Source organism: Bacillus sp. 01N45 (assembly GCF_056399205.1).
In genome coordinates this window covers 345,641-576,326 of sequence record NZ_JBFTQW010000002.1, presented here as the reverse complement: position 1 = coordinate 576,326, position 230,686 = coordinate 345,641, and the positions used below count along the sequence as shown (strand labels likewise).

General features: G+C 32.3%; 216 protein-coding genes, 16 pseudogenes, 3 riboswitches and 2 other annotated features (1 of these 237 only partly in view). Of the genes and pseudogenes, 144 read left to right on the top strand and 88 right to left on the bottom strand.

Features of this window, described 5'->3' with window-relative positions; all coding sequences use genetic code 11:
- Window positions 1-86: 86 nt before the first annotated feature.
- Complete coding sequence (locus tag AC1DMU_RS07160; protein WP_088063527.1) at window positions 87-461, top strand: hypothetical protein; 375 nt, start codon at window positions 87-89, stop codon at window positions 459-461.
- 208 nt (window positions 462-669) lie between these two features.
- A complete protein-coding gene (locus AC1DMU_RS07155; protein WP_088063528.1) occupies window positions 670-3,342 on the top strand; it encodes a M4 family metallopeptidase in 2,673 nt (890 codons plus the stop codon).
- 291 nt (window positions 3,343-3,633) lie between these two features.
- Here the strand turns inward: AC1DMU_RS07155 and AC1DMU_RS07150 are convergent, their stop codons facing one another.
- Window positions 3,634-4,860, bottom strand: coding sequence for an AraC family transcriptional regulator (locus AC1DMU_RS07150; RefSeq protein WP_097908080.1), 1,227 nt, complete (start codon window positions 4,858-4,860; stop codon window positions 3,634-3,636).
- A gap of 579 nt (window positions 4,861-5,439) precedes the next feature.
- Here AC1DMU_RS07150 and AC1DMU_RS07145 point away from each other — a divergent pair.
- The 10 genes from AC1DMU_RS07145 (at window position 5,440) to AC1DMU_RS07100 (ending at window position 18,753) form a co-directional block, all read left to right on the top strand.
- On the top strand, window positions 5,440-7,101 hold the full coding sequence (locus tag AC1DMU_RS07145) for a SpaA isopeptide-forming pilin-related protein (RefSeq protein ID WP_215559069.1): 1,662 nt from the start codon (window positions 5,440-5,442) through the stop codon (window positions 7,099-7,101).
- Between the two features lie 92 nt (window positions 7,102-7,193).
- The gene (locus AC1DMU_RS07140) at window positions 7,194-7,997 is read left to right on the top strand and encodes a class C sortase (protein WP_088063922.1); all 804 of its coding nucleotides are present in this window, start codon (window positions 7,194-7,196) and stop codon (window positions 7,995-7,997) included.
- Window positions 7,998-8,150: 153 nt separating this feature from the next.
- A complete protein-coding gene (locus tag AC1DMU_RS07135; RefSeq protein ID WP_088063529.1) occupies window positions 8,151-10,385 on the top strand; it encodes an MSCRAMM family protein in 2,235 nt (744 codons plus the stop codon).
- Between the two features lie 185 nt (window positions 10,386-10,570).
- Window positions 10,571-11,131 carry a class I SAM-dependent methyltransferase gene (locus AC1DMU_RS07130; protein WP_088063530.1) on the top strand — a complete coding sequence of 187 codons (561 nt, stop codon included), beginning with the start codon at window positions 10,571-10,573 and terminating at the stop codon, window positions 11,129-11,131.
- 270 nt (window positions 11,132-11,401) lie between these two features.
- Complete coding sequence (locus tag AC1DMU_RS07125) at window positions 11,402-11,881, top strand: SRPBCC family protein (protein ID WP_000559859.1); 480 nt, start codon at window positions 11,402-11,404, stop codon at window positions 11,879-11,881.
- Between the two features lie 79 nt (window positions 11,882-11,960).
- Window positions 11,961-15,131, top strand: coding sequence for an ATP-binding cassette domain-containing protein (locus tag AC1DMU_RS07120; protein ID WP_088063531.1), 3,171 nt, complete (start codon window positions 11,961-11,963; stop codon window positions 15,129-15,131).
- A gap of 431 nt (window positions 15,132-15,562) precedes the next feature.
- Complete coding sequence (locus AC1DMU_RS07115; RefSeq protein ID WP_306624238.1) at window positions 15,563-15,868, top strand: PadR family transcriptional regulator; 306 nt, start codon at window positions 15,563-15,565, stop codon at window positions 15,866-15,868.
- Entirely contained in the window at window positions 15,865-16,377 is a 513-nt protein-coding gene (locus tag AC1DMU_RS07110; RefSeq protein ID WP_142291746.1) for a hypothetical protein, read from the top strand. Before AC1DMU_RS07115 ends, AC1DMU_RS07110 begins: the two co-directional genes overlap by 4 nt.
- Window positions 16,377-17,828: a serine hydrolase domain-containing protein gene (locus tag AC1DMU_RS07105; protein WP_088063532.1), complete on the top strand. Its 1,452-nt coding sequence runs from the start codon at window positions 16,377-16,379 to the stop codon at window positions 17,826-17,828. Before AC1DMU_RS07110 ends, AC1DMU_RS07105 begins: the two co-directional genes overlap by 1 nt.
- Window positions 17,829-17,943: 115 nt before the next feature.
- Window positions 17,944-18,753 (top strand): MerR family transcriptional regulator, encoded by an 810-nt coding sequence (locus AC1DMU_RS07100; protein WP_088063533.1) that lies wholly within the window; start codon window positions 17,944-17,946, stop codon window positions 18,751-18,753.
- A gap of 201 nt (window positions 18,754-18,954) precedes the next feature.
- Here the strand turns inward: AC1DMU_RS07100 and AC1DMU_RS07095 are convergent, their stop codons facing one another.
- Window positions 18,955-20,181 carry an MFS transporter gene (locus AC1DMU_RS07095; RefSeq protein WP_088063534.1) on the bottom strand — a complete coding sequence of 409 codons (1,227 nt, stop codon included), beginning with the start codon at window positions 20,179-20,181 and terminating at the stop codon, window positions 18,955-18,957.
- Between the two features lie 134 nt (window positions 20,182-20,315).
- Here AC1DMU_RS07095 and AC1DMU_RS07090 point away from each other — a divergent pair, with 134 nt between their 5' ends.
- From AC1DMU_RS07090 to AC1DMU_RS07065, 6 genes and pseudogenes are all read left to right on the top strand, one after another.
- Complete coding sequence (locus AC1DMU_RS07090) at window positions 20,316-20,870, top strand: D-glycero-alpha-D-manno-heptose-1,7-bisphosphate 7-phosphatase (RefSeq protein WP_088063535.1); 555 nt, start codon at window positions 20,316-20,318, stop codon at window positions 20,868-20,870.
- Between the two features lie 49 nt (window positions 20,871-20,919).
- Window positions 20,920-21,495 carry an NUDIX hydrolase gene (locus tag AC1DMU_RS07085; RefSeq protein ID WP_088063536.1) on the top strand — a complete coding sequence of 192 codons (576 nt, stop codon included), beginning with the start codon at window positions 20,920-20,922 and terminating at the stop codon, window positions 21,493-21,495.
- Window positions 21,496-21,561: 66 nt separating this feature from the next.
- A pseudogene (locus AC1DMU_RS07080) lies at window positions 21,562-21,724 on the top strand (winged helix-turn-helix transcriptional regulator); the annotation flags it as partial.
- Window positions 21,725-21,840: 116 nt separating this feature from the next.
- Window positions 21,841-22,593 (top strand): class I SAM-dependent methyltransferase, encoded by a 753-nt coding sequence (locus tag AC1DMU_RS07075; protein WP_088063537.1) that lies wholly within the window; start codon window positions 21,841-21,843, stop codon window positions 22,591-22,593.
- Between the two features lie 205 nt (window positions 22,594-22,798).
- Window positions 22,799-23,593, top strand: coding sequence for a VOC family protein (locus AC1DMU_RS07070; RefSeq protein ID WP_088063538.1), 795 nt, complete (start codon window positions 22,799-22,801; stop codon window positions 23,591-23,593).
- A gap of 116 nt (window positions 23,594-23,709) precedes the next feature.
- The gene (locus tag AC1DMU_RS07065; protein ID WP_088063539.1) at window positions 23,710-24,459 is read left to right on the top strand and encodes an aminoglycoside phosphotransferase family protein; all 750 of its coding nucleotides are present in this window, start codon (window positions 23,710-23,712) and stop codon (window positions 24,457-24,459) included.
- 83 nt (window positions 24,460-24,542) lie between these two features.
- Here AC1DMU_RS07065 and AC1DMU_RS07060 read toward each other — a convergent pair whose 3' ends face one another.
- Complete coding sequence (locus AC1DMU_RS07060) at window positions 24,543-25,490, bottom strand: phosphotransferase enzyme family protein (protein ID WP_088063540.1); 948 nt, start codon at window positions 25,488-25,490, stop codon at window positions 24,543-24,545.
- Window positions 25,491-25,819: 329 nt separating this feature from the next.
- Here AC1DMU_RS07060 and AC1DMU_RS07055 point away from each other — a divergent pair, with 329 nt between their 5' ends.
- A complete protein-coding gene (locus AC1DMU_RS07055; RefSeq protein WP_142291747.1) occupies window positions 25,820-26,914 on the top strand; it encodes a helix-turn-helix domain-containing protein in 1,095 nt (364 codons plus the stop codon).
- Between the two features lie 14 nt (window positions 26,915-26,928).
- Here AC1DMU_RS07055 and AC1DMU_RS07050 read toward each other — a convergent pair whose 3' ends face one another.
- A complete protein-coding gene (locus AC1DMU_RS07050) occupies window positions 26,929-28,620 on the bottom strand; it encodes a M3 family oligoendopeptidase (RefSeq protein WP_088063542.1) in 1,692 nt (563 codons plus the stop codon).
- A 190-nt stretch (window positions 28,621-28,810) separates the two neighbouring features.
- Between AC1DMU_RS07050 and AC1DMU_RS07045 the strand changes: the two genes are divergently transcribed.
- The 5 genes and pseudogenes from AC1DMU_RS07045 (at window position 28,811) to AC1DMU_RS07025 (ending at window position 32,962) form a co-directional block, all read left to right on the top strand.
- Window positions 28,811-30,205 carry an aminotransferase-like domain-containing protein gene (locus tag AC1DMU_RS07045; protein ID WP_088063543.1) on the top strand — a complete coding sequence of 465 codons (1,395 nt, stop codon included), beginning with the start codon at window positions 28,811-28,813 and terminating at the stop codon, window positions 30,203-30,205.
- Window positions 30,206-30,290: 85 nt separating this feature from the next.
- Window positions 30,291-30,605, top strand: a pseudogene (locus AC1DMU_RS07040) (helix-turn-helix domain-containing protein); the annotation flags it as partial.
- 63 nt (window positions 30,606-30,668) lie between these two features.
- Window positions 30,669-31,630 (top strand): annotated as a pseudogene (locus tag AC1DMU_RS07035) (helix-turn-helix transcriptional regulator).
- A gap of 74 nt (window positions 31,631-31,704) precedes the next feature.
- Window positions 31,705-32,337, top strand: a complete 633-nt coding sequence (locus tag AC1DMU_RS07030; protein ID WP_088063544.1) for a type 1 glutamine amidotransferase family protein — start codon at window positions 31,705-31,707, stop codon at window positions 32,335-32,337.
- Between the two features lie 421 nt (window positions 32,338-32,758).
- On the top strand, window positions 32,759-32,962 hold the full coding sequence (locus AC1DMU_RS07025; protein WP_215559070.1) for a hypothetical protein: 204 nt from the start codon (window positions 32,759-32,761) through the stop codon (window positions 32,960-32,962).
- A gap of 27 nt (window positions 32,963-32,989) precedes the next feature.
- Here AC1DMU_RS07025 and AC1DMU_RS07020 read toward each other — a convergent pair whose 3' ends face one another.
- A complete protein-coding gene (locus AC1DMU_RS07020; protein ID WP_088063546.1) occupies window positions 32,990-33,232 on the bottom strand; it encodes a hypothetical protein in 243 nt (80 codons plus the stop codon).
- Between the two features lie 111 nt (window positions 33,233-33,343).
- Between AC1DMU_RS07020 and AC1DMU_RS07015 the strand changes: the two genes are divergently transcribed.
- The 5 genes and pseudogenes from AC1DMU_RS07015 to AC1DMU_RS06995 all read left to right on the top strand — a co-directional run bounded on the left by AC1DMU_RS07015 (window position 33,344) and on the right by AC1DMU_RS06995 (window position 36,667).
- Window positions 33,344-34,204, top strand: coding sequence for an MDR/zinc-dependent alcohol dehydrogenase-like family protein (locus tag AC1DMU_RS07015; protein ID WP_088063547.1), 861 nt, complete (start codon window positions 33,344-33,346; stop codon window positions 34,202-34,204).
- A 215-nt stretch (window positions 34,205-34,419) separates the two neighbouring features.
- Window positions 34,420-34,587: a hypothetical protein gene (locus AC1DMU_RS07010; protein WP_048547055.1), complete on the top strand. Its 168-nt coding sequence runs from the start codon at window positions 34,420-34,422 to the stop codon at window positions 34,585-34,587.
- A gap of 215 nt (window positions 34,588-34,802) precedes the next feature.
- Window positions 34,803-35,300 carry a DUF421 domain-containing protein gene (locus AC1DMU_RS07005; RefSeq protein ID WP_060488475.1) on the top strand — a complete coding sequence of 166 codons (498 nt, stop codon included), beginning with the start codon at window positions 34,803-34,805 and terminating at the stop codon, window positions 35,298-35,300.
- Between the two features lie 238 nt (window positions 35,301-35,538).
- Window positions 35,539-36,168, top strand: coding sequence for a class I SAM-dependent methyltransferase (locus tag AC1DMU_RS07000; protein WP_088063548.1), 630 nt, complete (start codon window positions 35,539-35,541; stop codon window positions 36,166-36,168).
- 218 nt (window positions 36,169-36,386) lie between these two features.
- Window positions 36,387-36,667: pseudogene (locus AC1DMU_RS06995) on the top strand (hypothetical protein).
- 121 nt (window positions 36,668-36,788) lie between these two features.
- Here AC1DMU_RS06995 and AC1DMU_RS06990 read toward each other — a convergent pair.
- Window positions 36,789-37,199, bottom strand: coding sequence for a hypothetical protein (locus tag AC1DMU_RS06990; protein ID WP_064056258.1), 411 nt, complete (start codon window positions 37,197-37,199; stop codon window positions 36,789-36,791).
- Between the two features lie 506 nt (window positions 37,200-37,705).
- Between AC1DMU_RS06990 and AC1DMU_RS06985 the strand changes: the two genes are divergently transcribed.
- Entirely contained in the window at window positions 37,706-38,218 is a 513-nt protein-coding gene (locus tag AC1DMU_RS06985; RefSeq protein WP_088063550.1) for a hypothetical protein, read from the top strand.
- Between the two features lie 440 nt (window positions 38,219-38,658).
- Entirely contained in the window at window positions 38,659-40,137 is a 1,479-nt protein-coding gene (locus tag AC1DMU_RS06980; RefSeq protein ID WP_088063551.1) for a UDP-N-acetylmuramoyl-L-alanyl-D-glutamate--2,6-diaminopimelate ligase, read from the top strand.
- Between the two features lie 155 nt (window positions 40,138-40,292).
- On the opposite strand, the gene AC1DMU_RS06975 is transcribed toward AC1DMU_RS06980, so the two are convergent.
- Complete coding sequence (locus AC1DMU_RS06975) at window positions 40,293-40,994, bottom strand: class I SAM-dependent methyltransferase (RefSeq protein WP_088063552.1); 702 nt, start codon at window positions 40,992-40,994, stop codon at window positions 40,293-40,295.
- Between the two features lie 231 nt (window positions 40,995-41,225).
- Here AC1DMU_RS06975 and AC1DMU_RS06970 point away from each other — a divergent pair, with 231 nt between their 5' ends.
- On the top strand, window positions 41,226-41,396 hold the full coding sequence (locus AC1DMU_RS06970; RefSeq protein ID WP_000551050.1) for a DUF2197 domain-containing protein: 171 nt from the start codon (window positions 41,226-41,228) through the stop codon (window positions 41,394-41,396).
- 66 nt (window positions 41,397-41,462) lie between these two features.
- Window positions 41,463-41,719, top strand: a binding site (T-box leader).
- Between the two features lie 83 nt (window positions 41,720-41,802).
- Window positions 41,803-43,359: a lysine--tRNA ligase gene (gene lysS, locus AC1DMU_RS06965; protein ID WP_088063553.1), complete on the top strand. Its 1,557-nt coding sequence runs from the start codon at window positions 41,803-41,805 to the stop codon at window positions 43,357-43,359.
- A gap of 60 nt (window positions 43,360-43,419) precedes the next feature.
- On the opposite strand, the gene AC1DMU_RS06960 is transcribed toward lysS, so the two are convergent.
- Window positions 43,420-43,848 carry a cell wall hydrolase gene (locus AC1DMU_RS06960; protein WP_088063554.1) on the bottom strand — a complete coding sequence of 143 codons (429 nt, stop codon included), beginning with the start codon at window positions 43,846-43,848 and terminating at the stop codon, window positions 43,420-43,422.
- Between the two features lie 156 nt (window positions 43,849-44,004).
- Between AC1DMU_RS06960 and AC1DMU_RS06955 the strand changes: the two genes are divergently transcribed.
- From AC1DMU_RS06955 to AC1DMU_RS06945, 3 genes are all read left to right on the top strand, one after another.
- The gene (locus AC1DMU_RS06955) at window positions 44,005-44,919 is read left to right on the top strand and encodes an acetamidase/formamidase family protein (RefSeq protein ID WP_088063555.1); all 915 of its coding nucleotides are present in this window, start codon (window positions 44,005-44,007) and stop codon (window positions 44,917-44,919) included.
- A gap of 126 nt (window positions 44,920-45,045) precedes the next feature.
- Complete coding sequence (locus AC1DMU_RS06950) at window positions 45,046-45,753, top strand: response regulator transcription factor (protein WP_088063556.1); 708 nt, start codon at window positions 45,046-45,048, stop codon at window positions 45,751-45,753.
- Entirely contained in the window at window positions 45,750-46,733 is a 984-nt protein-coding gene (locus AC1DMU_RS06945) for a sensor histidine kinase (protein ID WP_088063557.1), read from the top strand. The genes AC1DMU_RS06950 and AC1DMU_RS06945 overlap by 4 nt, the downstream gene beginning before the upstream one ends.
- A 401-nt stretch (window positions 46,734-47,134) precedes the next feature.
- On the opposite strand, the gene AC1DMU_RS06940 is transcribed toward AC1DMU_RS06945, so the two are convergent.
- The gene (locus tag AC1DMU_RS06940) at window positions 47,135-47,761 is read right to left on the bottom strand and encodes a DUF6518 family protein (RefSeq protein WP_088063558.1); all 627 of its coding nucleotides are present in this window, start codon (window positions 47,759-47,761) and stop codon (window positions 47,135-47,137) included.
- 561 nt (window positions 47,762-48,322) lie between these two features.
- Between AC1DMU_RS06940 and abc-f the strand changes: the two genes are divergently transcribed.
- From abc-f to AC1DMU_RS06910, 6 genes are all read left to right on the top strand, one after another.
- A complete protein-coding gene (gene abc-f, locus AC1DMU_RS06935; protein WP_088063924.1) occupies window positions 48,323-49,951 on the top strand; it encodes a ribosomal protection-like ABC-F family protein in 1,629 nt (542 codons plus the stop codon).
- 21 nt (window positions 49,952-49,972) lie between these two features.
- On the top strand, window positions 49,973-50,566 hold the full coding sequence (locus AC1DMU_RS06930) for a GNAT family N-acetyltransferase (protein WP_088063559.1): 594 nt from the start codon (window positions 49,973-49,975) through the stop codon (window positions 50,564-50,566).
- A 368-nt stretch (window positions 50,567-50,934) separates the two neighbouring features.
- The gene (locus AC1DMU_RS06925; protein ID WP_088063560.1) at window positions 50,935-51,435 is read left to right on the top strand and encodes a DUF3267 domain-containing protein; all 501 of its coding nucleotides are present in this window, start codon (window positions 50,935-50,937) and stop codon (window positions 51,433-51,435) included.
- A gap of 309 nt (window positions 51,436-51,744) precedes the next feature.
- Window positions 51,745-52,515, top strand: coding sequence for an ABC transporter ATP-binding protein (locus AC1DMU_RS06920; RefSeq protein ID WP_088063561.1), 771 nt, complete (start codon window positions 51,745-51,747; stop codon window positions 52,513-52,515).
- The gene (locus AC1DMU_RS06915; RefSeq protein ID WP_088063562.1) at window positions 52,490-54,424 is read left to right on the top strand and encodes an ABC transporter permease; all 1,935 of its coding nucleotides are present in this window, start codon (window positions 52,490-52,492) and stop codon (window positions 54,422-54,424) included. The genes AC1DMU_RS06920 and AC1DMU_RS06915 overlap by 26 nt, the downstream gene beginning before the upstream one ends.
- A 68-nt stretch (window positions 54,425-54,492) precedes the next feature.
- The gene (locus AC1DMU_RS06910; protein ID WP_142291748.1) at window positions 54,493-55,164 is read left to right on the top strand and encodes a lipoprotein BA_5634 family protein; all 672 of its coding nucleotides are present in this window, start codon (window positions 54,493-54,495) and stop codon (window positions 55,162-55,164) included.
- A 75-nt stretch (window positions 55,165-55,239) separates the two neighbouring features.
- Here AC1DMU_RS06910 and AC1DMU_RS06905 read toward each other — a convergent pair whose 3' ends face one another.
- Window positions 55,240-55,581, bottom strand: a complete 342-nt coding sequence (locus AC1DMU_RS06905; protein ID WP_048560973.1) for a DUF3914 domain-containing protein — start codon at window positions 55,579-55,581, stop codon at window positions 55,240-55,242.
- 267 nt (window positions 55,582-55,848) lie between these two features.
- Between AC1DMU_RS06905 and AC1DMU_RS06900 the strand changes: the two genes are divergently transcribed.
- The 10 genes from AC1DMU_RS06900 to AC1DMU_RS06855 all read left to right on the top strand — a co-directional run bounded on the left by AC1DMU_RS06900 (window position 55,849) and on the right by AC1DMU_RS06855 (window position 64,593).
- Window positions 55,849-57,090: an esterase/lipase family protein gene (locus AC1DMU_RS06900; RefSeq protein WP_088063564.1), complete on the top strand. Its 1,242-nt coding sequence runs from the start codon at window positions 55,849-55,851 to the stop codon at window positions 57,088-57,090.
- Window positions 57,091-57,177: 87 nt separating this feature from the next.
- On the top strand, window positions 57,178-58,221 hold the full coding sequence (locus AC1DMU_RS06895; RefSeq protein ID WP_088063565.1) for a homoserine dehydrogenase: 1,044 nt from the start codon (window positions 57,178-57,180) through the stop codon (window positions 58,219-58,221).
- Between the two features lie 160 nt (window positions 58,222-58,381).
- Complete coding sequence (gene pdxR, locus AC1DMU_RS06890; RefSeq protein WP_046959518.1) at window positions 58,382-59,830, top strand: MocR-like pyridoxine biosynthesis transcription factor PdxR; 1,449 nt, start codon at window positions 58,382-58,384, stop codon at window positions 59,828-59,830.
- Between the two features lie 4 nt (window positions 59,831-59,834).
- On the top strand, window positions 59,835-60,749 hold the full coding sequence (gene ddlB / locus AC1DMU_RS06885; protein WP_088063566.1) for a D-alanine--D-alanine ligase: 915 nt from the start codon (window positions 59,835-59,837) through the stop codon (window positions 60,747-60,749).
- 72 nt (window positions 60,750-60,821) lie between these two features.
- Window positions 60,822-60,927: riboswitch (TPP riboswitch) on the top strand.
- A 122-nt stretch (window positions 60,928-61,049) separates the two neighbouring features.
- Complete coding sequence (tenA, locus tag AC1DMU_RS06880; protein ID WP_088063567.1) at window positions 61,050-61,739, top strand: thiaminase II; 690 nt, start codon at window positions 61,050-61,052, stop codon at window positions 61,737-61,739.
- 294 nt (window positions 61,740-62,033) lie between these two features.
- The gene (locus AC1DMU_RS06875) at window positions 62,034-62,375 is read left to right on the top strand and encodes a heterocycloanthracin/sonorensin family bacteriocin (protein WP_098133536.1); all 342 of its coding nucleotides are present in this window, start codon (window positions 62,034-62,036) and stop codon (window positions 62,373-62,375) included.
- A gap of 368 nt (window positions 62,376-62,743) precedes the next feature.
- Window positions 62,744-63,223 carry a homoserine dehydrogenase gene (locus tag AC1DMU_RS06870; RefSeq protein WP_176549881.1) on the top strand — a complete coding sequence of 160 codons (480 nt, stop codon included), beginning with the start codon at window positions 62,744-62,746 and terminating at the stop codon, window positions 63,221-63,223.
- Between the two features lie 243 nt (window positions 63,224-63,466).
- The gene (locus tag AC1DMU_RS06865) at window positions 63,467-63,592 is read left to right on the top strand and encodes a hypothetical protein (protein ID WP_255258668.1); all 126 of its coding nucleotides are present in this window, start codon (window positions 63,467-63,469) and stop codon (window positions 63,590-63,592) included.
- A gap of 618 nt (window positions 63,593-64,210) precedes the next feature.
- The gene (locus tag AC1DMU_RS06860) at window positions 64,211-64,387 is read left to right on the top strand and encodes a DUF6877 family protein (RefSeq protein ID WP_170958655.1); all 177 of its coding nucleotides are present in this window, start codon (window positions 64,211-64,213) and stop codon (window positions 64,385-64,387) included.
- Window positions 64,384-64,593 (top strand): hypothetical protein, encoded by a 210-nt coding sequence (locus AC1DMU_RS06855; RefSeq protein ID WP_252196031.1) that lies wholly within the window; start codon window positions 64,384-64,386, stop codon window positions 64,591-64,593. Before AC1DMU_RS06860 ends, AC1DMU_RS06855 begins: the two co-directional genes overlap by 4 nt.
- Before the next feature lie 497 nt (window positions 64,594-65,090).
- Here AC1DMU_RS06855 and AC1DMU_RS06850 read toward each other — a convergent pair whose 3' ends face one another.
- Window positions 65,091-65,375 (bottom strand): DUF4183 domain-containing protein, encoded by a 285-nt coding sequence (locus tag AC1DMU_RS06850; RefSeq protein WP_001123250.1) that lies wholly within the window; start codon window positions 65,373-65,375, stop codon window positions 65,091-65,093.
- A gap of 210 nt (window positions 65,376-65,585) precedes the next feature.
- On the opposite strand from AC1DMU_RS06850, the gene AC1DMU_RS06845 reads away from it, so the two are divergent.
- The 12 genes from AC1DMU_RS06845 to AC1DMU_RS06790 all read left to right on the top strand — a co-directional run bounded on the left by AC1DMU_RS06845 (window position 65,586) and on the right by AC1DMU_RS06790 (window position 73,634).
- A complete protein-coding gene (locus AC1DMU_RS06845) occupies window positions 65,586-65,795 on the top strand; it encodes a hypothetical protein (RefSeq protein ID WP_142291749.1) in 210 nt (69 codons plus the stop codon).
- A gap of 384 nt (window positions 65,796-66,179) precedes the next feature.
- Complete coding sequence (locus tag AC1DMU_RS06840; RefSeq protein WP_000122592.1) at window positions 66,180-66,776, top strand: hypothetical protein; 597 nt, start codon at window positions 66,180-66,182, stop codon at window positions 66,774-66,776.
- A 554-nt stretch (window positions 66,777-67,330) separates the two neighbouring features.
- Window positions 67,331-67,483, top strand: a complete 153-nt coding sequence (locus AC1DMU_RS06835) for a hypothetical protein (RefSeq protein WP_157639288.1) — start codon at window positions 67,331-67,333, stop codon at window positions 67,481-67,483.
- Window positions 67,484-67,703: 220 nt separating this feature from the next.
- A complete protein-coding gene (locus tag AC1DMU_RS06830; protein ID WP_080000129.1) occupies window positions 67,704-67,898 on the top strand; it encodes a hypothetical protein in 195 nt (64 codons plus the stop codon).
- Window positions 67,899-68,777: 879 nt separating this feature from the next.
- Complete coding sequence (locus AC1DMU_RS06825) at window positions 68,778-69,002, top strand: hypothetical protein (protein ID WP_000390479.1); 225 nt, start codon at window positions 68,778-68,780, stop codon at window positions 69,000-69,002.
- A gap of 75 nt (window positions 69,003-69,077) precedes the next feature.
- Window positions 69,078-69,503, top strand: a complete 426-nt coding sequence (locus tag AC1DMU_RS06820; RefSeq protein ID WP_088063569.1) for a phage holin family protein — start codon at window positions 69,078-69,080, stop codon at window positions 69,501-69,503.
- A gap of 82 nt (window positions 69,504-69,585) precedes the next feature.
- Window positions 69,586-70,092 (top strand): YpiB family protein, encoded by a 507-nt coding sequence (locus AC1DMU_RS06815; RefSeq protein WP_088063570.1) that lies wholly within the window; start codon window positions 69,586-69,588, stop codon window positions 70,090-70,092.
- Window positions 70,093-70,107: 15 nt separating this feature from the next.
- Entirely contained in the window at window positions 70,108-70,554 is a 447-nt protein-coding gene (locus AC1DMU_RS06810) for an MFS transporter (protein ID WP_252196032.1), read from the top strand.
- Window positions 70,555-71,109: 555 nt separating this feature from the next.
- Window positions 71,110-71,526, top strand: coding sequence for a DUF1064 domain-containing protein (locus AC1DMU_RS06805; RefSeq protein WP_088063571.1), 417 nt, complete (start codon window positions 71,110-71,112; stop codon window positions 71,524-71,526).
- 14 nt (window positions 71,527-71,540) lie between these two features.
- The gene (locus AC1DMU_RS06800; protein WP_215559072.1) at window positions 71,541-72,221 is read left to right on the top strand and encodes a 2-methylcitrate dehydratase; all 681 of its coding nucleotides are present in this window, start codon (window positions 71,541-71,543) and stop codon (window positions 72,219-72,221) included.
- A gap of 120 nt (window positions 72,222-72,341) precedes the next feature.
- The gene (locus AC1DMU_RS06795; RefSeq protein WP_252196034.1) at window positions 72,342-73,235 is read left to right on the top strand and encodes a zinc-finger domain-containing protein; all 894 of its coding nucleotides are present in this window, start codon (window positions 72,342-72,344) and stop codon (window positions 73,233-73,235) included.
- 9 nt (window positions 73,236-73,244) lie between these two features.
- A complete protein-coding gene (locus AC1DMU_RS06790) occupies window positions 73,245-73,634 on the top strand; it encodes a hypothetical protein (protein ID WP_088063574.1) in 390 nt (129 codons plus the stop codon).
- 264 nt (window positions 73,635-73,898) lie between these two features.
- Here the strand turns inward: AC1DMU_RS06790 and AC1DMU_RS06785 are convergent, their stop codons facing one another.
- The 3 genes from AC1DMU_RS06785 to AC1DMU_RS06775 form a co-directional block, all read right to left on the bottom strand.
- Window positions 73,899-74,306, bottom strand: a complete 408-nt coding sequence (locus AC1DMU_RS06785; protein ID WP_088063575.1) for a magnetosome magnetite crystal formation protein family — start codon at window positions 74,304-74,306, stop codon at window positions 73,899-73,901.
- A 1,304-nt stretch (window positions 74,307-75,610) separates the two neighbouring features.
- The gene (locus AC1DMU_RS06780) at window positions 75,611-75,910 is read right to left on the bottom strand and encodes a hypothetical protein (RefSeq protein ID WP_088063576.1); all 300 of its coding nucleotides are present in this window, start codon (window positions 75,908-75,910) and stop codon (window positions 75,611-75,613) included.
- An 87-nt stretch (window positions 75,911-75,997) separates the two neighbouring features.
- Window positions 75,998-76,219, bottom strand: a complete 222-nt coding sequence (locus AC1DMU_RS06775) for a hypothetical protein (RefSeq protein ID WP_000807683.1) — start codon at window positions 76,217-76,219, stop codon at window positions 75,998-76,000.
- Between the two features lie 145 nt (window positions 76,220-76,364).
- Between AC1DMU_RS06775 and AC1DMU_RS06770 the strand changes: the two genes are divergently transcribed.
- Window positions 76,365-76,487 (top strand): hypothetical protein, encoded by a 123-nt coding sequence (locus AC1DMU_RS06770; protein ID WP_262366767.1) that lies wholly within the window; start codon window positions 76,365-76,367, stop codon window positions 76,485-76,487.
- Window positions 76,488-76,880: 393 nt separating this feature from the next.
- Here the strand turns inward: AC1DMU_RS06770 and AC1DMU_RS06765 are convergent, their stop codons facing one another.
- The 6 genes from AC1DMU_RS06765 to AC1DMU_RS06740 all read right to left on the bottom strand — a co-directional run bounded on the left by AC1DMU_RS06765 (window position 76,881) and on the right by AC1DMU_RS06740 (window position 82,728).
- Window positions 76,881-78,389: a collagen-like triple helix repeat-containing protein gene (locus tag AC1DMU_RS06765; RefSeq protein WP_476941485.1), complete on the bottom strand. Its 1,509-nt coding sequence runs from the start codon at window positions 78,387-78,389 to the stop codon at window positions 76,881-76,883.
- A 123-nt stretch (window positions 78,390-78,512) separates the two neighbouring features.
- Complete coding sequence (locus AC1DMU_RS06760) at window positions 78,513-78,893, bottom strand: SMI1/KNR4 family protein (RefSeq protein WP_088063578.1); 381 nt, start codon at window positions 78,891-78,893, stop codon at window positions 78,513-78,515.
- A gap of 406 nt (window positions 78,894-79,299) precedes the next feature.
- Window positions 79,300-79,434 (bottom strand): hypothetical protein, encoded by a 135-nt coding sequence (locus AC1DMU_RS06755; protein ID WP_255788347.1) that lies wholly within the window; start codon window positions 79,432-79,434, stop codon window positions 79,300-79,302.
- Between the two features lie 262 nt (window positions 79,435-79,696).
- The gene (locus AC1DMU_RS06750) at window positions 79,697-80,110 is read right to left on the bottom strand and encodes a hypothetical protein (RefSeq protein ID WP_000273070.1); all 414 of its coding nucleotides are present in this window, start codon (window positions 80,108-80,110) and stop codon (window positions 79,697-79,699) included.
- Between the two features lie 13 nt (window positions 80,111-80,123).
- Entirely contained in the window at window positions 80,124-81,149 is a 1,026-nt protein-coding gene (locus AC1DMU_RS06745) for a WXG100 family type VII secretion target (protein WP_088063579.1), read from the bottom strand.
- 412 nt (window positions 81,150-81,561) lie between these two features.
- The gene (locus tag AC1DMU_RS06740; protein WP_088063580.1) at window positions 81,562-82,728 is read right to left on the bottom strand and encodes an S-layer homology domain-containing protein; all 1,167 of its coding nucleotides are present in this window, start codon (window positions 82,726-82,728) and stop codon (window positions 81,562-81,564) included.
- Window positions 82,729-83,650: 922 nt separating this feature from the next.
- Here AC1DMU_RS06740 and AC1DMU_RS06735 point away from each other — a divergent pair.
- Both AC1DMU_RS06735 and AC1DMU_RS06730 read left to right on the top strand, forming a co-directional pair.
- On the top strand, window positions 83,651-83,914 hold the full coding sequence (locus tag AC1DMU_RS06735) for a hypothetical protein (protein ID WP_000807636.1): 264 nt from the start codon (window positions 83,651-83,653) through the stop codon (window positions 83,912-83,914).
- Between the two features lie 259 nt (window positions 83,915-84,173).
- Entirely contained in the window at window positions 84,174-85,202 is a 1,029-nt protein-coding gene (locus AC1DMU_RS06730; protein WP_179196842.1) for a hypothetical protein, read from the top strand.
- Between the two features lie 297 nt (window positions 85,203-85,499).
- Here AC1DMU_RS06730 and AC1DMU_RS06725 read toward each other — a convergent pair.
- Window positions 85,500-85,964: pseudogene (locus AC1DMU_RS06725) on the bottom strand (restriction endonuclease).
- 36 nt (window positions 85,965-86,000) lie between these two features.
- Entirely contained in the window at window positions 86,001-86,201 is a 201-nt protein-coding gene (locus tag AC1DMU_RS06720; RefSeq protein WP_000445877.1) for a helix-turn-helix domain-containing protein, read from the bottom strand.
- A gap of 139 nt (window positions 86,202-86,340) precedes the next feature.
- Here AC1DMU_RS06720 and AC1DMU_RS06715 point away from each other — a divergent pair, with 139 nt between their 5' ends.
- The 4 genes and pseudogenes from AC1DMU_RS06715 to AC1DMU_RS06700 all read left to right on the top strand — a co-directional run.
- Window positions 86,341-86,643 carry a hypothetical protein gene (locus AC1DMU_RS06715; RefSeq protein ID WP_088122225.1) on the top strand — a complete coding sequence of 101 codons (303 nt, stop codon included), beginning with the start codon at window positions 86,341-86,343 and terminating at the stop codon, window positions 86,641-86,643.
- Window positions 86,640-86,822 (top strand): hypothetical protein, encoded by a 183-nt coding sequence (locus AC1DMU_RS06710; RefSeq protein WP_061674231.1) that lies wholly within the window; start codon window positions 86,640-86,642, stop codon window positions 86,820-86,822. The genes AC1DMU_RS06715 and AC1DMU_RS06710 overlap by 4 nt, the downstream gene beginning before the upstream one ends.
- 118 nt (window positions 86,823-86,940) lie before the next feature.
- A pseudogene (locus AC1DMU_RS06705) lies at window positions 86,941-88,132 on the top strand (FtsK/SpoIIIE domain-containing protein).
- Between the two features lie 109 nt (window positions 88,133-88,241).
- Window positions 88,242-88,580, top strand: a pseudogene (locus tag AC1DMU_RS06700) (replication-relaxation family protein); the annotation flags it as partial.
- Between the two features lie 501 nt (window positions 88,581-89,081).
- Here AC1DMU_RS06700 and AC1DMU_RS06695 read toward each other — a convergent pair.
- Complete coding sequence (locus AC1DMU_RS06695) at window positions 89,082-89,582, bottom strand: YxiF family protein (protein WP_088063582.1); 501 nt, start codon at window positions 89,580-89,582, stop codon at window positions 89,082-89,084.
- A 376-nt stretch (window positions 89,583-89,958) separates the two neighbouring features.
- On the opposite strand from AC1DMU_RS06695, the pseudogene AC1DMU_RS06690 reads away from it, so the two are divergent.
- From AC1DMU_RS06690 to AC1DMU_RS06670, 5 genes and pseudogenes are all read left to right on the top strand, one after another.
- Window positions 89,959-90,213, top strand: a pseudogene (locus AC1DMU_RS06690) (thiaminase II/PqqC family protein); the annotation flags it as partial.
- A 297-nt stretch (window positions 90,214-90,510) separates the two neighbouring features.
- On the top strand, window positions 90,511-92,898 hold the full coding sequence (locus AC1DMU_RS06685) for an RNaseH domain-containing protein (RefSeq protein ID WP_215559074.1): 2,388 nt from the start codon (window positions 90,511-90,513) through the stop codon (window positions 92,896-92,898).
- Window positions 92,899-93,107: 209 nt separating this feature from the next.
- A complete protein-coding gene (locus AC1DMU_RS06680) occupies window positions 93,108-93,881 on the top strand; it encodes a DUF3959 family protein (RefSeq protein ID WP_142291751.1) in 774 nt (257 codons plus the stop codon).
- A 126-nt stretch (window positions 93,882-94,007) separates the two neighbouring features.
- On the top strand, window positions 94,008-94,424 hold the full coding sequence (locus AC1DMU_RS06675) for a DUF3995 domain-containing protein (RefSeq protein WP_088063584.1): 417 nt from the start codon (window positions 94,008-94,010) through the stop codon (window positions 94,422-94,424).
- Window positions 94,425-94,563: 139 nt separating this feature from the next.
- On the top strand, window positions 94,564-94,767 hold the full coding sequence (locus AC1DMU_RS06670) for a hypothetical protein (protein ID WP_000878362.1): 204 nt from the start codon (window positions 94,564-94,566) through the stop codon (window positions 94,765-94,767).
- Between the two features lie 247 nt (window positions 94,768-95,014).
- Here the strand turns inward: AC1DMU_RS06670 and AC1DMU_RS06665 are convergent, their stop codons facing one another.
- Entirely contained in the window at window positions 95,015-95,227 is a 213-nt protein-coding gene (locus AC1DMU_RS06665) for a hypothetical protein (RefSeq protein WP_048547123.1), read from the bottom strand.
- 229 nt (window positions 95,228-95,456) lie between these two features.
- Between AC1DMU_RS06665 and AC1DMU_RS06660 the strand changes: the two genes are divergently transcribed.
- The 6 genes from AC1DMU_RS06660 (at window position 95,457) to AC1DMU_RS06635 (ending at window position 100,809) form a co-directional block, all read left to right on the top strand.
- Window positions 95,457-96,461, top strand: a complete 1,005-nt coding sequence (locus AC1DMU_RS06660) for a DUF1835 domain-containing protein (RefSeq protein ID WP_088063585.1) — start codon at window positions 95,457-95,459, stop codon at window positions 96,459-96,461.
- 149 nt (window positions 96,462-96,610) lie between these two features.
- Window positions 96,611-97,015, top strand: a complete 405-nt coding sequence (locus AC1DMU_RS06655; RefSeq protein WP_088063586.1) for a hypothetical protein — start codon at window positions 96,611-96,613, stop codon at window positions 97,013-97,015.
- 159 nt (window positions 97,016-97,174) lie between these two features.
- Window positions 97,175-98,410: a cytochrome P450 family protein gene (locus tag AC1DMU_RS06650; RefSeq protein WP_088063587.1), complete on the top strand. Its 1,236-nt coding sequence runs from the start codon at window positions 97,175-97,177 to the stop codon at window positions 98,408-98,410.
- 267 nt (window positions 98,411-98,677) lie between these two features.
- On the top strand, window positions 98,678-99,961 hold the full coding sequence (locus AC1DMU_RS06645) for an MFS transporter (RefSeq protein WP_088063588.1): 1,284 nt from the start codon (window positions 98,678-98,680) through the stop codon (window positions 99,959-99,961).
- On the top strand, window positions 99,951-100,580 hold the full coding sequence (locus AC1DMU_RS06640) for a Vat family streptogramin A O-acetyltransferase (protein ID WP_088063589.1): 630 nt from the start codon (window positions 99,951-99,953) through the stop codon (window positions 100,578-100,580). Before AC1DMU_RS06645 ends, AC1DMU_RS06640 begins: the two co-directional genes overlap by 11 nt.
- Window positions 100,581-100,653: 73 nt before the next feature.
- The gene (locus AC1DMU_RS06635; protein ID WP_000046089.1) at window positions 100,654-100,809 is read left to right on the top strand and encodes a DUF1540 domain-containing protein; all 156 of its coding nucleotides are present in this window, start codon (window positions 100,654-100,656) and stop codon (window positions 100,807-100,809) included.
- A gap of 102 nt (window positions 100,810-100,911) precedes the next feature.
- Here the strand turns inward: AC1DMU_RS06635 and AC1DMU_RS06630 are convergent, their stop codons facing one another.
- Window positions 100,912-101,409 carry a PadR family transcriptional regulator gene (locus AC1DMU_RS06630; RefSeq protein ID WP_088063590.1) on the bottom strand — a complete coding sequence of 166 codons (498 nt, stop codon included), beginning with the start codon at window positions 101,407-101,409 and terminating at the stop codon, window positions 100,912-100,914.
- Window positions 101,410-101,549: 140 nt separating this feature from the next.
- Here AC1DMU_RS06630 and AC1DMU_RS06625 point away from each other — a divergent pair, with 140 nt between their 5' ends.
- From AC1DMU_RS06625 to AC1DMU_RS06600, 6 genes are all read left to right on the top strand, one after another.
- Window positions 101,550-102,764, top strand: a complete 1,215-nt coding sequence (locus AC1DMU_RS06625) for a cytochrome P450 (RefSeq protein WP_088063591.1) — start codon at window positions 101,550-101,552, stop codon at window positions 102,762-102,764.
- Between the two features lie 204 nt (window positions 102,765-102,968).
- A complete protein-coding gene (locus AC1DMU_RS06620; RefSeq protein WP_088063592.1) occupies window positions 102,969-103,547 on the top strand; it encodes a cysteine dioxygenase family protein in 579 nt (192 codons plus the stop codon).
- Between the two features lie 177 nt (window positions 103,548-103,724).
- The gene (locus tag AC1DMU_RS06615; protein WP_088063593.1) at window positions 103,725-104,576 is read left to right on the top strand and encodes a Cof-type HAD-IIB family hydrolase; all 852 of its coding nucleotides are present in this window, start codon (window positions 103,725-103,727) and stop codon (window positions 104,574-104,576) included.
- A 460-nt stretch (window positions 104,577-105,036) separates the two neighbouring features.
- On the top strand, window positions 105,037-106,824 hold the full coding sequence (locus tag AC1DMU_RS06610) for an ATP-binding protein (RefSeq protein ID WP_476941484.1): 1,788 nt from the start codon (window positions 105,037-105,039) through the stop codon (window positions 106,822-106,824).
- 222 nt (window positions 106,825-107,046) lie between these two features.
- A complete protein-coding gene (locus AC1DMU_RS06605) occupies window positions 107,047-109,173 on the top strand; it encodes a peptidoglycan D,D-transpeptidase FtsI family protein (RefSeq protein ID WP_088063594.1) in 2,127 nt (708 codons plus the stop codon).
- A gap of 336 nt (window positions 109,174-109,509) precedes the next feature.
- A complete protein-coding gene (locus tag AC1DMU_RS06600; protein WP_088063595.1) occupies window positions 109,510-110,688 on the top strand; it encodes a macrolide family glycosyltransferase in 1,179 nt (392 codons plus the stop codon).
- A gap of 49 nt (window positions 110,689-110,737) precedes the next feature.
- Here AC1DMU_RS06600 and AC1DMU_RS06595 read toward each other — a convergent pair whose 3' ends face one another.
- The gene (locus AC1DMU_RS06595; protein WP_088063596.1) at window positions 110,738-111,418 is read right to left on the bottom strand and encodes an aspartate/glutamate racemase family protein; all 681 of its coding nucleotides are present in this window, start codon (window positions 111,416-111,418) and stop codon (window positions 110,738-110,740) included.
- 153 nt (window positions 111,419-111,571) lie between these two features.
- Window positions 111,572-111,687, top strand: a riboswitch (SAM riboswitch).
- Between the two features lie 138 nt (window positions 111,688-111,825).
- On the opposite strand from AC1DMU_RS06595, the gene AC1DMU_RS06590 reads away from it, so the two are divergent.
- From AC1DMU_RS06590 to AC1DMU_RS06575, 4 genes are all read left to right on the top strand, one after another.
- Window positions 111,826-112,374, top strand: coding sequence for an ECF-type riboflavin transporter substrate-binding protein (locus AC1DMU_RS06590; protein WP_001038206.1), 549 nt, complete (start codon window positions 111,826-111,828; stop codon window positions 112,372-112,374).
- Window positions 112,375-112,384: 10 nt separating this feature from the next.
- Window positions 112,385-114,085 carry an ABC transporter ATP-binding protein gene (locus tag AC1DMU_RS06585; protein WP_088609358.1) on the top strand — a complete coding sequence of 567 codons (1,701 nt, stop codon included), beginning with the start codon at window positions 112,385-112,387 and terminating at the stop codon, window positions 114,083-114,085.
- Window positions 114,078-114,878, top strand: coding sequence for an energy-coupling factor transporter transmembrane component T family protein (locus AC1DMU_RS06580; protein WP_088063598.1), 801 nt, complete (start codon window positions 114,078-114,080; stop codon window positions 114,876-114,878). The genes AC1DMU_RS06585 and AC1DMU_RS06580 overlap by 8 nt, the downstream gene beginning before the upstream one ends.
- Before the next feature lie 135 nt (window positions 114,879-115,013).
- Entirely contained in the window at window positions 115,014-115,121 is a 108-nt protein-coding gene (locus AC1DMU_RS06575) for a YjcZ family sporulation protein (RefSeq protein ID WP_000120182.1), read from the top strand.
- 92 nt (window positions 115,122-115,213) lie between these two features.
- Here the strand turns inward: AC1DMU_RS06575 and AC1DMU_RS06570 are convergent, their stop codons facing one another.
- Together AC1DMU_RS06570 and AC1DMU_RS06565 are read right to left on the bottom strand one after the other, a co-directional pair.
- The gene (locus tag AC1DMU_RS06570; RefSeq protein ID WP_088063599.1) at window positions 115,214-116,482 is read right to left on the bottom strand and encodes a sensor histidine kinase; all 1,269 of its coding nucleotides are present in this window, start codon (window positions 116,480-116,482) and stop codon (window positions 115,214-115,216) included.
- Window positions 116,483-116,567: 85 nt separating this feature from the next.
- Window positions 116,568-117,449 carry a protein kinase gene (locus tag AC1DMU_RS06565; RefSeq protein ID WP_088063600.1) on the bottom strand — a complete coding sequence of 294 codons (882 nt, stop codon included), beginning with the start codon at window positions 117,447-117,449 and terminating at the stop codon, window positions 116,568-116,570.
- 127 nt (window positions 117,450-117,576) lie between these two features.
- Between AC1DMU_RS06565 and AC1DMU_RS06560 the strand changes: the two genes are divergently transcribed.
- The 12 genes from AC1DMU_RS06560 (at window position 117,577) to AC1DMU_RS06505 (ending at window position 130,416) form a co-directional block, all read left to right on the top strand.
- Window positions 117,577-118,089 carry a GrpB family protein gene (locus AC1DMU_RS06560; protein ID WP_088063601.1) on the top strand — a complete coding sequence of 171 codons (513 nt, stop codon included), beginning with the start codon at window positions 117,577-117,579 and terminating at the stop codon, window positions 118,087-118,089.
- Window positions 118,090-118,203: 114 nt separating this feature from the next.
- Window positions 118,204-118,734, top strand: coding sequence for a hypothetical protein (locus tag AC1DMU_RS06555; protein ID WP_061678537.1), 531 nt, complete (start codon window positions 118,204-118,206; stop codon window positions 118,732-118,734).
- A gap of 12 nt (window positions 118,735-118,746) precedes the next feature.
- On the top strand, window positions 118,747-119,421 hold the full coding sequence (locus AC1DMU_RS06550; protein WP_071723193.1) for a response regulator transcription factor: 675 nt from the start codon (window positions 118,747-118,749) through the stop codon (window positions 119,419-119,421).
- The gene (locus tag AC1DMU_RS06545; protein WP_088063602.1) at window positions 119,418-120,833 is read left to right on the top strand and encodes a HAMP domain-containing sensor histidine kinase; all 1,416 of its coding nucleotides are present in this window, start codon (window positions 119,418-119,420) and stop codon (window positions 120,831-120,833) included. Before AC1DMU_RS06550 ends, AC1DMU_RS06545 begins: the two co-directional genes overlap by 4 nt.
- Window positions 120,834-120,940: 107 nt before the next feature.
- Entirely contained in the window at window positions 120,941-121,927 is a 987-nt protein-coding gene (locus AC1DMU_RS06540) for a zinc-binding dehydrogenase (protein WP_088063603.1), read from the top strand.
- 249 nt (window positions 121,928-122,176) lie between these two features.
- The gene (locus AC1DMU_RS06535) at window positions 122,177-122,776 is read left to right on the top strand and encodes an undecaprenyl-diphosphatase (protein ID WP_088063604.1); all 600 of its coding nucleotides are present in this window, start codon (window positions 122,177-122,179) and stop codon (window positions 122,774-122,776) included.
- A gap of 364 nt (window positions 122,777-123,140) precedes the next feature.
- Complete coding sequence (locus tag AC1DMU_RS06530; RefSeq protein WP_476941483.1) at window positions 123,141-125,279, top strand: penicillin-binding protein; 2,139 nt, start codon at window positions 123,141-123,143, stop codon at window positions 125,277-125,279.
- 177 nt (window positions 125,280-125,456) lie between these two features.
- Window positions 125,457-125,715: a binding site (T-box leader), on the top strand.
- Between the two features lie 65 nt (window positions 125,716-125,780).
- On the top strand, window positions 125,781-127,019 hold the full coding sequence (locus tag AC1DMU_RS06525) for an MFS transporter (protein ID WP_088063606.1): 1,239 nt from the start codon (window positions 125,781-125,783) through the stop codon (window positions 127,017-127,019).
- A 104-nt stretch (window positions 127,020-127,123) separates the two neighbouring features.
- Window positions 127,124-128,149 carry a serine hydrolase domain-containing protein gene (locus tag AC1DMU_RS06520; protein ID WP_088063607.1) on the top strand — a complete coding sequence of 342 codons (1,026 nt, stop codon included), beginning with the start codon at window positions 127,124-127,126 and terminating at the stop codon, window positions 128,147-128,149.
- Window positions 128,150-128,355: 206 nt separating this feature from the next.
- On the top strand, window positions 128,356-128,823 hold the full coding sequence (locus AC1DMU_RS06515; protein WP_000353194.1) for a DUF1453 family protein: 468 nt from the start codon (window positions 128,356-128,358) through the stop codon (window positions 128,821-128,823).
- Between the two features lie 79 nt (window positions 128,824-128,902).
- Window positions 128,903-129,409: a DUF3189 family protein gene (locus tag AC1DMU_RS06510; protein WP_000576339.1), complete on the top strand. Its 507-nt coding sequence runs from the start codon at window positions 128,903-128,905 to the stop codon at window positions 129,407-129,409.
- A 200-nt stretch (window positions 129,410-129,609) separates the two neighbouring features.
- Window positions 129,610-130,416, top strand: a complete 807-nt coding sequence (locus AC1DMU_RS06505) for a DegV family protein (RefSeq protein WP_000831941.1) — start codon at window positions 129,610-129,612, stop codon at window positions 130,414-130,416.
- Between the two features lie 134 nt (window positions 130,417-130,550).
- Here AC1DMU_RS06505 and AC1DMU_RS06500 read toward each other — a convergent pair whose 3' ends face one another.
- Window positions 130,551-131,123, bottom strand: coding sequence for a DJ-1/PfpI family protein (locus AC1DMU_RS06500; protein ID WP_088063608.1), 573 nt, complete (start codon window positions 131,121-131,123; stop codon window positions 130,551-130,553).
- A gap of 260 nt (window positions 131,124-131,383) precedes the next feature.
- Here AC1DMU_RS06500 and AC1DMU_RS06495 point away from each other — a divergent pair, with 260 nt between their 5' ends.
- Entirely contained in the window at window positions 131,384-132,601 is a 1,218-nt protein-coding gene (locus tag AC1DMU_RS06495) for a methyltransferase domain-containing protein (protein ID WP_088063927.1), read from the top strand.
- 93 nt (window positions 132,602-132,694) lie between these two features.
- On the opposite strand, the gene AC1DMU_RS06490 is transcribed toward AC1DMU_RS06495, so the two are convergent.
- Window positions 132,695-133,879, bottom strand: a complete 1,185-nt coding sequence (locus tag AC1DMU_RS06490; protein ID WP_088063928.1) for an MFS transporter — start codon at window positions 133,877-133,879, stop codon at window positions 132,695-132,697.
- Between the two features lie 58 nt (window positions 133,880-133,937).
- Window positions 133,938-134,037: riboswitch (purine riboswitch) on the bottom strand.
- 496 nt (window positions 134,038-134,533) lie between these two features.
- On the opposite strand from AC1DMU_RS06490, the gene AC1DMU_RS06485 reads away from it, so the two are divergent.
- Window positions 134,534-135,829 carry an MFS transporter gene (locus AC1DMU_RS06485; protein ID WP_088063609.1) on the top strand — a complete coding sequence of 432 codons (1,296 nt, stop codon included), beginning with the start codon at window positions 134,534-134,536 and terminating at the stop codon, window positions 135,827-135,829.
- Window positions 135,830-135,898: 69 nt separating this feature from the next.
- Window positions 135,899-136,054 (top strand): annotated as a pseudogene (locus AC1DMU_RS06480) (methyltransferase family protein); the annotation flags it as partial.
- Between the two features lie 49 nt (window positions 136,055-136,103).
- Here the strand turns inward: AC1DMU_RS06480 and AC1DMU_RS06475 are convergent.
- The gene (locus AC1DMU_RS06475; protein ID WP_097890153.1) at window positions 136,104-136,817 is read right to left on the bottom strand and encodes a hypothetical protein; all 714 of its coding nucleotides are present in this window, start codon (window positions 136,815-136,817) and stop codon (window positions 136,104-136,106) included.
- Window positions 136,818-137,312: 495 nt separating this feature from the next.
- On the opposite strand from AC1DMU_RS06475, the gene AC1DMU_RS06470 reads away from it, so the two are divergent.
- Entirely contained in the window at window positions 137,313-138,113 is an 801-nt protein-coding gene (locus tag AC1DMU_RS06470) for a GNAT family N-acetyltransferase (protein ID WP_088063611.1), read from the top strand.
- A gap of 45 nt (window positions 138,114-138,158) precedes the next feature.
- Window positions 138,159-139,037: a glycerophosphodiester phosphodiesterase gene (locus AC1DMU_RS06465; protein WP_088063612.1), complete on the top strand. Its 879-nt coding sequence runs from the start codon at window positions 138,159-138,161 to the stop codon at window positions 139,035-139,037.
- A gap of 256 nt (window positions 139,038-139,293) precedes the next feature.
- Here the strand turns inward: AC1DMU_RS06465 and AC1DMU_RS06460 are convergent, their stop codons facing one another.
- Window positions 139,294-139,755, bottom strand: a complete 462-nt coding sequence (locus AC1DMU_RS06460) for a hypothetical protein (RefSeq protein WP_000021531.1) — start codon at window positions 139,753-139,755, stop codon at window positions 139,294-139,296.
- Between the two features lie 175 nt (window positions 139,756-139,930).
- Here AC1DMU_RS06460 and AC1DMU_RS06455 point away from each other — a divergent pair, with 175 nt between their 5' ends.
- Entirely contained in the window at window positions 139,931-140,461 is a 531-nt protein-coding gene (locus AC1DMU_RS06455; RefSeq protein ID WP_060486812.1) for a DUF4269 domain-containing protein, read from the top strand.
- Between the two features lie 45 nt (window positions 140,462-140,506).
- On the opposite strand, the gene pdxR (AC1DMU_RS06450) is transcribed toward AC1DMU_RS06455, so the two are convergent.
- Complete coding sequence (gene pdxR / locus AC1DMU_RS06450) at window positions 140,507-141,940, bottom strand: MocR-like pyridoxine biosynthesis transcription factor PdxR (RefSeq protein ID WP_088063614.1); 1,434 nt, start codon at window positions 141,938-141,940, stop codon at window positions 140,507-140,509.
- A 148-nt stretch (window positions 141,941-142,088) separates the two neighbouring features.
- On the opposite strand from pdxR (AC1DMU_RS06450), the gene AC1DMU_RS06445 reads away from it, so the two are divergent.
- From AC1DMU_RS06445 to AC1DMU_RS06375, 15 genes and pseudogenes are all read left to right on the top strand, one after another.
- Window positions 142,089-143,003 carry a DMT family transporter gene (locus AC1DMU_RS06445; RefSeq protein WP_088063615.1) on the top strand — a complete coding sequence of 305 codons (915 nt, stop codon included), beginning with the start codon at window positions 142,089-142,091 and terminating at the stop codon, window positions 143,001-143,003.
- A gap of 122 nt (window positions 143,004-143,125) precedes the next feature.
- Window positions 143,126-144,487, top strand: a complete 1,362-nt coding sequence (locus AC1DMU_RS06440) for a family 8 glycosyl hydrolase (RefSeq protein ID WP_088063616.1) — start codon at window positions 143,126-143,128, stop codon at window positions 144,485-144,487.
- 193 nt (window positions 144,488-144,680) lie between these two features.
- Window positions 144,681-145,139, top strand: a complete 459-nt coding sequence (locus tag AC1DMU_RS06435) for a GNAT family N-acetyltransferase (protein ID WP_088063617.1) — start codon at window positions 144,681-144,683, stop codon at window positions 145,137-145,139.
- 60 nt (window positions 145,140-145,199) lie between these two features.
- Window positions 145,200-145,646 (top strand): annotated as a pseudogene (locus AC1DMU_RS06430) (NUDIX domain-containing protein).
- A gap of 198 nt (window positions 145,647-145,844) precedes the next feature.
- Window positions 145,845-146,108, top strand: a complete 264-nt coding sequence (locus AC1DMU_RS06425) for a heterocycloanthracin/sonorensin family bacteriocin (protein WP_060486806.1) — start codon at window positions 145,845-145,847, stop codon at window positions 146,106-146,108.
- Window positions 146,109-146,210: 102 nt separating this feature from the next.
- Entirely contained in the window at window positions 146,211-147,227 is a 1,017-nt protein-coding gene (locus AC1DMU_RS06420; RefSeq protein ID WP_088063618.1) for a serine hydrolase domain-containing protein, read from the top strand.
- A gap of 31 nt (window positions 147,228-147,258) precedes the next feature.
- Complete coding sequence (locus AC1DMU_RS06415) at window positions 147,259-147,402, top strand: hypothetical protein (RefSeq protein WP_087984441.1); 144 nt, start codon at window positions 147,259-147,261, stop codon at window positions 147,400-147,402.
- A 284-nt stretch (window positions 147,403-147,686) separates the two neighbouring features.
- Entirely contained in the window at window positions 147,687-148,895 is a 1,209-nt protein-coding gene (locus tag AC1DMU_RS06410) for an L-lactate MFS transporter (RefSeq protein WP_088063619.1), read from the top strand.
- A 235-nt stretch (window positions 148,896-149,130) separates the two neighbouring features.
- Window positions 149,131-149,756 (top strand): annotated as a pseudogene (locus AC1DMU_RS06405) (cadmium resistance transporter).
- Window positions 149,757-149,935: 179 nt separating this feature from the next.
- A complete protein-coding gene (locus AC1DMU_RS06400; protein WP_088063620.1) occupies window positions 149,936-150,352 on the top strand; it encodes a GNAT family N-acetyltransferase in 417 nt (138 codons plus the stop codon).
- Window positions 150,353-150,568: 216 nt separating this feature from the next.
- A complete protein-coding gene (locus AC1DMU_RS06395) occupies window positions 150,569-151,084 on the top strand; it encodes a DinB family protein (RefSeq protein ID WP_088063621.1) in 516 nt (171 codons plus the stop codon).
- Window positions 151,085-151,365: 281 nt separating this feature from the next.
- A complete protein-coding gene (locus AC1DMU_RS06390) occupies window positions 151,366-151,809 on the top strand; it encodes an NUDIX hydrolase (RefSeq protein ID WP_088063622.1) in 444 nt (147 codons plus the stop codon).
- 30 nt (window positions 151,810-151,839) lie between these two features.
- Window positions 151,840-152,970, top strand: a complete 1,131-nt coding sequence (dnaN, locus tag AC1DMU_RS06385; protein ID WP_088063623.1) for a DNA polymerase III subunit beta — start codon at window positions 151,840-151,842, stop codon at window positions 152,968-152,970.
- Between the two features lie 22 nt (window positions 152,971-152,992).
- A pseudogene (locus AC1DMU_RS06380) lies at window positions 152,993-153,504 on the top strand (NUDIX hydrolase).
- 97 nt (window positions 153,505-153,601) lie between these two features.
- On the top strand, window positions 153,602-154,540 hold the full coding sequence (locus tag AC1DMU_RS06375; protein WP_088063624.1) for a hypothetical protein: 939 nt from the start codon (window positions 153,602-153,604) through the stop codon (window positions 154,538-154,540).
- A 60-nt stretch (window positions 154,541-154,600) separates the two neighbouring features.
- Here AC1DMU_RS06375 and AC1DMU_RS06370 read toward each other — a convergent pair whose 3' ends face one another.
- Window positions 154,601-155,563 (bottom strand): MBL fold metallo-hydrolase, encoded by a 963-nt coding sequence (locus tag AC1DMU_RS06370; RefSeq protein WP_088609368.1) that lies wholly within the window; start codon window positions 155,561-155,563, stop codon window positions 154,601-154,603.
- 293 nt (window positions 155,564-155,856) lie between these two features.
- Here AC1DMU_RS06370 and AC1DMU_RS06365 point away from each other — a divergent pair.
- A pseudogene (locus AC1DMU_RS06365) lies at window positions 155,857-156,852 on the top strand (LAGLIDADG family homing endonuclease).
- A gap of 152 nt (window positions 156,853-157,004) precedes the next feature.
- A pseudogene (locus AC1DMU_RS06360) lies at window positions 157,005-157,205 on the top strand (RidA family protein); the annotation flags it as partial.
- Window positions 157,206-157,954: 749 nt separating this feature from the next.
- Here AC1DMU_RS06360 and AC1DMU_RS06355 read toward each other — a convergent pair.
- From AC1DMU_RS06355 to AC1DMU_RS06330, 6 genes are all read right to left on the bottom strand, one after another.
- Window positions 157,955-158,770 (bottom strand): YwqG family protein, encoded by an 816-nt coding sequence (locus AC1DMU_RS06355; protein WP_088063627.1) that lies wholly within the window; start codon window positions 158,768-158,770, stop codon window positions 157,955-157,957.
- A 78-nt stretch (window positions 158,771-158,848) separates the two neighbouring features.
- A complete protein-coding gene (locus AC1DMU_RS06350) occupies window positions 158,849-159,256 on the bottom strand; it encodes a DnaJ family domain-containing protein (protein WP_097890144.1) in 408 nt (135 codons plus the stop codon).
- Window positions 159,257-159,277: 21 nt separating this feature from the next.
- On the bottom strand, window positions 159,278-160,474 hold the full coding sequence (locus AC1DMU_RS06345; RefSeq protein ID WP_142291752.1) for an alpha/beta hydrolase: 1,197 nt from the start codon (window positions 160,472-160,474) through the stop codon (window positions 159,278-159,280).
- An 80-nt stretch (window positions 160,475-160,554) separates the two neighbouring features.
- Window positions 160,555-160,920: a hypothetical protein gene (locus tag AC1DMU_RS06340; RefSeq protein ID WP_088063628.1), complete on the bottom strand. Its 366-nt coding sequence runs from the start codon at window positions 160,918-160,920 to the stop codon at window positions 160,555-160,557.
- A gap of 268 nt (window positions 160,921-161,188) precedes the next feature.
- Window positions 161,189-161,560 (bottom strand): YxiJ-like family protein, encoded by a 372-nt coding sequence (locus AC1DMU_RS06335; protein WP_088063629.1) that lies wholly within the window; start codon window positions 161,558-161,560, stop codon window positions 161,189-161,191.
- Between the two features lie 12 nt (window positions 161,561-161,572).
- Window positions 161,573-162,424: a patatin-like phospholipase family protein gene (locus AC1DMU_RS06330; RefSeq protein WP_088063630.1), complete on the bottom strand. Its 852-nt coding sequence runs from the start codon at window positions 162,422-162,424 to the stop codon at window positions 161,573-161,575.
- A gap of 179 nt (window positions 162,425-162,603) precedes the next feature.
- On the opposite strand from AC1DMU_RS06330, the gene AC1DMU_RS06325 reads away from it, so the two are divergent.
- On the top strand, window positions 162,604-162,981 hold the full coding sequence (locus AC1DMU_RS06325) for a PH domain-containing protein (RefSeq protein ID WP_000522465.1): 378 nt from the start codon (window positions 162,604-162,606) through the stop codon (window positions 162,979-162,981).
- A 121-nt stretch (window positions 162,982-163,102) separates the two neighbouring features.
- On the opposite strand, the gene AC1DMU_RS06320 is transcribed toward AC1DMU_RS06325, so the two are convergent.
- The 5 genes from AC1DMU_RS06320 to AC1DMU_RS06300 form a co-directional block, all read right to left on the bottom strand.
- Entirely contained in the window at window positions 163,103-163,576 is a 474-nt protein-coding gene (locus tag AC1DMU_RS06320; protein ID WP_088063631.1) for a GNAT family N-acetyltransferase, read from the bottom strand.
- A gap of 1 nt (window position 163,577) precedes the next feature.
- Window positions 163,578-164,099: a YfiT family bacillithiol transferase gene (locus tag AC1DMU_RS06315; protein ID WP_088063632.1), complete on the bottom strand. Its 522-nt coding sequence runs from the start codon at window positions 164,097-164,099 to the stop codon at window positions 163,578-163,580.
- A gap of 13 nt (window positions 164,100-164,112) precedes the next feature.
- On the bottom strand, window positions 164,113-164,643 hold the full coding sequence (locus AC1DMU_RS06310; RefSeq protein ID WP_088063633.1) for a GNAT family N-acetyltransferase: 531 nt from the start codon (window positions 164,641-164,643) through the stop codon (window positions 164,113-164,115).
- A 62-nt stretch (window positions 164,644-164,705) separates the two neighbouring features.
- On the bottom strand, window positions 164,706-166,028 hold the full coding sequence (locus AC1DMU_RS06305) for an FAD-dependent oxidoreductase (protein ID WP_088063634.1): 1,323 nt from the start codon (window positions 166,026-166,028) through the stop codon (window positions 164,706-164,708).
- 71 nt (window positions 166,029-166,099) lie between these two features.
- Window positions 166,100-166,879, bottom strand: a complete 780-nt coding sequence (locus tag AC1DMU_RS06300) for an undecaprenyl-diphosphate phosphatase (RefSeq protein WP_060486786.1) — start codon at window positions 166,877-166,879, stop codon at window positions 166,100-166,102.
- Window positions 166,880-167,011: 132 nt separating this feature from the next.
- On the opposite strand from AC1DMU_RS06300, the gene AC1DMU_RS06295 reads away from it, so the two are divergent.
- Window positions 167,012-167,218 carry a hypothetical protein gene (locus AC1DMU_RS06295; protein WP_000267713.1) on the top strand — a complete coding sequence of 69 codons (207 nt, stop codon included), beginning with the start codon at window positions 167,012-167,014 and terminating at the stop codon, window positions 167,216-167,218.
- A gap of 53 nt (window positions 167,219-167,271) precedes the next feature.
- Here AC1DMU_RS06295 and AC1DMU_RS06290 read toward each other — a convergent pair whose 3' ends face one another.
- From AC1DMU_RS06290 to AC1DMU_RS06275, 4 genes are all read right to left on the bottom strand, one after another.
- Window positions 167,272-167,652: a nucleotide excision repair endonuclease gene (locus tag AC1DMU_RS06290; RefSeq protein WP_001048941.1), complete on the bottom strand. Its 381-nt coding sequence runs from the start codon at window positions 167,650-167,652 to the stop codon at window positions 167,272-167,274.
- A gap of 77 nt (window positions 167,653-167,729) precedes the next feature.
- Window positions 167,730-168,293 carry a GNAT family N-acetyltransferase gene (locus AC1DMU_RS06285; protein WP_088063635.1) on the bottom strand — a complete coding sequence of 188 codons (564 nt, stop codon included), beginning with the start codon at window positions 168,291-168,293 and terminating at the stop codon, window positions 167,730-167,732.
- 39 nt (window positions 168,294-168,332) lie between these two features.
- Window positions 168,333-168,905, bottom strand: coding sequence for a YybS family protein (locus tag AC1DMU_RS06280; protein WP_088063636.1), 573 nt, complete (start codon window positions 168,903-168,905; stop codon window positions 168,333-168,335).
- A gap of 74 nt (window positions 168,906-168,979) precedes the next feature.
- Window positions 168,980-170,410 carry a PQQ-dependent sugar dehydrogenase gene (locus AC1DMU_RS06275; protein WP_088063637.1) on the bottom strand — a complete coding sequence of 477 codons (1,431 nt, stop codon included), beginning with the start codon at window positions 170,408-170,410 and terminating at the stop codon, window positions 168,980-168,982.
- A gap of 201 nt (window positions 170,411-170,611) precedes the next feature.
- Here AC1DMU_RS06275 and AC1DMU_RS06270 point away from each other — a divergent pair, with 201 nt between their 5' ends.
- Both AC1DMU_RS06270 and AC1DMU_RS06265 read left to right on the top strand, forming a co-directional pair.
- Window positions 170,612-170,869, top strand: coding sequence for a hypothetical protein (locus AC1DMU_RS06270; RefSeq protein ID WP_087984460.1), 258 nt, complete (start codon window positions 170,612-170,614; stop codon window positions 170,867-170,869).
- Window positions 170,870-170,917: 48 nt separating this feature from the next.
- The gene (locus AC1DMU_RS06265) at window positions 170,918-171,367 is read left to right on the top strand and encodes an NUDIX hydrolase (protein ID WP_088063638.1); all 450 of its coding nucleotides are present in this window, start codon (window positions 170,918-170,920) and stop codon (window positions 171,365-171,367) included.
- Window positions 171,368-171,410: 43 nt separating this feature from the next.
- On the opposite strand, the gene AC1DMU_RS06260 is transcribed toward AC1DMU_RS06265, so the two are convergent.
- The 6 genes from AC1DMU_RS06260 to AC1DMU_RS06235 form a co-directional block, all read right to left on the bottom strand.
- Window positions 171,411-172,526: an NAD(P)/FAD-dependent oxidoreductase gene (locus AC1DMU_RS06260; RefSeq protein WP_088063639.1), complete on the bottom strand. Its 1,116-nt coding sequence runs from the start codon at window positions 172,524-172,526 to the stop codon at window positions 171,411-171,413.
- 126 nt (window positions 172,527-172,652) lie between these two features.
- The gene (locus tag AC1DMU_RS06255) at window positions 172,653-173,306 is read right to left on the bottom strand and encodes a YdeI/OmpD-associated family protein (RefSeq protein ID WP_088063640.1); all 654 of its coding nucleotides are present in this window, start codon (window positions 173,304-173,306) and stop codon (window positions 172,653-172,655) included.
- A gap of 144 nt (window positions 173,307-173,450) precedes the next feature.
- The gene (locus AC1DMU_RS06250; protein ID WP_088063641.1) at window positions 173,451-174,221 is read right to left on the bottom strand and encodes an arylamine N-acetyltransferase family protein; all 771 of its coding nucleotides are present in this window, start codon (window positions 174,219-174,221) and stop codon (window positions 173,451-173,453) included.
- A 138-nt stretch (window positions 174,222-174,359) separates the two neighbouring features.
- Window positions 174,360-174,863 (bottom strand): MepB family protein, encoded by a 504-nt coding sequence (locus tag AC1DMU_RS06245; RefSeq protein ID WP_088063642.1) that lies wholly within the window; start codon window positions 174,861-174,863, stop codon window positions 174,360-174,362.
- A 107-nt stretch (window positions 174,864-174,970) separates the two neighbouring features.
- Window positions 174,971-175,342, bottom strand: a complete 372-nt coding sequence (locus AC1DMU_RS06240; protein WP_088063643.1) for a DUF4180 domain-containing protein — start codon at window positions 175,340-175,342, stop codon at window positions 174,971-174,973.
- A 200-nt stretch (window positions 175,343-175,542) separates the two neighbouring features.
- Window positions 175,543-176,235, bottom strand: a complete 693-nt coding sequence (locus AC1DMU_RS06235; RefSeq protein WP_142291773.1) for an HAD family hydrolase — start codon at window positions 176,233-176,235, stop codon at window positions 175,543-175,545.
- A 447-nt stretch (window positions 176,236-176,682) separates the two neighbouring features.
- On the opposite strand from AC1DMU_RS06235, the gene AC1DMU_RS06230 reads away from it, so the two are divergent.
- The 4 genes from AC1DMU_RS06230 (at window position 176,683) to AC1DMU_RS06215 (ending at window position 180,602) form a co-directional block, all read left to right on the top strand.
- Complete coding sequence (locus tag AC1DMU_RS06230; RefSeq protein WP_087984467.1) at window positions 176,683-177,348, top strand: response regulator transcription factor; 666 nt, start codon at window positions 176,683-176,685, stop codon at window positions 177,346-177,348.
- Complete coding sequence (locus AC1DMU_RS06225; RefSeq protein ID WP_088063645.1) at window positions 177,341-178,813, top strand: sensor histidine kinase; 1,473 nt, start codon at window positions 177,341-177,343, stop codon at window positions 178,811-178,813. The genes AC1DMU_RS06230 and AC1DMU_RS06225 overlap by 8 nt, the downstream gene beginning before the upstream one ends.
- Before the next feature lie 345 nt (window positions 178,814-179,158).
- Window positions 179,159-180,091 carry a class A beta-lactamase gene (gene bla, locus AC1DMU_RS06220; protein WP_088063646.1) on the top strand — a complete coding sequence of 311 codons (933 nt, stop codon included), beginning with the start codon at window positions 179,159-179,161 and terminating at the stop codon, window positions 180,089-180,091.
- A 328-nt stretch (window positions 180,092-180,419) separates the two neighbouring features.
- The gene (locus tag AC1DMU_RS06215) at window positions 180,420-180,602 is read left to right on the top strand and encodes a hypothetical protein (RefSeq protein WP_060486771.1); all 183 of its coding nucleotides are present in this window, start codon (window positions 180,420-180,422) and stop codon (window positions 180,600-180,602) included.
- 295 nt (window positions 180,603-180,897) lie between these two features.
- Here AC1DMU_RS06215 and AC1DMU_RS06210 read toward each other — a convergent pair whose 3' ends face one another.
- Window positions 180,898-181,575 carry an ABC transporter ATP-binding protein gene (locus AC1DMU_RS06210; protein WP_060486770.1) on the bottom strand — a complete coding sequence of 226 codons (678 nt, stop codon included), beginning with the start codon at window positions 181,573-181,575 and terminating at the stop codon, window positions 180,898-180,900.
- Window positions 181,576-181,586: 11 nt separating this feature from the next.
- Window positions 181,587-183,017: an ABC transporter permease gene (locus AC1DMU_RS06205; protein WP_088063647.1), complete on the bottom strand. Its 1,431-nt coding sequence runs from the start codon at window positions 183,015-183,017 to the stop codon at window positions 181,587-181,589.
- Between the two features lie 155 nt (window positions 183,018-183,172).
- Here AC1DMU_RS06205 and AC1DMU_RS06200 point away from each other — a divergent pair, with 155 nt between their 5' ends.
- Both AC1DMU_RS06200 and AC1DMU_RS06195 read left to right on the top strand, forming a co-directional pair.
- Window positions 183,173-183,340, top strand: coding sequence for a hypothetical protein (locus AC1DMU_RS06200; RefSeq protein WP_162862808.1), 168 nt, complete (start codon window positions 183,173-183,175; stop codon window positions 183,338-183,340).
- A gap of 312 nt (window positions 183,341-183,652) precedes the next feature.
- A complete protein-coding gene (locus tag AC1DMU_RS06195) occupies window positions 183,653-184,609 on the top strand; it encodes an alpha/beta hydrolase (protein WP_088063648.1) in 957 nt (318 codons plus the stop codon).
- A 111-nt stretch (window positions 184,610-184,720) separates the two neighbouring features.
- On the opposite strand, the gene AC1DMU_RS06190 is transcribed toward AC1DMU_RS06195, so the two are convergent.
- The 7 genes from AC1DMU_RS06190 to AC1DMU_RS06160 all read right to left on the bottom strand — a co-directional run bounded on the left by AC1DMU_RS06190 (window position 184,721) and on the right by AC1DMU_RS06160 (window position 203,785).
- Complete coding sequence (locus tag AC1DMU_RS06190; protein ID WP_088063649.1) at window positions 184,721-186,175, bottom strand: pyridoxal phosphate-dependent decarboxylase family protein; 1,455 nt, start codon at window positions 186,173-186,175, stop codon at window positions 184,721-184,723.
- A 55-nt stretch (window positions 186,176-186,230) separates the two neighbouring features.
- Window positions 186,231-193,241: a non-ribosomal peptide synthetase gene (locus AC1DMU_RS06185; protein ID WP_142291753.1), complete on the bottom strand. Its 7,011-nt coding sequence runs from the start codon at window positions 193,239-193,241 to the stop codon at window positions 186,231-186,233.
- Between the two features lie 32 nt (window positions 193,242-193,273).
- Window positions 193,274-194,251 (bottom strand): SagB/ThcOx family dehydrogenase, encoded by a 978-nt coding sequence (locus tag AC1DMU_RS06180; RefSeq protein WP_142291754.1) that lies wholly within the window; start codon window positions 194,249-194,251, stop codon window positions 193,274-193,276.
- Between the two features lie 872 nt (window positions 194,252-195,123).
- A complete protein-coding gene (gene pulA, locus AC1DMU_RS06175) occupies window positions 195,124-197,688 on the bottom strand; it encodes a type I pullulanase (RefSeq protein WP_088063652.1) in 2,565 nt (854 codons plus the stop codon).
- Window positions 197,689-198,172: 484 nt separating this feature from the next.
- Window positions 198,173-199,876 (bottom strand): M4 family metallopeptidase, encoded by a 1,704-nt coding sequence (locus AC1DMU_RS06170; protein ID WP_087984479.1) that lies wholly within the window; start codon window positions 199,874-199,876, stop codon window positions 198,173-198,175.
- Between the two features lie 893 nt (window positions 199,877-200,769).
- Window positions 200,770-202,716, bottom strand: a complete 1,947-nt coding sequence (locus AC1DMU_RS06165; protein WP_088063653.1) for a bifunctional metallophosphatase/5'-nucleotidase — start codon at window positions 202,714-202,716, stop codon at window positions 200,770-200,772.
- A 553-nt stretch (window positions 202,717-203,269) separates the two neighbouring features.
- Window positions 203,270-203,785 (bottom strand): DinB family protein, encoded by a 516-nt coding sequence (locus tag AC1DMU_RS06160; protein ID WP_060486760.1) that lies wholly within the window; start codon window positions 203,783-203,785, stop codon window positions 203,270-203,272.
- A 505-nt stretch (window positions 203,786-204,290) separates the two neighbouring features.
- Here AC1DMU_RS06160 and secY point away from each other — a divergent pair.
- Complete coding sequence (gene secY / locus AC1DMU_RS06155; protein ID WP_048547274.1) at window positions 204,291-205,595, top strand: preprotein translocase subunit SecY; 1,305 nt, start codon at window positions 204,291-204,293, stop codon at window positions 205,593-205,595.
- Window positions 205,596-205,612: 17 nt separating this feature from the next.
- Here secY and AC1DMU_RS06150 read toward each other — a convergent pair.
- Both AC1DMU_RS06150 and AC1DMU_RS06145 read right to left on the bottom strand, forming a co-directional pair.
- Window positions 205,613-206,650 (bottom strand): annotated as a pseudogene (locus AC1DMU_RS06150) (DnaA N-terminal domain-containing protein).
- Window positions 206,651-206,784: 134 nt separating this feature from the next.
- Window positions 206,785-207,702: a DMT family transporter gene (locus AC1DMU_RS06145; protein ID WP_060486758.1), complete on the bottom strand. Its 918-nt coding sequence runs from the start codon at window positions 207,700-207,702 to the stop codon at window positions 206,785-206,787.
- A gap of 146 nt (window positions 207,703-207,848) precedes the next feature.
- Between AC1DMU_RS06145 and pdxR (AC1DMU_RS06140) the strand changes: the two genes are divergently transcribed.
- On the top strand, window positions 207,849-209,282 hold the full coding sequence (pdxR, locus tag AC1DMU_RS06140) for a MocR-like pyridoxine biosynthesis transcription factor PdxR (RefSeq protein WP_088063654.1): 1,434 nt from the start codon (window positions 207,849-207,851) through the stop codon (window positions 209,280-209,282).
- Window positions 209,283-209,403: 121 nt separating this feature from the next.
- On the opposite strand, the gene AC1DMU_RS06135 is transcribed toward pdxR (AC1DMU_RS06140), so the two are convergent.
- A complete protein-coding gene (locus AC1DMU_RS06135; protein WP_088063655.1) occupies window positions 209,404-210,333 on the bottom strand; it encodes an NADP-dependent oxidoreductase in 930 nt (309 codons plus the stop codon).
- A gap of 185 nt (window positions 210,334-210,518) precedes the next feature.
- On the opposite strand from AC1DMU_RS06135, the gene mleBCA reads away from it, so the two are divergent.
- Window positions 210,519-211,373, top strand: a complete 855-nt coding sequence (gene mleBCA, locus AC1DMU_RS06130) for a BCA family alpha/beta fold macrolide esterase (RefSeq protein WP_088063656.1) — start codon at window positions 210,519-210,521, stop codon at window positions 211,371-211,373.
- Between the two features lie 118 nt (window positions 211,374-211,491).
- Here mleBCA and AC1DMU_RS06125 read toward each other — a convergent pair whose 3' ends face one another.
- Both AC1DMU_RS06125 and AC1DMU_RS06120 read right to left on the bottom strand, forming a co-directional pair.
- Window positions 211,492-211,827: a hypothetical protein gene (locus AC1DMU_RS06125; protein ID WP_001257747.1), complete on the bottom strand. Its 336-nt coding sequence runs from the start codon at window positions 211,825-211,827 to the stop codon at window positions 211,492-211,494.
- Window positions 211,828-211,838: 11 nt separating this feature from the next.
- Window positions 211,839-213,008, bottom strand: coding sequence for a ParM/StbA family protein (locus tag AC1DMU_RS06120; protein ID WP_000025617.1), 1,170 nt, complete (start codon window positions 213,006-213,008; stop codon window positions 211,839-211,841).
- Between the two features lie 209 nt (window positions 213,009-213,217).
- Between AC1DMU_RS06120 and AC1DMU_RS06115 the strand changes: the two genes are divergently transcribed.
- Entirely contained in the window at window positions 213,218-213,619 is a 402-nt protein-coding gene (locus AC1DMU_RS06115) for a DUF2178 domain-containing protein (protein WP_088063657.1), read from the top strand.
- 44 nt (window positions 213,620-213,663) lie between these two features.
- Here AC1DMU_RS06115 and AC1DMU_RS06110 read toward each other — a convergent pair whose 3' ends face one another.
- From AC1DMU_RS06110 to sleB, 7 genes are all read right to left on the bottom strand, one after another.
- Complete coding sequence (locus AC1DMU_RS06110) at window positions 213,664-214,200, bottom strand: DUF1697 domain-containing protein (RefSeq protein WP_087983901.1); 537 nt, start codon at window positions 214,198-214,200, stop codon at window positions 213,664-213,666.
- Window position 214,201: 1 nt separating this feature from the next.
- Window positions 214,202-215,284: an aromatic acid exporter family protein gene (locus tag AC1DMU_RS06105; RefSeq protein ID WP_088063658.1), complete on the bottom strand. Its 1,083-nt coding sequence runs from the start codon at window positions 215,282-215,284 to the stop codon at window positions 214,202-214,204.
- Between the two features lie 108 nt (window positions 215,285-215,392).
- The gene (locus AC1DMU_RS06100) at window positions 215,393-215,890 is read right to left on the bottom strand and encodes a GNAT family N-acetyltransferase (protein WP_088063659.1); all 498 of its coding nucleotides are present in this window, start codon (window positions 215,888-215,890) and stop codon (window positions 215,393-215,395) included.
- A 26-nt stretch (window positions 215,891-215,916) separates the two neighbouring features.
- On the bottom strand, window positions 215,917-216,273 hold the full coding sequence (locus AC1DMU_RS06095; protein WP_048547297.1) for a hypothetical protein: 357 nt from the start codon (window positions 216,271-216,273) through the stop codon (window positions 215,917-215,919).
- 107 nt (window positions 216,274-216,380) lie between these two features.
- The gene (locus tag AC1DMU_RS06090; RefSeq protein WP_048547299.1) at window positions 216,381-216,977 is read right to left on the bottom strand and encodes a YhcN/YlaJ family sporulation lipoprotein; all 597 of its coding nucleotides are present in this window, start codon (window positions 216,975-216,977) and stop codon (window positions 216,381-216,383) included.
- A 26-nt stretch (window positions 216,978-217,003) separates the two neighbouring features.
- On the bottom strand, window positions 217,004-218,344 hold the full coding sequence (gene ypeB, locus AC1DMU_RS06085; protein WP_088063660.1) for a germination protein YpeB: 1,341 nt from the start codon (window positions 218,342-218,344) through the stop codon (window positions 217,004-217,006).
- A gap of 15 nt (window positions 218,345-218,359) precedes the next feature.
- Complete coding sequence (gene sleB, locus AC1DMU_RS06080; RefSeq protein ID WP_048547302.1) at window positions 218,360-219,139, bottom strand: spore cortex-lytic enzyme; 780 nt, start codon at window positions 219,137-219,139, stop codon at window positions 218,360-218,362.
- Between the two features lie 144 nt (window positions 219,140-219,283).
- Here sleB and AC1DMU_RS06075 point away from each other — a divergent pair, with 144 nt between their 5' ends.
- A complete protein-coding gene (locus AC1DMU_RS06075; RefSeq protein ID WP_048547304.1) occupies window positions 219,284-219,616 on the top strand; it encodes a DUF3889 domain-containing protein in 333 nt (110 codons plus the stop codon).
- A gap of 97 nt (window positions 219,617-219,713) precedes the next feature.
- Here AC1DMU_RS06075 and AC1DMU_RS06070 read toward each other — a convergent pair whose 3' ends face one another.
- From AC1DMU_RS06070 to kynU, 4 genes are all read right to left on the bottom strand, one after another.
- Complete coding sequence (locus tag AC1DMU_RS06070) at window positions 219,714-220,631, bottom strand: serine hydrolase domain-containing protein (RefSeq protein ID WP_088063661.1); 918 nt, start codon at window positions 220,629-220,631, stop codon at window positions 219,714-219,716.
- 117 nt (window positions 220,632-220,748) lie between these two features.
- Window positions 220,749-221,588, bottom strand: coding sequence for a tryptophan 2,3-dioxygenase (kynA, locus tag AC1DMU_RS06065; RefSeq protein ID WP_087983895.1), 840 nt, complete (start codon window positions 221,586-221,588; stop codon window positions 220,749-220,751).
- A 32-nt stretch (window positions 221,589-221,620) separates the two neighbouring features.
- The gene (gene kynB, locus AC1DMU_RS06060; protein ID WP_088063662.1) at window positions 221,621-222,250 is read right to left on the bottom strand and encodes an arylformamidase; all 630 of its coding nucleotides are present in this window, start codon (window positions 222,248-222,250) and stop codon (window positions 221,621-221,623) included.
- A 2-nt stretch (window positions 222,251-222,252) separates the two neighbouring features.
- Window positions 222,253-223,539, bottom strand: coding sequence for a kynureninase (gene kynU, locus AC1DMU_RS06055; protein WP_088063663.1), 1,287 nt, complete (start codon window positions 223,537-223,539; stop codon window positions 222,253-222,255).
- Window positions 223,540-223,698: 159 nt separating this feature from the next.
- Between kynU and AC1DMU_RS06050 the strand changes: the two genes are divergently transcribed.
- Window positions 223,699-224,310, top strand: coding sequence for a TetR/AcrR family transcriptional regulator (locus AC1DMU_RS06050; protein WP_372470951.1), 612 nt, complete (start codon window positions 223,699-223,701; stop codon window positions 224,308-224,310).
- 35 nt (window positions 224,311-224,345) lie between these two features.
- On the opposite strand, the gene AC1DMU_RS06045 is transcribed toward AC1DMU_RS06050, so the two are convergent.
- Window positions 224,346-224,783, bottom strand: coding sequence for an NUDIX hydrolase (locus AC1DMU_RS06045; protein ID WP_060486742.1), 438 nt, complete (start codon window positions 224,781-224,783; stop codon window positions 224,346-224,348).
- Window positions 224,784-224,875: 92 nt separating this feature from the next.
- On the opposite strand from AC1DMU_RS06045, the gene AC1DMU_RS06040 reads away from it, so the two are divergent.
- Complete coding sequence (locus AC1DMU_RS06040) at window positions 224,876-225,640, top strand: arylamine N-acetyltransferase family protein (RefSeq protein ID WP_088063665.1); 765 nt, start codon at window positions 224,876-224,878, stop codon at window positions 225,638-225,640.
- 28 nt (window positions 225,641-225,668) lie between these two features.
- On the opposite strand, the gene AC1DMU_RS06035 is transcribed toward AC1DMU_RS06040, so the two are convergent.
- The 7 genes and pseudogenes from AC1DMU_RS06035 to AC1DMU_RS06005 form a co-directional block, all read right to left on the bottom strand.
- Entirely contained in the window at window positions 225,669-225,908 is a 240-nt protein-coding gene (locus AC1DMU_RS06035) for a DUF3953 domain-containing protein (protein ID WP_088063666.1), read from the bottom strand.
- A 21-nt stretch (window positions 225,909-225,929) separates the two neighbouring features.
- On the bottom strand, window positions 225,930-226,175 hold the full coding sequence (locus AC1DMU_RS06030) for a DUF3977 family protein (RefSeq protein WP_088063667.1): 246 nt from the start codon (window positions 226,173-226,175) through the stop codon (window positions 225,930-225,932).
- Between the two features lie 112 nt (window positions 226,176-226,287).
- On the bottom strand, window positions 226,288-228,138 hold the full coding sequence (locus AC1DMU_RS06025) for a sigma-54-dependent Fis family transcriptional regulator (RefSeq protein ID WP_088063668.1): 1,851 nt from the start codon (window positions 228,136-228,138) through the stop codon (window positions 226,288-226,290).
- A gap of 313 nt (window positions 228,139-228,451) precedes the next feature.
- Window positions 228,452-228,790: an NIPSNAP family protein gene (locus AC1DMU_RS06020; protein ID WP_088063669.1), complete on the bottom strand. Its 339-nt coding sequence runs from the start codon at window positions 228,788-228,790 to the stop codon at window positions 228,452-228,454.
- A gap of 4 nt (window positions 228,791-228,794) precedes the next feature.
- A complete protein-coding gene (locus AC1DMU_RS06015) occupies window positions 228,795-229,346 on the bottom strand; it encodes a GNAT family N-acetyltransferase (RefSeq protein ID WP_088063670.1) in 552 nt (183 codons plus the stop codon).
- A 12-nt stretch (window positions 229,347-229,358) separates the two neighbouring features.
- Window positions 229,359-230,129, bottom strand: a complete 771-nt coding sequence (locus tag AC1DMU_RS06010) for a DeoR/GlpR family DNA-binding transcription regulator (RefSeq protein ID WP_088608816.1) — start codon at window positions 230,127-230,129, stop codon at window positions 229,359-229,361.
- A 284-nt stretch (window positions 230,130-230,413) separates the two neighbouring features.
- Window positions 230,414-230,686: pseudogene (locus tag AC1DMU_RS06005) on the bottom strand (DUF4085 family protein); it runs 349 nt beyond the window's last position.

Here is a 230,686-nt window from a genome sequence, read left to right as displayed (position 1 = left end):
CGCTTTTTATTTTTGTGCTATATTGATATTTTACTTTGTATAATATTCTTTTTTTATGTAGAATAGATAGGATGGGAGGGGATGAAATGAATAATGGATTAAAGTTTAAGATTTTTGAATTGCATTGTTTCGTTCAAAAGACTTATTCTGATATTAAAATAGCATGTGATATTGCTATTTATCAAGAAAACACTTCTAAATATTTAATTTCATTAGGATTTTTAAATAAATCATATATGACTTATATAGAAGCAAAAAGATTTTATCGTGAAAATGAAGAACTTATAAGTGTAGAATTTGATAATTTCTTTCATACATATGATAAATTAGAACAAGAATTAAAAAAAGTTATTTCAACTGAAGATAAGAATCCTTCATTGCTACATAGCAGATTTGATCAGTTTCAGCAAAAAGTTGAAAATATAAATGACCTAATAAAAGTATTGCAAAACGCTCGTTAAAGAATACTTTTTCTTTTTCATATAGAAAGTATGCATTAAAAACATATTAGGGATATGACATATTGAAGAGGTGACTTTTGTTGATGACAGAAGTCATCTTTTTATAATACGGTTTTGCGTAATGTGATGTACTTTTTATTTTTTCTATTTTTGATAGGAATACATTTAAGCAGTTTCATATTTTAGGAAATTATACGAGGAAAATAAAATGAAGAATAAAAAAGAAATAGCTATAGTTGTATTAACAACAGGATTAGTTTTAACAAGTGTAGCACCATACGGAGTAGTTTATGCAGAAGAAACGGGTCAAATGCAAGTTGATATTCAAGAGGGTTCGTTCCGTACAGGTGAACTTACACAACCATCAAAAAAGACGCCAGAGAATGTAGTGAAAGATGCACTTAAGGAAAAAACCGAGCATGCTTTGTCTCCAAAACAAGTTAGTGGGGACAAAGGGGTAGATTACAACGTTGTTCAAAAACGTGCTTCTTATGATGGGACTACACTTGTACGTATGCAACAAATATATGAAGGTAAAGAAGTATATGGACACCAATTGACTGCTCATGTAGATAAAAAGGGTATTATTAAAAGTATTTCAGGAGAAAGTGCACAAAATTTAACACAAGAAGATTTAAAGAATGCTAGTAATTTATCAAAAGAAGAAGCAAAACAATATATTTATACGAAGTACGGGAACGATATTAAATTTATTTCTGAGCCAGAAGTTAAGGAAGTTATTTTTGTTAATGAAAATCATGGACAGGCTACCAATGCATATCAAGTTACATTTGCCGCTGCAACACCAAACTATGTATCTGGAACTTATTTAGTGAATGCTCATAATGGTGATATGTTGAAAAATATGGTGCAAGAGTCAGATTTAAAAGTAAGTGAAGAGCATGTTGAAGCTATTAAGGAGAGTAAAAAAAGCAATTTTAAATCATTAACCGGAACTGGAAAAGATGATTTAGGAATAACTCGTACATTCGGTATTTCTGAACAAAGTAACGGGAAATATGTGCTTGCTGATTACACAAGGGGGCAAGGAATTGAGACGTACGATGTAAATTATAGAGATATTAGTTTTGAAGAAAAATATTATCCTGGTATATTAGCAACTAGTACTTCAACAACATTTAATGATCCAAAGGCGGTAAGTGCCCATTTCTTAGCAACAAAGGTATATGATTTTTATAAAGATAAATATAAGCGTAATAGTTTTGATAATAAGGGGAACAAAGTAGTATCAGTTGTACATGCATGGGATTCTGGAGAAACAGATGATCCTAAAAATTGGAGTAATGCATTTAGTGCTAATGTTAACAATGTTAGTATGCTTATATATGGTGATTCAATGGTTAGAGCGTTTGACATAGCGGGCCATGAATTTACGCATGCGGTTACATCTAGCGAATCTAATCTTGAATTTTTCGGAGAATCTGGAGCAATTAACGAGGCGTTATCTGATATTATGGGAACGGCTATTGAGAAATATATAAATAATGGAGAATTTAATTGGACAATAGGAGAACAAAGCGGCTCAGTTCTACGTAATATGAAAAATCCATCTTCAATCAATTTTTTTGATGGAGTACCGTATCCAGATGATTATAGCAAATACAGTAATTTAAACGGAGAAGATAATGAGGGCGTTCATTTCAACTCAAGTATTATTAATAAAGTCGCGTATTTAATTGCACAAGGTGGCACTCATAACGGTGTAACTGTAAATGGTATTGGTGAAGATAAAATGTTTGATATTTTCTATTATGCAAATACTGATGAATTGAACATGACTTCTAATTTCACTGAATTAAGATTAGCGTGTCTTAAAGTTGCAACAAACAAATATGGAGCGAACTCAATTGAGATTGAAGCGGTCCAAAAAGCTTTTGATGCAGCAAAAATTAAAGGAACAGTGAAAGAAAACGAAAAAACTGCAGAAAACCAAGTCCCTGAATTAACTGTACCGCTTACAATTACACTGCGTGTTGGTGATACGTTTGACCCGATGAGTAATGTAAAAGCTGTTGATAAAGAAGAGGGTGATTTAACAAATAAAGTAAAACATAAAGGCGATGTAGATACTTCTAAACTAGGTACATACATTGTGAACTACTCGGTCGTTGACTCTCAAGGGGGGAATGCAACGGCTACACAGACTGTAATTGTAAAGGGAAATGGAGAAGCATTAGATTTAAACCCTACATTAACAGTGCCTACTGCAGCGACAATTCATGTAGGAGATTCATTCGATCCAATGGCAAAAGTATTAGCTATTGATAAAGAAGACGGTGATCTTACTTCTAAAGTAAAACTTAATGGTGAAGTAGATACCTCTAAAGCCGGTACTTACGTATTAACGTACACAGTTACAGATTCTAAAGGTCATAAAGTAACTGCGGAACAAACTGTAACGGTCAAAGTTAGAGATGAAGTTAAAAATGAAATACCAATACTAAAAGTACCTGCTACAACTACAATTACTGAAGGAGACCAATTCAATCCAATGGCAAAAGTATTAGCTACTGATAAAGAAGACGGTGATCTTACTTCTAAAGTAGCATATGAAGGTATTGGAGATACCACTAAAGCTGGTACTTTTGAAATAATATATAGTGTCACAGATTCTGTAGGTAATGAGGTACATACAATACAAAAAGTATTGGTGAAGGATAAAGATACTAGAAAAGCTAAAGGCGTTGCTAATAACAGTAATATCCCGAACAACAGTAATACCGATAAAAAAGAATCTACATATAAAGAGCTTCCCAACACAGGTGCCAGTACAACTAACAGTGCAACAATGGGCATATGGATGGTTATTGCAGGTACAGTACTCACTTTGGCTCGCAAATTTAGACAGATACAAAAATAACAGTAGGGATTATTTCTTACACAATAATTATTAGATAAATTTTTTACTTAATAAGATTTTAGTAATTAAGTAGTGTATTTGGCTTCTATAAAACTTTTTGCTTGGACGCTATTTTGCCTACAGACCTACATTACATATAAAGCACGTTACTATTCTCATTCAAATAAAAGAATAGTAACGTGTTTTTTGATTTAAAAATAGCCTAAATTCAAAAGGTCATGAGTGTGGAAGTAATTCTAATCTGCCATTGATAAGTTACTAAAAACACTTAGTTTTAATAAAAGTTTAACTCTATATGACAACATGAGATTTTCGGTATTTACCAGGTGTTTCGTTAGTGAATTTTTTAAAAATTTTAGTAAAATAGCTTTGATCACTAAAGTTGAGCGAAGCACATATGTCTGATAAGGGATAGGTTGTGAAAGTTAATAATTTTTTTGCTTCTTCGATTCGTTCACGTTGTATGTACTCAATTAATGAAATACCGACTTCTTTTTTGAATAATATAGATAAATAATCTGAATTTACGTTTGCAAATTTAGCAAGTTGTTTAACTGATATTTGATTGTAAATATTTTCAAAAATATAGTTTTTGCAAATAGCGATAGTCTTTGAGTATTTCTTTACTTTTTGTGCTTTTACACGGTCTGCAAAAGTACAGAAAACATTTCTTAATAAATCCCAAACAGATTCTGTGTCTTTTAAATCCTCTGTCTTTTGGATGTGTATATCGTAAATCTTGTAAGCAATCCCGGAAGGAAGTCCTCCTTTTATAGCATATCTAGTAGCAAGTGTGATGGATGAAATACAAATGTTTTTATGACGTCTTAATTGATGGAATGAAGATAAGGATGAAAGAGTATCTTGTTGGAATTCGTAATAATATTTGAGTACGCTTTCTTTATCCCCGTTTTCTATAGCTCCAAGTAGTTGGTTCTCTATATACAAATTATGACAGATAGATTCGTTTTTTTGCATTGAAATATATACATCCTCGTTTAAGATACTGCTATGATTTACATGAAATGAGTCACTGTTATTTGAAAAGGTACGTACATCTGATTTTTTTTTGTAGAGAATGTTATAGAACAATATTGCTATATTTACAAAGAAATTTTGATCTTTGACTGACAATGAAAAATAATAATCTCTTGTTCGTTTATAATTCGAAATAAAATTAAGGTTACTATCCGTTTTACTTGTAGAAAAATTTACATGTGTCAAGGGCCCAATAATAACAGTACCGTTCACCATATAATGACTCTTTATGTGAATTAAAATGAAGTGCCCTAAATATTGGTGAGATCTGAAGATGGGCGAATTATTTGAATCATTTTTTTGAAAAAGCACATGTAACTGTTCTATTTTTGATTTATAGAACGAATGTGATTCATCTTTTGATGTAAATTCTAAAAGAATATTTTTGTTACAATCTAAAAAACAAACTGGAATTTCAAAAGATTGGAAAAACAGATTACAAATGTACTCTATCTCAACTAGACTGAGCTTTTTATTCATATTATTCCTCCTTACAGTTGTGTGTAATAGTTGAATGTTTATATATTCCTTTTTTTCATAAGTAGAAACGGAAAAACTTTATCTATAAAAATTATAAACTTCTAAGAATAATACCATAATTTAACATGATTAGCACATATTATTTGAATATACAGGTAATAGTTTTAGGGAGTAACGTAAAATATGAATTGTCACACTTATTCGTTGTTCATTGTTTATATGTATCAAAAATGATTAAGATTGGATTTTAAATAGGGATAGGAAGGGAGAGATTAATGAATTGAAGTTAAGTTAAGTTAAGTAATTAATGAAAATTTGCGATAGAAGTTAATATGTAACGATTTTTGAAGTAGAGATATAAGTGCAATTCAGGGGGAAAACTACATATATCATACGGAGAGACAACGTAATAATAGAAAATAAGAAGAGTGAATAAGTGATTGTAAACAATGGATTGTTGGACGACTATGTTTTAGGTTACTCGTTTAAATCTGGTACTTGGCACACTATTACTTTTAAGAGGGTAATAGTAATAAAGAGATTTTTAAAATGATAGAAGTAGTAAAGGGGATAAGAGAAATGAAAAAAATATTTAGTGTGCTTTTAGTATTTTTCTTAACATTTTCTACATGGTCTAGTGTATTAGTAAAGGCAGCTTCACCATCCAAAGGTACTTTAACGATTCATAAATATGAACAAGAAAAAGATGGCGCACCGGGGCTAGAAGGTGATGGCTCTGCAAATCAAGAGGTACCAACAAATGCGAAACCGTTAAAAGGTGTAACGTTTGAAGTGAAAAGGGTTGCGTCGTTTGAAAAAATTTCAAACGATGGGAAAATCGTGAAAGAAGATGTGAAGCCTGTAATGGGAGCAACTCCAACTCAAGTAGTAACAGATGATAACGGACAAGCTGTATTAAAAGATCTTCCGCTAGGACGTTATGAAGTGAAGGAAGTGGCAGGACCTCCGCATGTTAACCTAAATCCAAATACGTATACAGTGGATATTCCATTAACGAATAAAGAGGGTAAGGTACTAAACTATGATGTTCATATGTATCCGAAAAATGAGATTAAACGTGGTGCAGTTGATTTGGTAAAAACTGGTGCAAATGAAAAAGCATTAGCTGGTGCAGTATTCTCTTTATTAAAAAAAGATGGTACAGAAGTGAAAAAAGAGCTAGCAACAGATGGTAATGGGCATATTCGCGTGCAAGGATTAGAGTATGGGGAATACTATTTCCAAGAGACAAAAGCGCCGAAAGGGTATGTACTAGATCCGACTAAACACGAGTTTTTTATAAAGACCTCCGGAACTATTAACGAAGATGGAACAATTACTTCTGGTACAGTAGTTAAAGTAGAAGTGCAAAACTATGAAGAACCAAATATTGATAAAAAGATTAACGGGAATTTGGAAGCGTTACCAATCAATCCGTTAACTAATTACAATTATGATATCAAAACATTAATTCCAGAAGACATTAAAGAATACAAAAAATATGTAGTAACAGATACTTTAGACGATCGTTTAATGATTCAAGGAAAACCAGTCGTAAAAATTGATGGAGCGGAAGTAAATGCAAGCATTGTAGAGGTAGCTGTAGAAGGCCAAAAAGTAACAGCCACAGTAAAAGATTTCACAAAGTTAGATGGTAAAAAAGAATTTCATTTACAAATTAAATCACAAGTAAAAGAAGGAGTACTATCTGGTTCGGAAATTTTAAATACAGCAAAAATTGATTTTATAAATAAAAATGATGTAATTGGAGAAAAGGAATCTAAACCTGTAGTTGTTGTTCCGACAACTGGAATTATCGAGTTAACAAAAGTTGATGGTGCTGATAAGAAGAAATTAAAAGGTGCGGAGTTTGTACTTAAAGATAAAAATGGAAAAATAGTTGTTGTGGCAGGTAAAGAAGTCACAGGTGTATCAGATGAAAATGGTGTTATTAAATGGACTAACATTCCGTATGGAGACTATCAAATTTTTGAAACGAAAGCACCAATTTATACAAAAGAAGATGGTATAACAGCTTCATATCAATTATTAAAGGACCCTATTGATGTAAAGATTAGCGAAAATAATCAAACGGTTAAATTATCGATTGAAAATAATAAAAGTGGATGGATTCTTCCTGTAACGGGTGGTATCGGAACGACTCTATTTACTGTACTAGGTCTTACGTTAATGGCTACAGCGGCATTTGTTTTCTTTAGAAAAAAGTTTGCTAATAATTAAGGTTTTAGGAACATGTAACCAAGTGATGTGAAAAGGGGAGAAGCAAAATGCTTCCCTCTTTTCAATATTTTAGTATATACAGAGGTGGAAATATGAAACGAAATCTTGTTTTAGGAGGTATTTTTTTATTTGGATTAGCTATTTTTTTATATCCTACTATTAGTAATTGGTTGGCGACTCGTGCACATTATTCTGAGATTAGCTCCTACGATAAGAAGATCAAAGTACTACAAAAGAAAGAAGTTGAACGTAGGGAAAAAGAAGCAACCGAATATAATAAACAAGTTCAAACTTCCATGAAAACATTTGCAGATCCATTTTCTGAAGAAAAAAATAATCATCAAGCGTATGCCGATGCGTTAAATTTAGGTGATGTAATGGGGTATATTGAAATATCGAAAATTAATATAAAACTGCCAATCTATCAAGGGACCTCTGAGGAAGTATTGAGTCGCGGGGTAGGTCATTTAGATTATTCTTCACTTCCAGTAGGTGGAGAAAATACGCACACTATTTTAACAGGGCATCGTGGTTTACCATCATCAAAATTATTTACAGATTTAGATAAGTTGAGTGAAGGAGATCTTTTTTATATTCATTCTTTAGACAAAATTCTTGCTTATAAAGTAGATCAAATTAAAGTAGTGTTACCACACGAAACGGACGATTTAAAAATTGTGAAAAATAAAGATTATATAACATTAATTACATGTACGCCTTATGGAGTAAACACAAATAGATTACTGGTTCGAGGTGAGCGTGTGGAGTTTAACGAGAAAGAAAAACAAAAAATGGGTAAAGAGATATTTATGTTTAATAAGTGGACCGTAGTAATCTTAATCCTATTATTATGTGTGTTACTAGTCGCAATTTATAAGAAAAAATTAACTCGATAGAATGAATTTATTTATCCTGTATTAATGGGCAGTGGGACCGAAAATCCAGAGATAAGTAAAGAAGGTATATAGGGGATGAAGTAAATCCTTACTGAAAAAAGTTTCACTTTATTCGACTGTAGAAAAAATACGGTAAAGGTGGGAACAAAGGAATTGAAGTTACAATTAAAGTTGGTAAGTATTCATTTTATGGTTTTGTTAATGTTATGTGTAAGTTTTGTCGTATATGCACCAAAAGAAGCATATGGATCCACGACTAACTTAGAAGGTCTAGGGGATATATCGCGTTATAATGCTGTTGTCTTTGGTAACCATATAGCAGTAGGTGGAGACATTGAAGGAGCAATTGCAGTTCAAGGTGATATGGATGCATCTGGTTATACAATTGTAGGTGCAGCAGCGGGAACATCTAATATAGTTGGGGAAAAATGGGATGATGAGGGATGTCCATCCTTGTTATTGTCTGGAAAATTTAAAAAATCAAGAGAGGAATCTTTTATCATTCAAAACGGAATAGTCGTAATGACAAAAGAGAGTGATCCAGATCGTATCATACAATCTTCTTATGATCGTATCGTTTATAAAGAAAAACTAGAAATTGACGCTAAATTTAATGAATTTCACAACATAGTGAACCAAGTCAGTAAAAATGCAGGTCAATATAAAACGAATACCCCAATTCCAAATATGAGTTATGGAATCGGAAAAGATATAAACAATCCTAATATTTATGTTTCATCAGAACTGGTAGGGAAAATCAATTTAGATATAAGAGATGTCTTTTTACCTAATGCTAAAGGAAAAGATTTTATCGTTATGTATTCGGATGCAATAGAGGTTACATTTAAAAATGGTGCTATCTTATATGACACGAACAATATTGGTAGGGCTACAGATATAATTCCTACATCACAACCCTATTCTCCTAATTCACCGTTCACTGAGTTATACGGGAAGGTGATTTGGGTTTTTCCTAATGCAAAAAAGATCACAACAGAGGGATATGGTGTCGTTGGGAGTGTGTTTGCTCCAAATGCTGTATTAGAAACAAAAGGCGGTTCGATTAATGGACAAGCATTTGTCGGTGCAGTACAACAAACTGGTGGATTTGAATTTCACAATTTCAAATTTAATTGGCAACATTGGAACAAGCCTAGTACAGGAAAAGTAAAGATAAAAAAAGTAGATAGTAATAATGATAATAAAGAATTGATGGGGGCAAAGTTTCATATTGAAGATTCAAATAAAAAGGTAGTTGGTGAGTTAGTAACAGATGAAAAAGGGGAAGCGATATCAAAAGAATTACCAATAGGTAACTATACTCTTGTGGAAACAGAAGCGCCTAAAGGTTACGAATTATTAAAAGATAAAATAGCTGTAAAAATAGAAAAAGATGCAGTAGTAGAAATTAAAATAGGAAATAAGAAATTACCAGATCCGATGGGGAAAATGAAGCTAGTGAAAGTAGATACGGGAGATAAAAATAAAAAGCTAGCAGGAGCAAAGTTTCATATTGAAGATTCAAATAAAAAAGTAGTTGGTGAGTTAGTAACAGATGGACAAGGAGAAGCGATATCAAAGGAATTACCAATAGGTAACTATACCCTAGTGGAAGTAGAAGCACCTAAAGGTTATGACTTATTAAAAGATAAAATAGCTGTAAAAGTAGAAAAAGATGTAGTAGTAGAAAGTAAAATAGGGAATAAGAAATTACCAGATCCAATGGGGAAAATGAAGTTAGTAAAAGTAGATACGAGCGATAAAAATAAAAAGCTAGCAGGGGCAAAGTTTCATATTGAAGATTCAAATAAAAAAGTAGTTGGTGAGTTAGTAACAGATGAAAAAGGAGAAGCGATATCAAAAGAATTGCCAATAGGTAACTATACCCTAGTGGAAGTAGAAGCACCTAAAGGTTATGACTTATTAAAAGATAAAATAGCTGTAAAAATAGAAAAAGATACAGTAGTAGAAATTAAAATAGGGAATAAGAAATTACCAGATCCGACTGGGCAATTTGAAATTGAGAAAGTTGATGATAAGGATATTAATTTAAAACTAAAAGGTGCTGTATTTCAAGTATTAGATAAAGAAGGTAAAGAAGTTACTAGATTAACAACGGATGAAAAAGGAAAGGTGATTTCCAACCAGTTAGTACTTGGAAAGTATATGATTAAAGAAATAAAAGCGCCAAACGGTTATATGTTACTTAGAGATCCAATAGAAATAGAAATTACAGAAGCGGTAAGGACACAAAAACTAACAGTGAAAAATGTGAAAAATAATTGGGTAATTCCTAATACTGGTGGCAGCGGAACAACAAGTTTTTACGTGATTGGTTTTGTGCTAATGTTTGGTGTGTTATGCTTATATAAGAAAAATCGTATATAAATAGTATAAAAACAGTTGTGTATTATGAACTGATTCCATAAAGTTAGAAAATCGTTTGGTTAGAAAAATTTCCAGCATGAGTTCGGTATTGTACTGGATTCATGCTATTAAATTTGTTGAAGAAGGAAGGATAATAGTAAACATAGAATATATTAATAAATCAAAATGTTTACGAGGTGAAAGTGATGGCAACAAAACAAGATGAAATTAAAGTAGTAGTCGGCGCTGGCGTGTTTAATAATAATCCAGGTTGGATTCAAACACAAGAAGATGAACTTAACTTATTAGACAAAGCTACGTGGGAAGAAAGATTTGAATACAACTCTATTTCAGCTATTTTAGCTGAGCATGTATGGGAACACCTTACTTTTGAAGAAGGTATAAGAGCAGCTGAAATTTGTTATGAATTTTTAAAGCCAGGAGGGCATATTCGTTGTGGTGTTCCTGATGCATTCTTCCGAGATGAAGCATACCAAAACATAGTTCAAATAGGCGGACCTGGCCCGAAAGATCATCCAGCAGCAAGTCATAAAATTGTTCATAATTATAAAACATTAACGGAAATGTTTAAATTTGCTGGATTTGAGGTAGTTTTACTTGAATATTGTGATGAAAATGGTCAGTTTTATTACAACGAATGGGATGCAAACGACGGTGTTATTTTCCGTTCGAAAAGGTATGATTCTAGAAATAAAGGTGAGAAGCTTGGTTTTCCATCTTTAATTGTTGATGCGATTAAGCGGTAAGTCATTCAATAAAAGCAAGGGTTAATACTATAATTTCATGAGTCGCAAATGCGGCTTTTTTTATTGGTGCGTAAGTCTATATTTAATAAGGAAACGGATATACATGATAATTATTTTTCAACATTATATAACTCGACTTGGAAAATATTTAAGTTTTTCTCATTACCATTAACTTTAAATTAATACTTCGTTGACATAAAGATTTATTTTATATTTATATTCGTGTAAAATAGAGTGAGAACATACATTCTGTATAAAGGGGCAATCAATATGATAGCTGAAATTGGGAAACTAACTAATGGGTATATTGTAAAATTTGAACGCCGATTTCCAAATACAATAGAGGAAGTTTGGTCTGTTTTAACAGAAAACAGTAAGCTTAAAAAATGGATGTCTAATTTACAAATTGAAAGTCTTAAAACGGGTGGAATAATAAAGTTCGACATGATGGACGGTTCATTTATAAATATTGATATTTTAGAGTGTCAAGTAAATTCAGTACTTGAATTTACTTGGGATAAAGATCGTGTCCGATTTGAAATACATAAAGAAGAAAGTGGAACTCTTTTACTTCTTAAAGAGTACATTCATGTATTAACTGATCATACACCGAAAGATATAGCTGGTTGGCATATTTGCTTAGATCTTTTTTCTTCCGTACTAGAAGGAAAAGAAAAAGAATTTTCTAAAGATGAATGGCAACAATGGTTTGAAACATATAAGGATAAGATCCTTGAAGTGAGAGGGTAATCGTATAAAAAGTTATATTCATTATGTAATTATTACACTGTAAAAATGATTTTAAAGAAAAATAAGAATAGAGGTTAATATGAAAGTAAATCAATTAATTGCTAATAACATAAATAAATTAGATACAGTGATTCCATTTAATAAGTCGTTTGGAATCGCTGGTTTATCAGGCTCAGGTAAAACAACCTTTTGTCAAACGATTGGTGAAGAATCAAAAAAACGATTAGTTTCTTTATTGCCAAAGGCTGAATATCAATATTTATTTCCTAACATTATGCAAACGAATTTTAGTGCTATTAAGATAGAAGATATGCCTTTAGTTCTTTTTCTAGGAAAATCATCGATTTCTTCCAATCCACGTTCAACGATCGGTACACATACTGGTGTTTTCACAGAGGTACGTGAAAAACTTGCTGATGTATTTCATCTTTCACCTGAGGTTTTTTCATTCAATAACCAGTTAGGCTGGTGTACTGGCTGTAAAGGCCGAGGTACTACTAAAAATATTGAGTGTAAAAAATGTAAGGGAAAACGTTATAGCGAAGAAATCGAACAACATAAGATAGATTTATTTGCTAAACCACATACAATTTCAAATATTAATGATTTAAGTGTTGAGTCTATTCTTTCGTTAGCGGAAGAGTTAAATATTAGTGAAGCAAAGCAACATATACTGCAAAATATAATTAATATGAACATTGGTTATTTAACATTAAATCGAATTATGGGTACGTTGTCAGGTGGAGAGTTAACAAGACTATATTTGGCTGAATTTATGGCAGTAAGTGAAAATGCTGTAATTATTATTGATGAGATTTCAGTTGGACTTGATCATGAAACATTATTACAAATATTAGAAGAGATTAAGCAGTTAGGGTGTAAAAATCAAATTTGGCTCATTGATCATTCAGATACTGTACTGGATACAACAGATGAGCAATTGTTCTTTGGACCTGGTAGCGGAAAATATGGTGGACAAATTGTGAAAGAATCGCCAAGACCAAAACCAATACTGTCGGATCTAAATAAAGAAGTACCAACAGAATACTATACATTCCATGAATTATATTGCCGTAATATCCAAATGGCGGAGTTTCAAATCCCTAAAAATAGGCTTGTGACGGTTACTGGAGAATCTGGATGCGGGAAATCTACACTTGTCAATGAATGTTTAGCTACAGATTTCTTGAAACGATATCCAAAAGATAAATTAGTTATGGTAGGACAAGATCGAAATCAATCCATTACAAGTCGATCAACTGTAGCCACTTTCCTAGATATTAAAAAGAAACTCACAAAGTATAGCGAAGAAATTGATGATATTTTTGAGCGTTCGATTGAGGATATTATAGATGAACTTCCAAATGAAGATATTGCGTATAAACGCTTGAGTCTACTAATTAAACTAGGACTTGGTTATTTAACGTTAGAACGAAAAACACAAACATTATCAACAGGTGAGTTTCAATGTGTTCATTTAGTTTCGGAGTTATTTGCAAACACAAGAAATCCACATACATTATTTATTTTTGATGAGCCTTCAAAAGGTTTATCACAAAATATTTTAAACCAATTTATAGATAGTGTTAGAGGGATATTACAAGATGAATCAGTCTCTATCATCATGATTGAACATAATAGTTATATGTTAGAAAGCTCTGATTATATTGTAGATTTCGGGAAAAGACAGCTTGAATCTATAAAACATCTTGATGTAGTAAGTCATGAAGATTATTATCGTCAAAAAAGCAGTGTGAATAATGCTGAGCAAATACATATTTCTTCAGCACTTAAGCATAAAGAAGGCGTTCACTATTTAGAAGAAAATCATATTCACTATTTTAAAAATGCCGAAAACATTTATAAGGGTGGTATTTTAAAAAGTTTATCATCAATGGCCCGTTTAATTTATAGTGAATATGAATCTGATACAATTGCACCTGTTGTTGCTATTGATCTTGAAAGACATTTATATAGTCAATATAGTTTTTTATATGAAATTGGTGGATTAATTAATCATATTGTAGCTGCTCATCCAACTAATAAAGATACGAGAAGTTTTGATTTCTATTTACAGGACAATCATTGTCCATCTTGTTCTGGACGTCTTCAAATTGAAGTTTTCGATAAAGATATTACAATTCAAGATAAAAACGTTCCATTTTGGGACGGTTTATTCGATCCGGAAATCATGAAAGTATTAAAATTTTATCAATATGAAAAAATAGAATTTCTATTTGAAGAAATTAAAAATGAGCTTGGTCACGATTTATCAAAGAGCTATAATGACATGTCAGAAGAAGAAAAGCATACGTTTTGGTACGGATATTTTGAAAAATCATTTTATGATAAAAAAGGAAAGACACGCAGAACATGGGTAGGATTTAATACGATTATTGGTGGATATATTGTTATTTCTAAAGCAGCTATTAAAGAAGAAATTAAGTCTTCTAAAGAAATGATGACATGTCCAATTTGTGAGGGTACGGTTTTAAATCATCATAAACCGCTTAAATTTGCTAACTTCGATATTCGTGAAGTTATCAATCAACCAGTTGATGAAGTGTTGAAAATAGTTGGTGATTTACCTGCACTTCATAAATTAAAGTCTATAGTTGGTGGCGATATGAGATTGACAGAAGATGTTTCTTTATTACCAAGGAAAGCACAAGTGGCACTGAAAATGTTTGAATTAGAACAGGCAAGCTTTTCAAACTATGAAATGGTGTTACAAAATGTATTACCATTCTGGGACGAAATAAAAGGAAATATCGAATCCATTAGTGTTAATAATCAAGTAACTATTTGTGATTTCCCTAATGTTTATGAAACGAGAGAAAACATTATAGATAAGTATTTCACAAATGGTAAATATAAAAAACTTACGTATGTATATGAAGCGTTTGGATACAAAAAGTTAGTTACCCAAATTAATAAAATTAAAAAAAGTAATCCATGTCCATTCTGTAAAGGGAAGAAAGTTATTACTGAAGATAATTTGCATGATGGTGTGTTTAAACTAACAATTCCATGTGTAACTTGTAATACAAGTGGTATTAATGATGAAGGACTAAAAGAAGTGGTTGAGGATGTGGATGTACAAACATGGTTAACTGGAAAAGTTAGTGATGTTGTGGATGAGAGCTTATTAACAGAAGCTGTTGCGCAAATACCAATTTTTAATCGTATTCGCGAATTGGATAAACGAGATATGATGGCGGTTTATGAATGTCTTGAGAGTAATCAGTAAAGTTTTATTAGTTTATGTGTTATTAACATAACTTATATAAAATATAAAACGTATATTCTTTATAATGTTTATAATAACGCAGTATGAGTATTACAAGGTAATGAAAGAAGATCCAATTTCTTAATGTGAAAATTAAGAAATTGGATCTTTTAGTATTTTCATGTCCCGTATACTATAGTTCCAACTAAATATATATGGAGGAGAGATAAAAAAATAATAGGGATGAACAGTTGATATATTATGTAATTATTATATTATAAAAATGATGATTAGGGGTAAAAACAGTTTATTAGTTATATCTTTGTTTATTAATCATGTTGTTTTATTGTCTGATTTTTTAAATTTAACAGAAATATATACTTGAATGAAGTATATATTTCTGTTAAATTTATCCTATGGACAGAACAAGTTTAATTAAAGGTCATTTAGAAATGTGTGTATTATCTATTTTGTCGAAAAAGAAAAGTTATGGTTATGAGATTATGAAAGAACTTGAAGTAAACAATTTAAAATTGAAAGGAGTAGGAAGTATTTACCCCATTTTAACTAAGTTGAAAAATCAAGAGTGGGTTAATACTTATCAAGAAGTAACAGACAATGGTAAAGTTAGGATTTATTATGAAATTAATGAAAACGGAAAAATACGTCTTGAGAAGAAAATTAACGAGTGGTTAGAATTGCAATCGGATATTCAAACATTATTAAAAAGTGGTTTGAAAGGAGACCTTCTGAAATGAGGAATAGATTGATAGGTAAAGAAAAGCAATTTTTAACAGACGTACTTAAGGAATTAAAGCAATACGATATTAGTTTAGAAGAAATGGAAAATGTAAAGCGACAAATATTAGAACATATTCAAGAATGTCGTGAACATGGTGAAGATAGTATAGATGATTTAGGTACACCCCAATTATTTGTTCAAGATTATTTAGAAATAAATGAAATTGATTTACAAGTTAAAATGAAACAACTTAAAAATAAAAAGGGTAAATTAAACACATCTATGTTACGTGACATATTCATCGCAGTTATTACTTACCTTGTCTCGCAAACTACATTGACAATATTTTCAACTGGATCATTTAATCCAACTAATAGTAAAAATACATTCCAGTATAATCTTTTATATCGTATTTCAGAAAATCAATGGTGGAATTCATTATTAATAATGATTAGTTTTATGCTCTCTGTAGCAGTATTTATTAGTTTAGTAAGTTATAAAAAAAGAAAGCTGTCTAAAGCATAATGAAGAATACGATCTATAAACTGTCTCTAATTTATATTCTTTGTAATGTATTAATGTTATGTATTACAGATCCAAAAGTTTACGCTCAGCAAAATATTAAAATTGCATTAGATAAGTATATTGAAAAATTTATAAAGGAACAGAACATTCCGGGAGCTTCTGTTGCAATTGTACATAATAAGGATGTATTCTTCACAAAAACGATGGGGATTACTGGAGAATCTGAAAAAAAGGTAACTAGTAAAACCCCATTTGCAATCGGCTCAATAAGTAAATCTTTAACAGCTTTAGCTATAGTGAAATTAATAGAAGATAAAAAAATAAAATTAGAGGATGCAGTTCAACGATACCTCCCCTGGTTTAAACTAAAAGATTCTCAAATATCCTCAACTATAACAATCCAACATCTACTAACTCATACAAGTGGAATAAGCACATATGAGGGCTTATCATTATCGGATAAGCAATCCAAAAGTTCTACAGCATTAAAAGAAAATGTAATGAAACTTTCAAATGTAAAATTAACTGCTCCACCAGGTGAAAAATATCAATATAGTAATGCGAATTATATAATACTTGGTGCACTTATTGAGGCCGTTACAAATGAAACATTTTCATCATATATGGAAAAGCACATTTTTCAGCCATTAAATATGAATGGTGCGGCAGCAAGTAAAGAGACTGCATATGAAAAAGGTTATTTAACAGGTTATCAGTCTTGGTTTGGCATACCGAAAAAAAGTATAGTCGCCTATGATAATGCCGGGGCACCGTATGGCTATATTACTGCAAATTTAGAAGATATGATTCAGTATACTATGTTTTTGAATCGGTCAGAGGATGCTCAATTCTTAAAGCAAGAAAACATGGATCTTTACCTTTCACCACTTTATAAAATAAATTCAGAAAAAAGTTATGGTTTTGGATTAAGAACAGCAAATATAAATGAAAGCAACACGATGATTTGGCATTCAGGATCAACGCCCGATGCTCGTGCAGAAATATTTATTTTAAATAAAAGTGGCTGGAGTGGTGTGATTTTAACAAATAAAAATCATGTTTTAGAAGAATCAGCACTATCGGTATTGAAAAATGGGATTATTAGTATTTTGAATGGAGAAGAACCGGTTAATTCCCCTAAAAACATACCATTTACACAAATTATTTTGTTGATAGTTACACTTATACTTTTCATAATATCATTTATGTTAATTAAAAAGTATAAACATATGAAAACTGCAAAAAAGGTAATTTGGTTATCCATAGGGATTCTATACCTACTATTATTTATTACGTTCATCCCAATTCTTACTTTTAGTACAAGATCACCATGGCGCACGATTAAAATGTTTGCGCCAGACGTAGCTTTATTTACAAGTATTATTGTAACTTTATTAGCTGTGAACGGGCTAATTTCAATCTTTATAGCCTTAAGGAGGAAAAAGGTATAAAGGTAAATAATTAAAGAAATATAATTTAAGCGTTATAAACAGTTGACTCTCACACGATGTCATTGTTTAAGATGAAGTTGAGCTTCGAAGTAGATGTAATTCATAGGAGGAAAACATGTTTAAAATAGGGGATTTTTCAAAACTATCTTCCATTAGTATACGTATGTTGAGACACTACGATAAAGTGGAATTATTACAGCCAGTAAAAGTCGATGAGCAAAGTGGATATCGATACTATTCAGCAGCCCAATTGAAAAAAGTAAATCGAATTCAAACGTTAAAAGATATGGGATTTAATATTGCTACTATTAAAGAAATAGTAGAATCCGATAATATAGATGGTATTAAGGAACAATTTTTAAATCGTAGTGCTCAAATTAAGGAAAACATGAATAACCTCCAAAAACAATTACGTCTTCTCGAAGCCTCAATGAAAACGATGAGAGAGGATGTTGTTGAGATGAACTATCATGTTTCAATAAAAGAAATTCCAGAAAGAAATGTAGCTAGTGTTAGAAAGATTATTCCATCGTATAATTGCGAAGGGGATGTATGGAGTATATTAATGCAAGAAATTCATATGAAAAATATTAGTATTGCTCATCCGAGTTATAGTATTGCGGTTTTCCATGATCGTGAATACAAAGAAAATGATGTGGATGTAGAAATACAGCTAAGTATTTTAGGAAAACATGAAAATACAAATGATGTTACATTTAAAAATATTGAATCAACTCATGTGGCGTCTATAACAGTTAATGGAAGTTATGAACAAATGACAGCTGTAAATGAGGCTGCAGCAAAATGGATTGAGACAGAAGGTTACGAATTAGCAGGCCCGATGTTTAACATTTATCATGTGAGCCCAGCGATGGAATCGGATCCTAATAAGTGGGTTACAGAAGTTTGTTATCCAGTAAAATGATGATAAAGAAAAAAGGCATATACATAATGCCTTTTTTCTTTATCAATTTATCCATAAATATCAAGAGAAATTATTTCTTGATTCGATTCATCAATGACTAGCACAATTTTCTTTGCAAATCTACAAAATTAGCGCATTGTAATAGATATTTAAGTTTCTCAATTTCAATTAACCAATCATACATAATTATCTTTCCTTCCATCATAGTTTTCGTATCGGACTATAAAGTGCAATAACAACTTCAAGCAGCTTCGTGAAAGCAGCTAAAACAAATACAAGTACTGGATTATAGGCTGAAATAATACCTCCTACTAATGCCCCGAGTGGCATAGCTAATCGTGTAAGTACACGCGAAAATCCTAAAACCCTTCCTTGCATATTTGATGGAACGGTTTCTTGGCGAACTGTGGCTACAATTGTATTCCATGCAATATTGCAAGTCATTGCAATACCGAAAGCAATTCCGGGAGCAAGCCAATATGTACTCCAAAGCGCAAAAGTTAAGCCGATTGCTCCAGCGAATAGGAGTAAAGGAATTAGAAGGCCGCGTTGCAACCTCTTTTCTAAAGGAACTGCAATCAAGCTTCCTAAAAGACCACCTATTCCAATTAATGTATAATTAAAACCACTTTGTTCCGGGGTAAGTTGTAATGTGGATAATAAATAATACATGAATATACCTAATACCGCACTTGCTCCAAAGTTTCCTATCATAGCTTGAAAAGATAAAGCTAAATTTAAGCGATCATTTTTGAGCCATTTAAATCCATTAACTAAATCAGCTAGTACATTTTGAAGTGCATTTTTATCTTCGCATTTCTTGTTTACGGTTTTCATAGACGGTAATAATATCACAGCAACTAATGTTGCAATAAATGAAAGAACATTAATCCAAAGCACCTGAAAGCCGCCAATAAAAGAAATGAAAATCCCAGCTATAATTGGACCAAACAAACTAGCCAATTGATTGATCATTTGATAGAAAGAATTAGCTTTTGTTAATGATGCACCTGCAATGTGTGGAATGACTGTAACAGTTGTTACATCAAAAAGCATAGACATAACTGCTAAGATAAAAGTAATTACGTATAAATGCCAGATCTCTAATAGATGTAATGCGTGTAGAATTGGTACGAGACTTACTAAAATAATATTGGTAATATCAGCTATCCAAAGTAACTTTTTTCGATCGTATCGATCAATTATTACACCAACTAAAGGGCCGAATAAAACAATTGGCAATACATTAATAGCAAATAAAGAACTCATAATTACAGCTGAACCGGTTAATTGATAGGCAATCCAAGGCAATGCAAAAGTATATAGTGAATCCCCAATTCGTGAAATGAGTAAACCAAAAATGAAAATCTTGTATTCTTTAGAGAAAGTTGTCTTAATGGTAAGCCTGCGTTCTAGTATAAATTTCACAACTGTTTGAACCACCTTTATTATAGAGGAATTTGAAAATCATCCGTCCAATACTTGTTATATATAGAATTCTGTAATTTTTAGATGAATCCTACTTTTTAGAGGTATTTTTAAACTTTAAGGAGGAAATAAAAATGAAGGCAGTATTTTTAGATAGAGATGGAACAATTGGAGGGACAGGTGGAGGAGTTCACCCGAATGAATTTACATTATTTGATTTTGCACCTAAAGCAATTCAAAGGTTAAATAACTTAGGATTAAAAGTGTTTTTATATACAAATCAAACTAGAATTGGAAGGGGATATTTTACCGAAAAAGAACTGTTTAAAGGATTTCAAAAGATGCAACAAATTTTAAAAGATGAAGGTGTATATATAGATGGAATGTACTATTGTCCACATAAAATGAATAGTAGTTGCGACTGCCAAAAACCGAATATAGGTTTACTTTTAAAAGCAGCAGAAAAACATGATTTATGCTTAAAAGAATGTTTTCTTATTGGAGATACAGGGAGTACAGATATGTTTGCAGCTGAAAGGGCTAATATGAAAAAGATTTTAGTGAGAACAGGATGGGGAGAAAGTTCATTAACAAAGTATAGAAATTTGTGGGAAGAAGTGGTATATGATTATATAGCGCAAAATCTAGTTGATGCTGTGAATTGGATTGAAGGTCATTTAAATACATAATAAAATTATAGTAAACTATCTTATTCAAAGATTCTTAAGAGGTAGAATATTGATACATATAAATAAGAATGTAAGAACATCTGGTGCGTATGTAATGTATAAAAATTTATTTGTTTTTCAGGTTGGACCAACGAGTAAAGGAGATACATTAGGTGTAGTAAGGCTTGGAGGACATAAAGAAGATGAAGAAACAGCAGTAGAAACTGCTAAAAGAGAAGTGAGAGAAGAAGCTACTATTGATATTACTATTTTGAGTTCACCAAGTACATACTACAAACAGAATTGGAATGCACAATCAAAGAAAATAAAAGTAGAAAATGAAATCGATCCAATATTAATTATTGATAGTTCAGATGAAACTTTATCTATTATGTATATGGCATATTCAGAAAATGAACCAACTCCATCTTCTGAAACGAACGGGCTCTTATTACTTTCAGTAAGTGATATTAGACTTATTTGTAGTAAGGCAATCACACTAAACGATTATATTAAGCAAGGTGGAATAGCCATATTGAAAGAAAAAATGGATAAAGAATTAATCTTACAACCTTTTCCGCAACTTTTGTTTTTAGCAGAACTTTTAAAAGAGGACCCTGTATTACTTCAGCAGTTTCTAAATTAGGATTATAAATCCACATTTATAAGGGGCTTTTTAATCCTAGATATATCTCAAGGAACTTAAGTGGGATTGGAACGAGATCAATTAATAACCGGGAAATTCCTCAAGAAATAGCACCTAAAGTGGAATATAGCTTATCTAAACATGGAAAATCAGTAAGCGCTGTTTTGAGTAGTTTGTGTGGTAGTGGGAAAGGAGGCATTTAGAATGTACAAATAGTAATAGATTATAAAAACGTTATGTAAACTAAATGTGGTGTTTGGAATGTTTTTCTGAAATTTTATATTTTGTAATATATAATTAACTAATAAGTTTGTGATTACATATTACTAAAGGGGAAAACAAAAAATGAACGAATTAGAGTACAAAAACTTTTATGATAAAGTAGGAAGATTAAATGGATGGGATTTTAGTAAAATAAAATGTGAAACTGTAGGAGATTCATGGGACTTTTATAGAGAGGTAAAAGAAAGATGCAAGCCATCACATATTTTACTAGATGTTGGTACAGGTGGAGGAGAAAATGTACTTAACATAGCATCTTCGGCTAAATTGTTAGTTGGAATAGATAATTCTGACGGAATGATTGAAAAAGCACATTCCAATTTGAGAAAATCAAATGTACAAAATGTTAAGTTTCTTCAAATAGATTCTGAAGTTTTAATGTTTCCACATGCGTATTTTGATATTGCTTCTAGTTGTCACGCACCGTTTATAGCATCCGAATTAGCAAAAGTAATGAAAAAAGGTGCTTTGTTTTTAACACAACAAGTTAGTGAACATGATAAATTGAACTTGAAAGAGGCATTTGGAAGAGGACAATGCTTTGGTGAAAGAGATGGAACTTTAAAAGAAAAGTATATGGGTGAACTTAGTAGTGCAGGATTTGAACTCGTGCAAGTACGTGAATATAATATTATTGATTATTACAGTTCGCCTGAAGATCTTATTTTCTTGTTAAAACATACACCTATTATTCCTAGATTTGGAGAAGAGGAAGAGGATTTTACTATTTTACAAAAGTTCATTGATGCAAATAGTTTTGAAAAAGGGATCGGTACGAATTCAAAAAGGTTTATGATTATTGCTGTAAAATCATAATATGTTCTATTGTAAAAGTTGCTTTTCGTTTAAGGAAAGGTAGCTTTTTTGTATGGAAACAATACTATATTAACAATGAAAGAAGCTAAAATAGTCATACTAAAGTTGTAGTTTTTATTTAAAAAATCCATCCTTCCGTTTGATTCTATCTGTTTATAAGTGTAATACAATACGAATAGATAATAAGAAACAGGGGGAATGTAACGTGATTACACATATATCAGATATAAAACTACAAACGGTTTCCATAGAGGGGGCAAAACAAGTTTATAAGGATATATTATCTTTTCCAATAAAAAAAGAAACGGCATCATTTATTCAATTTGAAGTAACACCCTATACAACCATTAGTTTTCAAGAAGTATATGAACCAATCGCTCCTGCACATTTCGCTTTTGAGATTCCATATTCAAAATTTCATGAAACAGCAAGATGGCTAAAGTATTCTGGATTACTCATTGTGAAATGGCAAAATGGAAATGTAATTGGTGAAGGGAATGATCTATTCAATGTATACTTTAAAGACGGAGATGGAAATCTACTCGAAATTATCGCACATAGTTATGTTAAAGAAGATGTATTAGTACCGCATTCCCCTTTAAACATTTTATATGTAAGGGAAATCGGACTTCCCGTTAAAAGTGTACCTGTATTTACAGAGTGGCTAAAATCAAATCTTAATATGAAAACGATGGAAGATGGGGATATTTTCAACTTTGTTATAGGTGGCACTGCATACATCGTTGCTACTTGGTGGCAGCGGCCTTGGATTCCGATTGCGATGAAAGCTTTACCACCGAAAGTACACGTTTCTTTCGGAACACCAGATCTTGCATTTTTACAGAAAATTCAAATTAATTTTAAGAGAAATAGTGTACCATTTCAATGTAAACATAATGAAGTATCATTTATTGAGCAAGGATATGCATTTTCAATTGTGCATACACCACATTTTCCTTCCGATATTCCTAGTAAATTAAACTTACCACTTTCTATTTAAGGATAGAAAGTGGTAAGTTTTTTATATTTTGTTAGAGAAGGGTTTCCGCATAATTACACTGAATTTATATAGGAGTATAAGGTGTCAGCTTAATTTACAATAAGGAGAGAAATGAATTGAATTTAGGAAATCCGATAGCTAAAGGGAATACAGCGGCAATCTATCTCTATGATAGTAAGGTTGTAAAATTATTTAAAGAATATCTTCCAGATACAGAGTCTATAAATGAAGCAAAAAAACAAAAATATGCGTATTCATGCGGACTATCAGTTCCAAACGTATTTGAAGTGACAAAGATACAAAATAGACAGGCAATTATTATGGAATACGTAAAAGGTGACAGTATAGGTGATCTCCTGTTTAATAATCTAAATGAGTCAGAACATTACATAAATATTTGTGTGAATGAACAAAAAAAGATTCATGCTATTCGTGTGAACACAGATGAAATAGAATCAATGAGAGAAAGATTAGAGCGACAAATTAAATCTGTTTATAAATTGGATGAAAAAGAAAAGGGAAATATATTGAATACGTTACATTCAATCAAATTTGAACCTAGATTATGCCATGGCGATTTCCATCCATTTAATCTAATTTTGAGTGAAAAGAATGTAAATATTATAGACTGGGTAGATGCTTGTTCAGGTGATATTCGTGCAGATGTGTTTCGTACATATTTATTGTATGCGCAGTCTCATATAGAATTAGCAGAAATGTATTTACAAATATATTGCAGTAATACCGATCTAACAAGAGATGAGATCTTTCAATGGGCCCCTATTATGATTGCAGCTAGATTTTCTGAGAAAGTATCTCCGCAAAATGAAGTGTATGTAAACAGATTATTGACTAAGTATGTATAAGTAATAAAACAAGGTTGTTTAGTAGCCAATTAATAAATGCTGTTGTTTAACTAAAGTTCCCTTGTAGTTAAACAACAGCATTTTTAAACATTGATATAGGTATATTTATTTTCGATTTTCATCCTATAAAGGTTCATTATTCGTACTTGGTCCTCAGTTAATTCTTCTTTATCCCAATACATATGCATTAAGCTATATTCAAAAATCTCCTTTAATTTTATAAACAATGGAAACCTGTCTATCATCTCTTTTGGTAGTTCATTTTCCTCTTGATACCCGGCAAATAGTGCTTTTGTAATAGAATGTTCATAGTCTGCTATATTCCCATTTCCAGCAAATGAATATTCTATCGCACTATAAATAGGAACGGCTAAATCAAATATGTAAAAATGTTTTTCACAGTCTTGAAAATCAATCATTGTTAAGTTTGAATTGTTTTCAACTAAAATGTTTTCTAACCATAAATCACCGTGAATTAAGCCGTAATTTGAAGTGGATTTTTGTAGCTTTTTTATAGAAGTTAAAACGTCAGATGCAATTTCTCTTATAGTAGTTTCTTCTTTAGGGATATACTTAAGAAAATTATACTCTTCATTTTCATACCAATCGTTTATATGTTTAACCGGTTTAGTCTTTTCAAAGCTTTTAGAAATACGATGTAATTTTCCAATTTGTTTACCAAGCTTTCTAAATATATTAGAATTCCATTCGTACCTTGGTAAATGTATGCCAGGCGCAGCTTTATATAATACAGCAAAAATCTCCTTGTCTAATGTTAACTTTTCTACTAAATTCTCATTAAGAGAAGGTATTATTGGAGGAACTGCTAAACCATTTTCATATAAAAAGTTCGTATATGCAACTTCTTCTAATTGTTCTTCATATTTTTTGTAGTTTGTAATTCTAATGAAGTATGAACCTAGTTTTGTAAGACATTGATACATTTCATTCGTTATAGGTTTAATGTTAATAAAATTTAATGGATATCGTTCATTTATTAATTGGAGTATTTCTTTTTCTAGCTCGTTCATTGTAGCGTCCTTTCCAAACTTATATTTTTTAACTAGAGAACTAAAAGAATCTTAATTTACAAAATTCGTGTTTAATAGTTGAAATCCTTTAAAATAAAATATGATGTAAATTGACTTTTAAAAAGTGGTAAGGTGTATCCATCATACTAATTAACGCTAAATTGAAAAGTTAATAGAATGTATCAAAAAATAAGATAGCTAAAAAAATAAAATTAATACTTACATATAAATTTTGAAAATCTTAGAGAATGGCTCATGTTATAAAACACAAGAAATATCAAAAGAAAGAAACGAACCTCTTTTATTATTATAAATAAGGAGTGAAGGAAATGAATGAACATATACAGAAGATGATTGATTGGATTGAGAGCAATTTAAAAGAAGGATTTTCATTAAATGAATTATCGCGTTATATGGGTTATTCTCCGTATTACTGTTCTTTTAGATTTCACCAAGTAACAGGCATTAGTATTAGGCGCTATATTCTTTTAAGAAGACTGTATTTATCTACGGAGGATTTGAAGAATGATAGAAAGATAATAGATATTGCATTAGATTATGATTATTCTTCGCAAGAGGCTTATAGTAGAGCTTTCAAAAATGTTTTTGGAATGAATCCAAGAGAATATCAACTTAACAACATGCCTATTCAATCATTTGTTAAACTCAATATAAATAAAGAAGGGGAGTTTAAAATGAATATTTCTAGAAAATTTGAGGTTGAGCAGTTACGTAGCAATAATAATGAGTTGTTTGATAAAGATGTATTAAACATATTAAATGGTCAAATGATGTATGAAGAATTTAAAGCTGAAAAGCTAATGGGTGAGTCTGATTACGCTCCATTTAACGAAGCAATGTGTGTAAACACGGCTACTACACGAGTTTTTAATGAAGAGTTTATTAATATAAGAGCAGAAGGACACAACAGTTCAGTAGAAAGTTATACAAAAAAGGTTATAGATCCGTTAGAAAATCTTTTTACAAAAAAGTATAAATGTATTGTTTTATGGTTCGGTGAAGATATGTTTTGCCAAATGAATCTACTTACTTTACTTTCATACCTTGAACAGTCTTGCTATGAAGGGAAAGTATACTTAAATAACTTCAGAGAAGATGAATTTAAAGTAAATCAAATTGAACTTGAATTGGGGAATTATTCTTCTATATACAATGAAGTATTAGTAAACCATAAAAAAACATCCTATAAAGTACCACCTGTAATGTATCAGGCTATAGACTTATATTTAGAAATGCTAAAAGAAGATAATATCGTAATGAAATTCATCTCTAAAAATCAAGGTTTATCAAATCATGAATTATTAATAAAGTTGTTTCAAATTTTTCCAACAATCGGATATGGTGATTCTCAGTACATAGAATTAATAAATAAAATAAAGAAGAAAGCTGAACCTAAAATATAGGAACAGCTTCCTTCTTATAATTGTTTAAGTGACTCTAATTCGCCCTCTACAAATAACATTAGTTCTTTAATTGTTTCGCCAGAAAAATCAAAACGAATGCCAGCCGCTTCATATATTTCCGGTAAAGATTTAGAGCTACCTAATGATAAAGCTTTTTTATAATTTTCTATTGCTTGTTTAGGGTTTTCTTTATATTGTTTATACATTTGTAGTGCACCAAGTTGTGCGATAGCGTATTCGATGTAATAGAATGGTAATTCAAATATGTGTAGTACAGGTAACCAGCTAGTTGCAATCCAATTTTCATACCCTTCAATATTTACGACGTTCGATTGGTATGTTTTATGTAATTCTAAATACTTTTCATTTCTTTCTTTAGCAGTATGATTAGGATTTTCATACATCCAATGTTGAAATTGATCAACGATAAGCATTTGTGGTAAGTACTTAACAATATCTTTAAAGAAATCTAATTTTGCTTTTATAAATTCTTCTGTATTCTCATAAAATGTATCCCAATACTCCATCGAAAATAATTCCATTGTCATGCTAGCAAGCTCAGCTGATTCGGAAGGGATTTCTAAATATTTTTGTAGCTCTAGTTGCTTCATACATTCATTATGAATACTATGGCCCATTTCATGGAGGAAAGTAGTAACGTCATAATGTGTATGATTGAGATTCATGAAGATAAAAGATAGTTGCGAAGCAGGTAAGTGTTCGCAAAATCCTCCAGGTCCTTTTCCTTTACGACTTTCTAAATCTAAGCAATTATTTTTATGCATACGGTCCAGTAATGTTGCAAATTCAGGGTCTAGTTTGTGTAAAACATGAGAACTTTTTTCGATTAAATCACTCGCGTCTTCGATTGGTTTTAATGCTTTTTGATTTGGTGCGGTTGCTTTTAGATCCCATGGACGAAGACTATCCACTTGAAGTTCAGATTTTTTCTCATTAAATATTTTATCGATAAGTGGTACTACGTATTTACGAATAGATTCAGCAAGCTCATAGCAATCTTCTGCTGTATAATCAAAACGTTCATGTTTTTTAAACATATAATCACGATAATTATGTAATTGAATGTTTTGCGCCTTTTGATGACGGATTGCGATTAATTCATTTAATATATTTTGTAATGTATCTTCAACAGATAAAAATGTTTCAGAAATGAGCGTTTTTGCTTTTTTTCGTATATGACGATCCGGATCTTGTAAGTAAGACTGTAGTTCAGTAATTGTTTTTTCTTCACCGTCCCATAGCGCGGTTAAACCACCGGTAATTTCGAAGTATTCGGTTACTAGTTTGTCTTCTCTTACTTCTAAATCAATGTTCTTTTCAAAAAATAAAGTCTGCGCATTCTTTATTTTTTTATCTAGTAAGCTATACGTTTTTGAATCAAGTTCCATTCGAAAAGGAGACTCTAAATATTTATTATCAAATGAATTTTGATAACGTTTCAAAAGAGGTCGTACATATTGTTGATCATATTCAAAAGTATCTTTTATTTTTTTATTATCTGTATTACATTGAAAGGCGATATAGTGCGATCTTAATTGTTCTTCAATTTCCCAAATGACTGTAGATTGTTTTATTAACCAGTTTTCAAGCTCTAGTTTTGAAGCAATCACTTCATTTTTTAAAGTAGAAAGAGCCTTTTCTAATTCTAGAACGTTACTAATATCAATCGTATTTAAGCGCTGCATAACATATCCCTCACTTTTTATTTATTCATGGAGATATTCTACTTATTAATTGTAATTTCCTTGTTAAGAGAAGGAAATTACAATTAATGTTAAAGTTTAACGTGGTAGAAAGGATGTATTTACTTTTGCTTTATAGAGAGCGTATGAGAATGAGGGGTCTTTTTAAGTGCTTTAATAAGGGAGTGAAATAATGTATAAGTATTTACATATTTTTAATGATATAGAAAAAATGATTCAACATGGAGATATAAAAGAAGGAAAGAAACTACCGTCTATTCGGACACTCGTTACCAAATATGAATGCAATAAGGCGACAGTAATACGGGCACTACATGAATTAGAAAAGCGTCATATTATTTATTCCATCCCTCAAAGTGGATACTACGTTGTTCGAAAATCAGGGAGTTTGGTAGAAAATGACGAGATAATTGATTTTGCTTCCTCAGCACCAGATCCAGATGTTTTTCCATATTTAGATTTTCAACGTTGTATTAATAAAGCCATTGATACATATAAAAATGACTTGTTTGTATATGGGACGCCGAAAGGTTTACCATCTTTAATTCCGGTTATTCAAAAACAACTGGCAAACTATCAAGTCTTCACTAAAGAAGAGAATATTTTTATAACGTCAGGTGTACAGCAGGCGCTAGCAATATTAACTTCTATACCATTTCCAAATGAAAGTGAAACGATATTAATTGAACAACCAACATATCATCTATATATTGAATATCTAGAAATAAACAAAATTCCTGTAATCGGTATTAAACGTACGAATGAAGGTATTGACTTAAATGAATTGGAACGCATTTTTCGAACAGGTAAAATAAAATTCTTTTATACAATACCAAGATATCATCATCCGCTTGGAACTTCTTACTCTAAAGATGAGAAAGAAAAAATCGTGCTACTGGCTAAGAAATATAATGTATTTATAGTGGAAGATGATTATTTAGCAGATTTAGAAATGGATTCAAAAGCAGATCCGTTATATAACTTGGATAATTGTAATCATGTAATATATTTAAAAAGTTATTCGAAGATTATTTTTCCAGGTTTACGGGTTGGAGTTGCGGTCATTCCGCCATCCATTGCAAATGATTTCCATAAATATAAAAAGATTTTAGATATTGATAGCCCAATGATATCTCAAGCTGCTTTAGAAATTTATATAAAGAGTGGCATGTTTGAACGTCATAAAAATAAAATTAAATCTTCCTATCACGATAGATCTAAAAAACTAGCAGAAACATTAGAAAGAACTCATAGTGAAAACCCGCTTTTATTCATATATAAAAAGCATAATACAATTGGAATCCATACTTGTTTAGAATTACAAAAAACGAGTATTTCCGAAATGTTTTTCCAAAGATTAAATGAAATGCAAATAAGTATTGATACTATTGATAAAAATTATATGAGAGGTTTTCCGAAAGAAAGACTATTAAAGTTAAACGTATCGAATGTAAAGGAAGATAGGATTGAAGTAGGAATTCGTAAAGTAATTGAGGAAATCAAACAAGTGGAACGTATAACCTTTCAATTTAAAAAAGAAAAAAATGAAAAAGGAGGTTTGTTGTGAGGCGCAAAATAATTCTCTTGTTTGTGTGTATCGCTATAATAATTGAAGCTATTGTTGTTACTAAATATTATAATAAAGATGATAATTAAAATCCTTCAAAGATACATGGCTAGATTTATCAGAAGATAATCCCTACAGCCAATTCTTAATTACGGTTATGGCGGGTGTAAACCAATTAGAACGTGATCTTATCCGTATGCGGCAGCGTGAAGGGATTGAACTGGCTAAGAAAGAAGGAAAGTTTAAAGGTCGGTTAAAGAAGTACCATAAAAATCATGCAGGAATGAATTATGCAGTAAAGCTTTATAAAGAGGTAGATATGACTGTAAATCAAATTTGTGAAATTACAAATGTGTTTATGGCCTCATTATATAGAAAGCTATCGGAAAGGAACAGTTGATGAGTTATACTAAAAATCAGAAATATATAATAGGGGATAAATTCCATAGAGAGGTGGAATTACATGCCTAAAATTGATAATATGTTAGCGATTCTATGGATGCTTCGCTCAGGTAAAAAATTACTGCGAAACAAATTTCAGAAAAGTTAGAGATGAATATAAGGACTGTGTATCGTTATATTGATACAATTTCAACAAGTGGTGTACCTATAATTTCAGAACCAGGACATAACGGTGGATACACTTTATTGAACAATTTTATTGAGGCTCCTCTTTTTTTTGATTTGGAAGAGCAAACTTCACTATTTCACGCTGCTGTTTTTGCAGAAGAAGCCGGATATTATGGAGGTAAAGCATTAAATAGGGCCATTTCAAAACTAAGTAAATACTCAAATCAAGAGCAGGAAGCAAAGATAAACCAACATGTAAGTAGTCTAGAAGTAATCAGTCGATTTAGTTCACTCTCTATGGAACATTTTTTGAAGGAATTGGAGCAGGCCGTAACTGACGGGTACTCAATAAAAATCCTCTACTATAAAAGTGGCAAAAAGCAATTAAATTATAGATTGGTCGATCCGTACAGAATTATCTATTGGAATAATAAGTGGTATGTGATTGGATTTTGTCATCTTAGGAATGATATCCGTAGTTTTAGAGTAGATCGAATTGAAAGTTTAATGCTAACCGAAAATAAGTTTAACCGGCCAGAAAATTTTTCAGCACGTGACTTTTTTATAAAAAATCTTCTTCCAACTATAGAAGATAAAGAAGGAATTATTTCTTTGGTTATTAGTGGGGATAAAAGTGTATTGGCTGATATTTGCCAACATTGGTTTTTAGGACATTATTTACAAGAGCGGACTTCAAATCAAGCAGTTTTTCTTCTTGAAAAAGATATGATACATACATATGTACCTTATTTACTTTTACCGTACAATAAATCTATTAAAGTTATTGAGCCAATAAGTCTTAAGAAAAGACTTATTGAAGTACTGTCGGAATTAATAAAATTTCATGAAGTATGATAACTTCCCTGACGTTAACTGTCAGGGAAGTTATATTATAATATCCATATCAATTGTGATTGGAGTGATATGGGATGCAAACAAAAAAAGTTTTTCTATATGTATTTAATACAATGTCGGACTGGGAATATGGATATTTAATTACCGAACTAAACTCAGGAAGATATTTTAAAAAAGATTTAGTACCTTTAAAAGTAATTACAGTAGGAGCTAATAAAGAATTGATTACTACTATGGGGAGACTGAGCATAAAACCAGATATTTCCCTTGATGAATGTACTTTTGAGAGTAAAGATCTTTTAATTTTACCAGGAGGGACTACTTGGAGTGAAGAAATTCATCAGCCTATCTTGGAAAGAATTGGCCAAGCTTTAAAGTTTGGCACTATTGTTGCTGCAATTTGTGGTGCAACTGAGGCCCTTGCCAATATGGGATACTTAGATACTAGAAAGCATACAAGTAATAATTTAGAATACACTAAAATGGTATGTCCTAACTATAAAGGAGAAAAGTTCTATGAGTTGGGATCTGCGGTATCTGATGCGAATTTAGTTACTGCATCAGGAATAGCTCCTCTGGAATTTGCGATGGAAGTACTGAAAAAATTAGATGTATTTGCACCAGATACATTACATGCATGGTATAATCTAAATAAGACTCATAAACCTGAATACTTCTTCCAGTTAATGAATTCAATAAATAGATGAGCTAAAAAATCAAATTAGCAGTTTTATATTAGGTTAAATAATTACCATGCTCTAGACAATGTCAAGGCATGGTTTTTAAATATAACTTAAAAATGCTTATGGAGTAATGAAAAAGCTCAATTTCTCTATTAATTAACGGTGAAGTTCGGCTTTTTAGTATTGAAAATTCCTAAACGTTGTAAATCCGTATTTTCCTGACGTTACTCCTATACAAGGAAATATGATAGTAATCATATATCAGAAGTGATAGAACTGAGTTATAAAAACTAGAAGAAAATTGTTACGTTAATACTTTTTAGAGCACTCAATTGTTGAGTGCTCATTTTGTTTAGGACATAATTGTTTTAAATGGAAATAAACTACCAATAGGTGATATCCTTAAGGTATAGTATTTACTTTGAATAGGAGGTTGATGGAGTCTATGGGGGTACGTATAGTGGATGATTTACAGCAATTATCATTGTTACTTATGTTTTTAAGTACATTTATATTTTACAGATACTTAAAGAAAGTGAAACGAGAGAGGAAATTGACTGGTTTTGAATGGACAATGTATTTTGTCACTCAATTTGCGACATTAATTTGGGTATTCACTTATTTTATTAAACACTTAGCTGAATCGTAATTTCTATTCATTTCAACTAGTTTACTGTTATCTATTAGGAATATAAATATAGTCCGTATCTAAATCAATGACAACATCGCTCATGATGTATTCTCGTAGTAACTTTGGGATTCTTTCATAGTGGTACCGTACACAAAATAAGCTTAGAAGCTCTTCGTTAGATAACTCTTCATTTTTTACATGTAAATAAATTGTTCTTAATTCGTTTAGAGAACAGTTACGGCCAATAACATACTCATTCATTCTGTATCCATCAAATTCAATTATCATGTTATTACTGTTAGAAGCTAGCCAATGTTATAGCCTAAATTTTAGATGAATCTATTATACATTGTTTGAAATTTAGTGAGAATATATTTTTATAAAATGAGAGGGTTATAAATGGAACAAAATAAATTAGTTTTAGAGGGACCAAAACAGCTTAAGTGGGAAACGCGCGAAATTAAGTCTATACAGGATGAGGAAATTATTATTAAAACAATTTCAGGTGCAATAAGTATTGGAGCAGAGTTACCACAGTATAAAGAATTAGATGTTACAGATATAAATCCTATTTATCCAAGAAAAACTGGATATGAAAGTTATGGGGAAGTTATTCAAGTTAGAAATAAAGTAACAAAATTAAAAGTAGGTGATAAAGTAATTCGGGTGCCTAGTTATATAAAACCTAAAGTTGCTTTATTATCTATTCTTTCGTGTGATGCTGCTAAAGGGGTATTGAAACTAAATCCGCAAAAGGATGCAAAGGTACTTATAACTGGAATGGGAGTGATTGGTTTACTCACTTGTTCTTTTTTAAAATACTATGTAGGTGTAGAGCAAGTGGATGTTGTTGAACCTAATAAAAATAGAAGAGAATTTGCAAAGAAGTTTGGTGCGAAAAATCTCTTTGATTCGGAAGAGAAAGTTATAAATACGTATAATTACGGTTTAGAATGTTCTGCTACAAATAGAGGGTTTCACACTAATAGTAATGGGGCGATATGTATTCTTTCTGATGGTAATATAGAAGACCTAACATTAACCGCTGACTTTTATCGAAAAGAATTGCAAATCATTGGTTCAAGTGATGGATATGATTACCAAAAACATGCAGATTGGCTTTTTAGTCAAATAGAACAGACGCCATGGATAGAAGAGATTTTTCAACATGAAATTCATTATACTGCACTTAAAAAATGTTTTGAGGAATTAAGTGAAGGAATAATTACTCCTTTAAAAGTATTTGTCTCATATAAATAAAATGACCATGTACTTATCACGTAGCTCACTTATATTTCGTCACTAATATGATAACAAAACGAGGAGTAGAATGTACGGGGATTTTTAATAGGTACAACGGGTTGTGTAAACAGGGAAGGGGTTTTGCTCTTTCCTTATGTACAAATAGTATATTATCTTTCTCAATGTACATATTAAGTAAAGTGTTTAATATCGTACATAAAAGGCGGGATAATATGGATGAAAATAAGAAAAATGAAGAATTGATTAAATTTAAGAAACAATGGTTTAATGAAGATAATCAACCAGTAGCTGGTATAGAGTTAGCTTTACCGCCTGATATAGGCAGCATGTTAGACTCGAAATCAGTTGATGATAAAAGTGGAGAAAGTAATAATGAATAAGTTTAATCTATACGCATCCATTTGGGTGCTTTTGTATTTTTTTGACATTAGAAGATGGATCATCAAATCCTTATTGAAAAAAGGTTGGGCTAAATAGATCCATTTTCTATATATGTAAGTTTTAATTTTCACAAAAAAGTTTAATTAAAGTTCATTTAGAATGCTATATAAAATGGGAATGCTAATAACATTTACCATTAAAGGATTGGGCTATTATGCATATTATTTTTGAAAGTATTATTTTAATTTTTACTGGGATTCTTGCATTAAAAATGACGGGTAGTAAATCTGTTAGCCAAATGACGAGAGCTGAAATCATTATAGTAGTATCAATAGCACGTATTATTGTAGAGCCTGTATTAAGTAGGAAGGTAGTTCCATCTATATTTGCAGCTGTAATATTTGCAAGCGTACTTCTTATTATTCATTTCTTTGAACTGAAATCAAGGAAGGCGGAACAATTCCTAAATGGCAGTAGCTTTGTAATTGTTGAAAACGGAGAGATTATTAAAGCGAACTTGATGAAGGCAAAAATGTCTGAACAACAACTTTATATGCAATTAAGAGAAAAAGGAATTCATGATTTAAAGAGTTTGCAGCAAGTTACAGCTGAGCCGAATGGACGTATTGGTTATCAATTAATAGAGAAAGCTCAACCGATAACTTTAGAAATGTTAGAAAAAATATTAGATCAGCACAATACAAAAAGATAATTTCTCCTGAGAAAAGCTAATACCACAACAAAAGTATTGGCTTTTTTATTTTTCTACAAAAACATATGGGTTGATAAAAAAGAGTGAGTTTTACACCAATCTTTAAAATAGATATAGGCTTATTATTATGCTATATTCAATGGAGCTATAGTGACTGTGGTGAAAAAAGCAGCTTTAAAATTAATAGGTTTTTCATGTGATATTAAACATGAGATAAGAATAAGGAGATAGAAATATAATGGAATTTTGGGAATCAAGCTTTATTGAGAAGCAAACGATGTGGGGGTTTGAACCTACAGAATCTGCAATTTTGACAAAAGATTTTTTTGTGGAAAACAATGTTAAAGACATATTAGTTCCGGGTATTGGATATGGGAGAAACGCAAAGGTATTTATCGAAAATGGTATAAATGTAATAGGTATTGAAATTTCGAAAACAGCGATCGATTTAGCAAGAGAAAACGGACTAGAAGATGTTAGTATGTATCACGGTTCGGTAAACGAAATGCCTTTTGATAATAACCTTTATGATGGGATATTTAGTCATGCACTTCTTCATTTGTTGAATGAGCAGGAAAGAGAGAAATTTATTAAGGATTGTTATAATCAGTTAAAACCTGGTGGATATATGGTTTTTACAACTGTTTCTAAAAAAGCTCCAATGTATGGAAAAGGAAAACAGTTGGATAAAGATTATTATGAGATAATGGAAGGTATAAAAATGTACTTCTATGATTCTGAATCTATAAAACAAGATTTTAATAAGTATGGATTAGTACAAGTTTCGGAAATTGATGAACCAAATAAGAATGTAGAAAATAAACCTTCAATTAATTTCTTAATGATAAAATGTAGAAAAGACCTGTAAAAAATTAGTATATATTGATTGTATATTCTGCATAAATAATAAAGGCAAACATAATAGGAATTATAAATGAACTAGAAGTCTTAATAGAGATAAATCTAGAGAAACAAGATTAGATAGCGCTTAAAATATGGGGAAATACAGTGATAAAATTAGAAACAAAATGTGTTTGATATTTTTTGTGGAGTTTTAATGTCAGAAAAAGAAGAAAAGGAGGAAATATGATTTTAGGGATTTCATATTTTGATATTTTTTGTAGTATAATTATTGTCTTGTTTTTTTCACTTTCTGGAGATTGAATGCTTGGTATAATAAGAAACATAATGTCCCTAAGGTTTTTCAATGGTTTCCTAGAAGGTGGGGGGAAAGAAAAGTTTCAGAGCATTTATCTCAACTAAATAAAAAGTTAAAAGCTGAAGGGAAAGGGATTTGGGTTACAATCTATGCTATAGATTTGTATATCGTAACTATTCCTTGTACAATAAAAAAATATAAATATTAATACATATATGTTTATAGAAGCGACTGTTTCTTTTAAAAGATACGATCGCTTCTATAAATTTGTCAATTTAATGCAATTAAGTGATGCATAAGAAGTCGTATCGTTATCTCGAAGTATCGCCTTAAATACTTTTAATGAGTTTTATCCCCTCAACAAAGAAAAGTACTAAGTGTATAGTGTTCATTACAAACCATAACATGAGCTTTGAGTTCTTCACAGTTTTCAACTGACTTGATTTTGTATTAGACAATTCTATCTTTAAAGACATTAATATAATAGTATTAGACATAAAACCTAACAATATAAATCCGAATAAAGGTAAGTTTGTAATAGCACCTATTACCATAATTGCTATGTATACTATAGTTAGCTTTTTAATATACTGTTTATCTTCTTTTAATTTATCTATATTTTTGGTTTTGAACCAGTTTCTTACTATTCTTACAAAAATAATAGTTTGAAATACTAGTACAATTATACTTACAAAGAGAAGGAACAAAGTTCTTAAATTATTTTCCATTAAACCGTTCATTTCGTATGTACCCCTTTTATTTATGTTTATAGTATGAAAATGTAATTTTCAAAGAACCTGCATGTGATTAGTAACGGTACTCGCTCTCTATTTTCATGTTACTCTATCCTTGTTAATTATGGAAAAGGACAAATCTAAGCATTTAACTGTTAGTATGGTATACCCTTTTTATATTTTAGGTTAATTTTGATTGTTTGCATATAATTTTATATTGGAATAAGTAATACGTCAAAATGTTTTGTGAAAATTACGGCTATTAATTGTTTGTACAAAAGAAAAAGATTAGTAGGTAGTCATATCGTAATGGGCGCGGTATACCTTATCTGTTGTCTGTTTAAAATGAAGTTTAACCATGTTGAAAATATAATTTTCATTTAGTATTTCTAGAAACAATAATGTGGTTAATTTTGGTGAAATTTAAAATAGAGGAAAAACGTTAGACCACTAGAGTGAATATATTCAAAGCCATATCATGTGTAGTGTTTAATATAATTAGGGGGAACTACATGACAAGAAAACAGATAATCATTACCTTATTTTCAATTACAGCGTTCATACTAATTTTAGTATCACTTGGTGTTTTTGAGGAAGAACTAAAAGAAACAGATTATAGTGAAGTTGTACAATTCATGGAAGATATGAAAAACAAAGAAGAAGTTGAGATTGATGTAGTTACTTACTATTCAGGTAAGGCCTCTTTAGAGAATAGTGTACTCAAACAACCAAATGGTTGGATTATTTATCGTTTAAAAGCTCGTTATGATAAAGTAACCAATCAAAGTTGGATAGATGTGACGCCTGATCTTAGCCGTTTTAAGAATGTGGAGAAAATTTCTGGGGATCTCATTACCTCGCACCAACAATGCGGCTATATTAATCATAATACAGACGAGAATAAAGGAAAAGTAGGATACATGTTAACAGAATGCTTTGATAAGTGGGAATACGATGTGAAGCCATCAGGGTTTGAAGGATATAGGATTAATTACACAATATTACCGATTTTAGGTTTAAAATAAATTTAGTATTTGTTTTATCAATTTGTTAATCAATTAGCTGATAATGTAGCTGAACAAGTAATGTATGATATTAATTTTATATTTTAATAATAGTTTTGGCTTATCTTTTTTAGGCTATTTGCAATGAGTTGAATAACCTTTATTCTAAAACAGTAATTAATAAAATTATTTAGTGTTAATATAAATTCTTATATATTGATTATGCACAAATAAAAAGGACAAGCATATAATAGAAATACCTATTAACTTTAAGTAACCTTAACTTTCTTTAATAGGATATCTCAAAATCCCCAAAAAGAGCACTTGCGGAAACAAGTGCTCTTTTATTTTTTTGTTTATTGAAGATGATTAAATTTCGTCCGACTAATATGGAATTTTAAACCATTATTTTACATAAAGTGGTAAAATAAGTAGGGGAAATTTGTAAGGGGGCGAGGGATTTGAAACTAAAAGAGCTGGCGGATTTGTTATTGATTAAAGAAACCATTGGAGATATGAATGTAGAAATTACGGGATTAGAAATGGATTCTAGAAAAATAACTAGTGGAAATTTATTTATATGTGTATCAGGTATTGATGGTTTTCTTGAAGATCGACATCAATTTGTTGAAAATGCAGTGAAAAATGGCGCTGTGGCGTTAATTGTAGAAAGAGATGTAAATATTGAAATACCTAAAATAATTGTTAAAGATGCACGATACGCTATGGCAGTTATTGCGTCACATTTCTATGGTTACCCATCTAATAAAATGAAGCTAATTGGAATTACAGGAACAAATGGTAAAACAACTACTTCCTATTTACTTGAAAAGATTTTGAGTGATTATGGATTTCAAACAGGGCTTATGGGGAATAACGGAGTGAAAGTTGGTTCGAAATGGTATCCTACTGATATTAATACGCAAGAACCACCGATACTTCAGTGGAATTTGCAAACGATGAAAAATCATAATACAGATTATTGTGTTATGGAAGTTACCTCACAGGGTTTACATATGGAAAGAGTTAAAGGGTGTAACTTTAAAACCGCTGTTTTTACAAATTTAACGCAAGATCATTTGGATTACCACGGAACATTTCAGGAATATAAGCACGTAAAAGGTCTTCTTTTTTCAAGATTAGGAAATGATTTTTCTACTATAGATCAAAAAATTGCTATTTTGAATGCAGATGATCCATCGGTAGAATACTTTAAAAAAGTTACTTCTGCTGAAGTGATTACATATGGGATAAATAACGGTGCAGATGTTCAAGCGAAGAGCATAACTTTAAGTTCAAAAGGAATTCAGTTTTTAGTTTCTTCCTTTAATGGAGAAATAGAAATCAATCTAAATCTAGTAGGCCGCTTTAATGTCTATAATGCATTAGCAGCAATAACAGCTGCATTGGTTGAAGGTATTCCGCTTACAAACATTAGTGACAGCTTATGTAACTTAAAGAGCATTGAAGGTAGAATGGAAATTATAGACGAAAACCAAGATTTCCTTGTAATAGTGGACTACGCTCATACACCGGATGCGTTAGAAAATGTCCTCTCTACAATTAGCGAGTTTTCAAAAGGTAAAATCATTACTGTTTTCGGTTGCGGTGGAGATAGAGACGCAAAAAAACGATCTATAATGGGTGGAATTGCTGGAAGTTATAGCGATTTTGTTTTTATTACTTCTGACAATCCACGTTCGGAAGACCCGCAGGCAATAATGAAAGATATTGAAAAAGGATTTTCACAGAATAATAATTTGAATTATAAAGTAGAAGTAGATCGTGAACTGGCTATAAAACATGCAATAAACATGGCATCTTCTAATTATATTGTTTTGATTGCAGGGAAAGGGCATGAAACGTATCAAATTTTAAAGGATTCGACTATTCATTTTGATGATAAAGAAAAAGCTCGACAAGCAATTATTGATAAATGAATGAATTCAATTAATAGCTGAATAGTATTTCTAATAAAAATAATGTTTTAGATGAAGCTAAAACTAATAACGAAGCAATTTTATGAAGAATTTATAATTGAAAGGTAAGGGTGTTTCTATGAATATATGAGGGAAAAACCTTACCTTTTATAGTTTTATTTCTGAAAAACAAATGTTATAGCATTTGTTTTTAATTGAATTTCTCTTTCGTTTCGGACTATATTATAAGCTAATTCTTTTATTTCAATTTTTATTTCTTGCCATTCTTTATAAATGCTTTTTAATAGATGTAGCATATCTTCAGTGGGAAGATTAATTTCAATTAAAGCAACTAATTCTTCATTCGTATGTAAGTCAATTTCTTGTATGTTCGAGTTAATAATGAAACAATTGATACCACCAATCTTTGTACCTTTTTTCATAGAATGGAGCACTTTTTTAAAATCTTCTTCTGATTGAACATGCTCTAAACTTGATACTGCAACGATATAATTATAAGTGTTAGGGGCAATATAGTAGTTTTCAATAGCTGCTTGTTCTGTTTTTATGACTTCAAATACATCATGTTCTTTGCTGTAAGTTTGTAATTTTGTTAAAGCGGAATCAAGTAAGTCCACACATGTAACAGTGCCGCTAGCATTTTTTATTTTTTGTGCAATTGGAATACTATTTCTACCAACGCCAGAGCCGAGGTCAAGTACTTGTAAGTTAGTTTGTCCTTCAAAGTAATCCATCAAGTCCAGAACTGTTTTAACCGGTTTATAAAGCCAAGAACCAGTTTCAAATAGTTTGTATTGTTCATAGCAAAGGTCATGATATTTCCTTTCTTCGTTTCTTATGTAATCGATACGGTTCATATAGTTTCAGCTCCAATATTTTCATTCCAACATGGTCCTTCAGCTAAACTTGCTTTAGCATCTAAAACCAATTCTATATTACTGATCAAGATGTTCACCTCAACTTATAAGATATTTATATAATTCGATAAGAATGAAGGTAAACCTTTTAGTCAGAGGATATTAAGATTTGTACTATAGAAAACTGATTTTCTTAAGTGATTAAAAAAATGTATAAACATGGAGAGGAAAATGCATATGATGTTTTATGAAATTGTTTGCTTTTCTTGCAAAAATGTATTTCGTGTTTACGAAGGTAGTGAAAAATATAAACGATTTAAAGAGAAACCGAAAGGAACATATTGTTGCGATGAGTGTAGCCACAAAATTCAATTAGAAGCGATAAAGCATTTATTTAGATAGAGTTTTTATTCGAAAAAGTTTGACAATAAAGGTGTTATAAATTATCATATGAAAAAACTAATATTTAAAATGGCATGGAAGAGAAGAGTAGTTAAGAAAGAATACGTACAGAGAGCTCTGGTAGCTGAGAAAGAGCGGTATACAGCTTGACGAAAAAAGGCTTGGAGCTGCGCAAGGAACTAATTTGTTTAGGGATGGTGCGACGGATTCTCCCGTTATAGAGATAGGGTATACGCATATTTTGCCGTACCTGAAGAGGTTAATATGGCGACATATTAACAAACTGAGGTGGTACCGCGAAGCTAATAACTCTCGTCCTCAAGATGAATAATCTTGGGGGTGGGAGTTTTTTTATTGCATAAAACTGAAAGTGTGAAAATAAAAAATCAATTGAGGTGAGTAATATATGTATTGGGCGTATGAAGTAGCACATGAATTAATAAGAAAACATCCAAATAAAGAAACTTTTGTTTGCGCATCTGGAATAAGTCCATCTGGTTCTATTCATATCGGGAACTTTCGCGAAATAATAACGACTTATTTCGTTGTAAGAGCACTTCAAGATTTAGGGAAAAAGACTCGTTTTATATTTTCATGGGATGATTATGATAGGTTTAGAAAAGTTCCTAAAAATATTGATCCATCTTTTGCAAAATATATTGGTATGCCATACTGTGATATTCCAGATCCATATGGCTGTCATAACTCCTATGCTGAGCATTTTGAAAAAGAGTTTGAGAAATCGCTTCAAGTATTTGGGGTTGAAGTGGAATTCACATATCAACATGCTGAATATAGAAGTGGAAGATATAACAAAAACATATTAGAGGCTTTATATAAAAGAAAAGAAATATATGATATTTTAATGAGTTTTAAAATAGGAGAGTGTAGTGAAGAAGAGCGAGAGAGCTTTTATCCAGTCACATTATATTGTGAGAAATGCGGGAAAGATGCAACAACGATTACACATTTTGATGAAGTATTAAAAACAGTACGATATAAATGTGAATGCGGAAATCAAACTGAATTATCGGTATTAAATACAAATAAAATGAAACTGAATTGGAAAATCGATTGGCCGATGAGATGGATGATAGAGGATGTTATTTTTGAACCGGGCGGAAGAGATCATTCTTCGGAAACGGGTAGTTATAATGTATCAAAGGAAATTGCAATGAAAATATTTAATCGTGAAGCTCCTCATTATGTTGCTTATGATTTCATTAGAATTAAAGGGAATCATGAAAAAATGTCAAGTTCTTCAGGGAATAGTAGTACACCTAATGATTTGTTAAAAGTATATTTACCAGAAGTGATTCTTTTTATGTTTGCTAAATATAGACCAAACGCAGCTTTTCATATCGGTCTTGATGAAGATGTGATTCGCAATTATACAGAATATGAACGATTGAAAGAAAGTTATGAGAATAAAACGCTCAAAAATGAAGATTTATTTGATGCAATTAAACTTTCTAGAGTTGATAGCAGAATTAAAGAATATCCGAAATTTAATCAAGTAGCAGGAACGTTACCGCTATTAAATTTTGATTCATCTATTTTACAAGGTATATTAGAAAAAATAGATAGGAATTATGCATTAGAGGATATGATAGCGATAAGCAAACGTGCAGAGTATTGGGTTAGAAACTTTCAAACTGAAAAATTAATTGCTGTAAATCAAGAGAGAAATATAGAGTTTTACAACACATTAGATGAAAAGCAGAAAGAGTGGCTAGTAGAAGCTTGCACCATACTTCTTCGTTCTAACAAAGATTACTCTAACTTAATGGAACAATTGTATTCGATTTGTCATCATGAAAATAAAAAAATAATGAAAGAAAATCAAAAACAATTATTTATTATTATATATAGGCTCATTATAAATCAGTCTAGCGGCCCACGTATACCGTTATTAATACATGTAGTAGGCATTGAAAAATTCATCACATTATTAGATTTCTAAAAAATAAAGGAAACGCAAGTACTCAGAGATCTAAGCTAAGTACTTGCGTTTCATATTTTGCTACCGTGAATACATTTTCGGACATTCATCACCACGTGGTTCATAAAAACAATGGCTTTTAAATTGCCCGACAAATGGCTGGTTATACCATTCAGGTGGACAAACACCAACTGGACGGAAATACCAAAGAGCCCAACGTGCTGGCCAGCGCCATTCACCTTGTAAAACTTTTCTTGCGATGTCTTTTTCTGAATCACGCGCGCGTTGATAAAAATATCCGTATTGCACTGCTTCAAATCCGCCAGGGCTTTGATATACTGCATCACGTACAGTTCGAAGTTGTTTAAAATCTAAGCAATCACAAAATACACGATTTACTACTACGCAACCAACAAGTTGTTCACCTTGTCGACCTTCTCCTTCAGCTTCAGCACGAATTAAACGAGCTAGTAAATCAACATCGCTTTCGTTATATGGAATAAGGGGCATAGTGCTACCACCTTTCTTTACCTGTTATAGTAAAGAGTGTATGTATGAAAATAAGCTAGGTGCTTTTCTATATGTAAATTTATTAATTTTTCAAAGGAGCTTTTGTGAAAAAAGCTAATTAGTAATTGTAGACTAATATAAAAGGGGAGAGATAAAATGTATCGAATTCATAAAGACCATATTATTTACGCAATGTCACCAGAAAACAAACCATGTATGGAAGTAGAAATTGGGAGTCGTCTTGTATTTGAAACATATGATTGCTTTGAAAATCAAATTGATTCTGAAGATGTTGCGTTTCAAGAATTAGATTGGAACCGAATTAATCCAGCGACTGGACCTGTATATATCATTGGTGCAGAACCTGGTGATATATTAGTTGTTAAGATTGAAAAGATAAAAATTGCAGAGCAAGGTGTTTTAACTACAGGTACGAATCTTGGTGTAATGGGTGAAGAGCTAAATGAAAATACCGTGAAAATTGTCCCGATACATAATGAACATGTTTTATTTTCAAATGAACTGCAAATCCCGATTAATCCAATGATTGGTGTAATTGGTACTGCGCCGAAAGAAGAGAGCATTTCATGTGGCACACCGCATGATCACGGCGGGAATATGGATTGTAAAGAAATAAAAGAAGGGACAACATTATTATTACCTGTAAATGTTCCTGGTGCTCTATTAGCATTAGGCGATTTACACGCAGCGATGGGTGATGGTGAAATTGGTGTTAGTGGAGTAGAGGTTGCTGGTGAGGTGACGGTAACTGTTCAGATTATAAAAGGAAAGAAATGGCCACTACCAATGGCGATCCAAAAAGAAAAACTTATGACGATTGCTTCAGAGAAATTGTTAGATGATGCAGCGAATCGCGCTGTACGTAATATGGTGACATTTTTACATGAAGAATTAGAAATGTCTAAAGCTGATGCAACACTTTTATTATCAGCTGCCGGTGATTTAAAAGTATGCCAAGTTGTGGATCCGCTGAAGACTGCTCGGATGGAATTAGGTATGAATTATGTGGAGAAACTGGGGTTTACTTTGAGTGAATTTCATATTAAATAAGAATAATAACAGAAGGATGCTTTTGTATAAAAGTATCCTTTTTTGATTTACGGATTATATAAAAAAAGGTAGTATTTATTTTATATAATTGAATATAAGATTGTGGATCGAAAAAGGAGTAAACACATGGTTAAAATTATGATTGTAGAAGACGATATGAAAATTGCAGAACTATTATCAACACATGTCGCGAAATACGGGTATGAAGGAATTATTGTATCGGATTTTCAAAATGTATTAAACATTTTTTTAGAAGAACAACCAGAGTTAGTTTTATTAGATATTAATTTACCAAGTTTTGATGGGTACTATTGGTGTCGTCAAATTCGAGGAGTTTCTACATGTCCGATATTATTTATTTCGGCTCGTGAAGGCACAATGGATCAAGTTATGGCGCTAGAAAACGGTGGCGATGATTTCATTTCAAAGCCATTCCATTACGAAGTTGTAATGGCTAAAATTCGTAGTCATTTAAGACGTGCTTACGGAGATTATGCACCAAAAGTAGAAGAACGGATGGTTGAGCAACAAGGTCTTTGTTTATATCCCGAAAGGCTTGTATTGAAGCTTAAGAATCAAGAAATTGATATAACGAGAAATGAAGCTATTTTATTAGAAATGTTAATGAAAAATTATCCGCGTGTTGTGGGTAGAGAAGTGTTATTAAATAAATTATGGGATAGTGAATCTTATGTTGATGATAATACATTGAGTGTAAATACAACTCGTGTGCGTAAAAAGTTAAAAACATTACAGATTGAAGATGCAATTGAAACGATTCGTAGTGTCGGTTATAGATTACATATTACTTGGGATAATGGTATAGAGAAATGATAAAATTATTTATTCGTGATCATATACCGCTCATTTGTTTTACAATAATTCAGCTACTAGTCATATTTCTTGTATATTGGTTTGACGGGCATAAACATATTGCAACGGCATTATATGCAATGTTTTTAGGCGTCTTTTTTATGGTAGGTTATTTAGTATTTCGTTACTTTACTCATCGTACGTTCTATGAAAGATTAGCAAATCCGATGAATTCTTTGGATGATTCTGTTCAAAAATCAGATTTTGCAGTTTTATCTACTGCACTTCAGGACTTACTTGAGGTGCAATATCGACATTATCAAAATCAGCTGCAAATACAAGAGAGAAAAAATAATGATCATTTAACCTTTATGAACCAGTGGATACATCAAATGAAAACACCTTTATCTGTAATAGAATTAATTACACAAGATGAAGTCGATCCGCGGTTTGAAAGTATTAATGAGGAAACAGATAGGCTAAAAAAGGGATTAGAGATGGCTCTATATGTCGCACGTTTAGAAGCATTTACGCAAGATTTTTATGTAGAAAGAGTACAACTACATAAAATAGTGAATGATTCTGTTCATGAACATAAACGCTTCTTTATCCGAAATTTTGTGTATCCAGAGCTTAAAATCGATAAAGACATTATTGTAGAAAGTGATGCGAAATGGTTACAATTTTTAATTGGACAAATACTATCGAATGCAATTAAATATTCTTCAGGTAGTAGAGAAAAGATTAAAGTGAAAGCTTGTAAGGAAGATAATAACGTTATACTTGAAATTGCCGATAATGGCGTAGGGATACCGAAGCAAGATTTACCTAGAGTATTTAAACCTTTCTTTACAGGGGAAAATGGTAGAGATTTTAAAGAGTCAACTGGAATGGGGCTATATCTTGTATATGAAATTACAAAACAATTAGGACATAGTGTAGAAATCCATTCAGAAGTTGGTAAAGGTACGGTTGTACGAATTATATTTTTTAATGTGTAAATAAGTGATTTAGGCTAAAGAACTTTGAAGATAAGTTTTTTAGCCTTATTTTATCCCGCTTTAATGGGCAGTAAGACCCCACTTCAAAATTCAGCGAAAGCAAAGAAGTTAGGTGGGGGATTAACTATCTATTAAGGTTTCACTTTATATCGAGTATATGAAATGGTAAAAGATCATATTAGTATGTATAATGACACACTAATAAATACGATTGTTAAATTAGAAGGATTTAATATAAAGCTGATGAATAGTTTTTGTAAGAAAAAAGCCATCTCTTTGAAAGAGACAGCTTCATGAATCCATCCTATGAATAAGTGTATCAACATTAATAAGTATAATGTTTGAATTCGTGATATGTATTATGGATTATAATAGAATGAGTCTTTTGTTTTTCCATGATATTAAGCAAACAAACTTAATAATTTATATCCAATTAATCCTAAAATAGTGATAGGAACCATCATTAAGAAAGAAGAAATTCGATTAGCATTAGAGCGTTCTAATACAAGAATCAAGATAATCCCGACTATCACTTCGGTATATCCAACAGGTAACATGTGACTATAGTCTTCAAAATGTAAAAGAATGTGAAGTCCATCTGTTACAAAAACTCCACTAATAAGCGCGCTTCCGAATTTATGAAGTGGATTTGTAGTATCTTTCCATAGAAAACCTGCAATTCCAAAGATAGTTCCTCCTATACATGCACATACAATCCATACAGATATAAAATAAATAGAGTGAGCTACATTTTTAATAACTATTGCATAACCATAGTAGCCTAATATCATGCCGAGTAGCGCAAGGATGCCAGAAAGTATAGCTGTACGTTTAGAATAACTCAAGCTAGCCACGAAAAAGGATGGAACTAACCAAACGCTTCCTAGGTTAACTAATGAATTCCAATTTCCTGGAAGTATACCTTGCCCCAATTTAGTTAGTATACCAACAATTACTCCTACTATAATCGGGATGAGAACGATCCTTAAAATAATATTTGATTTTGTAATTTTTAATGTTTTGTCCATAAATTCAATCCTTATATTAATATTTTCTGTAAACATATAATATCTTATTATAGGAGAGTAATCAATAAAAATTTATCGAAAAACAATAAGATATTATTGGATAACGAATAACATATAATTAATCATAAATTTATATAAAAATTATATAAGAGGGGGTACTTAGGGTTTTACTTTTTGGGGAAATATAAAGCAAGTAGTACAATAAATGCTGTTTGTTCAAAATGAATTTAAGAAATGATAAATAGCCCTTGAAGAAAGCAAACTTTATAATAGCACATATAATTGCATTTACTCATACAGTACTATCATGGTACAATATGGTTACTAACGACGGAAAGGAATGATGGGTGGACGATGATTAACTAATCTTATTTTTAAATGTTGAAATTCAATAAATTTCAATTTCTAAAAAATAGGATTAGTCTGCCCAATTTCCATACAACGGTATTGCTATTTATGTTGTGTAATAGCTTATTTGGGTATAAATATTTTAACGACTAATCCTGCCAAATTTATTTGGGAGGATTTTTTTATTCTCCCTTAATGAAAGGGATCGGTATTATGAAAGAACTATTAAAATTAAATGATGTTTATGTTGAAATAAAGGAAAATACTTTGTTAGAGAAAATGAATGTGACAGTAAAACAAGGGGATGTTATCGGATTAATTGGTAAAAACGGGGCTGGTAAATCAACATTACTTCAATTAATAAATGGGAAGATTGAACCGTCAAAAGGTACAGTTGAATGGCTTCAAATGAATATGACAACTGCATATGTTGAACAAGAAAAAGAATCTTTCGTTAGCAAGGATATGATTGCAAAAGAAGCAGAACTACTTGCGAAATGGGGCGTGCCAACGAATGATTTCCTTACTTTAAGTGGTGGTGAAAAGCTAAAAGTTCGATTAGCAAAAGGGTTTGCCCAAAATCCTAATGTCTTAATATTAGACGAACCGACAAATCATCTAGATGAGATGAGTACGGAATTTCTTATTAAACAAATAAAAAATATGAAAGGTACAGTTATCGTCGTATCACATGATCGATATTTTTTAGATGTTGTTGCGACTAGAATATGGTCAATTGAGGATAAGAAATTAATTGATCATAGCGGGAATTATACGAGTTATATGAAAGCACGTGAACATAAAAGAATGACGCAACAGCGTGAATATGAAAAACAACAAAAGAAAATAGAACAAGTAGAAACACATATAAAAGAATTAAGTTCATGGTCACAAAAGGCACATGCGCAGTCTACAAAACAAGAAGGTGTTAAAGAATTTTATCGTGTAAAGGCGAAGCGAATGGACGCGCAAGTTAAATCGAAACGAAAACGTCTTGAAAAAGAGCTAGAGAAAACGAAAGTAGAACGTGTGAAAGAAGATTATTCAGTTGAATTTTCTATTCAAGCGAGTAAAAAAGTAGGAAAACGTTTCTTAGAAGTAAAACAATTGCGGAAAGAATTTAATAAACGAACATTATTTGAAAACGTTAATTTTACAATTCAGCACGGTGAGAAGGTTGCGATTATTGGACCGAATGGTAGTGGGAAAACAACGTTACTAAAGATGATTATGGGAACAGAAACTGCTGAAGGAGAAGTATGGATTTCACCATCAGCAAACATTGGTTATTTAACGCAAGAAGTATTTGATTTACCACTTGATAAAACACCAGAAGATTTATTTTATAAAGAGTCATTTGAAGAAAGAGGGAAAGTTCAAAATTTAATGAAACATTTAGGTTTTCAAGCTTCTCAATGGAAAGAGCCGATTGAGTATATGAGTATGGGGGAACGAGTAAAATGTAAGCTTATGGCTTATATTTTAGATGAAAAAGATGTACTTATTTTAGATGAACCGACGAATCACCTTGATCTGCCATCACGTGAACAGCTTGAAAACACATTAGCTGAGTATAATGGAACACTTGTTATCGTTTCTCACGATCGATATTTTTTGGAGAAAACAACTACGGCAAAACTTGTGTTTGTAAACAATACGATACAAAAGCAGCTCGAAGAACCTACGAAAACAAGAGATGAAATTGAAGAGCTACGTTTAACGTTAGAAACAGAAAGACAAGAAGTATTAGGGAAATTAAGCTTTTTAACTCCTAAAGACAAAGAATATAAAGAACTAGATGAACGGTTTATGGAACTTACGAAGCAGATTAAGGCGCTTTAACGTAAGTAAGGGGGATTAGACATGGGAGAAGAGGGTTTGACTAAGCTATTTAAAATAGATTGTGGTGATATATACCTACAAGAGTTTACGGTCAAAGATGCAGAAAGTATTTATAAAATAGCAAATCAACCGGACATAGAAAAGTTTTTACCGGACTGGAAATCAACGAAAGAACAACGAGTTAATTGGGTTACAAATTATGAAATACCAGAAAATAAAGCATTTCTTAATGCAGTGAGAACTACGACTAACATAGATGATCACATATTAAGACTAGGAATATTTAAGAAAACGACAAATGAATTTGTTGGATGGTGCTGCACAAGTATGAAAGATGAGCTTCCTGCACCGAATAGAGAAATTATGTATGCTGTTTCAAGTGAATATCATAATAATGGATATGCAACGAAAGCAACTAAAGGACTGATTGACTATTTGTTTAAAAATACAAATGTGGATGTCCTTAACGCAATTGCATTAATAAACAACGCACCATCAAATAAGGTCATTGAAAAATGTAGATTTACTTATTTGGGTCAACAGATGATAGAAAATCAAATTTATAATCATTATGTATTGAGTAAATCCGAATGGATAAAAAATAGCGCTCTTTAAAAGGAGCGAAAATGTAATGAAATCATTAAAAAGCTTAGAGCTAAAGTTCTAAGCTTTTTTGCATTGTGTGCTTTTCACCGAAAACAGATGTATTAAGTTGTACATGCAAGAACCATTTTATAAACAACATATTTGAAAAGGGATTTGGAATATTTTGTCGAAAGTGTTTATTTGTGAAAACACTAAATTTTCACTCTAATAATTCTGTAAATGAATTACCTTAAGCTTTAATAAAAGCATAAAGGAGTTTGTATCTAAAATTAACGGTTAAGTGTTAGTGGATTACATTTTTTAAAAGTATGAAATAGTTTAAACAAGGGAGGAGAAAGCTTATTATACTTTGGTTTCGTTACTTACCACAAATAAGTATGGATTTGTCAGAATGGACTCCTTTTATACAAAATGATTGGCACCGAAAATATTATATGAAGTTTGTATATGTACTTCAAATCATTATTTTTCTAATACCGTATTATTTTGGAGCAAGTTTCACTCATATTAATATATTTTATCTTATCATTTTAGGTATTTTAGTCTTCATCATTCATGAATATCTACACGTTATTGTTATAAATAAAATGGGGGATATTAGCTTAACTTGCAGCGGAATATTTTTTTGGCTAAATACAAATGCAATTCTATCCAAAACGCGTTTTTGGATCTTTATGAGTTTACCTATTATTGTACTATCGGTCATTCCTGGCATTATATCATCTTTTGTATCAGGCAATTTTAAGTCAATCTTATTATTTGTATGTTGGATAAACGCAATAATTTCTGCTTCAGACATATACAATTCTTTGTTAATTGCGATCAAACCGAAGCAATCAATTTTTTGTAGAGGGTATTATAAAGTGAAAAAGAATTAAAATGGTGACGCAAAAACATTTCAATTAAAAGCGTTAGTTAAAAATATAATTTTGGGAAGGAAAAGACCGATAAAGCAATCGGTCTTTTCTCATTTTTATAATAAAGGTTTGATATACAATTGTATTTCCTATCACTATACAATTATTATAAGATAGTTATGCGTTAATTTTAATTTGTATATAGTATTATTATCAGTTTTTTTAGAAATCTTACAAGCGTGTAAGATAAATGAAAGATGAATCAATATGAGCTATAAGAGAATTCATTTACACTCTATTGTGAGAAGTGCAAATGAAGGGAGAATAGAAATGGAAATTTTACATGCGAAAAATATTAGTAAAGTATATAAAGGGAAAATACCTTTTAAAGCATTAGTAGATATTGATTTATCGATTCAAGAAGGCGAATTTGTAGGGATTATGGGTCCATCTGGTAGCGGGAAAACTACATTATTAAATATGGTATCTACTATCGATTCTCCGTCCTCAGGAGAAATAGTAATAAACGGTACAAATCCTTTCCAGTTATCATCAGAAGATTTAGCTTTATTCCGTAGGAAACAATTAGGATTTGTTTTCCAATCATTTAATTTACTTAGCACGCTTACAGTGAAGGAAAATATCGTATTGCCGATGACATTAGATGGCGTTTCTGTGCAAGAAATGAACAAATGCGTACAAGAAATCGCAGAGAAATTAAATATTACAGATATATTGAATAAAAGAACGTTTGAAATATCAGGAGGCCAAGCTCAAAGAACAGCAATTGCTCGTGCAATTGTTCATAAGCCGCAATTATTACTCGCAGATGAACCAACAGGGAATTTAGATTCTAAATCTTCAAATGATGTAATGGAGATGTTAGATACTCTAAATAAGGAAGAAAAAGCTACGATGATGTTAGTGACTCATGATCCGTATGCAGCGAGTTTTTGCAGCCGAGTAATTTTTATTAAAGATGGTCAACTATATAACGAAATTTATCGTGGTGAAAGCAGGCAAGCATTTTATCAAAAGATTATGGATGTCCTTTCTTTGTTAGGAGGGAAAAGGCATGACTTTTCGTCAATTCGCATTTAATAATATTTTTCGTAATAAGCGTACATATGCTGCCCATTTTTTAAGTAGTGCATTTTCTATAATGATTTTCTTTACGTATGCTCTTTTATTATTCCATCCTGATTTACAGGGGGAGTTGAAATCGACAAGTAAAACAATAAGTACATTTGGTACATTAGGATTTGAAGTTTCTCAAGGTTTGATTTTTGTCTTTTCATTCTTCTTCATTCTATATTCAGTGAGTTCGTTTTTAAAAACGCGTAAGAAAGAATTTGGCATTTTAATGATGCAAGGTATGTCAATGAGACAGCTTAAGAAGTTATTGTTAATTGAAAATATGTTAATTGGACTTGGTTCAATTTGTATAGGGGTTCTTATTGGACTTATATTTTCTAAACTAGTTTTATTAATAAGTGCCAGTGTATTAATGATTAGTAACGGCTTACCTTTTTATATACCAGTAAAGGCGGTATTATTAACTGGCATCACGTTTCTATTCTTATTTTTAATTGTTTCGCTAGTTACTTTTAAAATGATAAAAGTAACAGAACTTGTGGAACTTATTCAAGCAGGGGAAAAGCCAAAGCCTGAACCGAAATCGTCAATTTTATTATCAATTTTTTCTTTATTTAGTATAGGATATGGCTATATTTTAGTATTTCGCTTTATCCCAAGTTATAGTTTTATTACGCTCGGAATGGGTGTTCTCCTAGTAATTATAGGAACGTACTTTTTATATACACAGTGTAGCGTTTATATATTGCATCTTGTGAAAAGGAGTGAATCTTTCTTTTTAAAGAGAACCAATATATTAACATTTTCAGAATTAATATACCGTATGAAAGATAATGCAACAATGTTTTTTATAGTATCTATTATTTCAGCAGTTGCTTTTACAGCAATTGGCACGACAGCAGCTCTTGGAAACAAAGATTTGGTAAGGATGACAAACCCGTATACATTTCTGTATACAGCTCCTGATAAAAATAAAATAACGGATAAACATCTCTCGATTATAAAAAAACATCTTGCTGATTCTAATATTCCATATCGAATGGCTTCCACTTCAGATATTTATACAGAAAGTAATGTAAATGTAATGAAGTTAAGTGAATATAACGAACTTGCGAGAGCACTCGGGTACCAACAAGAAACGATTGAAAAAGAAGATGAAATGTTATTAATCCCTGGAGTCGTATCACAAAAACAAGAGTTTAAAAATGGTGATTATAAAAAGAATATTGAAGTCATTCAAGGCGATTGGACAAAGACATTTCATGTGAAAAAAACTGTAGATAATTTAGTTTTGCCACACGATACGGAAGGGATTAATATTGCGATTCAAGATCATGTGTATGATGAAATTCCGCTTAATAGTAATCTAGATTTTGAAAATATTATTCAATATCGAACTTATGGATTTGTTGTAGATGATTGGATAAAAACGAAAGAGATTTCAAACCAATTAAGTGACATATTCGATCAAGATCCTAGAGACATACATTTTGAATTTAGAGCACTAACTATAGAGTTGTTAAGTGCAAAACAAACGAATGGGTTATTACTTATGGCAAGTGTTTTAGTTGGAATCGTCTTCTTTACTTTCGCTGCTAGTTTTATTTATTTCCGGTTATATACTGATTTGGACCGCGATCAGCAGCAATATAAGATGATTTCGAAAATGGGATTAAGTAAACGAGAGTTGAAAAAAGTTGTAACAAGACAATTAGTATTAATGTTCTTCTTACCGATTATAGTTGCAGTGATTCATACTGTGGTCGCTTATATGGCATTACAACAATTAGTCGATTTTTCTATTATGAATAGCTCTATCATAATTTTAATTTCATTTATATGTATACAAGTTTTATATTTCTTTATAACTCGTTGGCGTTACTTACAAAAGCTTTATAAAACTATGGAACAGTAGAGAATATCAGCAAGTAAGATTGTAGAAAAGCATGTAAAAAAACAATTTGAGTTATGAAAGGAACTGTGATGAAAAAACCACTCTCTATTTTCATATTAAGTATATTAATTTTAATAAGTTTAAGTGCATGCTCTAAAAATGAAAACAGATTTCCAGCTAACGGCGTATTAATCATTGGAGATGAGAATCATACTTCAACAATTATGAATCGTTATAAGGAAAATACGAAAGAACATGAAGTTTTTTCGGTGAAAACAGGTAGATTTGACCAAAAAAGGGTTTTGATATTAAATGAATCTACTGCAAAAGCGATGATTAAAGCAAAAATTTTTCGTAAAAGAGATCATTCATCTCATTCTAAACCTTTAGATACGTTACCGAGTTTTCCAAAAGAAAGTTCACTATTATTTATAAATGAAGAAGAAAAGAATATAAAAAGTATTGAAATAGAAGGAAAAGTGATACCAGTTACATATGATAGTGATGCTTGGCTTGGTAATAATCGAAATTATGGAACACTATGGTATGTAATTGTGGCGAGCAATAGTGTATATAAAGAAATACAGGCAAATGAAACAAAAATGCAACTTCTTCATCTGAAAGAATCTTTAGGTGACGAAAAACCTAAAATGTCGACAGATAATACATTGACTAATGAATATGTAAAAGTAAGAAAGTTAATTAAAGATTTTGAGGAAGAAGTATCAGTTCAATTTGTCACGATTGGAGAAAAATCATAAAAAAGAGTTCAAGGTTGATAGGAATTTTATCAGCCCTGAACTCTTTTTAATTTTAGACCATTTAGATAACATAGTTTACATTACTTCATTTAATCGCGTCTCGCTCGGTTCTTCAATCGCATTTGAATTTTGAACTGAATTATTTTGAGATTCTTTTTCCTTACGAGACCTTTGTAGCATTTCAAGTATGATCCATAAAGGAACACCTTTATCTTTTAACATCTTCCATAAATCTAATTCGTTAAATTTATGCTCAGGTTGTTTCATTTCTTTTTCAGATGAACGAATATCAAATTTGATGGGATCATTTGATTTTTTATCTTCAAGTTTAGTAGAAGAGATAGTATTATGCTCAAGATTAGATGGAGTTATTTTAGTAGGTTGAGATAACGTATGAATATTTAATCCGATTTGCATGCCTTTTCCTCCTCCTTAAGTAATAAAATTAGTTTTCTTATAATTATTAAAGCTATTTAATATAAGGAACCTATATTTAATTATAAATTTAAATAATTAGATTTACAAGTTATATTGTAAAAAGTAATTCCTCACTTGAATTAATATTTATCAACATTTGTGTATGTTTTCTCTATATACAATGTATATAAAATACTTTACATTATGTTTAAGTTAAGAACTCATTTTTAATAGGGAAATGTAAACGTTTTATTAGGGGGAGGAAGCATGGGGAAATTATTTTTAAAAATATGTTTATTCGCAATAGGGACTGTGTTTTTATTCGCAGCAAAAATAACTTACGCTGAAGAGAAACAACAAAATGATTATCCTATCATATTAGTGAATGGATTTGCTGGGTGGGGTAGAGAGGAAATGTTAGGGGTTAAATATTGGGGTGGTGTTCATGATATACAAGAAGATTTAAAAAGAAGTGGCTATACAGTACATACTGCTGCTGTTGGACCAGTTTCTAGTAACTGGGATCGTGCATGTGAATTATATGCGCAAATTAATGGAGGTACAGTAGACTACGGTGCCGCACATGCTGAGAAACATGGACATAATCGTTTTGGTAGAACTTATAGTGGTTTTGCACCGAATTGGAGTGAAACAAATAAAGTTCATTTAGTTGGGCATAGCATGGGCGGACAAACAATTAGAACATTAGTACAGCTATTAAAAGAAGGTAGTTTTGAAGAAAAAAATCATGTGAAAAATCATCCGAACACGAATATATCACCACTATTTGAGGGCAAGAAATCATATGTTCATAGTGTGACAACATTAGCAACTCCTCACAATGGCACGACACTTGCGGATGGTAGTCTTCTACTACCGTTCGTTAAAGATTTACTCATTACAGCTGCAAGTTTTGGAGGGAATAATAATTTATCGTTATATGATTTTAAATTGGATCAATGGGGTATAAAAAAGAATACTGGAGAGTCTTTTTTCCAATATACTGATCGTATTGTAAATAGTTCACTTTGGGAAGATACAAAAGATATAAGTCAATGGGATTTAAGTACAGATGGTGCAAAGGAGCTTAATAATTGGGTAAAAACGCAATCAGATGTGTATTACTTATCATATAGTGGTCATGCATCACAAGCGGCACCTATAACAGGTTTACATCTACCTCATATAACGATGAATAAGGTGTTAATGGGTAATGCGTTTTTCTTAGGTTCCTATGCAAGATATGAAGAAAATCGACCATTAATTGATACTTCTTGGTGGCAAAATGACGGTGTAGTAAATACAAATTCTATGGTCGCGCCCTCATCTAATGCTATTGTAAATAGTAATGAGCATTTACAGATTGGGAAATGGAATCATATTGAAACAAAAGCAAATTGGGACCATCTCGATATGGTAGGACTTAGTGTTTCAGATACGTTAGGTTTTTCTAGCATTCAAGAGTTTTATAGAACAATTGCAGAAAAATTATCAAGATTACCGAAATAGGTAATAATAAAGCGCTCTCGATGGAATTCGAGGGCGCTTTATATTATATTGAAAGAGGGATATGGTAGAAAAATATGGGGGGATATTATGAAAGTTCAAGTTGTATTATCTGGATATGGGACAGTAGGAAGAGAGTTTATAAAATTATTAAATGAAAAATATTTATATATAAATGAATCATATGGAATAGATTTAGTGGTAAGCGCTGTATTAGGTAGAAATGTTGCAATACATAATGAGGATGGATTATCTATTCATCACTTATTAATGTATGGTGGCGGTAGCGCTGCAATTGAAGAATACATTGAACATCATCCAGAGGAACGAGCAACAACTAGCATAAGTGGAACTGTATTAGTAGAATCAACAGTTACAAACCTTAAAGATGGAAATCCAGGAAAACAATATATAAAACAAGCGATTGAGAACCATATGGATATTGTAGCAATTTCAAAAGGCGCACTCGTTACAAACTGGAGAGAAATAAATGAAGCAGCAAAAATCGCAAATGTACGAATTCGATATAGTGGTGCAACTGCGGCGGCATTACCGACACTTGATATTGGTCAATTTAGTTTAGCTGGTTGCCATATTGAAAAAATAGAAGGAATATTAAACGGGACTACAAATTATATCCTTTCGAAAATGAATGAGGAAGATATTACGTTTGAAGAAGCACTGAAAGAAGCGCAAAGTAAAGGAATTGCTGAAACGAACCCAATATTAGATGTAAGTGGTTCTGATAGTGCGTGTAAATTGTTACTTTTGACAAACAGTTTAATGGGAACAGAAAATACGCTTACTGATATACATATAAAGGGTATTGAACATGTTACAAAACAACAAATTCGAAATGCTAAAGAACAAAATAAATATATTAAATTAATAGCTTCAGCATATAAGGATAAGGATGGTAAAGTGGCTCTTCATGTGGAACCGTACGAAATAGATAAAGATCATCCACTAGCAAAAGTAAATGGAACAGAAAAAGGAATTACGTTCTTTACAGATACGATGGGGCAAGTTACTACAATTGGTGGTGCTTCCAATCCACGTGGAGCCGCAGCAGCAGCTTTAAAAGATGTAATTAACTTATACCGCAAAGATTTATCCCTTAGTAATAGGCAGTAAAATGCCTGTTACTAAGGGATAATAATCAGTGGGTGATAATCAGCCCCATTGATTAAAGTTCCACTTTATAAGACCGTACCGCCCTTTATAAAAAATACATATGTAGTGGACCTTTTGAGAATGAAATAAATATGCAAAAATGATTGCAGGGGGTAAGGAATTGTTTAAAGATTTTAAAGTTGTGAAAGATCGTCCCGTTTATATTCAATTGAAAGATTATTTGAAAAAGATGATTATGAAAGGTCATTTGCTCGGGGATCAAAAAATCCCTTCAACTAGGGAACTAAGTGAATTACTAAGTGTGAGCAGAAATACTGTACTCGCTGCTTATGCGGATTTAGAGCAAGAAGGACTCATTTATGCAGTTAAAGGGAAAGGGAATTTTGTAGCGAAGGTTGATATATCGAACACTTCGTCTGTTGAAATAGATTGGAAACATAAACTTAATACAGTTACCTTATTAGCGGATGAATTAGATTTAATGAAACATGGTGTTCGCTGGGAAAAAGGAATGATTGTTTTTAATAGCATTGCTCCGGACGAAAAGCTATTTGATGTGGAAAATTTCAAAAGAGCTTTTCTTACTCGTATGTCCATTGAAGGGGATGTCGTATTAAACTACGGATACGCAAAAGGTTATAGACCTTTAATGAATTATCTACTTCATTATATGGAAATGAAAGGTGTAGATATTTCGAACAAAGATATTTTAATTACAAATGGATTTACAGAAGGATTAGACATCGTGCTATCCTCGTTATCGAAGAAATCAGGGCGGGTTATTTGTGAGAATCCAACTCACCATGCTGCATTGAAGCTTTTCCGTTTACATGGACTTGAAGTTCACGGAATTAATATGAATGAAGATGGCATCGATACGAACGAAGTAGAAAAAAGTTTGCGTGAAAAAGAGTTTGATTTCGCATATTTAATTCCTTCCTATCATAATCCAACCGGTATTGTTACGAGTTCGGAGAAAAGAACGGAACTGATGAGATTATTCTCCAAATATAAGGTTCCTATTATAGAAGATGGATTTAATGAAGAGCTACGTTATTCAGGTTCACACTTAGCACCATTATTAACTTTTGCTGGCGCTGGTAATAATGTAATTTATATTAGTAGCTTTTCAAAGGTACTTTTCCCTGGTTTACGTGTAGGCTGGATCATCGCCGATAAAGAACTGATTCATCATTTAGAAAGTGTAAAAAGAGCAAGAACGATTCACACATCTACGTTAGATCAAGCTGTTCTATTTCAATATTTACATGAAGGATATTTTGAAAAATATTTAAAAAAGGCAAGATCAGTTTATAAGAAGAAATATGAATTAGCTGTTGGGGCGTGTAACGAGTACATTCCGTTTCAAAGAATGACCGGTGATGGTGGACTTCATTTATTTATAGAGTTAGAAGAAAAAATTCATGCCCGCACACTTTTACAAAAGTGTTATGAGCAAGGGGTTACATTTTCTCCAGGAGATGTTTTTTATTCTGATGGAGGAGGAGCGACTACTTTTCGATTAGGATTTTCACGTCTGAAAGAAGAAGAAATAGTTCGTGGAATCAAAATAATCGGTGATACAATAAAAACTGAAATTTGGAGTTGAGGAAATGAGAATTGGCGTTATTATGGGGGGAGTATCCTCTGAAAAACAAGTATCAATTATGACTGGAAATGAAATGATTGCAAATTTAGATAAAAATAAATATGAAATCGTACCAATTACGTTAAATGAAAAAATGGATTTAATCGAAAAAGCGAAAGACATTGATTTTGCGCTGCTTGCATTACACGGAAAATATGGAGAAGATGGGACGGTTCAAGGCACGCTTGAAAGTTTAGGTATTCCATATAGCGGGAGCAATATGTTATCTAGCGGTATATGTATGGACAAAAATATTTCGAAAAAGATTTTACGCTATGAAGGTATAGAAACACCCGATTGGATTGAACTTACAAAAATGGCGGATCTAAATCTTGATGAATTAGAGAAGTTAGGATTTCCGTTAGTGGTAAAACCAAACTCTGGTGGATCAAGTGTTGGGGTAAAGATTGTATATGATAAAGATGAATTAATTTCAATGCTGGAAACTGTGTTTGAATGGGATTCTGAAGTAGTAATAGAGAAGTATATAAAAGGTGATGAGATTACATGTTCAATTTTTGATGGAAAACAGTTACCTATTATTTCAATCCGACATGCAGCTGAGTTCTTTGATTACAATGCAAAATATGATGATGTTAGTACAATTGAAGAAGTTATCGAACTTCCAGGAGAATTGAAGGAACGTGTAAACAAAGCGTCACTGGCTTGTTATAAAGCATTGAAATGCAGCGTTTATGCAAGGGTGGATATGATGGTAAAGGACGGAATTCCATATGTAATGGAGGTTAATACATTACCAGGGATGACACAAGCAAGTTTACTACCGAAAAGTGCAGATGCAGCTGGTATTCATTATAGTAAACTATTAGATATGATTATTGAAACTTCATTAAAAGCAAGAAAAGAAGAAGGATTTTAAGAAGCGCTATCATGAATACTTTTGACAGTAACATGAAGTATGTTATGATGAATACAATACGAAAATTAAATATTTATCCACTAGGGGGGCCTATTATAGGCTGAGATCAAATGAGAATTTGAGACTCTTAGTACCTGATCTGGTTAATACTAGCGTAGGGAAGTGGGAAGACATTACTATTTTATGAATAAATACTGTCAATTTCACTTTCTTTACGTTTGTAAAGAAAGTTTTTTTATTTTACAGATTTAATAACTGTGGGTAAATACTTAAATTTTATACTTTATTGGAGGGATTTAAATGACATTTTCACAATCATTACGTCAAGAAGTAGATTCAATTTGGGAAGCTAGTTTTCATCACCCTTTTGTAAAACAACTTGGTGAAGGAACGTTAGATTTAGCTAGTTTTCGCTATTACGTACTTCAAGATTCATATTATTTGAGTCACTTCGCTAGAGTACAAACTTTAGGAGCTGCAAAAGCACTGGAATTAGAAACGACAGCTCGTATGGCACACCATGCTCAAAATACATACGAGGCGGAATTATCTTTACATGAGAACTTTGCGAAGAAACTAGGGATAACACAAGAAGAGAAAGATAATTTTATCCCTGCTCCAACTGCATACGCTTATACTTCACATATGTATCGTGCTGCGTATGAAGGACATTTAGGCGATATCATTGCAGCAATTTTACCTTGCTATTGGTTGTATTATGAAATTGGGGAGCGTTTAAAAGAATGTCAGCCAGAAGAGCCAATTTATAACGAATGGATTTCTGCTTATGGATCTGATTGGTTCCGTACATTAGTTGAAGAGCAAATTACACGGTTAGATACTATCGCTGAAAAAGTGACAAAGTCTGACCGGAAGCGAATGAAACAGCATTTTATTATTAGTAGTCAATATGAATATTCGTTTTGGGAAATGGCTTATACTTTAGAAAAGTGGCCAGTGAATACAGAAGTAGAAGATGTCATTGGATAATGAGTAGGGGTATTGCTATACATAGGTATGGATAATACTTATGTATATGATTTCACAAAAGAAGTATCGCAAAAAGACGCATCAATCTAAGTGCGTCTTTTTTCAATTTATAAAAATGAGCCTATGGAAAAAATAACCTAAAAATAGGTATATGAACAAGGTGCATTATCTAGTGATAGGTCATATTTTGTAGGGGTACGTATTGAACTTAGTTTATAGCGCTATTTCTACTTAGATTTAACGAACAGAAATATAAGAAAGCATTGGAAAAGTTGAAGTTTATAAACGGAGGTAATGAAAATGAATAAGTTTCAACAAGAACTACAAGCGTTAAGCCTTAATGATTACCAATCTGGAAATATTGTGTATTGGGACCAACAAAACCAATATCCATATTACTATATTGAAGATGCTGCTCGTCGCTGTGGCGGTTGTGGTCGTTGTGGAGGTTGTGCAGGTCGCTGTGGTGGATTTCGTTGTGGTGGATTTCGTTGTATTGGTTGCTTCGGTTGTTTTGGTTGTGGAGGTTGTGGAGGTTGTGGCGGCTGTGGCGGCTGTGGTAGTTGTTCTAATTGTTTTAGTGGTTTTAATGGTACTACTGATACAACTGGTACTATTGTAACATATGAATATTGATAAGAGAAAAAAGGAATCCAATAGTGAAGTATTATATAATTTTTATTAAAGAATTTAATAAAAACACATGTAGCATTCAAGTGAAAGAATGATATTTAGATTTTTAGTTGTAAATCAAGATAAGATATATAAAGCAATGACTAGACTTAAAACCTAATCATTGCTTTTTTATATTTTTACCATCAAATAAGGAATCTGTTGCTTCTAGTTAGTGGGTAGCGAAAGCAATTATTACAACTATGTAAGATTAATGTAATGTTAATCGATAGTAAATGAAGATACTTGAGTGTATTTTAAATAAGATTTAAAAGTACTGTTTATTTTTAAAATATTGAGGTAAGTAAAAATCTATTAGGAAGTGTATTAAAATGATTGAACTTAAATCTATTATCCATTCGTACAAACTAAAGAGAAAAATAGCAAGGGATTTATACGGAAACAGAGATGAATTGACACTGTTATTAAATGAATTTAATAAAATGAAACACACAGTAACATGTGAAAAAAAGAAAAATAATATATTATCTCGTTTACAATTAATTTATCAACATATGAAATTAGATAAACGGTATCCTCTTCCAATTACTTTTAATAGTAAATTATTGGATCGATTAGAAAAAGAATCTCTTCATTCTATTGAGGAAGGTATAGCATGTCTACAATTAATGTTAGATATGAATTATGAGAAAATAAAACAATATGGATCGAGTACAAGTAGGTCATTTGTTCCATTATCGCAGTCTTCCATTTGTCTTGCTGATTGTATTTGCATAACTGGATTTGTATTAGGATTACTAGGTGCAATTACATTTGGGGGATTAGTTTTATCTGTATGTTCAATTACATAAAGGTTGATATTTGCAAGAAGGGCACCGACTTAAGGTGTTCTTTTTTAGTTTTATTGTAAATGATAAATATTACATCATTCTTATCGCAACAAAGTAGTTCAGCCCCTAACGGTATGCGTCAAGGTGCTGAAATTTGAGAACCCTTCTTTAATAGATAAATATGATTATCAATCTCTTGCATTATAACACTAGGTTAATTAAATGAGAAACTTAATATTTATATGTAGTTATATAAGTGAGAATGTGAACAAATTTGAATGGGTTATTGCGATTCTAGAGATTGTAAAGCCATACATGGATGAAAAAGATTTTGAGCAAGTAATGTTTAAAACTGTAGTTCTTATGCAAGAGGAAATGGATATTAAATAAAATTGTTATTTCATTGTAAGTAAAAAGAGCACACATATAAGCATGCTCTTCGATAAGAAAGGTAGATCCCTATGAGCGGAGAGACTACATACAATATCGTATGTTCGTTTCTTTTAAATGTGAAGAAAAAGTCAACAAAAGGTCAACGTAAAGTCAATGAAAATTCAATAAAAATACTATTTGGTAAGTACATGTAAAAAAGAGCGCCTTGTAAAGGCACACTTTGTAAAGTTTTTTTCTACTGTCGTGTTTTTTTATAGAGTTGAAAGCTATTATCCCACTTATAAAACTAGGCAGTGGGCTCCAAAAGAAGAACCCCTATCGACCAGTTACTAGGGTGACAGTTAAGAAAAGGAGTGGTACTAAAATAATCATTATAAAAGATATTCTTTGATATGGATTTATATAAAAACGCCCCTTTATAGATATATAGTAGTGTATTTATATTTACAATTCAGTAGCTTTGAAAGTTCATTATTTTTAGTAAAGATTTCACTTGGTCACAAATAAAAGAGCAGCTAGCAAAAGCTAACTGCTTTTATAAGAAAATCGGAGAAAGATAACCATGTGTCTAAAGTATTGACGGAATTTTGAGTTTTATTCAGGAGAGAGAAAGAAATGACATATTTAGAGCAAATAAATAAGCTTTCTTCACAATTACCTTTAGTAGTTCTTCAAGATATTCATAATCATGTAAGAGATTGGTTGGCAAGTGGTGGAGAAGAAAATGATTCGTATATTGGTCAGAAATTACGATTCGCAGAAAATTATCTAAAGGCGAGAGGGACAGAATGAAATGCAAACATAAGTGGATTGACATGGAAGATGGAACAAATGACAAGTTCTGTGTGAAATGTAGCCAAAAGGTGAAACAAATGCAAATTGCATTACCTATAAGTATTTCTATTAGCGTTAGTGCAGCTTTACCAATGGCGAGGGAGAAAATGACTATAATCTCATATGGGAGTTTACAAGAATTTTATAAAGATGAAGGAGTTTAATAAAGAAAGAGGATTCGGAATTCAACCCTTGGGAAATGCAACAAAATAGTTATTTTAATAAAAGAAACCCCGATTGTTTGCGGGGTTTCTAAGGGTAATCGTCAAGTAATGAGGTAATCGACTAATTAACCATATCATGAGTTTTTTTGTAAATGTGTCCGAATAGATAAGGTCATCATTTTGAACAAAAACGCTATTTTATAAAAAAGAGAAGCGCTTAATCAAGACGCTTCTCTTAATGCCAATATACAATAACTATTCCATTATAATGTATAAGCGTAAAATATTTAACAATTAGCTATGTGGTAAAAATTTCATTTTGTATTAGTTTAAAACTAAAAAAGAGCACCATATAAGTGCTCTTTTCAAGAGTGAGTATAAATACCAATCATCCTATAATAGTATATGCACCGCATTATGTAGTTGCTACTAAAATTAACTTCATTTTTTAAAATTAGAGGTTTCTTTTAATGAAACCTCTAAAAAGATAACTAAATTTACGTTATTGTAAATTCGATTGCGATAGGAGTTCCTCCATCTAGGACAGCTCCTCCTACAATAGTAGCAGCTGTAGTAGTCACACCAGTAATAGTATCCCCTGTTTGAATAACGCCATTAATATAAAGTGTTAAAAAAGCATAAGAAGCAGGGAATGTTGTTACAGCACCAGTGTCATCAGTGAAGTCTGTGTTAGCAAAAGTTAAATCTGCTCCAGCGACAGTCCCTGTTGCTGCTGTACTTACAAATCGTCTTCCAGCTATAAAGGGCTTAACGATAGGCATTTATGTTCACCTCTTTTTTGAGAATAAACTCAGACAAGTTTTTTGAAAGTCTTGTCCTGTATTTTATTCTATGTTGTGCTTCTTTTAAAAGATACGGCTTGTATACTAGTAAAAAATTATAATTATTATGTGTTTAATAGATGCTGTATAAATTTAAACAAAATAATTCGTTTATAAGTGAGTAGATCGAACGGAGGGGAACCGTATCGTATGAATCAATTGTCATTTTTTAAAGACATCGATGAAAAGGAGATGCATAGACTTGTGGTGAAGGAGCTGAAAAACTACAAAGCATTGTGCGTCCGGATGAAAAATCAAGAAGAACAGGCTCGAGCGGGGGGCATCGTTCTTTTTCCTAAAATGAAAGGTGACGAAAAGAATCATGAGATACGTGTTAAACAAATTGAACGGACGTTGTAACATCTCTTGATGAAGAGGAACGTAGGATAATTGAAATGAAGGACTTAGGGAATCGAAAGGTTAAAGATTCGTTTGTGTACAACGAATTTATGATAAAGCGTGATCCGTTTTATCATAAAGAAAAAAGTGATATTCAGTTGATAGCTACAGCTGTGGGGATTATATAAACTTAGTTTTGAGGTATCGGAAATGGGATTCTAGTATTTTGTAATGTTGTATAGATTGGTTAAGATGAGGTTGTTCTGCTTTACATGTTATATTATTTCCCTGCCCTGCCAATTGGTAGGGTTTTTTCATTCTATTAAAAATAATAATAGCTCGTCCAAACCTTTTAAATCTATCTTACATAGTATGTAGTAATAAATTTAAAAGGGGGAAACTAGTATGTCTTATTCCTACTATGATCATTGTAAGGATAACAAAAAGAAATATCATGATTGTCATAAAAGTAGTAAGAGTTATGACAAATGTGATAAAAAACATGATGAAAAGCCTTGGGTTAATGTAAAAGTGAATTGTTGTTCTGATGATAACCAATACAATCTTGTAAGAGCGTCTGCTTTTAGAGCTGTGAGCACAGTTAATCAGATTGTGCCAGCAAATACTTTTGTAAAAGTCTTATTCCAAAATGAACAATTTGATTTAGCAAATGAATATAACCCTGCAACATCCATTTTTATACCAAAGACAAGGGGTGTTTATTCTGTTATTGGAACAATTGCGTTCATTCCCAATAATCTAAACGTAAACTATAGAGCGCGGGTAGAAATTCGAGTTAATGGAAATCCAGCAATTGCAATAGATAATGATTTTTTTGGTCCAATAAACTTTGCTAATGTTGTTGCCGTTTCATCAATAATTCAATTGAATGCTGGGGATGTAGTCGAGGTTTTTGCACAAAGTAGCGTAGCTGGAGTTATCTCTACTGTAGAAAATAGTACGCATTTTGAAGCTGCAAGATTTCCGTCTCCAACAGAATAAGTGATATGAAATCCATCAGTAATCTTATCTAAGTAAAGTCACTAATTTATATTTGACCTGCATAAATGCAGGGCTTTTTTTCGATAAAAAGGGAACGTTTCCGGGGATTTCTCAAAACAGAATCAATATTACTCTATATCTATACAGTTCTTTGAAAGAAGAATAGTGTGGGGATAGCGTAGCCCCTTTATCAAAACGTTACCGGAGAACGGGCAAGGGCGGTAAGAATCCGCAAGAAGGACGAAAAGACCAATTGAATTTATATAGTCAGCCACGATGTGTGAGTGTCGTGGCTTTTGTGTTTCTTATTGAGCCTGGTATATTTGCTGGGTTGATTGGTGATATAAACGTTTGATATACAGGTGCTTTAATTATATATAGGGGATTGCTCTTTTTCGTTTGCCCCTTTACATATATTGAAGAGTGTAGGACAGGCTCACTCGCTTGTATCTACCTTATTTCAATACTCATAAGAAACTCTTTATCACATTAAGAGCATCTACTGGCGCAGGTGCTCTCTTTTTATTGAACAAAATGGGGGAGGGTTGTTATAAATGATAGGGCTTAATCCACTCCATGAATGGTGGAAGATGAGTAGTTACACAAAATGGTATCACTACTTCTGGTTGACGCCAATAATTGCAGTGTTTCTCGGAATAGCTTGGGTAGTTTTAACAATCGTTGATTCTGTTTTATTTAAGAAATAGGAATGATGCCGAATGATAAGACCAATATCAATTATCGTAGACGCTGCCATGATCTGGTTGGTGTCTTGTTTGTTGTTAAGGAAAGATAAGGGGCGAGGCAGACTTGCAAATTGGAATATTATTAGTGTAAAACAAAAAACATAGGCTAGTAAACAAGCTGTTTTCAACTTTTATTCATAGAATATGATGAATTCTATTTTTAGAGGAGGGAATCATATCTATGGGATGCAACAATAATTTTGGACATTCTCGAGATTGCAATAGATTTTGGGATGATTTAGTATTTTGCGGATGCGGTCGTAGACGCAGAAGAAACGATTTTAACGACTGTCATTGTAGACGTGACTGCGATTGTGATGAGTGTCGTCGCAGACGTAATCATGACCGTGATCGTGATGATCGTCGAGATTGGTAAAGCCTTTTAAAAGAGTGCATATCTTTATAGCACTCTTTTTTATTAAGATTTTTAATACTTAATAATTTGAAAGGCGCAGTCTCAATTGGATTTAGCGTTTAACAAAACAAACGAACGAAAAAGAAAAGTAAGAATCAAATGATTCCTGCTAGGTGGAGATATAAGATGGATAATCCGATAGTGCTAATAAATTCTGGTGAAATGTAAAAATCTGATTTAAATCCGTTTGGTGTTTTGATTTTAAGGTTCATGTCCCGACTCCCTTAGCTCTTTTTTATCTTACATTGCTATATACAAACCAAAAGGAAGTTCGTAACAAATAAACGAGAAATATTTTTAAATAAAATTTATTTAGCAATCAGCATAAGTAGTGAACTCATGAAAATATAAAAACTTGAACGTGAGGTGACAGGTGAAATGTAGATGGCGAGACAGCGTAGTCCAGACCGTGATAAAGTATTTGGCTTAGTTACATAAAATAGAAGATATGAGTAAGTGAAGAAACGGCATAAAAAGAAGCGTAATTCGTCAAAGGAACATAATGATCCATTACCATCAAGTTAAGAAATTTATTGTTTCCGATTAATAGTAACGTTTTTATGTGATTGTTATTGATTTTAAAAAATAAAAAATCGCCTTATTTAAAGGCGATTCATAATTTATTTATAAGAGATTACATTAATAAACAACAAGATAGCAACGTTAGAAGAGTTAGTTCGAAAATTAATAAATGAGAAATCAGAGCAGCCGTAAGCTGTTTTTATTTTGCACAAAATACGGATTTTGTATGGGATTTCCTGCGATAAATTCACCATGAATAAGGTTGTCTCATATCATGTAAAGATTGCTTTATTAAGATGATAAAAGGATGTGAACGTATTGGAAGATGTTTATGTGAAAATTGATAGTTTAAAAGCAGAACAAAAAGAAATCATGCGAGATATTCGTAATTTAGAAACCCGCACAACAATTAATGAGAAAGACATAGCAACAATTAATAAGCAATTAGAAAAGATTAGCATGAATACAACTTGGATTTTGCGAATTATTATTAGCGCAATCACTATGTCAGTTTTGGGTTTAATATTAAAAGGGATGATTTAAAATATAAAAATAAAAGTACTTATTAAGAGAGGGACAAGCGTCTCTCTTTTTTTATTATAAATAAGGAGTGAAAAGATGGATCGTATGGATGTATTACTGAAAGCATTTATAGTTTTATTCGGTGGCTTCTGCGGATACTTTTTGGGAGGACGGGATACAACGTTGAAAGTTCTTGTTATTATGGCAGCAATTGACTATATTACCGGTGTATTCGCAGCAGGAATTAATGGAGAGCTAAAAAGTAAAGTTGGTTTTAAAGGCATCGCCAAAAAGGTGGTGCTTTTTCTTTTGGTCGCAGCAGCCACACAAGCTGATGCAGTTATGGGAACAAACAGTGCAATTCGTGAAGCGACGATTTTCTTCTTCATTGGGAATGAATTACTTTCACTTTTAGAAAATGCAGGTCGTATCGGAATCCCTTTACCATCAGCTTTAACTAATACGGTTGAAATTTTAGATGGGAAACAAAAACAAACGGAGAAAAAAGGAGTGGATCAATAATGGGACAAATAAGCAGCAACGCAAAAAGAAAATTGGAATGCTTGGATAGAAAAATTTGAAGGATGGAAAAGGGGGTTACTGCATGAGCATCGTGTCGGTTGAGAAAAAGCGTGAGTTTATTGAATGGTTCAAAGAGCATTACAAAATGAAATGGAGAGAGTGCCTTTGGATTTTGGAATATTTACTGAAAAATGAAGGGGCATTAAAAAGGGTTCATTTTGTAGAACGAGTTAAATTCGATAAACCAATTTCATTGTTTATGTCTACGCAATGCACAAAAACAGTACCATTTAAATTTTATAAAAACAATTTAGTTTCTGATGATCCAGACAAAGCTTTTGATCAGATCCGTTTTAATCAAAAAGAAACAATTTTTATTGAATTAAACTTCGCTGATAAATCCAGATATCCGTTATTCATTGAGGTATTAGAAGGTGAAGTATCTGATGAAACAGATATACCTTTTACTGAAAGATTGGAACTAGCACAGGTAGTTAATGATTTAGAAAAACTCGCCAAAGCACAACTTATCGATCATGCACTAGACACAAGAAACGAAGAATTGTTCCGTAAGTTGATTGCGAATTAAGGGAGAGGTGGAAGAATGGTGATCCTTTACAAATTCAAACTCACAACTATTTTCGAACATTGGCCAAATGAAGAATTTGTAGTAGCGGAAACGGAAGGAAAAGCAAGATTCCTGTACTGGCAGAAGTTCAGAACAAGATTTCTAACAATGCCAATGGTTGAATTTATGAAGTTTGTAAAGTGCGAGAATGAAGGCGTTTTTGATATCAAGCGCATGTACAGCGCAGAGAAAGCTTTCAAGAAAATGCAGAATTATCGCAACCTGCATTTCGCTTACATGGGTATGCGAGTAAATATAGCTGGCATGTGGGGTACGATCGTCGGAAACTGGAAAACTCATTTGTTCGTTTTGTTCGATGGAGAAATTGAGAAGCACAACTGTCATCCTTTTTGGGAAATTGCTTACTACGATGATGAGGGGAAAGTGGTGCAAAACTACCAAAAAGGAGAGTATGCGGTATAAGTAAAAAAGGACGAGCAGTCGTACCTGCCGTCCTTTATAGGAGAAAAATTATTCTGGATTAGAACTACGAATAACCAGAAAACGCGCTTTAAAACAGTGTTGTCAAAGATGTAATAATCTATGCAACAAAAAGCTTAGTCGGAATTCAAAACACCAAATGGCTTGCATTGGCAACAGGCTCAAAAGTAGTATATGTAAAATGAAAAATTCCATACAAAAAGCAGACAACATTTTCGGTTGTCTGCCAGTTAGTCGAATGAGTTAGCTAATTGTGATAAATTGCATTCCCATTGCGAGAAGAGTGAAGCTGCTAGTTCAAACAGCTTGTTGGTATTATTTTCGATATTTTTAAAAACATACAGTAAGAATTAGAAAAGTGATGAACCAATCTGCCTCTTACTGTAAAAGAAGGAAGTACCAGCCGTGGAGTAAGCGGCTTGAAAATAGTATGTATTGATTTTTGAAAAATATTCAAGGGGTGAAGAAACATGGAATGTGCACAAAATACTGTATATAAAATCACTCAGTTAATTAGTGAAGCGAAAGAGAAAAGTTATGAGTAAATATAACAATAAAAAAGTTAAACTAGACAGTCATGTATTTGATAGTAAAGCTGAAGCCGATTATTACTCCGGATTAAAAATACGGCAAGCTGCAGGTGAAATTACCAGCTTTGAATTACAGCCAAGATTCACTTTGCAGCCAGTATTTATAAAGAACGGCAAAAAATATCAAGCAATTACATATAGTGCAGACTTCATGGTCTATTTGCCGAATGGTGATGTGGAAGTCGTAGACATAAAGGGTATGGTTACCGAAACATTCGCGGTGAAAAAGAAGATGTTCGAATACAAGTACCCACATTTACAACTCATCTTGCTAAAACATGTGAAGAAATACGGTGGCTTCATCACGCTAGATGAGTACAACAAGTTAAAACGTGAAGAGAAAAAACTAAAACAAGCAAAATAAAGGGAGCGGATTATATGTCATATATCGAATTCAAGCCAACGTTAAAGAAAGTAAATCTTAAGCCTGATGGGAAAAAAGAAATTGTGTTGGAAGTAACGGATTCATCATTACGCGGTAAGTTGGATGTACTTTCAGAAATGATTGATACGAAGGTATTTATCTCACTGGAATCCATGCAGGTTAATTTCAATGTTACTGTAAATGCGAAAACGAACGAACCACTAACACAGTATGAAGTTGATGATAAAGGTGTTGTGAAAGAAGTAAAGGCATCGTTTGAACAATTAGAAGCTGATTTCGATATTCCAGAAGAGAAAATTCCAACTCGTGAAGAGAAAGAGCAAGCAGATCGTGAAATTGTAGATGCGTTTATCATTAGTGGCCTTGCTCCAGGTTTAGATGATTTACCACATGATTTTGCTTACATCGTGAAACGAAAACTTGAGGGAGAGTCTTATCTGAAGTTAGCGAATGAGCTGAAAATTTCTAACGTGAAGCTAATTGAAATGATCGATGATTACCGCGCTCGTATAGCACCGATGGCAATTAAATGGCACGAATGGAAAGAAAATCAGCCAGATGTAGCAGAACAACCAAAGGCAGAAGAGAAACCGAAGGAAGAAACAGAGACAGAAGAAACGGTTGTAACGGAAGAAGAACAGGTGCAAGAAAAAGAATCGCAATCTTCTGAATAAAGTAAAGCTGCAGATGAGGATAAACCTTTTGATGAAAAATTAGAAGACTAATAAAAGTAGGTTGGTAGTATGACAAGTTCGTTGTGCTACCTACCTTTCAATCTCATATGGGGTGATGGATTGAGCAAAACGGAGAAACGTCAAATCCGAATCAGGATTTTAAATATACAGGATGAACATTGCAAAGGCTGTAAAACTGTTCCGAAATCAGTTGGAAACAATTATGCGCTAGCACGGTGGTGTTCAGAGAACTGTGAAATCGGTGAAAAACTAAAAACATTAGGTGAAAGCCTACTCGAGGGGAGAACGGAACATATGGCTGAACAAAAAAACTGGGATCAAATTTGTGCAACTGCTGAAAAATTACGTGCTTCTGATGAAAAAAAATGGACTTGGGGGAAAATCGGAGCAGAGTTCGGAGTAACAGAAGGCAATTTATATTATCACGTTGCAAAAAGACGTGAAGCAAATACAGCGCCTGATAAGTGTGTGGGCGCATCAAAGAATCCTCAGAACACAAAACCATCACTACAACCTCAAAACGTTGAGAAAACGATTTATGAACCGTTAGATTTTAAAGTTATAGAAGAGGATTATTTAAAGAAGGTGACGGAATTGGATTCAGGATGGAAAGTACAATTAACTGAATTAATAGATGAAAAAAATACACTTCAAAAAGAATTACGTGAAGTATCGAAACTGTATGAGGACCTCAAAAAAGCAAATGACATACTTGCAAAAGAACATATCGCGGAAACAAAATTACGCTTGGAAGCAGAAGATGCACTAAAGCTCATGCAAGATCAGCTACAATCTCGTGATGAGGATTACAACACAGTACTTAATGAATTTAATGCAATTACGGAAAAGAATCATGAATTAGAGCATGACCTTCGAAAAATGCATATCCAAGTTGGTGCTGCAAATGAAACGGCAGAGATGGAAAGAAAGCATCGTATTGAGCTACAAGGTAAAACACAAGCGCTTGGTATGGCGCTCAAAGTAGTTTTATAGGTGAGCGATATGAAACTGACAAAAGAAGAACGAAAAGAGCTCACATACCAAATTGGTGACATTATCGAACAGAAATGCAGACGTTGTTATTACAATCGCACATCAAACGAATGCTTCAGTATTAATGAGTGTAAAGCATGCCCGACTGGTGATGAGTTACGCCAGTTGGGTAGATATTTTGATACACAGCCTAAAAAGAATGGTGGACCTAGAAAGAGAATTCCAGTTGGATTAACACCTGAAATCGTAAGGGATTTGAATAAGCAGGGAATTCCGGATACGGAAATCAGCATTATGTATGAACGTAACTTTACTTATGTTGGAAAGCTCAAGAAGAAGTGGGAAAGTGAAGGGAAATGGAAAGGTCCAACTGATATGAGAGAAATCAAAAAAGGCTAGGATTTCTCCTAGCAATCAAGCATAAGTCGTATGGAAAGGACGTATTGTGCAAACTGGGTATTTTCAAGTTCATTATATGACGATTATCGGGTAGGTAGGTTGAATTGTAGCAATCTTTACGCAGGTTTTACATGATATTAAAAATTTTGATAAAGACCAAATTTGAATTTTATTAAAAAGAAGAAACGGAGGAATATGCAAAAGACTTTGAAAGGTCCATAAAAAAAGAATTCAGTAAAACACTGAATTCTTCTACATGTATTTTTATTTGTTAATCCATTTAGAAATAATAGGATAATGAAAGTCTTTTTCTTGTAGTACATATAAAATTCCTTTTATAGGTCCGAAAATCAATAAAAGAAACAGTATTAGATATAAAGGAGCTACCCCGAAAATAATCAATGCGTTATTTGAAGCCAAGTCTAAATTAGACAAAGATAGTATTAAGATTCTTGTTATGAAAAGATTCCAAATGACTGTAATTATCCAAATGAATAGTTGGTAAAAAACAGCTTCAAGGATATTTTTTCGAATGTTTTCTGATTTGAATATAAAATAAAAAACCAATGGTATATAAAAAATTGTGACACTAAAGAAAATAAGAATAAAAAAAGATAATAATGTAAGAAAATGCATAATTAATTTTATGTTCTTTTCTTGAGTTAGGATCATTAAGGTTCTCCTATATTTATGAGATTTATTGTGCCTATTAAAATATGTACTGTTGATAATTATAACATGAAAATGGATTGTAATAGAATACTGCATAAAAAGAACAAGTAATAAATTAAACAAAAGCGTTATTTGAATAGAAAATGGCAGGTAATTGACTAAGTTACCTGCCGTGATCCAAAACAGTACGGAGGAACAAGCTCCGTTTTGAAAGAGTGTAGTCATGGGAAGTTGACTTACAGATAGTATGTGTAATGTAAAAAAATTATTTGTAAAGGAGAACGAAAAAAGAGTACATATCAAATATGTACTCTTGAAAAAAGGAAGTGTATATAAGTGATGAAACACTATACTACAACATATGCTTGTCTCATTTAAAAGTGCAAGGAATAAAACAAAATAGTTATTGTATAATGACAAAAATTAAAGAACCTGTTAGCTATAACAGGTTCTGTGTACAAGGAGTTCAAGGAATACAAGGAAACTGGTCTAGAGAAACCTGTGTATTCTTTGGCTTAATAGTAATGTATTCAAAGCAAACATAAAAATGAATAAAAGTTAAATAGAAGCCTTATTTAATAAAATAATCGCGTACAAAAAATGTACACGATTATATAGAAACTATGTCTTGCGTGCTCATTGTATTGTATGTCTATTGTATGTAAAACGTGATACATTGCAATACATTAAAAGAGCACTTTTAGAAGTGCTCTCTGACCAAAACTAATAATGAAAAAGAATACCCAAGATATTATATGTATATTTTTTAGATAGGTGTAATTTTAAAAAAAAATCTTTCTATTACACAACAAAGCAGCTAGTTAACAAAACTAACTGCTCGTTGTACAAAAGAAACGCTGCGCTTACAGAAATAGTTTGTAACTTTAAGTTACAAAAATAGTATGAACGTGGTTAAAAAAGTTATTCAGAAATGAAAGAAAACAAAATAAAAAAGAGCACCATGCATCAGTGCTCTTTAAGATAGGAGGTAACACTTTGAGCTGGATGTTTAGGTTAAAAATATATGACGTAGAAAAGAAATAAGACCTAAAATTTCTTTTCAACTCCATACAAAAGAGCAGCTAGCAAAAGCTAACTGCTCGCCCAAGGAAAACAGAGAAAGGATAACCATGTATCTATAGTATTTACGGAATATTGAGTTTTATTCGGACAAGTCAAAGGAAAGAACTGTATATTATTGCTTTTCGGACAAGTCTCTTATAGTGACAGTTACTGGCTTCATGTGTAAGAACTACACGTGTATCTTGAAAATAATGATTATTTATCCAAATGTAAATTTACAATTAGAGTAGAATCGCATCAATACGCTCGCAGTTAACTACAGTGATATCTCCATTTTCACCTATAAATGTAGCAAGGCATGATTTATTATGGAATCCTACAAACATAGAAGCTTTTAATACTGTGCCGTTAACTAAAAGTTGTTTTATTTTTTTTCCTAAGTAAAATGTTTCTAAAAGATAGCAAATATCTTTAGAACTCTCTTTGGGGGTTGAGATAAAAGAAGGTCGGTTATTTGGAAGAGATGTTAGATTAGGATTGAATACTTTGGGGATAATAGCATAGTTTATGAAAACTGACATTTTTTTGACTCCTCTTTTTTGTAGTTTATATTGAAATATGCTTATGGAATTGTGAGGTAGGGCTTTTTTCAAAGCCCCATCTTTACTCTACTCAGCTTCAATTCTAAGTGCTTGAATATCACGACAGTCCAAAATAATAATAGAGCCAGGTTCTGTTGTGTTATCCACAAATGTTACACAAAAATTATCTGGATTAAAGTTAGTAAAAATAAGATCCTCTAGTGTTGTTCCTGTAAGGAAAACATCTACTTCTGTACCTAACTGTAATCTTTCTAATTGTTCGCAAACACATTTTGTATGCTCAGCCATATAAAAAACCTCCTTTCCTCGGTTTACTATTAATATATGTATAAATTAAATAGAACGATTGGAGTAATAGCTTAATAATACTAATTATTTTGCTAGTTAATATGTTTATAAAATAATCCTTTTAATAGAAAGTGAAGTTAGGAAAATGGAAGATAACGTAAAGCTTTTAGGTGATGACGGAATGTTAGGAATGGAGTTCAAGAAAAGAAAGATTCGTGTTTATAACACAGAAGGCGATGTGATGGAATTACTTTCTACGAGAGTGTAGACTCAAGAAGTCATCGATTTTCTAGAAGAATGCAAAAAGAAAATGAAGTAAAAGTTCATTAGAGTAGATCGAACGGAGGGAAACCGTATCGTATAAATCAAAAGGAAATTCCAGATAAGGAAATCAGTATTATGTATAATCGTAGCTTTACCTATGTTGGAAAGCTCAAGAAGAAGTGGAAAAGTGAAGGGAAATGGACAGGACCTACTAATTTGAGAGAAATCAAAGGGGGTGGAGCGAATGCCTGAATTAGTTGATGTAAAAGCCATGTCGGATATCGGATTTGCTTAGTAACAAAAAAGCCTCTCCAATCAGATTTGAAGAGACTTTTCTTTCACATATCATAGCAATTTAGCTCTTGTTAAACTAGGATTTAAGTTCATTCTAAGATGTTTATGGCGTACCGATAGTTACTGCCAGCAATGCAGCAATTCTATCTAAAGCTTCCTGTACTGTAGTAGGAGGAAGAGGAGCCCAGTTTGCTGGATTAATAGGTGTATAGGCTAAATCGAAAGCATCATCAACTCTAATTAAAGATGTACTTGTTCCTATAAGATTTATTCGGGAACGAATAGGTAATGAATCAACTGTCGCTCTGACTCTTGTAATAACGTTATTATCGCCGTTGACAAATAAATTCCCTGAATTAGGGCTGGGATTGAGGATGTTTTCTGTAATAGCAAAACTGGTTAAATTTAAGGGGTCAATTGGAATGTGACCAGGTAGCACATTAATAATGACATTACCATTTATTCCTCCACCAACTAAGTTGACTTGGGTATCTGTGGTTGCTTGCGAATTAATAGTAATATTGCCACTAGAAACGAACGAAGCAAACATTGCCATGTTAATTCCATTTTGAGTATAACCAGCGGATAACATTGAATCACGGATATTCACTTGATTCACAGTAGTCGATAAAGCTGTGAATATAGGAGTAGGGGTTATATTAACGCTAACAAAGAATAATTTACCTGAAATACTTTGTGCCGCTTGAAAGTTAAAATCAAGAGGCGCACTTAGTAATGTCAGATTAACAAACCCAGATCTAGGATCCTGGGAAAAGTTCAAATCAAACCAAGACGGATCATTTATATCGAAAGGAATTTGTAATCTAGTTAATAAAGTACTAGTTCCTACTAATTGAACGTTAGCTTTTAAATGAATTAATGGTTCAATATAGTTACCAGGTCCAATAGAGATAGCATAACGTTTAGTTATATTTAAAGGGTCCGGAAATGGGGCAATAGCATCTGTTATTGATGCCATTGCTGCAGTCACTGTTAAAAATGGTGCGCATTCAGAACCATCAGCAGTAGCGTCATTACCAGCTTTGTTTACATAGACGATTTGAGTGAAAGTTGGTAGGGGTTCTATACATCCAGGTCCAGTAGGCCCAGTACTTCCAGTAGGCCCAGTGATCCCAGTACTTCCAGTAGGCCCAGTGATCCCAGTAGGCCCAGTAGGCCCAGTAGGCCCAGTGATCCCAGTAGGCCCAGTAGGCCCAGTAGGCCCAGTAGGCCCAGTACTTCCAGTAGGCCCAGTGATCCCAGTGATCCCAGTAGGCCCAGTACTTCCAGTAGGCCCAGTGATCCCAGTAGGCCCAGTACTTCCAGTAGGCCCAGTGATCCCAGTAGGCCCAGTACTTCCAGTAGGCCCAGTGTCCCCGGTAGGCCCAGTGGTTCCAGTAGGCCCAGTGGTTCCAGTAGGCCCATCGGTAGGTCCAGTAGGCCCAGTAGGCCCGGTAGGCCCAGTAGGCCCAGTAGGCCCGGTAGGTCCAGTAGGCCCAGTAGGTCCGGTAGGCCCAGTAGGTCCGGTAGGCAGTGTGAATGGTGGAATAGCTGGTAAAGTAGGTCCGAGTAAATCAGGATTTATTGCAGCAGAAGATAAAAACTCGTCCAATATAATTCACCTCTAAAAAATTCGTATTACTAATAGTAAATGCAATAATAAAGCGATGCGATATGGACAAGCGAATGTATTTTATAAATTTAACAAAAATTTCATTTAATAAGTATTCAAAAATCAAAAAGGAGCTATTTTAATTGTCTCTTCAATATCTAAATCTCCAAAATCCACTGTATATAATCCGAATCCTTCTTTTCCATCTACATATAGTAATGCTTTTCCGCCTTCATCATCACCGATTGCCAGTGAATTTGGTATATATTTTTGAATATCATGTGCTTCATTCATCTCTATGCAATCAGTAGGGCTCCAAATACGTATGTAAAGTTCATTTTGTACATTAATCTCTGCATTTGTACAATGTTGGATTACTTCTAAATAATCTAATGGTACATCTATTGATGAGAACTTTTGTAATTCTTGAATGGCCTCTTTACTCGCTGGTGATTCCTGAGCTTCTAATGTGAAGGCTTCATTTAATTTTTCTAGAATATTCATTAATAATCAATCCTCTCATACTTTACTTTTAATTTATCAAGAGGAACTGTTAAATGCTCATCAAAAGGTATCATTGGCTCAGTTTCAGGTGAATCCCATGGGCGTCTTGAATCAACTGTCTTACGATGTACTGTTACATAATCTGTTTTAAAAATTCTTTCAAATCGAGATTCAAAGTATTCTTGTTTTGAAATTATGTAGGAAAGGGAAGAGATTGTAAATATAAAATACAAAAATGAAGACTATGTGTATGTGAAATATGATATAAAGATGTATTCAGACTCTGGAAGAACAAAATTAGTTGATTTGTATTCAGAACAGTTTGCTGAAAGATATAGATAATACTTTTCTTTAAAATAAAAAACTGAACTAGGTAATTTCCTAATTCAGCTTTTTTAACATGATTTCACCCATATAGAATTTTTCTACCAACAAAATTAAGCTTCCACTTTTTACAAGAAGGACATAAATATAATTCAATAACAACAATACTGTCCTCAACTAACTCTTCAAACTTATCAAACGGCATTGTATCAACCATTTTATATACATCCATTCATTCACCACATTCACACTTCGCACTTTCTATAGAACGAGAATTAAATACTTCTAAAGCATTATTACATAAGAAGTAAACCAATTCATGTGAAGGCTCTATTTCAGACGCTTCAGCTTCACGCCATACGCTTCTGGGAATCTCAGGTGATACACTTACTAGTCAATCCTCTATTATTTGACGCCAATCGAATAATAGAGTTCGTTTTTATTTAGTTTAAACAATTCTGTTTCTAAAGATATAAATACTAAGACTGTGTATTTTGTTGTAAAAATGCTTCTAAAATTCTTTTAACTGGCAGACTCGATTTTTTCAGTAGACTCTCTGCTTTATCCATTATTTGCTTGTTGGAAGCGATTATTTTTTTATATTCTTCATTGTTAAAAGAACGCAAAGAGTCTATTACATATTCAGCTAATTCATCATTCGCATTGAGTAAATCTAGTAATAAATTGAATCCATTCATCCCAGTATCTTCATCTATACAATATACTAATCTAATTTTATATTTATCATCTCTGTCCTTTAGATTTTGAAGCAATTTATCCCAATCATTTTCAGTAAATTCACTTATCAACTCTTGTACATACATAAATTCATCATCATAGAAGTAGTTATCTGAGCTATTTTCAGATAATACTGCATCTACTTTTTCATACATTTATGTTCCTCCTCTATTTGGTAAATCCACCTGGTAATGGTGCATTAATTTGACCTGTTGGATATCCACTAACCACATTGTCACCTATTTTTATTACATCAATTTCTACGCCGTCAATAATTTCCCTATGAAAAGTTGCTCCATCTCTCCCTCTAATACCTAACGGGGAAGAGTTACCTATATCAGTTATACTATCTAAAATCTTTGTATCACTCCAACTATCTGGAAATATTGTACTATTTTTTATTTTAGCCAATTTCCCGTCAGGGAATTGAGTCGTATATTTGATATCTTTCGTACCATTTGGATTGACCTTAATCGTCTCTGTAGCATAATTAGGATGACTATTTTTAATATTTGATGAATGTCCTCCAATAATTTCATTTTTATTAGGATTTTTTCTCTGTCCCAAAAGAATTTTCTCTTCCATTTCGGATGAAATAATTGACTTAGTCCCGCTGGCTTTCCCAACAGGTACTTTTTTAGCTGTATTTACAGCCTCAGTAGCCTTAGCAGTCATTTTAACTCCTTTTCCTACTTTAGCTATCTTTCCAAAGGGTGTAAGTCCGGCTACAGCCATGACACCTGCTCCAGCACGTTCCCACCCCGAAAGTTTTTCGCCAGTAGATGGATCAATACCATCCCAAACACGACGAACATCATACTCACCACTTATTTCACCCGCTATATCCCTAGCTAGTTTTTTACCATCAAAACCCTCTTTTTCTGATGATAGTGGTCCACACATTGCACCTTTTTCCATTGTAACATCTTGATTATCTGTATTGCGGAATTTTTCGGCAATTCGTTTCAAATCTTCTTCCACTTGTATAAGTGAATTGATAGATGTAAAAGCTTTTGGTCTCGCATCATTGAACATTTGAATGAATTGTTGATTAGAGGCACCAATCCATTGAAAACACAAATGATCAATTTCATTACATAAATTATTATGTATAGATTCTAATGCGATTCTGGTATTACTTGCACGATTTGCGACTTCTTCTAGCATTTCAGGTGTTACCTTGATTTGAACCATTTTTTTCCTCCCTTTCCCAATTAAAATTATGAGACAAAAAGAAAAAAATGTAAATACAGAAACTTTAGATTAATATAATAATATTCGCGTGAAATAGAATCCGCTTAATTGTAAATGAAGCCTATATATGTTAAATATTCCCTTACAAAAGAATAGTTTTATTAAAAAAACAGTCCTGTTGGGCGGCTTTTTTATTTATTTCGTATTAAGTGGGATTAGCTGAGGAATATGGGCACCAAGTAGAAATGGATAAGTTGGAGTAAACTACCCGTTCAATAATGTATTAAATATTTCTGTTTAGCTACTTGTTACTTTATCGGATGGATAGATGTGCATAAGTGATACTATGAATATCTAAAGTGAATTAAAAAAACAAGGTTTCCAATGAAAACCTTGTTTTTTTATCTATTAATTATTTTCTTTTAACATTTATGTATATTCTTTCATAACCATTTGATGCAAGCATTGTGCCTAACTCCATTTTGTAGTTACCCTTATCTAAGTATGCGTGATAATCTCGCTCCCCTGAATTTTTGAAAGGTAATGCAACAATATCGTTAATTTCTTTATCTAGATTTAAATCTGAATTTATTAAGGTAATCCAATTTTTTGCTAACTCTACAGTAGCTTTATCAATTATAAATGTAATCATGAAATCATTTTCATTCTCACCTACTAAATAGAGTTGCCCTTGTCCATAATCATAAATCTTTCCTAAATTAGGATTAGAGGAAAGTAATTCTACCCTTTCACCATCGCCCATCTGGCCGCCGCTGATATATACGCTTTCGTATTTGAAATCTTCATTATAATTATTGTTTATTTTAGTTATTAGATTTTGAGCTTCTTTAGATACAGAATTTATTAGCAACGGTGAACTGTTTGTCCAGCTACTACTGTCGTAATGAAATTCACTTGTAATCATAGAGCTAGGGAGATCAAACGGTGGTAATTCAGGTTTTGCTTCTACAAAATTAATTGCATTATATAGAAACTGTGCATATTGTTCACGAGTTACAATTTTTTTAGGTTCAAACATATTATTTCCTGTTCCAACTACAATTTTATTTTCTTGAAGTGCACTGATTGCGTCAGTAGCCCAATAATTTTTTTCAACATCTTCAAATGTAGTTATAGATGATGTTCTTAATCTGAAAGCCTTTTTTAATACAGCAGCCAACTGTTCACGAGTTAAAGTATCATCTGGGCCAAATTTACCATTACCATATCCATTCATAATTCCAGCTTTAGCAATCGCTAAAATTTCTTTTTCAAACATAGTACCTTTTACATCATTGAATGGATTTTTGAAAGGAGGGTCAGTAGGATCAGTCACTGGTTGCATATAAGTATATAACAATCTAGCAACTTGACCTCGTGTGATGGGATCACCAAAACCAAATATACCATTTCCATAACCAGCAAAGATCTGTTTCTCTTTTAAATCCATAATTGCATTATAAGACCAATGATCTGAAGGAACATCGCGAAATCCAGTCTCAGCTTGTGCATTTGTTAAAGAGGTAAACGTTGATGTAGCAAGAACAGCGCCTGCTATAATAATTTGTTTGAATTTCATTAGTGAGCTCCTTTTAATTAATTTTTTACAAATTAATTACTTATTTCATTAATAAATATAAATATAGCAATTAATATTATATTTATATTTGCAAATTAAATCAATATTTAGTGATAATTGGATATTTAGATAGATTACAAATAAATTTCGATTACTATCCATAACTACTAGGAAAGGCATACTATGTAAGTTTGATTAAATGCAGAAACTTGAATGAAGTCCGTATCTGCATTACGAAATAAAGGGCCGGATGTATACGTTTGATAGCGAGGTTCGCATTGACAATCACAGTCGCATTTTTTACGCTTCTTCCGGTAGCACTTATGTGAACGGTCGTAATTATAGCATGTACTAAAAAGCACGAACCTCCTTTTAATTTATATTTACTAATTTGTTGAATCTAAATTCTGTATTTAAATCAAAGGCACCTGTATAATACACTGTTTCTATGATGAAAGATTGGAATTCACAATTGATGCAAAAATAAATGGCTGGACACAATATAAAGTACATAATAGCAAAGATCAAATATTTTATATTATAGCAAACTCAGAGTTAGTTACTGTCAAGAAAAGAGAAATTCACTTTTATAAGGAAGAACGTTATTGTTTTCAATTCTATTATCTAATTTAATAAATAAAAAGTTATCGTAATCTTTGGTATGTTAAGTATCGAGGTTTTCACAGATAATGCCCCTGAATATATTATTTGAATTTTCTGAAAATATAGGGAGACGTTTGAATTTATATTATTAGTGAGCAAGTCTAAGCAAATTGCAAGAATAAACATAATCTATCTTATAAAGTAGTGAGGCAGTACTAAAAAGATGAGATTTACTTTACTAGTTTTTTTATAGTATGTAGGTTGGATTCCAAAAGACTTCTTCACTACTTTATAAATTTTAAAGGAAAGGATGATATAAATGGCAGAACATCGTGAAGATGAAATCCGTACTTTGTTACGCGCATTTCAATTAGTAGGAGCGAGGGTTGTATTATTTTTGCCTTCATTTCACGTAGAAGGTCTTATTACTCGAATCGGAGAAACCTTTGTTACACTTCGTCGTGGTAATGGAGAGGGCGTAGAAGTTGAAAGTAATGATAATGGAAATGCACTTGAAAATCCTAACCAAATTAGTGTCAAAATTAGTGATATTTTATCAGTTAGTGATGATCGAGGAGAGTAATTAGCAAGGTGAAAAAATGCACTAGGTATTGTATTCCTAGTGCATTTTTTAATGTTATATAAAATTCAAATAAACAAAAAATGTATCAAGTATGGAATTTGAAATTAATTACATACAAGCCTCTTGATAGGACTCTTATCGTAATTTATAAAAAAAGTTTGAAAAATATAAGTTATATCTATATTTTAGGTAATTGTACTATCACTTTTATACAAGTCATGTTTACAATATAATACAAACCTTTATAGGAGGGGATTATGTGTGTAAGTTCTGTTCAAATCAAGACAATACCAAATCTAAATTCAGATTATTCGATATAAAACCTATTCCGTTTTTTATTCCATCAAAATCTTTTGCATATTCATCAGGACCTCAAGAAACACCTGATATCTCAACACAAACGATTAGACCTCAAGAAACACCTGATACCTCAACACAAACAATCAGATCTCAAGAAACACTTGATACCTCAACACAAACAACTAGACCTCAAGAAACACCTGATACCTCAACACAAACAATCAAATCTCAAGAAACACTTGATACCTCAACACAAACAATCAGATCTCAAGAAACACCTGATACCTCAACACAAACAATCAGATCTCAAGAAACACCTGATACTTCAACACAAACAATCAGACCTCAAGAAACACTTGATACCTTAACACAAACAATCAGATCTCAAGAAACACCTGATACCTCAACACAAACAATCAGACCTCAAGAAACACTTGATACCTCAACACAAACAATCAGATTTCAAGAAACACCTGATATCTCAACACAAACAATTAGACCTCAAGAAACACCTGATACCTCAACACAAACAATCAGATCCAAAAAAAACACTGGTATTTCTGCAAAATCATCAAAAAACCAAAAATCTTCTCGGGTTTTATTAAAATTAAGTGATACTTTTAATACTTCACTAACCTCCAAAAAATTTATACTATCGCAAGATAATTCACAATTATTATTCAATCAAAAAGAATCTTATTACCAAATAGATACATCTAATAATATTGAAAAAATAAAAATTGAAATTAAAAAATTACTATATGATTATCAATTAATTAATTTATACATTGTATTATTTTTAGAAGGTATTCATATCAAAGGCTTTATACTGCATATTAGCGAAGAGCTAGTTACTATTATTGGACCCAACTTAAAAGTAGAAAGTAATTCAGCTGATAACATTATAGAATCACCAAACAGAATTACCATAAAGATTGAAATGATTCAAGCGATTGGTGATGCGGAAACTCCTCTCAAGCTACGATAAATTTGTATATCAATATGGATAGTAGTTATGTATCCATATTGATATACAGCTATCGTGGTAATATGAAATTAATACTTCTTCTTGAGTTTGCATTGAATGTATAAGTTTTCATTTAAGTTGTTTTTGTATATCTTCTGTAACTGTTGGCTTCGGATTTTTATTTAAATCGTTTAGTATTTCACAAATTCCTGCGAACTATTCCGACATACGTTGTGTACGGTAAGTATACATAAGTTCTGTTTAAAGCGTGAGTTAGTAACGAAAAACCACCGTTCAAAAGTATGGGACTTTATATTTTTATGAATTTAGCATGTCGATAAGTGAGTTGCCATCAATTAATTCAATGTTCTTATTTGCTGCATATTGTCTTGCGTTCTTATTGAAATGACTTAGTGTTACGAAATATCCTCCAACAGCATCAGCATCCACAATTGCGCTATGAAGCTTCTGAATAAAGGGTCTTCCAATGGAGTTTTTCGTATAGCGTTTTACCTCGACGAATTTCATTTTATTCTCTTAATAAAGAATGATGTCTTTGCCGCCATCGTTAGAGCCAGAAGTTACTTGAACTTTATAACCAAGAGAACGAAAGACATCAGCTACAAAATATTCAAATTCCCTCGGATCCATTACTTCTAAATTGCTACGAGTTGCACTTCTTTTGATTCGCTCGGTTCTAATTTCTTCAGGTGTTACGTGCGGACTTTTTGTTATTGCACCAATTAGAAAAACAATTACAAGCAATGCTATTGCCCAAATCATGCAATTCACCTCAGTATGAGTATGTCCAAATGATGATTATTCTATTTCTTCATCTTCAATCCAAATTTCTTCTAATTTCATTTCCAATACACGTGCAATGCGATAGGCGACAGGTAAGGTTGGAAGTCCACCTTTTATTAAATTAGTCATTGTGGATGTTGCAATCCCAACTTTTTTAGCAATAAAACTGTATTTAATTCCACGTGCATCCAAAATTTCTTTCAAACGACTTTCCATATCATCACCCTTTTTTAGTTGTCCTACGAATTTTTTCTCGAAGGACAGGCAAAATCCTCCTTTCTAGGTCATATACCTTTATCAAGACCATGAGGAATACCAAGTGGAATCAAGGACATCAAGAAGGGAGAGGACGCATATGCGTTGGCAATTCTCACATTTAAACGAAACGCCTTACCTATATCCATCGAAAGAGTTGAGAAATATGTATTGGGGTTCTAATGGCAAGAAAGAAACAAACGCAATTGTGGATCACATGGAAAGACATGAGGTTTTTAACAATCGTGAATATAAAGGCTATTACCGTTTATCGAACGATATTATGGATGATTTATATGAAGATAAGGATGAAGTGCTTGATTGGGGAGACGTCATTAATGAGTATCAACCGGTTATGATAGCGAAGGGATTACAACTCATTCGAAAAGAGGGATTCAAATGACAATCGTTGGTGAAGCGGTAGTAGTATGGACTGCAACAGGCTTGTCAGTGATTACGATGAAGGTTGCAGAAAAAATGGGGCAGAGTGTTCCACGTTGGCTTCCACGAATGACCATGTACACAACGCTCACAGGCTCGTTCTTGTATCTTCTACGTTATGTTCTTTTCGCGTTTCTATAGGGGAATACCAACGTGGAATTTCAGGACATTTACTGGTCGTTGGCATAAAGCGTGTACGGGAGTATTCCGAAAATAAGGGATATATACCCTAATAAAGGGTATATGGGGAGTGGAGAAAATGATTGAATTATTACTCGTTCCAGCTGCAGGTATAACAGTGGCATTATTCGGTGAAAAGTTCAAAAGTAAAAATGATGATAAGCGAAAAATACAGGTGTTTTTTGAAGTAGCTGGTATTGCGATTAAAAGAAATAATGAAGAAAAATTGCAATATCCAAAGTTCCAAAAACAAATTGATGATGATCGTAGTACTACTTATGTTTACACTTTACCGCTTGGCATGCCCAGTAAAATTATTCAGAAGGTAGAGGATGTGGTAAGCGAGGGACTAAATAAACCAGTACGGATCCAGTACGATAATTATAAATTGAATATTCGTGTATTCCACAGAGAAATACCGAAGAACTGGTCATGGTCAATGGATTTAGTAACGAAAGGAAAATGGCGTATTCCAGTTGGCCAGAGTTTAGAAACAATTGTTTATCACGATTTTGATGAGAGGCCGCATATGGCTATAGGTGGATTAATTCGCATGGGGAAAATTGTCTTTCTTAAAAACATGTTTGCTTCCTTATCGTTAGCGAATCCAAATCATGCTCATTTTTATTTAATTGATTTAAAAGAAGAAGGACTCGAATTTAGCGAATATAAAAAGCTAAAACAAGTTGAAAAAATCGCAGAAACATCAGAGTAAGCACATGGTATGCTGCTAAAAGTAATGGAGAAAATGCATGAGCGTGGGAAGTACATGAAAGAACGTGGCATCAAGAATATTGTTCATACGATAGAAAAAGACCGGTATTTCATTGTAGTAGATGAAGGGGCGGTACTCGCGCCTGCAAAAGGATTACCGAGGGCTCATAATAAAATGCTGGAAGAGTGTCAATACATGCTTAGTCACATTGCGCGTGTTGGAGGAGCACTAGGGTTTCGTATTGTCTTCTGTACGCAATATCCGACAGGAGATACATTGCCAAGGGTAGTAAAACAAATGGCGAATGCGAAACTTGGTTTCCGTTTACCGACTCGTACTGCATCAGAATTTGTTATTGATCAGCCCGGATTAGAACAACTACCATCTATTCCAGGAAGAGCTATATATATGAAGGAAAACTTCACCGTATTGCAAGTGCCGTATATCGATGACAAGGTCATGTGGGAACATCTAAAAGAATATGAGGTGGAAAAACATGAATATCCAGAGTCACATGAAAATCAACCGTCAGATTTGCAATACTTGCGACGATTAGAAAGCTTCAGTTTGCAACAAGGAGACATTTGATGAGTGTGCATGATATGGGCGGTATTCGAAATGCAAACCGTATTATGTGAGATTTAAAACCATACGTAAGTAAAACAATACAAAGGAAGGAATACGTATATTATTTGAACAAAGAAGGGCATGCCATGTTCGGTGATGATGGGAAAGTTGTGTCGAGAGGAAAACTAGCTCATGCACTATTATGGAATGCAGCATGGTTGCATTTATTTTGTCCGGACGATTGGCAGATTGAAACGGATATACGTTATATAAAGAACAAAAAGAAAAAGAAAATAGTTCCTGATGTGAAGTTTCGTGATGAAGAAAGTATACTTCATGCAGTTGAGCTAGATCGTTCGCATGATGATGGTGTAACATGTCTACAATTAATGTTAAATATGAATTATGAGAAAATAAAACAATATGGATCAAGTACAAGTAGGTCATTTGTTCCATTATCGCAGTCTTCCATTTGTCTTGCTGATTGTATTTGCATAACTGGATTTGTATTTGGATTACTAGGTGCAATTACATTAGGGGGATTAGTTTTATCTGTATGTTCAATTACATAAAGGTTGTTATTTGCAAGAAGGGCACTGACATAAGGTGTTCTTTTTTAGTTTTATTGTAAAAGTTAAATACATTACATCATTCTTATCGAAACAAAGGAGTTCAGTCCCTAACGGTGCGCGTCAAGGGGCTGAAATTTGAGAATCCTTCTTTAATAGATAAATATGATTATCAATCTCTCGCATTATAACACTAGGTTAATTAAATTTGAAACTTTTTATCTATCTTCAACGCTATTCTATTTCATTTGAATTAAAGTAGCAGCAGGTATACCAATTCCTTCTAAATGATGATTTTTAGATACAAGCCAATTGTTTTCATCCAATAGGATTGGATTTACATCGTCTGAATGTGGATTGTTTTATAATTTAGATTTTTGTGATTCCCCACATACTGAATTCATAATGATATTCCGTTCTTTCGATACATACGCCGTATTCTAAATCATCACCAACTAATATAAAATCAGCATACCCAGTTAGAAATCTTGATATGGTTGATAATTCTTCTAAATTATCAAATACTTCAGCAATGTTTAGCTTAACTGCTTCAAATTTACCACCCTTAGAGAAAAAGAGTCTCCCTTGATTAACTGGAAATTGAATAGTTTTAGCTGTTTCTTTTAACAGCGCTATTGATAGTCTTCTGTTTTCTTCATAATCAGTGCTACCAAAATTTTTTATGTTTGAATTTTGTTCTAGCGTATTAAATAATTCTTTACAAAATAAATCATTAGATTCTGCATCCATAAATGAGTCCATAGAAATCGTAACAATATTAGTAAGTTCGTCTATCAGTTCTTTTCTACTAGCTTTTCTTTTTGCTTTCATTTTTAGAATTTCGATTCGGCTTTTATTCATATTACTCAAAATTTTTCACACCTTTAGTTTCTTAATGTTTTCCTTTTTTCCAGTGGTCTTCCTTTTTCATCATCTGCAGTATGGAAATGGGAACCCCTTCCCATTTTATCTTCTCTATACTCAATTATATATACTTTTTCATTCTTAATATTAGAGCCCACCTATGTTCACTAGTTCCATCAAAGATTTGTGTAGGTTTGTGGTATGAAGTAGAGTTTGGGATTCCAGCGTTTCGTCTAGCTTTACGATAGCCATTACTAGTTAATAATTTTTCCTGTCTCTCAAGATGAGCTTTATAATTTTCAGTAGCTCTAGCTGTGAAGTGAAAAATAAAGCCATTCTATGGATGGATTTTCTAATGTATACTTACTAATTTGATAAATGTTTAAAAAAGTGTCAGCCAGAAGAGCCAATTTAAAATGATTGGCTTTCTATTTACGGATCTGATTGATTCCGTACATTAGTTGAAGAGCAAATTACATGGTTAGATATTATCGCTGAAAAAGTGACAGAGTCTGACCGCAAGCGAATGAAACAGCATTTTCTTATTAGTAGTCAATATGAATATTCATTTTGGGAGATAGCTTATGCCTTAGAAAAATGGCCAGTGGATACAGAAGTAAAAGATGTAATAGGGTAAAGAAAAGAGGTATTGCTATACATATGTATGGTCAATACCTCTTTTCATACTCTTTTGTAAAATTATTGTAAATCTTAAATGCAATACGCAATTTATATTGTATAATCCTAATGTAATGTATTTAGTATATATAAGGAGGGCTATGTATGATAATTTCTTTTAACTTTTATAAGAGTCATTTCATTAATACGTTAATCGGATAAGTAGTATTTGTTATTCTTTTAAATAATTAGATTATGTGATAATACTTTAGTTTTTTTGTAATCAAGAAAAATGAAGAAAGGAAGTAATCATTCTATGGAAAAATTAAAGTTGTTAACATTTGAAAATATAGTAGAACCTCTTTTAAACGAAAGTGTATCATTTATATATTTTCCTATTGATTGGCTCGATATTGTAGAGATACATTATAAGACGTTTTTATTAACGAGTAAGTTGAAACGATTGAATGAAAGATTATATGATATGTTTTCTGATATATTGTTTATTCAGCATAATCCATATGTATTAAATGAAAATACACCATGGATTGTATCCAAAGAACCTATTAGAAAAGAACAACTTGATTATATTTTCCAAAGTTGGTATGAGGTGATTCATGATTGGAAACCTAATAAATTAATAGAATTGCCAAAATATGAATGGCATTACGATTTAATTTCTAATTTAACAGTACTACATGATAATGAAATATATTCTAAGTGGGTGCCCGCTTTAATTTCACATATTTTTTGTGAACAACCTGTACGATTAGAGAATATCAACGAAGAAGATATATATTTTTCTCCTCTTAGATCACAAAATATTTGTGAGGCAATGTCAGAGCCTATTAAAGATGAAAAAACTCAAGATTATTTCGCCTATGTATATCGGTTTGAATGTATCACGCGCGGAGGCGAAAATATTCCGTTATTAAATGTTTCAATAGGAATTCGGAGGTTTTATCAAGAATATAACCATCCAGATATTCCTTTGCTTTTGAGAAGAAAACGAGGCATGATTTTAATTTCTACTCCAGAATTTGCATCGAATAATAAAAAAGTTCGGTTTGTAAAACTAAAAGTACAGCAAGCTACAAACGGTATAAAGTGGATAAAGATATTTAGAAATTTAAAAGATGATTTTCATATAGGAGGAGAAGTTGAATTAGAGCATATCCTTCAATATCCGAAAGATTATATGCTAGGAGAAAATCTTAGGGTGTTACTTCCATACAATGAGAGAATATATAAAGTTCAAGGTACTAAAATAAAACCTGGTATAAAAGTAAAGGAAAGAGAGTATTTATTTAAAGGGTTTCAGCAAAAATTCACTGATTTCACATTACTACCAGAATGTAAGAAACTAGCAACAAATAATGAAAATGAATTATTCCCTTTAATTGCACCAAAAGGATTAGAGACTATAACGTTAGAAATATGGTCTGAAAAAATATCGTTGGAAGTTGAACAAGCGTTATTTGAAAGTGAAATTTTGTTAGCTCAAATCGGTGAGTCGTTATATGTATTAAATGCAGATTCTCCAGTATTGTTAAAAATAGTAAGATATAATATTGAAAAAGTATTACAAAATCCATATAAAATGCAATATTGCCAGAAATACAAAACAAATTTAGTAGAGGATGTTATGAAAGCGGTTTATGCTACTGCAGGTGAGCGCAATGATGCGACATTGGCGTTAATCGCAATGGAAAATTGTGATGGGCGTGAAAAAATTGATCCAAAGCAAATCGTTAGAGAAGGGTTTGCACGAACTAACCGTATTTCAGCATTTATTAATTTATTTATTGGCCAAAGTGTATCTCGTACAACAATTATTAATTGTATCCTTAGTTTATTAGAACAAAAAGGATTTTTGAAACGTAGTTGGAATAAAATAAATTTACCTTGTACATATGTTAATTTATCAATTGAGCGAATCTCGAAATTTGATTTCTTACCTATTTTTTCACAAATAAAAGGAAAAGAAATTTCATATAAACTATACGGGAATACAGATTGGCAAACGATTGATCATTTGTTATTAAATGTAAATAAACACAACACCTTTTTACCACAACCTTCAAAAAGAAATGATATGGGAATTCAATTTAAACAATTTGTTTCTGAAACATTAACAGAAATTTTACAACATGCAAAAGAGGAAAATGAGCAAGTATATTTTATTATTGATGCGAATTTAAGAAAATATTGGATAAAAGAGTTACAAAATAAAAAAATTGATATAGATATTTTACCGGAGATTGTTCCTGATGCGCTAAAGGTCCCTAATTTAAACATTATAAGAATAAATACATCTTTTGATACACCAAAATACGGTGTGATAGAACGTGATGATGCTCCTAAAGGTACAAGTTTATATGTAGATCAAAAAGGGATGTATTATAGCACTGGCGAATATACGCTAAATGGTAGTGAAACATTGCAGCGATACATACTTGAAATATTAACGCTAGGTGTAAAACCTGTAGAAAGGAATTATATCGCTAAAATGGTACACTATATGTGCTGTAATTCAAGTATGCTTCAGGAAAAAAATATACATATGCCGTATTCTATGCATATGGCGAAAGTAATAAAGAGCTATATGACTGATATAGATGCAAGAGAGTTTAAAGAGTTTGATGATGAATTGGATGTAGATATAATGAAAATAGAAAAGAAAGATTCAATTATTTTGCTTTAAATAATAGTAGACAAATCCTGCTCGTTATATTGATCAGGATTTGTCATTTTTTCATGTAAATAAGGATATCCTTTGTCATGTATCTTTTCTTTTATGTATTTACTTTATTTACATACAGGTTTAAGATATTTTTTAGAAATACAAAATCTACATCATATGGAAAAGCAATATGAATTGATTCAAAAGAAATTTGAAAGGAATGAGGAATTGTGAAGAAATTAGATGTGTTATTAATGCTATTAAGCGGCCTCTTTCCAGTTGCAGGAATTATGAAGCAAATCCCACTAGAACAATCTTTATATATCGGAGGCCTTTTATTTTTTACTAGTTTCGGTAGCTATTTTGCGAAAAAAATATATTCACGTATATGTAGTTGGATAGCGTATGCGCCATTTATAGCACTGCTGTTAGTCATTTGGCATCAAGATATTTCAACAAGTTCAATAATAGGGAATGCGAAAATCGCCGCTTGTATCGCTTTAATTCCATGTTTATTCCGTTTTCGTACATATGGACTTACTTTCGGTTTATTCTCATTATGGGCCGCTTTACTTTGGGATATTAAAGAAGTACAGTCGTTAGTCATACTTGAACGTATGTCGAGTTTAATGACAAGTCATTACTTATATCTTCTACTGTTAGTTGGAGGACTTATATTAGGTGGATTACTTGCGATGTTATTACATCGTAAAGAGCAGGATGATAATAAAGAAAATATAAATCTATTTCAACAAAAAAAGAAGCGCAAAAAATTATCATTTAAGATTCCACTTCCTAGATTACCGAAATTAAAGATCAAATTATTTAAGTTTGGTGGAAAAGTATCAAAACGAAATACGCCAGAAAAAATACGTGAGCATAATTACGAAGAACCAGCTCAAGCTGGAACATATGAAATGACAGAGCAAATAGATCCATATAAAGAAGGTATTGCTCAAGGACAAACGAGGATGGAACGTCGTAGAAATAGGTATAATGCATAAGATATTTGAGTAACCCTTTAATGATTTATCATTGAAGGGTTTTTTATGTAATTATATAGATTGCTAATGAGGAATTTATAGCATACCCTAAAGTTAAGGACTTAAATAAAATAATGGGAGGACAAAATGCTTATTATTACATATATTTCTGTCTGTATATTATTTTTAGTTAGCTTTTTACATGTTTACTGGGCTTTCGGAGGTAAGTGGGCGACAAATAGTGTCATTCCAACAAAATCTGGAGAAAAGGCGTTTATACCAGGTGTAGGAATGACATTGTTCATTGCTTTATTATTAAGTATGGCGGCAATAATTTTATTACAACAAACAAATGTTGTTCATTTCGAAGTTCCTAATATTATCGTTCAATTGGGCTCCTGGATTTGTATGATTGTTTTTTTTATAAGAGTAATTGGTGAGTTTCATTATTTTGGCATCTTTAAGCGAAAAAAAGATACGTATTTTGCTAAAATGGATACTGTTTTATATATACCACTTTGTGCATTTTTATCTTTAGCATTCTTACTAGCAATTATAACGTGAACATAAAATAGTAACTGCTTTTTCTAAAATAAATAAACGTGAATTGGCAAGGAGTAAAAGTGAGAAATCTAGTAGTAAATAAAAAGGATGTAAGCGTCTTCTTATCGAAATATAGATTATTATGAAAGGCGGTGACACTATGAAGTATGTTAAAGTCTGTATGAATGGCGGAAGTGAACACAAATTCTCGATGACTTTAGATCGGTTTGAAGAACTTATTACTACAGAGAATGGACTATTAGAAAATAAATTAGTTAGTATTGAAAATGTAATGATTAATCCTACTAATATATCTTCTGTAGTTGAAAAAATTGGTGTACCGGCTAAGTTTATGGAAGCTTAAAAATCGGTACATAAAAAACATCCATAGGGATGTTTTTTATGTGTAAATATAATAATTATACAATTAATAAATGAGCAGAATTTTTAGCAATACGTATACATTTGATGTTTAATAGATGCACAATAAAATAAGTACAAGCATATATTATATTGTAGGACAAGACCTTCGTGTCCTACTTAATACTCAGAAAAAACCTCTATCACATGAGAGCATCCGATTGCAGGGTGCTCTTTTTTTATCCGGCTCTTTAACTTTCAATTTTAAACATATCTTTGATGCTCATAAATATTAAAAATAAAATAATAGCAAAAATTAAGTTAGATAAATAGAAATCTTGATGAAATAGTAATTCAAAGATGACATCGAAAACATATAATAAGGCGATAGTAGGTAATATACAAATAAATATAAATCTCCAATTTTTCAAATAATGTTTATAAGTAGTAATCGCTTTCTCCATACATATAGCTCCTATATTTTTTATTTTCTATATAAGTATACATTTAAATAAAGGGATTTACAAAAGAATATTTAGTAATTAAGAATTGTAGGAGAGATTTTTTTGAAAATGTGGATAGCTGTAGCAATCTGAATAATAAATGCTTTTACTTTAAAAAAACTTTAAAAGAATGATACTAAAATGATACACTATAATATACGTTATTTATGAAATGAATAGAGGGATTTGTATGATAGATAAAATCAAAAATGTTGTAGAGGATATGTACGAAGATGAAGCAAAACATTTACTTCAAAGTATTCTTATTCAGTTGAATTTATTAGAAGAAAACTATAGTGAAGATGCAATTAAAAATTTGATGGATATTCCTAAGCAACTAACGAGTAATACATCATATATAAGAAATGTAAAAGAAAGCTCACACGTACATATTGCGTTTGATGATTCAACAGCTGGATGTTTAAAATATATGTTTAGTCAAGAAGAACAATTGGAAGAGAGGGTTGTCGCTTTTTCTGAATTCTTTTCAATTGGGCCGATAAACAAGCTACATATGAATGAGGGACAACTTGCAAGACAGAAATGGTTAGTAAACAATTTAACTGCTTATGATAATTATTTTGAAGAAGAGTATTTACCAAGGTTTTTAGAAACTATGGAAGAACTACACACTATTCCTATTGAAACACCTATTACAATTTGGAAAGCTAATAACGCACATGAACATGTAGGTCTATGTTTTGTAATGGCGCAATTAAAAGATAAGAAAAACATTCGCGTTATTAATACGTCTGAAGCAAGTAAAGAAATATTAAAAAAAGAGTATGCTATTCGTGGAACTGGAGAGTTAGCACCTGAAAGTTTAGCTCTAATTCAAAAAAGTTTTGTAGAATTGCCATATTTAACTGTAGAGAAACGTATGCAGTTTGAACATGAGTGGGATAGTCTATCGAAAAGTACGGAATTTTTAAGAGTTTGGACAGACAATGAAGTGCGTTCTGTACAAGAAGATTATTTTGATCAATTTATTATTGAATGTGCGAAAAGTATTGGTGCTGATCGAGAATTCCTAAAAGCCCCTAGGGTAATTGGTGAAGCACTTGGTCATGTAGAGCAGTTAGTTGGCGATACGTTTTTAGAATATCGCTTAAAGGAATTAATTAAACAAGAAGTATTTGAATTTGAAGGTTCGTTAGATGAAATGCGTTTTTATAGTGTGAAATTAAGAAAATAATACATCTATTCCGATTATGAAGAAGCTCGTATTTTTAAAATACGAGCTTTATTTTTTTGTTGAATTTAGGCTATACATAAGCTTCCTATAGGAGGCAAATCACATATGAATGTTAAAGGTACTGAATGAAAAGTAGGTGATTTGTTAATATGTATAACCAGCAAAATTATCCATATGATCAAGGGGTGTATTATAATCCACAAAACTACGGGTATGAATCTGTAAATGAAGTGAGAGATATGGAACAAGAAGATTATAGACCAGATGATGCGGAAGATGCTCCAACGTCACCACCACCATCTCAAGCTCCATCGTTACCATCCACATTTGCTTCGCCAGCACAACCAGGAAATATGAAATCATGGATGTGTAACTGTCTAGGAAGATGGGGATTTTTACGTTTACATCGTCCAGGACCTTTCGGGAGAGACTTATGGTTCTTTCCGACTGAAGTGAGAAGAAACGGAGTATCAGGTTACACTTGGCAAGGTGGTCGTCGTCGTAAAGTAAGTTATCGCTATCAACAAATTAGTAATTTCATGTGCTTCGCATAAAGAAAAGTGAGAGAGTAGAAAGATCTTACTCTCTCACTTTTTTATTTTTCAATATATGAAGTAAGATTTTGATTAAAAATTTACAATTTTCACGTTTTTATTAGAGTATAATGCATATGTTGGTTGGTTTTTAAAAACAAATGAGAGTGAGGGAATACAATGTCAATGAAAAATAAAGTTGGGCAAAGAATAGAAGATGGCATTAATTTGGCTTCAGCGCAGTTTAAAGAAGATGCATATGAAATTTATAAAGAATCGCGAAAAATGCAACCTATATTATTTGTAAATGAAGTTGAAATCGGTAAAGAATGGCTCATTACAAGATATGAAGATGCATTGCCACTTCTAAAAGATAATCGCTTAAAAAAAGATGCGGCAAATGTGTTTCCTCAAGATACAACGAACATGTATCTTTCCGTTGACAATAGTGATCATTTAACAACGCACATGTTAAATTCAGATCCACCTAATCACAGTCGTTTACGATCTTTAGTTCAAAAAGCTTTTACACCGAAGATGATTACACAATTAGACGGAAGAATTCAGAGAATAGCGGATGATTTAATAAGAGAGATAGAGCGAAAAGGTACATTAAATCTAGTGGATGATTATTCATTCCCCTTACCAATCATTGTGATTAGTGAGATGCTTGGTATTCCAAAAGAAGATCAAGCGAAATTTAGAATTTGGTCTCATGCTGTCATTGCATCGCCAGAAACACCTGAAGAAATAAAGGAAACCGAAAAACAACTATCTGAGTTTATTACATATCTTCAATATATAGTTGATATAAAACGAAAAGATCCAAAAGAAGATTTGGTTAGTGCGCTAATACTTGCAGAAAATGAAGGGCATAAACTTAGTGCTCCAGAGCTATATTCAATGATAATGCTATTAATCGTAGCAGGGCATGAGACAACAGTGAATTTAATTACGAATACGGTATTAGCACTTCTTGAAAATCCAAATCAATTACAGTTATTAAAAGGTAATCCAAAATTAATTGATTCTGCAATTGAAGAAGGATTGCGTTATTATTCTCCAGTTGAGGTTACAACTGCAAGATGGGCAGCTGAGCCTTTTCAAATTCACGAACAAACAATCCAAAAAGGGGATATGGTTGTCATTGCATTAGCTTCGGCAAACCGCGATGAAACAATATTTGAAAACCCAGATGTATTCGATATTACTCGGGAGAATAATCGTCACATTGCATTTGGGCATGGTAGCCATTTCTGCTTAGGCGCTCCGCTTGCTAGGTTGGAAGCAAAGATTGCTATTACTACTTTGTTTAATCGAATGCCTGCTTTGCAATTAAAAGGAAATCGTGAAGATATTAAATGGCAAGGTAATTATTTAATGCGTTCTTTAGAGGAATTACCATTAACATTCTAGAATATTTATTTTAAGACATGCATACATCGAAAATGCTTTACATAGAGTATGTATGTGTTATTTAAATTCGAAACGGAAGGGTGAACACATCCCAATGATCAACTAATTCTATTTGTAAGAGATCTTCGTTAAAAAACGAAATATTCTTCTGAATAGGGTTAGTCTGTACATTTATAGAAAAGGGATGTATTTCGCTCTGCGAATATATAGTCTTTTTATATGATTTGTGCTGCCTCCTGTTCAGAACACGAAATAGGAGGCCTTTTTATGTCGACAAATATAGTAACGAAACAAAATAATGGGGTATCACAAGTATTGAAAAATAGATTTGTACAGGGAATTTTAGCTTCAGCATTATTTTTACAAATTGGAATATGGGTTCGAAACTTTGCCGTATTACTGTATGTAATGGAAATGACGAAAGGTGATGCTTTTGCTATTTCAATGATTTCAGTTGCTGAATTTGCGCCCATTTTTATTTTCTCATTCATTGGTGGAACTTTTGCTGATAGGTGGAAGCCGAAGAGGACAATGATATGGTGTGAGACGTTAAGTTCTATTTCAGTATTCGCTGTATTAATTACACTAATGTTTGGAACGTGGAAAATCGTGTTTTTTGTCACGCTTATTTCTGCAATCCTTTCGCAGTTTTCTCAACCATCAGGGATGAAATTGTTTAAACAGCATTTATCAACGGAACAAATTCAATTAGCGATGTCTATATATCAAACAATATTTGCGATTTTTATGGTGTTAGGACCGATTCTTGGAACATTTATCTTTCATAGTTTTGGAATTTATATTTCAATTATCATAACAGGTATCGCTTTTTTACTGGCAGCTGCTGTGTTGTTATTTCTTCCGAAAGATCTTGAGAATGATAATGAGAAGAAAGAAATCACGCTACTACAGGAGATGCTGGATGGTATTAAATATGTGAAAAAGAAAAAAGCATTAACTTTGCTTGGGCTTTGTTTTATGGCAGCAGGACTAGGTATAGGATTGATTCAGCCATTAGGTATATTTATTGTGACTGAGCAGTTAGGGTTATCAAAAGAGAGTTTGCAATGGTTACTAACAGTAAATGGCGCGGGTATGATTGTTGGCGGAGCTTTAGCGATGGTATTTGCGAAAAACGTAGCTCCGCAAAAGATGTTAATTGTAGGGATGCTCGGTCAGGCGATCGGCATTGGTATTATAGGTTATTCAACGAATTTATGGGTGACACTTACAGCACAACTTTTTAGTGGGTTAGCTCTTCCATGTATCCAAATAGGTATTAATACGCTCATTATTCAAAATAGCGATACTGATTTTATCGGTCGTGTAAATGGCATTTTAAGTCCACTATTTACCGGTTCAATGGTAGTAACAATGAGTGTAGCCGGTTCATTAAAAGAGGTGTTCTCATTAAGTACGATGTATGAGGGAACAGCTTTACTATTTATAATTGGATTATTATTTATTTTACCTATATACAATTTAAAGCCAGTAATAGCGGTAGAAAGTGAAATAAATGGTAAGGGAAGTGCTGTACAACATGAATCCTAATCCAAATGTTAAATATCCTATTGAAGGAAATCAAAATGTCCATTTTATAAAAAATACAATAACGAAAGCTAATATACTTGTTGGTGACTATTCTTATTATGATGCGAAAGATGGAGAAACATTTGAAGATCGAGTATTACATCATTATGAATTTCTTGGAGATCATCTTACTATTGGAAAGTTTTGTTGTATTGCAAATGGAGTTACCTTTATTATGAACGGAGCGAATCATCGGATGGATGGATTTTCGGCATATCCATTTAATATATTTGGAAATGGGTGGGAGAAGTATACACCTAATTTGTCTGATTTACCTTACAAAGGGGATACAGTTATAGGAAATGATGTATGGATTGGTATGGATGCAACGATTATGCCTGGAATAAAAATAGGAGATGGTGCAATCATTGCAGCTAAATCTGTTGTGACTAGAGACGTCGCACCATATACAATTGTTGGCGGAAACCCTGCAAATAAAATAAAGGAACGATTTACAAATACAATAGTAGAAGAGTTATTGCAAATTCAATGGTGGCATTTTGACATTGAAAAAATAACAGAAAATATAGATGCTATTGTACAAGGAAATATTGAACCATTAAGAAAGCTAAAAAGGTAATAAAAAATGCATGACAAAGAGTATCATACCTCCGAATTTTGTTAATGATAATAGAACAAGGAGGTGTGATACTATGGCACAAGACGTTTTATGTGAAGTAAACAACTGTAAATTTTGGGCTAACGGCAATAAATGTAGTGCAGATGCAATTTATGTAGTAAGTCATAAAGGGAAACATGCATCAACTACGGAAGAAACAGATTGCAAAACTTTCGATCCAGAAGTATAAATTTTTTGAAGGGTAGCCAAATCGTGGTTGCCCTTTTATTAATTATAGTATTGATAATAAATCTCATTTTCATTCATTATTTTTAACTTTTCTTGTTAATTTTTATATTTTCTTCATAAGTGATGTAATCCAGAGTAATTCGTGTTCTATACGTGATTTACTAAATTCAATAACTTCTGTAATAAAAGATGAGCTAACATCTAAAGATTGAATAGCAGTAAGCTGTTTATGTAGTACGTCTTGGCGTATTGTTAAAATTTCTTTTCTACCTTCGTAATCAAGTTTTTCAAATAGAGCGATACGTACAAGGAACTCAGCGTTATTTGTCGCAATTTTTTCAGGAAACTCTCTTAACATCTCTGAAAAAATTTCTTCACCTGTTTCAGTTATATCGTACATATTTCGGTTTGGCTTTCCGACTTGTTTATGTATTTTTTTCGTTATAGCACCCATATTTTCGAAGCGCCGAAGAGCGGGATAAAGTGTGTTATGATTTAATTCGAAATTCTCACCTAACCGGTTTTGAACATTTTTCTTTATTTCATATCCATGTTTTGGTCCAGTTGTTAATTCTGCTAATAGTAAAATGTCAACGTACATAAAAATCCCCCTTATATATTTCTCAAGTTCTCCAATAAAAAATCTCCTTTAGTATATGTTAAAATAACATATGTTAGATTATACAACTTTGAACTACCGACCTATCACTTTTATTGTAAAAGAAAAGGGAGGAAAGAACTATGGCTTCGCCGGAAAATGTGATTTTAGTTCATGAAATTTCAAAGCTGAAAACAAAAGAAGAATTGTGGAATCCGTATGAGTGGTATCAATTTATGAGGGATAATCACCCTGTACATTACGATGAAGAGCAAGATGTATGGAATGTTTTTTTATACGATGATGTAAATCGAGTTTTATCGGATTATCGCTTATTTTCAAGTAGAAGGGAGCGAAGACAATTCGCAATCCCTCCTTTAGAAACTAGGATAAATATAAACTCTACGGATCCACCAGAACATCGCAATGTACGTTCTATCGTTTCTAAAGCATTTACTCCAAGAAGTTTAGAACAATGGAAACCCCGAATACAGGCAATCGCAAATGAACTTATAGAACATATCGAAAAATATAGTGAGGTTAATATTGTTGAAGAGTTTGCTGCACCTTTACCTGTTACCGTCATATCCGATTTATTAGGAGTGCCAACAACGGACCGTAAAAAAATTAAAGCATGGTCTGATATTTTATTTATGCCGTATAGTAAAGAAAAGTTTAGTGATCTGGATGCGGAAAAGGGTATAGCACTAAATGAATTTAAAGCATATCTTCTACCGATTGTTCAGGGAAAGAGGTACCATTTAACCGATGATATTATTTCGGATTTAATACGAGCTGAATATGAAGGCGAAAGATTAACAGATGAAGAAATTGTTACTTTTTCTTTAGGTTTATTAGCGGCAGGCAATGAAACAACTACTAATTTAATTATTAATAGCTTTTATTGCTTTTTAGTGGATTCACCTGGGACATATAAAGAATTAAGAGAAGAACCTAAATTAATTTCAAAGGCAATTGAGGAAGTATTGCGCTATCGCTTTCCCGTTACATTAGCTAGGAGGATTACAGAGGATACAAATATATTTGGGCCTTTTATGAAAAAGGATCAAATGATTGTTGCGTGGGTAAGTGCAGCAAATTTAGATGAGAAAAAGTTTTCGCAAGCCTCTAAATTTAATATACACCGAATAGGAAATGAAAAGCATTTAACATTTGGTAAAGGTGCACACTTTTGCTTAGGAGCACCACTTGCACGTTTAGAAGCTGAGATTGCATTAAGAACTTTCATAAATGCTTTTGAAAAAATAGAGTTATCTCCATTGTTCAATTTAGAAAAATGTCTATTGGAAAATGAACAAACGTTAAATTACTTACCTATTCTTTTGAATAATAGGTAAATCGATCAGCAAGGTACAAATTTACTGTACCTTGTTTTTTTATCCCGCGTTAACGGACAGTAAACGTCCGATTGGTTCAACTAATAATCAGTGGGAGATGAACAAAACCCCCACTGATTAAAGTTTCACTTTATTTCTCAATTGTAAAATTTTAGTTAGTTATTTAGTATGGAGGTGTGTGAAAAAGAATGGAGGAGGACGCTTATGTTAACGTGTAATGGAAGTAAAACGTTTCAAACATTTATTAAAGCTGTAACGGATTTAATGGATAGTAATTTATTAGAAGATCAAATTGTTTGTGCGATTGAAAAATTACTAGAAGAACTTTTAGAAAAGAAAACATGGCTTCCGTTAGAAAAACAGAAGGCGAATTCGGCTCAATACGCACGACATTTGTTATATGAAGATCCTTTTAATCGTTTTGAAGTATTAGCTCTTGTATGGAAAGATGGACAATCTACACCTTTACATGATCATGATGGTACATGGGGAGTAGAAGGCGTTTTTACAGGGAGGATAATGGTGCAAAACTTTATACAAACGAAGCAGTTTGAAAATTCACTTGTTTATTTAACACATACAGGAAATCTTTATTTGGGAGAAGGAGAAACAGATAAAGTCATTCCACCAGCTGATTGTCATATTCTTGAAATAGCTAAAAATGAAAGCGTTGTCACTATTCATATTTACGGAAAACGTTTAGAAAAGTTTAAAGTATATGTCCCAACTGAAGAAAAGAGTGTTTACATGTGTGAGACGAAATATATTAGTTATAGTTCATAGTATAAAATCAAAAACTTTTCTTTAAAAAGAAAAGTTTTTGATTTTATTATTAATTATTTCTTGACCTGAAACGCTTTTCATAAATTATAAATAAGGAGTACTTCACGAGATCAGTATGAAAACGATACCTTTTGTTTATAATGAACTCGTGTATTTATAGAAAGTGGTGAAGAAATAATGAAATTAATCGCAATTGATTTAGATGGAACTCTTCTTTCAGGGAATAAAATGATTAGTAAAGAGAATGCAGAAGCAATTCAAAAATGTCAGGAAGCGGGTCATGTTGTAGCAATTTGTACAGGACGTTCTATCGTCGACATTGAAAGATTGTTGTTAGAAGTTAATTTAGAGTGTCCAATTATTGCGGAAAATGGTGCGCTTATATATAAAGATAAAAAAATGATGAAGAGATATCCAATTCAAAATATGCAAGCACTTGAAATTGTAGAATATCTTGAAGAGAATGGCTTATATTATCAGCTTTATACTGATAAAGGTGTGTATGTACCGGATTATGGAGTAGAGAGTGTACGTAATGAAATTGAGTATGTGAAGAGTTCAAAAGAAAATTTCGACTTGAAAGAATTAGAAACGATCGCAGCTTTATACCTTGAGCATACAGCGTTTCATAGTGCAGAAAGTTGTAAACCGATTATAGAAACTGATATACATGTGCATAAGCTTTTACCATTTTCTTATGACATAGAAAAATTAAAAAAGTTAAAAGCAGCGTTTCTGCATAATACTGATTTAGCAATTACATCTTCATATTGGCATAATTTAGAAATTAATCATCGAGATGCTCAAAAAGGAAATGGATTATATACTTTAGCAGAACATCTAAATATTCCAGTTGAAAATACTGTAGCGATAGGTGATGGGCTAAACGATGTATCCATGATGGAAAAAGCAAACATATCAATTGCAATGGGGAACGCAGTCGAAGAAATAAAAGCAATGTGTAAATACGAAACTTTATCAAATGAAGAACACGGTGTTGCACATGCTTTATATAAATATGTAATGTAATATAAAAAGAAAAAAAGAATCCAAATGGATTCTTTTTTTCTTTTTATTAGGGGTAAGGTATTCTATGAGATTCATAGAAGCCTTATTACTTTTTATTATATAGAATATATTGGAATAAATGTTTATATTTTTCATATTAATTGTGAAAATTTTATGAACTTTATATTTTTTGTATTTTTATACTACTAAAATCGATGTGTATGACTCTGATATTAAAATCCGGTTTCTGCATGAGTATCCGTTTTAGATTGGTCGTACATTCAGAATTAATATGTGATGAACAAAATACGTACTGATTAAGGATTCATTTTATACGCAAATTCTTCTCTATTTTAATTGAAAAATAAAATTTATTCGAATAATTATTCTGCAGCTATATACCTAAAGGCACATTCTACGTATAATGGAGAAGTATAAATTTTGAATTTGTATTAATTTTACATATTGAGGTGAAAAAGGAATGAATGCGCGGCTAATGGAACTTATTGATGTGAGTACAATAGAAACCATGGCAGAACAGTTTTATAAATTAACCAACATATCACATCAACTTCTTGATGCTGAAAAAGAATGTATATTTTCTTTTGGAATAAATGAAATGAAAATATGTAAACTTCCCAAAATTGAAATCCCCATTTTTTTATACAATCAACATTTAGGATCTTTTGTAGTATGGTCAAACAAAAGTGACATTTTCAATTGTCAAAAATACTTTGAAATGCTTTCAAATCTAATTATAGATGGAGCAACAAAGGTATTTCAAAGTAAAAATACAACGTTGCTTTCTCGAAAAGAGGAGGAACTGCATACGATTTTACAAAACATGCCTGTTATGGTTGATGCGCTTGATTATAATGGAGATTTTGTATTGTGGAATCGGGAGTGTGAAATTGTAACAGGTTATACAGCTGAAGAAATAATAGGGAATCCAAATGCCCTACAATTATTGTACCCAGATCATAATTATCGTCACCAAATACAAACGAAATTTTTAACGTGTGGAAAAAATTTCAGGGATTGGGAAATGCACTTAACATGTAAAAATGGTGAAATCAAAACAATCATGTGGTCCAATATATCAGAACAGTTTCCTGTAACAGGATATAGCTACTGGGCTGTCGGAGTAGATATTACACATTTAAAAGCGATAGAAGACCAGTTAAAACAACAAACGTCTGAATTGGAATTAATTTTTAAGGCTTTACCAGATTTATGTTTCTTAACAGAAGATGATGGCACAATTATAGATTATAAAGCAGGATCCCCTTCGAAATTTTACGTACCGGCACAAGCTTTTATGGGAAAAAAGTTTTTCGAAGTATTACCATCTCCAGTAGCACAGCAGTTTCAGGAAGCAATTCATCAAGTGAAGGAAAAAGGGACGAATGTAATTGTTGAATATCCACTTACAATTAATGGGAGTGTCGATTTCTTTGAAGCTAGATGCTTACCATTATTACATGATAAAATTATGATCATTGTACGCGATATTACAGAACGGAAAAAGACAGAAGAATTGCTAAATAAATCAGATACACTTGCAGCAATTGGTCAATTAGCAGCTGGTGTGGCTCATGAAGTGAGGAACCCATTAACTGTCATTAAAGGGTTTATACAGTTATTTCAAATTAATAAAGAAGATCAAGAAAAATATTTTGATTTAATGCTTTCTGAAATTGAAAGAATAGAAGCGATTCTTCAAGAGTTTTTATCAATTGCTAAAACAGATGAGATAAATACAGAACAAAGAAATATTTATCAAATTTATAATAATGTCATATCGTTAATGAATACAAAAGCAATTATGACGAATATTCAAGTGGAACTATATGCAGACAACAAAGACATAAGCATTGAATGCTCAGAAAATCAATTGAAACAAGTGTTTATTAATATTTTGCAAAATTCAATCGAAGCTATGCCAGATGGCGGGAAAATTACAATTCATATTAAAGAGATAAACGATCAAGGTGTCATTATTCATGTAATTGATGAAGGAATAGGGATACCTGAAGATAGAATTAAGAGATTAGGTGAGCCTTTTTATAGTACGAAAGAAAAAGGTACCGGTATCGGATTAATGTTAAGTTATAAAATCATTGAAAGTCATCAAGGAAATATAAGTATTATGAGTGAAGTTGGAGTCGGGACAACAGTAACGATTTACTTGCCGAAAGCTCAGAGCGAAAAATCTCTATCAAATTATGATGATAGATTCGAATCAATACGTCCAATTATTAACTCTTAAATTACTAAATCCCCAATAACCAAAAGCTTAACTTTTGGTTATTGGGGATTTTTATATTTAATTTAGTAAACTTTACCTTTTCTTAACCTTTGTTTTAATTTCTATTAAGTTTTTATCAGTATATTAATATTTGTGCAAAGTACTGTATAGAAAATGTGCATTACTTTTAATATATAGATTCAATTATTAGTAGGAATTCGGTAAGGAGGAGATTATGACAAGGTGAAAAAGCATGAGAAAAAAAGTGGTAGAGCAATACCGACGCGGTTAAATATTTTATTTCTTTGTGTATTTTTATTATTTTCTGCAATGATTATACAGTTAGGTAAAGTGCAAATTTTCGATGGAGAGACTTATAAAAATGAAGTAGAAAAGAGAGAAAATGCAACTGTGAGCCTATCTGTCCCACGCGGAAAAATATTTGATAGAGAAGGCAATCCAGTAGTTGATAATAAATCTTTACGTACAATTACATATACAAAGATGAAAGGTGTAAAATCAGAAGATATATTAAAAACTGCAAGACAACTTGCAGACATAATTGAAATGCCGCAAGAAGATATAGCTAAGTTAACTGAGACAGATAAGAAAGATTTTTGGATGCAATTAAATCCGAAACTGGCTGAAAATCTAGTATCGAAAAAAGAAATAGATACATTTAGAGAAAAGGATATTAGCGGCAAGAAGCTAGATAAAAAAATAGAAGAGTTAAAAAGAAAACGGGTTACAGATAAAAATCTTCAGGAATTAACAGAGAAAGATATAAAAGTGTTAGCTATTAAAAGTAAGATGACTTCTGGTTATCAAATGGCTCCTCAAATTATTAAAAAAGATGTTAGTGAAAAGGAATTTACTATAATTAGTGAAGGTTTAGCGAATCTCCCAGGTGTAGACGTATCGGTTGATTGGGAGAGAGTGTATGTAAATGATGGATTATTCCGATCTGTTCTTGGAAATGTTTCTAATTCCGATGAAGGATTACCAAGTGAACGATTAGATTACTACTTGGTACGTGATTATAGCCGAAATGATAGGGTTGGAAAAAGTTATATTGAGCAGCAATACGAAGATGTACTTCATGGTACAAAAAAAGAAGTAAGAAGCGTTGCAGATAAACAAGGTAATACAATTAGAACGGAAATCGTTTCTGAGGGAAAGAGCGGTAAGAATTTAACTTTAACAATAGATATGGAATTACAGAAGAAAGTAGAAGAAAGTATTGAAAAAATATTAAAGACATATAAAGGGTCAGAATCCATGTTGGACCGTGCTTTCGTTGTGATGATGAATCCGAAAAACGGACAAGTATTATCCATGGCCGGGAAAAGACTTGTAGAAAAAGACGGAAAAACAGAAGTTGAAGACTATGCATTAGGCACAATGACTAGTTCTTATGAGCTTGGATCAACAGTGAAAGGTGCGACAGTTTTAACTGGATTTGAAACGAAAGCTATAACACCAGGTACTTATTTTTATGATGCACCTATGAAGTTTAAAGGAACAAAGGAAAAAAAGTCTTGGAAAGAGTTTGGAAATATTGATGATTTAAGAGCGTTACAAGTCTCTTCAAACGTTTATATGTTTCATACAGCATTAAAAATTGCAGGTGTAGATTATGTGAAAAATAGTTCATTAAATATTAAACAGGAGTACTTTGATAAAATGAGGTATTATTTCAGGCAATTTGGATTAGGTGTTCCAACGGGTATTGATTTACCAAATGAAACAGCTGGACAAATTGGTAAAAAAGATAATCAACCTGGTTTCTTACTAGACTACTCAATTGGCCAGTATGACACCTATACGCCACTTCAACTTGTACAGTATATTTCAACAATCGCAAACGGTGGATATCGAATGAAGCCACAAATTGTTCAAGAGGTAAGAGAGCAAACGTCGCAAAAAGATGAAATTGGTAAAGTGGTACATGCAGTAGAACCAATCGTTTTAAATAAGATAGATATGAAAGAGGAATATATAAATCAAGTAAAAGAAGGATTTAGAAAGGTATTCCAAGAAGGTGATGGAACAGGAGTAAGGGCGTTCCAAAAAGCATCTTATAAGCCAGCAGGTAAAACAGGGACAGCGCAGACAGTATACGGTGGAGAACGTGATATTGGAAGAAATGAAAAAGGTGAGCGAAGAGAATGTTATAATTTAACGTTAGCAGGATATGCGCCGTATGATAATCCTGAAGTAGCATTCTCTGTAGTTGTGCCGTGGGTTATTAATGATAAATCTGGTATTAACTCTGATATTGGAAAAGAAGTTTTAGATGCTTATTTTGAACTGAAAAATAAGAGATTGACTGGAGAAACTATAAAAATAGATAGCTCTCAAGAAGGTTAAAACATATGAAATAGTACAGAAACTAGAGTCGACTTATTTAGAAATAGGTTCAAAATGGGTGATAGGGAGGTAAAATCATTCTATCAATTATTCACATTTTATAAAATAAATCATATATTGATAGCATAGGACAAGCTGAAAAGCTTATTCTAACCTCACAGAACACTCCTTATCACGGTTTGGCATCTACTTATGTAGATGCCTTTTTTAATTTAATCACTAACAATTATTTATCAACCTAAAGTAGCAAGCATATTAGGACTATTAGGTGAAGATTGACGGTAATAATTACAGTATGCTTAATAAGCGAATTGAAATGTAAGGAGTGAGAAATAAGTGCTAAATATTTTAGTGGTTAATTTTCCAGCAGAGGGACATGTAAATCCTACATTAAGTTTAGTCAAAGCCTATACTGAACGAGGTGATCACGTACATTATATTACGACAGAACAATTTAAAGGCAGAATTGAAGATTTGGGAGCTACTGTATATACACATCCAGATTTATTAAAGGAGATTTCTATTGATTCTGAAACTCCAGATGGGCTGAATTCTTTCTTTCGTGTACATGTTCAAACTTCTTTATATATATTAGAAATTATGAAACAATTATGTGAAAACATACATTTTGATTTCGTAATTTATGATATATTTGGCGCTGGAGAGTTAGTAAAGGAGTATTTACAAATTCCAGGCATAGTTTCTTCTCCTATATTTTTAATTCCTCCAAATTTTTTGGAAACATTACCTTTTCATCCAAATGCAGAAATACCATTCCAACCTGATAAAATTTCTGAACAGTTACTATATCAAATGGAACATGAATTTGGAGTAACACCTAAAAATAATCTTCAATTTATGCATAACAAGGGAGATATTACTCTTGTGTACACAAGTCGCTATTTTCAACCTAATAGCGATTTATTTGGAAGAAATAACATTTTTATTGGACCGAGTATTTCAAAGCGTAAAACAAATGTACAGTTTCCATTTGAATTACTTAAAGATAAGAAAGTTATTTATATTTCAATGGGGACACTGCTTGAAGGACTCGAACCATTCTTTAATACTTGCATTGATACTTTCTCGGATTTTGATGGAATAGTTGTAATGGCAATTGGTGATAGAAATGATTGTTCAAAAATTAAGAAAGCGCCAGACAATTTTATAATTGCTTCATACGTACCCCAATCAGAAATATTAAGTGAAGCAGATGTTTTCATTACACATGGTGGTATGAATAGCGTACACGATGCCATTTATTTTAATGTCCCATTTGTTATAATTCCACACGATAAAGACCAGCCAATGATAGCGCAAAGATTAACTGAACTTGAAGCAGCACATCGGTTATTGAAAGAGAATGTTAATGTGCAAACTTTAAATGAAGCGGTAACAGACGTTCTTTCAAATGAAAAGTATAAACATGGTATACGAAAACTGAATGATAGTTTTTTAGAATGTGGTGGTACTAAAGAAGCAATTGCAGTGATTACATCTCTTTTAAATAAATAGTTTAGCCAAGATAAAAACATAGAGGCACTACCTTTATGCTTTTATATTATTATACTGCAAACTGCACAGCAGTATTTGCATGTAAAAAAGCGGTATCAAAAACAGGTACAGTAAGGTCGTTTTGGGAAATGAGCAATGGTATTTCAGTGCAGCCTAGCAATATACCTTCTGCGCCATTTTGAATTAATGAGTTTGTAATTTGTAATAGCTTTTCTTTTGATGTTTCTGAAATAATTCCTTTACTTAATTCATTTAAAATAACATGATGAATAAAATTTCTTTCCTCTTTATTTGGAATAATTGTCTCAATGTTATAGTTCGCTAGACGTGATTTATAGAAGTCTTGTTCCATCGTTTGTTTCGTACCTAATAGTCCGATCCGTTTTATATTCTGCTCTACCATTTTTTTAGCACTTACATCACCAATGTGAAGAAGTGGAATAGATATTGCCTGTTCTACTTCTTCAGCAAATAAATGGACCGTATTGGAACACATTAATAAACATTCAGCCCCGGACTTTTCAACCTTTTTTGCAACTGTGACTAATTCGTTTTTCACTTCTTCGTATTGATGATTTTGTAATAAAGTAGTTACTTCACCAAAGTCCATGCTATATAAAACAAGCTTCGCATTTTGATCGTATTGAGAGAGTGTAAGTGTATTAATATGTTTATAGTATAACGATGTAGATTCCCAACTTAGTCCACCAATTAAACCGATTACTTTCATCGTACATTCCTCCCGTAACTATTTTGAATTCATTATTTCATAATTCCGATAAGAATACAATGATTTAAATGTGCCGTTAAACGAAAAATAAAAATAATTAGAAAAGTGTTGAAATTTATACTTATTAGTGCCATAATACGAATTACAAATTAATACTTATCCAGAGAGGTGGAGGGAACGGCCCTATGAAACCTCAGCAACCCCTATATAAATTTATAGGAAGGTGCTAATTCCGCAGAGGACACGATGTGTTTTTTGGAAGATAAGAGGATTCTTGAACGTGAAGAAAATGACCTCTTATGTAAGGGGTCATTTTTTGTTGTATAGAAAGGGAGTGTCGATGCATAATTCATTTTCAAAATAAATATAGAGTAATAAAAGTTGACTAATACGGGAGGGGAATTGTAATGAACAAATTATCAACAAAGTTAGTAGTAGCAATCGGAATTGGAGCAGCATTATACGGGATATTAGGACTTTGGGGATTTTCTATTGCACCCAATACATTTATTAAACCTGCATTAGCTATTTTAACCGTTTTTGGAGCGTTATTTGGTCCAGTGGCAGGACTTTTAATAGGACTTATCGGTCATACCGTAACAGATACAATCGCTGGATGGGGTATTTGGTGGGGGTGGGTTATTAGTTCAGGCATTATCGGCTTTGCAATGGGACTCATTCAAAAAAGAGTTAGCTTTAGTGTGAAAAACGGGACGTATAATAAGCGGGATATTTCTTATTTAGCCATTACTGGGTTAATTGGTATTGTCATTGCTATTATATTTGCTGGGGCATTCGATGTTATTGTGATGGGAGAACCATTTGACAAAATTGTTATACAAGTATTAGGAGCAACAATTGCTGATGTTATTGTATTTTTAGTTCTTGGATTGCCAATTACAATAGGTTTAGCTAAATCTAATAAGAAACATACACATTTAAAAATTGAAAAGTAGGGATGTTAACATGCAACCAATCATTTCTTTTGAACAATTCAGCTTTCAATATGAACATGCTGCGCAACCTACTGTAAAAGACATTACATTTCATATATACCCTGGAGAAAAAGTACTAATTGCTGGACGTAGTGGTTCAGGAAAATCAACATTAGCTCATTGTATTAATGGGCTAATCCCATTTTCTTATGAAGGGAGTAGTACTGGAACTATTTCTATTGCGGGAAAAGATCCGAGGAAAGGGAGTATTTTTGAACAGAGTAAACAGGTAGGAACAATTTTGCAAGATCAAGATGCACAATTTATTGGTCTTACAGTAGAAGAAGATGTAGCTTTTTATTTAGAAAATGAATGTGTAAATCAAGATGATATGAAAAAGATTGTTTCAGAATCATTAAAAAAGGTAAAGATGCATACTTTTCATAAACAAAGTCCGCATGAATTATCAGGAGGGCAAAAACAAACTGTTTCTTTAGCCGGTCTGTTAACGACAAATGCTAATATTTTATTGTTTGATGAACCGTTAGCGAATTTAGATCCAGTAAGTAGCTTACATACGATAGAACTTATTAAAGATATACATAAACAATATAATAAAACAATTGTACTTATTGAACATCGAATAGAAGAAATGTTCAATCTGGATTTAGATAAAATTATTTTAATGGATGAAGGGGAAATCGTTGAGATAGGAACACCAGAAGAGATTTTGGCCTCAAATATATTACCATCTATTGGCTTAAGGGAACCTATGTACATTGAAGGATTAAAGAGATTACAGTTTGATAGTAATAATGAGGTAATATACCCACTTGAAAATCTTCAAAGAGAAAGTGTTCGTAGCGCAATAAATGAGTGGATGGAGAAGCAAGTTTTTTGTAAAAATACTCCTAAAAACAAAGAAATATTGAAAGTAGAAAATTTGTCGTTCTCCTATTCTAATAAACAAAAAGTATTAGACAATGTAAATTTCTCCATTAAAGAAGGGGAAATTGTTGCACTTTTGGGTCATAATGGAGCCGGTAAATCTACATTAGCTCATAGTCTTATAGGCATAAACAAAACAAAAAATGATAGGATTGTATTTGATGAAGTAAATATCAATTCTTGGTCTATTCGTAAACGTGGTGAAGTCATATCTTATGTAATGCAAAATCCAAATCATATGATTACACAACCTACTGTTATAGAAGAAGTTTCATTTTCATTAAAATTAAAAAAGGTTTCAAAGGAAGAAATTAAGCATAGAGCGGAGGAAACGTTAAAAATTTGTGGCTTGTATCCATTTCGAAATTGGCCAATCCAGGCATTAAGTTACGGACAAAAAAAGAGAGTAACGATTGCATCTGTACTAACAACCAATCCGAAACTTATTATTTTAGATGAACCGACAGCGGGACAAGATCATTATCATTATAAACAGTTTATGACGTTTATAAGAAAACTAGCTGCAAAGGGAATATCTTTTATTTTTATTACACACGATATGAATCTCACATTAGAATATGCAGACAGAGCGATAGTTCTACATGAAGGAGAAATTATTGCGAATAATACTGCATCTACTGTATTAGGGAATTCAGAAACTTTACATAGAGCGCACTTAGGGGAGAGTTCTTTATTCAAACTCGTTAAATTAAGTGGTATTGCAAAACCTGAAAGATTTATAGAACTTTATTTTGATGTTATGAGGAGGGAGGAAGGTGTATAATACATATTTTCATCGTATGGATGGAGCAGTGAAATTGTTGTTATTTATTTTTTGCATGACGCTTACTTTTTTATTTTTTGATTTTCGCGTATTGCTATTTGTATTTATGATTGGATGTATCGGACTATTTATTGCTAAAATTCCATTTCGTAAAATTTGCATTGTTTTTACTGTTATATTTACATTTAGTTTATTAAATTCTGTCATGATTTTATTTATTACACCAACTCATGGATCTGAATTAACCGAATCATATACTTCGTTTTTACATATCGGATATGCAACAATTACATATGAAACATTATTTTATGCAGCTACACTTTCATTAAAATATTTTACGTTATTACCATTTACACTTATTTATATATATACGACTGATCCAAGCAAATTTGTGAGTAGCTTAAGTAAATTTCGAATTCATTATAAGATTACATATGCAATAAATATTGCATTACGTTATATACCTGATATTCAGTCCGAATATAAAGTTATTAAACATGCACAAGAGGCAAGAGGAGTAGCTTTTGAAAAAGGAGAAGCAAGTTTATGGATTCGTATGAAAAACCGTGTCTTAATTTTTTGGCCTTTAATTATTCATTCACTAGATAGAATCGATACAGTTTCAAATGCAATGGATTTAAGAGGATTTGGAAAGAAGAATACACGAACTTGGTTTTATACAAATAAAGCGAAAAGCGGGGATTTCATTGCTTTATTTGTAGGTATTTTTATTTTAATTGTTGCAGTGTATTTAAAGTTACATGTATTTCAAAACTTTTGGTATCCATTTTAAAGCACTCTCAAATGAGTGCTTTTACTTATTTTTATGTGGACATGCTCAAAAAAGGGATATTTACATAATGTATAATACGAACCAGTTAAAATGATCAACTACCTATTAGTTTTCAAACCAAAAGGAGGAGAAAATATGAGTTACGGTGGTTCTTGTGGTTTTGGTGGAGGTTTCGCGTTATTAGTTGTGTTATTTATTTTATTAATTATCGTTGGATGCAGCTGCTGGGGCGGAGGGTACTAATTTCTAATTAGTCTCCACAAATGTAAACTTAAAAAACATAGAAGATACTTATGTATCGAAACAAATAAAAAAGGAGCAATTATGCTCCTTTTTTATTTGTTTTCAGATGAGTTCATATTACATTTCGGCAATGTAATTGTCAAAGTTGTACCTTTATTAATAACGCTTCGGATTTTCAAACTACCTTGCATCGTTTCAATGATTTTAACAGCAACCATTGTACCTAAACCTGTACCTTTTGTTTTTGTACTAAAATATGGTTCACCAAATCGATTTACTTGCTCTTGTGACATACCAATTCCGCTATCCTCAATTCGAATAATAACTTTATTATTACTAATAGATGAGGAGATATGTAAAGTACCACCATTAGGCATTGCTTCAATCCCATTTTTTATTAAGTTTAAAAAACATTGTTGAAAGTGCTGTTTATTGCCTACAATTGTTGCTGTGGAAAAATCTTTTGTAATATGTATTGTATTCATATTGCATAATGGTAAGATCATATTAATAACTCGGTTCAACTCTTGTTCTACTGAAATATGATCTGATTTTTCTGAAGCAGGTTTGGCAAACGTTAAATAATCATCAATAATTCCTTGTGCACGATGTAACTCTTCAAGTATATGTTCAATATACTCATCTCTTGATTCTGGAGTTAAATTAGGTGTTTTTAAAAGTTGAGTAAATCCTTTTACGACAGTTAAGGGGTTTCTTACTTCGTGCGATATACTAGCAGCAAGTTGGCTAACAATCTCCATTTTTTCCATTTTAATCATCTTCGATCGCATACATACTGCATCTTTTAAAACTTCATTAAAATAAATGCCAAACAACATCAAAATGGTTGGTAATATTATGAAATAAATAATGTACAAATTATTCACTTCAAAATCTGATAAAGTTAATACAATTACAGTTGTAAATATTGCTAGAAAAAATGTTAAAAACATTCCATAAGCTACTTTAATTTTTCTATTATACTTATTAAATTTTGCGGATGCGAATGCTGTAACGATAAACATTGTTCCATAAACTAGTATTGTTAACATACTAAATCCATAAAATGAAAATCTTGTAATTAATAAAATAGCAAACAAAATGATACCAACAGGGAAGCCACCATAAAGTGTGCCTATTATAACTGGTATTTGTCTTAAATCATGAATACAATTTTCATCCATATAGATTGGATAGCGCATACATAAAATAAGAGGGATACTCGTACAAAGGATAATAAGTAATTTTTTATATTTCTTTAAATAGCGTCCGCTATCATATATAAAATAAAAAATAAATATACTACTTAAAATGTAAAGAAGATTATTTAATACGTTTTGATTAATATAAACAAAGTTCATAATATTTTCCTCGTTATTTTGAATTTCCATTTTATATGTATTATACATGATTATAGTAGAAACTTTATGTTTTTAATAATATAGGTTATATCTTTTCAGCATTTGCCACGTTTATCCACTCTTCATAAAATACTTTAACTGATTCATATCGTTCAGCTCGGCTTTCATTTACAGCACGATACGCTATTTCATATAAATTCCTACTTGCTTCCCATTTTGTAAAGGAACGATCTTTTCCATCTCCTAAAATTTCGAAAGCCATCGCCCCCATATTAAATACATTTGTTCTTGCATCAATCATAGCATTTAGCTCAAATTCTTCAGGAGACATAAAACGCGAGGAGCCCCATAATCTTCCCATTTTATTCACATATGGTTTTTTAGAATATAAATCAATATCACAAATCTTCGTCTCATTTGTATGAAAATTATATAAAATACTACCGTCATAAAAATCTAATGCTACATAGTTTTTCTTTTCGACATATGTATGGAAAGAAAAGATGGAATGTAATGATTGAATTCGTTCCATAACTGATAAATGTTTAAATTTATAAAATGGAGAGCTTGGATTAGTATATTTTTCAGGAGGCGGAAAACTCCAATGCGAATGGAGACATTCACCATCAAACCAATCGAAAATTAATACATATCCAGAGTGAACTGGAAAGTGTTCAATTAGTTTTATAAGCGAGTCATGCTTTAATTCCTCATATAGGAAAACCGATTTTTTTAACCTTTCAATAGCGTCTTTCACAGTTCCTTCATATGCAAGTGTTTGTGCCCCTGCATATTTAATAAATTTCTTACGCCCATCTTTTTCTACACCAAAAGATAGATTGCCTGAATCTTGCTGGTCAAAAACCGCAAATACGTTTCCTAATTTCAATAGCCAATCAAAATTATGATGTTCTTTTAACTGGAATGTAACTTGATTCAATTGAATTTCAACTGGAATATCTTTCATATTATACCTCGCATTTATTATAATAAAGTTGTATATTTCAGTATTCGACATATTTTGTGAAAATCCTATGTTAATCACATGAAATTTTATAAATATAATAATAAAAGATTATAAGAGGGTGGATAAAATGGAACAACAAATCGTTATTAAGCCATATGAAAAAGAATGGCATAAAGAGTATGTAATAGAAAAAGAGAAATTTATTTCTTTATTCGGAGGAGATTGTATTGCTATTGAACACATAGGGAGCACATCTGTACAAGGATTAGGAGCGAAACCTCTAATTGATATGATGATTGGTGTAACTGATTTGAAAATTACGGAAAAGTGGATTGAAGCGTTATTAAAAATTGGATATGAGTATGTTCCAAAAGAAACACCCAATCGACGTTTTTTTAGAAAGGGAAAATGGAGAGCTGGTACCCATCATTTGCATGTTTATATTTATAATAGTGAGGAGTGGAAGAATAACATTTTATTTCGTGATTTTCTTATAGAACATAAATGGGCACAGAAAGAATATAGAGAATTAAAAGAGGAACTTGCAACTACATATCCTTTTGATCGTGTTTCATATACAAAGGAAAAGGCACCGTTTATTCAAAAAATAATACAGGAAGCTAAAAAGATCGCTAAATAAAATTAAGTGATCTTCAAATTCTCATTTTATTTTAATCTTTCTCTCATGTTCCTTTCTTTTTAATTTGATATTCTGCTTGTTACAGAAGGTTTATAAGGAAGGAGCTTGAATGAATTGGAGAAGCTACTAAGAAATAAATATTTTCATTTGTATGTTAAAATTATAGGCATTACTATTATTTTTTGTAGTATAGCATTGTTATTTATTAATGTAATATACGGCAACGCATTAAATATGAAATGGTTAAATAAGAAATTAGGTTCTTTCGGTGAATACGGGGCAATTTTAGCTGCATCGTTATGGATTTTACGTCATATATGGTTATTTTTAAAAAAGAAAAATATAATTGGGTTTAAATTGATAAAGGATGTATATCTTTTTATTAAAAAGTTTCACGTATTAATTGGATATACTGTATTAGCTGTATCAATTACTCATGGCATTTATTTTTTATTAAAAGGAAGTCGGCATCTGCTTATATTTTATAGTGGTATATTCTCTCTTTTCATTTTAATCATACTAGGAATCGTTGGATTTTTCTTACAGAAACATAATAAAAAAACAAACTTGATATTGTATAGAAAAGCACATCAAATCATTGCAATTATATTTGGGATAGGATTACTCATTCATTTAACTGTATAGGAGGAATTACTGTTGCAACACATATTAATTATTGAGGATGAGGAAAGTTTAGCTGATTTTTTAGAATTAGAATTAAAGTATGAAGGATATAAGGTAGACATTCAGTTTGATGGAAGGAAGGGATTAGAAGCCGCACTTGAAACAAATTATGATCTTATTTTACTTGATTTAATGCTGCCTGGGTTAAATGGACTAGAAGTGTGTCGTAGATTAAGGGCAACTAAAAATACACCTATTATTATGTTGACTGCACGCGATAGTATTATGGACCGCGTGACAGGATTAGATAGCGGAGCCGATGATTATCTTCCGAAACCATTTGCAATTGAAGAGCTGTTAGCGCGAATGAGAGTTATATTTAGACGAGAAGAACATATAGAAAATAAACATGTTTCATCTCTTACATTCAAAGATTTACAGCTCCAGATTGAATCGCGAACGATTACGAAAGGAAATGAAGAAATCGAACTAACAAATAAAGAATTTGAACTATTACTGATGTTTATGAAAAATATTAATAGAGTACTTACCCGTGATGTTTTATTGGATCAAGTATGGGGATATGACGCGATGGTTGAGACAAATATCGTTGATGTATACGTTCGTTATTTACGTAACAAGTTACATAGTGTAGATAAGGAGGAATATATCCAAACGGTCCGCGGTGCTGGATATATAATGAAATGATCAAAAATAGTGTGCATCGAATTCGAAATCTACCTATAAAGTGGAAATTAACACTTTGGTCCACTACTCTAGTATTTATTTTATTCATTTTATATAGTGCTCTGCAGTTTATTGTAATTAATAAGTGGACTATAGACTATGAACAGAAACAAATAAATAGACAAGTGACAGAAATAGCGGCCTATTTCCAAGATAAAAATGATAGCCTTTCGAGTAAAACGTTTGAAAACAGTAAAGATTTCTTAAACAATATGATTGATAAACATCAAATGATTCGTATTATCGGTATGAACGGGAAAACAATTGTTTCTGTTTCTCGAGAGTTTAATGAATCGTGGATAAAACCAAAACAAGTTACACATGAGGAATTATTTATAAAAAGACATGTAGAAGATCGCATATTAGTTAAGCGTATACCAATTCAAACAAAAGAGTTCACTGGTACCATTGAACTTACGAAAAACTTAGAGGCTTTCGATCATTTATTAAAAATTATTCTAGTGGTAATGGTTATTGCCGGAATATGTGGATTAATCTTTAGTTTTTTAGGTGGGCTACTAATCACGAAAAAACTATTATCAAGCGTTCAAAATATAACGGATACGATGAAACGTATAAAGAAAAATGGACTAAATGAACGGGTTCCAGTACGTGAAAATAATGATGAACTTGCAAAATTATCGTTTCTTTTTAACGAAATGATGGATGAGGTAGAAACTTCTTTTACACAACAGAAGCAGTTTGTAGAAGACGCATCCCATGAACTGAGAACACCACTAACAATTATTCAAGGACATTTGTCTATGTTAAATCGGTGGGGGAAAGATGATCCAGCAGTTTTAAATAAATCGCTTCAATCCAGTTTAAAGGAAGTTGATCGTTTAAATAAGTTAGTTTTAGAATTGCTAGAACTATCAAGAGCTGAATCAGAACAGATGCATCCAATCGCAGCTGATCCAGTCCATGTAAATAGCATATTAAAACAAGTCTCACAAAATTTTGCCGTACTTCAAACTGAATTTCAATTTGATATGAAACTGGGTGGAGATGTGGCATATGTCTCAATACCTTCATCTTACTTAGAACAAATTATTATTATCGTAATGGATAACGCAGTGAAATATACAAAAGAAGTTAATAAATATATTTGTATTGAATCTAGTGTACAATCAGGGAAAGTTAAAATTTGTATCATAGATCGTGGAGCGGGAATACCCGAAGCTGATTTACCTTTTGTTCTTAACCGCTTTTATCGTGTGGACAAAGCAAGAAGTCGAAAACAGGGTGGAAACGGTCTAGGTTTGTCTATTGCAAAACGACTTGTAGAGAAATACAACGGAACGATTCAAATAGAGAGTAAAGAAGACGAAGGAACAATCGTTACGATTACACTGCCTACCGTTTCACTTTAATAATTCAAAAAGAAGGGATGTTTTGTGCATTCCTTCTTTTTTACGGTCAAATTATTTTGTTTATTTCGAACTTTCTAGTACATTAGAAATATAAAGGGGGAATAAAAATGAAAGCTATCGTACATCAATATAAAGCTGGATTTGAAGGGGTAGAATATAAAGTATTACCAGAGATAACACCTAATGCTGGAGAAGTGAAAGTGAAATTAAAATCAGCCGGCTTAAATCATCGTGATTTATTTATAATGAATAACAGAAAAGAAATGCAATTACCATTAGTTCTAGGGTCAGATGGTGCAGGTATTGTTACGGAAATTGGAGAAGGGGTTTCAGGTGCTTTATTGAAAACCGAGGTTATTATTAATCCTAGTATTGGATGGGATAATATTGCAGAAATACCTGAGTTACCAGAGGTGTTAGGTGGACCGAAGGATGGAACGTTTGCTGAATATGTTATTGTGCCAGCTGAAAATGTAGTGGAAAAACCGTCATATCTTACTTGGGAAGAGTCTGGGGTTCTATCTTTATCGGCACTAACTGCATATAGAGCGCTTTTTACAAAGGGTAGATTAAAGTGTGGAGAACATGTTTTAATTCCAGGCATAGGCGGCGGTGTAGCGACATTTGCCATGTTATTTGCAAAAGCAATTGGTGCAAAAGTAAGTGTTACTTCAAGGGTAGAGAGTAAAAGACGGTTTGCCGAAACATATGACGCAGACTTTTCTTTTAATAGTTCTGGAAATTGGGAAGAGAGTTTAAGCGGAGAGAAAGTAGATTTAATAATTGATAGTATAGGTCCAGCAACATTCTTAAAATACTTTGATGTATTAAAACCAAATGGGAGAATTGTTAATTTTGGTGCAAGCTCAGGAGATAAAATTGAATTACCATTACGAGCATTATTTTATAATCAAATCGATATAATGGGAACATCTATGGGTAGCCGTGAGGAATTTCATGAAATGGTTAAGTTTATAGAGAACCATAAAATTAAACCAATTATTGATAAAGTATATTCGTTAGAAGAAGCTATTCAAGCGTTAAGTCGTATGGAACAAGGAGAACAATTTGGTAATATCGCACTTCGTATGTAATAAAAATATGATTTCGCAACTAGTATATTTAAATAGCTATGTTATGTATTCTACACATAAAAAGCATATGATTCGTATTATTTGAAAGGTTTTTCAGCTTTATACATAATTAGCCGTTATAATTAGTCTTACTATTGTCAAATGAGTACTAGTAAAATGAGAATTAGATGAGAAAAGTTTAAGCCCATTTTCATATTGATGTTGTATACTGTGTAAATCAAGAACGCTTTTATTTAAGGAGAGAGTATTATGAATTACACAGTATTTCAATGGTTTAATAATTTTGCTGGATCATCCAAACTATTAGATACGCTAATGATTGCTATTACAAATAGTGCTGTATATGTAGCAATTTTGTTTATGTTTATCTTATGGTTTAATAATGGAAAGAAAGTCAATGCCATTAAAAAACAATATACAGTGTTATATACGACACTTTCAGTCATTATCGCTTTACTAGTAAATGTTGTGATACATGCGGTATATTACCATCCACGTCCATTTGTATCACATGATGTACATCAATTAGTACCACATGCAGCAGACTCATCATTTGTTAGTGATCATTCAGTACTTGTATTTTCCATTGCATTTGTATTTTTACTTAGAGGAGAAAAACTTAAATATGTCGCTCTTATTTGGGCAGTATTAGTCGGTGTATCACGTATGTACGTAGGTGTTCATTATCCTCTAGATATACTTGGTGCTGCTTTCTTAACATTTATTACGAGCGGCTTAGTAATGCAAAGTACACGTATGTGTGAACCAATAGCGAGATTTGTATTTAAAATGTACGCATTGGTAGCGAAACGAATTCCTTTTCTAGCGAAATATAATCATATAGCTTAATTTTTATAAATAACTATTTGTAAGTTTGTTTAAAAGTTCGCCTTTGGAAATCCAGAGGCGAACTTTTTTATTGTGCATAAGAAAAGGGTATTTGCATTAAAAGAGTGGCGAAAGAACAAGTAGGTTAGCACCTATTAAATTTGTAGTTTATTATAAATTAATCATCACGTTACGGAATATTCATAAATTTCACGCACCGTACTATAAATAGAAAAATAAAATAAATACAGAAACAATAACTACTTTCAGAACGATTTAAAGGAATTAAAAGGTAAAGTTCGAAACATATAGTATTGAAAGCAAAAAACTACATAATTTAAAGCACACCATCGTAGCAATTAATTGTGAAAGAAAGGAGATAAATATGCATAAACTTGAAACGAATAAAGGTGCGCGGTATTTTATGGTTGCTTTTATTGTTTTGTTTCTTATTATGCTTTTGCGGTTTTTCTATATTCAGGCAGTAGGTGTCGTACATAATGTAGATGTAAAAGATCTAGCAATTGAACAACATAATAAAAATGGTGTTTTGGAAGCGAATCGTGGCACAATATATGATCAAGCTGGAAAAGTGTTAGTCCAAGATTCCACAACATATCGTGTTGTTGTGAATTTAAAAGGAACAAATAAAGTGAAAAATAAAGATGAAACTGCAGAGCGATTAGCTGATGCGCTTGAAATTGATAAAGAGGACGTATTAAAAAATTTTCATGATGGACGCACGCAAGTTGAAATTGGAAAAGTTGGCCGGAATTTATCTAGAGAAGTAAAAGAAAGAATTGGAAAATTAAAAATTCCAGGGGTATCTTTTATGTCAGAAAAAGCAAGAGTATATCCAAATGAAGATTTTGCATCCTATATACTTGGTTTTGCGAGATCTGACGATAAAGGAAATACAGAAGGAAAATTTGGACTTGAAAAGAGCCTGAATAAATATTTGCGCTCTACAAACGGGAATATAGAATATGTGGGAGCACCAAGAGGGATCCCGCTTACAAATGATATAGGGAAAATAGAACCAGCTAAAAATGGGAATAACGTATACCTTACGCTCGATAAACAAATTAATAGTTTTTTAGAAGAAGCGATGAATAAAGCGCAAGAGCACTATGATTCTTCTATGTTAGTAGGAATCATAGCGGATCCAAAGACAGGGGAAATTTTAGCAATGTCTAGTAAACCTAGTTTTAATCCTAATAAAGGCGATATCGAATATTTTTTAAATGATCCAATCGCAAATGCATACGAACCAGGTTCAACAATGAAAATATTTACGTTAGCTGCTGCAATAAATGAAGGGGTATATAACGGGAAAGAATATTTCCAATCTGGAAAATATTCAGTTGGTTCATCTGATATAAAAGATCATAACGGTGGGTTTGGATGGGGATCTATTACATTTGATGAAGGCTTCGAAAGATCATCCAACGTAGCTTTTTCTATTTTAGAAGATCAGTTATTGAAACCGGATAAATTTAAGCAATATATGAATAAATTTGGATTCAACCAAAAAACCGGAATAGATTTACCTGGCGAAAGTAAAAACACATTATTATTAAATACACAAATTCAACAAGTCACAACTTCTTTCGGACAAGGTTCTACAGTAACTCCCATTCAATTAATCCAAGCAGCTACTGCTATAGCAAATGACGGAAAAATGATGCAACCATATATCGTTGACAAAGTTGTAAATCCAATAAATAAACAAGTTATTATGGAAAATCAACCGAAAGAAATTGGGAATCCAATAAAAAAAGAGACAGCGGACAAGGTAAGAGACTTAATGGAGCGTGTTATTACGTCTTCAAAAGGTACTGGTACAATGTATAAAGTGGATGGTTATCCAATAGGAGGTAAGACAGGAACAGCGCAAATTCCGAATCCTGAAAATGGACGATATATGGAAGGAAAAGAAAACTATATTTTTTCATTTTTAGGAATGGCTCCGATTGATGACCCAGAGTTAATTGTATACTTAGCTATTAAGCAGCCAAAGTTAAAGGGAGATGAGTATGGAGCTCAGCCGCTCGCTGAAATATTTAAACCAGTTATGAAAAATAGCCTTGAATATTTAAAAGTGAAACCATATACAGAAAAACAAATGGCAGATGCAACGAAACGATCCCAATTAAAAGTACAAAACTATGTCAATCAATCAATGGATACAGTAGAGAATAGTGTGAAAAAAGAGAAGCTCCAACCGATAATTTTAGGCGAAGGAAAAATAATAAAACAATATCCGCAATCTGGTGAAGTAATGAGTGAAGGGGATCGTATATTTTTATTAGGGAAGAACGCAATAATGCCAAATTTACAAGGTTGGTCCATGCGTGATGTTATGTATTTCTCTAAACTATTAAAATTAGAATTAAAGACTACAGGTACGGGCTATGTAACGAGTCAAAGCATTGAAAAGGGACAAGATATACAAGAAGGCGATGCATTAGAACTAAACTTAGAACCACCTTTACAACCGTTAGTAGAGGCGAATACAAATTAATTCGGACAAAGTGAAGGGTCTATATACAATAGGCTCTTTATTTTATAGATTTAAGTAATTTCACGCACCGTAATTTTTAGAAAAAATAATAAATAAAAGAATTAACAGAAACACGTTATTAAATATCTGATTATTTTTTATTTACAGTTAAATATTTCTGTGATAATATGGAAAAAATCAAATGCAGTGAAGAGAAGAGTAAATAAAATGAATTTTTCACAGAGAGCTCCATTTAGCTGAAAAGGAGTAAAAATTCTTTATTGAACCAAGCCTCTGAGCAGCACATCGGAACCTTTTATTAGGGGGTGGTGTGACGGGAGCTCCCGTTATAGAGCTATGGTATAAGCATGATTTACAATGCAGTACCTGATAAGGTTAATATGGCGACATATTAACAAACTAGGGTGGCACCGCGATGATAAATCTCGTCCCTAAGACTAAAAGTCTTGGGGGTGGGATTTTTTTATTGTTTCAAAACAATTTGGAAAGCGGGGGCCTAAAATGAAAAACTTACTTAAAGATTGGAAATATCCTTTATTACTACTGTCTGGAGTTGGTATTGCGAATTTAGGGGCATGGATTTACTTAATAGCACTGAATGTACTTGTCTATAATATGGGAGGCTCAGCCTTAGCTGTTGCTACTTTATATGTAATTAAACCATTAGCCGCCTTATTTACAAACGCATGGTCAGGAAGTATGATTGATCGTTTAAATAAACGGAAGTTAATGATTCACCTCGATATATATCGTGCGGTATTTATCGCTATTTTACCTCTACTTCCATCACTTTGGATTGTTTATGTATTCGTATTCTTTATCAGTATGGCCAGTGCAATTTATGAGCCAACTGCTATGACATATATGACGAAATTAATACCAGTAGAGAAAAGACACCGTTTCAACTCATTACGTAGTTTAATAGGATCTGGTGCATCATTAATTGGTCCAGCGATAGCGGGAGTATTGTTAATAGCAAGTACACCGGAGTTTGCTATATATATAAATGCTATAGCATTTCTCTTATCAGGAGTAATTACATTGCTGTTACCTAATCTTGATAAAAAATCCGATATTACTACGTCAAATGATAAGTTATCTTTAGCTGTACTAAAAAAAGATTGGAACATCGTTTTAAATTTCAGTAAAAAATCTTTATATATCGTTTTTGTGTATTTCTTATTTCAAGGGATGATGGTTTTAGTTGCCGCAACTGATTCACTTGAATTGTCATTTGCGAAAGAAGTTTTATTGTTAACAGATAGTGAATATGGCTTTTTAGTTAGTATTGCTGGAGCCGGGTTTATTTTAGGAGCTATAACAAATACAATTTTATCCAAAAAAATAGCGCCTTCATTTTTAATTGGAATAGGATCATTATTCATAGCAATCGGTTATTTAATTTATGCTTTTTCAAATGAATTTTTAATAGCTGCTATTGGATTCTTTATTTTATCTTTCTCTATGGCGTATGCAAACACAGGATTTTATACCTTTTATCAAAATAATGTCCCTGTCCATATCATGGGACGGATTGGGAGTATATATGGGCTTGTGATTGCGGGCATCACCATTTTAATTACGATTTTGTTCGGAGTTGCAACTCAATTTATTTCTATACAACTTGTGGTTATTGTAGGCTCATTGGTAATGCTGCTTATAACTATCATATTGTGTGTATTTACTTTATTGCCCTCACATTCTAAAGTGCATTCCTCTGAGTCAATCAATTCAAAATAGTAATCTTGGTTTTGATTTACGGTATTCAATAGGAGGGTTTACCCTCCTATATATGGAAATATAAGAAGGGTGAACAATATTGATAAACGAAGGTGGTTTTTGTAATGAAAACAAAAGATCAAATAGACAGTATTGTAAAAGAAATGCATCAGCATATAGATTTCTCTGGGGTAATTTTAGTAAAAGAAGAAAAAGGCTTAGTCTATGAAGAGGCGTTTGGTTACGCAAATCGCAATGAATGTATAAATAATACGCTACAAACAAGGTTCGGAATTGCCTCCGGTTGTAAAATATTCACTGCTATCGGTATCTGTCAACTTGTTGAGAAGGGGATAATTACTTTTCAAACAAAGTTAAAAGATTGTTTACGCATAAACTGTCCAAACTTCAATGAAGATATTACAATACATCACCTTCTGACGCATAGTTCGGGTATTCCAGATTATTTTGATGAAAGTATTATGGATAATTTCGAAGATCTTTGGGAACAAACTCCTATGTATCTATTAAAAAATTTAAAAGACTTCTTACCATTATTCCAAAACAGAAATATGATGTTTGCACCTGGAAGTAAGTTTCATTACAACAATGCAGGTTTTATCATACTGGGATTAATAATCGAAGAACAGACAGGATTTGAATTTACGGAATATATAGAAAAAAACATATTCAATCCAATTGGTATGAATGATTCTGGCTATTTTTCTTTAGATAGTTTACCAAGACACACAGCTTTAGGATATATAAAAGACGAAATTAACCAAAATTGGAGAACAAACGCCTACTCTATACCAATAAAAGGTGGTTCTGATGGTGGTGCTTTTATTACTGCGCCAGACATGCTGAAGTTCTGGGAAGCGTTATTTAACTATGAAATCATAAGCCGAGAATATACAAACATGCTTTTAACTCCTCATATTCAAGTAAATAATAATCAGTCTTACGGCTATGGAATATGGATTGAAACAAGAGAAAACAAGATATTCAAATATCATGTAATGGGATATGATCCAGGAGTCAGTTTTCGCTCAGCCGTATATCCAGGATTAGGTATTACAGTAGTTATTCCGTCAAATAAAGGAGCGGGTCCTGAAAAGATAATGAAAGAATTAGAAAACTCTTTTTCATAAGGTTAAAAGAGTTTATGAACGCATTAATAAATGCAAAAAAGACGTACTATTTATTTGTACGTCTTTTTTGCATAAACAATGCTTAAAACTGATGGGAAATCACATTCTATATTTTATAATTTTTATTAGCTAGTTTATTTAAAGTATGGAATGAAAAGAAGCGAATATAATTTTCAAATGTAAACAAGTAAATAGGAGGACTCTAAATGGATATTCTATTTGTTATTCTACTTGTTGTTTTTATAATGATATTAATGCAAGGTAAAGAATATAAAGTGAATATTAATCGTATTTGGTTCATTCCGACTTTGCTGTGCTTTGCGACAATCCAGTCTATTATTCATATGGGACAATTAACTATATTGAAAGTATTACTATTCGTTGTAATGCTGGGGATTGGATTGGGCCTTGGAATGATTAGGGGAAAAGTTTTAACATTTCGATTAGATAGTGAAACAGGTCATGTATTACGCAAAGGAAATTGGTTAAGTACAATTATTCTACTTGCCATTCTAGGTACGAAGGTTTTGATTAAACAAAGTATGTTTTCTAGCAGTACTCACTATACATTAATGGTTGTAACAAATACCTTTTTATGTATCACATTAGGTACTGTAATTAGTAAACGATATTATATTTGGAAAAAATATAATGAATTAATACAAAAAACATGAAAGTATTCATCCATTGTTTAACAGCGCCGTGAACGGTAATACTAAATAACATTGAACTTTTACAACAAGGGATGATAATATGATATTCATTTATACAGATTTTGGCGGAACACATTCAACTTCACTTGCTGCAGCTTATCATTTAAATAAATTACCAACGGATCGTAAGTTAACGAAAGAAGAAATTTTGAATGTAGATTACTTTAATAAATTGAAAACAGAGGATATGGGCAAAATCATTTTTCATGGAATAGACGAAAATGGTAATCCGGTTTATACAATTGGATGTGGTGCATCAAAAGTCGTTGTACCTGCGATGAAACATTTAGGAGAGATTTTGCAAAAACATTATCAAAGTCATGAAAAGATTATTTTTTCTAATACATCACCAACAGTGCCTTTACCAATGACTTTCGGTGGTCTGTTTTCTAGAAGATTTCACATCGACTTCATCGGCGTACCGTTACTCGTATGGGGAGCGAAACTTTGCTGTGATAACGTACAAAGACTTGTTAGTTATACGAAAGAAGCTGGTCGATTGACAAATGATTATGTTGTAATTTTAGATAATGAAACCTTTAAATAATGTATAAAAAGAAGAAAATCGGGCAAATACTTCGGTTTTCTTCTTTTTTTCGTGAAAATGACAAAAAATATTCACATTTAATATCCATCTACTATAGCCAAAACAATAAAGTCCTGTTACTATTACAGGGATATTCTCTTTTCGTAACATAAATATATAGAAAAGTCAGAAAAGAGGAATTGAATTAAGGGAGGAACAACATGAAGCGTGTTGCTTGGATTACTGATAGTACAACTGCGAGTTTTACAACAGAAGGAGATAACTTTGTTATCCCAATTGAAGTTATTATTGATGGTGTGTCGTACAAAGATTGTGAAGAAGGTGTGCGTGAGCGCGTCTATAATGCGTTAAACGAAGGTAAAACTGTCACTACATCACAACCTAACATAGGGGAAATGGTAGAGTTATTTTCGAAATGCAAAGAAGAATATGAAGAGGGATTTGCAGTTGCTATTAGCGGAAAAGTAAGTGGAACTTATCAAAACATGAAGTTAGCTGCAGACATGGCAGGTTTCCCATTAACGGTATTGGATAGTGAAACAACAAGTTATCCAATGGATGAACTAATTAGAAAAGCGAAATCGTTATACAATGATGGTATGACGTTACAAGATATACACAAAACATTAGTAGATGAAAAAAGAAGACCTTTCCACGTATTCCCGAAAAGTTTAAAAGGCCTTTACGCAAGTGGACGTGTAAAGGGAGTTCAATTTTTACTTGGAAGTTTATTAAGTGTCAACTTAATATTAGAAGTAAAAGGTGGAGAGCTTTTACTTGAAAAGAAAGTTCGCAAAATCCAAAAATGTCGAGAATACATTAAAAATGAACTCGAAAAAGAATTACCAAAAGTACTTCATATGTTCCATGCTAACGATAAAGATGGAGCTGAGGAATGGATTTCAGATATTAGAAAAGCATTCCCTGAAATGGACTTTAAACTATATCCATTACCAATTTCATTTGCGGTTCATGCAGGTGAAGGTACAATAGCAATTAGTTATTAAGAGGAAAACCCGTGAATAATTCACGGGTTTTTTATTTAATTGAATTGAAATTGGAGGCATATCACGTCGCCATCAAACAAAAAGGCTCATTTTATTGTTTTGAGGAGCAACCAATCCCTCAACTTGATTTGAAATTAAAAATATAAACCTTTGCCTACTGGCTGAACAGTTTCTAGAACAGTATCGACCATTTCTTCATTGATTAGGGTTCTTATAATCCATGCTGAGAGATCTTGAGCAGCAAAACAGCCTGCAGCAGTCGAGATATTTCCTTCGTTTACGAAACTTTGTTCAATAACGTCTACATCAAATTCTTTAAGCTGTTCTACTACGGACGGATATGTAGTGGCTTTCTTACCTGTTAGTAATTTTTTAGCTCCTAGTAGTAATGAACCAGAACACATAGATCCTATTAATTGTCTTTGAGGATCTACATGAATGCTATTAAGATACTCTTGATTTGTATATAAATTTTGTACACCCTTACCACTTGCAAATATTACAGCGTCAGCAGACGGAATATCAGATATGCTTCCTGTCATGGGAATACGTAAGCCAGACATGGATATATGAGTTTTTCCCGTTCCTAATAGTTGAACGTCCCAATCAGAAATACCGCCAACTAAACGTACACGATTTAATAAATCCCATGGTAGAAAAACATCTATATCAGTAAAGTTATCAAAACAGACTATTGCAATTTTCATTTTCTAATCCCTCATTCCGTATGTATGTCCCCTAATTTAGAATATAAACTGCTCCTTTTTATGTTCTATATTAAGTTATAAATTCCTGTATATTCTATGCGATGGAAATTTAATTAAATAAAAGGATTATACACCTATAAAATATGTGGCATTCAAATATCCCATACATAACGTAAATAATGTTGTTTCGAAAGTTTAAAGGGTTTTTAAATATAAAAATAGAAATCTATATAAAAAAATATATAAATGGTAGTGATGCTATGAAAATAGGTAAATTTGGAGAATTAAATAACATAAGTATTGATACAATTAGACATTATATGGACCTGGGTCTCATTATTCCTGAAAAAAGGGGAGGGCATTATTTTTTTGATGAGTATTGTCAAATAGATTTAGAACTTATATTACATTACAAAGATCTAGGATTTAGCTTGAATGAAATTAAAGAACTATTTTTTTATAAAAATTTAGCGAAATCTATGAATTACGAAAATGATACTTTTTACCAATCTTTATTTAAATTGAAATATGACAAGATGGAACAGGAAATAGAGCTTTTGGGGAAGAGGCGGGATAAATTAAAGGAAGTGTTACAAGATTTATTATTAACAAATGAAACTTCAAATTCAATTATAGGGATAGATTTAAGCGTACTTCATTTACTTACATGTTCTAAGTGTAGCGAAAAACTAATTCTTCAAAATGGAATTATTACTAACAATCAAATTACTGAGGGGAAGCTAATTTGTAATTGTGGTGAAGAATATATTATTACTTCAGGAATTATAACTGCGGGTAAATTGTTTAAAGTAAATGAGCAAACGTCACTTGAAGATACTATTTCGGATTATATTCATGAAACTGATAATGCGTATTTGGAAAATATGCATAGGGAAGGGGAATGGGCGAAAAAGAAACTAGTACATTTAAATTTAAATAACAAATTAATACTGGATTTAGGATCGGGACTTGGATTCTTTTTGAGAAACATTTATGAAGAACTGCCCGAAAATTGCCTATACATTGCAGTGGATCGAGATTTAAATAAACTTTTATTTTTAAAAGATGTATTAGCGAGAAGAAATCCGAAAAGAAACATTCTCTTTATCTGTGCTGATTTTTTGAATATCCCTATTCAGAATCAGTCAGTTGATGTAGTAATTGATCATTCTGGTACGAGCAATTATAGTTTTGAGCATGAGGATTTTTTACTTCACGAATTAAATCCACTTTTTAAAACGGATTGTTATTTAGTAAGTTTATTTATTTTATTTAAAAATTTCAGCTCAAATAGCCAAATTACAAATAACTTTCGAGAAAATTTTACACTTTCAAAAGTAACGAAAGAAATCCAAAATCTACACTTTCAATCCATTGATGAAAGTACTTCAAATTATTTGACACGAGGAGGAAAGTACGAGGATTTCTTTGTTCAAGGAGAAGAAATTTATACATATTCATTTTTCGGAAAAAGATAAGGGCAATCCCGTCAAAAAAAGTCCGGTTTTATAACTGGACTTTTTTTGATGATTTATATTTATACTCTTTGCGATTAAAAGACAAAGAGGATGTTAATCTACATGTTTAGCACTCACATGACACTCTCTTATCGGTGTATGTCTAGTAAGAGAAAAGATAGCCAAAACTAAAGACAATAGAACTAGAGATCCACCAACCCAGGCCATGTAGGCAACATTCTCTACTTGTTTTAAAGCTATACCTCCAACTGCGGAACCGAGTGAGATTCCTATTTGTAGAGCTGAATTATTAAAACTTTGTTGTATATCTGACGTATCTGGGGCGGTTTGGATTAAATAACTTTGTTGAGGTGGTGCAAGTCCCCAACTTAATGCAGCCCAAACTATCATAACAGGAATAAATAGACCAATAGAAACTGTCGTGAACGGTAATATAAATAAGATTAGAGCAAATAAAGTAATAACTATCACAATACTTTTTGGAGCCCCTATTTTATCTGATAATATACCGCCGAACGCTCCGCCACTTACTGCAGCTATACCAAATACTAAATAAAATATGCTTATCCAATAAGGGCTTAGGTGAAACTTTTCTTCTAAGAAAGGAGTAAAATAAGCATATAAAGTATAGTGTCCTGCTAACATAAACATGGTAGCTAGATGAGCAGCACCTAGTTTTGGACTACACACGGCCTTTAATTGGATAGATAAAGGAGTTCGGTTTTCCTCACCAGGTATTTTCTCTAAAAATACTGAAATTAAGATAATAGATCCCAATGATAAAATAGCTATACAAAGAAAAATAACTCTCCAGCCAAATGTGTTTGAAATTAATATGCCTAGTGGTACTCCTAAAACAAGTGAAGAGCTAATACCCATATAAATTAATCCTAATGCTTTTGCTCGGTAAGAGGGATTTACAATCTTTGCTGCAATTGTAAGGGAAAGTACGACAACTAATGCTGTACTCATAGCAGTTAAAATTCTTGCTATCATCATAAAAGTAAAGTTTGGACTAAAATAAGTAAGTATATTACCAATTAGAAACATATAAAGTGAAATAATATACAATTTTTTTCTTTCCACTTTACTTGTAAAAATTAATAATACAGGACCTGCTATTGCATAAGTAAAGGCGAAGATTGTAATTAATTGACCAGCGGAACTTAATGAAACATTAAAATCTTTAGCGATGTCTGGCAATATTCCTCCAACAATAAGCTCTACAAGCCCTACTGCTATTGTTGCTAAAGCTAATATAAATACTTTGAAATTCATTTTTTGTATTCCCTTCTCGTCATTATTTACCTTAAAACAAAAAAACTCCTGACCACAAACGCTAAAAGACGCGTTTTGTAGTCAGGAGTTATTGGTTCCTGGTAGAGACCCCCAAGCCATATTCTTGGAGTTATACATGATTCTCATATGTAATTAGTCAATGTAATAGAAGATACCATATTACTTTTTACATTTCAATAAAAAAATTTCGTATTTGTACATGTGTACCTATATGAAAGAGATAAAATGGGCTTTCTGAAACTCTAATAATTTTACCTTTCGATGGAAGCGCGTCTAAATGATTCAACTATTGCTAACTTTCACTAATGAAGATTATATAAATAACAAACGTAAGTATTAAACGGCTATATAAAGTAAAAAAGCGACATCCTTTCTGTAGAATTAATTATAGAAAAGGGTGGCGTTTTTTATATGTATATTTTTGTATCTAATCAATTACAACTATTTGCTTAAGCAATTCTAAACTATTTATCTTCAAATCATTGACGGTAGATGAGATTAGTTTAATGGGCATGGGGTTAACCCCATCTTTTTTTATTTCTTTGTATTAATTTTTAAACACAATGTATTGATATTGGGTTAACCCAATAACTTACACTTAATGTAATACAAAGAAAAGTGGGGGGAATTGTTATGGGAAGTTTACGATTACATATAGAAAATAAAAAAAGAAACCAGGAACTAAGAAATATTTGTTTATATTCAATCGCAAAAACAGTATCAATATTCGGTACCGCTATGTATAGTTTCGCATTAGGATTATATGTTTTACAAATAACTGGATCTGCGTTAAATTTCGCGATTACGCTCATATTAGGAACGATTCCAATGATTGTTTTGAATCCCTTTGCTGGTGTAATTGCTGATAAGGTTGATAAAAAGAAACTAGTTATTTGTATGGATTTACTAAGTGGATACTTATTAATAGCTGTTTATATATTAAGCAGCTATTATGGATTAAACTTATTCATCATTTATACTACAACCTTTCTTATGACAGTGTTTACAACCTTTTTTGGAATAGGATTAGAGGCTGCAAAACCAAATATCGTCTCTAAAGAGAAGCTTATGAGTATTAATTCTATAAGTAAAATTATCGATTCTGTATCTTTAATTCTCGGCCCTATGTTAGGTGGCATCGTTTTTTCAGTATTTAATATTAAGACCTTTATAATTATAAACGGTATTTCTTTTATTCTTTCAGGGATAGCATTACTATTTATTCATTTTAGACTGTTCGAGTACAACATAAATGAGGGAAATTCAAAAAGAGGAGTTAATTTTATTAAAGATATAAAAGAGGGGTTTTCTTACTTACTTGAAAAGGAAAGCTTAAAGAATACGTTTCATATTTTAATTTCGTTTAATTTCTTCTTAGGCTTTGCTGTAACTGTTCCATTGCCATACATTATTAACACAGTACTCAATCTTGGTTCTAAGCAATTTGGTATCATTCAAGGGACTTTTCCAGTAGGGATGATAATTGGTGCAATTGTAGTAAAAAAGATAACTGATCGTTTTTCTTACTCTTATCTTTTGAAAAAACTAAGTTCTATGTTGTCAGTTTTTATGATTATTTTAGGAATTCCAGTTTTATTCAAAAGTTTTGAAGTGAATGATTTAGTATTCGTTATTACGTATTGTGTTGTTATGATCTTTTTAGGATTTATTATAGCGTTAATTGATATTCCTTTAATTTATTTCATGCAAAATGAGATTCCCGATGAATACAGGGGAAGGGTTCTCAGCATTGGATTAAGTATAGGTAAAATGATGCTCCCTATAGCAATGGCACTATCCGGTCTATTATTAAATTATATCCCAGCGTACACCATTCCAATTGTAGGGGGATTCTTATATTTCATAGTAATTAAAGTTTCATCAAATCGTTTCATATTAGAGGTTCATTCGAAAGATTATAGTGCTTAGTAGATTCTTAGATTATTTATAGAATGGATACTGCTACCTCTTTCAAGCTAAGAAAAGCAAATACTATAAAACGAAATTTATAGTTTGTTAATTCTTATAGGCCTATTCTTTGTATTTGTTTTTGACTATATTCCGCAATCTGATGATTACTTACAGAATAAGTACGGTGAACAATTTACAGTGTATAAACAGAAAACAAAAAAACTAATACCGTTTATTTGGTAAATCAGTTTCATAAATTATAAAAAGCGCAGGATCATCATCCTGCGCTTTTCTATCGTAATTCAGCTGTTTTTCTAATAACAATCTTATCAATATCATCTTCTTCATCACCATTAAATAACCCGCGTTCTTTTAAATACGCCTCAAAATATAAATCTGCTTCTGCACGTTCATCATACGGTTTTACAGATAGAACGAAACCTAATTTGTTTTGTTCCTCTAAATGAGAAGTGGAGATGTAGGCCGGTACATTGTGGCGTAAAAAGAGTTCTTTAACCGGAATAATCATATCTTTCATTAATTTCGTTAACATACCCATTTCAAACTCGAAATTAAAGCGATCTATGCTACATAAATCAGCGAATACTACACCGATAAAACCTGTATTAAATACTTCTTGATATTCTACTTCTTCATCATTACTGTAAAAATTCTTTTCGATTAAATAATTTACAAAATAAGCAACGCCGTCACTTTGTTCAAATGGTTTCGTTGAAAGAACGAAGCCGATTTTCTTTTGTTTATGTAAATACACACATGACATGTATGCTGAAATATTATGTTCTTTAAATAAAGAACTTGTTGCCCCAGAGAGGCCATCAAGTACGTGATGAACAATTTGAAGTTTTTTACGAGCGAAATAATAGGATTTCTTTTGTAACTCCAATGTATCAATAAAGACAGAGCCGATAAAGCCTGTATTTGAAATGATAGGTGTTTGCTTTTTTCTTCCTCTGCGCTTTGCTTGAGCCATTGTAAAAATCATCCCTTCATGTACAATTAAAATAAAAAGAACGTTTGTTCGTATATTTTTATTTTACTATTAAAACGCTATAAAGTAAAGGGTTTTTGACGAAAAAAACAACAAAAAGACACCTGTAAAAGGTGCCTTAAACGCTGTAGGGAAGAGGGTTCATCCCAACTATTTATATTATGATACAGAAACGATCTCTTCTGCATCTTCTACATCTAAATGACAGTCCATAGTACGAACATCTTGATCTTCATGACTTCCGAAATAAATAGTAATTTTCATATGTATCGCTCCTTTATTCTAGGAATACCTAAAATAATTACTAGTAATGTTACTATTTATTATATACCACTTTTTTCATTCCGACAACGTTATATCATTTTTAATTCTTTTAGGGCAAAAAGAGTAATGTATAGAGATATTTTTATAGAAATAGATACATTTCTTATGTGTTATATTTAATACTGAAGAATTCGAAAACGAATTTTTATGAAAGGAGCAAAATGAATGAATTATAAACAGTTACTAATAGATAACTTCACATATAAAACCTCATATATTGCGCGGCAGTTACATGGAATGAATGTAAAAGAAACGAAGGATTACATTGCTGTCGACTGTGGTTTACCGGCAGATACATTTAATATCATTACTATACTAAACAATAATTTAACGGAAGGTATTGAGAAACTATATAAAGTGGTAAACAACTATAATCAAAAGAAATTTCCAATGAGTGTTTGGTTTTGGGATGATAGGCATGAGCAGACTATAAAAAGCGAATTAATAAGGCTTGGCTTAAAAGAAACAGAACAAAATATCGCGATGATAGCAGACTTAAAAACAATTCATCCAACAATAAACATGCCAGAAGGTTTTACGATACAAAAAGCATCTTCGTCAGGACAAATTAAAAATTTTGGGGAAACGTTAGCTAATCTATTTGGTACTTCAGAGGAAGGTACACATGTACAAGCATTCTACAATGAAACTGCTTCTTTCGATTTATGGAATAGTGAGAATATGAAACTATATTTAGGGATTTTTAAAAATGAAGTCGTATCTGTTGGTTCGTTAGTATGTACAAAAGATAGTATTGGTATTTATGATATAGCAACGAAAGAAGAAATGAGAGGGCAAGGATTTGGCTCTACTATGTTTAATTACTTGCTACAAGAAGCAAAGGAATTAAACGTTTCTCAATGCGTATTACAAGCTTCACCTGATGGGATTAATATTTATAAAAAGGCTGGTTTTCAATCTGTTGGACAAATGACTGTATTTGAAAATAGACGTTTAATTGAATAAATTATTCAATCTAAATTGCTTTCATGTAGGAGTTAATACATCATTATGAAAAAAATATATATCGTTACAATCATTTTCACCTTTATAGTAATAGTCACTTTTGCTTTTCATAAAGTAAATGAACTTAAGTACACAAAAGCTATTAATCAATCAAATCATATAAAAAACATTGCACATAGAGGAGCTTCTGCGTATGCGCTGGAACATACAATACAAGCTTATAAACTAGGACAACAATTAAAAGGAGATTATATAGAAATTGATCTTCAAATGACAAAAGATGGACATTTAGTAGCTATGCATGATGAAACAGTAAACCGCACTACAAATGGTAAGGGGCTAGTTAAGGAACATACATTAGAAGAAATAAAGCAACTAAATGTAGGTTCTTTTTTCAATGAAAAGCATCCAGCTTTAGCAAAGAAAGAATTTGAGGATGCTACAGTTCCAACACTAGAGGAAATTATTGAAACGTTCAGGAATAGTACTAATTATTACATTGAAACAAAATCGCCAGATGAATATCCCGGTATGGAAGAAAAGTTATTAGAAATTATACAGTACTACGAAATAAGTGATAAAGTTATTATTCAATCATTTAGTAAAGTAAGTTTGCAAAAAATTCATAGTTTAGATGTTCATATACCTCTAGTACAATTACTACCTTACAAAAAGGCAGTTCAATTAACTGAATTAGAGATAAAAAAGTACAAAACATACTGTATCGGTATTGGGATGAACTATAAATATATTGATTCAGCTTATGTAAAGAGAATAAAGAAACACGGATTAGAAGTTCATCCATTTACTGTAGATAATGAAAAAGATATGAAAAAGTTACTTCTATGGGGAGTTGACGGGATGTTTACGAATTACCCGGATCGTTTACATTCGTTATTACAATCTTCAATTATAATGGTGTAATTATCACTGAATCAATACAACAAGTACCCACAAGTATACAAAGATAGTTTGTGGTCCAAATGGTAACATTATTGAATACATAGAGCCGATATTGAAATGAAATCCGAAAAAGAATCCAATATTTTTATTGGATTCTTTTTATTTAGCTCCAAGTGACGAACTTAAAGCAATTTGAATTTGAATTTGTTAATAAAATATTACATTGAGTATGATTTTTTGTAATTATCATTAGAAAGTAACGAAATTGTAATGAATTTTAACTACGCTTTTTATATTTTTTTGATACACTGACTACGAGAGGAATACCGATTAATGTAGGTAAAAACCAAAACCATATAGGCGGTAATAAATTAATTATGGGAATATGAATACCGACGTTTACTAAAAGTGCGGTAACGGCACCAATATAAGAACCTAACATACCTCTAATATGGTGATGGAGCCAATTTTTCCAACGTTTTTTTCGTGCGAGGTATCCATATATCGCAAATGAATAAGAGAAAATTGCTACATAAAATAAATATGCGATTTTATCCCAGCTTATAATGGATAATATAATTGCAGTAAGGGTGATGACAACATAGGATGCATGATATATTTCACCCCATTCCGTATGTTTTCCTTTCTTCTTTTGAGCAACCATCGCTACAATACCGGTGATTAAGCATATTGTTCCAAATAATATGTGGATGGTTAAAAGAATGTGAAAAATGCTCATAATAATTCCTCCTTTTTTATTTTTATAGTATTGCAGTATAGGAGGAAAGTTGAAACGCATTGTTTATTCACCTTAATATTTTGAAATAAATGTACTCCTAGCACAAATATAAACAGACAAATTTTTCTTGAACTTAGCGGAGACACGTATTACGTGAAAAGAAGGAGAGACTTCCATGTTTACATCTATTACATATTTACAATCTGGGAATGAGAAGCAACAAAAAGTGTATGATGTTTTGAATAAACTTAACATTATGGAGGATTTAATTTTGTATAGTCCGGTTCTTTGCGGGACAATTCCTATTAGAATTGATACTCTTCAATCTGACTTAGATATAGTAATGGAAGTACATAACTTTGATGTTTTTGAACAGGAAATGAGATCTTTATACGGTTCTTATAAAGGATTCAAAATAAAAAAGAAAAAAATTAAAACTACAGAATCGATAAAGGTAAATTTTGAATTTGAAGGTTTTAAATTTGAATTATTTGCTCAGCCTAAGCCAGTACGTAACCAAAATGCATATAGACATATGATAGTAGAGCACATGCTATTAATACAGCATCCCCATATAAGGGAAGAAATTCTTCGCTTAAAAGAGAACGGTTTAAAAACAGAACCTGCTTTTGCTCAAGTATTAAATATTGACGGAGATCCTTATGACGAACTTATTTTATTGGGACAGGAAATGAGATTGTGGTAAATACGATACACAAAAACTCCTCTATAGTTAAAAGAGGAGTTTTTGTTATGCCATGAGCTTACGGATTAATTCACTCAACAATTTAATTCCGCTAGTTATTTGCTCTGGAGAAACATATCCATATGATAAACGAATGTACCGATCTGATTCTTCTTCATATATACGTCCTGGGTTTAAAAGAATTCCTTTTGATAGCGCCTCTGAAAATAATTTCTTCATCGGAATGTTAGGTACAATCTTTAGCCATATAAATAATCCACCACTAGGAATATCCCACGATGCAACATCTGCGCAGTATTTATTTAAAGCTCGTATCATGAATTGTCTTCGTTCTTTTAATTGAATTCTTACGTTTGCAACATGTTCTTCATAAAAACCTTTATTTATCCATTCAGCAGCAACTCTTTGAGATAAAGAGCTCGATCCATAGTCTGTTTGCATTTTTATATCTGACAATCTATCAATAACTGGTTCGGGTCCAATGATCCATCCAATTCTAAGTCCTGGGCTAAGTGTTTTAGAAAGACTACCAACATATAATACATGTCCATGTTTATCTATCGACTTTAAAGGAGGTGGAGATGGTTCATCAATCCATAACTCTCGGTAAATATCATCTTCAATTATAGGTAACTGTTCCTTTTCACATATTTTTATTATTTCTTTTCTTCGTTCTTGAGACATTAATGCCCCTGTTGGGTTTTGAAAACTTGGGATAGAATATAAAATGTTTTTCTTTTGACTGTATTTAATACGTTTTAATAATTCGTTAGGTAAAATACCGTGATTATCCATACATATACCAGATAGATTTATATTTGCTGATTGAAATACATGAAGTGAATATAAGTAAGAAGGTTGTTCAAGTAAAACGGTTGATTCTCTATGCAAAAGACCAATTGATATTAATTGGAGTGCTTGTAATGCACCAGAGACGATTAATATAGAACTGGCTGAAGTATGTATTCCGAATGATTTTACGTATGTACTAATTGCTTCACGTAACGGCAAAAAACCTTTTTGTTCTTCGTATCCAAAATAATCTATTTCGTCACTTACGCTTTTCATAATGGACTGCATAGTTTCTAGCGGGAAAATTTGAGGCGCAAGTTCACCTTTACTAAGATGGATAAGTTCTTTATTTGCTTCTGCTTCATTGATTTCTCGTACCATTAACTTGCTAGGTTTGTGAATACCAGCTTTTACATAGTCACTCCAATCAGGCGGGGGATTCGTCGCTAATAATGACCATGTATTATTTGTTACAATTGTTCCTGCTCCAATTTTCCCTTGAATCAATCCATCTGCCATAAGTTCATCTAGCGCAGTTATTACAGTACTTCGATTTACATGAAATAATTTGGCTAACTGCCGTTGACTAGGAATCTTACTTCCAATAGGCCATTCTCCATTTTCAATTTTTTCTTTCATAAAGTTTACTATCTGCCGATACTTAGGCAGTTTTTTATTAGTTGTCATAAAAAAACTCCCTCGTTCACTTTATAAATGCCAAGTGGTTGGTTTTTACGATAAATAACTGGTTGAAGACATTGTAACAACTATTAAATATGATGAAAAGAAATAATTGGTAATTATAAAGTGGTTGGTTTGAAGGGGGAGAAAAAACATGAATTATAAAAAATGGGACTTTCGGATTATTTGTGCTCATGCTTTTACGATTTTAATATGGGGGACTGCCTTTCCAGCAATTCGTATGGGGCTCGAATCTTATACACCTGAGCACCTTACTTTACTACGTTTATTAATTGCTTCATTTATTCTTCTGTTGTTTTCTTTTATATACAAGTTACGACTGCCGGACTTAAAGGATATCCCAGCAATTTTTATATTTGGTGCTTTAGGATTTACTGTTTATCACATTGCATTAAACTACGGCGAAAAAACAGTAAATGCTGGATCTGCAAGTTTAATCGTTTCAGTCACACCTATAGTAACGGCTATTTTTGCATCTGTTTTTTTGAATGAAAAAATGAAATTAAATGGTTGGATCGGTGGTGTAATTAGTTTTATAGGAATTGCTTTCATATCATTTAGTCAAGGAGATGCTATTCAATTGAATAGTGGAGGATTATTTATTTTATTAGCAGCGATTTCAGAAAGCTTATTTTTTGTTTTCCAAACTTCTTACTTGAGAAAGTATGGCTTCTTGCCATTTACTATATATACAATTTTATCTAGCACTGTATGTATGCTTATTTTCTCGCCGGGAGTGTATACAGAAATACTAGCAGCTCCTCTTGAAGTGAATATGAGTGTTATATATTTAGGTTTATTTCCAACAGTACTCCCATATATCGCATTGGCATATATCATATCCCATTCTGGTGCTGCTGAGGCAACAAGTTCTCTATATTTAACTCCAGTAACTGCATGTTTTATTGCTTGGGTATGGTTAGGTGAAGTACCGACTTTTGTTTCAATAATTGGCGGGGGAATTACTATACTTGGAGTTTTAATTACTCATATATCACTATCAAAAAAAGAAAAATATACAACTCTAGTAAATAATAAATCAATATAAACTCATTCCATAACCACTTTATTATACTTTCTTTTGTTGATAAATATAATATTTTGTATTTCAGTTAAATATTGTATGTTACATTTTATGTAGTAAGCATTTTAAAAGGGGATGACAACATAATGAATGGAAAAAGAAAAATTTTCACATGTATTTCTATTATAGGAATCGGACTAGCTAGTTTTTCTAATTCTAGTTTCGCAGCAAATGGAACGGACAATTCAGTACAAACTTCTATTCCCATAGTTAATCAACAAGTAGCTGCTGTAAAAGAAATGAAACCATTTCCCCAGCAAGTTAATTATGCAGGTGTTATAAAACCAAATCATGTTACACAGGAAAGTTTAAATGCTTCTGTAAGAAGTTACTACGATAATTGGAAAAAGAAATATTTGAAAAATGATTTATCTTCTTTACCTGGTGGTTATTACGTAAAAGGAGAGATTACGGGTGATGCTGATGGGTTTAAGCCACTTGGAACTTCAGAAGGTCAAGGGTATGGGATGATAATTACAGTATTAATGGCTGGTTATGATTCGAATGCTCAAAAAATCTATGATGGTTTATTTAAAACAGCAAGAACTTTTAAAAGCTCTCAAAATCCTAATTTAATGGGATGGGTTGTCGCAGATAGTAAAAAAGCACAAGGTCATTTTGATTCTGCTACTGATGGGGATTTAGATATTGCGTATTCTCTTCTTCTTGCTCATAAGCAGTGGGGATCAAATGGAACGGTTAATTATTTGAAAGAAGCACAAGACATGATTACAAAAGGTATTAAAGCTAGTAATGTTACAAATAATAACCGACTAAATTTGGGAGATTGGGATTCTAAAAATTCACTTGATACGAGACCATCTGATTGGATGATGTCACACCTTAGAGCATTTTATGAATTTACAGGTGATAAAACTTGGCTTACTGTTATTAATAATTTGTACGATGTTTATACGCAATTTAGTAATAAATACTCTCAAAATACAGGACTTATTTCAGATTTCGTTGTAAAAACTCCACCACAACCCGCACCTAAAGACTTCTTAGATGAGTCAGAATATACAAATGCATATTATTACAATGCTAGTCGGGTACCATTGAGAATTGTAATGGACTATGCGATGTACGGCGAGAAAAGAAGTAAAGTCGTTTCTGATAAAGTCTCTTCATGGATTCAAAATAAAACGAATGGAAATCCTTCTAAAATTGTGGATGGTTATCAATTAAACGGATCCAATATTGGTAGTTATCCAACTGCTGTATTTGTTTCACCGTTTATTGCTGCAAGTACAACGAAAAGCGATAATCAAAAGTGGGTAAATAGTGGATGGGATTGGATGAAGAATAAGAAAGAAAGCTACTTTAGTGATAGTTATAATTTATTAACCATGCTATTTATTACAGGTAATTGGTGGAAACCAATACCTGATGATAAGAAAATAGAAAACCTAATAAATGATGAAACTCAAAAAGGATACGATAAATAACAAGGTTTTCTTTTTAGTAAAAGGAATTAGCACTATGCTAGTTCCTTTTTAATATTTCGTGAAACAATACAGCTTTACACTTAAATAAAGAAAAATTTAATAAGATCATGTTGTAGGTTGTTGTCGGAAAAAGGAGAATATGTCACTCTGTTGAATATAAAAATACAACCTATTTATAAAGGAGCCTAAAATATTGAATGTCCAGTTAAAGGTTGTTACGAGAGAGAATTGGGAAGATGCCTTAAAGCTACAAGTTAAAGAAAATCAGACGAAATTTGTTCCATCTGTAGCAGTTTCACTTGCTAAAGTATATATAAAACCAGATGGAGACAATGTGGAGTACATACCATTTGCGATATACGACGGCAATCTAATGGTTGGTTTTATTATGCATGCTGTTGTAAGAGAAACAACTGATATGTATTGGATAAATGGATTTATTATCGATCAAAAGCAGCAAGGGAATGGTTATGGAAAAGCGGCATTACAAGAAAGTGTTTCTTTAATAAAAAATACATGTAAGGCGTGTAAAGAAATAAGATTAACAGTACATAAAGATAATGTCTTTGCAAAGAAACTATATGAACGTTACGGTTTTCAACCATTGGGACATGAATATGATGGTGAGCAAGTATATCGTTTGTTCGTTTAAGTATTACGAAGTAAAGATGTGAAATGAAAGATGCCATTAAATGACTGGGAGGAATAGCAATTGAAAAATAAATTTCATCATATTGTACGAGCTGTTATGTTAAAGGATAATAGATTATTATTGGCTGAATATATTGGCCATCATTATTTTTTACCAGGTGGTCATGTTGAAGTTGGCGAGTCAGCTGAGAATGCATTAATAAGAGAACTATGAGAAGAACTCGGAGTAAATTGTAGTATAAAACAATTTTTAGGCGTCATAGAAAACCAATGGCAAGACCATGAAGTTCTTCATCATGAAATCAATCATATTTTTGAAGTAGATTCGCAAGAGTTACATATTGATTTCATACCAAAATCTAAAGAATCTCATTTAGCGTTTCACTGGATAGATTATAATCAAGAGGCTTTACATACGTATAAAATTATGCCAGTACCTTCAGTTAAAGAGTTACTAGAAAGGAAATTAAGCGATGAACGACTAAACTGTTGGATTAGCAATTTTTAAACACCTCTATTAATAGTAAATACGTCCCTGAAAGGAGATTAAGAAAATAGGCTGAAAAACAAGGTACATCACCTAGTGTAAGTTCATATTTTGTTGATGTACGCATTTAGTCTATAGCCTTATTTCTACTTTGTTTGCAAAAATATATAAACTTTAACATTGGGACGGAATTTATTTTTATAAATGGAGGGTTTCGTAATGAATCAGTTTCAACAAGAACTACAATCATTAAACCTTAATGATTATCAATCTGGTAATGTTGTGTATTGGGATCAACTACAACAAAATCAATATCCATACTATTACATTCAAGACGATGCACGTCGTTGCGGCGGATGCGGAGGTTGTGGTGGTCGCTGTGGTGGATGTGGCGGCGGAAGATGTGGAGGATGTGGTGGTCGTTGTGTAGGCTGCGCTGGATGTTTCGGTTGTTTTAACTGCTGGAACTGGTGGATCATTTAAGTATAGAAAACTAACAATGGTGTACATGAAAGAAAGGTGTAAATACTATTTTATACTTTTCTTTCATGTTGTAATTTTTTATTCGTGTTAAGGGGGATTTATTTGTATACATACGATAAGTTAATTTCTTGGGTAGAAAATATAAAAGAAGAAAATCATAGTTCTGCTACAGCACTGTGTATAATAAAAGATAACAAAATCGTACTAGAGCATTATAGTGGCCATCATTCAAATACATCTATAAGTAAAAAAGTAACCGCATCTTCACAATTCAACGTTGCTTCTGCGAGAAAAAGTTATTTAGGTTTAATGGTAGCATTTGCGCTTTACGAGGGGAAAATAAACTCTATTGATGATGAAGCGATACAGTATCTTAAAGACTTTGATCCTGTATTACTTGGTAAAACAACAATAAGACATTTAGTAACCCATTCGCACGGTTTAGGAGAAACGCATGATGGGACAATTTTTCGTGAATTTGAACCTGGACAAGCATGGGCGTATAGAGATGTTAATGTCAGAATGATAACACGTCTTATTTATCAGCTATATAGCAAAAGTTTTCCTGAATTGTTAAAGGAGCGTGTATTTGATCTAGCTAACTTCAAAGAAACAGGTTGGAGAATTCAGGAAGATGAAAACTTAGTTAAAGTTGTTAATAATCCAAGTGAAGACGCGATTAGTGAAATCGGTACGGTAAATGATGGTACTGAAAAAAATCTATTTGTCTCAGCTAGAGAATTTGCTTATTGGGGCAATCTTCATTTAAATCAAGGTATGATAAACGGTAAACAAATTGTTCCAAAAGAAGTTATAAAAATTGCTACGAGTTTGCAAAGTCCAACATTTGCAAACAAAGAACTACCACAAAATGGGTTATTTTGGTTCGTTCAAAATGAACCTACGCTTTTAAGTGAACTTGGTGAACGAGTGCCGAAAGGAGCGTATCAAATATTAGGAATTACAGGACCGACTCTTTTAGTAATACCTGAATATAATGTAGTTGTTGCGAAAATGTATAATAAAAGGTATAACTACGGCGGTGATAATTATTTATATTATTTACGTGAATTTAGCAATTTAGTCGCTGATACATTTCGTAACGGTAATAGGGCATAATTACTCCTATAATGAAAAAGGAGTGAAAAAAATGAAAGATAAAATGAATAAAAATAAAAAACAAAATATAAAAGATATGAATACAGAACAAAATGCAATTTATAGCGATCCTAAAGATGCAGCTAATATGCAAACGGTACCGCAGCCGAAGGATTTTGATGAAATTGAATATTAATTTTTCGTTCATCCGACTATATGATGAATGAAAAATACATCTTAAGTCCCATCACATGATTGAAATCTTTTGGTATTCTATATACATAAGCATTTGAAAATGTCTTATCTTAACAAAGCTTTCTTTAAGTAAATCTAATATAACCTGCAGAAAGACACTTCATTATGGAGTGTCTTTTTGTGTACATGAATTCAATTTCCATTTTTCATGCAGTATCTTGCTTCTTATGATGGTTATACTAACTGTGAAAATTCATGTCATGATAAAAGAAGGGGACAGTTAGTATGAAACAAACTTCTATAAATCCGTTACTAATTGTTCTAGGTACAATCATTGTTCAAATTGGCCTTGGGACAATTTATACATGGAGTTTATTTAATCAACCCCTTGTTAGTAAGTTTGGATGGAACCTCAATTCCGTAGCGATAACTTTCTCCATAACAAGTTTTTCATTATCATTCTCAACCTTATTTGCAGGAAAGTTGCAGCAAAAATTAGGACTTCGTAAACTCATCGCTACTGCAGGGATTGTTTTGGGACTCGGTTTAATACTTAGTTCACAAGTTTCTTCCTTACCATTACTATATTTATTAGCTGGTGTCGTTGTTGGTTATGCAGATGGAACTGCTTATATTACATCACTATCTAATTTAATTAAATGGTTTCCAAATCGAAAAGGACTTATTTCTGGCATATCTGTTTCGGCATATGGAATGGGCAGCTTAATCTTTAGATATATAAACGGAAGTCTTATCGATAGTCTTGGTGTATCACAAGCATTTTTATATTGGGGTATCATCGTCTTGCTTTTAGTTTTAACCGGATCGTTCTTCTTACGTGAAGCAATCGTAAGTAACACTGTAACTGAATCATTAAACAATGACTATACGCCTCGTGAAATGATGCGAACGAAACAAGTATATCTTTTGTTTTTTATGCTATTCACATCGTGTATGGGCGGTCTATATTTAATCGGTATGGTAAAAGATATTGGGGTACAGCTCGTTGGACTTAGTGCAGCAACCGCCGCTAACGCCGTTGCAATGATTGCAATTTTTAATACGGTAGGTAGAATCGTTCTTGGAACGTTATCAGATAAAATTGGTCGAATGAAAATTGTTTCTGCAACGTTTATAATAATTGGATTGTCAGTCTTTACTTTAAGTTTCATTCCTCTAAATTACGGTATTTATTTCGCTTGTGTAGCAAGTGTTGCCTTTTGCTTTGGTGGTAATATCACAATCTTCCCAGCCATTGTTGGAGATTTCTTCGGATTAAAAAACCATAGTACAAATTACGGGATTGTATATCAAGGTTTCGGGTTTGGTGCACTTGCAGGAGCGTTCATTGGAGCGTTACTGGGTGGATTTCAACCGACCTTTATTATAATTGGTGTTTTAAGCGTTATTTCCTTCATTATTTCGATATTTATTCGTCCACCAAAAGCAGAAAACAAAAAAGAAACACGACATTTATATCGGAAAGTAGCTTAATTATAAAAAGAGTCCTTGTATAGGGCTCTTTTTATATTACAAAATAAGTGAAAATGATTTGAAAGGTAATAAAGTAATTTATTTCTTTAGCAACTAAGTAGCAGATTAGTAAAATATTCATATTGTTTTATAAAGGCACTGAAATCATGTTATAAACCTACATTAACCACCTTTGTTATTAGATATGCAATTCATTTGTACACCATTATTTTATTATAAAGGTAGTTGGCTTATATTGGTTACAACTATAATTTCTTCTTTTATCGCATTCACTTTAACAAATATTGATGACATTTTTATACTTCTTGTTTTATTTTCGCAAGTAAGGACAGGAGTAATTAAGAAAGAAGGTAGTACTGTCCGAGGGAAAACTAAAATGAAAGAACTTTATATTGTTATTGGACAATATTTTGGGTTTAGTTTAATTATTTTTCTAAGTATCATCGGTTCTTTAAGCTCTTTTTTCATTCCTGTTTCGTGGATCGGATTATTAGGATTCGTACCAATTTATATTGGAGTGAAAGGACTATTGTCACTTCGTTCTTATAAAAGTAACGAAGTCATTGCTAACGCTTCTAGTTCAATATTTAAAGTAGCTTCAATTACATTAGCTAATGGAGCTGATAATATTTCGATTTATATACCAATGTTTGCTAGTCAAAATCTTAATGCCAATATTGTTACATTAGTAATCTTTTATTGCATGATAGCAATATGGTGTTTTATTAGCTACAAATTGATAAGAGCTCCTATTTTAGCTAAAGTACTTGAGAGAAATTGTCATATTATCGTTCCAGTGTTCTAATTGGTTTAGGAATGTTCATTCTTATCCGCAGTAATACAATTGAATTATTGTACTAATATGTTGAAACTTAGATTAAAAAGAATCAGACGCCATAAAAAGCCGTACTACAGATAAAATGTAGTACGGCTTTTCTTTATTTTAGTGAAATGAAACAGTGCTCTACGACTATTAAGTTAGACAGGATATTACGATTATTAAATTGAATAGATACTTTAAAAGGAGTGTGCTACTTAAAATGAAAATAGTAAAACAATGGGTCCAAGAAGATAGTGATTACATAAGAGAAAAAGTAATTGAATATAACCAAAAACATATTTCGGATGAAGAGAAAAAGCCTTCAGAAAAAATTAGTTTTATAGTGAGAAATGAAAAGGAAGAAATTGTAGGCGGAATAACTGCAATTACATTTTGGCACCACGTACATGTCGATTCCCTTTGGGTTTCTGAAGAGTATAGACACGAAGGCTACGGAAGCCAATTAATAAAGCTTATTGAAGAATTTGCAATTGAACAAGAGTGTAGGCTAATCAATTTAGATACTTTTAGCTTTCAGGCACCTGCGTTTTATAAAAAGCATGGATATAAAGTGATTGGAGTAAGTGAAGATCATCCGAAAGGACATAATCATTACTATTTAGAAAAACGTTTATAAAGTGTATATTGAATTAACATTAGTATTTTGAATACAAATTTATCCTTTTGGATTATGCATTTAAAGGAGAATCTTGAGTGAATTCATATTTAGAGGCACTTCTAAAGCAAAAAAAGATCGAAGTGGAATATTAGTTACGGGAAACTAATTATTTATAGCGAATATACCTAAAATAGGCATCTAAATATATGCATTCAGATGAAGGGGGGAAATGTTATGAATTCATTTGTAAATGATAGGTTTGATGAAACGAGAAAACATCTATTCGAGGAAATTATGATATTGGATGATGCTCAATTCAATAGTAAGCCAGACAAGAATAAATGGAGTATAGCACAAGTATGTCATCACTTAGTTTTATTGGATAAAGTGGTCATAAAGGTTATTTCATCTGGCTTAAAAAAGATTGATAGTACCCTAAAAGAGCGTCGAGAAATCCGCTCTATATTACAAGATAGATCGCTAAAATTTATAGCTCCAGGAATGATTGAACCAAGTTTAGAACCATTTGAAGTGCAGAAAATAATCGATATGTTAAACGAATCGAGAAAAGAATTAATGCGTTTCCTAAGTACAATAGAAGATGAATCTATATTAACGATTAAATCAGTGATGCATCCAGCTCTTGGAGAATTACATCTTGATCAGTGGATAGAACTGATCTATTTGCATGAACAGCGTCATATAGAACAAATCAAAGAGATAAAACTACTTTGTGAAATTGGGAAGTAAAAAATCTTTGGCTATTAACAAAAAATACGGGTTTCATATGTATACTTTTAAAATTGATCTAAAGAAACGTTAATTTGGAATCCGTTTGTTATATAAGTTTAACCTCGTCTCAAAATAGGAGCGGGGTTTTTACTAATTTAGGAGTTATTCTGGCATTTTCATTTAGTATTAATTTAATCAATTTTTATTCTAATACTTCGTGAACTTACTATTAAAACAAGTTAATGATAGAATGATAAATAGACAGAAAATTCCTTTTAGTAAAAACAGAGGAGGTACGTATGAAAAAAGTAAATGTTACATATGCACTTTTATACGATAAAACAAATGAAAAGATCTTAATGGTAAAAAATAAAGGAAAGAACGGTTCTTATTACACGCTACCAGGTGGCGCAGTTAAATTGGGAGAAACGTTAGAAGAGGCAGTAACTCGGGAAGTGAAAGAAGAAACCGGGCTACATATAACTGTAAACGGTATTTGTTACATTAGCGAAGCTTTTTTCGAAGAGAGAGGACACCATGCAATTTTCTTTAATTTTTTAGGTGAAATAATTGACGGGCAGGCAAATATAACAAGGCCAAAAGAAATTGAAGAGATTACTTGGATGGAATTACATGAAGCAGCACCGCATTTACGTATACCAGAACACTTACTTAATATATTACAAAGGAAAGAAACAGTGCCTTACTTTTTTAACGGGACAATCGTTCATCAATCTTCATAACATTATCAATTCATGTAAGGCGGGGAAAAAATGGAGTTTATCGTTAATCATAAACATTTCACTCAAGCACTTTCAGAAGTAAGTAAAGCTATATCTACCAAAGCTATAATCCCTATATTATCTGGCATAAAAATAACTGTAGATCAATCGGGAATTACTTTAATCGCAAGTGATTCAAATATTTTCATCGAAAAATTCATCCCTAGTTCCACTGAAGGCGACCAAATTACAACTATAGTAAAAGCAGGAACTATTGTAGTACCTGCAAAATATTTCATTGAAATTATAAAAAAAATGCCAAGCGATGTATCAATAAAAAGTACGAATGAGCAAATAATTACGATACAGTCAGAAGAAATCACATTAAACTTAAATGGACTTCCAGCATATGAGTTTCCGAAAGTACCACTTATAGACGATCATGCAAAAATACAAGCAGAAACAGAACAATTGATTGAAGTATTTAAACAAACTGTCTTTGCAGTAGCTAAAAATGAATCTAGACCCGTTCTTACGGGAGTACATATCGAATTAGAACACAACAAATTAATTTGTGCTGCAACTGATTCACATAGACTTGCTATACGCGAAACGATAATTTCTACAGAGGTAAAAGCAAGTTGTATCGTACCAAGTGCAACTATTAGTGAACTGCTAAAATTAATGAATAGTAATTCAGAATTCGTATACATCTATCTTTCAGAAAGTCACATTATTTTTACATTCGGTACAACTACATTATATTCAAGATTAATTGAAGGAAAATATCCTAATATATCTAGTTTAATTCCAAATGAATTTCAAACAGTCATTAACGTAGATAGAAAAAGAATTTTACAAGGTGTAGATCGATCCAGCTTATTATCAAGTGAATGGGCAAATAACAATGTTAACTTAGAAATCATAGACGAATCCACAATTAAAATTTCTTCTAACGCTTCTCAGATTGGAAAAATATCCGAGACACAACAGATAGATGAGATTCAAGGTGAAAAACAATTAAATATATCTTTCGATGGACGATTTATGATGGATGCTTTAAAGGCGATAAAAGAAGAAACGGTTACTTTAAGTTTCAGCGGTTCTATGAGACCAATATTAATTGAAGCAGGAACACCATCTGCAGCAGTACATCTTATATCTCCAGTAAGAGCTTATTAATAACAAAGGAAGGAATCACATTATGTACAAGCACACTTTATGTTTTATAAAGAGAAATGAAGAGATACTTATGTTAAATAGAGAATATGACCCTGTAAAAGGATTATGGAACGGGGTAGGTGGAAAGGTAGAAAAGGGAGAAACACCTTTAGAAAATGCGATTCGTGAAATAAAAGAAGAGACTAATATAGAAGTTACGCATGAACAAATTCAGTTTAAAGGCATTATTAAGTGGGAGGACTCATCTTACTCTGGTGGTATGTATGTTTATTTAGTAAAGCTACATAATGAATTTACATATCACACTCCAAAAAAGTATCAGAAGGAATTTTAGATTGGAAAGAGATTTCTTGGATTCTAAGTGACTATAATTACGGCGTAGGAGAGATGATACCTAAATTTTTACCGGATTTATTCCACAATGAATTAATATTAGAGCACAATTTTGTTTTATCTAATCATAAATTAATAGATTATAGGAATGCGGAATTGATTAAGCAGGATAGTTCTATAGATAATATAGTTCAATTATAAAAAGCAGGAATTGTAATCTATAATACGCAGCACAATCATTATAACCTAAATATAAAAGCCATAGATTATTCGAAGAGTAGCTAAGGAGAAAACTTATATGAGGATGAGTGTAATGAAGAAAATAATTATTTTACTCATAGCTGTAGTTTTAATTACTTTTGCTTTTTATCAATACAACAAAAAAGATAGCGTAGCTAAAAATGATAAAGTGTATGTAGAAGACTTTAAAGGTAAAAATGATTCAAATAAAATACAATCTGCTATTAATAAAGCAGAATCAAGTACAATTAAAACAGTATTGCTTGAGGATAAGAAGTATAAAATCACGTCACCAATCGTAGTGAAAAAAGGTGTAAAATTATTATTCGGTTATGGAACACAGTTTGTTGTTGAAGGTAATTTCAGAGTTCTAGAATTAGAAAAAAACGCTTCTATCGAAGGAGCCTATATAGCTGTAAACGATCCTACATTTAATTCTGAAGTTATATATTTAGACGGCAAAAATAAGTATTATAACACTTGGCACAAAACACAAATAAAAGATATAAATATTATTAATTGGACAGAAACAAATAAAGGTACTGGAATTTCTTTGTATTCTGGTGGGAAAGAAAATGAAATTTCATTTATTAACTTTGAAAATATAAAAGTTGTAGGAATGGAAACTGGGCTGAAATTAGTAGCAAAGAAACCGCAATCTGGTTATGCTTGGATAAATGCCAACCGTTTTATAAACTTCTCACTTGAAGATTGTGTAAATATGATTTATATGGATAGTAATGTAACTACACCAAATGAAATTAGCGGTAATCAATTTACAAATCTACAATTACAGCCATCAAGTAAAACGAAAAATATATTAAGAGTAAGTGGACAACATAACGAGTTCAATGGAATGGTGTGGGATTTACAGAAAATCAATCACGAAAACGAACTTATTGAACTAACTGATAAAAGTATGAATACGGTTATTAATATTAACTCTGTACAAACAAATAGAGTTTTAGATAGCGGTAAAGCAAATATAGTGAAATAAGGTTAAATACAGAAAAAGAGCGAATTCCTTATAATAGAGATCGCTCTTTTTTATTTATAGTTAAATTTCTCTCCACCAAGTTGATGAAGGATAGTCTGTAGATTTTAACGTGATAGATTCACCAATTTGTGGCGTTGCAATATTAACTCCTAAACGCTTTGCTTCTTTTGTCACACGTTCAATAGGATCACTCCATTCATGTAATGATAATGTAAAAGCACCCCAATGAATCGGAAGAAGTAATTCTCCTTTCACGTCAATATGAGCTTGCACTGTCTCTTCTGGTAACATATGAATAGCAGACCACCTTGGATCATATTGCCCGCATTCCATTAACGTAAGATCGAATGGACCGTATTTATCACCAATCTCCTTAAAGTGAGGAGCATACCCGCTATCACCACTAAAGAAAACTTTAGTCTCTTGACCAAGAATAAGCCATGAACACCATAACGAACAATCTCTATCTGTCATACTTCGTCCTGAGAAATGCCTTGCAGGTGCGCAAACTAATTTTATATTATCAAACGTAATTTCGTCCCACCAATTATGTTCACTAATTTTGCTAGGTGAAACACCCCATTTAATTAAATATTGCGCAACTCCAGTTGGAACATAAAAATGCTTCGCACGATCTTTTAACTGCATAATACTCTTGTAATTCAAATGGTCATAGTGATTATGTGAAATGATAATCGCATCAATTTCTCGAAGGTCTTCACGTTCTAAAGAAAAAATACCACTATAACGTTTACTATTAAACAGAGGAAATGGGGAAGAGGCATCTCCAAACATTGGGTCTAATAACAATGTTTTACCTTCTATTTTCAAAAGAGAAGCAGAGTGCCCAAACCATGTCACACTCTCTAAAGACTCATTATTTTTATCCGATAAAACAATAGGTAAATTCTTTAAAGGACGCAGCTTTGATTTCATTTTAAAGTAATCAGTCATTAAACCGATTATATCTTTCGGTTTAAAATTTACATCAGTATGAATTTGATTCATATATTTCTTTTTCATTCGTTCTCCTTTTTACGTTTAACAATATACGTATGTTGTTATTGTAGCTATTTGTAGTTTAAACGAAATTAATTTACCTTTCATCTTAAATTCAGTACATTTCATAAATTTGTCAAATTCATTATTCTTATATATAAAAAATAAATCAGGCAGCAGATAAAACAAATATAAAGTAAATGTAAATTGTTTTAATTTGGTAAATACTTTCTTATAAACAACGAAGAACATACGTTTTGTTATATGTTGTAGAAGAAAATACGTCTCTAATTATTAAAAGGAAGGAGAGGATGTAAGTGCAAATAGAGAGAAAAAAGAAATCAAAATGTAAACTATCAAAATCTCAAATAACTCAGCTATATGCAGAAGGGAAGAGTACCTCAGAAATAGCTACGCTTGCCAATGTGTCTGCTAGATATATTCGTATGGTTTTAACAGACAATAACGTTCCAAGGCGTGCTATAGGGAGTTGGAAAAGGAAGTATGACATATCAGAAGATTATTTTAAAACATGGTCAAATAACATGGCTTATATTTTAGGATTTATAGCAGCAGATGGTGTTATACAGAAAGAAAATCAATGTGTCAGTATATCTCAAAAAGAAAGTTACATTTTAGAAGATATAAAACAAGAACTACACACCAACCAGCCACTATATCAAAATAAAAAAACAGGCGTATAGATGCTAAACATTAATAGCAAAACAATAAAAGACGACCTTATGAATATACATGGAATCATGCCATGTAAATCATTAAATATCAAATTCCCATTCGTGCCTGAAGAATATTTACATCATTTTGTTCGTGGATATTTTGATGGGGATGGTTACGTCAAGTATGAAAATTATATAGTAAGCTTTGTAGGAGGATCATATAGATTTATGAATTCTTTACATCAAATTCTTCAAAATCACAATTTACGAGCCGATTTACTAAATCAAAACAAACATTATCGCTTTATTTTATCTGGAAGAAAATCAATACAACTATTTTCAAATTGGATTTATAAAGACAAAGATATTTATTTGCATAGAAAATATGAAGTGTTTCAGAAAGAAAGTCTAAGATTAGACCAATTACAAGATCGAAAACTAAAACAAACTCAAACCGCCGTTAAACAAAGAAAACAAAATTTCCTTAAAGCATACATGAAAGATAAGTGTAATGCTACAACTTGTTCAAATTTAGAAATAAGCGAATCGACTTTTAAACGTTGGTTAAAAAATGATAATCAATTTAAAACAGAGTATGAAAAGATTAGTTTGACAAGTTCCACTAGCGATAACTAAATATAAAACTCTAGAAAACCTTATTATAGGTATGAAGATAGCAATACTAAGGTTTTTAATTTGAAATCATTAAAGGATTCTTAGTTTTATTTATAGAACATAACAAATACATAGATTTTATAATTAATTTGCTAAAAAAGGAGAGGGACACCCTGCAAAAGAAATTTATCAATCCAGAAACGATGCCACCAACTTTTGGATATTCGCATGTTGTCGAAGTTAGTAACGCTAAACGAACAATTTACATATCTGGACAAGTAGCAATCAATACTGATGGTCAAATAGTTGGCGTTGGTGATTTAGCTACACAAACACGACAAGTATTCGAAAACATTAAAAGTGCATTAGAAACATTGCTGTAGCAAACTAATTTTAAAAACTTATTCGTAATCATATCAATGCAATTCGTTTAATGCGTTCATTTAAAACGAATTGCATTTTTTATTGTCTTAAATATAATTTATATCTGGAGACATTTTTATCAACAACTTATAAAACAACAAAAAAACAAACAACTAAACAATCCATCACACAGAATGATTAAAAAGAACAAGGGGAGGCTAATCACCAACGCTAACATTTAATAAGTTTATTATTCTAAGTTAGTTAACATAATATATATTATAGGCAGTTGTAGAAAAAAGCGATATCAGGTATCAAAAACCAAGTAAACTATACTTAATGAGACGGAGCGGAGATTTTTAGTGAGATTTACATAAAATCGTATCTAAACGAATTTCTACAGTTTTTATCATTCTTTTTGTTATAAATCCATCACAGCAAATTCAAATCAATAATCCATTAAGAATTATCGAATCAAAAACATTTTTGATCGACAAGAAATTTTTATACAGAAAAATTATTTCTATACAAAATATAAATTATTAAATTCATTTTATGTTTTACTTAATAAATTTATATTGCTATTTACACACGTTTTATAACTTTAGATTATTTGTTGTTATTTCTGTCAGTTACACTTGACTTTTATTGTACTTACCGTTCTTTATTCTAGTTAACATAACGTTTATTTTTAACATAAAAAAATCTCCCTCACCTTTAGGAAGATTTTTTAGCTTACTAGTATTTCAGTTATATGTTTTTAATAACAATCCCAATTGTAAATAACATTGGAAAAATCTAGATTTAATAAATCGTCTTTCTTTATAAAGAAATTAGCAACACCAGAATCTCCCCACATAATATTTAATGAATCATCTGTATCAATTTGCAACAATAACATGTCATGTTGCTGGTATTTTTCTTCCCATTCCCTTGGATCTGTCTGTGTGAAAAATGGATAACCACCAATTTTATGCCCTTGATCTTTACATAAATCATCATACAGTTCGCCTAATTCAGTATTATTTTCTTCATCAACAATTTCTTCCCAATCAATTTCCTCACTAAACATCTTTTCAAATCGATAATCCCTTGATGTTACTGGTTGATAACCTAATTCAAGCTTTAATTTCGCTGCTTCAGGAATGATAAAGTTCTCTAATTCTGAAGTGTTTAAATAACTAAAATCAGTAATTACCTTATTTAAATCTTCTATAATTGTAGAATGATAAATAATTCGAAAGTCTTTTTGGATTGTTGGATGATCAAAATCTGCTCCGTAAAGTTCATCTTCAGCACTTACGAAAAACTGTAGCATACCCTTTTGAGGCATATATTCAACATGCGGCATTTCTTCAAAGTTTAGCTGCGCTAGTAACATCATAGGTTGTCCATTTGAATCTTTAGGATGCTCTTGATCTATAGGTAAATACGGATAACCACCAAATTTACTTTCAAAAAGCGTTGTCTCTGCTAATGTTCCAGACACTTTAATATAAGGTTTCACACTTTCTTCTAAAATACTACGATAGTGCTCTAGTTCTTTCGGAATTTGAAGCTGATACGTATTCTTCATTACATTTGCCTCCCTTTAATAATGAATTGAAAATGCCTTACTTAATTATATAGCAAAAGATAGCTTCATTGAAAATTGTTAAAAATCCGTTTTCACCCTCGTTTTTTGTGCACTTGGTGGACAAAGTAGATTATGTTCTAAAACCTTTTTATTAATAGTTCGAATTAAATCCGCTGCTTCTGTAGTATTTGTATTTTCTTTTAGCTTTTCTTTTAAATCATCAATTTCCTTTGAAAGCTCAATCCACCTAGGTAAAACATGATTATTCTTTAACGTTCTATAAAGTTGCTTTTCAGGATTGTATGAAAGGTCTTTATCAAGATTAAGAGGTTTCCCTTTACCTGGCAAATTATCAAAAGACCCTTTCTTTTCTGCTTCTTTAACGATAGAACTAATATGATCCTCATACGTATAAGACCAAACTTTCTCATCTTTTACTAATATCTCTTGCTTTTTTAGTTTTTTATCTAGTTCTTCTTGATTCATAGACTCTCTCTCCTTTTTAATTTAGAGTGTTGTTTTTGTAAGTTTTAATGCTTTCAATTCATCAAACAACTTTTCTCGCCACCAAACACCGTCATGTCCGCCTTGAAACTCTTCATAAGTAATTTGGTACCCTTTTTCTTTTAAAGCTTTATACAGGCGTCTATTAGCCGTTAAAAGAGGTTTGTTTTCAAGTTCTCCTGCTGCTATGTAAAAATGAGGTTGACTCGTATCGGAATCTATAGATGAAATTTGATTTTCAATCCAAGGAATTTGATTTTCATAACCATCCTTTTTCCAATGCACGGATCCAGACATTGACAACACGTTTCCGAAAACATGTGGATTTTGAAGTGCTGCATAAAAAGCTGCTAAGCCACCAAGACTGAAACCGGCAATTGTTGTATGTTTCGCTTCTTGATGCACACGATACTTAGCATGAATCCACGAAAGTAATTCCTCCGTTAAAAATGCATTCATTTTATCGTTATAAGTTAGCTCTTCTAGTCGATCAACAGGATCTATTGCAACAGCAATACAAGATGGGATTTCTTTTTCGTATATTAAATAATTGAGTGTTCTTGCGATTGAAAGGTTATTAATGAATGAATTCCCATCAAATGCAATGAGAAGTTCTTGAAGGTGTGAAGTGTGAGAATAGTCATGAGGCGTATAAATATGAATGTTACGTGTGTTATTTAAAATCGTACTATGAAAAGAATATGTTTCAATTTTTCCAGATGGATAATGATCTGAAGGGAAACGACTGCTATACTGCACTTCCATCCCTATACTTAACACTGATGCTTTATTAGCACCTTCTCCAAATGTATTTCCATTAAATCGGTCTAGTTCGTACTGTTCACTACGCTTTATCCAATCATTTTCGAAAAAATCGTTTACTGAAAAATAGTAAGTTGAAATAAAACTCTTATCCGTCCTAAACGTTTCATACCAAATATCTGTCTGTAACAATCGTTTTAATTGATTTACAGACAGATCCCAACCAGGAAAACTACCGAATACATAAACATTTTCAGTTTTTTGGTCCCCTAACCATATATACGTTATAAGCTTATACTGATTATTTACAGGACATTGTTCTATTAGTGGCGTATGATTTGACTTTATTTCATGCAAAAAAGTATAAAAAGCTTTCTCGTTTCCATTTTTTAATTGATTATTAAGCTCCTCTAATTTAGGACTAATTATTGAAGTCACCCATCTTCCTCCTTTGTATTTCTTTTCACTAGATTGCTTTTATAAAAATTAGGATTAGGATGATATTGTATTTAGATGAGTTATTTATTAGAAAGTTTATCAATTGCCTGAATAGAAAGTTCCAACGCTTTGATTCGTCTTGTTAAAAGAGTTCTTTGCGGACTACCTACTTTAGACTTATCATAGGCTCTCTCAATTGATGGAAGTAAACCAACAAGGACATTACGAGCTTCTGCTAACTCTTCTTGACTATACTGGTGACTTTCTTGATTCCAAACGTTTTCTAGTACTGCTAACCCTACACAAACGGCTTTAAGTCGTTTTTTCACTAATGTAGTATTTGCACCTTTTTGAGTCATCTGTAATAATGCATTTTCAAGTTTACGAATAGTCGATTGTAAAGATTTTCTTGATTCCGATTTATCTATATTTGATACGTTTTCCATTTTACTGTTGTTCCTCCTGGCTTAACTTATTTAATACTGGATATAATAAGTACTTGATTTCACTCGAAATATTTTATCATAAATAACTAACGATATTCGAGTTGGACAATCCATTAAAGGAAAACAATCGCTAAACGCCTCTCCTCCCTTACTTCATTCTATAATTACTTCTTTCTGCACATTAAAATTCCTATATAAGCAAGGTATAAATATTGTCTTTTTTATGAACAAAATACGCACAAGCAGCATAACTTGTACGTTTTAATTTTTATTCAGTAAGATAATATAGTAATAGTTTTCGCGCTTTCTCATAATTCATGAAATCTCTATACAAAACGGGATACTTCACAATTTCTGTTTCTATAGAACGATATTGCGGAAACCATTCAAAAAACGATTTCCTTAACCACTTTATTTGCTGAAACGTAATGTTCTGTTCGTTTCCATTTAGTACAGAACTTAAAGTACCTGCTGTATGCATCCAATAATGATTAAAATCAGCGTTTATACAGTCATCATCTGTAAATTTACTTTTTAAGTCTCGTTGCAATTTTCCTGTAGCACGATACGGAAACGGTTTATGCAGCAGACTATGCATTTTCTGCAATTCATTAAAAATAACCATTTTACCTAATAGCAACTTTCCACCCCTTTATTTCTCTATCCAACTTAATAATTTTTCATAATGATATTGAGCATCTGTATAGCCAAGATTATATAAATTAACTAGCTTTTCTTTATTTCTTTCTATTCCGCTTATAGGAAGTTGTGAGCTAGGCTGAATTACATAAAAATTATCTTTCTGTTCGTTGCCATTCATATAAGTTACGGTTTCATTATAATAACGATAATGTTCTACTAAATGTTCTGCGATTTTCGGATATTTACTATATAAAATTTTAGCCAGACCAGAAAATTTATTCCGCTGCTTCTCATATCCTTCTGGCTTTGTCATAATCACGACGTTCTTTTGATAACCATCAGTTTGTGCTTTTAGAACCGGTATAGGATCTATAATCCCTCCATCTAGCAATTTTAGATTATCATATTCTACAGCAGGCGCTATAAACGGTACAGAACTTGATGCGCGAATGATTTTTAAAATATCATTTCCGTGTTCTATTTTATTGTAATAAACTGCTTTTCCTGAATCACAATCAGTCGTTCCTATAACAAATTGTTCATTGGAATTTAAGAAAGTTTGAAAATCAAATGGAACAACTTTATTAGGGACTTCATCAAATAAAAAGTCCATTCCAAATAATTCACGTTTTCGAATCAAATTTCGATAAGATATATATCGGTGATCTGACACTAGCTCTGTATTTACTTTTTTATTCCTTCCTTTTTGACGTGATAAATAAGTTGCGCCCATACATGCACCAGCGGATACGCCAACTACATACGGAAAGAATAAGTTCTTTTCCATAAAATATTCGAGTACTCCTGCAGTATATAGACCTTTCATTCCTCCGCCCTCTAATACTAAACCTATATTTTTCATGCTATATCCCTCTGCTTCTTTTTTCTTACTTACATGTTAACACAAGATTTTAAGACGAGGTTATATAAACGAATTGCAATAATAACCAGAAACTACTAAAGTAATGTCATAATTTCTTAGTAAATAGCATGGTACAATATAAGTAATACATTCCACAATTAACCGAGGAGGAATTTCATATGGGTTTATTTAGCGGTATTTTAGGAAATGCATCAAATGCGAGTACAGAAAGTGTAGAACGTGATTTAGAGAAGATTATGTTAGACGATGAGAAAGTTGAACATGCTTATAAATTAATTCGTGATTTAATCGTATTTACAAATCGTCGTCTTATTTTAGTAGATAAACAAGGGATATCAGGTAAAAAAACAGAGTATCATTCTATTCCTTATAAAAGCATTACACAATTTAGCATTGAAACAGCTGGGCATTTTGATTTAGACGCTGAGCTTAAAATTTGGGTATCTAGTTTGAGTACACCAATTACGAAAGAATTTAAAGGTGACGATAGTGTTTTAAGCATTCAAAAAGCGTTAGTAACATATACGACGAAATAACGCTTTTATGTATATTTATTCAGTTCCAAAATTACTAACCCGAGTATTTTGGAAGAATATGCATCGTTTTTGTATATTTAATCTTAAGTAACAGAAAAAGGTAAAGCGTATTTCAAATGCTTTACCTTTCTTTTTTGTAATAAATGAGTGTAGTTTTATCATTTAATTTCTTTATTACTTCTGTTCTTTTATACCCCGTTTTTTCGTATAGAAAACAATTTCTTTCTTCTTCTAAAATCGTAGCAAGTTCAAAACTCCTTGCTTTTGGAAACATCTTTTCAATTAAAATAAGTACCTTTTGAGCGATTCCTTTCCCTTGATAGATTGGATGAATGAACATTGGACTGATCCAAAATTTATAAGGTAGTTCTTTTTGGGATATACATATCGCTCCAACAAGGTTCGAATCTATTATCATCTTATAAAAGTTGTTGCTTGGATTATTTATCCTTAAAATAGTTTTTTCAATAGTTTCATTTGCTGGATTTGTTTCATAGTCTTTATATTTATTTAATAAAGGGCTAAATGAGTCTATTTGCATTTGAAATAAAACTGCTGCATCATTTTCTGTTGCCTTCTCTAATCCAATCTCCATGTTACCAATTTAGTCGCTTTCTTAATGAAGTTATATGCGCTGTATGATGACGTCCATGCCATGCATATAGTCCAATTGCAGCAGCAAGTTTTGTTTCACCAGTTTCTGGATGATTAAATGTCTTTTCTAGATCTTCTAGTTCTAGAGAATATAAAAGGTTAACCCATCTTTTATGTAACGATTCTAACATTACTAGTGAAACGTCTACTGGTAATTTAGAATCAGGTAGTTCTGCCCACTTCTCTTCTTTATATGGTTTAATAGTAGGATTCTTTTCTGTTAGTGCTAATTTAAAGCGTATGTAGCTATTCATATGGCTATCAACAACGTGATGAACTACTTGACGAACCGTCCATCCACCAACTCGATATGGTGTGTCTAACTGCTTCTGATCTAAATCTTTAATTGCTTTTGCTAGTTCATTAGGTAAATCTTCAATTTCTTGAATCCATGTATCAATCATTTCTTCAGTTATAGGACGTTTGGATGTAAATTGCCCAATTGGATAACGTAAATCATTCATGTATAAGCCCCCCTTAATATAAGCGCGAAGTATTTCTCCATATATAATGTACAAAATTCACATGTTCTCCATTTAATTCTACAGATGTTGTATCTGCTTCGTTATGATAGGAAGAAAACCCGCTTTTTTCTAATACACTTTGTGATGCGAGATTATTAGTAGTTGTTTTAGCATGAATCTCATTAATTTTATTATTTTTCGCTACGTCTAAAACTAATTTTACAGCTGCTGTTGCAACCCCTTTTTTAGTAAACTTTTCTCCGACTCGATACCCAAATGAACTGCTTCGAGTTTCTGTATCAATATCTACTAAATTTATTCGTCCTACAATTTCTTTTTCTTCATTACGAATTAAATAAAAATAAGAATCTCCATCCGCTTGTTCTATTAATAAATCGTCTAGTAGCTTTCGGAAATATTCAAAATTAAAATATTGTGAGCCACGATTTGGTACCATTGTTTCAAAAAAAGATTTATTCGTAAGTTCAAACGTAAATAAATCTTTAGCATCGTGTTTCTTTAATTGTTCTATGTATATTTTCATCTCGCTCACTCCTTCTATATATACTAACTGTTATATATTCTTTTTAATCGATTATTTTCCTGCTATTTCTTTCGCTTCAGTAATACAGCAAGTAGTACTTTCGGATGAAATAGGTGCAATGGACTACGAATTAAATTCATAACTCTTACTAATCGAATATAAACATCAGAGTCAGTTGCAGATAGTTCATATATTTGTTTCGTATACCATAGCTGAAATTTTTGCTTCATCGATAATTTTCTTGTTAGCTGAGGATGACGTGATATTTCCGTTGTAGTCATTTCCCAAGGAGTTTGTATGATATTAGCGGTCTTTTTATAAAATCGCTGTGTAAATGTTTTATCAAGCTTTTGTCTCTTTTGCAAAAGTAACTGCAATTGGTGAGCTTCCATAGCTGCAACTGAAACACCTTGCCCAAAAACAGGATCAAAACGACAATGTGCATCCCCAACTACTAACAATCCTTCTGGTAAATGATTAACTAAATCAAATCGCCGACGTACTTGATAAGGAATTTTGTACGTTTTGATATTTGAAATTGCCTCAGCTTTATTTAGAAAATCTGTCACATTAGAAATTGATAGGTTTTCAGCAAAATCATAAAACTCATCATCTGTTTGTGGTGCTTTCTCATTTGCATATCCGCTGAAAGTAACAAAATAGCGATTATCCTCAATCGTTTGAATAAGAACACCATACGGATTGTCAGGGAAACTTGGAGACATTAGCATATTACAACAGTCTAATTTCTCATTTTCATTGAGTTTAAACATTCTAGTTGCGTAAAACAAATCAATGCGCACTTTCTCTTCTTGCACTTCAATATTGTATTCACGTAACCACGCTATACTTTTTGAACCGAATCCGCTTGCATCAACAACAATATCTGCTTGAATTTCTTCTTGCGTGCCCGTCTCTAAGCATTTAGCTTTTACTCCACTTACTTTGTTAAGCTTTCCATCTACTAATAAACCATCAACTAATGTTCCAAATTTAGTGGTAACATTTGAAATATCATTAATTCGTTTTTGAATATGCCATTCAAGCAAAAACCTACTTTGTTGAATCATATGTACTTTACCTATGAATTGCTGTTTCCATAAACCAAATTGATGCCATTTTATATCACGAGTAAAGTTATTTACGATACTACCTGTTTCAATTAATTCATTAGTGATAGTAGGAAACAATTCCTCAATCGCTTTTACTCCACCTTTTAATAACACATGAGGATGATTACTTTGTGGAACTCTTTTTCTCGAAGACTTTCCATCCCATCTTTCACCAGCTTCTATAATGATTACTTCTTTAAAAGTAGATGATAATGCTTTTGCTGCGAGTTTTCCTGCGATACTTCCGCCAATAACGATAGCCTTATTAAACATATTTTCCCCCTTAATGAAAGAAGACCCTGCCTTGTATGAATGAAACAGGATCTAAACGAATAGTTACTACATTAAAAAACATGAGTAAATTGTAACGTTAAAATTAAAATGCCTAATCCCCATACGTAATACGCGAATACTTTTAAGGAGTGACGTTTTAAATATTGAATCATCCATGAAACGGCTATATAACCGAAAAACGCTGCTGATAATGTGCCGACGATTAATGATGTACTAGAAATAGATTCTGCTTTCCCTTGATAAACATCTGCTAATTGCAAAATGATAGCTCCGACAATGGCTGGCGTTGATAATAAAAAAGAAAAGTAAGCAGCAGTTTCGCGGTCTAACTTCCTCCATAATGCAGCAACGATTGTCATACCAGAACGAGAAATTGCTGGGAAAATAGCAGCAGCTTGAAATGAACCGATAATAAATGCATCTTTATATGTAATGTCATCCATTTTTTTACGACCATTTTTTTGTTTATCAGCCATATATAGAAAGAAACCTGTCACTAAAAACTCCCATCCAATCGTAATGCCTGTTTTTGAAATATCCTCAAAAAAGTCTTTAAATAACAATCCGATTACAACTGCGGGTATCGTCCCGACAATAAGTAGTAGCATTAGTTTGGAAAATGGATTTTTAATTAAATATATAAATTCTTTTTTGTAATAAATAAACACTGCAAGCAAAGTTCCAATGTGCAGCATCGTATCTAAAAACAATCCTGCTTCATCTAATTGAAACAAATGCCTTCCTAAATAAAGATGACCCGTACTACTTATCGGTAAAAACTCTGTTAAACCTTGTATGATTCCTAATATAAAAGCTTCTAACCAATTCATGATGGTCCCCTTTCTCGTTTGCTTGTACCAATATATGAAGGTTAAATTTTCGATATGAAAAAAACTATATTTCTCTATGAATTTACTTTTATTTTATAGATATATATGTAAAAAGAGGTAAGGAGGGTTACTATGTGGCAACATACGAAATTCGGCAATGTATTACTGTGGGCAGGACCTATCCTTGTGTTTATAGGGTTATGTATGACAAATGTTATTTCTGATATTCCTTTTTTTGAGGGAAAACATAAATCGATTGGAATTGTACTTATATGTATAGGTGTATGCTGTTTTATTGTTGCTAATCATTTAAAAAAAGGAGAAAAATATGAGGACTAAATTTAAATAAAAAAACAATCCCAGTATATGCGCTAGGATTGTTTTTTTATTACTTATTTGTAGAATACTTTATCAACGTTATATTTTGCTTTATATTCATTAATAATGTAAGTTTCGTAAATTTCTCTTTCTGTTGGATCCTCTACGATACATGCATCGATGCGGTATACTTCATCACGGTGATTTTTAATTGGTGAAACATTGTCTTCAAAATGCTTCTTAATACGTTGTCTAATTTTACGAGCTTTACCTACGAAAAGAAGTTCGTCATTAATATTGTAAAACATAAAAATGCCGCCTTTATCTCTAGGGAACAAGTGGAAATCGATAAATCCATTAATTGGAGTAATTATTGGCTCGTCTCCTTTAATAACTTGTTTACGTTCAGTAATTGAAACATCAGCTTCAGGAATATTAATTTTAATCAAGTTCATTCACGTCCTCTTTTATTATAAAGATAAATAATAGCATACATATGTAAGAAAAGCTACGTTCAGAGGCATATTTCATTTTATAATTCAAATATTATAGGTGTATCATGTAAACTCTTCTTCCAAATCATATGATCGCTTGATTCTCCCCAATACTCCTTCAGTACATAACTAGGTTCTCCAAACTTCTTCGTCCATATACTTTGTGCTTTTTTGTATCCACTATCTAAACAGTATTCTGTTATTCCTCTGCTAAGTAACGTAATATACATTGCATGTAGTAATAAATTGCCTATGCCATTTCGTTGATATTCAGGTAGTACAAATACAGTTCCTATTTCATATAAATCTTTAAACACACCACCTGTACAACTATTAATCAATGTACTTGCTGGGCCGATTTCAATTGTTCCAATGATTTTATCGTTACTTGTATCAATTGCTAATAAAAAGTAACGACTTTCTCCATTACTCTCCAAATCATTTTTCAAATATTGTTTTTTCGTGTTAATTTCATTTTCTATGTCATCTAATAATTGTAATAACCCTTCATTTTTAAATGTATCAGTAATAACAAGACGAAAAAACATATTCAGTTCATCTACATCATCCGAATTAGGTCTTCTAATTTTAACGTTATACACGACTTGAATCTCCAATCTTTAAAAATATATGAGAAATTGTTAAGACCATACTTTATATACTCTATTCAACATTATTCTACAAATGCCTGCATAGATCCAGCAGTATAGAAAGCTCAGAATAAATATTAATAGAATAATTTTTATATCCAAAGTTGTATGAACAGTAGGACCTAATACAGGAAATCGAAAGATATCAAGTACAATTATAATACCTAGAAGTAGACATATTGCTGAAAAGGAAACAATCAAAATCCTTCTCTTGAATTGTATAAAGGATACTCCTAACGCTATACCTAATAAACCTGTAGTAAAAGGAAAGACAATTAGTTCGCTTGGCTCAATAATAAATAATAGGAGAATAGTAAGAATGTAAGAAAGTATTCCCGTGCGAGTAGAATAACAAATAGCGAAAAATATAGGCAGCGTCGCAAAAGGACTAATAAATAAGCCTATACCAGGGATTAGGTTCCCGGCAGATTGAAAAATAGCAGCAAGTGAACCGAGTAACGCTGTAATCACTAACCTCTTTGCTGGCGTCATCTTTCTTTTATGAACAAAATTCGCATCATGCGCGATCATCGGTTGATACCAATAGTTTCTAAAGTGATTCATCAAAATCCCCCTAAAGATATCTAATTATACAGTGGACGATTATATAATGAATAATTCCGAGAGTGTCTATCATATTAAGGAACGATTTCAAAAATAGTACCTTTGTTCAAATCAGTTACTTTCATAGAACCGTAAACTCCTAAATATAATCTAGTTTGATCCAAATTTGTTCCTAAACTCATAAAATAAGCTGCCTGCTCACCGAAATCATAATGGGTTTCAATAACATGAAAGTCAGTATGTTTACCATGCGTACCAGCTCTAGAATAAGCTAACGCACCTTTTACTGAAGACTGCGATTTTTCTTTTTTAGCAAGATCAGTAAACACAATACTACCAGTCAGACCAGGAATTGCAGTTCCCATATACGGTTGAACGCCAGTAAGTGAAGTTCCGTCAAATTTATCTGGTCTGGAATCATTATGATAATAACTAATTAGAGGCTGTATACGCTGCACTGATGTTTCTATAGTTTCATTATAATAAGCCGTTATCCTCTCATCCAAAGTAGGATTCTCAGAACAGTGCCTTATAAAAGAAGTAGGTAATTCCCCTTCCCATCCTCTCCACCCAAAATTAATAAATCCATATTGATCAGGAGTATCTCTTATTAAATGGGTTTGAACGATTTCGGTAACTGGTATTGATTTGTATTGAACAAAAGAAAAAATAGACTCTACAATATCTTGTCCGACGTTACCGGCATATTTGATATATTGATTATGCAACCTTTGAAATGAAATACCTGTTATATTACGTACGCCTTTTGCAATTAATGTAAGAGTTTCTTGAATAGATAGAGGAAGTTCATTAAAACGTGTAACTACTGGAGGATTATTTATGGACGTATTTTTACTTACATCGATTTCAATTATTTTACCCGCTATTTCTAAATCATCCTGGCTTAAATTAAACGGATCATAGCCAGAACCACCATCTCCATTAGTAAAAACAAGTTTTCCAGTCTCAGGTGAAAAGTTTAAGCTATTTACGCCGTTATGATTAAAAAATGGCCGTTTTATATTAAGTAATGTTCTTCGCTTTTGAGGTTGGCCATTTGATTGTAAAACCCATTCTTCAACTGTATCAATATGATCATATTGAGTATCTCTATTTGTCCACTTTAAATTTAAAGTTTTCGGGTCACAAGGATTCGGTTTAAATTGTTCTGAAAGCGAACCTGGTCCTTGCGTGCCGGCCATAGAATAATGAATATAAAACAAGCCGTTATGATTAAATTGTGGATGGAACGCTAGTCCTAGCAATCCGCGTTCATCATAACCGCTACTAGCAACACCTTCTTCAAATGTACCTAATTTAATAATTCGGTGACGAATATTTAAAAATGTCTTTATATCTCCGTCTCCTATGTAAAAAACCTCTCCTAATTGGGTTGCGATAAATAGTCTTTCAACTGATTCACCTGGAAGTATTGCTGTTTTTATGACAGTCGGTAAATTTATGTTATGAACGATGGGACGTAAACGAACCTTAACTTTTGTCAATTAACTTTACACTCCTTGTTATTCTTTTTAATAGAAGAATATGATGAGAGTAGTTAAATTAGTATCAAAACTATAGACGTAAAAGTGTGATATCCCTGTTCGTACAAGTCTGTTTTCTACTTAGCATCAATTAACTTACATTCCTTTTTATTACATTTTTGATATAATATAAGTATAAAATATAAATTAGGGGGACAATTCATGGCAATCTTACTACAAATCATCGTACCACTTATATGTGCAATATACTTATTTACCCTCTATCGTAATAGTACTATTGGAAAAGCTGCTTTTCTCTTAGCAGTCGTTATTGGGATTTTCGGTTTAGAGAATATCTTTCAATATGCTAGTTTAACTGATCATACTGTTTATCCATATTGGGGTAGTTTGAAGGCTGTAATCTTTATTTTATCAGTGGTGTTTTTATTCAAAAGAACCCCCACTCCATATAATAATTAACAATTATTCATGTTTATTTAAAGCTTATTTTCAGAAAGAGGTTATGCAATGAGAGCACCATATCAAGTATTAATATTTCCTTATATAATAATTGAAGATTCTATTCAATACGCTATTTTTAACCGAAGTGATTATGGTTATTGGCAAGGAATAGCTGGTGGTGGAGAAGATGGTGAAACTCCTATTGAATCAGCAAAACGAGAATCATTTGAAGAGGCTGGTATTTTAAAAGAATATCCCTATATACAATTAGAATCTGTATCTTCACTACCTGTAGAGGATATAGTCGGAGGATTTCTTTGGGGAGAAGATGTTTATGTAATAAAAGAATTTTCTTTTGGAGTTAAAGTTTCTACAAAAAATATTTCATTATCTAAAGAACACTCCAATTATAAATGGTTATGCTTTGAGGAAGCAGTAATGCTGTTGAAATGGGATAGTAACAAAACAGCGTTGTGGGAATTAAACAAAAGGTTATCAAAGCAGTTAAAGAATTAGTTATAAATAAAAAAGATTAGGAGCGAATCCTAATCTTTTTTTGTTATTCAATTGCACCAGCAACGTCATAATCGTTTAAATCTAATTCAATTGTTTGTCCGAGTGCTAATTTAGCAAGTTCTGAACCTAAATATGGTCCAGCAGTTAAACCTGAAGCACCTAATCCGTTTGCAACAAGAATACCGTCGAAGTTAGGAAGTGGTCCGATAACAGGTAAGAATCCTGGTGTAAATGGTCTAAACCCAACTCTCGTTTCAAGCATAGTACCATCTTCTAAACCAGGTGCAACTGTTAATGCTTTATGGAATACTTCATGTAAACCACCTGCTGTTATACGATGATCGAAGCCAGTTTCGTTTTCATGAGTAGCACCAATTACGACATGACCATTGTCAAACGTTAAAATGTATTGATCGTTTGGCGGCATAACAACTGGCATATTTTCGGTTGCTGTATTTTCCGTTTGCAAATGAACAATTTGTCCTTTTTGGAACGTAACTAAGAAATTGATTCCTAATGGATTCAAGATTTCATTTGCCCATGCCCCTGCAGTTACAATTACCTTTTCTGCTACCATTGTTTCGTCATTTACTTTAACTCCAATAATATGATTACCTTCACGGACTAATCCTGCGTCTCCTTTTATAAAAGTTGCGCCATGTTTTTTTGCAGCACTTATTAATGCGTTACGTAATGATCTTCCGTTTACTCGTGCAGCGCCACTAATATGAACAGAACTGTATTCTTCAGATAATGCTGGGAATAATTTTTTCGTTTCTTCAGCTGATAAGCGAGTGATTTCACCAATCTCTGGTGCATCTTCACGTCGTTTATAAGCGCGCTCTTCCATTTTATCTAACTTTTTCTCATCAGTATGTAAACTAATTGCACCTACACGTTTGTATCCTGTATCCGTTTCACCGTCTGCTTCTAATTGCTGAATTAAAGAAGAATAGTAACGTGCACCGCCTTTAGCAATTTTATACCACGCTTTATTACGACGCTGTGAAAGCCAAGGACATACAATACCAGCTGCTGCATCAGTTGCTTGCCCTAATTGTTGTCGATCAACGATAGTAACATTCGCACCTGCTTTAGCAAGATGATAAGCAGTAGACGCTCCTAAAATACCAGCTCCAACTACAATATACGATTTCATTTCAAACACCTTTTCTCTTTTGCTAATTATTTAAATATAAGAACTTACTTTAGTATACTGAAAGGAATCCTTTTTTCAATGTGCTAAGCGTAATTAATTGTTGCATCATTGTGATTTTCCTAACCATTATTTTTTCTTCTTGCGGAATAATTCAATTGTTTTATAGCCTTGTGAAAGAATTTCAATCATTTTCTCAAGACGTTTGTCACGTGTTTTTTCTTGTTTTACAGAAAATAAATTACGCGCCCAATCTTTTTGATATCCAGGTGTTAAACTTTGATAAAATTTAAGTTCATTTGGATGATTAACTAATAATGCTTCAACATCTTTAATACGATCTGCATAATCGGCAACACATTGACTCATAGCAGGCGTTTTCTTCTCTTTTTTCTTTTCACGCTTTAAACCTACAACAGTAAAGACGTCGTCCATACTTACCATTCGTGCAAATTTAATATCACTCTGTCCTACATACCCATCTTCGCCAACGTTTAACGCTGGAAACATCTCATCACGGTGAATAAACGTACTGTAACGAGAATTACCTTTTTTCGGATATGCGAAGAATATGTAGCCTTTTTCAATTAGTAATTCTTCATTACTAATAATATAATTCGTTTGTTTCACCATTTCATCAAGTGTTTCTACAAAAATAAAAATGGCATCGTGTTCCTTTGAAAATGCAGTTTCTTTTCCTGTGAAAATGTCATAATCACTAGGTTCATTCATTACGACCATATTTGTATACTTATTAAGTTTCAATTTATCAATAATTGACATAAAAATCTTCCTTTACATTCAAAATTCATTGTACATACTGTTCTAGTGTATTATATCTATTAATAAAATCAAACTTTAATAGTTATTTTAAATTAAAGTTAATAAAATAGCCGATTCTGCGTAAGAACCGGCTAGCTATTCGTTTCATCTTAACTCAATAGCAAATAAAGTATTTAATAGCTCTCTATATTGATCTTCTGTAATTTCACATTTTATTTTTTCCCCATTAATCATTTCAGTTAAACTCGTATTCGTTAAAGAGACATGGCCATAGTCCGTTAATTTCACTGCAATTGGTCCCTTATTAAAAATAGATTTCTCATCTTCTATTACTCTTTTTTGAACATCGTTCACTACTGTCTCATCAATGATACGATTATAAAAGGCATGACAAACTTTCCACTCTCCGTTCGTATCTTTTCTTTCTAGAACGTAATTTCCTTTACTTGTGTCTCGTTTTCTCACTCGATACGAACCATTTTTAGAGGAAACAGGCTCTTCAGTAAAAGGTACAGGGATTAAAGGTACTAAGGAAGCAATACCTACATCAATTAAGTATCGTTCGTTAGCATACTTTAAAATAATCGTTATATGTCCATCTTCAAGTGCCCATGCATTGATTTCATTTTTATATACGGTTCCAAGTGCAAGTTGTACATCATAACCACAATCTTTTAAAAAGTAGTAAAAAAGAGTATTTAATTCATAACAAAGTCCGCCGCGGGATGTAGTTAAAATTTTATTCTGTAAATTTTCCATAGTAATTGTATTCGCATTACGTGCTATAACATCTAAATTCTCAAATGGTATAGTGTGTGCAAATGCAAAGAGAATTGTATTTAATTCTTCAAACTTCACTTCAGTACGGTTTGTAAGATTCAATCTTGTAAACAGTTTGTATTGTAGACTTGTCATATTCAGCACCCCTTAACATTTATAAGTTAAAATAGTATATGCTGATTGTAAATTTGATGGGGTACTGAAACAATGTACATTTCGTTTAACTGTACCGGTACAAAAAGTCTAATTCACAAGATTACTTAAGAAAAGAAGCTACAAATACAAATGTAATAGTTTATCTATATGTAAATTATTATGATCGCTTATATCAACAAAATATTGAAGTTGCCACATTTGGCTCTTTTTAGCTTGGTTGCTAACAGGAGTATCCCAAATAGGATACACTCTCATAGCCATCTTCCCTTTTTGACTTTGTGTTTTTAATATTTTTTCTTTAAGAAGAATTTCTTTAGGGAAAATAAATTGTCCTAATTTATTTTCATCTATACAAGTGATAACTAAAAGATTAGGAGCAGCGTCATAAGAAAATGCTTGATTATGCATATTGTCATCTTTCTCCCAAAAAGAAACAAATTGCCCAATTTTATTAGGGGTAATTTTTGATATTCTAAAACGAATGCTTTTATGATTTAAATTAAATAAACATCCCGCATATTCAGCGTTTTGCTGTTCTTCTTTTAGATTCGTGATTATGAATTCGTTAGGTTTGTAAATTATATTGTTTAAATTTCGGATTACATCATTAAATTTGTTCAAGAAAATCCCCCCCCTTTATTCACCCCTTAGTTTATCACAAACATCAGTTCTTATATATTGTAAATAATAAACGACGTGAAAAAGAAGGAGATTTTACTATGGTATTATTAATACTTCAATGTACTTAGTTTTTCAATTGCTTGTTGTTCAGTTGCTAAGTAAAAAATGTCTTTCCCTTTATTACATTCATAAATAAAATCCTTTAAGCTTTTACTCGTATACATTGAGAAATCTCCAATAATAGCAATCTTTACTCTGTAATTTATAAACTTTTGAAGGATATCACCAGCAAGGCGTGTTTTTAAGTCAAAGAAACTTTCAGTTATTAATGATTTGTCGATAATAATATGTTTAGCATCTACCTCATATTGAACTGTTGCCATAAGATCTAATGCCGTTTGAACATCGGAAATTAGTACTTTATCATTTTTTATGACCGCAATATTTATTCCATCGATAACTAATTTCTTTATTTCCATAGTCCCACCCCTTTATAATTTACACAGTATGAGTAAAATTATTTTAAAAAACTTCGTATTAACCATAGATTAAATTAGCCGCAACTATTAAAATCGCCACTATTTTTATTGTAAATATCTATTTTTTATTACTAATACGGTCAATGAAATTAATGATAGTTTCTCTTTTTATATTTTTGAATATATATATGAAATTGCTTTTACTTGTTATAAAAATATTGTGGATTAACATAACTTAACAAACTATCCAAAGTGTTAATCTCGGCATATGGTTGTATTTGGGTAGTATTCTTGATTTTCTGAGGGTTAAACCACACACCTTTTATATTTGCATTTTGAGGACCAGCAATATCCTTTTCTAAGTCATCTCCAATAAATAATACATCTTCTGGTTGCACATTAAGCTTATTTAATGCTAGTTCGAATATACGTTTATCAGGTTTACTCAATCCTACTTCTTCAGAAATAATAATCGTATCAAAGTAATTGTTTAAATTCGTGTTAATTATTTTAGCTTTTTGTCTATGCGTTGAGCCGTTTGTTATAATTCCAATTTTAAAGTGACTCTTTATATGATTTAAGAAATGAATAGTATTTTGGTCTATCGAAAAACATTTAGGGAAATTTAAATTCCAAAAATCTTGGATATAATCGCGTGGCAATCTATATTTCGGCGCGAATTCATCAAATAATGATTCTAAAACTATCGTTTTATCACTAATGCCGTATTCCCTTTTATCGTATTCTTTGAATTTCTGTAACATATTGTTTTTGACTGTATCACTAACATCCTCATAACATTTTTCTAAAACTAATAAAAACAAGTTATCTACTGCCTTATCCCTATCAATTAACGTATCATCTAAATCAAACAGCATCGCTTTATAACCCATCAAATAATTTCACAACCTTTCTCACATGATTTAAATAATCCCTTGTTCGCACCTTAGGCCTTTACTAAATTAGCAAAAAAACTAAAAAGTTTGTGGCGTACGCTCTAAAATTTCGCTGGCTTCTTTTATATTTAAGTTCATCTCCCTTTCCCCTTCTAGTAAAGTATCGAAAGTATATTTTCAAACAGTTTAAAAAACTACATGCAATTTACATTATTATACATTAGTTTTTTGTAAATATTAATCGTTTAGCTTTTTATATAATAAGTTTTTTCAAGCACACAAATATTTCTCCATAAAAAAGGAATATGGGTAATAATACTTTTTTGTGGAGAATACACAATCTTGAAAATGGAGTTACTACGTTAAACGTCCTATGAAGTTTCCTACTGTATCTCCACATAAACTACAGATAGTACGGCTATAATGACTACCAGAGGTGATATTATGAAAAACTATCATATCCTCGTGGTTGAGGACGATCAAGAAATTCAGGAATTAATTAAACAATTTTTAATGACACAACAGTATACAGTGGTAGTTGCTTCAGATGGACTAGAGGGTATGACACAATTTAATAAGCAATCCTTTGATTTAGTGCTTCTAGATGTAATGATGCCCAATCTTAATGGATTTGAAGTTGCTAAAATGATTCGAAGTCAGTCAAACATACCAATTATTATGCTAACTGCGTTAGAAGAAGAGGAAGATCAAATGAAAGGGTTCGATCTTGGGATTGATGATTATATAACAAAACCCTTTTCGTTTCATGTTTTGATTAGACGAGTCCAAGCTGTACTTAGAAGAAGTTATGATAAAAATGTAAATAATTATTTGGTATTTAAAGAAGTGCGCATTGATGTTGATGCATATAGAGTATATGTAAATGATGTTGAAATTTTGTTAACGACAAAAGAGTTCGAAATTCTACAACTACTATTTCAAAATGAAAGAAAAGTACTTACAAGAGAAAATATCGTAGAAAAAGTTTGGGGATACGATTATTTTGGAGAAACACGAATAATAGATACACATATTAAAAATCTACGTAAAAAACTAGCTATCCCCTATATTAAAACAATAAAGGGGATTGGTTATAAAATTGATGAATAGAATTGTAAAAATCATGAAGATGAAGCAAATTACTTATAAACTCTTTATGACTACATCTCTCATTTTGTTATCCTTTGCAGTGTTGATTTATTTAACTTTATATTTCTTTCTCCCTACGTTTTATGAGCAATACAAAACAGATCAACTTCAAACAGGGATAAAAGAAATAATTGATAAATCCAAAGATCTTACGTTTCAAGATGCAATACCACTTTTTGATGAATACGCAAAAAAAAATAACGCGATGCTTTCGCTTCAAAATAAAGAAGGAATAATTATTTACTCGCCTTCATTTTCTTTTATTCAAAGTGGTACACAAACAACAGTAGTTACTAAAGCAGCACGATTTGAGAATGCAGGTACCATTAGCAATTCATATAATGTTACGGAACCAATTCAATTCCAAGATGGTAGTTTAACGCTTGTAGTGTTCGCAACATTTCAACCGATTGATGAAGCTTCGCAAGTATTAGCGCGCTTTCTCCCCTATATTAGTATCATTGTGATCGTAATTGGTATAGGGAGTGCTTATTTCTATTCCAGGTTTATTACAAAGCCACTTATTTATATTAATGAGGGTGCACAAAAGATGGCAAATTTAGATTTCTCCGAAAAAATTGAGGTTCGCTCCACAGATGAGTTAGGAGAATTATCTAATAGTTTGAATGACATGTCTATTAACTTACAACAAGCTATGTTTGATTTAAAAAAAGCAAATGAACAATTAAAAAATGATATTGAAAAAGAAAGAGAAATAGAAACAAAACGCAGAGAGTTTTTTGCGATTGTAGCACATGAATTAAAGTCCCCTCTTACTGTAATGAAAGGATACTTAGAAGGGATGATATACAATATTGGCCCTTATCAAAATCGTGATCAATATTTAAAGAAAAATCATCAAATTATTGAAAGTATGGAACAATTAGTTCGTGAAATTTTAAGTATGTCAAAGTTAGAACAACACACATTTAAACTAAAAATAGAAGAAGTTAATCTTTCAAAGTTAATAGGTACAATCACAAAAGATCTCGAATTTTTCGCTTCTCAAAAAAGCATCCAAATAATAAAAGAAATTGACTCTGACCTTTCTGTTTATACAGATCGTGTACTTTTTGAAAAAGCATGTAAAAATATTATCCATAATGCAGTTATGTATTCACCACATAATGAAAAAGTCTATATAAAGTTAAGTAAAGATTCTAAACAAGATCAAATTAAAATGCAAATTATAAATACAGGTATCAATATTAAAGATGAAGATATACAACAAATTTTCAAACCATTTTATCGAATTGAAAAATCAAGGAATCGAAATACTGGCGGAAGTGGTTTGGGGCTATATATTGTTAAACAAATTCTTGAAACGCTAAATATAAAGTATTCTATAAAAAATATGGAACATAGTGTGCAATTTTGCATGAACATTCCTTTATCTAAACAAAAAACAAACAAACTCCCCTCTTAGTAGGACGAGTTTGTTTGTTTTTGTAGCAAGTATAATCTTATTAGGAATCAATAAGGGGGACTTTTCGTTTTTTAAGCTCTTTATTTCTACCATCCAACTTTATTAAGTGGAGTTCAAAAAATGGAGTTTGCGATGCTTAAAAACAAAGTTAATAGATATGTTAAAAACCTTAATCATAAATGGAACAAATGTGTTACTTAGATTGTCTATTACGTATAAAAAAGGTGTTCTTGGTAGTCTTCTCATTTTGTACAAGAGGAGTGCTATCCAGTGCATTTGTTAATTGTATAGGTATGTAAAATACTTATACAAAATCCATATATTCTTGAAAGAGGTTGAAAATGTATGATAGTTTCAAAGAAGTTTTTTCACATTGCACATTATAAAAAGATGCTACCTGTAGTATTACTTTCATGTGTAACGCTTATAGGCTGTTCCAATAGTAATATTCAATCCGAACCATCGAAACAAACCAAACAAGAAAATACAAGTAGGCATTCTTTTGTAAAGCTTGAAAAAGAATATGATGCTAAACTTGGTATTTATGCATTGGACACAGACACGAATCAAACTGTTACTTATCGTTCAGATGAACGCTTTGCATACGCATCTACCCACAAAGCCCTTGCTGTTGGAGCACTGTTACAAAAGAAATCAATAGAAGATTTAGATCAAAAAATTAAGTATACCAGCAAAGATCTTGTGAACTACAATCCAATTACAGAAAAATATGTAGGAACAGGTATGACTCTGAAGGAGCTTGCAGATGCTTCCATTCGATATAGTGATAATACTGCACAAAATCTTATTCTTAAACAATTAGGTGGGCCAAGTGAATTCAAAAAATCACTAAGAGAAATAGGAGATTCTGTTACAAATCCTAAACGTTTTGAACCAGAATTAAATGAAGTGCAGCCAGGTGACACTCGTGATACTAGTACCCCAATGGCATTAGCTACTAGTCTTCAAACTTACGCGCTAAGTGATATCCTTCCAATTGAGAAACGGAACTTTTTAATAGATTTGATGAAAAGAAATACTACGGGAGACAACTTAATTCGTGCTGGAGTTCCAGAAGAATGGGAAGTAGCCGATAAGACTGGTTCTGGGGCTTATGGAACAAGGAATGATATCGCAATTATTTGGCCACCAAATAAAAAGCCAATTGTTCTTGCGATACTTTCTAATCATGCTAAAGAGGATGCGAAATACGATGATAAACTTATTGCAGACGCAACCAAAATAGTGTTAAACGCTTTAAAAATAACGAATAAATAATTACTCCTACTTTACGGTACTTATATTTTGAAAGACATATACGTGTCTAAACGCTAAGAAGTATTAGTGAATTTATCCGAATTAATCAATATCGAATAATAAGTATCTCTTGATAAAGGTTTACTATATTTTAAATGAGCAAATACTTTAGTATATATAGTTTTTGAGTAATCAAATTTTCGTTTTTTGAAATATAGTAAACAGTATTGGAAAAGCGAACCATCCACTATATTTGTCGAATCACTTTTATTTCATCTAATATTCGGTACTTAGTTTTCTCCAGACTGATATATTATACATACAACTATTCTAGAAAGGTGATGATGTTATGTATGAACAACAAAATAATAGGGATAGAGATCAAAAAATGGTGTTTTCTATGCACGGAGTTCCCTCAAATAAAATTAACATGAATCAATTACCTAAATGGATTAGAATTTTTGGCTATTGTGCGTTTGGTTGGATGATAGTATTTAGTTTAATTATGATTGTAGGTTTAATTCTGCAATAACTATACAAATACACAGTTAAACGGGACAGCATTTAGATTATATATCTAGGTAATGTCCCGTTTTTTATGTGTGTTTATCCCATGATATAGGTAACCAATTATAATAAAAAGAACTTGTAGAATATCCTACAAGTTCTTTTTCAAGTATTGTTAAAAAGGAAACAACAAACTATTTTAACATTCAGTACAGGGAGACCATTTTGATTATGGCTTGATTTTATTATATATCAAGTATAAGCTTTTGAAATGGATAGTTTTTGAAAATTATGTGAATTAAAAAGCTAAGATATTTGTATTAGATTTGGTTTACGACCAACTTCTTCTTACTTAAATACACTGCACGATCAGATTTTTTAGCAACTTCCTGTGAATGCGTTACAACAATAATACATTTATTCTCTTTATGTGCAAGTTCTTGAAACAGTTCTATAATATCCATCGCTGTTTCTTCGTCGAGGTTTCCTGTCGGCTCATCTGCAATAAGTAAATCAACATTACAAGATAATGCTCGAGCAATTGCTACACGTTGTTGTTGCCCACCACTTAGTTGCAAGACGTTACGTTTCGCTTCTACTTCAGTGAGTCCTACTTTCTCTAATAACTCTAATGCCCTTGCCGTCTTATTTTTCACTTTAACACCTGTAATTTCCATCGCTGTTAGGACATTTTGAAGAGCAGTCATATAAGTAATCAAATTATAAGATTGGAAAATTACAGATACATTTTGATTACGATATCGATCCAAACCAATTTTTCGAATATCTTTGCCATTATACAGTACATAACCATTTTTAGGGACATCCAGTCCACAACCTAAGCTTAGAGTTGTAGTTTTACCAGATCCAGATGGCCCTAAAATCGTGTAGAAATGCCCTTTTTGAAAAGAAAAGTTAACATTGTCTAGTATCGCTACATTTTTCCCATTACTTTCATAATAATAATCCAAATTTTTAAATTGTAAAATCGTCTCCATATTGAGCCTCCTCATTCATCTTTTAAAAGAATTTGTTTTGGGTTTAAACGTAGAATAGATAATGCCGGAAGAAGCGTTGCTATTATAGCAATAGCTAGTCCAATTCCACCCATTTTCCCTACATCTTCTCCTGTTACACTTACATCAATTTTATCAATTGGATCTTCTTTTTGATTTTGTAGAGTACCACCAGGTCCAGCCATCATTACAGTACCATTTTGCGAGGTATCTGTTTCTTCGCTTGCAATAGCAATTTCACTCGAAAGTAAATTATCCCCGATATATTGAGAAACCTTAGCTCCTGTTGTTATGGATAATCCAAATGCTAAAATAGCGACACATACTACTTCTACTACGAACTGCGCCATCAGTTTCCATTTTTTCTCTCCAATAGATAACAGAATTCCCATTTCCTTACGACGTCCTTTAATTGATAGCATAATGATTAACCCTAATATAATCGCACCTGCAATTGAAACAATATAAATAATTATTTGAGAAGTCGAAGAGATATTTTCGATAGGACCAATCATTTGCTTGTACAATGAATCATGCGCATCTAATTTATAATAATTAAAATCAATATTAGATTTTTTTGCTTCTTTTTTAAATGCATCAATATATTGTGGATCATTCAAGAAATACACGACTTGAACACTACTTATACCTTGGTCTACTTCTAATTTTTTCATAGTTGAATGCGGCATATATAGTTTATTAGCTGGATCCATAATAGGAGGAGCCTGTTGACCCATTGCTTGCTCATTTGTTTCGTAAATACCGATAATTTCAACCTCAAGGGTTTCCTTCTTATCCCCTGATTGCACTTTAACTTTGTCCCCTACTTTCAAATTGTTTGATTCCGCTAATCGTTTTTCCATTAAAGCTACATTCTGACCCTTCATTTGCTCTGTAATTGGTTTTCCATCAATGATTTTACTTTTTCCGTTTTTAAAGCTTTCTTGTAATGCAGTCTTGCGGACCCCCTCAATCATAAAAGTAGCATTCATATCTATTTCTGTACCAGAGCTTGAACCGCCTCGTACAGCCGCCATTCCCGCTTTACCTTTTCCTCCTTCTTCTCCTTCTGAAGCTCCTACTAGTTTAAGTCCATCAGAAATTCCAAAAGTGCTGCCTATGTAATTATAGTCATTTACATATTTTGAATCCGCTAATTGATCTGCTTCTTTTGTATTAAGCTTCGGCAGATTAGGCATTTCTCCAGTTTCACTAGCTTGTTGACCTAATTTGTCAAAATCAAGACTTAAAGTAACATCTGCGCCCAGTTTTTTTCTTGCAGCATCCGCTGCTTTTTTTGATGCATTTTGGATTGTGAACCCTGAAAGAACCAAATTTGTAACAATCAGAAATACTGCCATCAAAATTAATGATGTTCCTATCCTTTTTTTCATACTGAGAATTGCGCGTTTCATAAAATTCATTTTCTCTTACCTCCTTGATAACTTGTATTCTATATATGTTATCTAGAGTCTATATGGAGCTAATCGGTAGTTTATCTAGAGATATAAGGAGTTTATGTGTAGTTAGTTAAAGTCCAATTGCAAAGTTTTGTATCATCAATACTGATGAGGAAATTGTGAAAGCATATTGCGGAGAGAATGCAATTAAACATGTAGCTGGAAATAAAGATGGTTCAGCGGATGAACTTCATACAGTTATTAAAGAGGCTACTAATAAAGTAAGACATAACTCTTATACAATTCCAAAATTAATCAACCTTCATTTAAGGAATACAAATGTATGAATTCTTACCGAGTATGAATTCGAACAGGTATCATTTGTAATATGTCATTAAAATAAAAAAGATCATCACTTGGTTTAGTTAGAAAACTAAGTGTACATAAATACAACGACATGAAAACACTTTGTTCCTAAATCCACTACTTGTATTATTGGTTGCGTGAAACTCCTTCTTGAGAAAGGTTATTATTTCTGAATATTCTGTTGACTGTTATAACATATCCAATTTACAATTTAATTATGGTGTTCTTTCACAATTAAACTACTTAGAATACACTTCATTTATTTGAAAATAATTACAAATAGAGGTGCTCAAATGAAAAATAGAGTAAATCCAGAATTATTACAAGGGTTAGAGATGTTTCCAGATCTCGATTTACGCCCGGAAAACTTGCAATCAATTAGAGAAGGAATAGCTCAAATGAGACCACCTACCGTTGTTGATGACTCCCTTTCGTTAACAGATGAAGTCATTGTTGGACCAGATGCTAATCCTTTACCATTAAGAATTTATCGTCCAAAATCAAATCATAAATCTTTACCTGTCTTATTATGGATACATGGTGGTGGTTATATCTTAGGTTCTATAGATGATAACGATGATACTTGTATGAGGTTTGCAAAAGAAGCTCGCTGTGTGGTCGTATCTGTAGACTATCGCTTAGCTCCTGAACATCCTTACCCAGCACCAATTGAAGATTGTTATGCAGCTTTAAAATGGATTGCTGATAATGCAGAGTTATTAAACATTGATTCGAATCGAATTGGGGTTGCAGGAGTAAGCGCTGGAGGTGGACTAACAGCAGCATTATCATTATTAGCCCGAGATCGAAAATACCCTTCGATTTGTTTACAAATGCCACTCTATCCAATGATTGATGACCGAAATAATACACCTTCGGCCAATGAAATTAAAGAGGGATTTGTTTGGAATCAAAAGGCAAATGAAGCTGGTTGGAAAATGTATTTAGGAGAAATGTATGAAACGGATCAAATCCCTGCCTATGCAGCACCTTCTCGAGCTGAGGATTATAGTGGCTTACCATATACCTACACATTTGTTGGTCAATTGGATCCATTCCGCAGTGAAACATTAACCTATGTAAGCAATCTAGCGCAAGCTGGTGTTGATGTCGAATTTCATTTATATCCAAATGCCTATCACTGGTTTGAAGGATTGAATCCAAATGCCGAGGTATCTATTTACGCTGTGAACGAAATAGTACAAGCAATAAAAACTGGTTTCAAAAGAGTATCTAAAGTTGAAGCTTAATCCCTTTACAAGAGAAACATTCATGAATAGTTTGCATTGGTGAGTATTTATTTAAATATAATAGCCGATTTTTTTAAATCGGCTATTATTACGTAAAACTTACCTAATATATCAAGTCTGAGAAACAGATATAAGATGTTTAGACGAAGTGTTTATTTCCTCTGCCACTGCTTTTATGCTCATCATGATTTGAAGCATTTCTTCTATTGTTGTCCTTGGATTGATAGAGCAAAGTCGAATTACTACTTTTTCTTTCAATCTAGTCGTACTTAGCATAGAAAATCCTCTTTGATTAATTTCTTCCACCAGTTTTTTGTTTATTTCATGAATTGTATCTGTAGACGTTAGACCACAAGGAATGTAACGAAAAGTAACAATCCCTAATTGAGCAGGTGTTACTACTTCCCAATCTTTTTCTTTCCTTAAAAACTCTTCAACTTGTTCAGCCAACATAATACCATGATCTATTGCCTCACGAAAAGCTGTGATTCCAAATGCTTTAAAAGAAAGCCATACCTTTAATGCTCTAAATCTACGAGAAAGTTCAATTCCGCGCTCCCCAAAATTCACTTTTTCTTCTAAATTAGTTTCCGTATCCTTAATATACTCTGGGATCATACGGAACGTTTTACTTAAATATTGGCTATTTCGAATGAGTACACAACCAACATCATAAGGCTGAAAAAGCCATTTATGCGGGTCTAACGTCAAAGAATCAGCACGATGAATTCCTCTTAACAACTCCCTTCCTTTTTCACTGAGAATTGCTGCAGCCCCATAAGCCCCATCCGCGTGTAGCCATACATCTTCATCACCACATAGATCAGCCAATTCATCGAGAGAGTCCACTGCTCCGCAATTTGTTGTCCCTGCATTGGCAATAACACAGAATGGTTTTTTCCCTTTTAATCGATCTTCTTTTATTTGCTTTTTTAAAGTACTAACTGAAATTCTTAGCTCTTCATCTGTTTCAATTCGGCAAATTTGATGATGTTTAAACCCTAATACTTTAAGTGCTCGATCTACAGAAAAATGAGTTTGGTTAGAGAAATACACAACCGCATTTTCTATGTCATTATTCAACTTGACCTGTCTCGCTACAGTAAGTGCAGTCAAATTAGCCATGGAACCGCCACTGACAAATAGTCCTTCTGCTGAATCAGGGAATCCTAGCATTGATTTTAACCAGTTGATTGTCGTTAATTCAATTTGTTCAGCACCTGCACCTACTATCCAAGCTGTAGGAAATACATTAAATCCACTTGCTAAAAAATCTGCTACTACACCAACATAATTATTAGGACCGGGCACAAAAGCCATAAAATGAGGATGATCCACATGAGTAATTTGATTAAACACATTGTTATTAAGGAAATGAAGTAACTCTTTTGGATTGGATCCGTTTTCCGGAATCGTTTCAATTAGCTTGTCTCTAAAAATATTACTATCAATCGTTTCCGAAACTGGTTTACTTTTTAAATGATTCATATGATCAACAATTAAGTCAACCGCTTGATATCCTAACTGACGCATCTCTTCAGCTGATAACTGCAGGTTTTTTGTCATTTGGTTTACCCCTATTCTATTTAAAAAGGCGAGTTCTTTCTCGCCTTTTTATTTTTTATAATTTGTATTCACCGATTGCCTGTATTGGATTTTGAAGAATCATGTTGATTAACTGATGGATGTGATTCAATATTTCTTGTATTGTCGCTGCTTCATATACGGTTTGATTATATCCAAACTTTATTGTAAGTGTCTCTTCAGGGAAGCACATAATTCCATACTTTACATGCGGCTCATCAACAACTTCGTAATCTGTGATAGCAAAATTTCTGTTTTCATTTGAAGAGAAGATAGCTTGGTTAGTTGGATAGTTTTCAAAAACCCAAAGATGGTCAGTCAACTCGGTTTTTAATTCACTTTGCTTTTGTATATCAACAAATGAATAATATGCATACTCATTACACTTCAATGTTTCTAGTTGTACTTTTTGCAGGAAATCTACAAAAGTTTGCGTTTCTGTCCATGCTAGTCGGATAGGCAAAACATTTGTGAACAGACCAAACATATTTTCAATTCCTTCTACTTCGGGAGGTCTGATTGATACGAGATTAGGTAATACTATTTCTCTTGTTCCATTGTATTTGCCAAGCAATATTCCCCATACAGCTAGTAATGCCGTATTCATAGTTATATTGTTTTTAGTTACAAATGCCTGTAACTGACTAGTCAAATCCTTATTTAATGTTAAATCCATAAATGTGAAGTTTAACCCTTCACTTTGAGTTATTACTTTCTTTTTAGGAATACTAATTTTCCGATTGTACCCTGATAAATAATCGCGCCAAAAATGACGTGCTCTCTCATGATCTTGTGCTACAGTCCAATTTATGAATGTTTCAAAAGGTTTTACAATAGGTAAATCCGCCATAGTTCCGGCATTTTTTGTTTCATAGAGTTGGAATAATTCGTCTATTAAAATGCTGACGCTCCAACCATCACATAACAGATGATGGGAACTCCAAACCACCTTATGCTCCTTATTACCTAGTTGGAATATACAGAGACGGTTCATGAGTTCATCATTTTTAAATCCTCGACTTAAATTTTCATTCATCCACTGGTCTAGGAATTGTTGCTGTTCTTGTTTCGTCATATCAACCAATTTTTTTATCTCTGAAATCATTTGAACATCATGTAGAACAGCTTGCCAAGGTTGTGCTTGTTCATCTTGCACAATTATTGTTCTTAAAGAATCATGACGATTAATTAATTGTTGGAAACACTGAATAAAGAGATCAATATCCAGTTCCCCCTCAAGTGACCAAATTATTTGTTCAAAATATGCATTTGTATCCGGTTCAGTCGCAGCATGTTCATAAATAACTTTCTGGAAAGGTACTAATGGGTAAATACGTTCTATATTTATATCCGGCATTTTTTCTTGTATTTTGGTAAGTATATGTTGATTAAGTTGTTTATCTTTAACATTTAGTAATGTAGCTTTATTATCGTTCATATTGTTTACATCATTTGTTTGTGAACTTGAAAGATGGTCTAGCTTTTTAACAAATTGAACCATGTCCCCTAATATAGGAAATGAAAATAGATTTTTTGGCTCTAGCTCAAATCCTTGTCTATATAGTCTGACGGACACTTGAATTGCTTTTATCGAATCTCCACCTAAGGCAAAGAAATGATCATTTACCCCAACTCGATCTACTTTGAGTACTTCTTGCCAAACACTAGTTAATATTTTTTCCATTTCAGTTTTTGGAGCAATAAATACTTCATTTTTTTGTTTCTCTGGAGTAGGGAGCGCTTTTCTATCTAATTTCCCGTTTGGAGTCAAGGGTAATTGTTCCAAATAAACAAAATAAGAAGGAATCATGTAATCCGGCAAGTGATCTCGCAAATGCTTTCGTAGTTCTGTTGTACTAATATTTTGCTCATTTACCACATATGCAACTAAAAATTTTATTCCATTCTCATCTGTTTGATCAATTACAACAGCATGTTCGATTTGTTTGTAAGTTAGAAGACAATGGGCAATTTCTTCTAACTCTACTCGATATCCTTGAATTTTCACTTGATAATCTTGGCGGCCTAAAAATTCAATATATCCCTCAGGATGCATTTTTCCACAATCTCCTGTTTTGTATAAAAGACCAAAATCAGGATGTGACACAAATGCGTCATTCGTTTTCTGTTCGTCATTTAAATATCCTTTAGCAAGGCCCACTCCCCCGATATATAAATCCCCAATTACACCAACAGGGCACATTTTCTTTTCATAGTTCAACACATAATACGTTTGATTCGCCAAAGGCATCCCATATGGAATACTATTCCAATGTGATTCCACCTGTTTGACCGGATAATAAATTGACCAAATCGATGCTTCTGTTGCTCCTCCTAGTGAAACTACTTCTGCAATTGGAAAATGCCGTTTTATTTTTCCTGGCAAAGAAAGTGGAATCCAGTCTCCACTATGTAAAACTAAACGCAAAGAAGATTGTTCAAAATGAGAACCTACTTGATCCAATGCCAAATCCATGATTGCAGGCACTGTATTCCAAATTGTAATTCCTCTACGCTCGACGGTACGGATTAATTCTTGCATGTTTCTTGGATCACGAATCATTACCAACATTGCACCTGTGCTTAACGTTCCGAAAATATCGTATACAGATAGGTCAAAACAGATGGAAGAGATACCAATAATACGATCATCTTCATTTATCTGATATTTTTGATTAATGTCTTGAATGGTATTTGCAACCGCTTGATGAGTAATAATTACTCCTTTTGGTTTCCCTGTACTTCCTGAAGTGTATATGATATAGGCAAGATCTTCTGGACCAGCAATAGCGGGCATATCTTCTGTTGTATATAATGACAAATGTTTTTCTTCATAAAGACTAGGTTCTAATAAAAGTTTGCATGAGCTATTTTTTAAAATATATGTTTGGCGATCTAAAGGATGATCGGGATCAATCGGAACATAAGCGGCACCTGTTTTTAAAATACCTATCATATTAGCAATTGTGTCAACTTGTCTTTTTGCTAAAAGACCCACTTTGTCACCTAGACCAATGTCTTGCTCTTTTAAGAAATGCGCAATTTGATTGGAGCGTTTATGAAGTTCCGAGTATGTTAACCATTCTTGCTCAAATACCACTGCTACTTCATCCGGTGTACGTTTTACTTGGTCTGTAAATAATTGATACAGAGTAGTTAAAGGTATTTTTTCAGTTGTTTTATTATATTGCTCAATTAAAGTTTGATCCGATTCTTTCATCTGCAAAGATGTTATGTCGCTTTGTTTCACTAATTGTTCCAATAAGTCAACAAATTGGGAAAACATTGCTTCTATTACATCAACATCAAACAACTCTTCAACATAGTTCCAGCTAATTAATAACTCTCCATTTTTTTCAATTACTACATTATCCAAATACACTTGTGGAGTCCGAGCGTGAATATGGCGAAGAGAACCAAGCTGTTCCCAAGCAAACGCACCCGCACCTGCTAGCATCGAGGTGAAAACAATTGGCATAACTGCTTTTGGCGTCATTTGGTGGTATCGAGTAAAATCTCGAATAAAGTTAACTCCATCGTAATGACGATGTTCAAGGCCATCCAATAAAGTAGATTGCGTTTCTTTTACTCTAGTAAAGAAAGATTGCTCTGGTTTTACATCAACATCCAACAAAATAAGCGATGTGAAATCTCCCACAATCTGTTCTACTTCTTCATGAACAGGATAACGGTTAAATACAGTCAAATTAATTGCAAATTTACGTTGATTACTCCAATATGCCAACACATCACCATATATTGTACAAAGCAGAGCGGAAGGAGTTACTTCTTTCTCTTGTGCTAACTTTCGTAGCTTTGTCCACTTTTCATTGTCCAGGATCTTAGTAAGTGATTGGAATTTAGGAGTAGCAATCTCTGCCGGATCCTTTTTTAACAGCAAAGAAGGTGCAAATGGAAAGTCAGGAAGCTTACTTGTCCAATAATCTTTTGCTGTTTTATATTCTTCACTTTGTTCCATTTCATCATAGATAAACATGTAATCTTGAAAATCAAAAGATAGAGATTCTAATTTTTGATTTGGTTTATAATAATAATGCAACAAATCCTGTCCAACTATGTTCATGCTTGCTCCGTCCATTAATAAAGCATCGTATCGAAAACATAATAAATACGTGTCTTCTTTTAAAAGAAAGGCTTTTAATTCAAACAAAGGCCATTTCCCCAAAGGGAATACATGGTTAGTCATTCGAGAACGTTCTTCTTGTAAGCGAGCATTTTGATTCCTATCATCTAAATCTATGAGACTAACTATTTCAATCTCGTAATCAGGAACGCTTTGTAATATTTGCTGTTCTCCCTCTGGTAAAATTACAGCTCGCAACATTGGATGACGATGAATTACCTTTTGAAAGCTTTTTGAAAGACGATTAATATCCAATTTTGTTTCATATTCAAAATATGTTTGAGGTGAAATACCACTTAATTCAAACTGTGAATTCCTCCCTAACATGTACGCTGTCTGAACCTCTGTTAATGGAAATGACTTAGACAAATCTTTAACATGAGTTGGTCTATTTTCAAAGTTTTCCCCTTTATGCTCTACCTCTACACAAGAACTAAGTTGAGCAATCGTAGGATGCTTAAAAAAATCTGTTGTACTTATTTTTAAGCAGTCTTTTCTTAATAAATTAATTACCTGAAGTGCTTTAATCGATTCTCCTTTTAAAGCAAAAAAATTATCATGAATACCGATTCCCTCAATCTCCATAACTTTTTCCCATGCATGCACCAATGTTTGTTCAATTTCATTGCGCGGTGCAACGTATGGAATTGATATATAATCCGTTTGTGTTATATCTAATAATCTTTTCCTATCTACTTTCCCATTTGGATTCAGCGGAATCTCTTCCACCTGAATCATTTTTTCAGGAATCATAAACTCAGGTAATTTATCACTTAAATATTTTCTGATTTCATCAAAAGAGACCTTATTATCGGATACATAGTACGCAGCTAATAATTTCCTATTTCCATATACTTGATCAACAACGATAGCTTGCTTTATTTGTGGATATTCCCTTAACTGGCTTTCGATTTCTCTTAATTCAATCCGATATCCCCGAATTTTTACTTGATGATCCATTCGACCTAGATATTCAAGTTCTCCATTAGGCAACCAACGAACGAGATCACCCGTATGATACATCATTTCTCCTGCAGTAAAAGGACTCGGTACAAATTTTTCATCTGTCAGTTTAGATTTCCCAAGATACCCTCGTGCTACCGCCACGCCACCAATACAGAGTTCACCCAGAATTCCAAATGGTTTTAATTGACCATACTTATTCAATATATAGGAATGATAATTCGGATTGGGACTTCCAATCGTAACTTCTTTGGCGGAGCTCAAATCCTTTACTGTTGCACAAATGGTTGTTTCTGTAGGACCATAAATATTTAAAATTGTCGCTTCACTGATGCATCGAATTTTTTCAACCAAATCAATGGAAAATGCTTCTCCTGCTAACAAAATAGATTTTAAATCTTTCAGAAAATTTACCCCTTCTGGATCACTTAAAATCACTTCCATTCGCGATGGCGTTGATTCCCATAAATCTACCTTATGTACTTTGACCAAATGAGCCAATTCTTTTGTTGCAAACTGGTCCTCTGTAGCAATGACTACTTTCGAGCCTTGTGTTAAAGGAAGACATATTTCTAACAAGGAAATATCAAAAGAAACACTAGCAAGAAACAAGAATGATTGATTATCTTTTACTTTTTCTCTCATTGCACTTAAAAAATGAACAAGAGATTTCTGTTCCACCATTACTCCTTTTGGATTTCCTGTTGATCCTGATGTGTAAATGACATAAGCTAAATCATTAGGAGCGCCTTCCCGAATTAAATTACTTTCTTCACCTTGGAAGAGATGTTCCTCATCAAGATACAGCACTTCACCAGCAAATTGCGGTGACTCTACTTCCGTTCGCTTGCTCAATAAACATTTTGCTTGACTATCTTGTAACATATATTCAATTCGCTCATTTGGATAGTTAGGATCGATTGGTAAATATGCTGCACCTGCTTTAAAAATTCCCATCATGCCAATGATCATTTCTAATGACCGGTCTACCATAACCCCAATAATACTTTCCTTGGATACACCTTTACCTTGAAGAATAAAAGCCAATTGATTTGCTTTCTTATTCAATTCTTTATATGTTAAATATTGATCATTACAAACAACAGCGATTTGATCTGGGGTTTTTAACACTTGTTCTTCAAACAAATCTTGAAATGTTAGAGACAAGTCTATGTTTGTCTGACTGTTATTCCATCCTTCTAACAACTCTTTCTCTTCTTCTGCAATAATACACGTATCTTTCACTGCCAAATTCGGATTTTTTAATACTTGCTTTAAAATATAAAGATACGAATTTGCAAACTGTTGCAAAGAAGAAAACGAATGAGATTTGAAAGAAATTTGAAATTCAAATTCATTATGTATTTCATTCCATTTTCTTTGTATCCAAACCGCTAAATTATTCTCTGCATATTCTTCTATCGAATTTTTATTATGTAACCCTTCCATCCCAATAACAATTTGAAAAGGAGTTAAAGGATGTTCCACTAATAATTCAGAGAGTGGATACCCCTGATTGTCATACCCGAATAAAGTCGTTTCTTCAATCTGATTCACTACTTGTTTAAAGCTATGATGCGGATGGATTTCACTTCCTAAAGGAATCAATTTATTAAGATTCTCGCTTTTTTCAAGATTTTTTTCGATTACAGGAATACCAATAGTAATTCTTTCTTGATCTGTATAGTGTGCCAAACAAATCCTTAACGCGGCCTGTAACCAGCTAAATAATAATAAATCTTGAGACTTACTTTCTTTTTGTATACTTTTACTCAACTCTACATTCATTATGATTTGAACGTGCTCACAAGGATTTTCTTTATTTAGTTGGTAATCACTATTAAATATAGAAAAATCAAGAACCTCGGAAGATAATTGCTCCTTCCAAAACGCTTCTACCCCTTTATTTCCATGAATAGAACTTCGATCTTTAATGTGCATGTTTATCTTTATCCCCCTAATATTCATTTCTTCTATTCGTTAATTTTCAGGCCAACTTCAAGCCCATGGAGAAATACTTGATGGTTATCCAAACATAAAAATTGCTGAATCTCTTCAAATTTCATATGACCAACTGAACAAACGCCTAAATTTAATGTCTCAGCAACCATATTTAAGGTAGCAGTGATAATGCCTGACTCAATACAAGCAAATAAATATCCATCTGAACCGTATTTCGGGATGGAAGCGTTCGCATTATAAACCAAATAAACTGAGAAAGCAGATTGAGTAAATAAATCCTGGTTAATTAACTCATGATCACTTTTGATTACTTGATCAATGTTATTTACAATCACAAGACTATTTTTTGATGGGTTATAATAATAAAACCCAGCTTTTATACCTTCTATACGTTTTGGTTTTATATAAACAAAGATATCAATAGGGTAGAGTCCGCCTGCACTTGCGTAATGATAGTATATTTTTTCTTCCCTAACCTGTTTTAGAGTTGATATGAAATGAGAAAATTCTAAAAAATTAATATGTTTTTTCATATCAAATTGGCGACAAGACCTACGTTCCTTGATTATAGTGGGTAGCTCATTTGTTGTTTCAAGTTGAATTTCGGTTGATCGCGCAGCAACGTGCGTTCGATTAAATTGTTCACGCATATATGTATCTAACTCTTCTTTAGAAAAGCGAATCTGGTTGCTATATGGATTCGGAAAAATCTTTTCTTGTGTGGAAAATACTTCTCTTGGGTGTAATATGTTACTTACTAACACACGATTTTTTATCATAAGCTCTATTGTTTTTTGTGTCTCTTCTATATTTCCTAAAGAAAAGCGCTCTACTAGTTTACTAATTTTTACACCTTTTTGAGCCATAAAATAAAACTCAGGAAACCACTCAGATAGAATGCCTGTAAATCTCATGTCCCCTATCAAAACTTCATTATGCAACTTCTCCCAATGCTTAATAGGAGACCAGTAATAAATTTTCTCGTTCATATAACCCTCCATAAACTTTTAACTTATTTTTGAAATGCAATTTTCTAATCTACAAAAAATATTTTTTAGATTCTGATCCTTGTCTCATAGTGATTATAAATACATGCACTTCAACGAAATTTGAAAATAATGAAATAACTTTTTCTTCATTAATTTTTTTTATTTCATCATAAAAAGTGTTTTTTTATTAGATATTTCACATCCTTTCCCATAGTAATCCTATAAGGTATAAACCATTTAGAATATTAAGAACATTGACGCATTTGCAATGTGAAATTATTGTAATGGATTGGAAAGCAGATGGGTATAGTTATTAAACATATTAATATTGAGAAAGTTTTATTTGTTATATCGATAAAATTTTCTCGTGATATTTATTACATATAGATTAAGAAAAAAATTTAAAATTTTTCTTTTGAAGTTAGTTTAACAATGTAACGTACCATTACATACAAGTAAGTTACTAACATATCGTATTTAAAAAAGAGAAAAGACACCATTTAAGGTGTCTTTTCTCTTTTTTATGCCATATACTTTTTAAGCCTTTTTTATCTTTAAACGATTTGTAGAAATTAATACAACTCGAACATCTAGCCCGTTATATGTTCGAATATGTAATAAAAATTATATAAATTAAGAATGTATTTTAGATAATTTTAATGATAAACATCAAGGTATCTTCGCCTCCTCCTATCATAATAGCAATGTTTCCTTGCCTATCTCTTTTATTAATTTGTAATATAATTACAGTATGTGAAATTATATTACATGAACTTTAAAAGCGAAGTGAAAATAACCGTCACTTCGCTTTTTGCATTTATAATCCGTATTTAAATTACTCAATTCTATATATACTTCCACATTATTTGCTTTTATTTAATTGGTTTCTCCGTTTTTAAAACTAGTGAACTTAATGCAGGAACTTTAATTTTATTATCATGGACAACATAAAGTGTTTTACTACCTGCCTGTTTTCCGTCTACTAGTACTTTCCACGGACCTTTCGATGGAAGTGTTATGTCAACGGCTTCCTTATTTGCGTTGTGAGTCACCATAAAGTATTCATTTTTATTCCCATTTCCCTTTATTGAATAAGCCACAACATTTTTGGGAGTATCCATAAAAGCTATATGTTTTTTTATTTGTTCTGGAGATGTCATTCGAAAAGCTGAGTACTTTTTGCGTAATTCTATTAAGCCCTTCATATATTCTACCTCATTATTAAATGCTGCACGGCGCAACCAGTCCATCTGGTTAATTGAATCAGGAGATTTGTAACTGTTATGATCACCATATTTCGTGCGCATAAACTCTTGTCCTGCATGTAAGAATGGAATGCCTTGTGATGTTAATAAAATTGAAGAAGACAATTTGTGCATTTGTTTTCGCACTTCTTCACTGTCACCTGGATTAGTTAACTCAAGTTTGTCCCATAATGTATGATTATCATGCGCTTCCACATAAGTGAGCACCTGCTCTGGATCTTGATAAGTAGACGAATTTATATCGTAGTCAATGCCTGCCGTAATCCCTTTTTTAATACGGTCTTCCATGTTGTCCTTTCCATTTACAAATCCATTTTCCTTCTCCTCAAATACACTACCTTTTAATCCATCACGTATATTATCGTTAAAATGAGCAATCCCTTTCATTTTCACTGCATTTTTTTGATTTGCTTTCAATTCAGCTGCAAGAGGTGTATTTAAATCCCAACCTTCCCCATGCAGTATAATAGAAGGGTCAATTTGATTAACAGCTTTACGTATTTCATTCATTGTTTCATAATCATGAATCCCCATTAAATCAAAACGGAATCCGTCTAAATTGTATTCTTTTGCCCAGTATGTGACCGAATCCACCATAAATTTTCTCATCATTTTTCGTTCTGAAGCTGTATCATTTCCTACTCCAGTTCCATTTGCAAATGTTCCATCTTCATTGTAACGGTAATAATAACCTGGAACTAACTTATGAAAATTAGATTCAGCAGCGTTATACATATGGTTATATACTACATCCATCACAACACGAAGATTATTATCATGCAGTGTTTGAATCATTTGCTTTAATTCAGTTATTCGAACAGTTGGCTCATATGGATTTGTAGAATAGGATCCCTCTGGAACGTTGAAGTTTTTCGGGTCATATCCCCAGTTATATTGTGGTTCGTTTAAATTCTCTTCATTTACTGAAGCATAATCAAATATCGGTAAAAGCTGTACGTGCGTAACACCAAGATCTTTCATATGATCAAGTCCTGTTTTCACATCTTTAGGCCCTCTTGTTCCTTTTTCAGTTACACCTAAATATTTTCCTTTATGTTTTATACCACTTTCGGGCTGAATAGAAAGATCACGTACATGCAATTCATAAATAATTGCATCTTCCGGATTTTTAAATTTTGGCTTTTTGTTTGTTTTCCATTTTTCAGGAGTTGTTTCTTCTAAATCAACAACTGCACCTTTATCTCCATTTACAGAAGCAGCACGCACATACGGATCAACTGCTTCTGTCCACCTATCACCAATTTTCACCTTATACGTATAAAAGAGACCTTTTTGGTTCCCTGTAAGTTCTGCTTTCCAAGTGCCTTTTTCACTTTGTTGCATGTTTATTTCAGTACCTATTTTATCGTTCCATTTTTTATATGTAACTAACTTCGCTTCACTCGCAGTAGGAGCCCATACACGGAACTTTGTATGTTGTGGTGTATATATATTACCTAAATCGTTACCACCATAATAAAATGAATGATCAAACTCCGCACTACGAATGACTTTACCGATTTCGGTATACGTATCAGCTACGTTTTCGATTTTAACTTTGTATGTCTGTTTTAAATCAATTTTCTGTTCCGTAATTATTTTCACCTTATTTGTAATATCTCCACCATTTTTATCAAAAGGATTAATTTCCTTAATTTTAATGCCCTCAATTTCAATTTTCTGTTCCTTACTATTAAACGGAACATTAGTCGTTACAGTGATTTCATTAAAACTATCAATAGTTGCTTTTTGAATTGATAGATCCGAAGAAGGCTTAGAAGTATATACTTTATCATCACCCGAAAGAATCCACACTTCAGCACGACCGTCCTTTATATTTTCAATCCAACGATCGCCACCATCTTTTTCCCACTCATTTGTACGAATAATAAATCCTACACGATTATAGTCATCATCTATATTAATCTTAGCGTACTTTCCAAATTCATCTTCACCAGTAAATTCATATGATTTACCATTCGCATTTTCTCCCCATAACCAAAGGTTCCAATCCTTTGTATTTCCAGACTGTTCTTTGTAATGAATGATAACTTCAGTTGTTTTCGAATTTGAAACTGCCTTTACACTTTGAAAAGAGAAAACAGATGATAACATAACGATTATAGTAAGTAATAAAACTGATTTGTTAATTAATCTTTTTATCATTTGCACCACATACACCCTTTCTTTAAATAGTACGTACAATTTATTATGCTCGTACTAAATTACACTACTTAAATTAATCTAGAACTCTCTTTTACTTCACCCCCATATTGGCTATTTTCACATATGTATTTCAATGATCTTTTAATACGAAAACGTTTGCATTAATGTTTAAAAAAATAGGTTTATTTATGTCTTCATATATTTGTAAATACTAAAAGATCAAGGAAATCATTTTAAAGCAATCGTTTGTTATCGCTTTCATTTTATAGCACTTTCTATTAAGAGGTCAATATATTATTAATTTTCTGTTTTTATACACTTTAAACCTTATATATGTGTCGTAACTTCATAAAGATAGACAACCTAATTATTGCTTAGTAAGTGTATTTTCAATCATACATTGCTGTATAAAAAACAGCTACTATCTTTAAAATGACAGTAGCTGTTTTTCATAACGTAATAATATATGAATGAAAACTATATTTCTAACTTACTTAATTTTTGCTGCATCAAATGCCTTTTGAACTGCTTGAACTTCAGCAGTATTTGCTCCATATTTATTCGTTGCCACTCGAATACATGCTGATCTCAACTCTTTGAAATTAGAAGTCATGTTTAACTCATCTGTATTTGCATAATAGAAGATATCAAACATTTTATCTTCACCAATCCCTTTAACAGTTACACCGTTATGAGTTCCACCTTTTGCAATGAGATACGCAACTTTATTAATAATACTTGAATTAAAATGAACGCCACCTTGATCCCATCCATTAAAATCGTTAAATTCACTGTAATCATCTGGATAAGGTACTCCAAGTGAAGATGGAACAGAAGCCGGGTTTTCCATATCACGGAAAACAGATCCAGTTTGTTCTCCCATAGTCCAGTTAAAACTTCCATTGTTTACGTATTTCTCAATAGATGTTCCCATAATATCAGATAGCGCCTCATTAATCGCACCAGATTCACCGTAATATTCAAGATTAGATTCGCTAGAAGTAACTGCATGTGTAAATTCATGGCCAGCTACGTCGTATGCCTTGACGATAGGATCTCCGTATACAAGCATACTTCCATTATTCGCACTTAATGCATTCTGCCAATTTTTCGGATCATTCGTATCTCCAGAATCCCAAGCGTGTACAACTGAAACTACCTTTTGTCCCTTATTATCAAAGCTATTACGCTTGTATTTATCTTTATAAAAATCAAATACTTTTGTTGCTAAGTAATGAGCACTTACTGCTTTTGGATCGTTAAATGTTGTCGAAGTACTAGTTGCTAATGTACCAGGATAATAGCTTTCTTCTTTAGTAATGTCTCTATAATTCACATCATATGTTTCGATTCCTTGCCCTCTTGTATAATCAGCAAGAGCATATTTGCCATTACTTTGTTGAGAGATTCCAAATGTACGTGATATACCTAAATCATCTTTTCCTGTTCCAGTTAATGATGTAAGATTGCTTTTTTTACTTTTCTTTAATGCTCCAACTAGTTTTTCACTTGCTTTTAAGTTAGATTCTTGTACCATATTTTTTAACATATCACCATTTTGTGCATTTACTAAATAAGTTCCGGAAACATATTTTGGTGTTGCAGCTTCAAATGTAACTTGGTATGCATTGCTAGCTTGTCCATTATTTTCATCAACAAAAATAACTTCTTTAACTTCGGGCTCAGAAATAAAATTGATATCGTTCCCGTACTTCGTATAAATATATTGTTTTGCTTCATCTTTTGATAGATTAATAGTTTTTTTCAATTCTTCTTGTTTTAAATTTTGCGCACTATCGCCTGAAATACTTTTAATAACACCGTTATTATCTACGTGTGCAGTTAATTGATGGCCGTATACTTCTTTTCCTTCGTATGTTTGCTGAATACGTACAAGTGTAGTCCCATCATATGAACCACGTTTTTGAAGAACTTTATAATCTACTCCTGTTTCTCCATTGACTTGCTTTGGAGAAAGAGCTTGTTCTGTTTTCTCCTTAAGAGCATCTTTTACTACATTCTCTGGTGCCTTTTGTGACGGTTGTGTAAGTTCACCCGAACGGAACGATTCTTCCTGAATTTGAACTTGAAGTTGATCTGTTTCCTCTGCATAACCTACTCCGTATGGTGCAACAGCCGTTAAAGCTAAACCTGTTGTTAATGCTACCTTAGTTAATGTCTTTTTGTTTTTCATTTTGTTCACCTCGTATAATTTTTGAAATAGAAAGCTTGTACAAAGTATACTTCCTGTTTCTGTCGAAAAAAAGGGAAAATACACAATTTATGTAACATTATGCAAAATTACATATATGTGGTCGATGATATAAATAAAGAACGACACATATATGTATATTAATTTCAATAAAAAAGAGCTCTTTTAGGCGCTCATCCAATTGGTTAGTTGTTAATTATCTATATTCATTCTAATCAAAGTGCCCTTACATCTAAATAACAACATAAAAACCCACTCTTTACTATTTTAAGAGTAGGTTTAATGCTATTAAAATAAAAATTGTTATAGGACATCTTATAATTTATATTACTTATTTAAACTTATATTTCGGACATGAAGTTGATTTAGGATAAAGATGGATCAAATGAATACTAATGACCTTGATAAACAAGAAAAAGAAAGTGCGTGTTTTGTTTTATGATGTATATAGTATATAAATACTGTAGTGAAGCAGCGCATCTACAATTTAGATTTTTTAATATAATGTTGTTATGTATGTCTATAGCTGCAAAGATGGATTGTAACGTTATGAGATAGCTGAAGTCTCATATGAGTTTCAGGCTTTTTTATTTTGTCAAAAATATCTTTAATTTGTCTCCCATTTAAATATAGTAAAGGACACATCTATTGCATGTTATTAGCTCAAGGTATGTTCTTTTAAAGCATATTATAAATATGCATAGTAAGAAATAAAACCATAATTATTCAAATAAAAAATCCCCCGGATTTGTTTAATGATCCAGGGGACTTTTTATTGTTGATTCTTTATATTTCCATACCGATCACAGACTTTTTTAGGATAATGGTATGTCCAAGTTTAATAGTTCTTTGCACGAGAGCTATCTATTTTATATTTATTTAATTATCCTACTAAGTTTTTTGTAAAATTCACCTTTTCTTTTTACATGATTAAACTGATTTGGATTAATATTAACTTTTTGTGAGAGTGCTACAATCTCTTCTTTTGTAATTGAATCTTTAGTATTTATAGATGCTATATTTGTATATTTTCCATCTTCTGTTTTTGGAATTTCTAAAATCCCTTTATTCACAAGATCCACTACAGCCTTGTGCTCTGAAGAATGTGTATTCACCCCAGTAATTTTCCAATTATGCATAACTTTTGGTGTGTATATACCATTCTTTACCTCTTTTAAATATGTAATAGCAAGGTTACGAATGGTGCCACCAGTTTCCCCAAATGCATTCTCTTGTTTAGATGACCATATTTGTTCAAACTTACGCCCCTCTAAAGCTCCACCTTTCGCCTGAAGAGCCTCCATTCTATAAGCATTCATTCCCAGCGTCATAACATCTTTCGTTTTGATTGGTTTATTTGTACGAATAGAGCGTAAATTTGTAATTCTACTTCCATAGGGTTTTGTTAAGTCAATTTCGTACTTTACGCCTCCAAAGAAATCGTTCGTACTGTATTTAGAAGCACGACGGGTTTTATCAAAGCTAACTGTTACATCTCCGGCACGAGATGAGTTAAAGTACCCTGCCGCCCATTCCATATAGTCTTTTAAGTCTTTCCCAGTTACCTTATATACTGTAATTTCTCCCAAAGCATATTGATAGTTATACGCAATATCTTTCTTCTTAATAGGACCTACATCCAAACGGGCATTATCGTTATCAATTTGATGGGCGACTACATCTGCTTTGCTGTAGTAGAGCATGACTTCATGAAAGAAATCTGATAAAGGTGTCTCTTGAATCTGCACACTTGGAATACCCTTTATTTCATTTTCAGGAACAAGGTTTCTACCCTTTAATTGAGCGACAACAACATTTGCATCTCCTCTCGCATACTCGTGAAAAGGTGTCAGTGTGTCTTCAAGTGTAGGATCAGATACTATTGTTGTTCCATCAGTATTTTTTACAGGTATAGCTGTAGCAGTTTTATCTTTTAAAACCAGCTTTCCATCTTGCTTTGTAAAAGTAAGGTCAATACGTGAGATATGTGTTCCATATTTATCTGGTTCTGTAATAATAACGCCATTTACAACTTCTTTTTTAACAAGTTTATGCATATGAGCTGCAAAAATAGCACTTAGTTCCGGACAAGCATTCGCAATATCTTGAACACCAGTACCAGGGATTCCATTCTCATTTTCTAGTCCCATATGCATAACGCCTACCATTACATCTACTTTACCTTCTAATTCTTTAATTGCCTTTTTTGTCTCTTCTACTGGATTTTTCACAACTAAACCATCCAAATGATCTGTCCCTTTTTCAAAATCACTAATCATTGGTGTATTCATACCAATAATCCCGACTTTAATTCCACCTTTTTCAACAATTGTATATGCAGGAAGAAAACGCTCTCCATTTTCCTTATAAATATTTCCTGCTAGTGTCTTGCCCTTATATTGCTCACTAACTTTTTTCAATGTATCTAATCCAAAGTTAAATTCATGATTTCCAAATGCCCAGGCGTCATATTCCATTGCATTCATCGCTACCATCATTGGCGATTGTGGCTGATCATTGAATAACTCTACTGAATTTCCTTGAATTGTATCCCCAGCATCTACTAATATGGTATTGGGATTTTCTTGACGCACCTTCTTTATAACCGTATAAAGCTGCGTTAAACTTCCACTCGTATTTGCACCATCAAGCGCATAATCCCAAGGCATAAATCTACCATGAATATCGGCAGTACCTAACAGTGTAATATTAACATCAGATTCCTCAGCTTTTGAGATAGATGGTTTGACTGTTACTGCTGTTCCAAGAAGTATAAAAATAACAAAATAACATAAATAGTTCTTCCATTTCATTTTTTGCATAATAACAATATTTCTCCCCTTTTTGTACTTTCATAAAGTTGCTTGAACTTTAAAAATGTAACTTATTATTCGGAAAACTTCAACTGCAAAAGAAAATTTTGGAGGTGGTTCTGCTGTGAAAATATAGAGAATAAAATGCATATACCCCCTAGCAGAATAGCATTTACTTCTTCCTCCAACGTGTGAAGAGCGCTAAACCAACGGTAGATGTATATGTACTGTCAAAATTATGGACATATAACTCATTTCCGGAAATCATTATAACTTAAAGATATAGTGTGTAATGCTGATTACATTTTCGGATTTCATTGCTAATTTATTTCCTTCTAAATGAAAATGCTGAGATCACTTCCAAAAATAATAACCCCGTTCTTCATTTAAGACGGGGTTCCACTTATACAACAATTCGGATTCAGTTTTTTTTCGAATATTCGTTTCCTATTCAAGAGTAAGATCTGCTAGTTTCGTATTTTCTTCTGCTTATCAGGACTTATATTTTATCACTCGAACCCTTGATGCTTTCCTAAATCGCTCAATAAATAGATAATAATTTTTACTTTTCAACTTCACAAAGCAATTTTACCTCTTTGATTTGTTCTATATGACGTTGTTCATGCAAATAGATTAATTCTATCCACTGATCAAGAAGTAATTCTCCAAGAGCTGGATGCATCACTGATTTTTTTGCCAATTTAGATTCATCTTCTATTGTACTCAGAAAACGCATCAATGCTTTTCTAGAGTCGGTTAACAAATCAACCATTTGCAGCACTTCAAATGGTTCTATACTTGGTTCAATCATTTCTGGTGCTATAAATTTTATTGATCTATCTAATACAATAGTATGAATTTCTTTACGCTCATTTTGGAAACTATCCATCTTTTTTAATCCTGACAAAATAACCGTTATAACTCTCTCATCTAATAAAACTAAGTGATGACAAACTTGTGCTATACTCCATTTATCCTTATCTGGTTTTCTATTAAATTGAGTATCACTTAACAAAGTAATTTCCTCAAATAATTGATTTCTCGTTTCATAAAACTTGTCCTTTACAAATGTATTCATGTGAATTCTCCTTTCATTAGAACCTATATACTTAGATTCCTGCGTTAGAAATATTCTCTATAGAAGAAAGATTTTCCTTCACTACTGTTTCTCTAATTCACGACTAAATATATGAGTTTTCTCAACATCCTTGAAGATTTCCTTGAGGTTATCATGTGCTGCAGCTACACCATAATACTTTCCACCGAATCCTTTCAATACAACTACATAAAACGTTCCTAATTATCAATCTAGCATTAAATAAATGTAAAAAATGCCCCTATTCATTCATTTTTCATGCGTATGTATGTACATTTGTTAATTTATTCGATATATTATGTGTATTGAATGATTACGAAAAGCTTATTGGTCGCTAAAAAACACCTTATATTTTTATATCCGAGAAAACTACAAAGTGTATAAAATTCCATTTGTCAAATGAATTTAATGCGGAAGGAGGTTTGTGGTTACTTCATCGGGATATAACCATCAGTTTTGAACTGATAAAAATATAGGAGGCGACATAATGTTTCGTACGATTTCAAATTTCATGAGAGTAGCTGAGATAAGAAACAAAATTCTTTTTACACTAGCGATGCTAATTGTTTTTCGAATTGGCACGTTTATTCCAGTTCCTCATACTAACGCAGAGGTATTAAAAGTACAAGATCAAGCTAACGTTTTAGGTATGCTAAACGTATTTGGCGGAGGAGCACTGCAACACTTCTCAATCTTTGCTGTAGGTATTACACCATATATTACAGCTTCCATCATAGTACAATTACTACAAATGGACGTTATACCTAAATTTTCGGAATGGGCAAAGCAAGGAGAAATGGGCCGAAAGAAATCAGCTCAATTCACTCGATACTTTACAATCATTCTCGCATTCATACAAGCCATTGGGATGTCTTATGGTTTTAATAATATAGCAGGTGGACAATTAATTACAGATCAAAGCTGGACTACATACTTATTTATTGCGACAGTTTTAACTGCAGGTACTGCATTTTTACTTTGGTTAGGTGAACAAATTACCGCTAATGGCGTTGGTAACGGTATTTCGATGATTATCTTCGCAGGACTTGTTGCGGCGATTCCAAATGTTGCGAATCAAATTTATTTGCAACAATTTCAAAATGCAGGCGATCAATTATTCATGCACATCATAAAGATGGTCTTAATTGGTCTCGTAATTTTAGCGATAGTTGTTGGTGTTATTTACATTCAACAAGCTGTGCGTAAAATACCGATTCAATATGCAAAAGCTGTTTCAGGAAACAATCAATATCAAGGAGCAAAAAACACTCATTTACCTCTTAAAGTAAATAGTGCTGGTGTAATTCCAGTTATCTTTGCTTCCGCATTTTTAATGACGCCGCGTACAATTGCGCAGCTCTTCCCTGATTCAAGCGTATCGCAATGGTTAGTTGCAAATCTTGATTTCGCACATCCACTTGGAATGACGCTTTATGTCGGTCTGATCGTTGCTTTCACATACTTCTACGCATTTATTCAAGTAAACCCTGAACAAATGGCTGAGAATTTGAAAAAACAAAATGGCTATGTGCCTGGTATTCGTCCTGGTAAATCAACAGAACAATATGTAACGAAAATTTTATACCGTTTAACATTTATCGGTGCAATTTTCTTAGGTGCCATTTCAATTTTACCGCTCGTATTCACAAAAATTGCTACATTACCACCTTCTGCACAAATTGGTGGTACAAGCTTACTTATCATCGTCGGTGTAGCACTTGAAACAATGAAGACGTTAGAAAGTCAGCTTGTGAAACGTCATTATAAAGGGTTTATAAAAAAAGTAAATTAAGTAAAAAACACAGTTGGTTATTTTTCCAACTGTGTTTTTGATTCTACTACCTCTAATTTTCCCACTAATGTATCAATCACTTTTTCTAAGTTCACAATTTTTTCATCTAATGCTTAGATGCGTTTTTCGCTATCCTCTACATTATTATATTTTAACTCATCATTGGAAGATTTGAACTGCTCCCATAATTCAAAAATAGTATTTTCAGTAGGTGATTTTGATTTTTCACCACTACTGGTTGCATCTTTATTTGATTCTAATTCAAATTGAAGTTCATATGTATTTCCAGTTAACTCTTTAGCTATTTCCGCAATTAAATCTTTATAAGACTTTTCAACCCATCCTTGTTGGAATTCGTTTTCAAAATAAATGATTAATGAATTTTCATTTATTCTGGCTGTCGTTTCTTTAACCCATGTTTCATATGAAGGTCTTGAAATTATTAATTGCATTTTACCTTTTATTTCATTCCAAATTGTATTGGGTTCTTCTTGTCCGGAAGTGAGTGGATTATTTTGCATATGATGAATATGTGTGATAGGAGTGGTTTTTGATTCTATTTCGAACCAAATTTGATATTCTTCATTAGTAAGTTTCTGTACGGTACTTGAAATTATATTTTTATACTCACCTTCAAGCAAATCACGATGAAACGCATCCTCACAAAAGATTATTAATGTATTATCTTCTATAGTAGCATTTGTATTTCTAACCCAGGTTATAAATGTTTTCTCTGCTAATTTTGGCCTTAACGCTTTCTTTACTTCATCCCAGCTATTTAGCCTTTCTTTTGGAACATCTTTCAACTTTGATGGTTCGTCATTACATAGATCAAACTGAATTTCAAACGTCGTATTAAACATTTCTCTTAATGTATGAAATACTAATTCTTTGTAGTGAGATTCTAACCAGTCACGAGCAAATTCATTTGGACAATAAATTGTTAATATATCATCCTCTAAATAAACAGTAGTATTAGTAAACCAAGTTTCATATGATGGTTTTGAAATTTGCGGTCGAATTTTTTCCTTTACTTCAGTCCAATTCATTTTCATAATAACTCCCCTCTTTTTATAGTTCTCTTTCATATAGCTTAATAATATTACGCCTTTCCAATAAATAAAGTCAATCCGTATCATGAATAAAATTCAAGCAGCCCTGTTATATACAGGGCTACTTCTTTATACAACTACATTTCCTTCTCAAATAATTTCCCTTGTTTGAAATAGCTCCGGAGTGTGGATCGATTAGCTAAAAATACACCAACCAAAATAAAACAAGCACCTATTCCCATTGTAGGGTTTAAAGGTTCTCCTAATATGATATATCCTACAATAATAGCAATTAACGGTGATACATATAACCACGTTGACGGGAATACAGGATTTGTTTTTGATAAGAGCCAATAATATAATCCGTGCCCACCAATTGATCCGATAAAGATAAGATATAAAATAGGCCACTGTACACTCCATGAAGCTAATACAGATACATTCGGTTGTTCTACTATGACGGATGCGATTAGTAATAATACCCCTCCGTAAAACATTTGAATACCATTAATGAGAAATGGTGATACACTTTGTAAATCCGAAAGTATTTCTTTTGAGCGAATAGAGCCTATTCCGTAAAATAACTCTCCTATTATTAAAACAAAACAAGCGATACTCCATATGAGACTTACTTCTTGGTGCGTTCCTGGTAAAGAAACAAAAACAACACCTATTAGTGCGATAATTAAAGCAAAAAGTTGCTCTTTTTGTAATTTTTCCTTATTTCTCTTTGCCTGTAATAATAAAATCATCATCGGCCCCGTAGCAGAAAGTACAGCAGCTAATCCTGAAGAAATATATTGTTCCGCCCAGTACAATGTAGCAAATGTCATAAACGTTAAGCAAAAACCAGCATATATAATACGTTTTGAAAATACATGTGGCATAATTTCCTTTCGCTTTAACTTAAATATAATCATCAGAATGACGCCTGCTAAAAAGAAACGAATTCCTGCTGAAAATAATGGGGGCGCTCCTGCTTCAATTCCGATTTTTATCGTTAAAAATGTTGTTCCGAAAATAATACATACTAAAATATAATTGAAAATGACCATTTTTCTTCCTCCTTTTTACTCTTAACATGAGTATAGAAGGTATGGTGTATAACAGTGTATCTATGTATATAACAGTTACTTAAAATTGTAGTTGATTCTCTTTATATTTTTCGCTTTAATAAAATAAAAACGAAAAAGGTGAAACCATGAAGATTGTCCTTCGTAAAGAATCCAACATACCGTATTACCAACAAATATATATGCAAATCGTTGAAAGAGTACAAAGTGGCATGCTTGCGCATGGTGACCTCCTTCCATCTTTACGCTCTATGGCCGAAGATTTGCAGATTAGCCTATTAACTGTTCGTAAAGCATACAAGCAATTAGAAAAGAAAGAATATATACGCATTGAGCAAGGAAAAGGTGCTTATATACATAAACATGTAAAGAAAGATTTCAAACCAATTCCGTACAAATGGCAACAAACGAAAACGATTAATGTTATGCGATCTCAATATGCAATGAATCAGCACCGAAAATATTACGATTTTTCACAAGCGATTTTGTATCCTCGTTTATTGCCAAATCCATTCTTAGCAGACGAAATGCATAAAATACTTCATAAAGACCAGATGATCCTAGCAACTTATGGGCCAGTACAGGGTGATTATGAACTGCGAGTTGAAATAGCAAATTACTTAAGTGAACACCAGAATTTAGTGACCGATCCATCTAAATTATTAATTACAAGCGGAGCACAACAAGGAATTGATTTAATTGCTCAAACATTATTAAAACCTGGTGATATTGTATTAGTGGAAAGTCCTTGTTACAGTGCTGCGCTTGATATTTTCATCAATAAAGGTGCTAAAATTATACCAGTTTCTCTTGATAATCATGGAGTTCGCTCCGACTTAATCGATGATATTTGTCAAAGTAAAAATCCCGTATTATTGTATACGAATCCAACTTTCCAGAACCCGACAGGTACAGTAATGAGTAATGAACGGCGAATGGAACTTATAGAACTAGCAGAGCTATATGATTTTTTTATAATTGAAGATGATTCTTTCGGAGAAATATATTTTAAGGGTGCTACTATTTCCTCTCCTATCAAAAATTTTGATACGAATGGTCATGTAATATATATAAAAGGATTTAGTAAAACGTTAGCACCAGGATTGCGTATCGCATCTCTTATTGCCGATGGGCCTATTTTTGAATGGTTATATGCTGTAAAAGGTTCAATGGATATCGGTAGTCCTTTATTAACGCAAAAAGCACTCCTTCCTTTTTTACGTGCAGAACGTATGAAAAATCATTTAGAAAAATTACGTACGGCTTTACAAATTAGACGTGATATAACTATTGATATGTTATCACCACTTAAAGAATTACGATTTGAAATACCAAATGGTGGCTTTAATTTATGGATTACACTTCCTGATTCGATAGATCCCTTTACCTTATTACAAAAAGCAAATGAAGTAGATGTCTCTTTTTTACCAGGAACAGCTTGTCTATTAAATACAGATATAAGTAATAACCAATTACGGATTAGCTACTCGATGTTAAATGAAAAAGATATGTTGATTGGTTTAGAGAAATTACATGATACAATACGAAACTGTATATTATAGAAATAACATTACATATCCAATAAGAAATACTATCCAAAATGAAAATGTGACTTTTTGGATAGTATTTTTTTCTGCGTTTTTTGTAGTTCAACTTCACTTTCTCTACAAGCCACTATTTTCATTATCCTCCGACTTTCATTACAATTTTACCTCTAATATGTTGACCTTCACTCAAAATATGAGCTTCTCTAACCCCCTCTTCATTAAACGGCACAACTTTACTTATAATTGGTTTTATTTTTCCGTGTACAATTAATTTTGATAATGCTTCTAATTGCTTTCCGTTTGGTTTTAGCCATAAAAATCCTGATTTTATCCCTTTTACTTTTTGAATTGGCTCATGAACAATCGAAACTAACACACCATCAGATTTTATAATTTGAAAGCTTTTTTCTTGTACTTCGCCACCTATTGTATCTAATACAATATCGAAATCTGATAGTAACTCTTCAAATTTATCTTTTTTATAATCAATAACGAGATCTGCTCCTAAAGACTTTAAAAACTCTTCATTCTTACTACTTGCAGTTGTCGCAACAAAAGCTCCAAATGATTTTGCGATTTGGATTGCCAAACTTCCAACTCCACCAGCTCCAGCATGAATGAGTACTCGGTCATGTTCTTTTATTTTTGCGTAATCTACAAGACTTTGCCACGCTGTAAGTCCTGCAAGAGGAATAGAAGCTGCCTCTTCGAAACTTAGATTAGTAGGCATATAAGATACTAAATCCGATTTTACTGTAATGAATTCAGCATAAGAGCCCTTCCCTATATTTTCAGGTTTCGTAAATACTTTATCTCCTACTTTGAAGCACTCTACCTCTTCCCCAACTTCTTCAATAACCCCAGCTACATCCAATCCTAAAATAATTGGAAATGAAAATCGCAACTGTTCTTGTAAGTCTCCTTTTCTTATTTTCCAATCAACAGGATTAACAGATGTCGCGAGAATACGTATCAATACCTCGTTACCTTTAACAATTGGTTTTATAACTTCTCTTTCTTTTAATTCTTCAACATTACCATATTGATCTATAACAATTGCTTTCATTTCCATTCCTCCTTGCTATTTATTTTAATAACATACAAATATTTCTCAAAATTTTTTGCCTTGAATGGCTATATACTTATTTTTAGGGGTTATTACACTATTAATTCCAAAACGAAACTTACATACACCTTAGAATCACTCAACATTGTATTTTAATGAAATTCAAAAGAAATGGGGAGAACTCTATGACTGAAAAGATATTTAAAATAAACGAGATTGATATATGTACAGAAAGCTTTGGGAACCCTAAAAACCCAGCTATTTTATTAATTATGGGTGCTACGTGTTCAATGGTTTATTGGGATGAAGAGTTTTGTGAACAGTTAGCTAACACGGGGAAATTTGTTATTCGTTTTGATAACCGTGATGTGGGATGCTCTGTTACATATGAGCCTGGAACTTCCAATTATACAGTTACAGATATGGCTGAAGATGCAATTGGGGTCCTCGATGCTTATCATATTGATAAAGCACATCTATTCGGTATGTCATTAGGTGGAATGATCGCTCAAATTGCTGCTGTAAAACATCCCGAAAGAATTTTAACGTTAACATTACTGGCTACAAGTGTGATAGGCTCTGACGATAACACGCGCGATTTACCTCCGATGGACGAAAGAATTTTAACACATCACGCAAATGGCACGCATTTAGATTGGACAAATAAAAATGTTGTAGCAAAATATTTAGTTTCCGGATCTCGCCTATTATGTGGGTCCAAACGAACATTTGATGAAAAAAGAGTCTATAATCAAGTAAAACAAGAAATAGAACGCGCAAACAATCTATTAAGTATGTTTAATCACGCTTTACTTCAAGGTGATGATGCTTATGAAGGTGTGCTTCACTCCATACAAGCACCTACATTAGTTATTCACGGAACAGACGATACTGCACTCCCTTTTGAACATGGTCTCGCACTTATTGATGAAATTCCTAACTCAGTCCTACTAACCCTTGAAGGCGCAGGACATGAAAATCATCCTGATGACTGGGAAGACATCATTCATGCAGTTATTGAACATACATCTAAAATATAGATAAATAACGAATAGAAGGGGCACACCATAATTTGTGCCCCTTCTATTCGTTACATGTAAAAAAGCCCATCACTGTATCCGTATGTATAGTGATGGGCAATACTTATTTTTTCTATGTTTAAAAAAACGGACAATCTAATTGATCAACAGATTCCCATGATTTTTTTTTTATATTATCGGTGGATTTATTAGCTTCTAGTGGCACGTTTTTAAAGGGATTTACTTCGACCTTTAATAAAGATGATGGCTCCACGTATAATGAGAAAACATGGCTACTTGGTATAGCTTTTGACACATCAATATCTCCTACTTGTTTAAAGAGTTGCTGCGCTGCAAAGAAAAAGAAATTGGTTGGGTTTGATTGTTTATTCAGCCATGCAATCATTTCAGGTGATACTGATTTATGAATATTGATTTTTACTCGATCACCACGTTTATATCGCCTAGATCGCATACTTCCACCAACTAACTTATCGTTAAGTTTGTAAATCCTAACTCTTTTTGCTTATGCTCTCTATATTTTGGCGAACAAGTGTAGACTAATAATCCACGTGCATTTGTAAATAATGGATTATCTACAAAGATTACATTTGTTAGTCGTCCTTTTTGTTTTAAAATCATTTTTAAACTGTTTTTAATAATTACTGCGCCCCCGCCATAAATAAATACGTATGGATCGTCTTTCATGTCATCAATTTTGTTTATGATATCTGTTGCGACACGCGCTGCTAAACCTAATAATGCTGGTTGTGATTCTTCAACTAGTAACGCATTTCTTGGGTGCTTTTCATTTAAATAAATTTGGTTAAACTCTGTAATACTATCAATCGTCTTTGTTGGATACTTCCGATTCCATCTTGTAATAATTTGTAGTAACGTTTCTTTCACACCGTATGATAAGCCCTTACTTAGTTGTGGTCTAAAGTTCACACCTAGTGAAACTACTTCTTCTGTCGTCCCTGCACCAATATCAAAAGACAATAAAGTTTTATCAACAAAATCAATTTCTGAAACTTGATTTTGTTCACATTCTATTTTATGTTTCACTACATTTCCTTCTTCATCATATACAATGCCCCACGTACCAGAAGCGCCCTCAGGTAGGCATTTACAATATTCGATTGAAATATTAATTGTCACATCACGTCCGTTTGGATAATGGAACACAACCTTATGATTGCCCATATAACGTTTCGCATTTTCCGCAGCTATTTCTTGTGTAATAAGCTGCATAGGAAGAGCAACAGATAAATCATAACGAATATTAATATGACTAGAAGTTGGACTTTGACGCATAGCACTTACTGCTAAACCAGATAGAATTGTAATAACCATTAACTCATCAGTTGACTTATTTGATTTCTTCTCAACCTCAGTGCCTTTTAATTGATCTTGAATGACTTTTTCCCCAACGATATACCGCACGTTATTTAACATTAGCGATGGAGAACTAATGGTCACGTCAATGTGATTTTCTAATTCAGATAATGAAACATCACTCTCATCTAACAATCCTGTAGGCTCTCCTATATATAAAGAATATATACTCGGAATAAAAATAGGGTCTTGCCCTTTCACCATTAACTTCAAACCGTTATTTCCTGCATCAGCACCAGCTTTTAATAGAATAGACATAACTACCCCCTAAATTAATCTGACATCCCTTCCAAATATATGCGAGCCCATTCTTTTACATTCAAATGTAATGTAATTTTTTATTAATCATAAAAACAAAATATCATGTTCTTGCACCATTTGTGTAAAAAGTATTTGACATAAAATTTTTCCAATTTTACACTATAGATGTAAAGAGTTTTTACAACTATGGAGGTGTCATTTCTAATATGAATCGCAAAAATTACATTTTACTAACAATCGTTTTATCGTTACTTGGAGTACTTATACATGGAGTCTATAAATACATCTCTGAAGGTGCGATTTTAGGTGGAACAATCTTCGCAAGTGCAATAATAATTAGCTACCTCATCAATCATATTACGTGGGGAGATCCAAACGGAGTATCGGAAGAAAGCCAAGATGAAATGGGACAGCAAATACAATATAAAAGTTTTAAAATTGCTTATTTTGTACTTATATGTCTTATGTTTTTTGTTTTACTATTATCAGAAGGATTTGCATTCCTATTACTCGATGAAATAAAGAATCTTCCTCTTTTTATCGCCCTTTGTTCTTCATACTTTATTTATCCTATCGTCGAACTTATAGTCGCAAAACAATATAAATAAAAAGGTGAGATTTTCTATATACAGAAAATCTCACCTTTTTATATTTATATACCCTCAACTATCGCTTTTAATTTATTCACAGTCCGCCAATTTCTTACTGTAGCTGGTGTATGTAACTTCTGAAACTGGTTCATTAATTTAGAATTTCGAATGCTATTTTTGAAAAATAAATACACAACTTTTTCATGAATATAGCAATCTTCAGTCTCATTTTTTTGCATAAGCAGCTGATCTTTTTCTTTTTCAGAAAGTTCGTTTGCTAAGAAAGCAACATGTATACTTTCACCTTCTAGCAATGAATCGGCTTCATAGGGGCATCTTTTTATCATATTTATAAATTCCTCATGTGTTCTTAACATGACTGGAACATCAAAACCAAAAACGTTTTTAATTTCCGATTGTATTCGTTTATTTAAAAAATCAACATCATTTTCAGATTCGAACACGATATTACCGCTTTGAATATATGTTTTTACTTGTTTTAACTCTATTGATTCAAACATTTGTTTTAAATCCGCCATTTTGATTACCTTATGCCCGCCTACATTGATTCCTCTTAGTAATGTAATATAAATTGTCATATCAATCCTCCCCATTTAAATGAGCCGAACAATTGAGTTGATTTTCACTCTCATATTTCTCGGATATTTGTTTTAATTCCTCTAACATATCATGTATAGATAATACCTCAAACAAAATGATAGATTCGCTTGAAAAGTGATGATGATATTGATTTGGTTTACAATGTCCTAAATCATTTTTATAATCCCAAAATTTTTTGTCTAATTCATCAATCAGTTTAAAATGTTCTTCATCTATTTCATTACAATTATTTCTTAATATAGAAATTACAGAATGAACCGTTCGCTGTAATATCTCTTTTTTATTTTGTGACCAGTCCCATGTTTCAATTGGTGCTCGAGCTAAATTATCTATATGGTAAATAATTTGCTGCAATATATGGAGTTGCTTCTGCATGGCTAAAAAGCTTCTCATTTCCTTCTTTGTATGTCGATGATATTTCCAATCTTTTTGCTCATATTGAACAAATTGTACCGCTTTATGTAATGATAAATTTAAACTAGATAGATTATGAGTTGTCTCTTTCTTTATAACTTTCCCTTCAATTAATGCATTAAGCCATTCCTCCATAATATTTGCTGTTTTAACAAATAGCTCCTCTGTACATCCCGAAATGGTTTTAAGGTAGTGTGGTGGCAAAATGAAAAAATTCACTAAAGTAGATACTATAATACCAGTAGATGTAGTAGCTAATCGAATTAAAAATGCAGTGAAATAATGATCTGCCGTAATAGGGATCATTGCAACAGCAGTTAATGTTGCGACTAACGTTCCCGCATGTAACTTTAGTTTTTGACATGTAACGATTGTAAACATCGCTGCTAACGCATAAGAAAGAGCCTGATGACCTAGGGAAAATGTGAAAGTCATTGCATACGCCGATCCAATTGTTGAAGCTGGAAAACGAATTAGCCCTTTTTTTATAGAATCCGTTGCAGTTGGCTCAATCGTTACAATAGCCGTGATGACAGCAAAAATAGTGGGTATATTGAAAAATTCACAAACTAGAACTGTAAGAAAAACTGCTATTCCGGTTTTTATCACCCTTCCTCCAACAATATTCCATTTTCTAACTTGATTCATTTTGTATTTCCTTCATTTCTATTTCATTTATATATATATTCTACATTATATATCGTACTAAATAAAAAACTTACTACTTTGTTATGCAAGAGTAAGTTTTTCTTCTCGTTATTTCATGATAGGTAAATGCATTATAATTTGTTGACCAATTGGTCCCATTCTTCTAAAGCCTTTATCTTGGAAGCCGACTTTTTCATATAAATTTTGTGCAGGAATATTTTTTTCATTCACAGCAAGTACAACCTCATTTTTTATCGGGAAATAACGTTTTACAAACTCTTGTAATAATGCCAATGATTTTTTAGCATATCCTTTTCTTTGTCTATTGTGATTTATAGAAAACGAAGTTAAAAGTAAAGCATCTTGATTGTCTGTGAACTCCTGTACTCTATCCCCTGTTTGCAGTGCGAAAAGACCAACAGGTACCCCATTGTAATCTAAAATAACAATCACATTTTTTGTTCGATCACTTTTTGCTTTCTCCAATAATTCACCTGGATCTGATGTGAATTGAACTTGTTCACCTGGTAAAGTAAATGTTTGTATAACTTCTTTATACTTCTCCTTATACGGAACTAATCGAATTTCCCCTGTATGTATGTTCATGCTAAACTCTCCCATTTTTCAACTTATTAACTTAAACCTTGCTGCGCTTTTGAATGCACTTTTCCATCTAAAAAGGTAATTTCAACTAATGAAGTTGGATCGCTTCCCTTCCATGAAAAAATTTGTTTAATTTGTGTAGAATCTTCTACACCTTCTTCTATAAGTAAATTACCATCAAAACCAATTACATCTTTCACTTCAATATAAGTCATTCCTTCATTTATATTCGAGAAATGATTTATATTGATAGACTCTTTCTTCTCACTTTCCAACACAGTAGAAGAAGTCGCTGTTTGTTTTTTTACTTCTTTCTTCTGTTCACACGCTGTCATACTGAAACCTAAGCATAAACTACATACTATTAATGCGCTTTTTTTCATCATAACAGTTGTCCCTCCCACCATAATTAAACCATATATTCCCTTAAAAATAAACTGAATATTAAATATTATATTGAAAAATCCCCGTACAATTAAGTACGGGGTTAACTTTATTTATTCAAATGATTATTTGATTGGTCATTCTGTTCTTTTCTTAGTTCTTGTTCTTCATCTTTTGGTAATTGTTTATCATTATCTTTAATTGGATTCGTTTCTCGATTTTCAATCATGTCATTTGGAACTTGTGGCATTACTCGGCCAACAATTGCTGCTAACTCATCAAGTATACCTTCACCTGTTTTTCCTTTTTTAATTTGCTTTCCAATTTGTTTGAGTCGTTCATACGTATCAACATCCGCTACAACGACTGCATTAGCACCATCCGGATCGTTTTTTAAACTTTCTGCTACAGAGTATTTAATGGACTCCACGCGAGTTCGATCGAGTTTCGCTTTTACATCAATACCTACAATAGCATATTTCCCCACAACTACCGCTGTTGCATCATTCACACCTGGCACACTTGCGGCTAAAGATGCTAAATGGTCCGCCGCTTTTTCATTTGGCTTATTTGGTTTGTTTGTATAATTAACATTTTTCGTCGAAACATTTTTTTGCTCTGGTTTTTCGTTTGGATTGTCCTTTTTTCCAATACTGCATCCTGTTATAAAAAAGCAAAGCATCAACATATATATTAAGATCTTCATTATTCTCACCACTTTACTATTAAAGTTTAATCATAAATTTTTTCAACAGCTTGCATTTTCTTCACTTTTTCCTCTGCTCCGCTATTTGCATTAATGAAAATTTGGTACGTATCTTTCCCTAAAGTACCTACAAATTCATAGCAAAGTACTTCATTATGCAAATCATTTACAACTACGGCTTTACGTTCTTCCATAACTTTAACATCTGGATTGATTTTCTTTCTTGCTTCTGCTGCAGTTAGCTTTGCTGAGGGAACTGTTCGTTTTTGGTGTGATGCTAAATATTCTTTTGCAGAAAAACCAACGATAGAACCATCATCTAAAGCAATTTTCATTTGAATTGCTTCTGGATAAATTCGTACGCCATTCTCATTTACTACATACGTAAATACACCAACGTTATCATATTGTGAGCTATCAAAAAGCTCCATATTATTAAACTTGTGGTCCTTTAAAAATTTCAAACCTTTACTTCCTGCATCGTTTAAACTAATTTTCTGTTCTTTAATTTCTCGGTTATTCATAACCCAAATTGGATATCCGCCTTTTCCGGTAATATCCATATAAAACTCATTATTCGTTGCTGGATCTTTAATTTTCACACTATAGAAAGATTCTTTCGCACCTTTTCCGCTTTTCTCAACATCTACTTTTTCATTTCCTTTTAAATTCAAAAATGATTTTGCGATTTTCGCCGCTTCATCTTTAGAAATTGCTTTTCCTTCTGCTTCAAATCCGCCTTTTTTATTTTTTTGCGCACTAGTAAAGGTCGGTCCGAAGTTTGTAGACGAATACGATGTTACGTTTTTCTCTACTGTTTTTAATCCATCAATAATTGTATTGTCTGCAGGATCATGATTTGATGCGAGTGCCATCTCAACATCCATCCAGCGTAAATTATTTTTCAAAACAAGATGTTGTACTTTTCTTAGTTCATCTTGTATATTGCCTGCATTTGAATATAAAGTTTCCAACGTTTTGTATTCTTGATCATTTAACGGCTCTTTTTCTAAATCACGAATGGCTGCACGGTAACTAAAATCACCGATATTTGCTAAAAATTCTTCCGTTTTATTAAAAGGCATTAATGTTAAAGGCAGTTGTCCTACATCCGAACGAGCTACAGATGTTATTCTCCATACGTCTGCTAATGCAGGTGATAAAGATGCACGTGAATTCATCGCGAGCGTTGTTCCAATTTTGTCGTGCAATAAATCAACCTCATATGCTAAATCATGAAACGCACGTTGATAGCTATTTTCTGCTCGAATTAATACTGCATTCTTCTCTTGATGTTCTTTGTAGCCCCAATATCCTGTTCCAACTACACCGACTGTTAATAATACGATTATAATACCTCGTAACATAGTTCCACCTCCGCTCTATTTACAGAAAATATGTTTCCCGATCTTTTTAATTTGTGGACGAGTCCAAATCCATTTACTTGTTGCGGTATCTGGATTGAAATAGTACAATGCATTTCCTGTTGGATCCCATCCATTAACTGCATCTAATACAGCTTTTTTCGCTGTTTCATTTGGCGTTAAATATATTTGTCCGTCTGCTACCGCTGTAAATGCTCTTGGCTCAAAGATTACACCCGAAACGGTATTTGGGAATGATGCACTTGTAACTCGATTCAAAATAACCGCAGCTACTGCAACTTGCCCTAAGTACGGTTCACCACGAGATTCTCCATATACTGCGTTTGCCATAAGCTGAATGTCATTTTGAGAATAACCATTTGGAACATTTGTCCCTTTATTTTGAGATGGTTTATTTTCTTGTGCAGTACCACCACTATTTCCTTTATTCGTTGTCGTTCCTTTATTAGCTGTTGACTTGTCATACTTCGTTGCTTTTACTAGCATTTGCTTCGTTTTAGCTCCAGCTAAACCATCAACAGGTAATCCGAATTTCTCTTGAAAATTTCGAAGTGCCCAGTATGTACCCCATCCGAAAACACCATCCACTTTTCCCGTATAAAATCCGTTATATTTCAAACGAGATTGCAGTTCAATGACATCTTCGCCAGATGCTCCTCTTTGAATGACTTGATTAGAAAAAGCTTCAACATTTTTTAGTTGTATACTACTTACCATCAAAGATAGTCCTATGAATGCAAGTAAAATTGCTATTTTAAAAATAGCTTTTTGACGCATGATTTTCCCTCCTTAATTACGGAAATGATTTCTTGGTTATGTTTTGTAAAAGCCTCGCTTTTATGTAAAGAAGACAAAAAAATCCAAACTCATATCGTTGAAAAAATATGTAAACAATATAAAAAAATATAAAAGGAGTTCATCATGAAAAAATTGTTAAAGCGTATCGCACTCGTCATTTTGTTCATAACTACATGTTCAAATATATATACTGTCCCATCAATTGTTCATGCGCAGCCTCCGTATGCCAAATGGGGGAAACTTGCTGTAGAAAAGACGAAAGAACAATACCCAAAAGCGGAGATTATTGATTACCTTCATATAGGTAGAAAACCGAAAACCGTTCAAATAACGGTTGAAAAATTTAAATTGTGGCTACGTGAAGATGGAAAAGAATATGGTGTTTTTGTTGATGTAGAATTTGAAACGAAGACAGATAAATTTATAAAGATGACATTTCAGAAGACGAGTAGATAAAATGAAAGAACCCGTACTGTTTATATTTTAAACAGTGCGGGTTCTTTCATTTCTATAATCCATTCCTAAATTTACACCTTTCAAACATTCTCTCTTCTTATATAAACTTATAATGCTCCTGTACATGCTCAATAAACAATTTCAATGGAACAAGTCCACGTTTTGGCATATGACTACTTATTACAGCAACAAGTTCTAACTGTGGAATGATAACGATGTATTGTCCGCCATATCCCATAGCAAAATACATACAATACGGTATGTGAAATCTTTCGTTATTCAAAACCCACCAGTGATATCCATAAGCCCCCACATGTTCATACGTTTCAAATAGAGCTTTACTAGATTCTTCTAACCATTTCGATGATACAATTTCATTCCCTTGCCAATATCCATTCTGCAAACATAATATTCCGAGCTTTAATAAATCTTTAGATTTCATTTTCATACCGAAACCGCCGACATGTATGCCTTGCGGATCTTGTTGCCACTCATATTCGGTAATTTCTAATGGATCAAATAAATATCTTTTCGCAAACTGCTCTGTCGACATTCCGGTAACTTCTTGAACAATATAGCTAAGCAAGTGAGAAGACCCTGAGTTATAATTCATTTTTGTAGCTGGTTCTTCCATTATTGGTTTTTCTAATATATACTGCACCCAGTTTTCCGATTCTACAAAATCATTTGGGAACACTACTCCATTTCCGAACTCTTTCCAATCCTCACCTGTAGTCATCGTTAATAAATGATAAAGAGTCAAATCCCGCTTTTCATTAGATACATTTTCAATCCACTCTATAATCGGTGTATGTATATCATTTATATATCCTTTATCAATTGCAATACCAATTAATATAGATACAATGCTTTTTGTAATCGAGTTTATTTTATATAAATTACTTGCACATTCTATCGTTTTATAATATTCATTGGTTAGCTCACCTTTTTGATAAACGAGAAATGTATTTACTTTTTTCTTTTCAAATTTATTTTCTAGTTGCTTGAAATCCAAAACTTTACCTCCAATTAAATCATTACCTTATTTATTATATCTTGTAGCTTTAATTAAAACATAAATGTGTTCAAATAAAAAACAAACCTGCTAGTAATAAACTGACAGGTTTGTTTTTTATAATTTCGTACGAACATTCCAAAGCTCTGGGAAGAAACATTGATCAAGTACTCGTTTTAAATACGATACACCAGAAGATCCGCCTGTTCCCATTTTATGACCAATAATACGTTCTACCGTTTTCATATGACGGAAACGCCATTGTTGTAGCCAATCTTCGATATCAATTAATTTTTCAGCAAGCTGATATAAGTTCCAATATTTTTTCACATCGGCATACACTTCTATCCATGCTGCTTCTACTGTTGCGTCTTCTTCATAAGGCTGCGTAATATCACGATTTAACACATCTTTATGAATAGGGAATCCTTCTTTTACAAGTGCTTGAATTGCCACATCATACAAACTTGGTGCGTGTAGCGCTGTATGAAGTCGAGCGTGTAATTCTGGATCTTTTTCATAAATTTTTAATGCGTGCGGCGTTTTATAGCCAAGCGCATACTCAATCATACGATATTGATACGATTGAAAACCTGAAGCTTGACCGAGTGAGTCACGAAACTCAATGTACTCTGATGGTGTTAATGTCGCAAGAATATCCCAAGATTGAATAATTTGCGACTGAATTTTTGATACACGTGCTAACATTTTAAAAGCTGGTTGTAATTTATCTTGTTTAATAGATTCAATCGCTGCGTTTAACTCATGTAAAATAAGCTTCATCCAAAGTTCACTTGCTTGGTGAATCACGATGAATAACATTTCATCATGATGATCTGATAATCTCTTTTGAGAAGATAGTAAACTATCTAATTGTAAATACTCCCCGTACGTCATATTCTCTTTAAAGTCCGTATGAATTCCTTTTTCCATAATTACCTTTTCGTTTTCTTTCATATTAGCCAAACGCCCCTTTTATATAATTCTACTTATATTGGTCTAATAACTGCTCGAACTGGACTTCCATCTGCATCTGTTAAGGCAAGTGGTAATGCGATTAATTCATAATCGCCGTCTGCTACATGTTCTAGTACGACATTTTCTAAAATGTGTATACCATGTTTAAACAATTGGTGATGCGCTGCTAATTCTTTATCGTCTAATGGATCTACTGATGGTACATCTACCCCAATTAAACGAATTCCCTTTTCAGAAAGAAATGGTGCGATATCAGCACGTAAATGCGGAATTATATCCGGGAATTCATTCGCTTTACCATGTGAAGATGTGCGTAACAACAAGCGTTCTATACCTTCTAAATGAAAGGTTTCTAATTCCTTTTTCCCAATGCTTTCAAGATTAGAAACATCAATGATCCGCGCTGGACCGACATAAACTTGAACATCTAAATCTATTACTTTCTTTCCATCATTATCAAAATGAAACGGTGCGTCAATATGAGTACCTGTATGAATACTCATCGTTAGCTTTCCGACATTTACTGAGCCACTTTCTTCTTTTGACCATGAAACTTCATACGAGAACGGTGTATCACCTGGCCAAGTAGCAATATCATTATTTAGCGGTTGTGAAATATCAATCCACTCTGAAGCTTTCATACTTATGCCACAACCTCTCGCTTATTTTCAAACTGCTTATACGCTTCATCTTTCATAATTTTCTTTAATATTTGTACAGATTTCCACACTTCTTCGTATGTGTTATATAAAGCGACCGGCGCAAGTCTTACTCCATTAGGTGCACGGAAATCAGGGATAACTCCATTTGCTTTTAACGCTTTACATATGCGTGCTGCTTCTGCATGTTCTAAATAAATGTGCCCGCCTCGTTTTTCATCCTCTAATGGATTTCCAATTGTAAATCCGTAATCTTTTAATTCATAATCAATTAAATCCAGCATGTATCTTGTAATATGTAGCGATTTTTCACGTAAACGTTCTATACCAGCATCTTTAAATATTTCAAGAGAACCAATTAAAGGTGCAGTACTTAATACGTGCGGTGTACCAATTTGATAAGCACCTGCATGATTAGCAGCTGTTAATGTATGTTCCATATCAAACTGCTTATCTTTTCTAGAACTAAACCAACCTGATAATCCTGGAAGTCTATTAAAATGCTTTTTATTTACATAAAGGCCCGCAACTCCACCAGGTCCTGCATTTAAATATTTATAATTACACCAAATGGCGAAATCAACATCCCATTCTTTGAAATGATGCGGAATAGAACCGATTGAATGACATAAATCAAATCCAATATGAATACCACGCTCATGAGCTTCCGCTGTTAAACGTTTCATATCAAGAATTTGTCCACTTCTATATAGTATAGAAGGCAATAAAATTAACGCGATATCATCTGTCATTGCTTGAATAATATCATCTTCAGAAAGTGTTCTACCGTCTCGGCTCTTCACTCGTACTAAATGCTCATTTGGATCTAGACCCTTTAAACGAATTTGACTTTGAAGTGCATATATATCTGACGGAAATGTTAATTCATCAGCAAGAATTTTTGTACGTATTCCTTTCGGCTCATAAAACGTCGCAATTACTTGGTGAATATTCGTCGTTGTGGAACCGGTTACAATTGTTTCTTCCGGTAAAGCTCCAATAAGAGGCGCAGTCAATTCACCTAATTTCTCCGAAAGGAAAAACCACGGATGCTCTCCTTCAGTCCAGCCGTCAATTCCATACTCCTTCCATGAATCGAGCAACGTAAGTAATGATTTCTCTGCTCTTTTTGAAAGTAGCCCTAATGAGTTTCCATCTAAATATATCGTTCCTTCTTTTTTATAGAATTCAGTTTGAAAATCTTTCAGTTCATCATGTTTATCACATTCAAGCGCATATTCATAATTCGGTTGAAATGGTTCTTTATACATGGTGTCACCTTCTTTTAATTTTCTTTTTATTCTAACTAATTGAAATATATCACCTTAGTTGATATAACGTCAATGATATTATGTCAGTTGACTTTATATATGAATTCCTTTTACAATACAGTTATATTTTCAGATATTTCAGTATAAAGAGGTGGTTCTTTGAAAAACAGTACTCTTTCATCAAGAAAACACCGCTCCTTAGAAACAAAGAAGAAACTATTACACGCTGGTTACACTATTTTTATACGTAACGGATTTCAAAAAACGACTATTACACAAATTATTAAACATGCAGAAACTGGTTATGGAACGGCATATGTATACTTTAAAAACAAAGATGATCTCCTTATCGTTTTAATGGAAGATGTCATGAATCAATTTTATGATATTGCTGAGTGCTCCTTTTCCCCTCAAACGAAAGAAGAAGCACATAAAATGATTCAAAATCAAGTTAGAGCATTCCTACAACTAGCAGAAAAAGAACGAGCTATATTACAAGTTGTGCAGGAAGCAATTGGATTATCAAAAGAGATACGTCAAAAATGGGACGAGATACGGGAACGCTTTATAAACAGTATTACGCAGGATATTACATACTCTCAAGAAGGTGGATTAGCACAGCCTGAATTAAATAAAGAAATTGTAGCACGTGCTTGGTTCGCAATGAATGAGATGTTTCTTTGGACGATTGTAAAAAATGATAAAAAATTAGAGTTAGGAGAAATTGTGCATACATTGACGGAAATGTATACGACGGGGTTATATAAATAGCACACCTTCAATAAATAAGGTGTGCTATTTTACATTTATAAAAATATTTTATCTGGGTATGGTAACGCTAAAGGTGGCTTTTCAGATAAAGAGAAATATTGTAGTTTTAAAGATTCACCATCTATTGATCTTAACTTGCCACTAGTAACTTCACACTCAAACACAACAACAATATATTCTACTTCATCACCATTCGGATATGTATAGCGGTACTCTTCTCCTCCAAATACTCCTTTTTGTTTTTTTACTTGCACTTTCAATCCTGTTTCTTCCCAAACTTCCCGAACTACTGCTTCTTCTGGAGTTTCCCCAAGTTCAATTGCTCCAGCTGGCAAACTCCAGTATTCCCCGCCAGGATATTGAAACAAAATATCTCCTTGCCCATTTTTTATAACAGCAGCTACACTCGGCACAAAAATTAGTTTATGGCCTAATTGCTCCCGGATTTTATTATAATATAGCGACATCGACATATAATTCTCCCCCATTACATTAATAACTTTATTTTCTGATATTTATTGTATAATACTCTTAATACTAACTTCTATATAGAAAGGGGAAGAAAATGTCGTCAGAAAAACTAGTAAATGAATTTCTATCATTTTTAGATACTACAAAACAGCCTACTAGCTTAAAGTTTTTGAATGAGCTTATTAAAGCTCATCAAGAAAAAGTAAAGTGGGAAACTCTTACTAAAATAATTTACTGGGAAAAAGGTAATGAAACAGGTCATTATTTTCCTTCCATTGAGACATACATAAACCGTATTACAACAAAAGGTCTGGGCGGTACTTGTTGGACGCACTCGATTGGATTCCATTGGCTATTATCAAATCTTGGTTTTGATGTTCATTATATGTATATGGACCCCGGACATTTATGCTTACGAGTTAACTTAGACAAACCTTATTATGTCGATGTTGGTTACTGTGCGCCTTTATTTCAGGCTTACGCATTTTATGAATCATTTCAAGTAAGTAATGTAAGAGAAATTTTTACTTATGAAGTCTCAAATAATAGTATTGAAATTACTAGAGATCCAGGTCCATCAAAAATCTTACATACAGAGCCAATACATTTAGAAAGTATGAAAGAACTTATTACTAAGTCTAATAATTGGCGTACATCTCCTATTTTAAATAAGATTCAAATATTCGGTTATATCGATGGTATTCCAACTTCTATTAATGATAATGTTTTAAAACGATATTTCCAAGGTAAGAAAAGCGAACATAGCCTTGCCTATTGGATAACAGAAAGATTTTGTATTGATAAAGAGATGTACCAAACAGCTATTAAAATTTTTAATGAGCAAACTTCAAAAAAATAACCTGTTACTCAACAAATTAAGTACCAGGTTATTTTAAATATTTTATTACCGATACAATAATACAAATTAGCGATGTAAGTAAAAATAAAAGTCCCATATTCTTATTCTCTTTTTCATCCTTCTTAACATTTTGTATCCCCATTCCAGCAAGCATAAAACTTAACAATAATTGCAAAATAAGCATACTTTGCTTCGAATCATCATTCCACCTGTAAATAGAATAGCCCATTACAATAATAGCGAGTATAAATGTGGTAATTCTAATTATAAAAACACCCCCTATTTGATTCTATTGTGTTAACCTACTTACAATCCCAACAATAAACTTATACTCAGCTCTACTTTTTCTTACTTTCTTAAACCCTTCTTTCGTATCAAAAATAAAACACGTTTTCCGAAACCAAATCCGTACATATAAAGACTCAAAGTAAATAGGTTTTATAATTCCTCTTTCCTCAAATTCAGTTCCATCTTTATTTTCAGTTTCTGTTCGAACGAACCACCTATTTCCGATGCCAATTTCAATATACTTCACATAAGTTCCCCTTTCGGAAATTAATTTTCAACTATTCAATTATTTCCCCGGTAAGCGCACATTCCGACAGAACATGAGCCCATAAAGAAAAAGTAGATTACAAAAATCTACTTTATAACTTATATTTTTGCATTCGTTTATAAAATGTACTTCGAGGTACATCTAACAGTTTTGCAGCTAAAGAAACATTTCCATTCGTCTTTTCTAGCGCTTCAATCATACTATCACGCTGTATTTTTTCACGAAAATTTAATGTATGCTCCGTTTTATTTTCTGCTTGCAATTCAAGTTGATGTTGATTTCCCATCATTGTTTGTAATAAAAAAGAGATTTGTTTTTCGCATATTTCCCGTCCTTGCGACAAAATGTAAATCCGTTCTAATACATTTAATAATTCCCGAATATTTCCGGGCCATGTATGTTGTGAAAATTGATTACAAATACTCTTTGGAAATACAACATTCCAATTCTTTCGTTCACAAAAATCTTGTATGAAGTACGGAATATCCTCTTTTCTTTCTATTAACGATGGAACATACAGCGGATAAACATGTAACCGATAATATAAATCTTGACGGAATTTCCCTTCTTCTACTAATCGCAGTAAATCTTTATGTGTCGCAGTAATAATACGAATATTTACTGGTACTTCTTTTGAACTGCCAATCGGGGTTACTGTTCGTTCTTGTAAAACACGCAATAATGCTACTTGCATCTCCGGCGGCACTTCACCAATTTCATCTAAAAATATTGTTCCACCGTCTGCTTGTTCGAATTTCCCTTTATATCCTTGGCGCCGCGCACCTGTAAACGCACCTTCAGCATAACCGAATAATTCACTTTCCATTAATTCTTTCGGCAACGAACCACAATTAACAGCTATAAAAGGGCCATTTTTTCTTGGACTATTTTCATGAATCGCTCTCGCTACATATTCTTTCCCTACACCTGTTTCACCACAAACATATACACTAGCGTCAGTTGGAGATACAAGCTTAATTTCTTCTAACGTATGTTGAAATACATCGCTTGTCCCAATAACTCCATGGAAAGTAATTCCGTTTATAAATGGGGAAGCTGAAAATAAATTTCCTTGTTTATTTTCCTGTACATAAATACATTTCCCGATCATTCTATCATTACTATATACTGGTACTTCTAATTTAGGCTTCAATCCATGTTGCATTAAATCTTCAAGTTTCATTCGTGACCAATTAGAAACACGTTCTCGAACCTTTTTGCTTGCGGAAACGATAACATCACGATGATTACAAATGACAACTTGTTCATCACTGTCAATTACATCTAAAAAACGATGGATTAAATGTAGTTCATTTTGATGCACTCGAATACTACATTCACGTTCAATCGCATGTGCAATTGAAGTTACCATCCCTAGCATATACGGATGTGAAAATTCAATTGGACAGGAGAAATCTAGAACACCAATTAATTTCCCATCATCGTTATGAATCGGAGCGGCCGCACAACTCCAGCTATGAGATGCGACAGAATAATGCTCTGTACCACTTATCATAATAGCCTCTTCAATCTGTAACGCGGTTCCTATCGCATTTGTACCAACAGCTGCTTCCGTCCATTTCACACCCTCAATGAAGTTAATATGTTTTGCTCGTTTTAACGTTTGTTGATTTCCGCTTAACGATAGAACGTAACCGTCTGGATCAATTAATAATGCCATCATTTGCAGTTCATCCATGGTTTTCCTCATATTTTGTAATTGAGGTATTGCTATATCAAGGAAGATTTCACTCTTTTTCTTTTGATCTTGAAAAATATTAGAAGACAAAATTTTCTGACCTTTATTCATATGAGGATTCACATTTGCTTGTTTACATCGATGCCATGACTCTGAAATTCTTTCGTTCATACGGTTCGAATCAAGGACTCCTTCATCAATAAACTTTTTCCATGTATGTAAGTAAAACGGTGAAGCTAACATTGTATCATCTCCCTATTCATTATTTTGGAGATCTGTAAAAACATACTTTTATTATAAAACCGAATAAAAACGTTTTCAATAAAACTAGAAAGACGACACAAATATGTTAATAATTTAAATATCTAATGCGCTTCTTTATTCTTTTTTAGTAAAACTATATTTTGTATAATAGACGCAAAGAAAATACATAACCAAAACCACTTTTGTGGATTGCCGTTTATAAAGAAAACTATCAACGCTATTGCAAATAAAGTAGTGGATGCTAAACTAAAATATAATTTTGTTTTAATTCCCACTATCCCTCACTCCTCTATCACTTTACAGTACATATTAACTCTTCATGTTTTAACTCTAATATGTACTTTTGTAAAACATATTCTCTTCCACCATGTTTTTCATACCAATCCTGTATTCTTTTAACATGCATCTCGTCACTTCTAATTTTTGATTCAATGTCTTTATACTGTTCATAACTGTCATATTCCCATATGGCGAATATTTCTGTTGTACCATCATTATTATCTTTCATCCAGCGTCCTATTAGCCTGGAACCATGCTTTAACTGGTTAGGTAAGTTTGTGTTAGTAAAATGCTCATTAAATATTTCTACAAATTCATTTTTTACTATATAGTACTTTCTTCTGTAAAACATCCCACTACACCTCTTTTATGAATCTTCCCATTACAACCGTATTATAATACTTCCCATCCGACAGCTTTTTGTCATTTTTCAAAATACCTTCTACTTCAAAACCTAATTTTTTATAAAGTTGAATAGCTTTTTCATTTGTCTCTAGCACTTGTAATGATATCTTTTTCACTTCATTTTCATCAGCCCACTGAATAGATTGTTGCAAGAGACTCTTACCGATTCTATATCCCCAAAACTCTCTTAAAATACAAACACCAAATTCTACCTTATGGGATAATCTCTTCAAATTTGATCCTTCACATCTTGAAAATCCTACGATTTGGTTGTGCACTTCTGCAACTAAAAACAGATTCTTTATCTCTTCACTATCTGTTTTTATTATTTTTTGAAACCCTATCTTATTTATAAATCCCTCTCCAGCTTCTCTATCCATATTTTCAGTTTCGCCATCGATCTGAACTCTAATTTCTGATAACTGCTCAGCATCCGTTTCAGATGCAGAACGAATTGTATAAGTTAATCCATTTATATGAAACTCTTGTCCTTTTATAATCATTACAAACTCCTTTTAAATGCAGTCTATTGATGCGATTATAATTTCTTTACCCTGTTTCTCAAATTGTTGAATCGTTTCTTTACTAGCTTCTTCATCTGTTATTATAAGGTCAATTTCTATCAGTGACTCTCCTTTTATAAAGCAGTCTCTTCCAAGTTTCTTATGAGGAGCTAAACAAATATTTCTTCTAGCAATTTTACTTACTCTTTTTCCAAAATAAGCAACTTCCGGAGTTGCAGTACTTATACCGTTCAATGAAATGCCACCACCTGTAGAGAAATAAAGATCAATAGATAATCTACTTATCATTTCAGAGGCAAGTGTATCTGTCATATTCCCTGATGGTTTCACCTTTCCACCAATTAAGTATGTATCAATGTTCTTATATTCCCGTAAGGTACTAGCAATTTCTAAAGCATTCGTAATCACTGTAAATGACATTTCAGGTAAGTATTTTAACATGGCATAATGAATAGAAGCCCCGCCAATAAAAACGGAATCACCTTCTTGTATGTAGGATACAGCAACTTTCGCAATCGCATCTTCCTCTATTGAAATATCACGATAACGTTTCGTTGGTTCGGCAGCTAAGTTTCTCACTCGCGTCAGTTCGATTGCACCTCCGTGCGTTCTTTTTAACAAGCCATCCTTCTCCATAATAGATAAATCTCTTCTTATCGAATCAATAGACATATCGAAACTTTCCGCAAGATCTTTAGCAATTACCCTTCCATCTTTCTTAAGTAACTCCAAAATTTTCTCTCTACGCTCTTCAGTAAACATATACCCACCGCCGTTATTGAAGATTCTGAAATCTCATCCTTATTTTAATTATATGCATGTCTCTTCCGTTTTACAATATTTTCAATTCTTATTTATTCCGTTTTATACAGTATTCTCCCTCTTTCTATCCTTTTTAACTTGAAAACTTCACCAAAATAATTAAATAATATATATATAGCAAAGCTGCCCTTTAACAGATATATATTGGAAACTTGATAATTTAGCATCTAAATAAAAAACAGTCTTATAAGACTGTTTTTTTGTTTGTAAAGTTATAAAGTTTACTAGTTACCTATCTCAAGCAATACGTCTTTTGCACAAATTGTCACTTCTTCAAATGGGCCATCAAATAATACACCCAATTCGAACCCTTCATTAGTAAGATCTATTTCATGACATAACCACCAAGCACCTTCAAAATCTTCCGGAATAGAACATTTCGTTACGCCTGTAAAAGTTACTTCCAGTTTATCAAATTCACTGCAAGTACCACTGCAATCTAATATAATAATTAGCGTATCTTTTGATATTCTCTCTACTGATTTGACTACACTGTC

Excerpts from the sequence above, each read along its gene's own strand:
- AC1DMU_RS06095 (WP_048547297.1), bottom strand. The coding sequence starts at position 216,273 with ATGATGAAAAAAAGCGCATTAATAGTATGTAGTTTATGCTTAGGTTTC.
- AC1DMU_RS06850 (WP_001123250.1), bottom strand. The coding sequence starts at position 65,375 with ATGCCTATCGTTAAGCCCTTTATAGCTGGAAGACGATTTGTAAGTACA.
- AC1DMU_RS06115 (WP_088063657.1), top strand. The coding sequence starts at position 213,218 with ATGAATCGCAAAAATTACATTTTACTAACAATCGTTTTATCGTTACTT.
- AC1DMU_RS07050 (WP_088063542.1), bottom strand. The coding sequence starts at position 28,620 with ATGCAGCGCTTAAATACGATTGATATTAGTAACGTTCTAGAATTAGAA.
- AC1DMU_RS06320 (WP_088063631.1), bottom strand. The coding sequence starts at position 163,576 with ATGGAGATTGGATTAGAGAAGGCAACAGAAAATGATGCAGCAGTTTTA.
- AC1DMU_RS06410 (WP_088063619.1), top strand. The coding sequence starts at position 147,687 with ATGAAACAAACTTCTATAAATCCGTTACTAATTGTTCTAGGTACAATC.
- AC1DMU_RS06425 (WP_060486806.1), top strand. The coding sequence starts at position 145,845 with ATGAATCAGTTTCAACAAGAACTACAATCATTAAACCTTAATGATTAT.
- AC1DMU_RS06645 (WP_088063588.1), top strand. The coding sequence starts at position 98,678 with ATGTCGACAAATATAGTAACGAAACAAAATAATGGGGTATCACAAGTA.
- AC1DMU_RS06785 (WP_088063575.1), bottom strand. The coding sequence starts at position 74,306 with ATGATCCTAACTCAAGAAAAGAACATAAAATTAATTATGCATTTTCTT.
- AC1DMU_RS06025 (WP_088063668.1), bottom strand. The coding sequence starts at position 228,138 with ATGTTAGCTTCACCGTTTTACTTACATACATGGAAAAAGTTTATTGAT.
- AC1DMU_RS06985 (WP_088063550.1), top strand. The coding sequence starts at position 37,706 with ATGACAAGAAAACAGATAATCATTACCTTATTTTCAATTACAGCGTTC.
- AC1DMU_RS06750 (WP_000273070.1), bottom strand. The coding sequence starts at position 80,110 with ATGTATGAAAAAGTAGATGCAGTATTATCTGAAAATAGCTCAGATAAC.
- AC1DMU_RS07005 (WP_060488475.1), top strand. The coding sequence starts at position 34,803 with ATGCATATTATTTTTGAAAGTATTATTTTAATTTTTACTGGGATTCTT.
- AC1DMU_RS06250 (WP_088063641.1), bottom strand. The coding sequence starts at position 174,221 with ATGACAAGTCTACAATACAAACTGTTTACAAGATTGAATCTTACAAAC.
- AC1DMU_RS06735 (WP_000807636.1), top strand. The coding sequence starts at position 83,651 with ATGGCAGAACATCGTGAAGATGAAATCCGTACTTTGTTACGCGCATTT.
- AC1DMU_RS06895 (WP_088063565.1), top strand. The coding sequence starts at position 57,178 with ATGAAAGTTCAAGTTGTATTATCTGGATATGGGACAGTAGGAAGAGAG.
- AC1DMU_RS06920 (WP_088063561.1), top strand. The coding sequence starts at position 51,745 with ATGGAAATTTTACATGCGAAAAATATTAGTAAAGTATATAAAGGGAAA.
- AC1DMU_RS06370 (WP_088609368.1), bottom strand. The coding sequence starts at position 155,563 with ATGAAAAAGAAATATATGAATCAAATTCATACTGATGTAAATTTTAAA.
- AC1DMU_RS06265 (WP_088063638.1), top strand. The coding sequence starts at position 170,918 with ATGAGAGCACCATATCAAGTATTAATATTTCCTTATATAATAATTGAA.
- AC1DMU_RS06310 (WP_088063633.1), bottom strand. The coding sequence starts at position 164,643 with ATGAAAATATACATAGAACAATTAAAGAAACACGATGCTAAAGATTTA.
- AC1DMU_RS07160 (WP_088063527.1), top strand. The coding sequence starts at position 87 with ATGAATAATGGATTAAAGTTTAAGATTTTTGAATTGCATTGTTTCGTT.
- AC1DMU_RS07125 (WP_000559859.1), top strand. The coding sequence starts at position 11,402 with ATGATAGCTGAAATTGGGAAACTAACTAATGGGTATATTGTAAAATTT.
- AC1DMU_RS07100 (WP_088063533.1), top strand. The coding sequence starts at position 17,944 with ATGTTTAAAATAGGGGATTTTTCAAAACTATCTTCCATTAGTATACGT.
- AC1DMU_RS06815 (WP_088063570.1), top strand. The coding sequence starts at position 69,586 with ATGAGCATCGTGTCGGTTGAGAAAAAGCGTGAGTTTATTGAATGGTTC.
- AC1DMU_RS07055 (WP_142291747.1), top strand. The coding sequence starts at position 25,820 with ATGAATGAACATATACAGAAGATGATTGATTGGATTGAGAGCAATTTA.
- AC1DMU_RS06415 (WP_087984441.1), top strand. The coding sequence starts at position 147,259 with ATGAAAGATAAAATGAATAAAAATAAAAAACAAAATATAAAAGATATG.
- AC1DMU_RS06525 (WP_088063606.1), top strand. The coding sequence starts at position 125,781 with ATGAAAAACTTACTTAAAGATTGGAAATATCCTTTATTACTACTGTCT.
- AC1DMU_RS06875 (WP_098133536.1), top strand. The coding sequence starts at position 62,034 with ATGAAAATGAATAAGTTTCAACAAGAACTACAAGCGTTAAGCCTTAAT.
- AC1DMU_RS06570 (WP_088063599.1), bottom strand. The coding sequence starts at position 116,482 with ATGAACTTTGTTTATATTAATCAAAACGTATTAAATAATCTTCTTTAC.
- AC1DMU_RS06635 (WP_000046089.1), top strand. The coding sequence starts at position 100,654 with ATGGCACAAGACGTTTTATGTGAAGTAAACAACTGTAAATTTTGGGCT.
- AC1DMU_RS06230 (WP_087984467.1), top strand. The coding sequence starts at position 176,683 with ATGAAAAACTATCATATCCTCGTGGTTGAGGACGATCAAGAAATTCAG.
- AC1DMU_RS06390 (WP_088063622.1), top strand. The coding sequence starts at position 151,366 with ATGAAAAAAGTAAATGTTACATATGCACTTTTATACGATAAAACAAAT.
- AC1DMU_RS07150 (WP_097908080.1), bottom strand. The coding sequence starts at position 4,860 with ATGAATAAAAAGCTCAGTCTAGTTGAGATAGAGTACATTTGTAATCTG.
- AC1DMU_RS06835 (WP_157639288.1), top strand. The coding sequence starts at position 67,331 with ATGATAGGGCTTAATCCACTCCATGAATGGTGGAAGATGAGTAGTTAC.
- AC1DMU_RS06010 (WP_088608816.1), bottom strand. The coding sequence starts at position 230,129 with ATGTTTACTGAAGAGCGTAGAGAGAAAATTTTGGAGTTACTTAAGAAA.
- AC1DMU_RS06910 (WP_142291748.1), top strand. The coding sequence starts at position 54,493 with ATGAAAAAACCACTCTCTATTTTCATATTAAGTATATTAATTTTAATA.
- AC1DMU_RS06975 (WP_088063552.1), bottom strand. The coding sequence starts at position 40,994 with ATGAACCGTATCGATTACATAAGAAACGAAGAAAGGAAATATCATGAC.
- AC1DMU_RS07105 (WP_088063532.1), top strand. The coding sequence starts at position 16,377 with ATGAAGAATACGATCTATAAACTGTCTCTAATTTATATTCTTTGTAAT.
- abc-f (WP_088063924.1), top strand. The coding sequence starts at position 48,323 with ATGAAAGAACTATTAAAATTAAATGATGTTTATGTTGAAATAAAGGAA.
- AC1DMU_RS06530 (WP_476941483.1), top strand. The coding sequence starts at position 123,141 with ATGCATAAACTTGAAACGAATAAAGGTGCGCGGTATTTTATGGTTGCT.
- AC1DMU_RS06185 (WP_142291753.1), bottom strand. The coding sequence starts at position 193,241 with ATGCACATTAAAGATCGAAGTTCTATTCATGGAAATAAAGGGGTAGAA.
- AC1DMU_RS06565 (WP_088063600.1), bottom strand. The coding sequence starts at position 117,449 with ATGAAAGATATTCCAGTTGAAATTCAATTGAATCAAGTTACATTCCAG.
- AC1DMU_RS06100 (WP_088063659.1), bottom strand. The coding sequence starts at position 215,890 with ATGAACATACATACAGGGGAAATTCGATTAGTTCCGTATAAGGAGAAG.
- AC1DMU_RS06805 (WP_088063571.1), top strand. The coding sequence starts at position 71,110 with ATGAGTAAATATAACAATAAAAAAGTTAAACTAGACAGTCATGTATTT.
- AC1DMU_RS06490 (WP_088063928.1), bottom strand. The coding sequence starts at position 133,879 with ATGAATTTCAAAGTATTTATATTAGCTTTAGCAACAATAGCAGTAGGG.
- AC1DMU_RS06165 (WP_088063653.1), bottom strand. The coding sequence starts at position 202,716 with ATGCAAAAAATGAAATGGAAGAACTATTTATGTTATTTTGTTATTTTT.
- dnaN (WP_088063623.1), top strand. The coding sequence starts at position 151,840 with ATGGAGTTTATCGTTAATCATAAACATTTCACTCAAGCACTTTCAGAA.
- AC1DMU_RS06020 (WP_088063669.1), bottom strand. The coding sequence starts at position 228,790 with ATGTTTTACAGAAGAAAGTACTATATAGTAAAAAATGAATTTGTAGAA.
- ypeB (WP_088063660.1), bottom strand. The coding sequence starts at position 218,344 with ATGTTACGAGGTATTATAATCGTATTATTAACAGTCGGTGTAGTTGGA.
- AC1DMU_RS06350 (WP_097890144.1), bottom strand. The coding sequence starts at position 159,256 with ATGAATCAAGAAGAACTAGATAAAAAACTAAAAAAGCAAGAGATATTA.
- AC1DMU_RS06445 (WP_088063615.1), top strand. The coding sequence starts at position 142,089 with ATGAATTATAAAAAATGGGACTTTCGGATTATTTGTGCTCATGCTTTT.
- AC1DMU_RS06395 (WP_088063621.1), top strand. The coding sequence starts at position 150,569 with ATGAATTCATTTGTAAATGATAGGTTTGATGAAACGAGAAAACATCTA.
- AC1DMU_RS06770 (WP_262366767.1), top strand. The coding sequence starts at position 76,365 with ATGGAAGATAACGTAAAGCTTTTAGGTGATGACGGAATGTTAGGAATG.
- AC1DMU_RS06860 (WP_170958655.1), top strand. The coding sequence starts at position 64,211 with ATGACATATTTAGAGCAAATAAATAAGCTTTCTTCACAATTACCTTTA.
- AC1DMU_RS06315 (WP_088063632.1), bottom strand. The coding sequence starts at position 164,099 with ATGAATGATTTACGTTATCCAATTGGGCAATTTACATCCAAACGTCCT.
- AC1DMU_RS07025 (WP_215559070.1), top strand. The coding sequence starts at position 32,759 with ATGGGGGTACGTATAGTGGATGATTTACAGCAATTATCATTGTTACTT.
- AC1DMU_RS06120 (WP_000025617.1), bottom strand. The coding sequence starts at position 213,008 with ATGTCTATTCTATTAAAAGCTGGTGCTGATGCAGGAAATAACGGTTTG.
- AC1DMU_RS06585 (WP_088609358.1), top strand. The coding sequence starts at position 112,385 with ATGCAACCAATCATTTCTTTTGAACAATTCAGCTTTCAATATGAACAT.
- AC1DMU_RS06940 (WP_088063558.1), bottom strand. The coding sequence starts at position 47,761 with ATGGACAAAACATTAAAAATTACAAAATCAAATATTATTTTAAGGATC.
- secY (WP_048547274.1), top strand. The coding sequence starts at position 204,291 with ATGTTTCGTACGATTTCAAATTTCATGAGAGTAGCTGAGATAAGAAAC.
- AC1DMU_RS06745 (WP_088063579.1), bottom strand. The coding sequence starts at position 81,149 with ATGGTTCAAATCAAGGTAACACCTGAAATGCTAGAAGAAGTCGCAAAT.
- AC1DMU_RS06485 (WP_088063609.1), top strand. The coding sequence starts at position 134,534 with ATGGGAAGTTTACGATTACATATAGAAAATAAAAAAAGAAACCAGGAA.
- bla (WP_088063646.1), top strand. The coding sequence starts at position 179,159 with ATGATAGTTTCAAAGAAGTTTTTTCACATTGCACATTATAAAAAGATG.
- AC1DMU_RS06855 (WP_252196031.1), top strand. The coding sequence starts at position 64,384 with ATGAAATGCAAACATAAGTGGATTGACATGGAAGATGGAACAAATGAC.
- AC1DMU_RS06375 (WP_088063624.1), top strand. The coding sequence starts at position 153,602 with ATGAGGATGAGTGTAATGAAGAAAATAATTATTTTACTCATAGCTGTA.
- AC1DMU_RS06870 (WP_176549881.1), top strand. The coding sequence starts at position 62,744 with ATGATTGAACTTAAATCTATTATCCATTCGTACAAACTAAAGAGAAAA.
- AC1DMU_RS07010 (WP_048547055.1), top strand. The coding sequence starts at position 34,420 with ATGGATGAAAATAAGAAAAATGAAGAATTGATTAAATTTAAGAAACAA.
- AC1DMU_RS06655 (WP_088063586.1), top strand. The coding sequence starts at position 96,611 with ATGTATAACCAGCAAAATTATCCATATGATCAAGGGGTGTATTATAAT.
- AC1DMU_RS06465 (WP_088063612.1), top strand. The coding sequence starts at position 138,159 with ATGAAAAAAATATATATCGTTACAATCATTTTCACCTTTATAGTAATA.
- AC1DMU_RS06045 (WP_060486742.1), bottom strand. The coding sequence starts at position 224,783 with ATGTCGATGTCGCTATATTATAATAAAATCCGGGAGCAATTAGGCCAT.
- AC1DMU_RS07155 (WP_088063528.1), top strand. The coding sequence starts at position 670 with ATGAAGAATAAAAAAGAAATAGCTATAGTTGTATTAACAACAGGATTA.
- AC1DMU_RS06280 (WP_088063636.1), bottom strand. The coding sequence starts at position 168,905 with ATGAATCACTTTAGAAACTATTGGTATCAACCGATGATCGCGCATGAT.
- AC1DMU_RS06500 (WP_088063608.1), bottom strand. The coding sequence starts at position 131,123 with ATGAAAATTGCAATAGTCTGTTTTGATAACTTTACTGATATAGATGTT.
- AC1DMU_RS06455 (WP_060486812.1), top strand. The coding sequence starts at position 139,931 with ATGTTTACATCTATTACATATTTACAATCTGGGAATGAGAAGCAACAA.
- AC1DMU_RS06510 (WP_000576339.1), top strand. The coding sequence starts at position 128,903 with ATGATATTCATTTATACAGATTTTGGCGGAACACATTCAACTTCACTT.
- mleBCA (WP_088063656.1), top strand. The coding sequence starts at position 210,519 with ATGACTGAAAAGATATTTAAAATAAACGAGATTGATATATGTACAGAA.
- AC1DMU_RS06715 (WP_088122225.1), top strand. The coding sequence starts at position 86,341 with ATGCGTTGGCAATTCTCACATTTAAACGAAACGCCTTACCTATATCCA.
- AC1DMU_RS06990 (WP_064056258.1), bottom strand. The coding sequence starts at position 37,199 with ATGAACGGTTTAATGGAAAATAATTTAAGAACTTTGTTCCTTCTCTTT.
- AC1DMU_RS06105 (WP_088063658.1), bottom strand. The coding sequence starts at position 215,284 with ATGAATCAAGTTAGAAAATGGAATATTGTTGGAGGAAGGGTGATAAAA.
- lysS (WP_088063553.1), top strand. The coding sequence starts at position 41,803 with ATGTATTGGGCGTATGAAGTAGCACATGAATTAATAAGAAAACATCCA.
- AC1DMU_RS06110 (WP_087983901.1), bottom strand. The coding sequence starts at position 214,200 with ATGACAATTTATATTACATTACTAAGAGGAATCAATGTAGGCGGGCAT.
- AC1DMU_RS06270 (WP_087984460.1), top strand. The coding sequence starts at position 170,612 with ATGGCAATCTTACTACAAATCATCGTACCACTTATATGTGCAATATAC.
- AC1DMU_RS06960 (WP_088063554.1), bottom strand. The coding sequence starts at position 43,848 with ATGCCCCTTATTCCATATAACGAAAGCGATGTTGATTTACTAGCTCGT.
- AC1DMU_RS06650 (WP_088063587.1), top strand. The coding sequence starts at position 97,175 with ATGTCAATGAAAAATAAAGTTGGGCAAAGAATAGAAGATGGCATTAAT.
- AC1DMU_RS06755 (WP_255788347.1), bottom strand. The coding sequence starts at position 79,434 with ATGGTTGATACAATGCCGTTTGATAAGTTTGAAGAGTTAGTTGAGGAC.
- AC1DMU_RS07130 (WP_088063530.1), top strand. The coding sequence starts at position 10,571 with ATGGCAACAAAACAAGATGAAATTAAAGTAGTAGTCGGCGCTGGCGTG.
- AC1DMU_RS07020 (WP_088063546.1), bottom strand. The coding sequence starts at position 33,232 with ATGATAATTGAATTTGATGGATACAGAATGAATGAGTATGTTATTGGC.
- AC1DMU_RS06535 (WP_088063604.1), top strand. The coding sequence starts at position 122,177 with ATGAATTACACAGTATTTCAATGGTTTAATAATTTTGCTGGATCATCC.
- AC1DMU_RS06520 (WP_088063607.1), top strand. The coding sequence starts at position 127,124 with ATGAAAACAAAAGATCAAATAGACAGTATTGTAAAAGAAATGCATCAG.
- AC1DMU_RS06505 (WP_000831941.1), top strand. The coding sequence starts at position 129,610 with ATGAAGCGTGTTGCTTGGATTACTGATAGTACAACTGCGAGTTTTACA.
- AC1DMU_RS06160 (WP_060486760.1), bottom strand. The coding sequence starts at position 203,785 with ATGAATACATTTGTAAAGGACAAGTTTTATGAAACGAGAAATCAATTA.
- AC1DMU_RS06040 (WP_088063665.1), top strand. The coding sequence starts at position 224,876 with ATGTCGTCAGAAAAACTAGTAAATGAATTTCTATCATTTTTAGATACT.
- AC1DMU_RS06595 (WP_088063596.1), bottom strand. The coding sequence starts at position 111,418 with ATGAAAGTAATCGGTTTAATTGGTGGACTAAGTTGGGAATCTACATCG.
- AC1DMU_RS06225 (WP_088063645.1), top strand. The coding sequence starts at position 177,341 with ATGAATAGAATTGTAAAAATCATGAAGATGAAGCAAATTACTTATAAA.
- AC1DMU_RS06295 (WP_000267713.1), top strand. The coding sequence starts at position 167,012 with ATGTGGCAACATACGAAATTCGGCAATGTATTACTGTGGGCAGGACCT.
- AC1DMU_RS06930 (WP_088063559.1), top strand. The coding sequence starts at position 49,973 with ATGGGAGAAGAGGGTTTGACTAAGCTATTTAAAATAGATTGTGGTGAT.
- AC1DMU_RS06590 (WP_001038206.1), top strand. The coding sequence starts at position 111,826 with ATGAACAAATTATCAACAAAGTTAGTAGTAGCAATCGGAATTGGAGCA.
- AC1DMU_RS06675 (WP_088063584.1), top strand. The coding sequence starts at position 94,008 with ATGCTTATTATTACATATATTTCTGTCTGTATATTATTTTTAGTTAGC.
- AC1DMU_RS06810 (WP_252196032.1), top strand. The coding sequence starts at position 70,108 with ATGGTGATCCTTTACAAATTCAAACTCACAACTATTTTCGAACATTGG.
- AC1DMU_RS06740 (WP_088063580.1), bottom strand. The coding sequence starts at position 82,728 with ATGAAATTCAAACAAATTATTATAGCAGGCGCTGTTCTTGCTACATCA.
- AC1DMU_RS07110 (WP_142291746.1), top strand. The coding sequence starts at position 15,865 with ATGAGGAATAGATTGATAGGTAAAGAAAAGCAATTTTTAACAGACGTA.
- AC1DMU_RS06670 (WP_000878362.1), top strand. The coding sequence starts at position 94,564 with ATGAAGTATGTTAAAGTCTGTATGAATGGCGGAAGTGAACACAAATTC.
- AC1DMU_RS07075 (WP_088063537.1), top strand. The coding sequence starts at position 21,841 with ATGAACGAATTAGAGTACAAAAACTTTTATGATAAAGTAGGAAGATTA.
- AC1DMU_RS06340 (WP_088063628.1), bottom strand. The coding sequence starts at position 160,920 with ATGGAAAACGTATCAAATATAGATAAATCGGAATCAAGAAAATCTTTA.
- AC1DMU_RS06255 (WP_088063640.1), bottom strand. The coding sequence starts at position 173,306 with ATGTCAATTATTGATAAATTGAAACTTAATAAGTATACAAATATGGTC.
- sleB (WP_048547302.1), bottom strand. The coding sequence starts at position 219,139 with ATGCGTCAAAAAGCTATTTTTAAAATAGCAATTTTACTTGCATTCATA.
- AC1DMU_RS06180 (WP_142291754.1), bottom strand. The coding sequence starts at position 194,251 with ATGAACGAGAAAATTTATTACTGGTCTCCTATTAAGCATTGGGAGAAG.
- AC1DMU_RS06950 (WP_088063556.1), top strand. The coding sequence starts at position 45,046 with ATGGTTAAAATTATGATTGTAGAAGACGATATGAAAATTGCAGAACTA.
- AC1DMU_RS06900 (WP_088063564.1), top strand. The coding sequence starts at position 55,849 with ATGGGGAAATTATTTTTAAAAATATGTTTATTCGCAATAGGGACTGTG.
- tenA (WP_088063567.1), top strand. The coding sequence starts at position 61,050 with ATGACATTTTCACAATCATTACGTCAAGAAGTAGATTCAATTTGGGAA.
- AC1DMU_RS06710 (WP_061674231.1), top strand. The coding sequence starts at position 86,640 with ATGACAATCGTTGGTGAAGCGGTAGTAGTATGGACTGCAACAGGCTTG.
- AC1DMU_RS06625 (WP_088063591.1), top strand. The coding sequence starts at position 101,550 with ATGGCTTCGCCGGAAAATGTGATTTTAGTTCATGAAATTTCAAAGCTG.
- AC1DMU_RS07045 (WP_088063543.1), top strand. The coding sequence starts at position 28,811 with ATGTATAAGTATTTACATATTTTTAATGATATAGAAAAAATGATTCAA.
- AC1DMU_RS07145 (WP_215559069.1), top strand. The coding sequence starts at position 5,440 with ATGAAAAAAATATTTAGTGTGCTTTTAGTATTTTTCTTAACATTTTCT.
- AC1DMU_RS06235 (WP_142291773.1), bottom strand. The coding sequence starts at position 176,235 with ATGGGTTATAAAGCGATGCTGTTTGATTTAGATGATACGTTAATTGAT.
- AC1DMU_RS06125 (WP_001257747.1), bottom strand. The coding sequence starts at position 211,827 with ATGCGATCTAGGCGATATAAACGTGGTGATCGAGTAAAAATCAATATT.
- AC1DMU_RS06760 (WP_088063578.1), bottom strand. The coding sequence starts at position 78,893 with ATGAATATTCTAGAAAAATTAAATGAAGCCTTCACATTAGAAGCTCAG.
- AC1DMU_RS07000 (WP_088063548.1), top strand. The coding sequence starts at position 35,539 with ATGGAATTTTGGGAATCAAGCTTTATTGAGAAGCAAACGATGTGGGGG.
- AC1DMU_RS06560 (WP_088063601.1), top strand. The coding sequence starts at position 117,577 with ATGGAACAACAAATCGTTATTAAGCCATATGAAAAAGAATGGCATAAA.
- AC1DMU_RS06290 (WP_001048941.1), bottom strand. The coding sequence starts at position 167,652 with ATGAACTTGATTAAAATTAATATTCCTGAAGCTGATGTTTCAATTACT.
- AC1DMU_RS06780 (WP_088063576.1), bottom strand. The coding sequence starts at position 75,910 with ATGTCAGTTTTCATAAACTATGCTATTATCCCCAAAGTATTCAATCCT.
- AC1DMU_RS06720 (WP_000445877.1), bottom strand. The coding sequence starts at position 86,201 with ATGGAAAGTCGTTTGAAAGAAATTTTGGATGCACGTGGAATTAAATAC.
- AC1DMU_RS06615 (WP_088063593.1), top strand. The coding sequence starts at position 103,725 with ATGAAATTAATCGCAATTGATTTAGATGGAACTCTTCTTTCAGGGAAT.
- AC1DMU_RS06090 (WP_048547299.1), bottom strand. The coding sequence starts at position 216,977 with ATGAAGATCTTAATATATATGTTGATGCTTTGCTTTTTTATAACAGGA.
- AC1DMU_RS06660 (WP_088063585.1), top strand. The coding sequence starts at position 95,457 with ATGATAGATAAAATCAAAAATGTTGTAGAGGATATGTACGAAGATGAA.
- AC1DMU_RS06355 (WP_088063627.1), bottom strand. The coding sequence starts at position 158,770 with ATGAAGAATACGTATCAGCTTCAAATTCCGAAAGAACTAGAGCACTAT.
- AC1DMU_RS06540 (WP_088063603.1), top strand. The coding sequence starts at position 120,941 with ATGAAAGCTATCGTACATCAATATAAAGCTGGATTTGAAGGGGTAGAA.
- AC1DMU_RS06440 (WP_088063616.1), top strand. The coding sequence starts at position 143,126 with ATGAATGGAAAAAGAAAAATTTTCACATGTATTTCTATTATAGGAATC.
- AC1DMU_RS07115 (WP_306624238.1), top strand. The coding sequence starts at position 15,563 with ATGTGTGTATTATCTATTTTGTCGAAAAAGAAAAGTTATGGTTATGAG.
- AC1DMU_RS06545 (WP_088063602.1), top strand. The coding sequence starts at position 119,418 with ATGATCAAAAATAGTGTGCATCGAATTCGAAATCTACCTATAAAGTGG.
- AC1DMU_RS06620 (WP_088063592.1), top strand. The coding sequence starts at position 102,969 with ATGTTAACGTGTAATGGAAGTAAAACGTTTCAAACATTTATTAAAGCT.
- AC1DMU_RS06775 (WP_000807683.1), bottom strand. The coding sequence starts at position 76,219 with ATGGCTGAGCATACAAAATGTGTTTGCGAACAATTAGAAAGATTACAG.
- AC1DMU_RS06820 (WP_088063569.1), top strand. The coding sequence starts at position 69,078 with ATGGATCGTATGGATGTATTACTGAAAGCATTTATAGTTTTATTCGGT.
- AC1DMU_RS07140 (WP_088063922.1), top strand. The coding sequence starts at position 7,194 with ATGAAACGAAATCTTGTTTTAGGAGGTATTTTTTTATTTGGATTAGCT.
- AC1DMU_RS06915 (WP_088063562.1), top strand. The coding sequence starts at position 52,490 with ATGACTTTTCGTCAATTCGCATTTAATAATATTTTTCGTAATAAGCGT.
- AC1DMU_RS06195 (WP_088063648.1), top strand. The coding sequence starts at position 183,653 with ATGAAAAATAGAGTAAATCCAGAATTATTACAAGGGTTAGAGATGTTT.
- AC1DMU_RS06840 (WP_000122592.1), top strand. The coding sequence starts at position 66,180 with ATGTCTTATTCCTACTATGATCATTGTAAGGATAACAAAAAGAAATAT.
- AC1DMU_RS06190 (WP_088063649.1), bottom strand. The coding sequence starts at position 186,175 with ATGACAAAAAACCTGCAGTTATCAGCTGAAGAGATGCGTCAGTTAGGA.
- kynB (WP_088063662.1), bottom strand. The coding sequence starts at position 222,250 with ATGAAAGCTTCAGAGTGGATTGATATTTCACAACCGCTAAATAATGAT.
- AC1DMU_RS07120 (WP_088063531.1), top strand. The coding sequence starts at position 11,961 with ATGAAAGTAAATCAATTAATTGCTAATAACATAAATAAATTAGATACA.
- AC1DMU_RS06905 (WP_048560973.1), bottom strand. The coding sequence starts at position 55,581 with ATGCAAATCGGATTAAATATTCATACGTTATCTCAACCTACTAAAATA.
- AC1DMU_RS07090 (WP_088063535.1), top strand. The coding sequence starts at position 20,316 with ATGAAGGCAGTATTTTTAGATAGAGATGGAACAATTGGAGGGACAGGT.
- AC1DMU_RS06685 (WP_215559074.1), top strand. The coding sequence starts at position 90,511 with ATGGAAAAATTAAAGTTGTTAACATTTGAAAATATAGTAGAACCTCTT.
- AC1DMU_RS06610 (WP_476941484.1), top strand. The coding sequence starts at position 105,037 with ATGAATGCGCGGCTAATGGAACTTATTGATGTGAGTACAATAGAAACC.
- AC1DMU_RS06210 (WP_060486770.1), bottom strand. The coding sequence starts at position 181,575 with ATGGAGACGATTTTACAATTTAAAAATTTGGATTATTATTATGAAAGT.
- AC1DMU_RS06240 (WP_088063643.1), bottom strand. The coding sequence starts at position 175,342 with ATGGAAATAAAGAAATTAGTTATCGATGGAATAAATATTGCGGTCATA.
- AC1DMU_RS06800 (WP_215559072.1), top strand. The coding sequence starts at position 71,541 with ATGTCATATATCGAATTCAAGCCAACGTTAAAGAAAGTAAATCTTAAG.
- AC1DMU_RS06460 (WP_000021531.1), bottom strand. The coding sequence starts at position 139,755 with ATGAGCATTTTTCACATTCTTTTAACCATCCACATATTATTTGGAACA.
- pdxR (WP_088063614.1), bottom strand. The coding sequence starts at position 141,940 with ATGACAACTAATAAAAAACTGCCTAAGTATCGGCAGATAGTAAACTTT.
- AC1DMU_RS07060 (WP_088063540.1), bottom strand. The coding sequence starts at position 25,490 with ATGAACGAGCTAGAAAAAGAAATACTCCAATTAATAAATGAACGATAT.
- AC1DMU_RS06945 (WP_088063557.1), top strand. The coding sequence starts at position 45,750 with ATGATAAAATTATTTATTCGTGATCATATACCGCTCATTTGTTTTACA.
- AC1DMU_RS07015 (WP_088063547.1), top strand. The coding sequence starts at position 33,344 with ATGGAACAAAATAAATTAGTTTTAGAGGGACCAAAACAGCTTAAGTGG.
- AC1DMU_RS06925 (WP_088063560.1), top strand. The coding sequence starts at position 50,935 with ATGGATTTGTCAGAATGGACTCCTTTTATACAAAATGATTGGCACCGA.
- pdxR (WP_088063654.1), top strand. The coding sequence starts at position 207,849 with ATGAAGATTGTCCTTCGTAAAGAATCCAACATACCGTATTACCAACAA.
- AC1DMU_RS06325 (WP_000522465.1), top strand. The coding sequence starts at position 162,604 with ATGGGTTTATTTAGCGGTATTTTAGGAAATGCATCAAATGCGAGTACA.
- AC1DMU_RS06475 (WP_097890153.1), bottom strand. The coding sequence starts at position 136,817 with ATGATTTTTACAATGGCTCAAGCAAAGCGCAGAGGAAGAAAAAAGCAA.
- AC1DMU_RS06630 (WP_088063590.1), bottom strand. The coding sequence starts at position 101,409 with ATGTACGTTGACATTTTACTATTAGCAGAATTAACAACTGGACCAAAA.
- AC1DMU_RS06830 (WP_080000129.1), top strand. The coding sequence starts at position 67,704 with ATGGGATGCAACAATAATTTTGGACATTCTCGAGATTGCAATAGATTT.
- AC1DMU_RS06205 (WP_088063647.1), bottom strand. The coding sequence starts at position 183,017 with ATGAATTTTATGAAACGCGCAATTCTCAGTATGAAAAAAAGGATAGGA.
- AC1DMU_RS06305 (WP_088063634.1), bottom strand. The coding sequence starts at position 166,028 with ATGTTTAATAAGGCTATCGTTATTGGCGGAAGTATCGCAGGAAAACTC.
- AC1DMU_RS06495 (WP_088063927.1), top strand. The coding sequence starts at position 131,384 with ATGAAAATAGGTAAATTTGGAGAATTAAATAACATAAGTATTGATACA.
- AC1DMU_RS06015 (WP_088063670.1), bottom strand. The coding sequence starts at position 229,346 with ATGATTATAAAAGGACAAGAGTTTCATATAAATGGATTAACTTATACA.
- AC1DMU_RS06970 (WP_000551050.1), top strand. The coding sequence starts at position 41,226 with ATGCATATGATGTTTTATGAAATTGTTTGCTTTTCTTGCAAAAATGTA.
- AC1DMU_RS06515 (WP_000353194.1), top strand. The coding sequence starts at position 128,356 with ATGGATATTCTATTTGTTATTCTACTTGTTGTTTTTATAATGATATTA.
- AC1DMU_RS06845 (WP_142291749.1), top strand. The coding sequence starts at position 65,586 with ATGAATCAATTGTCATTTTTTAAAGACATCGATGAAAAGGAGATGCAT.
- AC1DMU_RS06575 (WP_000120182.1), top strand. The coding sequence starts at position 115,014 with ATGAGTTACGGTGGTTCTTGTGGTTTTGGTGGAGGTTTCGCGTTATTA.
- AC1DMU_RS06400 (WP_088063620.1), top strand. The coding sequence starts at position 149,936 with ATGAAAATAGTAAAACAATGGGTCCAAGAAGATAGTGATTACATAAGA.
- AC1DMU_RS06215 (WP_060486771.1), top strand. The coding sequence starts at position 180,420 with ATGTATGAACAACAAAATAATAGGGATAGAGATCAAAAAATGGTGTTT.
- AC1DMU_RS06075 (WP_048547304.1), top strand. The coding sequence starts at position 219,284 with ATGAAAAAATTGTTAAAGCGTATCGCACTCGTCATTTTGTTCATAACT.
- AC1DMU_RS07030 (WP_088063544.1), top strand. The coding sequence starts at position 31,705 with ATGCAAACAAAAAAAGTTTTTCTATATGTATTTAATACAATGTCGGAC.
- AC1DMU_RS06170 (WP_087984479.1), bottom strand. The coding sequence starts at position 199,876 with ATGAAAAACAAAAAGACATTAACTAAGGTAGCATTAACAACAGGTTTA.
- AC1DMU_RS06145 (WP_060486758.1), bottom strand. The coding sequence starts at position 207,702 with ATGGTCATTTTCAATTATATTTTAGTATGTATTATTTTCGGAACAACA.
- AC1DMU_RS06330 (WP_088063630.1), bottom strand. The coding sequence starts at position 162,424 with ATGAAAAATATAGGTTTAGTATTAGAGGGCGGAGGAATGAAAGGTCTA.
- AC1DMU_RS06135 (WP_088063655.1), bottom strand. The coding sequence starts at position 210,333 with ATGAAAGCAATTGTTATAGATCAATATGGTAATGTTGAAGAATTAAAA.
- kynA (WP_087983895.1), bottom strand. The coding sequence starts at position 221,588 with ATGAAAGAAAACGAAAAGGTAATTATGGAAAAAGGAATTCATACGGAC.
- kynU (WP_088063663.1), bottom strand. The coding sequence starts at position 223,539 with ATGTATAAAGAACCATTTCAACCGAATTATGAATATGCGCTTGAATGT.
- AC1DMU_RS06790 (WP_088063574.1), top strand. The coding sequence starts at position 73,245 with ATGAAACTGACAAAAGAAGAACGAAAAGAGCTCACATACCAAATTGGT.
- AC1DMU_RS06955 (WP_088063555.1), top strand. The coding sequence starts at position 44,005 with ATGTATCGAATTCATAAAGACCATATTATTTACGCAATGTCACCAGAA.
- AC1DMU_RS06470 (WP_088063611.1), top strand. The coding sequence starts at position 137,313 with ATGAATTATAAACAGTTACTAATAGATAACTTCACATATAAAACCTCA.
- AC1DMU_RS06665 (WP_048547123.1), bottom strand. The coding sequence starts at position 95,227 with ATGGAGAAAGCGATTACTACTTATAAACATTATTTGAAAAATTGGAGA.
- AC1DMU_RS06300 (WP_060486786.1), bottom strand. The coding sequence starts at position 166,879 with ATGAATTGGTTAGAAGCTTTTATATTAGGAATCATACAAGGTTTAACA.
- AC1DMU_RS06260 (WP_088063639.1), bottom strand. The coding sequence starts at position 172,526 with ATGAAATCGTATATTGTAGTTGGAGCTGGTATTTTAGGAGCGTCTACT.
- AC1DMU_RS06640 (WP_088063589.1), top strand. The coding sequence starts at position 99,951 with ATGAATCCTAATCCAAATGTTAAATATCCTATTGAAGGAAATCAAAAT.
- ddlB (WP_088063566.1), top strand. The coding sequence starts at position 59,835 with ATGAGAATTGGCGTTATTATGGGGGGAGTATCCTCTGAAAAACAAGTA.